Annotated in this window: 166 protein-coding genes and 21 pseudogenes (2 of these 187 running past the window's edge); 83 read left to right on the top strand and 104 right to left on the bottom strand. The window is 56.1% G+C overall.

Annotated elements, in window-relative coordinates:
• A protein-coding gene (locus tag NL116_RS01970) for a hypothetical protein (RefSeq protein WP_494375801.1) crosses the window boundary here: on the bottom strand, nucleotides 1–1,317 show its 5' portion. Its footprint begins 546 nt before the window's first position; 1,317 of the gene's 1,863 nt are visible here — the first part of the coding sequence; it begins with the start codon at nucleotides 1,315–1,317; the stop codon falls past the left edge of the window.
• Nucleotides 1,318–1,447: 130 nt separating this feature from the next.
• Here NL116_RS01970 and NL116_RS01965 point away from each other — a divergent pair.
• A pseudogene (locus tag NL116_RS01965) lies at nucleotides 1,448–2,281 on the top strand (YifB family Mg chelatase-like AAA ATPase); the annotation flags it as partial.
• 716 nt (nucleotides 2,282–2,997) lie between these two features.
• Here NL116_RS01965 and NL116_RS01960 read toward each other — a convergent pair.
• Nucleotides 2,998–4,269 (bottom strand): OmpP1/FadL family transporter, encoded by a 1,272-nt coding sequence (locus tag NL116_RS01960; protein WP_494375800.1) that lies wholly within the window; start codon nucleotides 4,267–4,269, stop codon nucleotides 2,998–3,000.
• An 87-nt stretch (nucleotides 4,270–4,356) separates the two neighbouring features.
• On the opposite strand from NL116_RS01960, the gene NL116_RS01955 reads away from it, so the two are divergent.
• Both NL116_RS01955 and NL116_RS01950 read left to right on the top strand, forming a co-directional pair.
• Nucleotides 4,357–4,686, top strand: a complete 330-nt coding sequence (locus NL116_RS01955; RefSeq protein ID WP_494375799.1) for a hypothetical protein — start codon at nucleotides 4,357–4,359, stop codon at nucleotides 4,684–4,686.
• 470 nt (nucleotides 4,687–5,156) lie between these two features.
• Complete coding sequence (locus NL116_RS01950; protein WP_494375798.1) at nucleotides 5,157–5,384, top strand: hypothetical protein; 228 nt, start codon at nucleotides 5,157–5,159, stop codon at nucleotides 5,382–5,384.
• Nucleotides 5,385–5,570: 186 nt separating this feature from the next.
• On the opposite strand, the gene csrA (NL116_RS01945) is transcribed toward NL116_RS01950, so the two are convergent.
• The 3 genes from csrA (NL116_RS01945) to NL116_RS01935 form a co-directional block, all read right to left on the bottom strand.
• Entirely contained in the window at nucleotides 5,571–5,762 is a 192-nt protein-coding gene (csrA, locus tag NL116_RS01945; RefSeq protein WP_494375797.1) for a carbon storage regulator CsrA, read from the bottom strand.
• 1,122 nt (nucleotides 5,763–6,884) lie between these two features.
• Complete coding sequence (locus NL116_RS01940) at nucleotides 6,885–7,055, bottom strand: hypothetical protein (protein WP_494375796.1); 171 nt, start codon at nucleotides 7,053–7,055, stop codon at nucleotides 6,885–6,887.
• Nucleotides 7,056–7,626: 571 nt separating this feature from the next.
• Complete coding sequence (locus NL116_RS01935; protein WP_494375795.1) at nucleotides 7,627–8,166, bottom strand: hypothetical protein; 540 nt, start codon at nucleotides 8,164–8,166, stop codon at nucleotides 7,627–7,629.
• 1,105 nt (nucleotides 8,167–9,271) lie between these two features.
• On the opposite strand from NL116_RS01935, the pseudogene NL116_RS01930 reads away from it, so the two are divergent.
• Nucleotides 9,272–10,462: pseudogene (locus NL116_RS01930) on the top strand (IS1182 family transposase); the annotation flags it as partial.
• A 141-nt stretch (nucleotides 10,463–10,603) separates the two neighbouring features.
• On the opposite strand, the gene NL116_RS01925 reads toward NL116_RS01930, so the two are convergent.
• From NL116_RS01925 to NL116_RS01905, 5 genes and pseudogenes are all read right to left on the bottom strand, one after another.
• The gene (locus tag NL116_RS01925) at nucleotides 10,604–10,852 is read right to left on the bottom strand and encodes a hypothetical protein (RefSeq protein WP_494375794.1); all 249 of its coding nucleotides are present in this window, start codon (nucleotides 10,850–10,852) and stop codon (nucleotides 10,604–10,606) included.
• Complete coding sequence (locus NL116_RS01920; protein WP_494375793.1) at nucleotides 10,849–11,109, bottom strand: hypothetical protein; 261 nt, start codon at nucleotides 11,107–11,109, stop codon at nucleotides 10,849–10,851. The genes NL116_RS01925 and NL116_RS01920 overlap by 4 nt, the downstream gene beginning before the upstream one ends.
• A gap of 2 nt (nucleotides 11,110–11,111) precedes the next feature.
• Entirely contained in the window at nucleotides 11,112–12,599 is a 1,488-nt protein-coding gene (locus NL116_RS01915; protein ID WP_494378166.1) for an autotransporter family protein, read from the bottom strand.
• An 84-nt stretch (nucleotides 12,600–12,683) separates the two neighbouring features.
• Nucleotides 12,684–13,142: pseudogene (locus NL116_RS01910) on the bottom strand (transposase); the annotation flags it as partial.
• A gap of 295 nt (nucleotides 13,143–13,437) precedes the next feature.
• The gene (locus NL116_RS01905; RefSeq protein WP_494375792.1) at nucleotides 13,438–15,837 is read right to left on the bottom strand and encodes a hypothetical protein; all 2,400 of its coding nucleotides are present in this window, start codon (nucleotides 15,835–15,837) and stop codon (nucleotides 13,438–13,440) included.
• A gap of 1,134 nt (nucleotides 15,838–16,971) precedes the next feature.
• Between NL116_RS01905 and NL116_RS01900 the strand changes: the two genes are divergently transcribed.
• The 4 genes and pseudogenes from NL116_RS01900 to NL116_RS01885 form a co-directional block, all read left to right on the top strand.
• Nucleotides 16,972–17,355 carry a hypothetical protein gene (locus tag NL116_RS01900; protein WP_494375791.1) on the top strand — a complete coding sequence of 128 codons (384 nt, stop codon included), beginning with the start codon at nucleotides 16,972–16,974 and terminating at the stop codon, nucleotides 17,353–17,355.
• A 135-nt stretch (nucleotides 17,356–17,490) separates the two neighbouring features.
• Nucleotides 17,491–20,163 carry an autotransporter family protein gene (locus NL116_RS01895; RefSeq protein ID WP_494375790.1) on the top strand — a complete coding sequence of 891 codons (2,673 nt, stop codon included), beginning with the start codon at nucleotides 17,491–17,493 and terminating at the stop codon, nucleotides 20,161–20,163.
• 569 nt (nucleotides 20,164–20,732) lie between these two features.
• Nucleotides 20,733–20,907 (top strand): annotated as a pseudogene (locus tag NL116_RS01890) (DNA adenine methylase); the annotation flags it as partial.
• Between the two features lie 19 nt (nucleotides 20,908–20,926).
• Nucleotides 20,927–21,466: pseudogene (locus NL116_RS01885) on the top strand (plasmid pRiA4b ORF-3 family protein); the annotation flags it as partial.
• Between the two features lie 495 nt (nucleotides 21,467–21,961).
• Here NL116_RS01885 and csrA (NL116_RS01880) read toward each other — a convergent pair.
• The 3 genes from csrA (NL116_RS01880) to NL116_RS01870 form a co-directional block, all read right to left on the bottom strand.
• Entirely contained in the window at nucleotides 21,962–22,153 is a 192-nt protein-coding gene (csrA, locus tag NL116_RS01880; protein WP_494375789.1) for a carbon storage regulator CsrA, read from the bottom strand.
• Nucleotides 22,154–22,422: 269 nt separating this feature from the next.
• A complete protein-coding gene (locus tag NL116_RS01875) occupies nucleotides 22,423–22,554 on the bottom strand; it encodes a YHYH domain-containing protein (RefSeq protein ID WP_494375788.1) in 132 nt (43 codons plus the stop codon).
• 1 nt (nucleotide 22,555) lies between these two features.
• The gene (locus NL116_RS01870; protein WP_494375787.1) at nucleotides 22,556–23,317 is read right to left on the bottom strand and encodes an ion transporter; all 762 of its coding nucleotides are present in this window, start codon (nucleotides 23,315–23,317) and stop codon (nucleotides 22,556–22,558) included.
• A gap of 184 nt (nucleotides 23,318–23,501) precedes the next feature.
• On the opposite strand from NL116_RS01870, the gene NL116_RS01865 reads away from it, so the two are divergent.
• A complete protein-coding gene (locus tag NL116_RS01865) occupies nucleotides 23,502–24,215 on the top strand; it encodes a hypothetical protein (protein WP_494375786.1) in 714 nt (237 codons plus the stop codon).
• A gap of 140 nt (nucleotides 24,216–24,355) precedes the next feature.
• On the opposite strand, the gene NL116_RS01860 is transcribed toward NL116_RS01865, so the two are convergent.
• Nucleotides 24,356–24,952 carry a transglycosylase SLT domain-containing protein gene (locus NL116_RS01860; protein ID WP_494375785.1) on the bottom strand — a complete coding sequence of 199 codons (597 nt, stop codon included), beginning with the start codon at nucleotides 24,950–24,952 and terminating at the stop codon, nucleotides 24,356–24,358.
• 1,913 nt (nucleotides 24,953–26,865) lie between these two features.
• On the opposite strand from NL116_RS01860, the gene NL116_RS01855 reads away from it, so the two are divergent.
• From NL116_RS01855 to NL116_RS01820, 8 genes are all read left to right on the top strand, one after another.
• Nucleotides 26,866–27,180: a (2Fe-2S)-binding protein gene (locus NL116_RS01855; RefSeq protein ID WP_494375784.1), complete on the top strand. Its 315-nt coding sequence runs from the start codon at nucleotides 26,866–26,868 to the stop codon at nucleotides 27,178–27,180.
• On the top strand, nucleotides 27,177–28,586 hold the full coding sequence (hcnB, locus tag NL116_RS01850) for a cyanide-forming glycine dehydrogenase subunit HcnB (RefSeq protein ID WP_494375783.1): 1,410 nt from the start codon (nucleotides 27,177–27,179) through the stop codon (nucleotides 28,584–28,586). The genes NL116_RS01855 and hcnB overlap by 4 nt, the downstream gene beginning before the upstream one ends.
• Nucleotides 28,579–29,814: a cyanide-forming glycine dehydrogenase subunit HcnC gene (hcnC, locus tag NL116_RS01845; protein ID WP_494375782.1), complete on the top strand. Its 1,236-nt coding sequence runs from the start codon at nucleotides 28,579–28,581 to the stop codon at nucleotides 29,812–29,814. Before hcnB ends, hcnC begins: the two co-directional genes overlap by 8 nt.
• A gap of 707 nt (nucleotides 29,815–30,521) precedes the next feature.
• Entirely contained in the window at nucleotides 30,522–31,220 is a 699-nt protein-coding gene (locus NL116_RS01840) for a hypothetical protein (RefSeq protein ID WP_494375781.1), read from the top strand.
• Complete coding sequence (locus tag NL116_RS01835) at nucleotides 31,217–32,797, top strand: flavin-containing monooxygenase (protein WP_494375780.1); 1,581 nt, start codon at nucleotides 31,217–31,219, stop codon at nucleotides 32,795–32,797. The genes NL116_RS01840 and NL116_RS01835 overlap by 4 nt, the downstream gene beginning before the upstream one ends.
• A gap of 385 nt (nucleotides 32,798–33,182) precedes the next feature.
• Nucleotides 33,183–33,539 carry a histone-like nucleoid-structuring protein, MvaT/MvaU family gene (locus NL116_RS01830; RefSeq protein ID WP_494375779.1) on the top strand — a complete coding sequence of 119 codons (357 nt, stop codon included), beginning with the start codon at nucleotides 33,183–33,185 and terminating at the stop codon, nucleotides 33,537–33,539.
• Nucleotides 33,540–34,492: 953 nt separating this feature from the next.
• Nucleotides 34,493–35,527: an amino acid--tRNA ligase-related protein gene (locus NL116_RS01825; protein ID WP_494375778.1), complete on the top strand. Its 1,035-nt coding sequence runs from the start codon at nucleotides 34,493–34,495 to the stop codon at nucleotides 35,525–35,527.
• 3 nt (nucleotides 35,528–35,530) lie between these two features.
• Nucleotides 35,531–36,529, top strand: a complete 999-nt coding sequence (locus tag NL116_RS01820) for a TauD/TfdA family dioxygenase (protein WP_494375777.1) — start codon at nucleotides 35,531–35,533, stop codon at nucleotides 36,527–36,529.
• Between the two features lie 163 nt (nucleotides 36,530–36,692).
• Here the strand turns inward: NL116_RS01820 and NL116_RS01815 are convergent, their stop codons facing one another.
• Nucleotides 36,693–36,836, bottom strand: a complete 144-nt coding sequence (locus NL116_RS01815; protein WP_494375776.1) for a hypothetical protein — start codon at nucleotides 36,834–36,836, stop codon at nucleotides 36,693–36,695.
• Between the two features lie 22 nt (nucleotides 36,837–36,858).
• A complete protein-coding gene (locus NL116_RS01810) occupies nucleotides 36,859–37,338 on the bottom strand; it encodes a sn-glycerol-3-phosphate transporter (RefSeq protein WP_494375775.1) in 480 nt (159 codons plus the stop codon).
• Nucleotides 37,339–38,559: 1,221 nt separating this feature from the next.
• Between NL116_RS01810 and NL116_RS01805 the strand changes: the two genes are divergently transcribed.
• From NL116_RS01805 to NL116_RS01795, 3 genes are all read left to right on the top strand, one after another.
• The gene (locus NL116_RS01805) at nucleotides 38,560–39,120 is read left to right on the top strand and encodes a hypothetical protein (RefSeq protein WP_494375774.1); all 561 of its coding nucleotides are present in this window, start codon (nucleotides 38,560–38,562) and stop codon (nucleotides 39,118–39,120) included.
• Between the two features lie 963 nt (nucleotides 39,121–40,083).
• Nucleotides 40,084–42,600: a fused MFS/spermidine synthase gene (locus tag NL116_RS01800; RefSeq protein WP_494375773.1), complete on the top strand. Its 2,517-nt coding sequence runs from the start codon at nucleotides 40,084–40,086 to the stop codon at nucleotides 42,598–42,600.
• Nucleotides 42,601–42,814: 214 nt separating this feature from the next.
• On the top strand, nucleotides 42,815–45,169 hold the full coding sequence (locus NL116_RS01795) for a tetratricopeptide repeat protein (protein ID WP_494375772.1): 2,355 nt from the start codon (nucleotides 42,815–42,817) through the stop codon (nucleotides 45,167–45,169).
• 367 nt (nucleotides 45,170–45,536) lie between these two features.
• Here NL116_RS01795 and NL116_RS01790 read toward each other — a convergent pair whose 3' ends face one another.
• Complete coding sequence (locus tag NL116_RS01790) at nucleotides 45,537–45,890, bottom strand: histone-like nucleoid-structuring protein, MvaT/MvaU family (protein ID WP_494375771.1); 354 nt, start codon at nucleotides 45,888–45,890, stop codon at nucleotides 45,537–45,539.
• A gap of 1,114 nt (nucleotides 45,891–47,004) precedes the next feature.
• Here NL116_RS01790 and NL116_RS01785 point away from each other — a divergent pair.
• Complete coding sequence (locus NL116_RS01785; RefSeq protein WP_494375770.1) at nucleotides 47,005–48,285, top strand: PEGA domain-containing protein; 1,281 nt, start codon at nucleotides 47,005–47,007, stop codon at nucleotides 48,283–48,285.
• Nucleotides 48,286–48,614: 329 nt separating this feature from the next.
• Here NL116_RS01785 and NL116_RS01780 read toward each other — a convergent pair whose 3' ends face one another.
• Entirely contained in the window at nucleotides 48,615–48,824 is a 210-nt protein-coding gene (locus NL116_RS01780; protein WP_494375769.1) for a hypothetical protein, read from the bottom strand.
• 855 nt (nucleotides 48,825–49,679) lie between these two features.
• Between NL116_RS01780 and NL116_RS01775 the strand changes: the two genes are divergently transcribed.
• Nucleotides 49,680–50,018, top strand: coding sequence for a hypothetical protein (locus NL116_RS01775; RefSeq protein ID WP_494375768.1), 339 nt, complete (start codon nucleotides 49,680–49,682; stop codon nucleotides 50,016–50,018).
• Between the two features lie 763 nt (nucleotides 50,019–50,781).
• Here the strand turns inward: NL116_RS01775 and NL116_RS01770 are convergent.
• Complete coding sequence (locus NL116_RS01770; RefSeq protein ID WP_494375767.1) at nucleotides 50,782–51,219, bottom strand: hypothetical protein; 438 nt, start codon at nucleotides 51,217–51,219, stop codon at nucleotides 50,782–50,784.
• 130 nt (nucleotides 51,220–51,349) lie between these two features.
• Between NL116_RS01770 and NL116_RS01765 the strand changes: the two genes are divergently transcribed.
• Together NL116_RS01765 and NL116_RS01760 are read left to right on the top strand one after the other, a co-directional pair.
• A complete protein-coding gene (locus NL116_RS01765; RefSeq protein ID WP_494375766.1) occupies nucleotides 51,350–51,643 on the top strand; it encodes a helix-turn-helix domain-containing protein in 294 nt (97 codons plus the stop codon).
• 739 nt (nucleotides 51,644–52,382) lie between these two features.
• Nucleotides 52,383–52,814 carry a response regulator gene (locus NL116_RS01760; protein ID WP_494375765.1) on the top strand — a complete coding sequence of 144 codons (432 nt, stop codon included), beginning with the start codon at nucleotides 52,383–52,385 and terminating at the stop codon, nucleotides 52,812–52,814.
• Between the two features lie 67 nt (nucleotides 52,815–52,881).
• Here the strand turns inward: NL116_RS01760 and NL116_RS01755 are convergent, their stop codons facing one another.
• Nucleotides 52,882–53,508, bottom strand: coding sequence for a response regulator (locus NL116_RS01755; RefSeq protein WP_494375764.1), 627 nt, complete (start codon nucleotides 53,506–53,508; stop codon nucleotides 52,882–52,884).
• Between the two features lie 1,664 nt (nucleotides 53,509–55,172).
• Between NL116_RS01755 and istA (NL116_RS01750) the strand changes: the two are divergent.
• The 6 genes and pseudogenes from istA (NL116_RS01750) (at nucleotide 55,173) to NL116_RS01725 (ending at nucleotide 58,927) form a co-directional block, all read left to right on the top strand.
• A pseudogene (gene istA, locus NL116_RS01750) lies at nucleotides 55,173–56,194 on the top strand (IS21 family transposase).
• Nucleotides 56,191–56,979, top strand: coding sequence for an IS21-like element helper ATPase IstB (istB, locus tag NL116_RS01745; protein ID WP_494375763.1), 789 nt, complete (start codon nucleotides 56,191–56,193; stop codon nucleotides 56,977–56,979). The pseudogene istA (NL116_RS01750) and the gene istB (NL116_RS01745) overlap by 4 nt, the downstream one beginning before the upstream one ends.
• 468 nt (nucleotides 56,980–57,447) lie before the next feature.
• Nucleotides 57,448–57,795 carry a hypothetical protein gene (locus tag NL116_RS01740; protein WP_494375762.1) on the top strand — a complete coding sequence of 116 codons (348 nt, stop codon included), beginning with the start codon at nucleotides 57,448–57,450 and terminating at the stop codon, nucleotides 57,793–57,795.
• A 66-nt stretch (nucleotides 57,796–57,861) separates the two neighbouring features.
• Nucleotides 57,862–58,134 carry a hypothetical protein gene (locus tag NL116_RS01735; RefSeq protein WP_494375761.1) on the top strand — a complete coding sequence of 91 codons (273 nt, stop codon included), beginning with the start codon at nucleotides 57,862–57,864 and terminating at the stop codon, nucleotides 58,132–58,134.
• Nucleotides 58,135–58,386: 252 nt separating this feature from the next.
• Entirely contained in the window at nucleotides 58,387–58,578 is a 192-nt protein-coding gene (locus NL116_RS01730; protein WP_494378165.1) for a DUF5384 family protein, read from the top strand.
• 58 nt (nucleotides 58,579–58,636) lie between these two features.
• Nucleotides 58,637–58,927 (top strand): hypothetical protein, encoded by a 291-nt coding sequence (locus NL116_RS01725; RefSeq protein ID WP_494375760.1) that lies wholly within the window; start codon nucleotides 58,637–58,639, stop codon nucleotides 58,925–58,927.
• Nucleotides 58,928–58,948: 21 nt separating this feature from the next.
• Here NL116_RS01725 and NL116_RS01720 read toward each other — a convergent pair whose 3' ends face one another.
• The 23 genes from NL116_RS01720 to tssA form a co-directional block, all read right to left on the bottom strand.
• Nucleotides 58,949–59,164 (bottom strand): hypothetical protein, encoded by a 216-nt coding sequence (locus tag NL116_RS01720; protein ID WP_494375759.1) that lies wholly within the window; start codon nucleotides 59,162–59,164, stop codon nucleotides 58,949–58,951.
• A 159-nt stretch (nucleotides 59,165–59,323) separates the two neighbouring features.
• Complete coding sequence (locus NL116_RS01715) at nucleotides 59,324–60,196, bottom strand: tetratricopeptide repeat protein (RefSeq protein ID WP_494375758.1); 873 nt, start codon at nucleotides 60,194–60,196, stop codon at nucleotides 59,324–59,326.
• Nucleotides 60,177–62,363 carry a phospholipase D-like domain-containing protein gene (locus NL116_RS01710; protein ID WP_494375757.1) on the bottom strand — a complete coding sequence of 729 codons (2,187 nt, stop codon included), beginning with the start codon at nucleotides 62,361–62,363 and terminating at the stop codon, nucleotides 60,177–60,179. The genes NL116_RS01715 and NL116_RS01710 overlap by 20 nt, the downstream gene beginning before the upstream one ends.
• Nucleotides 62,360–64,753 carry a type VI secretion system Vgr family protein gene (locus NL116_RS01705; RefSeq protein ID WP_494375756.1) on the bottom strand — a complete coding sequence of 798 codons (2,394 nt, stop codon included), beginning with the start codon at nucleotides 64,751–64,753 and terminating at the stop codon, nucleotides 62,360–62,362. Before NL116_RS01705 ends, NL116_RS01710 begins: the two co-directional genes overlap by 4 nt.
• A 28-nt stretch (nucleotides 64,754–64,781) precedes the next feature.
• On the bottom strand, nucleotides 64,782–65,783 hold the full coding sequence (locus NL116_RS01700; protein ID WP_494375755.1) for a serine/threonine-protein kinase: 1,002 nt from the start codon (nucleotides 65,781–65,783) through the stop codon (nucleotides 64,782–64,784).
• Nucleotides 65,780–66,508 (bottom strand): PP2C family protein-serine/threonine phosphatase, encoded by a 729-nt coding sequence (locus NL116_RS01695; RefSeq protein WP_494375754.1) that lies wholly within the window; start codon nucleotides 66,506–66,508, stop codon nucleotides 65,780–65,782. The genes NL116_RS01700 and NL116_RS01695 overlap by 4 nt, the downstream gene beginning before the upstream one ends.
• Nucleotides 66,508–70,032 (bottom strand): type VI secretion system membrane subunit TssM, encoded by a 3,525-nt coding sequence (gene tssM, locus NL116_RS01690; RefSeq protein ID WP_494375753.1) that lies wholly within the window; start codon nucleotides 70,030–70,032, stop codon nucleotides 66,508–66,510. The genes NL116_RS01695 and tssM overlap by 1 nt, the downstream gene beginning before the upstream one ends.
• Nucleotides 70,033–70,045: 13 nt before the next feature.
• A complete protein-coding gene (icmH, locus tag NL116_RS01685) occupies nucleotides 70,046–70,921 on the bottom strand; it encodes a type IVB secretion system protein IcmH/DotU (RefSeq protein WP_494375752.1) in 876 nt (291 codons plus the stop codon).
• A 5-nt stretch (nucleotides 70,922–70,926) separates the two neighbouring features.
• Entirely contained in the window at nucleotides 70,927–72,258 is a 1,332-nt protein-coding gene (gene tssK / locus NL116_RS01680) for a type VI secretion system baseplate subunit TssK (RefSeq protein ID WP_494375751.1), read from the bottom strand.
• Nucleotides 72,259–72,260: 2 nt separating this feature from the next.
• Nucleotides 72,261–72,761, bottom strand: coding sequence for a type VI secretion system lipoprotein TssJ (gene tssJ / locus NL116_RS01675; RefSeq protein WP_494375750.1), 501 nt, complete (start codon nucleotides 72,759–72,761; stop codon nucleotides 72,261–72,263).
• Between the two features lie 5 nt (nucleotides 72,762–72,766).
• Complete coding sequence (tagH, locus tag NL116_RS01670) at nucleotides 72,767–73,963, bottom strand: type VI secretion system-associated FHA domain protein TagH (RefSeq protein ID WP_494375749.1); 1,197 nt, start codon at nucleotides 73,961–73,963, stop codon at nucleotides 72,767–72,769.
• A gap of 16 nt (nucleotides 73,964–73,979) precedes the next feature.
• On the bottom strand, nucleotides 73,980–74,120 hold the full coding sequence (locus tag NL116_RS01665; protein ID WP_494375748.1) for a type VI secretion protein: 141 nt from the start codon (nucleotides 74,118–74,120) through the stop codon (nucleotides 73,980–73,982).
• Between the two features lie 288 nt (nucleotides 74,121–74,408).
• Nucleotides 74,409–75,245 carry a helix-turn-helix domain-containing protein gene (locus NL116_RS01660; protein WP_494375747.1) on the bottom strand — a complete coding sequence of 279 codons (837 nt, stop codon included), beginning with the start codon at nucleotides 75,243–75,245 and terminating at the stop codon, nucleotides 74,409–74,411.
• A 10-nt stretch (nucleotides 75,246–75,255) separates the two neighbouring features.
• Entirely contained in the window at nucleotides 75,256–77,904 is a 2,649-nt protein-coding gene (gene tssH / locus NL116_RS01655; RefSeq protein ID WP_494375746.1) for a type VI secretion system ATPase TssH, read from the bottom strand.
• 13 nt (nucleotides 77,905–77,917) lie between these two features.
• Nucleotides 77,918–78,925, bottom strand: a complete 1,008-nt coding sequence (tssG, locus tag NL116_RS01650) for a type VI secretion system baseplate subunit TssG (RefSeq protein WP_027926318.1) — start codon at nucleotides 78,923–78,925, stop codon at nucleotides 77,918–77,920.
• Complete coding sequence (gene tssF / locus NL116_RS01645; protein ID WP_494375745.1) at nucleotides 78,889–80,676, bottom strand: type VI secretion system baseplate subunit TssF; 1,788 nt, start codon at nucleotides 80,674–80,676, stop codon at nucleotides 78,889–78,891. The genes tssG and tssF overlap by 37 nt, the downstream gene beginning before the upstream one ends.
• Nucleotides 80,677–80,786: 110 nt before the next feature.
• On the bottom strand, nucleotides 80,787–81,092 hold the full coding sequence (locus NL116_RS01640) for a hypothetical protein (RefSeq protein ID WP_494375744.1): 306 nt from the start codon (nucleotides 81,090–81,092) through the stop codon (nucleotides 80,787–80,789).
• Nucleotides 81,092–81,844 carry a hypothetical protein gene (locus NL116_RS01635; RefSeq protein WP_494375743.1) on the bottom strand — a complete coding sequence of 251 codons (753 nt, stop codon included), beginning with the start codon at nucleotides 81,842–81,844 and terminating at the stop codon, nucleotides 81,092–81,094. The genes NL116_RS01640 and NL116_RS01635 overlap by 1 nt, the downstream gene beginning before the upstream one ends.
• A gap of 5 nt (nucleotides 81,845–81,849) precedes the next feature.
• Nucleotides 81,850–82,356 carry a PAAR domain-containing protein gene (locus NL116_RS01630; protein ID WP_494375742.1) on the bottom strand — a complete coding sequence of 169 codons (507 nt, stop codon included), beginning with the start codon at nucleotides 82,354–82,356 and terminating at the stop codon, nucleotides 81,850–81,852.
• Nucleotides 82,357–82,366: 10 nt separating this feature from the next.
• Nucleotides 82,367–82,774, bottom strand: a complete 408-nt coding sequence (tssE, locus tag NL116_RS01625; RefSeq protein ID WP_008150080.1) for a type VI secretion system baseplate subunit TssE — start codon at nucleotides 82,772–82,774, stop codon at nucleotides 82,367–82,369.
• Between the two features lie 13 nt (nucleotides 82,775–82,787).
• The gene (gene tssC / locus NL116_RS01620; protein ID WP_494375741.1) at nucleotides 82,788–84,263 is read right to left on the bottom strand and encodes a type VI secretion system contractile sheath large subunit; all 1,476 of its coding nucleotides are present in this window, start codon (nucleotides 84,261–84,263) and stop codon (nucleotides 82,788–82,790) included.
• Between the two features lie 26 nt (nucleotides 84,264–84,289).
• The gene (tssB, locus tag NL116_RS01615; RefSeq protein ID WP_401354998.1) at nucleotides 84,290–84,805 is read right to left on the bottom strand and encodes a type VI secretion system contractile sheath small subunit; all 516 of its coding nucleotides are present in this window, start codon (nucleotides 84,803–84,805) and stop codon (nucleotides 84,290–84,292) included.
• Nucleotides 84,806–84,837: 32 nt separating this feature from the next.
• Nucleotides 84,838–86,394, bottom strand: coding sequence for a type VI secretion system protein TssA (gene tssA, locus NL116_RS01610; protein WP_494375602.1), 1,557 nt, complete (start codon nucleotides 86,392–86,394; stop codon nucleotides 84,838–84,840).
• Between the two features lie 695 nt (nucleotides 86,395–87,089).
• Between tssA and NL116_RS01605 the strand changes: the two genes are divergently transcribed.
• Nucleotides 87,090–87,776, top strand: a complete 687-nt coding sequence (locus tag NL116_RS01605; protein ID WP_494375740.1) for an IS630 family transposase — start codon at nucleotides 87,090–87,092, stop codon at nucleotides 87,774–87,776.
• Nucleotides 87,777–87,893: 117 nt separating this feature from the next.
• Here NL116_RS01605 and tssI read toward each other — a convergent pair whose 3' ends face one another.
• From tssI to NL116_RS01580, 5 genes and pseudogenes are all read right to left on the bottom strand, one after another.
• The gene (gene tssI, locus NL116_RS01600) at nucleotides 87,894–93,674 is read right to left on the bottom strand and encodes a type VI secretion system tip protein TssI/VgrG (protein ID WP_494375739.1); all 5,781 of its coding nucleotides are present in this window, start codon (nucleotides 93,672–93,674) and stop codon (nucleotides 87,894–87,896) included.
• A 358-nt stretch (nucleotides 93,675–94,032) separates the two neighbouring features.
• Nucleotides 94,033–94,545 (bottom strand): Hcp family type VI secretion system effector, encoded by a 513-nt coding sequence (locus tag NL116_RS01595; RefSeq protein ID WP_494375738.1) that lies wholly within the window; start codon nucleotides 94,543–94,545, stop codon nucleotides 94,033–94,035.
• Nucleotides 94,546–95,049: 504 nt separating this feature from the next.
• Nucleotides 95,050–95,243, bottom strand: a pseudogene (locus NL116_RS01590) (serine/threonine protein kinase); the annotation flags it as partial.
• Between the two features lie 879 nt (nucleotides 95,244–96,122).
• Nucleotides 96,123–96,821: a ZirU family protein gene (locus NL116_RS01585; RefSeq protein WP_494375737.1), complete on the bottom strand. Its 699-nt coding sequence runs from the start codon at nucleotides 96,819–96,821 to the stop codon at nucleotides 96,123–96,125.
• Nucleotides 96,822–97,154: 333 nt separating this feature from the next.
• Nucleotides 97,155–98,009: pseudogene (locus tag NL116_RS01580) on the bottom strand (IS5 family transposase).
• Nucleotides 98,010–98,268: 259 nt separating this feature from the next.
• On the opposite strand from NL116_RS01580, the gene NL116_RS01575 reads away from it, so the two are divergent.
• Entirely contained in the window at nucleotides 98,269–98,523 is a 255-nt protein-coding gene (locus NL116_RS01575; RefSeq protein ID WP_494375736.1) for a helix-turn-helix domain-containing protein, read from the top strand.
• 227 nt (nucleotides 98,524–98,750) lie between these two features.
• On the opposite strand, the gene NL116_RS01570 is transcribed toward NL116_RS01575, so the two are convergent.
• Genes NL116_RS01570 through NL116_RS01560 form a run of 3 tightly spaced genes read right to left on the bottom strand, consistent with a single transcriptional unit; the run spans nucleotide 98,751 to nucleotide 99,997 of the window.
• Entirely contained in the window at nucleotides 98,751–99,065 is a 315-nt protein-coding gene (locus tag NL116_RS01570; RefSeq protein WP_494375735.1) for a hypothetical protein, read from the bottom strand.
• Nucleotides 99,066–99,102: 37 nt separating this feature from the next.
• Nucleotides 99,103–99,612: a hypothetical protein gene (locus NL116_RS01565; RefSeq protein ID WP_494375734.1), complete on the bottom strand. Its 510-nt coding sequence runs from the start codon at nucleotides 99,610–99,612 to the stop codon at nucleotides 99,103–99,105.
• Nucleotides 99,602–99,997, bottom strand: a complete 396-nt coding sequence (locus tag NL116_RS01560; RefSeq protein ID WP_494375733.1) for an addiction module antidote protein — start codon at nucleotides 99,995–99,997, stop codon at nucleotides 99,602–99,604. Before NL116_RS01560 ends, NL116_RS01565 begins: the two co-directional genes overlap by 11 nt.
• Nucleotides 99,998–100,714: 717 nt before the next feature.
• On the opposite strand from NL116_RS01560, the gene fapA reads away from it, so the two are divergent.
• The 6 genes from fapA to NL116_RS01530 all read left to right on the top strand — a co-directional run bounded on the left by fapA (nucleotide 100,715) and on the right by NL116_RS01530 (nucleotide 105,186).
• Nucleotides 100,715–101,149 carry a functional amyloid chaperone FapA gene (gene fapA, locus NL116_RS01555; RefSeq protein WP_494375732.1) on the top strand — a complete coding sequence of 145 codons (435 nt, stop codon included), beginning with the start codon at nucleotides 100,715–100,717 and terminating at the stop codon, nucleotides 101,147–101,149.
• Between the two features lies 1 nt (nucleotide 101,150).
• A complete protein-coding gene (gene fapB / locus NL116_RS01550; protein ID WP_494375731.1) occupies nucleotides 101,151–101,729 on the top strand; it encodes a fibril amyloid subunit FapB in 579 nt (192 codons plus the stop codon).
• A gap of 62 nt (nucleotides 101,730–101,791) precedes the next feature.
• Entirely contained in the window at nucleotides 101,792–102,859 is a 1,068-nt protein-coding gene (fapC, locus tag NL116_RS01545) for an amyloid-like fimbrin subunit FapC (RefSeq protein WP_494375730.1), read from the top strand.
• A gap of 64 nt (nucleotides 102,860–102,923) precedes the next feature.
• A complete protein-coding gene (gene fapD, locus NL116_RS01540; protein ID WP_494375729.1) occupies nucleotides 102,924–103,604 on the top strand; it encodes a fibril amyloid maturation endopeptidase FapD in 681 nt (226 codons plus the stop codon).
• Between the two features lie 48 nt (nucleotides 103,605–103,652).
• Nucleotides 103,653–104,399, top strand: a complete 747-nt coding sequence (fapE, locus tag NL116_RS01535) for a fibril amyloid subunit FapE (RefSeq protein ID WP_494375728.1) — start codon at nucleotides 103,653–103,655, stop codon at nucleotides 104,397–104,399.
• Between the two features lie 301 nt (nucleotides 104,400–104,700).
• Nucleotides 104,701–105,186, top strand: coding sequence for a hypothetical protein (locus NL116_RS01530; RefSeq protein ID WP_494375727.1), 486 nt, complete (start codon nucleotides 104,701–104,703; stop codon nucleotides 105,184–105,186).
• A 791-nt stretch (nucleotides 105,187–105,977) separates the two neighbouring features.
• On the opposite strand, the gene NL116_RS01525 is transcribed toward NL116_RS01530, so the two are convergent.
• From NL116_RS01525 to NL116_RS01515, 3 genes are all read right to left on the bottom strand, one after another.
• Entirely contained in the window at nucleotides 105,978–107,486 is a 1,509-nt protein-coding gene (locus NL116_RS01525) for a TAXI family TRAP transporter solute-binding subunit (protein ID WP_494375726.1), read from the bottom strand.
• Nucleotides 107,486–108,679, bottom strand: coding sequence for a sodium/glutamate symporter (gene gltS, locus NL116_RS01520; protein ID WP_494375725.1), 1,194 nt, complete (start codon nucleotides 108,677–108,679; stop codon nucleotides 107,486–107,488). Before gltS ends, NL116_RS01525 begins: the two co-directional genes overlap by 1 nt.
• A 321-nt stretch (nucleotides 108,680–109,000) precedes the next feature.
• Nucleotides 109,001–109,684: a ZirU family protein gene (locus NL116_RS01515; RefSeq protein ID WP_494375724.1), complete on the bottom strand. Its 684-nt coding sequence runs from the start codon at nucleotides 109,682–109,684 to the stop codon at nucleotides 109,001–109,003.
• Between the two features lie 1,259 nt (nucleotides 109,685–110,943).
• Between NL116_RS01515 and NL116_RS01510 the strand changes: the two are divergent.
• Nucleotides 110,944–111,947 (top strand): annotated as a pseudogene (locus tag NL116_RS01510) (IS5 family transposase).
• Nucleotides 111,948–112,279: 332 nt separating this feature from the next.
• Here NL116_RS01510 and NL116_RS01505 read toward each other — a convergent pair.
• The gene (locus tag NL116_RS01505; protein ID WP_494375723.1) at nucleotides 112,280–114,712 is read right to left on the bottom strand and encodes a hypothetical protein; all 2,433 of its coding nucleotides are present in this window, start codon (nucleotides 114,710–114,712) and stop codon (nucleotides 112,280–112,282) included.
• A 603-nt stretch (nucleotides 114,713–115,315) separates the two neighbouring features.
• On the opposite strand from NL116_RS01505, the pseudogene NL116_RS01500 reads away from it, so the two are divergent.
• The 10 genes and pseudogenes from NL116_RS01500 to NL116_RS01455 form a co-directional block, all read left to right on the top strand.
• Nucleotides 115,316–115,518, top strand: a pseudogene (locus tag NL116_RS01500) (transposase); the annotation flags it as partial.
• A gap of 88 nt (nucleotides 115,519–115,606) precedes the next feature.
• Nucleotides 115,607–116,588: pseudogene (locus tag NL116_RS01495) on the top strand (IS5 family transposase).
• A 128-nt stretch (nucleotides 116,589–116,716) separates the two neighbouring features.
• Nucleotides 116,717–117,972 (top strand): annotated as a pseudogene (locus NL116_RS01490) (integrase core domain-containing protein); the annotation flags it as partial.
• 483 nt (nucleotides 117,973–118,455) lie between these two features.
• On the top strand, nucleotides 118,456–119,064 hold the full coding sequence (locus NL116_RS01485) for a paraquat-inducible protein A (protein ID WP_494375722.1): 609 nt from the start codon (nucleotides 118,456–118,458) through the stop codon (nucleotides 119,062–119,064).
• Nucleotides 119,061–119,675 (top strand): paraquat-inducible protein A, encoded by a 615-nt coding sequence (locus NL116_RS01480; protein ID WP_494375721.1) that lies wholly within the window; start codon nucleotides 119,061–119,063, stop codon nucleotides 119,673–119,675. The genes NL116_RS01485 and NL116_RS01480 overlap by 4 nt, the downstream gene beginning before the upstream one ends.
• The gene (locus NL116_RS01475) at nucleotides 119,668–121,326 is read left to right on the top strand and encodes a PqiB family protein (protein ID WP_494375720.1); all 1,659 of its coding nucleotides are present in this window, start codon (nucleotides 119,668–119,670) and stop codon (nucleotides 121,324–121,326) included. Before NL116_RS01480 ends, NL116_RS01475 begins: the two co-directional genes overlap by 8 nt.
• Entirely contained in the window at nucleotides 121,323–121,964 is a 642-nt protein-coding gene (locus NL116_RS01470; RefSeq protein ID WP_494375719.1) for a PqiC family protein, read from the top strand. The genes NL116_RS01475 and NL116_RS01470 overlap by 4 nt, the downstream gene beginning before the upstream one ends.
• Before the next feature lie 658 nt (nucleotides 121,965–122,622).
• Nucleotides 122,623–124,239, top strand: coding sequence for an EAL domain-containing protein (locus NL116_RS01465; RefSeq protein WP_494375718.1), 1,617 nt, complete (start codon nucleotides 122,623–122,625; stop codon nucleotides 124,237–124,239).
• Between the two features lie 114 nt (nucleotides 124,240–124,353).
• Nucleotides 124,354–124,803 (top strand): hypothetical protein, encoded by a 450-nt coding sequence (locus NL116_RS01460; RefSeq protein ID WP_494375717.1) that lies wholly within the window; start codon nucleotides 124,354–124,356, stop codon nucleotides 124,801–124,803.
• 809 nt (nucleotides 124,804–125,612) lie between these two features.
• Complete coding sequence (locus NL116_RS01455) at nucleotides 125,613–126,065, top strand: SgcJ/EcaC family oxidoreductase (protein ID WP_494375716.1); 453 nt, start codon at nucleotides 125,613–125,615, stop codon at nucleotides 126,063–126,065.
• Nucleotides 126,066–126,138: 73 nt separating this feature from the next.
• On the opposite strand, the gene NL116_RS01450 is transcribed toward NL116_RS01455, so the two are convergent.
• The 12 genes from NL116_RS01450 to NL116_RS01395 form a co-directional block, all read right to left on the bottom strand.
• Complete coding sequence (locus NL116_RS01450; protein ID WP_494375715.1) at nucleotides 126,139–126,675, bottom strand: hypothetical protein; 537 nt, start codon at nucleotides 126,673–126,675, stop codon at nucleotides 126,139–126,141.
• Nucleotides 126,663–127,493, bottom strand: a complete 831-nt coding sequence (locus tag NL116_RS01445) for a winged helix-turn-helix domain-containing protein (protein WP_494375714.1) — start codon at nucleotides 127,491–127,493, stop codon at nucleotides 126,663–126,665. Before NL116_RS01445 ends, NL116_RS01450 begins: the two co-directional genes overlap by 13 nt.
• A gap of 461 nt (nucleotides 127,494–127,954) precedes the next feature.
• Nucleotides 127,955–128,638: a hypothetical protein gene (locus NL116_RS01440; RefSeq protein ID WP_494375713.1), complete on the bottom strand. Its 684-nt coding sequence runs from the start codon at nucleotides 128,636–128,638 to the stop codon at nucleotides 127,955–127,957.
• A 628-nt stretch (nucleotides 128,639–129,266) separates the two neighbouring features.
• Entirely contained in the window at nucleotides 129,267–130,844 is a 1,578-nt protein-coding gene (locus NL116_RS01435) for an adhesion domain-containing protein (RefSeq protein ID WP_494375712.1), read from the bottom strand.
• Between the two features lie 158 nt (nucleotides 130,845–131,002).
• On the bottom strand, nucleotides 131,003–132,337 hold the full coding sequence (locus NL116_RS01430; RefSeq protein ID WP_494375711.1) for a hypothetical protein: 1,335 nt from the start codon (nucleotides 132,335–132,337) through the stop codon (nucleotides 131,003–131,005).
• 234 nt (nucleotides 132,338–132,571) lie between these two features.
• Nucleotides 132,572–137,032, bottom strand: coding sequence for a ZirU family protein (locus tag NL116_RS01425; protein ID WP_494375710.1), 4,461 nt, complete (start codon nucleotides 137,030–137,032; stop codon nucleotides 132,572–132,574).
• A gap of 3,125 nt (nucleotides 137,033–140,157) precedes the next feature.
• Nucleotides 140,158–141,279, bottom strand: coding sequence for an acyltransferase family protein (locus NL116_RS01420; protein WP_494375709.1), 1,122 nt, complete (start codon nucleotides 141,277–141,279; stop codon nucleotides 140,158–140,160).
• Between the two features lie 61 nt (nucleotides 141,280–141,340).
• The gene (locus NL116_RS01415) at nucleotides 141,341–141,694 is read right to left on the bottom strand and encodes a hypothetical protein (RefSeq protein WP_494375708.1); all 354 of its coding nucleotides are present in this window, start codon (nucleotides 141,692–141,694) and stop codon (nucleotides 141,341–141,343) included.
• Nucleotides 141,695–142,058: 364 nt separating this feature from the next.
• The gene (locus NL116_RS01410; protein WP_494375707.1) at nucleotides 142,059–142,733 is read right to left on the bottom strand and encodes a DUF3313 domain-containing protein; all 675 of its coding nucleotides are present in this window, start codon (nucleotides 142,731–142,733) and stop codon (nucleotides 142,059–142,061) included.
• 44 nt (nucleotides 142,734–142,777) lie between these two features.
• On the bottom strand, nucleotides 142,778–143,728 hold the full coding sequence (locus tag NL116_RS01405; RefSeq protein ID WP_494375706.1) for a hypothetical protein: 951 nt from the start codon (nucleotides 143,726–143,728) through the stop codon (nucleotides 142,778–142,780).
• A gap of 228 nt (nucleotides 143,729–143,956) precedes the next feature.
• Nucleotides 143,957–145,543 carry an arylsulfatase gene (locus tag NL116_RS01400; RefSeq protein ID WP_494375705.1) on the bottom strand — a complete coding sequence of 529 codons (1,587 nt, stop codon included), beginning with the start codon at nucleotides 145,541–145,543 and terminating at the stop codon, nucleotides 143,957–143,959.
• 326 nt (nucleotides 145,544–145,869) lie between these two features.
• Nucleotides 145,870–146,184, bottom strand: coding sequence for a DUF2388 domain-containing protein (locus NL116_RS01395; RefSeq protein WP_494375704.1), 315 nt, complete (start codon nucleotides 146,182–146,184; stop codon nucleotides 145,870–145,872).
• Nucleotides 146,185–146,214: 30 nt separating this feature from the next.
• On the opposite strand from NL116_RS01395, the gene NL116_RS01390 reads away from it, so the two are divergent.
• On the top strand, nucleotides 146,215–146,376 hold the full coding sequence (locus NL116_RS01390; protein ID WP_494375703.1) for a hypothetical protein: 162 nt from the start codon (nucleotides 146,215–146,217) through the stop codon (nucleotides 146,374–146,376).
• 526 nt (nucleotides 146,377–146,902) lie between these two features.
• Here NL116_RS01390 and NL116_RS01385 read toward each other — a convergent pair.
• Together NL116_RS01385 and NL116_RS01380 are read right to left on the bottom strand one after the other, a co-directional pair.
• Nucleotides 146,903–148,465, bottom strand: a complete 1,563-nt coding sequence (locus NL116_RS01385; protein WP_494375702.1) for an MltF family protein — start codon at nucleotides 148,463–148,465, stop codon at nucleotides 146,903–146,905.
• 415 nt (nucleotides 148,466–148,880) lie between these two features.
• Nucleotides 148,881–149,375 (bottom strand): annotated as a pseudogene (locus tag NL116_RS01380) (IS66 family transposase); the annotation flags it as partial.
• 611 nt (nucleotides 149,376–149,986) lie between these two features.
• Between NL116_RS01380 and NL116_RS01375 the strand changes: the two are divergent.
• The 3 genes from NL116_RS01375 to NL116_RS01365 all read left to right on the top strand — a co-directional run bounded on the left by NL116_RS01375 (nucleotide 149,987) and on the right by NL116_RS01365 (nucleotide 155,437).
• Nucleotides 149,987–150,748 carry a M23 family metallopeptidase gene (locus tag NL116_RS01375; RefSeq protein ID WP_494375701.1) on the top strand — a complete coding sequence of 254 codons (762 nt, stop codon included), beginning with the start codon at nucleotides 149,987–149,989 and terminating at the stop codon, nucleotides 150,746–150,748.
• Between the two features lie 356 nt (nucleotides 150,749–151,104).
• Nucleotides 151,105–151,740 (top strand): response regulator, encoded by a 636-nt coding sequence (locus NL116_RS01370; protein WP_494375700.1) that lies wholly within the window; start codon nucleotides 151,105–151,107, stop codon nucleotides 151,738–151,740.
• A 43-nt stretch (nucleotides 151,741–151,783) separates the two neighbouring features.
• The gene (locus NL116_RS01365; RefSeq protein WP_494375699.1) at nucleotides 151,784–155,437 is read left to right on the top strand and encodes an ATP-binding protein; all 3,654 of its coding nucleotides are present in this window, start codon (nucleotides 151,784–151,786) and stop codon (nucleotides 155,435–155,437) included.
• Nucleotides 155,438–155,613: 176 nt separating this feature from the next.
• Here the strand turns inward: NL116_RS01365 and NL116_RS01360 are convergent, their stop codons facing one another.
• Together NL116_RS01360 and NL116_RS01355 are read right to left on the bottom strand one after the other, a co-directional pair.
• Complete coding sequence (locus NL116_RS01360) at nucleotides 155,614–155,712, bottom strand: LuxR C-terminal-related transcriptional regulator (RefSeq protein WP_494375698.1); 99 nt, start codon at nucleotides 155,710–155,712, stop codon at nucleotides 155,614–155,616.
• A gap of 35 nt (nucleotides 155,713–155,747) precedes the next feature.
• Nucleotides 155,748–156,215 (bottom strand): response regulator, encoded by a 468-nt coding sequence (locus NL116_RS01355; protein WP_494375697.1) that lies wholly within the window; start codon nucleotides 156,213–156,215, stop codon nucleotides 155,748–155,750.
• Between the two features lie 486 nt (nucleotides 156,216–156,701).
• On the opposite strand from NL116_RS01355, the gene NL116_RS01350 reads away from it, so the two are divergent.
• Together NL116_RS01350 and NL116_RS01345 are read left to right on the top strand one after the other, a co-directional pair.
• Nucleotides 156,702–157,727: an HAD family hydrolase gene (locus tag NL116_RS01350; RefSeq protein ID WP_494375696.1), complete on the top strand. Its 1,026-nt coding sequence runs from the start codon at nucleotides 156,702–156,704 to the stop codon at nucleotides 157,725–157,727.
• Nucleotides 157,728–158,274: 547 nt separating this feature from the next.
• The gene (locus tag NL116_RS01345; RefSeq protein ID WP_494375695.1) at nucleotides 158,275–158,841 is read left to right on the top strand and encodes a MepB family protein; all 567 of its coding nucleotides are present in this window, start codon (nucleotides 158,275–158,277) and stop codon (nucleotides 158,839–158,841) included.
• 5 nt (nucleotides 158,842–158,846) lie between these two features.
• Here the strand turns inward: NL116_RS01345 and tnpC (NL116_RS01340) are convergent.
• Nucleotides 158,847–159,927 (bottom strand): annotated as a pseudogene (gene tnpC, locus NL116_RS01340) (IS66 family transposase); the annotation flags it as partial.
• A 556-nt stretch (nucleotides 159,928–160,483) separates the two neighbouring features.
• Here tnpC (NL116_RS01340) and NL116_RS01335 point away from each other — a divergent pair.
• Complete coding sequence (locus tag NL116_RS01335) at nucleotides 160,484–162,562, top strand: hypothetical protein (protein WP_494375694.1); 2,079 nt, start codon at nucleotides 160,484–160,486, stop codon at nucleotides 162,560–162,562.
• Nucleotides 162,563–162,913: 351 nt separating this feature from the next.
• A pseudogene (locus NL116_RS01330) lies at nucleotides 162,914–163,841 on the top strand (IS110 family RNA-guided transposase).
• A gap of 284 nt (nucleotides 163,842–164,125) precedes the next feature.
• Here the strand turns inward: NL116_RS01330 and NL116_RS01325 are convergent.
• The 15 genes and pseudogenes from NL116_RS01325 to NL116_RS01255 all read right to left on the bottom strand — a co-directional run.
• Nucleotides 164,126–164,615, bottom strand: a pseudogene (locus NL116_RS01325) (IS3 family transposase); the annotation flags it as partial.
• Nucleotides 164,616–164,692: 77 nt separating this feature from the next.
• A pseudogene (istB, locus tag NL116_RS01320) lies at nucleotides 164,693–165,435 on the bottom strand (IS21-like element helper ATPase IstB).
• 31 nt (nucleotides 165,436–165,466) lie between these two features.
• A pseudogene (gene istA / locus NL116_RS01315) lies at nucleotides 165,467–166,950 on the bottom strand (IS21 family transposase); the annotation flags it as partial.
• Nucleotides 166,951–167,079: 129 nt separating this feature from the next.
• The gene (locus tag NL116_RS01310) at nucleotides 167,080–167,235 is read right to left on the bottom strand and encodes an IS3 family transposase (RefSeq protein WP_494378164.1); all 156 of its coding nucleotides are present in this window, start codon (nucleotides 167,233–167,235) and stop codon (nucleotides 167,080–167,082) included.
• Between the two features lie 351 nt (nucleotides 167,236–167,586).
• Complete coding sequence (locus NL116_RS01305) at nucleotides 167,587–167,865, bottom strand: transposase (RefSeq protein WP_494375693.1); 279 nt, start codon at nucleotides 167,863–167,865, stop codon at nucleotides 167,587–167,589.
• Between the two features lie 56 nt (nucleotides 167,866–167,921).
• Nucleotides 167,922–169,471, bottom strand: a pseudogene (gene tnpC, locus NL116_RS01300) (IS66 family transposase).
• A gap of 61 nt (nucleotides 169,472–169,532) precedes the next feature.
• Entirely contained in the window at nucleotides 169,533–169,685 is a 153-nt protein-coding gene (gene tnpB / locus NL116_RS01295) for an IS66 family insertion sequence element accessory protein TnpB (protein ID WP_494375692.1), read from the bottom strand.
• Between the two features lie 37 nt (nucleotides 169,686–169,722).
• Nucleotides 169,723–170,046 (bottom strand): IS66-like element accessory protein TnpA, encoded by a 324-nt coding sequence (gene tnpA, locus NL116_RS01290; protein WP_494375691.1) that lies wholly within the window; start codon nucleotides 170,044–170,046, stop codon nucleotides 169,723–169,725.
• Between the two features lie 458 nt (nucleotides 170,047–170,504).
• A complete protein-coding gene (locus NL116_RS01285) occupies nucleotides 170,505–170,843 on the bottom strand; it encodes a hypothetical protein (RefSeq protein ID WP_494375690.1) in 339 nt (112 codons plus the stop codon).
• A gap of 211 nt (nucleotides 170,844–171,054) precedes the next feature.
• A complete protein-coding gene (locus tag NL116_RS01280; protein ID WP_494375689.1) occupies nucleotides 171,055–171,498 on the bottom strand; it encodes an FxLYD domain-containing protein in 444 nt (147 codons plus the stop codon).
• An 830-nt stretch (nucleotides 171,499–172,328) separates the two neighbouring features.
• Entirely contained in the window at nucleotides 172,329–172,691 is a 363-nt protein-coding gene (locus NL116_RS01275; protein ID WP_494375688.1) for a LytTR family DNA-binding domain-containing protein, read from the bottom strand.
• 209 nt (nucleotides 172,692–172,900) lie between these two features.
• The gene (locus NL116_RS01270; protein WP_494375687.1) at nucleotides 172,901–174,235 is read right to left on the bottom strand and encodes a tyrosine-type recombinase/integrase; all 1,335 of its coding nucleotides are present in this window, start codon (nucleotides 174,233–174,235) and stop codon (nucleotides 172,901–172,903) included.
• Between the two features lie 2 nt (nucleotides 174,236–174,237).
• Nucleotides 174,238–174,738, bottom strand: a complete 501-nt coding sequence (locus tag NL116_RS01265; RefSeq protein WP_494375686.1) for a hypothetical protein — start codon at nucleotides 174,736–174,738, stop codon at nucleotides 174,238–174,240.
• Between the two features lies 1 nt (nucleotide 174,739).
• A complete protein-coding gene (locus tag NL116_RS01260; protein ID WP_494375685.1) occupies nucleotides 174,740–176,689 on the bottom strand; it encodes a site-specific integrase in 1,950 nt (649 codons plus the stop codon).
• Entirely contained in the window at nucleotides 176,686–178,800 is a 2,115-nt protein-coding gene (locus tag NL116_RS01255; protein ID WP_494375684.1) for a hypothetical protein, read from the bottom strand. The genes NL116_RS01260 and NL116_RS01255 overlap by 4 nt, the downstream gene beginning before the upstream one ends.
• A gap of 88 nt (nucleotides 178,801–178,888) precedes the next feature.
• On the opposite strand from NL116_RS01255, the pseudogene NL116_RS01250 reads away from it, so the two are divergent.
• Nucleotides 178,889–179,353: pseudogene (locus NL116_RS01250) on the top strand (magnesium chelatase subunit ChlI family protein); the annotation flags it as partial.
• Nucleotides 179,354–179,359: 6 nt separating this feature from the next.
• Here the strand turns inward: NL116_RS01250 and NL116_RS01245 are convergent.
• Nucleotides 179,360–180,571, bottom strand: a complete 1,212-nt coding sequence (locus NL116_RS01245; RefSeq protein ID WP_494375683.1) for an aldose 1-epimerase family protein — start codon at nucleotides 180,569–180,571, stop codon at nucleotides 179,360–179,362.
• Between the two features lie 266 nt (nucleotides 180,572–180,837).
• On the opposite strand from NL116_RS01245, the gene NL116_RS01240 reads away from it, so the two are divergent.
• From NL116_RS01240 to NL116_RS01190, 11 genes are read left to right on the top strand one after another with little or no spacing between them, the layout of a single operon-like run.
• Nucleotides 180,838–182,235, top strand: coding sequence for an SrfA family protein (locus NL116_RS01240; protein WP_494375682.1), 1,398 nt, complete (start codon nucleotides 180,838–180,840; stop codon nucleotides 182,233–182,235).
• 6 nt (nucleotides 182,236–182,241) lie between these two features.
• Nucleotides 182,242–185,307, top strand: a complete 3,066-nt coding sequence (locus NL116_RS01235) for a virulence factor SrfB (RefSeq protein WP_494375681.1) — start codon at nucleotides 182,242–182,244, stop codon at nucleotides 185,305–185,307.
• Nucleotides 185,304–188,018 carry a putative virulence factor gene (locus NL116_RS01230; RefSeq protein ID WP_494375680.1) on the top strand — a complete coding sequence of 905 codons (2,715 nt, stop codon included), beginning with the start codon at nucleotides 185,304–185,306 and terminating at the stop codon, nucleotides 188,016–188,018. Before NL116_RS01235 ends, NL116_RS01230 begins: the two co-directional genes overlap by 4 nt.
• 3 nt (nucleotides 188,019–188,021) lie before the next feature.
• Nucleotides 188,022–189,053, top strand: a complete 1,032-nt coding sequence (locus tag NL116_RS01225; RefSeq protein WP_494375679.1) for a hypothetical protein — start codon at nucleotides 188,022–188,024, stop codon at nucleotides 189,051–189,053.
• Nucleotides 189,053–191,032, top strand: a complete 1,980-nt coding sequence (locus NL116_RS01220; RefSeq protein ID WP_494375678.1) for a vWA domain-containing protein — start codon at nucleotides 189,053–189,055, stop codon at nucleotides 191,030–191,032. Before NL116_RS01225 ends, NL116_RS01220 begins: the two co-directional genes overlap by 1 nt.
• 10 nt (nucleotides 191,033–191,042) lie before the next feature.
• A complete protein-coding gene (locus NL116_RS01215) occupies nucleotides 191,043–191,744 on the top strand; it encodes an ABC transporter ATP-binding protein (RefSeq protein WP_494375677.1) in 702 nt (233 codons plus the stop codon).
• A complete protein-coding gene (locus tag NL116_RS01210; RefSeq protein ID WP_494375676.1) occupies nucleotides 191,728–192,951 on the top strand; it encodes an ABC transporter permease in 1,224 nt (407 codons plus the stop codon). Before NL116_RS01215 ends, NL116_RS01210 begins: the two co-directional genes overlap by 17 nt.
• Nucleotides 192,941–194,485, top strand: a complete 1,545-nt coding sequence (locus NL116_RS01205) for an SUMF1/EgtB/PvdO family nonheme iron enzyme (protein ID WP_494375675.1) — start codon at nucleotides 192,941–192,943, stop codon at nucleotides 194,483–194,485. Before NL116_RS01210 ends, NL116_RS01205 begins: the two co-directional genes overlap by 11 nt.
• A 32-nt stretch (nucleotides 194,486–194,517) precedes the next feature.
• Nucleotides 194,518–195,252: a hypothetical protein gene (locus NL116_RS01200; RefSeq protein ID WP_310262424.1), complete on the top strand. Its 735-nt coding sequence runs from the start codon at nucleotides 194,518–194,520 to the stop codon at nucleotides 195,250–195,252.
• Nucleotides 195,253–195,256: 4 nt separating this feature from the next.
• A complete protein-coding gene (locus tag NL116_RS01195) occupies nucleotides 195,257–195,763 on the top strand; it encodes a hypothetical protein (protein ID WP_494375674.1) in 507 nt (168 codons plus the stop codon).
• A gap of 57 nt (nucleotides 195,764–195,820) precedes the next feature.
• A complete protein-coding gene (locus NL116_RS01190) occupies nucleotides 195,821–197,254 on the top strand; it encodes a vWA domain-containing protein (RefSeq protein ID WP_494375673.1) in 1,434 nt (477 codons plus the stop codon).
• Nucleotides 197,255–197,393: 139 nt separating this feature from the next.
• Here NL116_RS01190 and NL116_RS01185 read toward each other — a convergent pair whose 3' ends face one another.
• Both NL116_RS01185 and NL116_RS01180 read right to left on the bottom strand, forming a co-directional pair.
• Entirely contained in the window at nucleotides 197,394–199,370 is a 1,977-nt protein-coding gene (locus NL116_RS01185) for a methyl-accepting chemotaxis protein (protein WP_494375672.1), read from the bottom strand.
• Nucleotides 199,371–199,559: 189 nt separating this feature from the next.
• Nucleotides 199,560–200,480 carry a LysR substrate-binding domain-containing protein gene (locus NL116_RS01180; protein ID WP_494375671.1) on the bottom strand — a complete coding sequence of 307 codons (921 nt, stop codon included), beginning with the start codon at nucleotides 200,478–200,480 and terminating at the stop codon, nucleotides 199,560–199,562.
• Nucleotides 200,481–200,638: 158 nt separating this feature from the next.
• Here NL116_RS01180 and NL116_RS01175 point away from each other — a divergent pair, with 158 nt between their 5' ends.
• Complete coding sequence (locus NL116_RS01175; protein WP_494375670.1) at nucleotides 200,639–202,033, top strand: NorM family multidrug efflux MATE transporter; 1,395 nt, start codon at nucleotides 200,639–200,641, stop codon at nucleotides 202,031–202,033.
• Between the two features lie 37 nt (nucleotides 202,034–202,070).
• Here NL116_RS01175 and NL116_RS01170 read toward each other — a convergent pair whose 3' ends face one another.
• The gene (locus tag NL116_RS01170) at nucleotides 202,071–203,744 is read right to left on the bottom strand and encodes a putative bifunctional diguanylate cyclase/phosphodiesterase (protein ID WP_494375669.1); all 1,674 of its coding nucleotides are present in this window, start codon (nucleotides 203,742–203,744) and stop codon (nucleotides 202,071–202,073) included.
• 263 nt (nucleotides 203,745–204,007) lie between these two features.
• Between NL116_RS01170 and rep the strand changes: the two genes are divergently transcribed.
• Nucleotides 204,008–206,017 (top strand): DNA helicase Rep, encoded by a 2,010-nt coding sequence (gene rep, locus NL116_RS01165; RefSeq protein WP_027926371.1) that lies wholly within the window; start codon nucleotides 204,008–204,010, stop codon nucleotides 206,015–206,017.
• 85 nt (nucleotides 206,018–206,102) lie between these two features.
• Nucleotides 206,103–206,675 (top strand): xanthine phosphoribosyltransferase, encoded by a 573-nt coding sequence (locus tag NL116_RS01160; protein ID WP_027926370.1) that lies wholly within the window; start codon nucleotides 206,103–206,105, stop codon nucleotides 206,673–206,675.
• A gap of 128 nt (nucleotides 206,676–206,803) precedes the next feature.
• Here the strand turns inward: NL116_RS01160 and NL116_RS01155 are convergent, their stop codons facing one another.
• From NL116_RS01155 to dadA, 6 genes are all read right to left on the bottom strand, one after another.
• Nucleotides 206,804–208,726: an acetyl-CoA hydrolase/transferase C-terminal domain-containing protein gene (locus NL116_RS01155; RefSeq protein WP_494375668.1), complete on the bottom strand. Its 1,923-nt coding sequence runs from the start codon at nucleotides 208,724–208,726 to the stop codon at nucleotides 206,804–206,806.
• A 135-nt stretch (nucleotides 208,727–208,861) separates the two neighbouring features.
• Nucleotides 208,862–209,278 (bottom strand): c-type cytochrome, encoded by a 417-nt coding sequence (locus tag NL116_RS01150; protein WP_027926368.1) that lies wholly within the window; start codon nucleotides 209,276–209,278, stop codon nucleotides 208,862–208,864.
• Nucleotides 209,279–209,461: 183 nt separating this feature from the next.
• Complete coding sequence (locus NL116_RS01145; RefSeq protein ID WP_007947433.1) at nucleotides 209,462–210,010, bottom strand: cupin domain-containing protein; 549 nt, start codon at nucleotides 210,008–210,010, stop codon at nucleotides 209,462–209,464.
• A gap of 128 nt (nucleotides 210,011–210,138) precedes the next feature.
• Entirely contained in the window at nucleotides 210,139–211,212 is a 1,074-nt protein-coding gene (gene alr, locus NL116_RS01140) for an alanine racemase (protein WP_494375667.1), read from the bottom strand.
• Nucleotides 211,213–211,308: 96 nt separating this feature from the next.
• A complete protein-coding gene (locus NL116_RS01135) occupies nucleotides 211,309–211,662 on the bottom strand; it encodes a RidA family protein (protein WP_494375666.1) in 354 nt (117 codons plus the stop codon).
• The gene (gene dadA / locus NL116_RS01130) at nucleotides 211,634–212,938 is read right to left on the bottom strand and encodes a D-amino acid dehydrogenase (protein WP_046031107.1); all 1,305 of its coding nucleotides are present in this window, start codon (nucleotides 212,936–212,938) and stop codon (nucleotides 211,634–211,636) included. Before dadA ends, NL116_RS01135 begins: the two co-directional genes overlap by 29 nt.
• 157 nt (nucleotides 212,939–213,095) lie before the next feature.
• Here dadA and NL116_RS01125 point away from each other — a divergent pair, with 157 nt between their 5' ends.
• Nucleotides 213,096–213,584: an Lrp/AsnC ligand binding domain-containing protein gene (locus NL116_RS01125; RefSeq protein WP_003177284.1), complete on the top strand. Its 489-nt coding sequence runs from the start codon at nucleotides 213,096–213,098 to the stop codon at nucleotides 213,582–213,584.
• Between the two features lie 62 nt (nucleotides 213,585–213,646).
• Here NL116_RS01125 and NL116_RS01120 read toward each other — a convergent pair whose 3' ends face one another.
• On the bottom strand, nucleotides 213,647–214,000 hold the full coding sequence (locus tag NL116_RS01120) for a YkgJ family cysteine cluster protein (protein WP_494375665.1): 354 nt from the start codon (nucleotides 213,998–214,000) through the stop codon (nucleotides 213,647–213,649).
• A gap of 147 nt (nucleotides 214,001–214,147) precedes the next feature.
• Here NL116_RS01120 and NL116_RS01115 point away from each other — a divergent pair, with 147 nt between their 5' ends.
• Nucleotides 214,148–215,461 carry an NAD(P)/FAD-dependent oxidoreductase gene (locus NL116_RS01115; RefSeq protein WP_494375664.1) on the top strand — a complete coding sequence of 438 codons (1,314 nt, stop codon included), beginning with the start codon at nucleotides 214,148–214,150 and terminating at the stop codon, nucleotides 215,459–215,461.
• Nucleotides 215,462–215,606: 145 nt separating this feature from the next.
• Here NL116_RS01115 and NL116_RS01110 read toward each other — a convergent pair whose 3' ends face one another.
• Nucleotides 215,607–215,852: a DUF1127 domain-containing protein gene (locus tag NL116_RS01110; protein WP_494375663.1), complete on the bottom strand. Its 246-nt coding sequence runs from the start codon at nucleotides 215,850–215,852 to the stop codon at nucleotides 215,607–215,609.
• A gap of 179 nt (nucleotides 215,853–216,031) precedes the next feature.
• Between NL116_RS01110 and NL116_RS01105 the strand changes: the two genes are divergently transcribed.
• Together NL116_RS01105 and NL116_RS01100 are read left to right on the top strand one after the other, a co-directional pair.
• On the top strand, nucleotides 216,032–217,465 hold the full coding sequence (locus NL116_RS01105) for an aminotransferase-like domain-containing protein (protein WP_494375662.1): 1,434 nt from the start codon (nucleotides 216,032–216,034) through the stop codon (nucleotides 217,463–217,465).
• Nucleotides 217,466–217,525: 60 nt separating this feature from the next.
• The gene (locus NL116_RS01100) at nucleotides 217,526–219,100 is read left to right on the top strand and encodes a phospholipase D family protein (RefSeq protein ID WP_494375661.1); all 1,575 of its coding nucleotides are present in this window, start codon (nucleotides 217,526–217,528) and stop codon (nucleotides 219,098–219,100) included.
• Nucleotides 219,101–219,216: 116 nt separating this feature from the next.
• Here the strand turns inward: NL116_RS01100 and NL116_RS01095 are convergent, their stop codons facing one another.
• On the bottom strand, nucleotides 219,217–220,362 hold the full coding sequence (locus NL116_RS01095) for an MFS transporter (RefSeq protein WP_494375660.1): 1,146 nt from the start codon (nucleotides 220,360–220,362) through the stop codon (nucleotides 219,217–219,219).
• Between the two features lie 137 nt (nucleotides 220,363–220,499).
• Complete coding sequence (locus NL116_RS01090; RefSeq protein ID WP_483841669.1) at nucleotides 220,500–221,993, bottom strand: aldehyde dehydrogenase; 1,494 nt, start codon at nucleotides 221,991–221,993, stop codon at nucleotides 220,500–220,502.
• Nucleotides 221,994–222,219: 226 nt separating this feature from the next.
• Between NL116_RS01090 and NL116_RS01085 the strand changes: the two genes are divergently transcribed.
• Complete coding sequence (locus tag NL116_RS01085; RefSeq protein WP_027926358.1) at nucleotides 222,220–222,582, top strand: cupin domain-containing protein; 363 nt, start codon at nucleotides 222,220–222,222, stop codon at nucleotides 222,580–222,582.
• A gap of 120 nt (nucleotides 222,583–222,702) precedes the next feature.
• On the opposite strand, the gene rpmG is transcribed toward NL116_RS01085, so the two are convergent.
• Both rpmG and rpmB read right to left on the bottom strand, forming a co-directional pair.
• A complete protein-coding gene (gene rpmG, locus NL116_RS01080; RefSeq protein WP_007894709.1) occupies nucleotides 222,703–222,858 on the bottom strand; it encodes a 50S ribosomal protein L33 in 156 nt (51 codons plus the stop codon).
• 11 nt (nucleotides 222,859–222,869) lie between these two features.
• A complete protein-coding gene (gene rpmB / locus NL116_RS01075) occupies nucleotides 222,870–223,103 on the bottom strand; it encodes a 50S ribosomal protein L28 (RefSeq protein WP_007894701.1) in 234 nt (77 codons plus the stop codon).
• A 446-nt stretch (nucleotides 223,104–223,549) separates the two neighbouring features.
• Here rpmB and NL116_RS01070 point away from each other — a divergent pair, with 446 nt between their 5' ends.
• On the top strand, nucleotides 223,550–225,136 hold the full coding sequence (locus NL116_RS01070) for an ABC transporter substrate-binding protein (RefSeq protein ID WP_494375659.1): 1,587 nt from the start codon (nucleotides 223,550–223,552) through the stop codon (nucleotides 225,134–225,136).
• 137 nt (nucleotides 225,137–225,273) lie between these two features.
• Here the strand turns inward: NL116_RS01070 and radC are convergent, their stop codons facing one another.
• Complete coding sequence (radC, locus tag NL116_RS01065) at nucleotides 225,274–225,948, bottom strand: RadC family protein (RefSeq protein ID WP_494375658.1); 675 nt, start codon at nucleotides 225,946–225,948, stop codon at nucleotides 225,274–225,276.
• A 136-nt stretch (nucleotides 225,949–226,084) separates the two neighbouring features.
• On the opposite strand from radC, the gene coaBC reads away from it, so the two are divergent.
• From coaBC to NL116_RS01040, 5 genes and pseudogenes are all read left to right on the top strand, one after another.
• Complete coding sequence (gene coaBC, locus NL116_RS01060) at nucleotides 226,085–227,293, top strand: bifunctional phosphopantothenoylcysteine decarboxylase/phosphopantothenate--cysteine ligase CoaBC (protein WP_027926355.1); 1,209 nt, start codon at nucleotides 226,085–226,087, stop codon at nucleotides 227,291–227,293.
• Between the two features lie 5 nt (nucleotides 227,294–227,298).
• The gene (gene dut / locus NL116_RS01055; RefSeq protein WP_494375657.1) at nucleotides 227,299–227,754 is read left to right on the top strand and encodes a dUTP diphosphatase; all 456 of its coding nucleotides are present in this window, start codon (nucleotides 227,299–227,301) and stop codon (nucleotides 227,752–227,754) included.
• A 272-nt stretch (nucleotides 227,755–228,026) separates the two neighbouring features.
• A pseudogene (locus NL116_RS01050) lies at nucleotides 228,027–229,403 on the top strand (phosphomannomutase/phosphoglucomutase); the annotation flags it as partial.
• A 17-nt stretch (nucleotides 229,404–229,420) separates the two neighbouring features.
• The gene (gene argB / locus NL116_RS01045) at nucleotides 229,421–230,326 is read left to right on the top strand and encodes an acetylglutamate kinase (RefSeq protein WP_123436382.1); all 906 of its coding nucleotides are present in this window, start codon (nucleotides 229,421–229,423) and stop codon (nucleotides 230,324–230,326) included.
• A 190-nt stretch (nucleotides 230,327–230,516) separates the two neighbouring features.
• A protein-coding gene (locus tag NL116_RS01040) for a hypothetical protein (RefSeq protein ID WP_494375656.1) crosses the window boundary here: on the top strand, nucleotides 230,517–230,686 show its 5' portion. 43 nt of this gene lie beyond the right edge of the window; 170 of the gene's 213 nt are visible here — the first part of the coding sequence; its start codon is at nucleotides 230,517–230,519; its stop codon lies beyond the right edge, outside the window.

The following is a 230,686-nucleotide window of genomic DNA, read 5'->3' as shown; positions in this document are numbered from 1 at the left end:
CCCTTCTAGCCTGTCTCTTTCAAACACTTGATTTCTTATATAGCCATAGGAAAACGGAGGTATTTTATGTCTAGAACAGAAGCTATCCTTTGCTATTATCCCAATAGCCTGAGCTGAATAGCTTGTCTTATTTACTCCAAGGAACCAAAGCAATTGCTCTTTTGGCGTTATGAGGCCTTGTTTCACCAATGAATCCCTGTGCCACATTAAAGTTTTCATGGCGGCATATTCTGGTTTCATATCCCGTTCAATGTAGATGGGCGGTGTGTAGTCATCTGTTTTCTCTTTGTAACCTTGCAATTTCCAATATCGCCCTTCATTCTCGATATTATCTTTTTCCATGCCGATCAATGCGCCAGCATTCCAACCAGTTGCACACAACAACAAAATGAATATCGACTGTAGTTCCGGACCGATACACCTATAATGGACATGAAAACAAAGACTTGTTTTTTTGAAGTATGGTGTATAGTCCCCCAAGACGCGTATCAGGATGTCATCAAGCTTAGAAAAGAACTGCGAGTGCTCGAACTCTAATCTTTCCCCTCCGTTCGATTCATAAACCTCCATATATGCTGAGACTACTTCCTCATCACTATACTTCGCCCTTTCCTGCTGCCACTTTGAATTAATCGACTTATTCAAAATCTGCTTTTCGATCAGTTTTATTAATTCACGGGAAGCGGGATTCGCCTTCAGCGCTTTGAGCTTATCGCGCATTTCTTTAAAAAACTGTATATCTTCGTAACAAGCTCGTTTAAGTCGCTCGAGATCCGCAGAAACTTTCTCTTTCGTTTTAATATACAGCTCTTGATAAGTCTGATGAGGCAAGGCTCCCAAAGGTTCTTCTATGAGCCCATCTGCACCTTCCACAAGGGAGTCACTAAGCAATATGCTCGGTGCTCTCGGATATACTAATGAAGTCTTAAACCTTATGGCTCTTCTGTCCAATTCGCTGCCTGGAAGAATATGCCGCAATCCATTGCAGCAAATCTGCCTAAAATCTTTTGAGATAGTGTACCTATGCTTCTCGGACATGATTTCTGATTTAAGAGCTGACTCTATTAATCCGAAAAGATTCGGCATTTGACTCACTTCGACTTTAAGCTTTGGGGGCTTGAGCAGCGCAGCGATTTCCTCATTAGCTTCTGCAAGCTTGACGACATACCTCAAGGAATTAACAGACCCAGCCAGCGACCGGCTATCTGACCGTACGGCAAAAAACGCTTCTATTGCCTCTATGAACCATGCCCCCTCGGGCAGGACCGATTCGTCCCACTCAATCTCGACTTGATTGTAGTACGTACGGCCATACATCGTGGAGCTGCAGGGGATCGAAAGGCATGGGCACATGGCTTTGCTCAACCAAGGTGGACTTAGGGTGGGATGTCCTTAGGGATAGCAGATTTCGGCTACCTTGCTCACTGACCAAACTACATTTCAGCAAACGCTGAATCTTGCGCCGGCGGATTTGCCGAAGGACGGCGGGCGATTTGATCTGGCGATTGCCTTGGGAATTTTGTCAGCCAGCGTGCAAGTGCCTACATTGACGCTGGATGACATTGAATGCCTGGGGGAGTTGGCGTTGTCAGGCGCGGTACGTGCTGTGAGAGGCGTATTGCCGGCTGCGCTGGCTGCACGCAAGGCCGGACGCTCGCTGATGGTGCCGCGGGCAAATGCCGAGGAGGCCTGCCTGGCGTCGGGGTTGAAGGTGTTTGCCGTGGATCACCTGCTGGAAGCCGTTGCGCACTTCAATGGACATACGCCCGTTGAACCCTACGTTTCCAATGGCTTGCTCTACGCCAGCAAACCCTATCCCGACCTCAATGAAGTGCAAGGGCAACTCTCGGCCAAGCGCGCATTGCTGATTGCGGCAGCTGGAGCTCACAACCTGCTGTTTAGCGGACCGCCGGGGACCGGGAAAACGCTGTTGGCGAGCCGATTGCCGGGGCTGCTTCCCCCGCTAGCCGAAAACGAGGCGCTGGAAGTCGCAGCCATTCAATCCGTCACCAGTTGCGTGCCCTTGAGCCATTGGCCGCAGCGACCGTTCCGCCAACCCCATCACTCTGCTTCCGGCCCGGCGTTGGTGGGTGGTGGTTCGAAGCCGCAACCCGGCGAAATCACCCTCGCCCATCATGGCGTTCTATTCCTCGACGAGCTTCCGGAATTCGATCGCAAGGTGTTGGAGGTGTTGAGAGAGCCCCTCGAATCCGGCCACATCGTGATTTCACGCGCCAAGGATCGCGTTAGGTTTCCAGCCCGTTTTCAATTGGTGGCCGCTTTTGTGGGGAATCGCAGATTGAAGGGAAATAGCGGAGCCTTTGGTGGTATTTCCAATCAACCATCCATACGCCAGATGACAAACGCATCACAACACAGCGATAGGACTGTGACTTACACATTGGGCACCGGTACTCACTGTTTTTATCAGGTTGGCTTCGCCAAGTTCCCTGACATGCTGGCCTATTAAAATTCGTCAGGGCATGGCCGACGGTGGCGATTTAATTGACGATTGCGGGGCTCGTCGGCGATCGTTCTTGTGCACTATACCGAGCCACTAGATCTTTCTCCCCACTCAACCAATATCTCGACGACTAGGGCATGACCGAGCGTTTCGCATCGGGCGCAGCGGCTGGGGTCCGCAAACCACTAAAGGTGCTTTGATCCATTTGCAGCTTTACCGTTGCCTAACATGCCGTGTGAATTGCCATTCATGTCTGGGAAGTGAGCTGTTCAGGGGGTTCGGAAATCGGATAGAGCCCAGCGAGTTAAATTCCACCCTTTAGTGAAACCCTGCGCAGCGCTGTTTAACCACCGAGCTGAGTTCTCGCAGGTTCGTGCACCAGTTAAAAAACCTAATTCGGCTTTTCATTCACGAGCTTTCTGGATGCATTCATCGAGCAAGAACCCGCGTGGGGCAACGTCAAAAAGCCTCGTATAGGTGATTCGAAAGTAAGTGCGGCTTGGATTAAGTGCTTGTTGTTTTACCGACAGCGATCAAAAACGCCACGTCATGTTGCCGGTGACAGCCTGAATCCAGGCACGATCAAATTGGCCGGAAATACGAGAGCCTGAAACCGATTTACTCTGGTCCACCGGCATGTCACCCAGCCAGACCATGGCCCAACTGACATTGACGTCGGTGTCCTGATTCAAGGCATAGGTGGCGCCAGTCGCAATACGCCAGGACTCGGCCATCGGCACGGTCACGGTACGGTTACTATCCGATACGGCACTGCTGTCGTACGCCAGTCCGACATTCCACAATAGTTTCTCGGTGGCCTGATATTGGGCACCAAGGGAGAGGTGCCAGGTGTCTTTGTAATGAGCATCAACAGTGGTTGATTGTCCGCCGACTGCATTGGTGTCGACTTGTACTGCGACATCACCAAATTCGGACCAGTCCTGCCAGTTGACGGAGGCGAGCAAGGCCCATTTGTGATCGAGCTGCTGGAACAGACTGAGGGTGACCGTTTGTGGCACCGTCATGTCAAGCTGGGTGTTCAGGCCGTCAAGACGACCTAGCCCTGCCCCATCACCATTTACGTTCAGACCGTCTTCAAATTTCAGATCAATTTTGCTCGTATAGGCCAGGCCAATGCGAGTGCCGGCTTGTGGCGCGTAGATAACCCCGACGTTGGCACCAAATCCCCAGTCATTGTCCTTGTACTTGAATTGGCCGTCGCTACGACTAGTCACGCCTAAAGGCGACCGATCGATGGCGGTCTGGGCTTGAAGCATGCCGTACATGGCTTTCACTCCGACGCCCACGGACCATTGATCGCTGACGCGATAGGCCACGCTGGGCACAAATGACAAGCCGCCCAGGCTGGCGTTTTGGGCGAAGTAACGACCCGACCAGTCGTTGTCATAGTTTGCCGCTAGGCCAAAATCGGCGTACTGACCAAATCCGATACTCCAGCGATCATCGAGTTGATGACTGATGAAAAAGCTTCCACCTGGCATCGCTTCAAGCGCATTGCCACTGCCCGTACCCGAAACATTGGTATCGCCGTCGCGATCAAATTTGAGGTTGCCGTAAAGGAGTTGCACGCCCCCGGTTATTTGCGTACCCGGCAGATAGCTTAGGCCCGCGGGGTTACTGGCGATCGTCGACGGGCCTTGGGCGCGAGCTGCGGCGCCAGCATTGGCTAGACCGGCATTATCGGTGCCGATTTCATAGAGCATCAGGCCACTGGCCAGCGTGGTTTGGGCAAGCAGTGCCAGCACTGCAAATGAAGAGAGCGTTGCGGTTTTTTTTATCTGCACAAGAAATCCTTATTGTGTACATCGACGTTCGCCAAGTTCATGCGACTTATTGGCCCCACAACTTGACGCCTTATCGGACATGGCCGCGTGGGCGACCTCGATTTTGACTTTGACTACATCGACGTTAAAGCACGCGCCTTTTTATATGGCCGGATAGGCCGCTGCGGTCTGCGCCAGTTTGAGGACCTGACGCTGGGCAAGCATCAAGCGCCAGAGTTGAAACTTGAACCACTGGAAATATTTCAGCGAACCACTAACTGGCAAGTTTCGGCCAACCCGCGAGTACGAACGGATGGATACGCAAGCTGGTCAGGACCGGTATCCTTCCCGATTTTAGAGCTTACCTACCCGTCGGGCTGGTCAATAAAGATAAAATTGAAGTCATTCACGCGAAAGTGGTCGATTTCATCGAAATAGAGCATTAGAGGGCGACTGAGTGGGCATTTATCAGTATTAATCGGTGTCTGACACAGTCGTCGAAGGCCATTTCACCAAAGGGTGAAAATTTGGCTCTCGAATTAGAAGTTCCCGGGAGCTCCCGCTTGAAAATTGCTGTCGTCGTGAACTTACGTTCGCAACCAGACTTAATGTAACAGATTGATTCAAAGCGATGTTTCTTACATGGCTAGTAGGCCATTAGGCAAGTAACCAAGGGAAACTGACGAGCCCTTCAGGCCTCGCAATTTCAGTCACCAGCGAGCCCGGATCAGCACGTAAGACATGGGACAAAGAGATTTCTAGAGATACTTTGCTTTCGACCGCTAAAATGCCTCCAATGACCTGCGCCTACTGAGAAAAACCAGCAGACTTATGAACGATAAGTGCCACGAGATCGCAGTAGATCACGGAATACCTAGTGGCGCAGCCAAACTGGATGAGGTGATATATTGAACAACAGAGAGACCCTTCTTGATTTACGCCCGTTCCTAGAAGTTTCCGCTGGTTTTGTCCAGGAGCACGTAGCCCGTGCCATTGCCATCAAGGCGGGAAAAATGGGCCATGAATTCACCTTTCAGGACGCAAGCCGTGCCGGTCGTCTTATCACTGAAGCCAAACGTGAAAAGATGATCAAGGCGATGCGTTTTTCTCCACGCTACTACAGCTTTTTTCACTAAACATTCTGCATCTCCGGGTTTCGCTGCCGAGCAGCTACCGCACCAAAAACCGAATTAAACGCCAGCCGCTGCAACTTGGCCACACACGGGCGGGTGCAAATCTCCACATAAATCGAGCTGGACCAAAGCACCCCAATCCCACTCACCATGTATGCTACCCCCACCCCAAGAACCAAAAAACTAAAATTAGGAATCTTGCATCTCAATCTTGGATTTCGTCTCGCGAATACGGCGATAGATCTCCTCTCGATGCACTTCCAACTCTTTCGGCGCGTCGATTCCGAGCCTGACATACCCTCCCTTAACGCTGACAATTGTGAGCGTGATGTCGTCGTTTAAAATGGCGGCCTGCCGGGGCTCTATGGTTATCACCAACATATCAACCTCCCGTTTTTAATATAAAAAATCCCCGCATCGTTTTGAGGACGATGCAGGGCAAATGACATCACTGCTAAGAGCGTATGCGCCTAGGGAGAGGAGTTTCCGCATGGAATCCCTAACACAATCCGACTAATACCCTGGATTGCACCGCAAGTGCTCTTAGACCGTATTACACGTGAATTCAGCATGATTTTCTGTAGGGGAATCCTGAAGTTAGTACCTGCTGGGTGCAGCGCCGAGTTACTCTCAAGCACCAAATTAAAAAAGCCCCGCACCCAGGGAGGTGATGCGAGGCAAGCATGAAACATGAGGTAAGCCATCTGACACCAAGACAGGCTGTTTGCCTTAAACCGATCCAACGCTGTCCGACCACCGTTTCGAATGACGGTGCGAGCTTTCTAGGGATGGATTGAAGACCCGAAACCCCATTTATGCACAGAGCGCAGGACAAATTGATTCACACATTGGCAAATTTAAAGCAAAAAAAAAACCCGCAACCTGAGCAGATGTGCGGGCCAAAAAACCAAAACGAATGAGTGAGGTCGCTTGCGAATAGAGTGGACATGCTGCCCACATATACCGATTCCACTCTTACGCCTCCCTGATGCGTCGCAAGCAACCTCAGGGCACATTAAGCAACAATGAGCTGCATGTTGCTGTAGGGGAATCCTGAAAATCATCATGCCGGAGAAGGGCTGGACAGGGCGTGCTTTCAGCATGTCGACGCATTGACCAAGGTGTAAGTTAGTCCGCGGAAACGACTATAAAAACTCAGGGATTGGCAGATGCATACAAACGCAATCGGCGGTATCATAAGGGAAAATAAATCGCCCACTATACAATATACCTTGATTAAGATTGAATCGCAGCCCATTTAGCGATTCGTGATTACACCCTCCCCCTATACACACCCATTCCGCCACTACGACGCCTTGTTTTTTTTGACGCACAATCAAAGCTGCCGTGAGAGGATCTTTAGCGAAGCGATGAGTGTTGTGGAGCTGTTGTCTTTGCTTGGTCCTGTATAATTTTTTGAAAAACTGGATGAAGGTCGTAAACATGCAAGTAACTCTGAAAGGGCAAGAATATGCCCACACTTAAGCGGGCGTTTAGATAAGATTAACGTGCGCCAAGAAAGCTTAGTAAGCGCCACACTACCCATACGCCGGCACTGACAATAAGAATGCTCGCCACCACAGCCATTACGTGCCAAATCGTCAGCGCAGGGTTATCAATTTCGTTAAATCGAGCTTCCAGCTTTGAGAGTGGTTCTTTTTCTTCATCGCTCATTTAAAAATCCAAAAAAACGCATCTGACGCGAAATTTTCAGCGCCATGAGCACGTGACTCGCGTTAGCTTCATCAGCTTTTTGGAAACTGAAGCCAGACCCACCATTACTCTGCACTTCCTGCCGAGTCAAATAATGACTTCCCGCCACAGGCAAGCCGTTCAGTTTCTTAATATGCTTATTCGCTGCGAGCTCGGCTATCCCATGGGTTGCCGGCAGTCACCATCAACGATCCAATGATTGCGCCTTTTACGATGCAAACCAAATGTCTCCTTACCAATCATATCTGCGTACTTTCGAGGGAATGTCGCGAATTTAGCGCTGATATTAATATTGGGGTCGGTGCTTGGACAATCGATGATTACGTCGTTGGCAAACTCTTTTCTAACGGCGACAACGCCTCCGCAACAATAATTTTTCAGACTTAAATTTTTCCGTCGGAGCAGAACTCATCTGTCTCGCGTTATTTTAATAAGCCTTTACTAGTCACTGTCGCATGGCGCGCGAATTCAAAGAACGCACTTGAATCGACACTCATTGCTGGGAAGGCATTCGCGACAATTAAGTTCTTGACTAAGAAACCAACCCCTTTTCATTAATGTGCTTAGCTGGATCGCGCGCTGTGTTTACGGCGCTTTCATTCGGCTGACTTATTAATGATTTTTCGTCAAGTCTCACAGTGGGTTCTGAGCTTTTGATAACCCCTGCGATTACTCCAGTTAAAATAACAGCGGCAAGACCGCTTGCCACATACAAAGCCAGATTGTGTTCCTCTATCGTCTGAATTATATGTAGTGGATTGTCGATTTCTACGTAAACTGGCAGATGCACACCGATTTTTGCTGACATCAAGACTGCCTCCTCCTTTGTCATCAGAACTTTGTAACCTTGCTCAACAAGACCTTTCGTATGAATATTATTATATTTGAAGCAGTAGATGATGTACAAAACACCCAAAGTAGTCGGCGTTAAAAGCAACAAAACCAGGAAATTTTTCCAGTCCTTCCTAAATAGAGCGGGAAAAAATCCAAAAAATAACGTGGTCCAAGAGAATCCAATGGGTATCTCCTTAGACTCTCCGGTGTGTGCATTCTTCATTTTGATGGTTGACACTACTCCTTCCTTATTCCATTCGCACGATAGCCGACCCAACGGCGTACGAAAGTTTGAACCTAGCGCGCGCCGCGGTCTGTAGGGAATACCGTAAATACGCGTCTGGAATCCCTCTAGACTCTAGTGTGGAGAATGCCGGCGATGAGCTGGAGCTGATCAGGCTCTCCTATAGCCTGCGACAGGAACCCTTCGTAAAAGAGATCTTGTCTCACGGACAGAGACTGCTGTGGCGCCCAAAGGGGGATCAACGATTGCAGCACAGCGAAACCGAATAGCAACGCCCACGCGAGGCGACCAAGCGCAACGTTCATCCCCTGGACAATGAAGGATGCCAGGGAGCACGGTCATCATCGGGGAGGATTAAAGCATTAAATCAATCGCTCGAGTCAAGAAGCTCGAGACGCTGGGTGTGCTCAAACTGTTGTCAGGGGGCGTCAAGTCCGACCACCCACAATAGATCATCTGTACGAGGCCCCTGGGCGAGCTCCAACCTTCCATGTAAGTTGCTGTATGCGAGGGGCCGCCCCCACTTTTTCGATCAGCTATTGATGGTTTCCGCGTTCCAATTTCGAGCGTTTGAAAACGAAAATTTCGCCTGCCCAAAGGGTGTCGATTCTCAAAATGAAATCTCACTAATTTAAGGTCGGTCATTGCCCTGCTCCCCGCCATCTAGGACCCCTGACGCGATGAGCTGTGCAATCCCCTTTCGTACAGATATCAGATTGTTGTCGAGAGTGAGCAGAGCGTACCAGACGTTTTTTGTGGTATCGCCAGAGCCACCGTCCTCTATCCAGATGTTCAACTCTTTGGCAGCGATGCCTGCGGCCAGTTGATTTGCGTTGAGCAGCGCAGGAGGTCGGCAATCAACGTCGGGCTAATCATAGCGCTCTCCTATTTTCTTGAGAGGCTAGCAGCGTAGTAGCCACCGTCCAGTGAGCTAGATTGACCAAATGCGTGAACGATCGATCTCACCCGCGCTCGCAACGACAACAACCCTGCCGGATTTCTCCAGTTTCAAGCTCAAGCATTACGACGGGTCTGTTCACTTTCGACTTCAAACGTTGAGGTCGGGCGCGCCAGCCGCGTTTGAAACGCAGCTTAGTGACTTGAGGCCGAGTGTCAACGCAACGTTGAAATCATGTGCCTGCTTGGCCGGCTGGCCCCTGACTTCAAAACCATCGCTAACTTTCGTCGCGATAACAGCGCGGCGTTCACCGCGACGTGCCGCGCCTTTGTCCGGTTTTGCCGACAGGCCGGTCTGATAGCGGGGGCACCGGTGGCCATTTATGGCAGTAAGTTTCAGGCGGTGGCCTCAAGTCGCAAGCACCTGACCCCGAAAAAACTTAAACACCAGCAAGCGGTGCTCGACAAACGCATTGCGCGCTATCTGGCGCAGCTCGATGACGCGGATCGTGGCGAAGAGGGGGAATCGATTGACCGCTCGGCGGTGCAAGCGGCGCTTCGCGAATTGCAGGTAAAAAAGGCCAATAACCGGACCTGCCAAGTGCTGATGGAAGCTCAAGGGCTGGTTCAACACATTGTCGGCGAGTCCGATGCGCAAAAAATGCGAACGGCGTCCGGTTCGCTGGTGGCCTACAACATCCAGAGCGAGGTGGATGCTAAGCATTGCCTTATTTTGCATCACGAAGTCACTCAGGACGGCACCGATAACCGCCAGCTCGAGCCGATGGCCAAGGCCGCTAAAGATGAGCTGCAACAATCCGAACTTTGCGTCACGGCGGACGCCGGTTACTCCAACGGTACTCAATTCCAGGCGTGCGAGGACGCGGCTATCACCGCGTTTGTGCCGCCGAACAGAGCCAACAACCCTACCAGTGGCGAGGAGCAGTTTTTTGACCGGATAGACTTCAGCTACGACCAAGACACTGATCAATATCAGTGCCCCGCCGGCCAACAGCTGACACTCAAACAACTCAGCAAGGGTGATCGAATCTATCAGGCGGCCGTCAGCGACTGTCAAAATTGCCCGCTGAAAAGCCGCTGTACCAAGGCTCAGCGTCGTTACCTGATGCGCCATGCCCATGAAGTCGCGTTTGAGCGAATGGAGCGAATGGAGCGGTGAATGAAGGCCCATCCCGAGATGATGGTCAGTCGCCGCTCCATCGTCGAGCATCCCTTTGGTAACCTGAAACAATGGATCTTTGGCAATTGCCGCTTCTTGCTGCGCCAGTTGCAAGGCACTCGTGCAGAAATGGCACTGGCGGTGCAGGCTTACAACTTGAAAAGGGCCATAAAGGTGCTGGGAGCACAAAAGCTGATAGCGCTGATGGGCTGAGAAGGCCTTTATTTTTCAAATTCCAGAAAAGCAAATGCCCCGACTTGTCGGGGCATTTGCTTTAAACCGCGGCGGACTGCGTTTTCACACAGCCTGCTCCTAAGGCGGTTTTTTCGTCCTGAATTTAACCTGTGTGACCCGTCACAGTTCGACGCTGAATCCGCGCAAGCCGATGCCATCGGCAAACCGTCCCACGGCGGTCAAACTGGCCCAGGTGCGCACATGCTCGCGCCGCGAGCGCACCGGGATCAGCCGCGCAGAGGGGCCGCCGAGGCGGATCGACAGCCCCCAGGCCGACCCGCCGTCGACCTTGGCCACCAGGCACTTCCTGACCGCGTGTTGTTGCACCAGGTGCACCAGGGCGTCTTCGTGAATGCCTTCGCCGATCACTGTTCCAGCTCCAGCTCCAGCAGGCGCAACTGCAACGCCTGGTCGAACGCCATGTACAGCGCCTCGATATCGGCCGGGTTCAGCGCGCGCAGGGTTTCCACGCCCAAGGTAAAACCTTCGGCGCGGTCCGCCGCGTGCCAGGCCTCGGTTTTGGTCCCCGCCTGCTCGATAGCGCCCAGCAGTCTCAGCGCCTGGGCGCCCAGCGCTTGCGGCAGGTGCAGCGCCGCCAGCGGGTCGTGCTCATCGCGGGCGCTCATGCTCACACCTCCAGCGCGGCGAAGCCGGCGCGCCAGGTCTTCCAGCCGCTCATGGCGTAAGCCTTGAGCTGGATCAGCTGTTCAAAGGGCAGTGTGCCCGCGTCTTCCAGGCCGTCGAGGTAGGAGCACAGTTCGCTCAAGTAGTCGCCGTTATTGGAGAGCGTTGTGGATGCGGCCGGACCGGCGAAGGTAGTGTCATCATGACTAATACTGGCCTTGTAGATGTTCATCCGACCATAGGGCTGGATCCGCCCGATGCCATCGGCCACCCAATCGCCCTTGATCCGTGCACCGACGCGGGCGATCCAGCCATTACCCGCATCTTGCTCCACCTCAGCCGCAGAGAGGTTCAGGTTGTCGAAGTCGCTGTGCTGGAACACTAGTTGCGCTTGCGGTTCAATACTCCAGTGTCCGTTGAGCGGGTAAGCCTTGCCGGCTTCCATCGACGCCGAATAGCTCCGGGCCTTGCCTGACTCATTGGGGCTGTTATCTGGTTGGATGTCGTAACGATGACTGGCGCCCTGCAACACGTTGTCGACGTACCATCCTTCGGTGTTGCGCCAAGTGGCGTAGGCCCCCAGGTAATTGGAGTGAGTCTCGTTGCTACCCACCCGACCGATGCGCCCGCTAGCATCGCCGGAGACGCTGGCCTGGCCATTGAGGTAACCGACGTACACACCGGCGTGCCAGTCGGCATTGGCCCACAAGTCGGTGCCGGCTTGCAGGCCTACCACATGGCCGTCGCTGTGGGATTGCCCTGGGCCCGACGCAGCGATGTCGGCGTCGGCATACACCGTCCGTACCCAGCCCTGCCGCGTGTCATCCGCAGGCTGTTCAGAGATCCGCTCCGCAGTGTCTGCGTTGGTGACGCTCGATTCATCGCCCATGCGCTGATGTAGGTTACTGATCATCGCCAGATCAGCTTGTCGGACTTGCGCGGGCAAGGCCGTGAGTAACGGTACTTCCGCGCGATAGAGCGGTGTTTGCGGCTGATCCGGTTGACCGCCACTACCGCCTTCATCCGGAGGGGACGCGGACTGAGCCGAGCGCAGATACCAGTTTTCCCCCGTGCCATCGGTACCGCCAGCGAAAAGGCGGTATTCAAAAGCCCCGGCGTCGACGTGGCCGCCGGCAAGACTGAAGGCGTCGCGGGTGGTCTGCGCCGTGGTGGTTGATCCATTAGTGGCACCGACGACCTCGATACCGTTGCCGGCGGTGAGCCCGCCGAGTCCGCCGAGGTCATCGATCTGGATCGTAGTATGACCGCTCGCCGTTGCCGTCAGGCCATCCAGCAACAGCCTATCACTGACGCTGCCCGCACCGGCCAGGTCAGTGCTCAGGGCCAGTACACCGGCGTTGCCCACATAGGGACCGGTCACGGTCAGGTTGTTGCCGACACTGGGAACGTCCAGCCTCAGGGTGCCGCTGTTGTTCAGGCCGGCCAGTTGTTGATTGAAACCTGCGGTGTCCAGGGTCGCGCCAGCGGCCACGCGGGTGAACGAGGCGGCGATGAAGGTGTTAGCGCCACCGGCGCGCAAGGTCCCGGCATCCACTGCTGTGGCACCCCCTATAGGTTCGGGTGGAGATGCCCTGAGCTCCGCAGGATAGCGCTCTCGACGTGTGGCACTCTGGGTTCGCGCGCGACGCTTGCCCTTACCTTGGCGCAAGTAGCTGATGAGCTGGCGCTTCAGTTCGCCGCGCGGATAGGCATAAATGGCCAGGTAGATGGTTTCGTGACTCACATGTCGCTCGGTATGATCGGGCCAGATACCGCGTAGAATGCTGGCAATTTGCTGGGGCGACCAGCCAATGCGCAGCATTTCCATGATCACTTGGAACAACTCAGAGCCAGAGTATAAGCGCGACTGGCGGCGTGGCTTGTGACGTAGCACTCGAGCCCGGCTTGCGGCGTGAGCCGAATCGTATCGACCGAGTTGGCTGTGCCGTCGAATCTCACGGCTAATGGTGCTGGGGTGACGCCGGAGTACAGCGGCGATAGCTCGCAGCGTGAATTGTTGAAGCTGCATCACCATGATGGCGACCCGCTCCTAAGTGTTGAGATGTGTATACGTCGTGGGCATGGCAACACCTTACATCAGGTGTTGCACTTGCTCATTGAGACCGCCGAGCTTGATACCAAGTCAACATCCCACCCAGTCAGATTAGCCAGCATATGCCCGAACTGCTGGCTAATCTGACTGGGTGGGATGCCGTCCGAGCAGCAGAATAGGATCGCCGTGATGAGGTATCAAGAGTGAGCGACCTTTTATTTTGCTGGGTGCCCTCGGGTGACTTGTTTTGAGGTCCTAAAACGCTGGAATACAGCAACTATGGCGCATCACTACAAACCACTCCGGATACATTTTTTCCCGCGTTAAGGCCTTCTGCTGTCGCCCTAAGTAGTGTGCCATCAGTCATTACGAAGACATAGCGCTCGTTCCTACTTGCTGTCGTGCTGGTCCAGCTCTCGGTCTCATACTGTTGTCCAAATGGCCGGGGGCCCCACTCACCATAAAGATTACCCAGGACACGCTCACCCTTATCCCAGGGGTTGGCTTTTTGTGCAGTTGTAAATGCACTACTGCTAGGAATGGTCATGCCCATTCCTTGGCAGACTTTAAGCATATCACCATAATATCCAGCTTTCGCTTTTGTGTTAACAAACCTGCGAGTTGGATTGATTGCATAAGTAACTGGGTTGCCACCCGCTATATTATATACCTCAATATTAGCAGTGCCTTTCTCCTTTAAAGTCACTCTTCCAGACCAGTTGTTGTCATTGTGGACAATCGCGTTCGTTGCATTGCTGGAGCGATAAGCAAAGTCGCGCTGATTTTTAAGTCCGACAAACTCAAAAAAGGCGCCATCGTAGCCGGTTTTTGGAAAGCCGACGTTATTGGTAAACTGATGGCCGTTGGACAGAATATTACCCAGCGCACGTGGTGCTGGCGCGCTACCGGCCACACACAACCCACGATCGTACGGGCCGGCGTCATTATAGTTGTTACTCATTACTCCGTCCGCCAACTGCACAATCTGGTGCGTGCCCTGAGTCGCACCGACAGTGCCGGTCCAATAGCTATTGCCGGTATTAACCCCGTAAGCCTCCATATTGCCCAGCGACGCTACCAGCGACTGGAGTTCGCCCGTGGTTCCCGGGCGTTTATTGGCGTTGCTTTGCCCGGCACAAGCCTTGGCCATGTCGTACCAAGTACCTTGGCCAAACGGTGCGTTCCAGGCAATCGAGCTCCGCAGGCCCAGCGTAGTGCTGGTCATTGCGCCCACCGACGTACTGGTTCGCGGAGTCACTTCGACTTTCAGCTCTTCCGCCGCGCTGGCCGAAGGAATCGTCAGGCTCGGGAAGGTGAAGGTTTTAGCGGTTGCACCGCTTACCGCTGCTCCCTTCCAATACCATTGGTAGGAGGTTCCCGATTCGGCGTCACCATTAAAGGTGTAGTTGGCTTGGAAACTGCCACGGGCTGCGGTCGGCTTTTCAATGACCAAATCAGTAATGTTGACACTCGATACTGCTAACGCGCCAACGGCCGTTACCGGCGCTCCCACCACTGTGTCGTAACTGGCCGGGGTGATTTCAACCACCAGCCATTTACCGCCATCGCCGGCCACTGGGGTATAGCTAGCCGCTGTAGCCCCGGTAATCACTGTCTTGCCAGTGGTACCGTTGTTCGCGGTAGCGGTATACCACTGGAAGCGTGATTGGTCGGGAATGGTCGAATTGCCATTATACGTATACAGCGCCGTTACCGGCACTCCCACTGTGGCGGCGGGGACACTGGCTGCCGTAACCGTTGGTACCAACTCCGGTGTTCCGGTGTTGGCACAGGCATACCAATAGATGTTGCCGTTAGCGTTCCCAGCTCCGCGTCCGTCTTCACCGACGTAGATGTAATCATGACGTGTGGCATCACCCGACTTGGCCCAAAACACGTTGCCCCCCCAGCCATAGGTTCGGCCGAGATCACCTCCACCGGAAGTTCCTACTTCGTTGGCACGAGTATACGTGGTGAACAAGGTCCGTAGCTCGCCTGTTGTAGGGAGGCGCTTGTTTTGACTTGCGCAATACATATACGCATCACCCCAACGGGCGCTGTTAGGCGGACGGGAGTACTCTGCAAGCAATTGCGCACGTGGCGGTAACACTGGCGACAGACTCACGGCGCTCGTCACCGGTGCTACAGCCAAATCGGGGTCGGCCGGGGGCATGGATCCAGGCTGGACCTGCACGGTCAGAAACTTTTTGTTTTGCGCAGCCGTGGGGACGAAGTTCAGGGCCGTGGCCCCAGAAATCGCCACGGCATCGGCGAACCACTGCACCTGAGTCCGGCTAGGGTCTTCCAGATCACCATCTAGGTCGCTGTAGGTGTAAGCGGCCTTCATGTCGTCACCCTGAGCTGGGGTTTTTCCGGAAGCACTCTGGTTGCTCGTGGTCGGTATGTTGAGCGTCGGAGCTCGGCCGATCACTGGAGCAGTCAAAGGCGACGCAGTCGGAGCCGCAGCCAGAGACGTGCTGGACATGGCGAGGATCACATAATAAGAAACGAGGCGCATTGAATAGCTCATTTTTAACAAGAAGCGAGCGAATTTCCGACTAATAGAGCCTGAGATTTTTCCATGCCCAAAACCTACAATTTGAGGGAGTGGGGTCGATAGTGCTAATGAATAATTATAAAAAACAATCAAGTCATTGACTATAATGACAAAATCCACGACCGCAGTGACGCCTGCTGTTCGATAGGACGACAACGTTGAAGCCGTTTCTGGTGACTTCCCCGCTCCAACAACAGCGTAGCACGCGGCTCATTTCCCAGCGCATCAGTCGGTGAAAGGATTCGAACTTATCTGTCGCTAAAAGCTAAAACAAATCAATCAGCCTCCTCTTGAAGCTCCTGCATATCTCAAGAGCGTAGCCATTATGACCTCGGCCATTTCAGCCACTCCGGGAAGATGACCTCATAATGACATTCCGGCTCGAGTTGCTGGCTCAAGGTATTTGTCCTTTTTAAGGTAATGGGTATCTCGCTCTGAAGGACTCTATCGGTGACCAGGTTGAACGCCTGCATGCTTGAAGACATGCGCGTAGCCCCTGTTAATCACCTCTCAAATAAAAAGCAAGGCTTGTAGCGATCTTGCACGTCCAGATTTTATATTTTCAAGTTGTAGACTACGCTAATACATTACTGTTTCAACATTATTTAAAGCAAGATCTGAATATCACTTGCACCTTAAAATCGCCCTCGCTCCATCCACTCAATATCCGGATAAAAAATTATGTCTGCGGATGCAATACACGACAAAAGTCGCAGCACGGTCGTAACCCTTTATTCTGCTCTAGATTAATCGAGTGGTAGCGTGGCGGCTCTTCAAACCATCCTTCGTTATAGAATCACGAGGATTATATGAGCCCTATATTTAGAGTTGCTCGCGTGCTTACACGAAACCCTTTTTTTTGTACTATCGTTATATGCAGAGAAAAATTCCGGAGGCATATGCGAACGAGCCGTTAGCAAAAATCCGTTGTTTTTCGGCTATCACCCTGCTCCGCTTGCAGTGGGCTTTCTATTATTGAGCTTAGGTGCAACGCCAAACTCTGCGCTAGCCCAAACCATCGAGTTCACAACAGATTCGACCGTCGATATTGGAAGCGCGACAACAAATGTCAGTGGTATCACCGTCAGTAATGACACCACAGCACGCTCATAGGTGCGGGTGGCACGCTTGACTATACCGGTGGTGTTTTTCGCCTTGGCGGTACGGTGAATGGGACGCAAAAAAAATTGGACATGTCGGGACTGAGCAATTTCGTGTCCAATAATACTACGATCAGCGCTGATCAAATCCAGATTGGCAACAATCAGCTTCCAGAACGGTATTACAGGCGGCACGCTGGTTCTGCGTGGCACGAACGGCACTGACGCCATTACCAATTGGAATATTGGTACAGGTGCAAATAGCAATTACACGCCTTCTATTGGCGTTGTGGATCTTAGTCAAGGTTCGTTGAGCGCACAGGTCGAAAATTTGCTCATTGGTGAATCGCTCGGCTTATCTCAATCAGCCACTGGCAGTTTGATAATGGATAATGGCACGTTAGATGCCGGCACGATCATTCTTTGGCAACTCGGCGGGGCGGGAAACGGTGGCGCTCCGGGCGTTCTAACGATCAACGGCGGCACCGTCCGAACACGGGTTTTCACAATAGCGGTCTGTCCGCCCCCAGCGGACTAGCAAGCGGCACCATCAACATTAATGGCGGCGCTGCTTTGGATGCACAAACAATACAAGGGGGGGGGGGCAGGTACTGCCTCGAGAACAATTAACTGGAACGATGGCACGATCGGAAACTATACCGACGGCGACAACATGACCGTCTCCGATGTTTCCATTCTGCTGTCCGATGGCGGCACGCATACATTTGAGGTCGATGGTACCTCCGCAATAGCGACCGTGAACTCCGTGCTAAGCGATGCGAGTGGCGCAGTCAGCGGTGGCGCGCTTACAACATCGGGGACGGGCACCCTCACACTCACTGGCACCAATACCTACTCGGGCGGCACCATTTTCAATGCCGGCGTGCTGAGTGTCGGCGCGGACGCCAACCTGGGCGCCGCCGCGGCTGGACTGACTTTTAACGGCGGCACATTGCAACTGGGCAGTGATCTCACCACTGCCCGCGCCATCACGATCAACACTACGGGCTCCATCGATACACAGGCCAACGCCGACACACTGACGGGAGCAATCGGAGGTTCTGGCGCACTCGTGAAGCAGGGCAGCGGTACGCTGACGCTCACAGGAACCAACACCTACAGCGGCGGGACCACGATCAGCGGCGGGGTGCTGCAGATTGGTGATGGCGGTACCAGCGGTTCCATCGTCGGCGACGTGAACAACGATGCCACGCTAAGACTCAATCGTTCGGACGCGGTCACCTATACCGGTATTATCTCTGGCACTGGTGTACTTGAACAGGCAGGCAGCGGTAACACAATCTTGACGGGGGACAACACCTACAGCGGTGGCACCACGATCAGCAACGGGACGCTGCAAATCGGTAATGGAGGCACCACTGGTTCCCTTGTCGGCAATGTGAGCAATGCGGGCACCCTGATCCTCAATCGTTCCGATGTCTTTACCTTAGGCGGTGTCCTCTCCGGAACAGGCAGCCTAACGCAGGTGGGGAGCGGCACCACCATATTGAACGGCGCCAATACCTACAGCGGTGGCACGACATTGAAAGCGGGTCAGATCAAGGTGGGCCACAACACTGCCCTGGGCACCGGCCCCCTGGCCATGGATGAAGGCACGACGCTGGGCTTTACTGTTGATGGATTGAACCTGGCCAACGGAATTGAGTTGACCGGCACCACCGATCCGGTGATCGATACTGGGGCCTTCACTGAGACCTTGTCGGGCGCGATCAGTGGTGCGGGTGCTCTCACCAAGCAAGGAAGTGGCGTGCTGGTGCTGAGCGGTGCCAACACCTACATTGGCGCTACCGACGTGGCACAGGGGACATTACGTGCCGGCGGACCTGCCTCCTTCAGTGCAGCTTCTGCCCATAGCGTCGCTCCGGGGGCCACTCTGGATACCGCTGGCTTCAATCAGCAGGTTGCAGCCTTGAACAACAGTGGTCGGGTGAGCTTGCTCAGTGCCAGCCCCGGTAGCGTACTGACCGTCACCGGCCCCTATAGCGGGAACGACGGGGTCTTGGTCTTAGGCACGGGTGCCGCCGGCAACACCGGCGTCAGCGATCGGTTGGTGCTCGATGGTCCGACGGCCAGCGCGAGCGGCAATACGACCATCCAGATCAACAATCTCAGTGGGCTAGGTGCATTGACTTCCGGGAATGGCATTGAGGTCATCGGGGCGAGCAATGGTGCCACCACTACCGCACAGACCACGCAGAGCGCATTCAGTCTGGCCGGGGGGCATGTGGATGCAGGTGCCTATGAATACCGTCTATTTGCTGCTGATGCGCAGGGCGCAGGAGAAAACTGGTACCTGCGCTCTACTTTGGCAGCACCGTCAGGAGGCTCGGGAGGCCAAACGCCTGCTTATCGAAGCGAAGTCCCGCTCCTGACAGCCCTCCCGGCGCAAATCAGGCAGGAAGATTTGGCCATGCTGAGCAATCTGCATCGACGCGTTGGGGATGAAGATGCGCCGGACAACCGCTCGACCAAAACCTCAAGTCGAGACCCTGAGGAGTTTCGTGAGTCTTGGGTTCGGGTGGTATATGCCGACTTGAATATTTCCGAATCGGGAGCTGCAAAAGCCGAGAGCGATGGGCATGTTGCTGGCCTGCAAATCGGCACCGATCTATGGGCAAATGCCGAATGGCACACCGGCATCTATTTCGGTTACCTCAATGGGGATGTCAACGTCTCCGGCAATGCCCACGGGCAAAATGGCCAAGTAGGCAAGACCGACCTCAGCTCCAATTACCTAGGTGCTTATGCGACGTGGAGAAACAACGAGGGCTGGTATTTCGACAGCGTATTGCAGGGTGGCAGTCATGACTATGACATCAATCCCGATAACAACCAGAACAAGTCGGGTGAGGCGAAAAGTTATGCCGCGTCGGTGGAGACTGGCAAAGCCTACCCTTTGAACGATCAATGGAGCATCGAGCCGCAGGCGCAATTGATATTTCAGCACAGTGATTTTGACAACTTGAACGTCTCTGGCGCGCAAGTGGATCAGGAAACCGGTGATGGGTGGATTGCCCGCCTCGGAGTGCGAGTAAAGGGAGACTTGCTGTTTGACCAAATTGGTCGTGTACAACCGTATGGCCGACTCAATGTTTACCATGCCAGCATCGGTCATGATAAGACCACCTTCTCGGGTCCTGCAGGCTCTGCGGATCTAGTAAACAATGGTGACTACATCTCCGGGGAAGCTGCTGCAGGTGCGACCATTGCTCTGACCTCAACGATGAGCCTGTACGGTGAAGTCGGACACATGTGGGATATCAGTGGCGACACTCGGGTGAAATCTGATGTCCAAGCATCAACGGGGGTGAGAGTTCGCTGGTAACTCAGTGATGCGGAGCAATTTTGTCCGATCGAGGTGAAAGATCGCTTACCGGGTCATTGGAAATACATCGCAATCATGGCTCCCTAGAAAATGTTCCATATCGAGAGATATGGAGCATTTTCATTATGGCTCGCATCCAGGGGTGTCGCCCCGCAGGGAGACACACCTGTTCCCATTCATGCAGGGGGAACGCCCCGTCACCCCACTTTTGGCGGCGTGCTTGTCGCACACTCGATCAAGCTGAACACCCTTTTGTGATCTAGGCCTGCTCACGAGCGGTCCTTCGCCGATTGGCCGGACTGCGGGCGGGTCACGGAAAATCAATATCTCATCGGTTGCTCCGCGGCCGGCGTTTCGGCTCGAATACGGCCATCGATATAGGGGTATCATTCTGTCCCTATGCCGCAGAGCTTTATTGCGTAAGGGTTATAGAGGGGCACGGTTTCAGTCGCTCCTAATTCTGTACGAATCAGGCTTTGCTCCAGCTTCCCAACTTCGCTCCAGTTTTCACTGGAATCGATCCATTGGACGAATTTGCGTGCCGTGGCCAAGCTGATTTGCAATGAACCTGGCAAAAGATGACCCGCCCGAAAACCCTCACCGACATTCAGCGTTCTGCACGGCTTTTTAACCTCTAATTCCCTGCCTTCGCGAGCAGGGTTATGGGGCAGAATTTCAGTACCCCGACGACCGGCCCGGCCATCAACCGGCAACGGATCGAGAAAAAACCTCTCCGTCACTTGGTAACGGTTGTCCGGCATCCATGTTGAAGTTGAAGTGGATTACTCCGACGATTTGGCCTCCGTTCGCGGCGCCTGAAAACATTACTTTGGGCAAACTGCACCATGTCATCCATGTCATCCATGTCATCCAGGTCATCCAGGTCGTGATGGTGTGGAGTGATAACCATCTGCATGAATTTGAAATTGCGGGTGAGAGTTACGGCATGCCCGATACTGATGGCTGGGGCCGGCGGTAAATCCGGAAGCCCGTAAACGCTGAGCAAGGCGCGGAGTGGAAAGCGGGCATTCAATTATCTCTACGACTTCAGTGACAGTTGGCATCACCATATCAACGCCGAAAAATTGCTCCCCGCTATTGCCTGTCCTCAGATTCCATATTGCGTCGACGGAGCCAATGCATGCCCGCGTCGAAACGTGGGTGGCAGGCCCGGCTACGAGGTGTTTCTGGTTGCGACGGCCAATCCCGATTATCCAGACGCACGACGCCATTGCATGGAAATGTTTTTGAGCCGGCGGTAGTTGAGTGCGAACGCGTGAATCAGTGGTTAAACGGATTCAGGTTTGAGTCGCAAGGCGATGTTGGTCGGACGCTTACGGCCCCCCCGCTACGCCACGACCAATCAACGGGCGGGAAAGTCCGAGGTCGGTGGGGAGCTGATCATCATGAATTGGGGAGCCCGCAGCTTTGCGGGGCTACTTTAGCGGAGGAACCCCTTAAATGCCGGCATTCAGGAAGATGCAATGATGATCACCGGTGCGGTGACCCCTGCCACCATCGGCGGAATATGAAACTGACATTGAGTGTCGTAATGAAGTGGACGCTGGAGTCGGAGTGGCTTCGCTGCCCCATGAACGAAAAAAAGCCCTGTAGACCGACAGGTAAACAGGGCAAAGGCGTTTTTGTCGAATGCGGATGTCTGCTGCTAGAGCCGGTGCCCCACCATTGGGGAAACATCCCCTAGCGGACGTGCGTATCCGAACATCCACTCGCTCATTAAATCGGTCACTTGAGCGTTCGTCTGTAGGGATAACCTTGATTTACATACAGGCTGTTCTTAAACGGGGTCTTGATCCGATTTGGTATGGAGGCTCTTGATGCGTTTGAATATTTCTTCGCGATGCACCGCGACATGTTTTGGGGCGTCGACCCCAACTCTAACCTGATTACCCTCGATCCCGACTACTCTGACGGTGGTCTCGTCGCCGATCATTATGACTTCTTGCAACCCTCTTTTTACTACGAGCATAATCAATTCCTTTTAATTTTTTTAAAAAAAAGCCCCGCACCTTGAGGATCGAGTGCGAGGCTAAAGGTGCTGCCTGAATGAGTTCGCTGGCGTTTAGGGAGTGAGATTTACCCAAACCAAAACAGCCCTAACCTAACCAACGCAAGCCAATCCCGTGTCTGCGCCGCCAGCGACCCTGGATCAATTAGGCGACGAATGGTCATGATTTTCTGTAAGGTAATCCTTCAATTCATTGGCCGCATTCATCTCCAGAGAGAAATGCAGCGTATCTAATGGCAGTGGCGCGTCCCGGCCTTCTTGTCGTTATGACAGCCATATTTGTCTGTTCGTCCCCCATGCGCTACTGCCGAAAATGAAGCGGTAGCCAGAATCGCAACCAATGTCCAAGTAATCACTTTCATATTATAGCGCCTTGTTTTTTTGAATTAGCTCACTGAATGCAGCTGCGAGAATCCCCGCAGGCATGGCGATCAGTCCTATTCCGCTAATTGCGGTTATTGCCGACAAAAATTTACCGATCACGGTTATAGGGTAAATATCTCCGTACCCAACCGTTGTTAGAGTCGCAACCGACCACCACATCGCTCGAGGAATACTACCAAAGCTATCGGGTTGCACTTCGCTTTCGGCAAGATATAGAAGTGAAGATGAAAGTATCATGATGATTATTGCTGCGGAAAAGCTTATTAACAGCTCTTCTTTTCTGGACTTCACCGCTGCAAGCATCGCGTACAGAGCGCCAGAATACCTTCCGAGCTTAGCAATCCGCAAAATGCGTAATAGTCTTACCGCTCGTACCAGGAATCCATTTGATCCCATCAGGGTAAAACAAGCACTAACCACTACGACTAAATCTATCACTGCCATGGGAGAGCACATGTAGTGAATTCTTGTAGAGAAGACCTTATCTTCTTTCGCGGTCCAGACTCGGGCGACGTACTCAGCCAGGAACGTCACAATGAAAAACAACTCTAGATATTTGAAAAGCAGTTCGCGACCGGACGTAACGACTGGTTCGGTTTCTAATATTGCTGTTGTGATGGACAGTATTATTAGCGCGCATAATATTTTGTTGGTCGTGGTGAGCCCTCTATGGGGGGTCTGGTGGGTATTGATTGCTTTGAATACAATGCCCCTCCATTTATCTATTAAGGTCTTCAACATGACAACTCCTGTGTTTTAACGAAAGCTAAGTGCTCGCTAGCAAATAACGTTTTCGCCTCGCATTGAAATCAAGAACGCCTACCTTGTATGTAGGGAGAGCCCTCAAAAGAATTTTTGTTTGGTAAAATCGGCATAGCGGACAGGCCGGGGTCTGCCTCAGACTCCTATATTATTAGGTACCTCAATGCGCCGCATGCTCGATTTGGTAAAAATGGTTAATGAGGCCCACCCGAATGATCCGTTCTTCGTCGCTCTTGATGAGACCCTTCGCATGTCTTCACAAGCCCGAGCGACTTACAAAGCTTATGACAAAGCCCTTTCGAGTTTGGATGCAGAATCATGGAGCGTTCTTTCCCAGAAGGCCGTCGACCACTTTCTAGATCACCGCAGCGGCCAACGTAAACAGGGATTTTTCAATCAACTGAATGAAGCGTTCGCTTATCAGTTCTTGCTTCGACAAGGCTTTAATACCGTTGAGATTTTGCAGGAGGACGGAACCAGAAAGCGGGACATTGCCTACAGGGATGGTAACAATCGTCGCTACTGTGAGGTGAAATCCATTGGTATCTCGGTCGATGAGATAAGGCGCTTCAGCGCTAAAGACGTCTTTGATGCGTCTGTCTACAAAGAGTTATCTGGCGGCTTTATGAAAAAACTCGACTCTGACCTAAAGCAGGCACATCAGCAGATATCGAGCCAAGGCGGTCGAGGTCTTGTTTTCCTTGTCGCACGTTTCGACGACTTTACCTTGGACCATTACGAGCGCTATCGACAACAGCTTTCGGAATTTTTGATCAGCCATGAGGTGGAGGAAGTGTTTGTTAAAGTCGGCCTTCTCGGAAGTAAGCGTATACACAAGCGATGTGGACGACTCGACGCAGATGATGAGTGTCGATAAGAAATAGCCGAAAATTGCCGCTATAGGCACCTGTGCGCTCGACCCAATTCGTCAGCTCCATTATGGCCCCCTCTAGGGCGAGCTGTTGTTCGTTGATCTTAAAACGCAGAAAGCAGCAACTCACTGTGTGCCACACAAACTTAAAACCAGCTACGATCGTCCTCCAACTCGGCGCGACACGCAGTCAGCTGCGCCCCATAGGTTTGTGCCTGACGCTCGACTTTACGCGCGACTTCCATCAGCCAAGGTTTTTTTCGGTAGGATTGGCGACTATACCCGCCACGGCCTTCGTGATAGGCCAAGTACTGGTTGTACGTATCCCATTTGGAAATGCCGAGCTGGCGATGGGTGCCGGTGGTGTACCACCCGATGAACATGATGGCGTCATCAAAGTTGTGACGTGCTCCGCCATTACCGGTAGCTTTTTTATATTCGCCCCACACCGGATTTTGTGCCTGCGGATAACCGTAAGCCGAGCTCACGCGCCCCCATGGGATCACCCACAGAAGGTAATCACGAGGCGGTAAGGCATCAGCGATGAAACTGCTTTCCTGTTTCATGATCGCCATTGCCACATGCGGAGGGGTTCCCCATGCTTTTTGCATGTCGAGCGAGTCCTCATACCAACCTGGATACTGGCGGTAAATATTGCACAGATTTTTCTGATCTTTCGGTGGCGCTGTAGTGCAACCAGCCAATCCCAACATCAGTAACAATGTCCCAACGTGCGCACGCATTCTTCTTTGCCCTCCGAATGGAACAGGGCTTTGCTCGCCCTCGTAAAGCTGCGCGCCTGCACCGCCCAACGAGGTTCTGAAGGGCTGTCGCCGTAGAGGGTCACTCACTCATAGGGCCCACTTTGTAACCAACTGATGCGCCCTTCCAGGACATCATGTGATTTTTATCCGATCGAGCGTGGTACCAAGGATCGACAACGCTTAACAAGCTGGCCGCCTTGATGGGCCTCTGCGCGGGAACTAATAAAAAAAATCGCTATCGACGATGGAACATTCACAGACATGGACCTTCCCTGGAGCCCTATGCGGGCTGAGAATGCCTGTTAAGCGTTCTACAATTGTCTTCAGGGGATCGGCCTGTTCCTGGCGCAGCGAAGAGCCCGTTTATACGCAAGGCTTTCAATCAAATCGTGCCTAGCATCCCCACGTATTTAACTGCCGCGCCATAAACGAGATCGCGAGCGCCAATGAAGACTTATAATCGAGCAAGCTTACTCATCCCGGCATTGGCTTGCCTGTTGTTACAAGCCTGTTCGGACCCCGAAGACTCCCAACGAGCGGCTGACAGGACCGAACCTCCGTCAACAGTGTCAGATGCAAGCATGCGGGATAAATGCTCATCTTTTTTTTCAACTTACTTCCAAAAGCATTCCATTGATGGAGTCAATCGCCTCAAAGCGGTCGCTCCTGCGGGGGGACCGTTATCACCGCAGGAGAAATGTGATTCGCCTCGATAGCCCCGGGCGCCGGATGGCAGCAAGATTCAGCGTTGCACCCGCTCATCGAGAAACAGTCGACGGCCGATCAGCGTCGATCGACCAGACGCTCCAGTCCTATCAGACTTGAGCTCAGCCAGGCAAAGCCTTGACCTCCCCAGCCTAGCCGAGTGGCTTTAGCGGCAATTTGAATTTTCGCGTCTTTCTCGAGGGGTGTCGGCCACGCGGAAGACAGACCAACGTCGTCAAGACAAACGCTCACGCAACGCCACACAATCTACGTATCCAGGCGCACCGGTTGCCGGCCTATACCGCACAGCACTAGCCCCGCTACCCATTGCAGACATTCCGATTCACCTCGCCATCGTATGCGGGCGCAATCCCCAACCGTCCGAGGCGTTGGCAGGAGGCCATGCTTCGCCTGCGCGTACGTCCCCGCATCGCCTTAACCGTTTTCTACCGGATTAGCCATTTAGCTATAGCCAGCTCTTCGGAAGAACGCAGTGCAGGATCAATTCGCCCGCCGGGAGCAGATTGACGTCAACGGCACGCCCTCCCCTTACGCCAGCCCAAACCAAACACCCACGTATTGAATACACCATGCGATTCAGAGGCATCCAAAAACCAGCCAGGATGTGCGACTTGCTGCTGCCCTGCTCAGCCTTGCTCGGAGCAATTCGCAACCCCGTCGAAAAAAATGACTAAACCAATGGGGAGCTAAACGCAGCTGATGAAGCGGAACATCTAAATGGCGGCGCTGCACCAGGCCCGATTCATCATCCCCTCCGATATGGGCCTTCATTGCCTTTCTTGGCTTGGTGCATTTCCGGGTTCCGCTTAGATCGGCTTTTGATAGGCGCCCCGGGCATGACGCGGGCGCGCAAGCGCCAACCAACATGGCCTGCCTTGTAGGTGACTTGGAGGTGCGAGTCCTCTACCCGCCGCCCCAACATTGTCCACGTTGATATCGATGCCTGGCCAGGCCTGGCCGAACACAGTCCGTCACCTCCGGAAACATCCGTTAACGTTAAATATCAAGGACTTCTACGACATCTACTACAGTCATGTCGTGCGCAATTTTGCCCTGAGTAATAAGCGGATCAGCGACTTTAGTTTTTTACGTATCAGGTGGGCGTTGCCAGATTTGGTGCATTTAAACGCGGTGACTCGTCTTAATTTTTATGGAAAAACACCGTAATGCCACACATAAAAAGAACCTTCGATATCCAACCACTGAAGTGTCACGACATGACCGTTCACATCAACGGCCAAGCGATCAGTGCCGCCAACGGCGAAACCGTCCTTTCGGTCATTCAATCCCTAGGTATTCGCCAAGTGGCGCGTAACGACCACGATCAAATTAGCGGTGCATATTGTGGCATGGGCGTATGCCAATGCTGCCTGGTGAAAATCAATGGCCGGCACAAACGACGTGCCTGCCAGACGGTGGTTCGAGAAGGTATGACCGTGGAAACCCAGGTCAACCGTATCGCCGAGCAGGGGGTCGTATGAACCGGCATCCAGTGATCGTCGGCGGTGGGCCGGCGGGCATGGCCGCGGCTATTGAACTGGCCAGGCACGGCGTACGTAGCACGCTGCTTGAAGAGGCCTCGCGACTTGGCGGGGTGGTCTATCGAGGACCGCTGCGCGATGGCGTGCAACTGGACTATTTGGGGCCACGCTATGCGAAAGAGCTGATCAAATTGCATGGGCAATTTCAAGATCACGCGCAACTGATCGATGTGCGCCTGAATCACCGGGTGATTGGTTCTGAAGGGACTCGCGCGTTGCTGATGCTGGACGCCGAAGAGCGCTTACAGGCAATTGAGTGTCCACAGCTCTTGCTCGCCGCTGGCTGCCATGAACGCAGCGTGCCGTTCTCCGGTTGGACCTTGCCCGGCGTGATGCTACTGGGTGGTTTGCAGCTGCAAATAAAAAGCGGAGTGGTCAGACCTCAAGGGCCGGTGGTGATTGCCGGTACCGGGCCTTTGTTGCCGCTGGTGGCGTGTCAACTGCATGCTTGCGGCGTAACCGTCGCTGGGGTGTATGAGGCATGCGCATTCCGAAAAATTGCCCGGGAAAGCCTCGCGCTCTTGAACAAACCACACCTTTTCCTCGATGGTTTAAGCATGCTCGCTTTTCTCAAATTGAATGGCATCCCGATGCAGTATGGTTGGGGCGTAGTGGCGGCCCAGGGCGAGGGCGAGTTGAGCACAGTGACGGTGGCACCGTACTCCAGTACCTGGGTGCCCGATCTGGTCCGCGCACAGCAAATCCCCGCGCAAACCCTGGCGCTCGGTTACGGTTTCATCCCGCGCACCCAGCTCAGTCAACAAATGGGCCTGAGCCACGATTTAAGCAACGACGGTTACTTGAGGGGCGTTGCCAATATCTGGCAGCAAAGCAGCGAGCCACACGTGCATCTGGCCGGCGACATGGGGGGTATTTTCGGGGGGGAAGCGGCGATGCTAGCGGGAAAAATCGCCGCCGTGTCGATCCTTGTGCAGCGCGATGTGCTGGACAAGAAGTTGGCTCTGGCGAAACGGCATCGCTACCGGTCCAAACTCAAAGCCATCGTCCGCTTTCGAGCAGGCGTTGCCCGTTACACCGAACGCGGGGCCGGGCAGGTCGGATTGCCAAACGGCGATACGGTGATTTGCCGATGTGAACATACGACTCGCGCCGACATCGACCGGGCTCTGCAGCAGGGAGTACAAGACTTGGCTGGCCTGAAGATGCGTACCCGTGTCGGCATGGGGGATTGTCAGGGGCGGATGTGCGTCGGTTATTGCACTGATCGTTTGCGCGAAGCTACGGGAAGCGTGGATGTGGGTTGGTTACGTCCGCGTTTTCCGATCGATCCGATTCCCTTTTCAGCGTTCCCATTAGTCAGCCCGGAGGCCGTCAGCCATGAGTAAGTTTTATGACGTGGTCATCGCCGGTGGGGGTGTGATTGGGGCGGCCTGTGCCTATCAATTGTCCAAACGCAAAAACCTCAAGGTTGCGCTGATTGATGCTAAGCGCCCTGGCAACGCAACCCGTGCGTCGGCCGGCGGCTTGTGGGCTATTGGCGAGTCAGTCGGATTGGGTTGCGGAGTCATTTTCTTTCGCATGATGTCGGCAAATCGCAAGCGCGAAGCTCACGGGACGGCGGTAGCCGTTGATGCCAGCACACCACACATCTTGCCCCCGTCATTTTTTAATTTCGCCTTGCAGTCCAACGCGATGTACCCCGCCTTGCACCAAGAGTTGCGTGACAACCACGGCATGGATATCAAGTTCGAAAAGACCGGTTTGAAGTTTGTCATCTACGACGATGAAGACCGCCTCTACGCCGAGCACATCGTCGCCTGTATTCCGCACTTGGCAGAGCAGATTCGCTGGCTCGATAAAGCTGAATTACGCGAAGCCGAACCGAGCGTCAGTCACGAGGCAGAGGGGGCTTTGGAGTTTCTCGGCGACCATCAAGTCAGTCCGTTCCGGCTGTCTGATGCCTACACCGAAGGTGCGCGGCAGAACGGTGTTGACCTATATTTCGACACCAATGTCATTGGGGTTTTACGTGAGGGGTCGCAGGTCCACGGTGTACAAACGGCTGAGGCCGGAGTGTTTCACTGCAAGACGCTGATTAATGCGGCAGGCGCTTGGGCGGCGGACTTGAGTGAGCTGGCTACTGGGATCCGGATACCGGTGAGTCCCGTGAAGGGGCAAATCCTGCTGACTGAACGCATGCCGAAAATACTCCAAGGCTGCCTGACCACCAGCGACTGTTACGTGGCGCAGAAGGACAACGGCGAGATATTGATTGGCAGCACCACGGAGGACAAAGGATTCGACGTGACCACTACTTACCCGGAAATCACCGGACTGGTGCAAGGCGCGGTGCGTTGTATTCCGCAGTTGGCCGATGTGAATCTTAAACGAACCTGGGCCGGGTTGCGGCCAGGCTCGCCGGATGAGTTGCCTATATTGGGGCCGATGAAAGGGGTGAAGGGATATCTGAATGCATGTGGGCATTTCCGTACAGGGATTCTGACGTCAGCGATTACCGGGGTGTTGCTGGATAAACTGGTGAACAACGAAACGTTGCCACTGGACATCACACCGTTTTTGGCGGATCGCTTTGAAGTTGCAGTGGAGTTGTAAGAGATCTATCACCGCTACGGTGATTGTCACATTTCGACTTCGAGGATCAGCGGCTTAGGAATGAATGCCTTACCCGGGACGTCCCATAACTACTGGCGCACTCTTAGCAAATCATGACTATCAAACGCCAAGAGCGCCAAGAGCGCCAAGAGCGCCAAGAGCGCCAAGAGCGCCAAGAATTGATATTTTTTGGGCCAGCGTCGCAAAAATAAAATGAAATTGAGACTAGCTGTAGAATTCAATCGATTTGATTCTACGTACTTCTCTGGTTTTACTTCGTATTTTTTGAACCGTGGCCTTTATACATTGTGGGGTAACAATGACTACCGAATTAAGTGTGCTAGCGCTATTTTTGGCAATAACGACCACCTTGTACTCCGTCATTGGATGGCAGCGAATCACCGATTGCATGGGGTCTTGGTTCCGGCAGGGATATTGGACCGACTATAATATTATCGAGTTTTTGGCCTGGATGGCCAAAGCCTTGGTCATTATCCCAGGCTTGTTATTCGGAAAAGAAATTTGGGAGCTCCACTTTTTGACGCTTATCACCTCGTCGCTCTTAATTTGGGTAAGTATGCGAAAAATGCTCCCGACGCTACTGGTATTTAATACGCTTTGGATAGCTATTAGTTCCACGATTGTCGTACGAAACCTGATGTAATTTGTTTGTACCATTAAAATCTTATCCCCAAGGAACGACTGATATGCGCCGAATATTTGCGGAAATAAATCGTCAAAACGAAATTTTGAAGTCTCATGAGCTCTTCTTGAAGATTCGCGACATCTCCAGTGTCGAAGCAACCGCATTGCTAAAGCTGTGGGGGCCACTGTTCGTGCATATGACGATGACGTTTCGAGACGTCAATCTAATGTACAACGCATACGAGCACCCTCAGAACGATTTTGAGCGGGCCATCAACGGACATGCCTATGTCGATGCTACACACTGGGAGATGCTAGTCACGGATCTGGAGTCAATGGGCGCAGGCCATCACGTGAAGAATTATAAAGATGCCATGAGCATCATATGGTCGGACCAAGGAAAGCCCATTCGAGATTACATGTACTGGGTGATGCACAGAGCTCAGAGCTGCGCAAGTTCACCCGCGCTGAAGATAACGGCCATGGAGTCGTGTGAGTCCACAGTCAAAACCTTTCTGACCCAGACACGTCACATCAGCAGATTATTTCAGCGTGAGACAGGAGTCACCTTAAATTATTTTGGTGAGAGCCACATTGAGAGCGAAGTGGTCAACGCCGTCGACCTGTCAATTTTTCACGAGATCGAGTTGGATCAAGAGGCGTTGACTACTGCACTCTGGATCGTAAATTCGCACTTTAAGGACTTCAAGGTGTTCATTGGGTGCTTGTTCGATTGCCTTGATCAGGTGAGGACCTCATGAACATTTGCATCATTGGCGCAGGCCCTTCAGGTATTTGTGCGGCCAAAGAAATAAAAGAACAGAATCCTGTTTCAACGATCACGATTTTTGAAAAAAACGACACTTTAGGAGGGCTATTCGCCAACGCCTACAAAGGACTCACCCTGGTTAACAACCCGTTGCTGGTGGGGTTTAGCGATTTCTTAGCCGCTGAAACATTGCATGACCTGCAGATGTGGTCGGCAGAGGAGTATGTTTCTTATTTGAAGCGGTATTCCGATGCCAATGGCATCTCCGATCTCATTCAATACAACACAGTGGTCAAGTCTACGAACTTCATTGGCAAAAAATGGCATGTAACTATCGTTGCCGCGGGCATCGAAGAGTCTATAGCATTTGATTTCCTGGTCGTCTGCTGTAGCGCTAATGGAAAGGGCAATCTACCGTTGTTGCCCAACCAGGAGCGTTTCTCGGGTGAAATTATCCACAGCAGTGACGTGCGAGATCCTGCCGACTTAAAAAACAGAAATGTTGTATTTTTGGGTTTGGGCGAGACAGCTTCAGACCTCAGCTATTTCTCCACTGAACATGCCTGCAGTACGACCGTGTCAGTACGCCGATGGCCTGGGTACTTTATCCCTCGATATCATGATGGCCGCCCGACCGATATTGACACCTCGAAAATCTATCACTGCTTACCTAAAACCCTTGACGCCAGCAGGCTGGCCTTTCTTTTCAAACTAAAAAGAAAACTTGAACTGTCAGCTATCCGCTCAGACACCGATAGGAAAATACAAGCGGAAATAGACAGGTTAAATAATCATTGGCCCGCAATCCGTCACCTTGGTCCTTTCCGCCGCACTACCACCAAAAGTTGCAATTTTATTCGGGCGACCCTAAAAGGGGCGGCAGTCTTGAAGCCTGAAATTACTGAACTAAATGGTAATACGGTGCATTTTAGTGACGGTTCATCGGTGACTGCCGACTTAATTGTGTGCTGCACCGGCTACAAACCAAACTATGAATTTTTGTCCGATGAACTCAGGGCTAAAATACCCTCGTCTAACGCTCTTTATCATTACGTCTTTTTACCCGGGCACGAGAAAAATCTCGCTTTTATAGGGTTTGTTCGTCCCGCCGTGGGGAGCGTACCCGTGCTCGCGGAATTACAAAGCAGAATGCTGGGTCTTTTTATCAGCGGCCATATTACCCTGCCAGACACGGGGGCGATGCAAATCTCAATTAAAAAACAGCAACTTTTGGCGCAACATCAATTCCCCGTTGACTTCCTCCGGGCAGGTCACATCATTGACTATTATTCGTACTTGCAGAACCTGGCGAACACCATTGGTGTTATGCCCAAGCAGTGGCCTTTGTTTTTCTTCGATACTCGCACCTGGTATAAAGTGAATTTCTCATTCCTATGGCCTGGCATGTTTCGCTTGTATGGTCCTGGCGCAAAACCCGATCTGGTCAAGCCCATTATAAAGCGATTGCCCACCATGCCGGCGCGCATTCTGCTCATCGAAAGTTTTACTTACCTTTCTTGCCGACTACTTTCGTTACTTGGGTTTAAACGCTTCAAAATAATAGGGTGATTCGGTCTGCCTGCCTCACCCCTTTAGAAGTGCACTATTTTTTGGCGATCCAACTATCCACGCAAACCGGGCACCATCGACTGCAAAGGTGGTGCTATTTAGCCGCCGCGAATATTTAGTGATGTATTAAAAGACAGATATGAGTGGATGATCTCAGCGTTTAGACGCCCTCATCAATTTCAAAATCAGTGATAACCGAAGTCAGCCAGAAAGGGAGTGGGGATCGGGGAGCCAAGGCACAGCGCGACCTTAAGCCGGACTATTCCGTTGCTCCCCGCCCCCACTAATGCCAAAACCTGTAAACCCACATACACATGTTACAATATTCACTACGCCGAGCTTTCGACTAATTTACAATTAAGCAGTATCCAATTACGGAGTCACTATGTCGTTGATCATTGAATACCGCGCCACAGAAAAAGCGCTTAAGGAGCTTCAAACGCGACTTGATGCGCTAAGTGACAACCCTGCATTGTTAGTAGAAATGGAGTTTGAGGAGCAATTGCGGGCCCTGATGGATGAGTACGGTAAAAGTCTTCGTGACATCACCAAAATGCTGGACCCTCGCCGGGTAACACCGGTGACAGGTGTGGTACTTACTCGCAAACCTCGCGCGGTCAAGGTCTACCGCAACCCTGAATCGGGCGAAGTGGTTGAGACAAAAGGCGGCAATAACACGCGGCTCAAGGTCTGGAAGCAACAGTATGGTGCTGATACGGTTGAAAATTGGCTTCAGGAATAAACCAGCTATTGCCTGGGGAGCATCACTGCTTAGAAAAAGCCCCTATGGCTCTTATACCGTAACGGTACATTATTTAGGGGCGGCGAGCTCAGAAGCCAACCAAGGGCAAACGTCTGGCCCATCTAAGTAAGCGATGTATTGGTAGATCAGAATACGTCGTTGTTTTCGAACGCCGGCGGCAACGTCGGCGCTTTTCATTGCGCCGACCAGTCTCCAGCACCTGCGAATCGCAGGGCAAAGCCACCTCGAACATTGTCCGACCGCGCTCGTTGAAAATTTCGCCATGGTTGCCTTGCTGCAGGTCGTTATCGTCCACTTCATAGAGGCGAACGCGCTCGCTCCGGCGATAGAGGTCGCCGGCGCTGTCCATCGTCGCGAATAGACGGCTCAGTACGGCTTCAGAAACGGCCGAGTCTCCTGCAATACCGCACTGGGTATTCAGGACGAATCGGCCGTTAGCCGCATCGATGCACCCCTGTGACCCTGTACGCCGGTGACTAGGTCAAGCAGCACTTCCGCGATGCGCTCGATGGCGACGACTTCTCAAGCCGAGTACGGGTTCCATTGCTCCCTAAACCCCAAAGTACGCACCGATAATGTCCAGCTGCGTTGGCTCCCTGCCCTCTTGCTCACGCAGCAGGTGAGTGCGCGGGTATTGGCTTTCATCAACGTCCGTTTGCGACGACCCCCTAGGCGCGTCCTGACGGTCAATTAGCTGTGCCATCGCGGCTTTCGTGCTTTCCTCAAAAACCATCACCGCATGGGGGACTCTGCTCGGCGCAACCTTACGCCATTGAAACCGTACCAATCCTCTCAGGGCCTACTAGCGCGCCCTCCTCTCAAAAACAATCAAAAACTCTTTTTAAGAACTATTTACTTCACCTTCCTCTCAACCTTCGCAATGATTAAACGGCTACCGCTGTAACACTCAACAATCCTAGGGAAGAATAGAAATGATGGAACAAAAGAGACAGTTTTCGAACAATCAGACCTACCAATGGACGACTATGGCGTTGTCGGCCATCCGATCGACGATGGACGAGATCGGTTTTAATGAAATTGTGCCCGCAATATTATCGAGTGAACTCGAACCTGGAGCATTTCATTCCTATGCCGTCGTTGGGGACCGCTTGCGCCCGCAGGTGAAAAAAAACATCTCCAGTGATATCGAGTGTCAAGTATCCGTCACCGGCAAAGACGCGTATTACTTGCCTGTAAGCCATAATTTCGAAAAGCAACAAGCGACAGAGTACCTTGACAAGGTATATTGCTTGGCGCCTTGTATGCGCCTCCTACAAGAAGGCGAGGTGTATTCGCGTAAGCACTTGAACACCTTTTTTCAGATCGAAGTTGAGTTGAAAACTGAATCGATGGAGGAAGTCTTAGAGACCGCTGAAAAGCTTCTTACAGGTGTGGCGAGCCGCCTGGTTGAGAAAGTCGAGCGCTTGATTGATTTTGACACCCGGGGTGCAGAAAAACACCTAAGTGCCATGATGACTGGAAATTTCCCGCGGATTACCTTTCGTCAAGCGTTAGAACTGATTAATGCAAATCCCGATCGCCAGACTGATCTGAGCTTTGAAGAAGATCAGATGCTTAGTCAAAAATTTGATCGACCTTTTTGGATCTACAACTATCCGAAGAGTGTTCGCGACGCGGTGTACCATGAAAACGCCGAAGGCAACTACGACACTTACGATCTGATGCTGCCATTCGGTTATGGTGAAATTTCAACTGGAGGTATTCGTCCAAAAACCGGTGAGGCAATTCTTGCGCAATCAGTGAGTAATCTGGGTGAATCGGAAGAAACCCTGACGTATGGCCACGCGGAATGGAAACGTACCCGCCAGATCCAGACGGCGGGCTTCGGTATTGGCCTCGAACGCCTGCTCCGCTTTATTTCGGGTTCACGAACGGTACTGGATTTTGTACAGCCCCACGACAACGGCCCCAATCGTAAAATTCTCGACGTAAAAAGTGGAGAGTAAATCATGTTGGATTCCTACGTTCTGGACTCGAAAGAATATCAACAGATTGACACGCTCATCTCATCAATTAAACGCACTGTAAGCAGTGAATATCACCTGCATCGAGTGGCGTTACCCGCCAGTCAAGATATGCCGCGCTCTTTGCGAATGATGATTTCTGAATATCGGGGAGAGCATTTAGGTGCGACATTACATGTCAGCGGATTTAAAGTAGACGAGGCAAGGGTTGGAGTCACACCGTACACCACCAAGCCTGACCCCAATCGACCTATCATGCGTGAAGATATTTATTTAGCGCTGATGGCTTCCTGCTTGGGTGCGCCGTACTCATTTATTAGCCAGCAGGGCGGTCACTTGACCCAAAATATCGTGCCCATGAAATCAGCCGAATTTACTCAGCTGGGAGCGGGCAGTAAACACGAGCTCACATGGCATACAGAGGACGCTTTTACCGAAAATCGACCTGACTTCATTCTACTGCTCGGGTTGCGAAATCCACAGAACGTTCCCACAACGGTTAGCGCGTTCCCCGCTGAAACGGGAATGGAGGATATCGAGGCGTTGTTTGCCAAGAATTTTTACTTCCTGCCGGATTCGGACCACGTCAGCCATTTGGCCACCGCCACGAACGAGGCTGAATGTGCGGCGCATAGACGAATGCAAAACATGCTGAATAATCCTGTAAAGGAAAGCATTCTGTTTGGTGATCGGTCACGGCCATATATGCGCATCGATCCCCAGTTCATGAAGCCCGCCAGTACCGAAGATAAGTCCGTAGCGGCATATAATCGGCTCGTTGAAAGGCTTGATCGCGCTCAGCAGGACATCCTGATTGCACCTGGTGAGCTATTGATACTTGATAACCATCGTGCGGTGCATGGGCGCCGCTCGTTTACTCCCCGCTATGACGGCAAGGATCGCTGGTTAAAAAAGATCAACGTCACACAGGATTTCAAGCGCATGCGTGGGCACGTAGCGCCTGAGCGATCTTTCGCCATTTAAAAATCTACTCGCTGTTTTCCCTCCGCGCTCGCGGAGGGAACCCTCTGCCCCCCAACATGTATGTGGGGCTATTCGGCGGAATAGGATAAGCCTCCGGGGCCTCTTTGCCGAATTCTCCTCGCGCTTCCAAGTGGTCCAGATCGGCGCTAGCCCGCGTGACCAGTTATGGGACCTGCCGATCTTGTTTCGATTTGAAACGGCGGCTGTCGAGCAATTGTCGAAGTGCGGCTGAAAAGGAAACCACCACCGGCTTGCGCTGAGCGGCAAAAACCTGCCCGCCAAGCAGATTCGGGGATGCGAGCTCCATGAGCAAACCAGTCAGGCGGAATTTATTGGAAGCGCACCCCCATTGTAACCATCGCTGCATTGCCCCCCAGAAGCACTAACTCACTGGCCATCGGCCCATAGTGAGCGCCGACGGATGGGATGAATACCGGTGCGACGCCATAATGGTTCAGGGGAATCTTGTCGCGGTATTCGCCACGATAGCCCTGGATTACGCCGCCGGTCAGCTTCAGGTACACCGGATGGTCGATCATGTCATAGCGCTTACCCGCATAGGCGTAGTACGAGCGCTGGCTGAACGAATTACGAAACGTTGCCCCGCCATACACAAATCCGGAAGCCTCGTTACGCTCCAGGCCTATCAGATCCTGACTGTTGTTGTGATTTGAGTCGGGTGAAAAATGGCGGGTGTAGATGCTGGTTTGGGCGTACCAGAAGCCTTGCGCGTCCTGAGGAGGCGCTTCGATCGCCAACGCGGCGGTGACCTGTGCCAGAAGCAGCAGGCCTGAAAATCGGCATTTCATATTGCTATCTCTATAGTTGGGCGGGCTGGCGAGAAATTGACACTGCACCTTCGCTCGTCCGCCTCTGGGGCTCGGTGTGCTGAATAGCAATCAGGTTTTCGCTGTTCGATCAGCTAGGGTTTTACGTACGAATTGTCCCATCTGTTATTTGACGCACTACTTGCGCTGAAACGGTACAAATCTAGGCGATTCAACATCGCGCTTGAAACGCCGTAGAGTGCGAATCACTCTCGCGTTGAACTAGCCGGTGGTCCGTCAAGCCGAATGTGTCTCCGAGAGGGGTTCCCTTTTTGAAGTCGGAGGACGTACGGCGATACCGTGGAAACTCGGCGCTGGAAACCGGTGCTGGGGGTCATCTCATTTGAAGGGCGCCGAACAGTCAGTAGACGGTAGGTCGCACCCTGTCGTCAGCGTGGGGGACTCAGCTGTAAGCAGGGGGACTGAGATGACCAACGACAGGGCACCAACGGCAGGACATGCCTGCAAACTGGCCGGGGCTCCCTATGGATCAGCATAGAACAAGCGATGGGAGTTGCCACTTGCCTTCCCTGCCACCGGTTTGGCACCGATGCTTTTGAAGCATGATCGCTAAAGTATGAACTGCCAGATTCGGAGCATGGCTCAGAGAACCATTCATAGCTTGGGTTTTCTCGCACGTGGTCATGCGTGGGGATTGCGCGGCACCGGCCAGGAATGGCGGGGCGCTCACTGGCCAGTCTCAGAATTGCGCACGGTTCATTACGTAACAGTGTGCGTACGGGTGCGTACTTTCCGCCCCGACGCAGGATAGTGCGACGATTGGTTGCCGGGGCAGATATGCCGCTTGAAATGGAGAGACCCTCGCAGATGATTCTCCATTTCATTCGGAGAATTCCAGGTGATATCAGGCAGGGCGACTTAATCACTACAACGGCGCCTGCGGTACAACCTGCTGCTAGGCTGGTGGATGCCATTAGATCAGCACATGTGGCGAGCGCGGTACTTGGTCAGCTTTGCCCTCAGCCGGCTTATCTCGGGCTCGCGCTGAAGACATGTTGAATGGACTGCCTTGCTAGCCTGAGCGGTAAGGTGCCATGTCCAACGGGGCAGGGCTTATTTGCAATTGACAAGAGTGGTAGCAGGAAAGAACGCGTGACCGGTGGCCCTGTACTCGCCCCGCTATTATCTTACCTGATGAGGTAGCACTTCGACTGTCCCGCTGGTGTGCTGCGAGGAGGTAGCGTGAACAGACCCATTTTGAGGGACGTGGTGCTCGGCCTATGGCTGACAGCACTAATCGTCGGTGGCGCCCATTCCTATACCACCCAAGCAGCGGATCTCAATCAACGCTTGGCAGTACAAGTGAGGCCTGGCACCGATTCGGAAAATACCGATCCTTCCAATGGCAAAGTGGGACGGTCACCTGTGGTGACCTTAGTGAGAGTGATCGGCGTCGGCAAATTCCTTGCGCCAGACATTACTCAACGCATTTGGTCTGATGCCGATAAATATTGTCAAAGGCTAGGCAATGAGGCTCGGTTGCCAACCAAGGATGAGTTGCAACAGCTCTTCATTGATGCCACCTCCTCGCCAGCGATCTACCCAAACGGAGGGTATGTCGGTAACGCAGAGATGTGCTCGGTATACGGCTGGCCCTTGTACGGTCGGTGCCAGGGCATTGTTAATGGCTACTGGTCCAGTACGCCGAACAGCGTGGGTTACCACTATGGTGTCGGCCTTGGCTATGGCGACGCTAACAGCGTCATTGACAGCACTACCCTCCAGGTGGCTTGTGTTCGTTGAGGGTTCAGCGACTACATACCAAGTGGACAATCGGCAATGCCCTGTTCGCTGCGAACCACGCGGCTAACCAGTCTCATGTTAACCAGGAAACCCTCCTGTTTTCTTGTTTACCATGCTGTTACTCGGCCTGTTTACCGGCTGGCCAATTGCTCGAACGAAGCACTTATTGCGACCAAGCTTGTTGCGATTCTGTGGTTCACCCGTTTGAACGACCTAGCCCTAATCTAATCGTTTCGACGGCTGGTTGATCTGCTGATCATTGGGTGATCTTAGGTAGCCGACCTGTCACTACTCCAAACAGGTTGAGGCGCTGGCGGTGGTCCACGACCAAGCGTTTACAGGGTCCGCCGACGCCCAGAAGACCTCTCAGCGAGTGCACAGGCCGACCGACATGTCTCTCTGAATCCACCCCACACCGGCGCGGAAGTCGATTCTGAAATGAAAGCCAAGGCTCTTGCGTGTTTGGACATCACAAATATGCCAAAGGCTGTGCGCCTGCGGCCGAACACGGCAACAGACAGCGACCTCGAAAAAATGACGATAACGATGGGTAGCTGAAAAACAGCCGATGAAACGGAATAGCCTAAAGGTCGCGTCGTCTTGGTTGAAGGCTCCCCCTACAGACTTAGATCAACAAACTGGCCACTCTTTGACATGCAGAGGCAACTGCCTCACTTAATTCAAAGCAAATGGCCAGGCACATGTTCAGAGTATTTCTCGTCATATTGATCGCCCTCATGATATATGCAGTCATCAAGGTCGAAAGCGCCGAAGCCGAGGCGATCCGGCAAACGATAGGCGACCTCGTCCACCATGTCTTCGACTTCAACTGATCACAACTCCATTGGCAACCCTATAGGCCAAGGAATACACGCGCACATCTGCGAGTATTTCAAAGGAGACAGCCGGCCCGTTTGGGCTCGGCACAATCTAGATATTTGATTTGCAATAAGGCAACCCACAATGTCCTCACGTGTCGCCAGCAAGTCGTCGGCTATACCAGCCCCGCACACCGCCGCGTCCCCGGCCCTTTTGATTCCCGCCCTGCTGCTGTTCGTCTCCGGCGCCGCCGCGCTGGTTTACCAAGTGTTGTGGATCAAGCAGTTGTCGCTGGTGGTCGGCGTCGAGGTGTATGCGATCACCACCGGCATCAGCGCGTTTTTTGCCGGGTTGGCCTTGGGTGGATTGCTGTTCGGGCGTTGGGCTGATCGTTTGCAGCACCCGGTTCTGCTGTATGCAGGGCTGGAAGTGGTGGTGGCGGTGCTGGGCGTCGGTGCGACCTTCGCGATGAGCCTGGCCGCCAGCCCGTTCGCCTGGCTGGAGCAACACATCGGATTGGCGGCCTGGGTCTTGCCGTTTGCGCTGGTGGGCATTCCCGCGCTGTTAATGGGTGGCACGCTGCCGGTGCTGGTGCGCTCGTTGGCCAGCGATCCGCAGCATCTGGGCAAGGCTGGCGGCCAACTGTATGCCGCCAACACCGCTGGCGCGATTGCCGGCACCCTGCTCGCCGCCTTCGTGTTGATCGCCACCCTCGGCGTGCGCGGCAGCGCCTTGGCTGCGGCCATGCTGAACCTGGTGGCCGCCGCCGGTGCCTTGTGGTTTCAGCGCCATCGCCCGGCGCCGGTCGAAGCGCCGGTCAAACACCACGCAGCAAAAGCGCCGGATCGTCTGGCGCTGTGGCTGTATTCCATCGCGGGCGGCGTCGCGCTGGGCTACGAAGTGGTCTGGTCGCAATCGATCGTGCAGTTCATGAGCACCCGCACCTATGCGTTCGCCGTGGTGCTGGCGACTTACCTCACCGGTTTGTTCCTCGGCAGCGCGCTGCTGGCCCGTCGGGTTGATCGCATTCGAGATCCCTGGGGCGTGTTTGGCTTGCTGATTGCCGGCGCCGGCCTGATCGCGTTGCTGGAAGTGGCTTTTCTCGGGCGCTGGCTGGTGTATGTGCAATCCCAGGCCGAAATCGCCGTGTTGGCCATGGGCGCCAGCGAGTTGATGGGCATGAGCGCACGGTTTGCCGTGGCGGCCTTGAGCATCGTGTTCGTGCCCACCGTGTTGCTGGGCGCGGCATTCCCGCTGGCGCTGCGGTTGAGTGTTGGCCATGACCACGTCGGCAAGGACGTCGGGGCCGTGGTGGCGTTCAACACCCTGGGCGGGATTGTCGGCGTGATGCTCTGTGGGTTCTTGCTGATCCCGCTGCTGGGACTGGTGCGTACCTTGGGCCTGCTGGCGATTGTCGCTGCCGGGATCGGCTATTTCGCGGTGCGCAAAGGTCATCACGTCAAGAAAGGCCGGCGTCAGGGCGTGGTCGCCCTCGGCCTGTTGTCGGTGGTCGTGGCGGTTTTTACTCCGGTCGACAAACTGGCCAGCCTGCTGCCCGGTGCCCGCAACGGCACACTGGCGTTCTATGAAGAAGGACGTGGCGGCACCGTGGCCGTGGTCACTCAAGGCAAGGGCCAGAAGACCTTCCATCGTCTGTATATCCAGGGCGTGTCCAACACCGGCGACGCCATGCCATCGCTGCGCTACATGCGGATTCAGGCGCTATTGCCGCTGCTGATCCACAACGGCGAACCGCGCTCGGCGCTGGTCATCGGTTTTGGCACTGGCATTACCGCCGGCGCGCTGACTCGCTATCCGGGGCTGGAACATCGCGTGGTCGCCGAACTGCTGCCGTCGGTGGTCAAAGCCGCGCCGCTGTTCAAGGGCAACTTCAATGCCGCCGCCGACCCGACGGTGGATGTGCGCTTGCGCGACGGTCGCCAGGAATTGCTGCGCAGTCCGCAGAATTTCGACCTGATCACCCTGGAACCGCCACCGCCCTCCGCCGCCGGTGTGGTGAATCTATATTCCCGTGACTTCTACCAACTGGCCGCCAGCCGCCTGGAGAAGAAAGGCCTGGTCGCGCAGTGGTTACCCCTGCCGACCCAGAACATCGACGATTCGCGCTCGCTGGTGCGCAGTTTTCTCGACGTATTCCCCTACGCCACGCTGTGGACCAGTGAGTTCCACGAAATGTTGCTGGTGGGCTCGATGGAACCGATCGAACTGGACGCGGCGAAAATCAGCCAACGCTTCCAGCCGGAAACCGTGCGCAGCACGTTGCAGGATGTGGGCATCGGTTCCGCGGCGGCCTTGATGGCGACCTGGGTGACCGACCGCGCCGGGCTGGAACGGTTTGCCGCCGATGCGTTACCCGTCACCGATGATCAGCCACGGATCGAATACGCCCCGTGGGTTCGCGCCAAGGAAATCAGCCGCGTGCTGCCGGCCCTGTTGGACTTGCGTCAACCGATCCCGCTGCTCAATGCCGATGACGGGTTCACCGAACGCATGAACGCTCATCAGCAGCGCCTGATGCAATTCTATCGGGCGAGCTTGCACGCCTATGACGGTGATCGGGACGCCTGGGCTCGGGACATCCGCGAAGTGATGATGGGCGATGGCGGCAATCCGTATTACCGCTGGTTTATCGGGGAATGATGCGTCACTTGCGCGAACACGCTCCCACAGTGAGATTTGCGTGCCCACAGGTGTCGCCAATTAGGCGCTTTTTCGCGACCAAAAAATCACATTGTTTCTTCAACACCGCATAGCTGATCACACGCGTATTTGACAGACGCCGGTTAACCGGCAACGCTGAATCGAGCTTTGACGCGCGCCTGACGGCAAACGCACCTGGACCCCGGAAGCCGCCATGCCGAAGCATAAAAACAAAGCCACAAACCCCAACCCTGATTCGCATCCGAACCTGATCAATCGCTACCTCTTTCCCGTCACCATCGGCGCACTGCTGTTAGCGGTCATCGCCATTGGCTGGTTTCTGTTCAGCAGCACACCGGCACCGCTGAAACCCGTTCCCGTCACAGCCCCTGTCGCACAACCGGGCAAACCGCAACCGGTGGCGATGGCGCCGGCGAAGATGGTCGATGAGCAACAATGCCAGGGCTGCCACAGCGAGCAGGTCAAGGACTGGAAAGGCTCCCATCACCAATTGGCGATGCAGGCGGCCAATGCCGAGACGATACTGGGCGACTTCAATAACATCACCTTCAAAGCGGAGAACGAAACCAGCGTTTTCTCGCGCAAGGACGATGGGTTCTGGGTCAACACGCCGGGTATCGATGGCAAGAATGCCGACTTCAAGGTCGCCTATACCTTCGGCATCGCGCCGTTGCAGCAATACCTGATCGACGTCGGCGAAGGTCGCTTGCAACCCTTGGGCGTGGCCTGGGATACCGAGAAACACCGCTGGTTCCACCTCTATCCGGGCCAGGGGGTGAATTTCAAGAATCCGCTGCACTGGAGCAAGCCGAGCCAGAACGCCAACTTCATGTGCGTCGAGTGCCACACCACGGGTTACAAACGCAATTTCGATGCCGCGAAAAACACCTTCGACAGTCACTGGAACAGTCTCGGCGTCGGCTGCCAAGCCTGCCACGGCCCGGCCTCCAATCACCTGGAATGGACGGCGAAAAAAGGTGATGTGATTCATGCTGGTTTTGCCGTCGACCTCAAGGACAAGAACGCCACCGTCGAAATCGAAACCTGCGCCCGCTGCCATTCGCGCCGCGCACCGCTGAGCGATGGCTACACCGTCGGCAAACGCCTGATGGATGACTATTTGCCAAGTCCCCTGACCCGCGAGTTGTATGCGCTGGACGGCAAGATCAAGGACGAGGTGTTTGAACACGGCTCGTTCGCCCAAAGCAAAATGTTCGACAAGGGCGTGCGCTGCAGCAACTGCCACAACCCGCATAGCACCGAACTCAAGGCTCCGGGCAACGGCGTTTGCCTGCAATGCCACAACACCGCGGGCAAAACCCCGGTGGAAGGCGTCGACGGCAAAGGCCTGCAAGCAAAAAACTACGATTCCATCGAGCACACCCGCCACACCATGGGCCAGCCAGGCTCGCAGTGCATGGATTGCCATATGCCCGGGAAGTTCTACATGGGCAATGACTTCCGGCATGACCACAGCTTCAGTATTCCCAACCCGGAACGAGCGAAAAAACTCGGCACACCAGACGCCTGCCTCACCTGTCACCAAGGCAAGGACGGCGACAAGGTCACCGAGCAATTCAAACTGTGGAACAGCGCCCCCACCGCACAGGCCCCGCGTTATGACGAAAGCCTGTGGCTGATCCGCAACGGTCAACCCGGCGCGGCGCAAGCCTTGTATGAGCAATTGCAACGCAGCAACTTGCCGGCGATTCAGCGGGCCACCCTGCTGGCCGAACTGCCGTTGTATCCGAGTGAACAGGCGTTGAAACTGGCCACCAAGGACTTGAGCAACCCGGCACCACAAGTGCGTGAAAGCGCCATTCGCACAATCAGCGCGTTCCTCCCGCCACCTGAGCGGGCGTCGCTGTTGACGCCGTTGCTGACAGACCCGGTGATGGCTGTGCGCATTGCCGCAGCCCGGGACCTGCTGGTTGCCGCCCGCAGTGGTTTGGTCACTGCCCAGACGAACTGGAATGCGGCAATTGCCGAGTATGAAGCGGCACAGAAAAGCCTGCTGGAACGCGCCGAAGCCAACCTCAACCTGGCAATGCTCTACCAGGCCAGCGGCCGTAACGACGAGGTCGAACAGTATTTGCGCACGGCGCTCAAGCGCGATCCGGATTTCTACCCGGCACTCGTGACACTGGTGCAATGGCTGGAAGCCAATGGCCGTAGCCAGGAGGCGCAGGCACTGCTGGCGCAAGGGCTAAAAGATCACCCGGACGCCGCTTTGTTGCAGCACACCCAGGGCTTGTCACTGGTGCGTGCGGGCAAATCGGACCAAGCCATGTCGGCGCTACGCAAAGCCGCGCAACTGGAACCACAAAACGCCCAATACGGCTACGTGCTGGCTGTGGCGTTGCATGACAGCGGCAAAGTTGAAGAGGCTTGCGAAATGCTGGAGCGCTTGCTGAAAGTCCAACCGGCGAACCGCAATGTGCGGCTGACGTTGATCCAGTACTACCTGGGCAATGGACAGGAACCGAAGGCGCAGGTGCTGTTGCAGGGCTGGAAGAAAATGAACATGGGGGATCCGGCATTGAAATGACCGGCGATCGATTCAAATCCTGCGCGATTAAACTAACCCCTAAAGTAACGTGCAGGACCTGCCACACTCCGCCCGCACTCCAAGTGCCGCATATCCTAGAGCTACAAGCCTTGGCGTCGATTGCGACCGCTCAGTCGATTTTTTTGCTAGATCAGCGTATCGCTACCGTTGAAAAGAACCGATTGAATCGAAACGAGAAAGCGCAAACGGTCCTACCAATGTTCGATAGATTGATTGTCGTTACACCCAATCAACCTTTGGTGTCGCCGCGAAAGCCAAATATTGCCGCAATGACTTCCGTGGGCAAAGGATTCCGGCCCGCGCCTAGCTGAAGAAGGGTGTCAATGACACCCTTTGAATTCAATGCTTATTCAAGCCACGACTCTACTGTTTCAGCGCCATATTGGGCCTTCCAGGCTTTTAACTGCTTGTGATTACCGCCCTTTGTTTCAATGGCCTCACCCGACTGCGGATTACGATAGATCTTGAGGGCGCGCTTTTTACGAGTTGGAGTGACGTCAGTCATCACCTGGCTTATCTTCGGATCCACTATCGCGATGATGTCGCGCAAGCTTTTACTGTACTCGCCCATCAGGGTGCGCAGTTTTTTCTCAAACTCCATTTCTGCCTGCAAACCAGGGTGGCTTTCGAGCGCTTCCAGCTTTTGCTTAAGCTCGTTGATGGCATCTTCTGTGGCGCGGTATTCGGTGATTAAGGACATGTTGCCTCCAAAATTGGTAAAGTGAGCAAAGCGTGGGATGAAGAAAATTATCCATATCCAGCTGTCGCGAACCGCTCTAAGTCAATGCTGGGCGAAAATCGAATGCTGAAAGTGTACGTACAGTATTCTTGTTCAGTCCGTCGATATAGGTTTTGTACGTTCGTTATCGACTCTGCTTCTACCGCACGCGCATAATCGTTGGGTAGGAACAGGATTATTTTACGGCCCCGCGTGATAATGCACCACCTTTAACAACTGCAGCGTTTCAAATTACTTTTCTGAAAAGCCCCACAACCCAGTGGTGAGCCCAGCATCTGACAGGTGTAATCCTGCATCTGAAGCTAGATTAATAGACCAAGCTCGGATTCAATCAACCGTGGCAACTACGCCACGATATTTTCCTACGGGACCAAGTGAGTTGCTTGCCCAAAGCCCAGTCACCTCTCCACTCCCTTTCCTTCCTGTCATACGTCGTGAATCTACATTTTACAATGTACGGCTCTGACTCCGAACTATAGGACCAGCCTTGTTAATGTATACACCCCCCGTCAATTGACTTCGCGGCAGCCGCTCCTGACTAATTCCGCCCCTGCCCGTGACGACTGAAAAGGGATCGGCGGACTTTGGTCGCCGATAGCGACAGCTGTTCCTTCTTGTATACGGTGAGTCACGCGACGCGATAGCAAATTATTAATGCATATGACTGATCAAGTCGAATGTACACAAGTGGACAAACGCGACGCAATTGAGGTTGAAGGGAGGGAGATTTATCAGTCCGCAGGACCAATTTCCCTTTTTGCGGTCTGAACACGTGGATGTCACAACAGACCCTGCTCCTTCGGGCGTACCAAAACCTACGCCCACAGCCCTTCAAAAGCCCCCCTCATTAAATCTGTCTTGAGTCAGTAATCGCCCGGCCGTGCAGGATTTCCTTACATCCAGGATGCCTTCTCCAGTGCTACCGTAAAAAGCTTTAAGGCGCATTAGTTGCGTCGCTGCCTTTAGGCAAAGTGCCTGGATCCAATGAGTTCTCCATGAACGAGCGGACTTTCAGCTGCCAGAAACCTGGGGTATTAGCGAATAATAAAGAGCTGCATTTAATTGAGGAGGTCTTATGCTTGCGCTGTTTTCGGGATCACGCCATTTACCCAAGGTTTTGGCATACGCTTTTTGGGGAGGAATGACTGTCGATGCCATTGCGATCGACAACACTTCGAATGACCCTACCTCCCTACCCTCCACCATAAGTATCAATCAGAAACCGAATGCAGAGCCCAAGACACCGGACGCCACCCAAGCCACCGTGAAGCCACGAGCGACACCCCGCGCATCTTCCGACTCATCAGCAGCTACCTTGCCGGAAATCGCGCCATCACCCACCGCACAATCCGCGCCAGCACAATCGGCTCCACTCGAAACGACAGCGCTGGTGCCGCCCGCAAAGCTGTCCCCTACCGAACAACTCCAAAAGCTTTTGGCTACGAAGGAAGCGGAGCTTTCCAGACTGGAAAAACTTCGGGCCGCGGATGGCAGTAGTCTTGATCGGGTCGAACTGGATCGAAATGCCGCTCGCGATATTGAGGCGCGATTAAAATTGGCCATCCTGCGTGAAACAGAAAGTTTCCTGATCGGCAACGGCGGCGACGCAGTGGAAACCGTCCGAACTGAGTACGCGTCCCAAATCAAATTGCGCAAAAGTCTGGACACCCAATATGCCGCGCTCAACAAAAACACGACTCGTTATAACGAAGCCATTAGCGATATTCAGGCAGACATCGCCACCACCCAAGTAGCCTTGTCACGCCTGGAAAACGCCCAAGCAAAACTGGCCATTCTTTCGACACAAAAAATGCTGCCGAAGGTGTTCAGCTTTAGCGAAACTTTCCGTTTTGATTGTTCATCCCTCAAAAGTCTTTCAAGCTGCCTGACAGACAAAAAAATAGACCACATCGTCGAAGAATGGCTAGTCAAGCGATATGAATCCTCCATTCGTCAGCAGCCCGCAAGAGAAAATGGACGAGAAACTCCACAGGTCAACGCTAGCCAGTTTTCTTATACTTACACCCACGAATTCTCTAATGCCACCATGGACATGGAGGGCGTTGTCAACGCGACGGTACAGGTCCATGCCAGTGTCACCCCGAAACTGTCGCTCGCCTGCTCGATACTGGGTGTCGAAAAAAATCTATGCTCTGGCCAACTCTTTACGCTGACCGTTCGCAGTAATAAATATGACGACAATGTTTGGCTTGAAGGGGCGAGTTATGGCCCTTCACCGGTAATATTGGCGCTGCCCAAAGGTGAGCACAACATCCAGCTTTCTCGAGATGGCAAGAAGTTGGAACGCAAAGTCAAACTGGATTCGGACAAGGTTGTTAATTTTAAATTTAACTGACACCGCTGGCTCAAAAAGATCGTGACGTCAGTTTTGCCCCCTGCCCGGAACATATGCCGATGAATTGCGCCTCGAAAAGCGGCGACCTGGCCTGCCTACCAGTGACGATGGATGTTGGTCTGTGCATGGCTATGCACCCGCGTCCGCCGCGAAATGGCGGGACAGGGCAGCCAGGCGGTGAAACTTAAATTGGCGCCGGACGGCAAGTAGAAACTCGGACGCCCCCCAGCTGGTGACCACCACCGAGAGCGCGCGGTAGCTGCCTAAACCGCGAGACTCACCTGTAACCCGCAGTTGAGCTTCGGCTTCTTGGGCTCAATTGGCTGGCTTCACCGGATAACAGGAACCGTCAAAAAACATTGCTGAAGGTTCACCACAATGAACCAAAGTATTTGTGGCGGGACTGGGCGGGTAACAGCACTAATTTTCGGGCCATTCGTATTCGGCCAGACCAAGGGTTTGCGTCGCAATTTTGACCATCGCGCTTCGTAGCCATGACCGGCAGAGAACAGCCAGAAGAAATCATCTGCAGTCAGCATCACACGTCCACTGACGAAGCCATTGCGAGCATAATGAATCGTCCCCACCAAGACCAAGTGTGAATTACATCATGACCAAATCCCGGCGCTGGACAGTGAAATGCCAAGATCCTGCAGATGGAAGTGGCGACGTCATTATTGACTTGCCGCCTGACCTACTCGTTGGCTTAGGACTGAGCATAGGCGACGTACTGACAATTGAAATGATCGACGGTGCGATAGTTCTGAGGCCGAAGCCGGGCGACTCAACTACACCTTGAATCGCGCTTGCCCAAATCTTCAAACGGGCATGAGCGAACAGTACATCACAGCGATGACAGTTCACTGCATACCCCGAGCAAGCCGTTAGCACCGCATCTTCCTGCTTTGTGCCTCTGCGTTTACGGATTGCCGCTTTATGGCTTGGCCGGCGCCCCCCCCCCCCCTCAACGATCAGAACACCGAAGTGGCCAACAAAACAGGAGGCCCTAGCGATGTCTGGCGATGTCTAACCATTTTTGCTAGGCATCGCTAGATTCGCCTATCGGGCGATCACTTCCGCGCATTTACATGCGCTGATGCTCAGACCAAAGTGGCCCTGCCGATTACGGCTACAAAGCGTGCGGGTCAAATTCGATGTAATTGATGGTCAGAGCGAATGCAAACGGGTGGTCAAGTGGAGTATGGCGCGACGCAAAGTTTGGTTGCGCAAGGTCTTTTGGTCAAAGGGCTAGCCGTAAAAATTAACGATTGCCATAAAGGCTCCTTACGGCACCGCTAGTCATCGAGTGACGACATTTCAGGAGATGACTACATCCGAGGCGCAGTGGCACGATTAATCTGCACCGCTAGCCCCTTTTTCGATGGACTCTACTTATGCCAAATGCCTTCACACCGCTGATTTCCGGCGCCAACTGCCTGCTTACCCTTACCCAAGCCTTCTTTGACGCCAAAACCGAAAGTGAAGTAGCTGCAAAAAAAACTGAGCTATTACTCGTTATCAGCGGTATCCAGCAGCAACTGATCGCCGCTCAAGAGTTTTATTCGGCGGTTTTTCGCGAAAAAGAGGATTTGGAAAAAGAGTGCTTGCGCCTGAGCTTTGTCAGTTGCCAGCCTATAGCGCCGCATATTGCAAAGAGATTGCCTCCTGAAGAAGTCGCTGTCGCCTATCGTTTGTGGGCCAACGCCCAAAAGTCGCATGCCGAGCCAGCCTAGTGCCCACTCGGCGCAACCTGGCAATCCGCAGTGGCTGTTTTTAACCGGCCATTGAAGTGGAACGCCGCCTAGCCCGCGCTGATTCCGTTTTTAATCGGCAAAGGCCGCGTAACTGAGTACGACTTACCTAAAGCCAATCGCACTCCCAGGAGGGTCGTCCTTATCGCTCCCGACGGTCGCTCCGGCTCGGTGCTGCGGGGGTATTATTAAGTGGCATAAAAGGCGTCGCGCGGATGGCCACAGCTAGCGCCACGGACGTCTCCATTCCATTTGTTATCTCGCGCATTCAGGTCTTATTTGCCCGCCGGTTCGAATATAGGAACTCCATTGACGACCCTCATTTGCAAGAGGCCATCGAGAACGGTTTGGTAACGCGGCATAGTATACTGAAGGTTTCAAATCTTCATTGAGCGCAGGGTTCCAGAGTGCCTAACAGAGTAAATTGAAGCTGATGTGGTCAATCCAGGCCGAGCCCTTACTGAACGATCGAGACCTGTTCGGCCAGCAGAGCTACCGTTGCCCGCGCCATAGAAAATCGCACCGGCGAAGCGCGACGATGGGCCATCCGTGCTCACTGAGTCGACTGAAGAATTCCAGAGGCGACGGAGTACACCCAATCTGCCTCGCCACCCCAAAGCGATTTCATGCACAACAGTGATCGCCTACGCCTGCCTACTTCGAGTCAAGGCTTCGGCTTTGCGGTTCGAATCCGATATTTATCACTCAGTTTTTCCCATCGATTTATTGCCCATCGATCAAAAATCTAATAGCTACAGCCCACCGGTCTTTTTGGATATACCTGCACGCCGAAAGTCACCGAGAACCCTGGCTGCGTTTCAGGAAAGTAATAATGCCGGCCGTCATGTAGGGTGTATCGCAACGAGGTCCCATCTTGACTTCGAGTCACTTCAAGCAGCATTTCCATGCGCCAGTCATCACTGCCGTTGAGCCAACCGGGCGATACCAACTGTACCGACTTTACTTGCCCCCCCATTTCCGGCAAATCCAGGATGGAGGTCAGCGCCTGCAGGCTGTCCACGAACACAGCATCAAGCATCTCTAAGCCATCCTCGCGCCTGGCTATTGCGACATGAAACCAAGGTGACATCAGGTGCGGCTGAACAAAATGCCAGCCCTGATGACCGGGCTCTAGCATAGCTTGAGAGCCATTCACTGCTGCCTGTTGATTGGTTATGAACATGACGAAAACCTCAAGACGAACAGTATACATTATAGTCATATACTGTTCAAAAGCGCCTTATCGTTCCTTTTGCAGGGCATGCAAAGTGGAATTGAAAAGCGCTTTCGGAATAGTTCTTCGGTGGCTTCGCGTGAAACAAGACCAAACCCAAGAGGACTTTTCCATCATCAGCAGTCGGACCTACATCAGCACATTGGAGCGCGGCTTGTACGCTCCCACCATCGAAAAGCTCGACGACATCGCCACGGTGCTCAACGCCCACCCCATTACGCTGATGATCGGTAGTTATGCACTAAGAGACAATCGCCCTGTCGCAAAAGTGCTCGAAGACGTTATTGAAGAAATTGAACGCCTTGAAGTTGCTGAAGGCGTGTCAATCTTGAGCAAACAGCATCTCAAAGCTGAAGACCACGGAGAACGTTGAAACTGCTCCGGCCGAAACAGCATCGCGCATGTCGATTGGTCATGCCTGGGTATATACCCAACTCTCCCGGACATCAGGATGCATAGGCCCTGCTATTTTCAGGAAGCGTACCGGTATGACGCGGGCGCACTGCCCCCTCGCAAATCCGAACACCTACAGCGGGTTAAACTGATGCCGCTGCCAAGCGAGCACTCTCCCGTTCTGGACAGTGGCGCAAAGCGCTGAACGGCGCTCCTGTAGGTCGATAGGATATGTAAGGCGGCTTCACGGTAGTTCTGTCAGGACATCTCGCGAGCCTGATCATTGTTCCCCAACGCCCGTTAGTTGTATTCAGCAGCCCAAAACTGTGCAGTCACATCAATTGATGTCAAAAGAATTTCTTACAATTGCCTTGCCTACTTTACTGATTGGACCGCGCTATTGCCTGGCCAGAGGCCCTGGAGCCAGTTTCGCCAGCAGTGTTGCCGCGTACGCATTTGGTAATTTTGACTGACGCTCATAAGACCAAACTCATGCGCGATCTGCACTCGTCCTGCGTCTTGTCGCTCAAGACCATCAAGATTCCGTCGCAAAATGTCGGAATTCCCTACACAACAAGAGCGCTTCACCGACATGACGGCACCTCAAGAGCTGAGAAGATGACGACTGTTTCCGAGAATCTTCGATCGAGCGTGCGAATCGATCAGGTGCGAGTCATCAAGCAAGATCGAAAACTCACGCAACCACAAGAGCGCTGATTATGAATGAGACCGATACACTTCAGACCCCCAGCGTATTGCTCGTGGAGGATCATCCGTTTCAATTGATGGGCCTCGCCATGCAGTTAAACCGTCAAGGCTTCTTTCGCCTGGGGTCTGCGCTCAACTGCGCTGAAGCCACGAACATGATTAACGAAGGGCGAACGTTTGACCTGCTGCTGTGCGATCAGCATTTACCGGACGGTCTTGGGCTTGACCTGATTGAATCGATTTATCGGATGGGTGCAATACGGTATGCCATTTTGCTCAGCGGTATCGAAGATCAACCCCAACTCGATCAAATGCTGCTCAACGCACAACAACAGGATTTGCCAATCTTGGCCTGCTTAAGCAAGCCCTTGGCTTCAGACCAGTTCTTCCATGCGCTGAAACCGCTTTGCCCACAACTGAGCCACCGACTCGGTCAATTCTGAAGTTCGGTCGACGCAGAATATCGACGCACCGCTCAGCTCGGTACGCATTGACGCAGCAGGGGCAGAGTCAAATGACCCGATTACGCTTCGCCAATTCCACCAATTCGAGAAAATTAGCGACCTGCAATTTGATAATCAGCCGAGCCTTATAGGTGCTAGCGGTTTTTTCACTCAACATCAATTCCTGGGCGATGTCCTTGACCCGATGCCCCCGCGCCAATTGACGCAATACCGCCAGCTCCCTGTCTGACAGCGACTTCATCAACACTTCCTCGGAAGCCAGACGCGAAGAGGTATCGACGGAAGAAAAATCCGTGGTGGGAAAGAGCGTATACCCCGCCAGCACGATCTGAGTGGCACTTAACAGCTCGTTGATGTCGCCATCTTTTGAAACAAACGCATACGCACCAGCTCTGGAGCAGCGAATGGCGTACCGCTTTACATCCAGGCTCGAGAACACAATAACCTTTATACGATCAGATTCGCCTCTCAGCCGCTGCAGCACTCCAAACCCGTCCAACCTGGGCAAATCGATGTCCAGAACGATCAAGTCGGGCATCAGGCTGCGCGCAAGGGCGACGACATCCAATCCGCTATAAGCCTCCCCCACCACCTCATGCCCAGCCTTTTCAAGTAAGAGCCGCACCGCCATGCGCACTACTGCATGGTCATCTGCAATCAATATTCTGGCCATAACTCTCCCTTTAGCATGCGCAGCATTGGTGCGTAGGCACTGAACCTAATTTAGTTTAAACCCAATGATCGCCGCGAGGTGGAAGGTCGATCGCTGCCATTGAGTGTCACGCCAAGTTACCGAGCGGGACTGAAGTTTTTCGGCCGATGATCGCCCATGATCGGTGCCTATCCCCTACCCCCATTTTAGCCATATGACCATCCAAGCGGCTGTTTTTAAACGAGGTGCAGGCTACGCGTTCCAAGGCGCGCGCGACGAAACGTTGTGTCAAATATCGAGATTTTAAGCCCATAGGGTCGCTGCCGACGCTCCGTCAGGCGGCCCCTTTTTTTGGCGGTCCTGAGAACAACCGACCTGCCTGAATTGCGGGGCTCATTGGCAGGGCGTTAGGCCAAGCCCAAAACACGCAGATTAGGCCTATTCGCAAACGACTTGCCTGTAGGGGAATCCTTCAATACCGGAGCGCAGAACAATCTGGCCGCCAACTGAATTGCTGACCTGCACAATGGCTAAGACGGCCGCTTGACCCTATTCCCTTGCGCAGCGACCACCTAGAGCCACCCTCGACTGGTAAAGCTCAGCGCAACGCGATAGCTGCATTACAGCGCGTACCGCAGCATCACCGATTTTTCCAGGTCGCCAGCAGACTGAAAAACTAATTTGCTGAAATTTTTGCCACTATAATTCTAACACCGTATGCGTACGTGTCTTGCATCTAATGGCGTCATAAACGCCAATGCCGAGTACGGGACGGCCCACTCGCCCCTCCTCCCCAGAACGATTGCGCCGCCTACATTTTGGAAACATGTCATGGCATCTGGAAGCCATACCGGCAAGGCTTCGCAAGATAGATGTGGAGGCTTTACTCACCTCAGAAAAATTGAGGACTCGGGGTAAAGCTTTCTCACAACCTAGCCATGCAAACCGGCCTCCAGCGGCTGCAATTGCAATGACAGAGAAGTCTATAGATGGAGAAGCGCTTCGGCATTGTTGGGGCTGGAACTGAACTAGATCCAGAACTTCAGTGCCGCCACGTCACGAGCCGCAACACAACAGTACACGTCAACGATTGAGTAAGATTCAATTGGCTCAGAATCTGCTCAGGGGTCCTAGGTGAAAAAGTTAGAACCCATCCGCCTTCCATTGCCAACGAGCGCGCCCGAACGATATATGTCCGAACCTCATCCGCGGTGATACCCAAGGTGTCAGCCAATTGCTGATTAGTTGGCGCGCTGTACATCATGCACTCCTTATAAGTGTCACGCCGGTTACCATTCAATAGCCCATAAACGAACACCCCGCCAGCAAATAGAGTTTTGCAATGCGGAAACATAACCATTCCGGACGCCCCAAAGGCGCTGCTTAAACTGGCAACCAGAAACCGCAATGTGACGATACTGAAGATGGACGCTCAGCGCATAGACACGCCCCCTACGTCGAGCTCGATCGAGAAAATCAGACGGCGATAACATTGGGATGGGACGACCATGAAGCCAAAGTCTGAAGCAGGAATTCGACGATGAGCCTGTCGATTATCGCAAGGAAGCCTCCACCCTACTTGGGGAGTATTCGCCGTATATCTGTCAGTACCGATGCAAAACTGACCCACCCCACCGGTTGAAAACTGACCCACTTGGGCACAATGCAGCTTTTGCGAGCTGCCCATGCTGTCCCAGGAGCAACACGTGGAAATCAGTGTTCTTATTCGTCAGGGTTTGTCTATTCGGGCCATCGCTCGGCAGATGCGCTGCTCGCGAAATACGATTCGACGCCACCTCAAATTACAATCGCAGCGCCAGCCCGTTGTCTATGGCCCTCGCGCGCAGCGCGTGGGCAAGCTTGCGCCTTTCGAGGCCTTCCTTCGCCAGCGTGTAGAAGCCGCTCGGCCGCATTGGATTCCTGCCATCGTGTTGCTCAGGGAAATCCGCGAACAGGGTTACGAAGGCGGATATTCCATCCTCACCAGCTTTCTGCTGACATTGAAAAGCAGGGCAAACGAACCTGTCGTCCGGTTCGAAACCGAGCCTGGTGAGCAGATGCAGGTCGACTTCACCATCATTCGACGTGGGCGCGATCCGCTGCTGGCATTCGTTGCGACATTGGGCTGGAGTCGCGCCAGTTACGTCGTCTTCTCTCGCCGCGAAGACTCGGCCGCGTGGTGTACCGGGATTGAAAAGGCCTTGCGCTTCTTCGGCGGTACGCCTCGAAAATTGTTGTTCGATAATGCCAAAACCATCATTCAGGAACGTGATGTTTACGGGCCTGGCGAGCACCGATGGAATCCTGCGCTACTGATCCTGGCCGAGCGGTACGGCTTTACGCCGAAAGTTTGTCGACCGTATCGGGCGCAGACCAAGGGCAAGGTCGAGCGCTTCAACCACTATTTGAAAAACAGCTTTGTAGTGCCGCTGGCTGCATCACTCAATCAAGTCAATCTGGTGCTGGACGTTGAGGTGGCGAACAGCAGGATCGGTCCCTGGTTGATAGAAATCGCCAACGCCCGCACACATGCGACAACGGCGAAATACCGCAGCACCGGCTCGATACCGAAGTGCATCATCTATTGCCGCTGCCCGATTTAAAGAGCGCCTCAAGCGTCCTGATTTCTACTGGCCAGCCAGTACCGGTTGAAAGCTTGCAGCACCCGTTATCGGTCTATCAGGCACTGCTGGAGCTACGTCCATGAGCCTTCAACACCTGCGCATCGAGTCGCTGTGCCAACAGTTCAAACTTGATACTTTTGCAACGGATTGGCCGGCACTGGCCCAGCAAGCCGCTGAAAACGAAACGAGCTACGCCGACTTCCTGGAACAACTTCTGCTCAGCGAGGATCGAGCCCGGAACGAGCGCAGACGCCAAGTACTGATGCAGCAGTCCGGACTGCCGGCAGTGAAAACGGTTGAACAATACGACTTCAAATTCGCCAGCGGCGCGCCCCAAAGCCAGATTCTGGAATTGGCGGGGCTAGCGTTTATTGAACGCAAAGAAAACGTTGTGCTGCTGGGGCCGTCGGGTGTTGGTAAAACACATTTAGCTAGCGCGCTGGCTCATCGAGCAATCATGGCGGGCATATCGACCCGATTCATATCAGCGGCCGACCTTACCCTACAACTCGTCGCAGCTCATCATCAGGGCCGCTTGGCGCAGTATTTCAGCCGTGTTGTGCAGCGCGCCAAACTGCTTGTGATCGATGAAATCGGCTATTTGCCGTTTGGCCGGGACGAAGCCAACTTGTTTTTCAATGTGATCGCCAAGAGGTATGAACATGGCAGCGTTGTGCTGACTAGCAATCTGCCGTTCAGCCAGTGGGCAACGACGTTCGCCGATGACTCGACACTGACCGCAGCGCTTCTGGATCGATTGCTGCATCACGCCCATATCGTCCAGGTCAGCGGACAGAGCTACCGGCTCAAGGACAAGCTGAAATCTGGTCAGGTGGTGCCGAGAGAAACGGCTTCGCCGCGCAAATAAACAGACCTTAAATACCGCCGGGGTGGGTCAGTTTTACTTCGGTAGGGTGGGTCAGTTTTCAACCGGTGTTGACATATATCCGCTAGCATGGTTGGTTATCGGCTCTTCATCTGAAGAAGAGTGGCTAACGAAGCTTGCCGAGCTAACGGAGCGAAGCTCGACAAATGAGCGGTCATGATCATGAGATCAACGAAGGGTAGACACGATTTGGCGCTTGACTCGGCAGCAACGCATCGCCGTAAACTTAGTTGAGGTGTCCGCCCAGCAACACCATGTAAACGCCAGTTCGACTTAGAAATTCCTGGGCGGACTGCGGAATATTAGCCAAGCAGCGAAGCTGCGTCTGTAGGGCCATCCTGAATTAACCACACACATTGCCGACTTACCCTGGTGAGGCATCCCCACGCCTCCATCGCCGCTCAACGATTTTTTTGAAGCTGCCACTAAACATTATTTACTGTCGCTTTGATGAATGCTTATTCGCAGCATTCACTTACAGACAGCGATGAACGGTCAGGTAGGCCTTTCGGTCACCGAGAGACGGCTTTCATTCGCATTAAAAAGGATACCGTCACTCTGAAGCGAGTACTCGTCGTACTGTCGGCGACTGCGGTTTTGAGCGGCCACAAGGCCACAGGTGAGCAATACCAAGACGAAGTATTCGAGGCCAACCCGGTAAACAGCCAGCACGAAGTCAAGACGGTAAAAAACGTCAAGGTGACCCCAACCAAGATCAAGGGCATCAACGAACAACAAGAAAAGCGCGTAGATGGCTGGTGGCGTCCTTCCCGTCCTGGCTGGTGGTGCGCTCGCTAAACCAAGACCACTGCCACGACAATCGTAGGTGCTATGGGCGTCGCAGGCGCAGCGGCAGAGTGGTCGATGAACAACAAAGCGTTAGTGCCTGGCGTTCTGATCAGCTATTCGGAAGTGGGCAAAACTTACACCGCCGCTCAGGTGGGCCAGTGTGTCAATTTGACCTCGGCCAGGTTTCGCTACTGGTTGAAACCATTAGCAATGAACTCGGACTCAACCAAATCCCACCTGTCCAGTAGAGGTCACCCAAAAGTAAAGTGCGGCATAAAGTACTCCTTGCCATTTTTTACGATGATGGCCATCACCAACCCCGCTTTTTCTGCCAATCCTTTTGATTAAGTCCAGCAGGTCCAGACTCAAAACGAGAATAGTAAAGCTGTTGCACAAGCCGAGGCCGCCTAGCAGTGATCGGCAGCCAACTGAGCGCGCGCCTAATACTTGCGACGCCAGCAAGCACAGCCTATCAAAATACGAAACGTAAAGCCGCCGAAACGGCCAACGCTCGTAATGGAGAGATCCAACGCCAACGCCCCAAAACAGAACAGTTTAAAGACGACTCACGTGCGTTGGCGCAAGAGAAAAAGAGACTAGATCTGGAGGCCAAAAAAAGCCACCGTAGCTCGGACCAATGAATTTATTGACGCCCACCTTAAAAATCACGCTGCAAAGCCTGCTGTTGTTCAATCTGAAGCAGATGCGCCTCTCCATTGTCTCCTCCGGGTGCCAAGGCCCTGCAAGAAAGCACGGGCGATGCCGATGTACATCGCCCAAAAAAGTCTTTAAATAAACGACTCAACCAGCCCCGCCGGAGTGCGGAGCTGAGACATCCCTAAGGGAAAATATGAAAATTTTTTTGACTTTTTTCGCAGCCTTTTTGGCCACCGCATCCACTTACGCGTTTGCTCACGAGCAACGCGCAGACAGCCAAAGCTGTCATAAAAACCACAAGACCGGCACACATCTGCTGGTTGGTTCGATGATGCAGGCATCGCAGGTGCGGCGCCAGCGACATTTTGTAACGGATAGGGGCAGGATGTTGGTGGAGCAAGCGCGGGCCCACATTGATTCGCCGAATACAGCGGAGCAACCGCCAACGCCAAATAACAAAATGTGGGGGATGGGTTCAGTCTGAAAAACCCGTTCCTTACCCGCTCTACGAACGTCTGTCTTTCGGACAGAAAATAGCGACAGCTTTGCTTAACAGACTCAAGACAAACATCACCCACGCAACGGTGAATGCAATATCAAGGCCACTGGATATGCTTCCGCTTCCGGTCGCTCCGGCAGCGATTCCCCCCAGCCCCAGCACCGCACAGAATATCGAAAGGGCTAACAACACAGCCGCCAAAATCTCCAAGGTTTTACGCATTACAGTGTTCCTTCATTCGTCGAGCTCTTCATGGACATGCTTGAGTCGAGAACCTGTGCGCCGCGAGTTTTAGCTGATGTACTTTTGTTCATGGATAAATTTAAATTTCCGGCCGCAACAAGTCCACTCACACTTGATAAGCCCGCAGCTAGCAATGCTTTAATAATCGTCAACACGCCCAGTAGGTTTCCAGTTGATATCTTTGTCGCCGTGATAACCCTGAACAGGGTGTGGTGGCAATAGATAATCTTTCGCTAAATCAGGAAACCGCAGATCTGAATTTTTGTATAACTGACTAGAAATATTGCTGTAAGCCTTCGCTATTCTTTCATTTTTCGCATAACCAAGTTCGCCATTCATAAAAGTATTTTCAATCAGCAACGCGCCTTTTTTCATACCGAGAGAAGCGGCACGCTGATAGTAATGCATGGCAACAGGATAGTTTCTATCAACTATTTTGTAATATGCAGCAAGTTCATAGTTTGCTTCCGCATCATCCTGATGTGCAGCACATCGCAGGTAAGACTCACCAAGCTTAATTTTCTTTAACTCGTAGATATAGATGCTACCGAGCCTACTTTGCGCAAGCGGACTGCCCATGTCTCCAGCTTTTAGCAAGAACATCATGGCATCTTTATCGGATTGAACTACACCGACACCACGTTGAGTCATCACACTCATATCATAGTAACCTAGCGGCACTTGAAATTTCACCATACCCATGTATAGATCTACAGCTTTATTAGTATCTTTATTAACCCCATCTCCACGCAGATAAAGTTCAGCCAAATTATGCATGGCTTTCCAATGATTTTTTTCAACCGCCTGCTGATAGAGCTTAGCAGCTTCAGCCCAATTCGGGAGACGCTCCTTGCTAATAGATCTAGCTTGTTTGAACAACTGATCCGCTTGAGGATCGAGAGATGGAGCGGTATCTAGCTCGTGGATGCACTTGAATTCTTCAGCCATGGCTGCAACTCCAAAAAACCAAAAAAACAAAACTAAAATCGATTTAATCAACTGCTTTTGCATAAGGTGTCACCACATCCCAAAATCTGACCAAATTTCCTTTGAGGGGTAAGTTACTTTTTTGATTTCTCCAATTATCGGTAATCACCTGCTCCCAATTATCATAATCGTCTGAGATATTTTCGATAAAATTTCCTTTGTTGATCTGAATTGCCTTCCCCGAATGCATCGCCCACAACCGCTTCCGCCACGTCCGCGTCGTTTTCGGACTAGGCATGGCAATGTTCAATTCAGAATCGGTCTGCAAGCTGCGTAAATTTATATTGGCCGAACCCAACGTGAAAAACAGATCATCAACCAACAGCAATTTGCTGTGCACATAAATCGACTTGTACTGCGCCGTGCCTTGTTCAGGGCCGAGGTGTTCTTCGATGACCTTATCCGTTTGCCGCTCTGCACTGGTTTTCGCGGCCACCGGACCGCCATCGTCCTTGCAGCTGACCAGGGTGGCAATGATGATTTTGAGCCCCTTCGGCGGGATCAGTTCAGGTTCCATTTCCCGCGCTGCGGCCTGGTTGTAGTGTTTGTTGGGGTCCGTTTCGATCAGGTCGTCGGCGCGGCTGGAGTCGATGTTCTCCTTGGCCATTTGCGCTTTCACGCCTGCCAAGTCCCGATCGCGCTGAGGTGAGCTGGGGCGGGCCGTCAATTCACGTTCCCGGAGGGCGAGTTGGCGCTGATCGTATTTGAGATCGCGGTGAGCCAAGGGCATCAGCTCTCCCTGCCCGAGAGTATCCAGCATCTCGTGAGTGGTGCTTGAGAAGTGACCGCTTTCCGGATTATTGGTCACCACAAACAGGTACAGGTCTTGAAGCTTGCCTGCGGCGGTGTAGTCGGCCGCGGTTTTTTTCAGGCGTTCTGCCAAGGGTTTGTAGCGGAAATACTGGTTCTCGATATAGGCGTACTGATGCACGTTGCCCAATGCCTTTTCATACACTTCAAGAATGGTGGTTTCCGGCCCTTCTTCTGGCTGGGTTCGGCAGATTTGCGCAGGCTCGCCTCCATTGCAGATGAGGCTCAATGGCTTGACCACTTTTCGCTGATCGATCAGGGAGCCGCTGAAGGCACGTTTAATCCAGTTGGTGCCCTTGTCCCAAGCATTGCAAAAGTTGTGGTTGAGGTCGAACAGCACCGGGCCACGCACATGCAGGGAGAGATCCTGCCAAGGGCCAAAGCCTTGGTCGCGCTTGCCGTTCTGGTCGTCGAAGGCATGCCCCGAGGTGTCCCAATAGTTGCGTTGCAGGTTGTGCCCCATGACGAAACCTTCGGCCGTTTGCGGTTCCATGTAGTCGATCACCAGGGTTTTCTGGTGATGGCTCGGAAACAGGCCCAGTGCGAGCATCTGGATAAAAGGTACATCCGGGGACTCGTTTTTCATCAACCGCCACAGAATGGCAAGACGCCCGTAATGTACCCGCAAGCCGTTTTCATTGTCGTAGGTCAGTTCGCCCGCCCAGTTGAAGTCGCGCGTGCGAAATTCGATGTTGCGTGCTTCACTGCTGTGAACCCAACGGTGCCAGTCACGCGTTTTGATGTGCTCGTTCGGGTCCTGCACTGTTCCGCCCGAGGCGCTGCCCTTGTTGTAGCCACTGTCCAGCGCATCCAGGTCAATCAGAATCTTAATCAATCTGTCACGCGCGGCGCGCCTGCCACTTTCGTCGCTGGGTGAGAGTTTGGCCAGCTTTGCTTGCTCTTCCTGCTGCTTTTGCAGGAGCTTCTGGCGTTTTGCATCTCGTCCGCTGGTGTCCGCGGGCTGGCCTTGGATCATGCCCGAGCCCATCGAGTTTCCGCCAGAACCGTTCCAGCCTTCACCGATGACCGAATTTTCCCCAAGCTGGGCCAGTCGGTTGTTCCAGATCAGCACGCGCACTTCCACGCCCTGATCAGCCTTTTTCCTGAGCAATTCGCCCAGGCTGAGGCTGTCGGCCGAGCCGCGATTAAGGCGCAGGCCCGGGTCAAATCCCCAGCTGATGAGGTCGATGCTGCGCTTGGCCTTCTGTAAGCACTCATACACTTTGCCGAACGCTTCCTCACCACACACCAGCGGGGTGACGATGTTGCCCGCCGGGCGCGGCGGGCTCAGCGGATTGTTTTTGTGCGCGAACCAGTCGGCACTCAAGGTCGCGGTGCTTTCTGTAACCGAAAGCGATAATTTCTGATCGAGGTAGGTCATTCCAGTAATTCCTTTGACGCTTTCGGCTCGCTTTGATCTGCCCACAGTTGGCGGAATACGTCGCTGATGTTCGCAGCTTCAAGCGACGCCGCTCCCTCAGGGAAATCACGGAAGCCTTCGCGCCCCATCTGTTCAGTACGGTGGCGCGTCTTGCCGGTGGATTCTTCACTCATGTCCATGCTGAAACGATGGCCGTTGATGGTTTCCACGACATAGTTGCGGGTACCCGGAATGTGCTGGAACACCACGTTGCCCTGCTCATCACTGAAGCCTTTGCTAATCGGCACGCCATCCGCATAGAGCTGATAGGGCTCATCGGCATAACCCGGCATGTTCGGCAAAGGCGCAATGCGCAGGCGTAGTTGTCCGGGAGGTGTTTCCTTCAATGGATTGGCCAACGCCTGATCCATCAAACTCCCCGCCTTATCCTTATCAGCAGCACTGGGCAGCACCGGCGGCTTAATCCCGACCCCAGTCCCACTCCCCGCCGAACCACCCGCATTAATCTTCACCACCGGCCCAACAACCGTCACCCCACCGGCATCCAGCTTGATAAAGCTGCCACCACCCAAAATGGTCAGCTCCGACCCCGCCTCGATAACAATCTTCGCCCCAGCCTTCAGATGAATCTCTTTCCCAACGCTGGTCAGCTGCGCAGTCCCCAGCTTCACATGCTGGTTCTGCCCAATTGTCAGGTGATCATCCAGCCGCGTTTCAACCTTACGATCAGCAATCGTCGTGCGATGTTCTTCAGCCTTGAGCTCGGTGTAGGTGTTCTTCACCACCGTGTCATGCCGCTCATTGCCGACGCGAATTTTCTGATCGTGCTCAATGTTTTCATCCCAATCCCGCTGGGCATGAATAAAGATCTGCTCCACCCCTTTCTTGTCTTCAATGCGCAGTTCATTGAACCCGCCGCCCCCCGGGGAGCTGAGGGTTTTGAAGACGGTGCGGGTTTTATTGGCCGGCAGTTCGTAGGGAACCTGGTTTTCCTTGTGGTACAGGCAACCGGTCACCAACGGCTGATCGGGATCCCCTTCAAGGAACGTCACCAGCACTTCCATGCCGATGCGCGGAATGACAATCGCGCCATACCGATCCCCGGCCCAACTCGAAGACACGCGCATCCAGCAGCTGGTTTTGTCATCCGCCAGCCCTTCGCGGTCCCAGTGGAATTGCACTTTGATGCGACCGTACTGATCGCAGTGAATTTCTTCGCCCTTGGGCCCGGTGACCATGGCGGTCTGGCTGCCGAGCACACGCGGTTTCGGGTGTTGCAGCGCCGGGCGGTAGAACACGTTCCACGGGGTGGCGAGGAAGCGGTTGCGGTAGCCCTGGTGGAAGTCGTCTTTGTTGTCGGTGGTGTCGCTGGTCACCGACTCTTCGAGGACTTGCGGTTGTTTGCCTTCGTGGACGATTTCGGTGAGCAACCAGAGGTCGTTCCACTCGGTGCGCGGGTGGTCGGACATTTCCAGGAAGTGGCCGCTGATGAGCCGGGTCTGGTCGCCGTGGCCTTCGGCTTGCTGGTAGTCGGCGCGGTGGCGTTCGAGGGCGCGTTGGCTGAGGAATTTGCCGCGCGCGCGATCGAGGAAGCGGCCGGGGTAGTCGTAGTCTTCGAGGTCTGGCTCTGTGCTCTCGCCGTCGGGCTTGTAGGCGGCTTCAAGTTGCAGGCGTGGTTTTTCGAAATCGTAGTCGCGGCGCGTGACGCGGCCGGTGCGGGTTTCGAGGCGCAGTTTGAAGCCTTTGATGACGGGCTCGTCGGCGACCATGCCGCTGCCTTGCACATACGCGGTTGGCTGGCCGAGCTTCGGGAACACGGTCTGGTCGTCGCCGAAGACCAGCAGATGGGCTTTGTCGCTGTGCTGGAAGTGGTAGTGAATGCCTTCCTCTTCGCACAGGCGCTGGACGAAGTGCAGGTCGGTTTCGTCATATTGCACGCAGTAGTCGCGGTCCGGGCAGGGCTGGCTCAACTGGAATTTGTAGGCGTTGCCCTTGATACCGTGCTCATCGAGGATCAGCGCGATGATTTTCGGCGCGGACATCTGCTGGTAGATGCGCTGGTTGGTGCGGTGATGCAGGTATTGCAGGTGCGGCACCAGGGAGACTTTGTAGCGGGTCAGGCGCTTGCCGGCATCGCCTTGGGCGACGCGGTAGATCTGGCCGTGGATGCCACTGCCTCCGCCCGTAGAAGAAGCAGCATCGAACGCCAGGAACGCCTGTTTGTGCAGCAGCTGTTCCAGGTCCAGATCAGGGTTTTCGCTGACCAGTTCGAGGTCGAAGCGATACGGCTGGCTGATGCCTTCGGTGCCGGTGAACGACAGCACTTGCAGGTCGCCTGCATAGTCTTCCACAGTCAGGCTGAAGTGGGTTTCGTTAGCGAGGTTGAACATTGCTTGCTCCCTGTTCGGTGGTCATCCGTTACGCCCCAAATCGCAGGCGTTGCAGCAAAGGCGAAGTGGCGCCCAAGGCGTCACGCAGTTGGGCGGCGGTGATGGTGCGCTGGGCCGCATCGAAAGCCAGTGCGGTTCGCAAGGCTGGCCAGCAGTGTTTGGGCAGGTTTCGCGGCGGGTGCAGCTCGCGCTCAAGCTGGCCGTCGCGGGCCTCGGTCGAGGGCAAGCGGCGGAACGGGTGTTTGCCGCCGGCCAGTTCGTAGAGCACGCAGGCCACGCCGTACACATCGGCACTGGCGGTCAGCGGTTGGCCTTCGAGCAGTTCCGGGGCGGCGTAGCCCGGGGTCCAGGCGTTGAAGCGGTCGCGACTCAGGTGCGGCAGGCCGGGGAGAATGCCTTCCACAGCCTGGCCGAGGCCGAAGTCGAACAGGCGCACGCCTTCTTCGCTGAGCATCACGTTGCTCGGTTTCAGGTCGCCGTGCAGCACGCCGCGCGCGTGGGCGTAGGCCAGTGCGTCGAGCAGCGGCAGCGCGATGTCGCGCAGTTCTTTCCACGGCAAGCCCAGGGGCCGCTCGCAGAGTAATTTGTCCAGGGTCAGCCCACGCATGAGTTCCATGGTGATGAAGGCGCGCTGGCAGTCGGTGTCCACTTCAAAGCTGTGCAACCGCAGCACGTTGTCGTGGCGCAGGCGTCGGGTCAGGGCGAACTCGCTGTAGAGCAAGGCACTGGCGTCCGGCGATTCGGCAAATTCTTCGCTGAGGATTTTCAGCGCGATGTAAGGGTCGGGGTCGCCGAACTGTTCGCTCAGCAAGTCCCGTGCGCGGTAGACCGCGCCCATGCCGCCGGCACCGAGCAGGCGCTCGATGCGGTAACGGCCCGCGAGCACGTCAGGCATCTCGCCGAGGCTGGGCTTGGTCGGTGCCATTGCCGGTTCTGACTTATGAAATTTGGCAAACGCAAAGTACGTCAGGTTATTGCCCTGCTCTTCGCTGATCAGCAGCTCGTCGAGCGGCGGCATGAGTTGGGTCATTGGCGGATCACCACGGCAGTCAGGTTGTCTCGCGCCGAGCCACGCAGCGCGCCATCGAACAAACGCTCCAGCGCAACGTGCGGCGCGCTCAGGCTCATGGCCGCCCCCAAGGCATCCCGACTCAGCTCGTTGTACAAACCATCACTGCACAACAGAAACGCATCACCGGGGTAGACCTCGAGTTCGAGCACGTCCAGCGTCAGCACATCAGCCGCCCCGACCGCACGGGTCAGGGCATGGGCCGCAGGGTGAGCCTTGGCGGCTTCGACACTCATGTTTTGCTCATGGATCAGTTGCTGTTGCAGCGAGTGGTCCCTGGATAACTGATACAAACGCCGATTGCGCCACAGGTAGCAACGGCTGTCGCCGGCCCAGATGCAGGCCGCGCGATGGCCGTCCACCAGCAGCGCCACCACGGTGCTGCCCATGATGCTGTCGTGACGCCCGGCGGTGACGGTCAACTCCTGGCCCAAGCGGCGGTTGAGCCAGTGCAGGCACTGGCGAATGCCTTTGAGGCGTTCGTCGAAATCATCCTGCACCGGCAATTCGCCCAGGCTGGCAACGATCAACTGGCTGGCGATGTCGCCCCCCTGATGACCGCCCATACCGTCCGCGACCACCCACAGCCCCTGCTGTGGACAGTCGAGAAAGGCATCTTCGTTGCGCGCCCGAACCTTGCCGGCGTCGGTACGCGCAGCGCTGCGCCAGGGACTGGCAACCAGCATCAGAGCTGCACCGGCATACGGAAGGTGCGCAGCACGCCCATGTCGAACGGGTTCGGCGTGCGCTGGCTCGATAGCAGGTAGTTGGCCCGCAGGCCACCCACGTCAGCCTTGAGCACCAGCACATCGCGACCGCTCAGGAACTCGGTCTGCATCAGGTCGAACAGACGGAACAACGACCATGGACCGGTGTTTTTCTGTATGCCGATCGGGCGTCCGGCCATTTTGTCGAGGACCAGGCTGGCGCGACCGTCTTCCGCGTCAGTCGGCCATTTGAACGACACCGGTACGATCGGACCGTGGCGGTACTCCAGGGTCTTGTCGCCAAAGGTGAATTCGGAACGGCTAACGGCCGGGTCAAGGGTATACGGCTCCAGTTTGAACTGCACTTGCGGCTCGGCCGGGTTGGCGGCGAAGAAGCTCTGGCGGATCACTTGGGCGGCGGCCATCTGATCGAGGTAGACCTTGGAGATCGGCAGGCTGTGACCGTCGATGCGGCGCAGGCGGTAATTGCCCGGATCACCGCTCACGAACGGACGCATGTAGGTGTCGAAAAAGCGGTCGTTGATGCCCTGGGCCTTGAAGAACTCGCGGAAGTCGCTGATCGCCACGTCGCTGGTGCTGTGGGCGCTGAACGGGTAACGCTTGTTGATCGCCTTGCCGTAGAAACTGTACAGCTCGCTCTGATAGCGCTGGTTCAGGTACCGGTGGGAATCGTGGAGCACCAGACGCCAGGTGTCTTCAGCCAGTACGTTGAACCACACGCTGACCGGACGCGGCAGACGGTTAGACGCATTGCGCACGCTGCTCAGCGCATCACGCTGGCCGCTCATGCGGGTCTTGGCCATTTCAAATGCGGCTTGATCCGGCGCACTGGCACGGGCCAGGCTGGCCATTTGCAATTGCAGGTCGCTGAGCGCGATCAGGGCCGGGGTCAACTCAGCGGTCGGGCCATTGTTGTCGTCCAGCAAACGGTGCAGCGGTTCGAAGCGACGTTGCAGGGATTTCTTCGCCGTGTCCGGCAGGTTCTTCGTCATGTCAGCGGCTTTACCCGCCGCGGCTGCCGCGAGTTTGCCGAGTTGGCCGCCCTTCTCAGCCAGTTTCCCCGCTGCATCGGCGACGTCGTCCGCGGTGTCGGCCAACACCGGGAAGTGGGTGTTCTCGCGCACTTCCACCAACAGCGCCAATACGGGCGAGTTGGCCGAGGTCAGGCCGGCCAGTTGCTCAGCGCCCTCGCCCGCATCATTGACCGGTGGCAAGGCCACCCGACCAACCGCTTCGCTCCAGAGGTTGGCGTAGTCGCGGAAGTACAGCTGCTCCAGCTCGACCATCAGCCGACGCAAGTCCATGCCGCTGATGCCCGAGCCTTCGCCCAGCACCCAGTTGTCACGCAGGATATCGGTGACCAGCGCACTGCCCTGAACCGAGAAATACTGCTGATACCCCTGCTGGGTGTAGAAGCCGGGGATCACGTAATCGGTGCCGACAAACAGCGAACCTTGCGGGCCGAGGTGTTGGCTGAGACGGTATTCCGGCAGGTTGCGGGCCTGCTCGCGCAGCATCCGGTAAACCACGTTGGCCAGCGATTCGCTGCGCAAGACCTGACGTGCCTGCGCCACCAGTTGCTCGTTCAGCAGATAGATAAACGGCTGCTGCAGCAACCGCTCGAAGTGCGCGTTCAAACTGTTCTGCACGGCGGTGTTGCCGGCGTAGCGCTGGGACCATTCGGTGGCGACCCAATCCTTGAGCCACGGGCCGTCGCGACGGTCTTTCATGTTCAGCATCAGGTACGCCCGCAGGCTGTTGAGCAGGCGTTCGCGGTCCTTCATGTTGGCGCGGATCTGCCCTTCCAACACCGTCGCGACCTTCGGCAGCAGTTGCGCTTCAAGCTCGCGCTCGTAGGCACCCTTGACCACCGGATTGACCTCTTCGCCCTGATACAAACCGCCCCGTTCGCGATAACTCACGTCGCCTTTTTTCGGGAACACCTGAGTGACTGCGTAGGCGGTGTCTAACGGCTTGAGCACCGCCATGGAATCATCACGCGCGGTCAGCGCCGAGCGTTGTTGCGTCCAGTGAGTGGCGAGGTTGCGCAGGTTTTCCAGACGCTCGTAGTTGGCGGAGAAACCGCCCGCCCACAGCATGCCGAACAGTGCCAATGCCGCCAAAGCACCCACATACAGGGCACGTTGGCCCCAATGGATGCGGCTGCGTTCGCGCTTGTCCAGGCCGGCCAGATTGGCCTCGGGAAAAATCACCCGGCTGAGCAAGTGGTGAATGAAGCGCGAACGGCCGCTGCGCAAGGTCGGCAGCACGCCCGCGTTCATCCCCAGATTGGCGCCGATGCCGGCGGTGGTCTGGTCCATTTCCAGAGTCAGGTGCGGTGCGCTGGTCAAGTAGAAACCGCGCAACTGGCTGACACGCTGGTAGCGGTTGCCGGTGAACGCCATGTCGACGAACAGGCACAGGCGCTCGCCGATCTGCCCCAGTTGGTGCGGGAAATCGAGGATGCGGCCACGGCGCTGGGTGTCACGCTCCTGGTGCATGCGCATGATCACCTGACTGTTCAGACGACGCAGCAGCTCTTCGAACTCGGCGCGCAACACGGCCACGTCGGTGCCACTCTGCTCTTTGCGAAAGCTGGTACCGAACACCTGAGCGCTTTCTTCGCGGGTCAGTTGATCGAAGAACTCTTCAAAACCGAGCAGCTTGTCGGCCTTGCTCAGCACCAGGTAAACCGGCACATCGACATGGAGTTTTTGGTGCACCTCTTGCAGTCGGGACCGCACCTGGCGCGCCAGGACTTCGAGGTCCGGCTCGCTACCGCTCAGCAGCAGCTCTACCGGAATCGTCACCAGCACACCGTTCAACGGACGGTTACGGCGACGCTTGCGCAGCAGGTCGAGCAAGGTGCTCCAGGCACTGCCGTCGACTTCACCGTCCGGCTGAGTCAGGTAGCGCCCGGCGGTGTCGATCAGCACACCGTGGTCGGCGAAGTACCAGTCGCAATGACGGGTGCCTAGGGTGTCGCGGGTCAGTTTGCGGTCGATCTTGTTGATCGGAAACTCAAGGCCCGAGAAGTCCAGCAGGCTGGTCTTGCCGCTGCCCTGCGGGCCGACCAGCAAGTACCACGGCAAATCACTGCGCCAGTGCTCGCTGCGACCGCGATACAGGCTCGAGGTCTTGAGGGTTTGTAGCGCGTCCTTGAAACGCACCTTCAACTCTTTCTGTTCTTCGTCGATCAGCTCTTCGCGGCGGATGCGATCCTGGCCGTCTTCGGTGTCTTCAACGGCTTTTTTACGCACACCGGCGCGCCAGCTGACGAAGACCATGGTCAGGCCCCAGATCAGGAACAGCACACTGATGGTCAGCAAGCGCGAGGTCGAACCTTCCCAGAACTTGTAGTCATCCACCGCCAGCAGCGGCCCGACGAACCACACCAGCAGCGCGACAAACAGCACCACCAGCAAGGTCCAGACCCAGGTCTTGCGCAAGAATGCGCCGACTTTCTTGAAAAACTTTTTCATCACACGTCTCTGTTTACGGCTGTGACTGCGGCTGGACCGCGGCCGGTTCCAGCGGCTGGAAAGGTTGCAGTACGGTGTCGCGCTGCTCGCCGAGCACCCAGGCAAAACCCGAATACATCGCTACCAGGCAGACGAAGGTAAACAGCACCACCATCCACGCTGGCACGATGCGCACCAGGCTGCGACGCTGATCGTTCAGGCCTTCCCAGTGCGGCGACAGCTCACGCGGCACGTCGCCACGCAGTTGGCGGATCTGCCGGTACAAGGCATCGCGGATGCCTTCAAGTTCGAGCACGCCGCGGGTTTGTACGCGGTACTTGCCCTCGAAACCGAGGGACAGGCACAGGTACATCAGTTCCAGTATTGGCAGGTGCTTGACCGGGTTTTTCGTCACGAGATCCAGCAACTGGAAGATCTTTTCGCCGCCGAAGGTCTCGTTGTGGAAGCTGCTGAGCAGGCTCATCCGCGACCACTCGCTTTCGTTGCCCCATGGCGTGGTCACGACGGCTTCGTCGACCACCGTGCACAGCACGTAACGTGCGGTCATCACCTGGCTGCTTTCGGCCCCGTTGTGCAGGGCGCGCACTTCAAACAGTTTGAGCCCGGCGGTCAGTCGCTCGTTGAGCGCGAACATGTCCTCGCGGGCGGGATTGTGCTTGAGCCGCACCACTTCCGAGAGCAACTCCGAGGCGGCGGCCACCAAGGAATTGAGGCTGATGTTGAACGCTTCGGCCGGACGCAGGCGCGCGGCATAAATCATCCGTTCCTGGAGCTGTTCGAAACGCGGCGGTGCCGCGAAATCAGTCAGTGGACCTTGTGCCGGGCCGTGGCTCTCACGGTCGAGCAAGACAGTTTTATCGTCCTGGTGGTGTTCCATGTCCTTGATCATGTCGGTCAGTTCCTGATGGCCCAGAATTTCAGTTCAAGCTCGGCGAATTCGCCGGACACGTGGAACGCGAAACCGCCGGAGCGCTCGAGTTGTGCCAGGTCTTCGGAACTGAGTTCGAGAATGAAATAGGTTTTGTTGGAGTGGAACGCGATCTGTCGTGGGGCCACCGGCAGCGGTTTGACCTTGATGCCCGGCAGGTGCAGGTTGACCAACTGGCGGATGCGTTCCACCGGGCCGACCTTGAGGTGCGCCGGCAAGCGGTGGCGCAGTTCTTCGCTGTCGCAGTTAGCACTGGCCGCCAGCACGAACGAGGCCGAGCCCAGCAGTTTGTGGTCGTGCAACGGCGAGACGATGATCCCGTACTGACGCTCCTGCAGGATCAGTTCGATGGCGTGCTGTTCCAGCACCATCGACAGCACCTGACGGATCGCTTCCATCAGTTTGCGGAAACTCGCGCCCTGATCGCTGTGCTGGTAACGGCTGTCCAGGCGCGGGCGTTTGCTGTCGCTGGAGAAGGTCGCCAGATCACCAAGCATGGTCAGCAACGTGCGGTACAACTCTTCCGGGTGCACCTGTTCCAGACCCAAGTAGTGACGCAACAGCAGCTCGGTGCGGTTGATCAGTTGCAGCATCATGAAGTCGCCGATTTCCGCGCCGCCGACCTTGCCGTGGGAACGGATGCGCTCGGCGATGGTGTCGCCGCGGTGCCCGAGCATGCTGATCACTTCTTTGAGGCACGACAGCAGGTAGCTGGAGGAATGCGCCTGAATGTAGGTCGGCACGAAATCCGGGGCGAGGCTGATCACGCCGTCGGGGGTGGTGTCGAACACCTCACAGATCTTCAGCTTCACGTAGGCCTGGTCGCTCTGCTGCTCGCCGAGCAACAGTTTGAAGTCCGGGCGACCACAGCGCACCTGGCTGGCGGAATCGTCGCCGGCGTTGGAGTCGGCGACTTCGGCTTCGTACGCGGTGTAGCGCGCCAGTACGTCGGATTGCTCCGCACGACGCGCCTCGATGTGGTTACCGGTGACCAGCGGCAATGCCAGATAGATCGGCGTGTTGCCAGTGTTCGGCGGTACGTCCAGCGCCAGCGGCTCGGTGTTGCCACCCAGTTCGAACAGGCTGCCGTCCGGCAAAATCCCCGACGCCTGGCTGACCACCAGTTTGCCCATGTTGAGGAACTGTAAGTCGATATCGATGTGGAGAAAGCCCCAGGTGTAGCTGCCCAGCAACTGGGTGCGGGTCTTCATCTGGTGGTCGTAGTAACGATCGTTGTGCTGAAAGTGCTGCGGGCGCAGCAGCATGCCTTCCTGCCAAATGACTTTATGGGGATTCATGATCAGTCAACTACCTTGGCGAGCGCTTCGTGGCTATTGCGGATACCGGCTTGATCCAGCGTCAAGTCAGCATCAGTGACGTGCACCGGGGTGATTTGCACGGTGTAGCGCCATTTGCTTTCCGGCAGGTCGCGGTAGGCGGCGAGCACGCCAACGTAGCGGCTGCCCTCCTCCACGCTGAGTTTCAGCTCAACGGTTTCGCCGGGGCGCAGCTCGAGTTCTTCGCTGGCCACCAGGTCTGGGGCCAGGGATTCCTTGGCGCGTTCATACAGGCTGAAGAAGTCGGCATTTTCGAACGTCACCGGATGCTTGAGCTCGAACAGGCGCACGACAATCGGCGACGGACGCCCGTTGAGGTCCGGGTTCAGCTGATCGCTGGCGGTCAGTTTCAGGTCGAGCTTGGTGACTGTCGAATACGGCGACAGTGACGAGCAGCCGGCCAACAGCACCAGGGCCATGAGCGCCGTCAGCGTCTTGAAAAAAGCGGTCGAGCAGCGAGACATGCGCATCATCCTTGGTGGTCGGTGTGTAGGGTGGAAATCAGGCGGATCTGCTCTTCGTAAGCCTGAGCGAAGTCGCGGGCCAGCAGGCGTTCGCTCCAGTCATCGTCCTGACGCAGGGCCTGGTGATAACGACCGTAGGCTCTCCAGCGACTGCCCGAGGTGGCGAGCAACGGCTTGTTGTCGCGCTCGAAACGCAGGGTCAATTGCTGCGGCGAAAAGTGCTCCAGCGTGCCGCGAACGGCAGCGCGGCTGGCGGTCAGCAAGGCCACCTGGTGCGCCTGCAAATCGCGGAACGCGCGGGAGATCGCTTGCTCGGCCGGCAACTGGCCCGGCTTATTCGGCTGCAACAAAATGCCCAGCGCTTCACCGGCATCGACGGCGAATTTCAGCGGGTTCTTTTGCGAGCCTTGCACGGTGGTCTGGGCCAGCCGCAGTTCGTTTTTCAGTTCGCTGCGGGTGCGCAGGCTCTGCTGCAAACCGCCGACGCTTTGCTTGAGCAAGCGTGCCGCGTTCAGCGCCAGGGCTTCGCGGGCGTCGTGGTCGAGGCCTTTGAGGTCCACGCCGAGCGCGGCACCGAAATGCTCCCAAAAGCCTTCGCTCTGACGCTCCACCGCTTTCGGTGCTGGGGCCGGCGCGGGTTCGGCCGGCGCGTTGATCAGCTCCGGGACCATCATGTTTTCCATGTCGATACGGGTATAGTCAGCGCGCTGACGGGTGTCCTCGATAGAAGTGTTCGGAGTGATCAATTGCTCGATTTCCGAATACACGTAGGCTTGCTGACCCAATGCATTGAGCGGGTCAAGGTCAAGAAAGGCGTCATCCGGAATGACGCTGCCTGCCGCTTGCGGACGGCCGACTTCCACGTCAAAGCTCGCCGGGTCACGCACCAGCCGCGCGCGGATCTCGAAATCACCCAGCACATAGACGCTGCCACTCTCGATGCGCATGGCTTCGCCCTTGGGCAGGCGGGCGCCGCTGCCGCCGTCCTGAATACCGTTGCTGCTGATGTCAGTCAGGAAAAACGTGCCTTCGCGGTAGCTGATCAACGCGTGATGGTTGGACAGATGCCGCTTGCGGTCCGGAATGATCCAGTCGCAATCCTCGCCCCGACCGATGACGCCAACGGCCTGTTTGAAGGTCTTCTGGCACAAATCGGGGGGCACGAACTGCTGGGTGTTGAGCATTTCGAAAACCAGTTCCATGGTGATACTCCTGCGGTCACTTGCCGCGATTGACCGCCTGCGGATCACCCAATGGGCGATAGGTGTTGTCGTTGTATTTGTAATTGCCGCTGCAGCCGCCGAGGCTGCATAGAACGACGAGGGTCAGCAGGACGGCTTGCCAGTGACGAACAGGCATCAGAGGGTCTCCAGGGATAGACAAAGCACAAAGCGCCGACCCGTTTGGGCGGCGCTATCAGAAGCGAATAAGGTGGGTTGGGAGGCTCTAATCCAGCGACTAGAGCTGATCCCCTGTGGCGAGAGGGCTTGTCGGCACGCCGCATCGCTACGTTCGGCTGCGCAGCAGTCGCAATCCAGCCAGGGCGGTCTGTAGATGGGGCTATCGGTAGTGGCGCCGATTCGTGACCCATTGGCGGCAAGTCCCCTCGCCACAGGGAGCCAATTCACCACAAGAATTACTTTCGGGTTAAGCATCAAAATCACCCAGTTTGATATTCAGACGCCCGAGGCGATACAGCAGGGTGCGGCGTGGCAGCCCGAGTTCGCGGGCGGCCCGGGTCTGGTTCCCGTCGTTTTTGCGCAGACAATCGAGCAGCAGGCTACGTTCGACCTGTTCCAGGCGTTCGCGCAGGTTCAGGCTGCTGTCTTCCGGCATGGCTTCCATGCGCAGGGAGAAATGCTCGGCCAGCAACTCGCCGCCCTCGCACAACAGAACGGCGCGTTCGACCAGGCCTTTGAGTTCGCGAACGTTGCCGGGGAACGCGTAACCGGACTGGTGACGCAAGCGTTGCAGCAGGTGCAGTTGGCCGAGCACGAACGAGCCCAATTGACCGAGGGAGTCGGCAAAGCCTTGCAGGTCGATATGCCGGCGACTGGCGCACAGCAGCAAGCCTTCAACCGACTTCTGCTGATTGACCAGCGGCACGCACAACAACGACTGCCAAGGCGTGGCCTGGGGTGGCAGGAACCTGGTTTCGTGCAGGCTGCCGCTCAGTTCGCTGAGGCTCACCACGCGGTTCTGGCATAGGGCGAATTGCAGCAGTTGCTCACCGTTGTAATCCGCCGGCAGGCTCGCCGCTTCCCGAGGTTGCAGGATGCCGTTCAGGCACTCGGCATTCATTCCCAGGCAGGTGTGGGTCGCGTCCAGCAGGTACAGTTGCGTCAGTTCGCAACCGCTGAGCTCGGCCAGACCGCGCACGAAGTCACCCAGCAGCGCAGCCCCGTCCGCCGCGCGCGACAGGCTGGCGAACTGCGCCAGCAAGGCTTCGGCATACACCAGCGGTTGCGGCACTCGAGTGAACATCACACCCACCTCAGGCGAACTCGCAGGTCACGCTGGCGTCACCGTCGAGCGTGGCATGCACACGCTTGAGGCTTTCACCGGTGGCCATCGCATCGAGCAAGCGGTCGGCTACCAGCGGCAGCACGTGCAGGTCGAGCAAATGGTCGATCAGGCGCGCGCCGCTGTCGCTTTGGGTGCAGCGTTCGGCCAGGTGATCGACGAGGTTCTGGCAGTAAGTGAAATCCAGCTGACGACGGTTCAGGCGCTCGCCCAAACGGCCGAGTTTGATTTCGATCAGCTCGCGCAGCACCGGGCCACCGACCGGGTAGTAAGGCACCACGCGCATCCGCGCCAATAGCGCTGGCTTGAAGTGTTTGCTGAGGACCGGGCGGATGGTCTCTTCAAGCACTTCGGCGGTCGGCCGCGCACCGTTTTCACAGAGTTCGCTGATGCGGTCACTGCCCAGGTTCGAGGTCATCAGGATCAACGTATTGCGGAAATCGATTTCGCGCCCTTCGCCGTCGTTGGCCACGCCTTTGTCGAAGATTTGGTAGAACAGGTTGAGCACGTCCGGGTCGGCTTTTTCGACTTCATCGAGCAGCACAACGGAGTACGGCTTCTGGCGCACGGCTTCGGTGAGCATGCCGCCCTCGCCATAACCGACGTAGCCCGGTGGCGCACCGATCAGGCGCGACACGGTGTGTTTCTCCTGGAACTCGGACATGTTGATGGTGGTGATGAAACGATCACCGCCGTAGAGCAAATCCGCCAGGGCCAGCGCGGTTTCGGTCTTGCCGACGCCGCTCGGGCCGACCAACAGGAACACGCCCACTGGCGCATCTGGTTTGTTGAGGCCGGCAGCGGTGGCGCGCATCGAGCGGTCCAGTGCGTGAACGGCTTGTTCCTGACCACGGATGCGCGTGCGCAGGTCGGTGGCGAAGCTGGCGACCTTGGCGTTGTGCTCGCGGGCCAGTTGCGCCAAGGGCACGCCGGTCCAGGCGCTGATGACTTCGGCCACCAGACGCGGGCAGACTTCGAAGCTCACCAGACGCTCTTTGACCTGGGCCTCGGTCAGGGCTTTGTGAGTGTCGTTCAGCGCGGCTTCCAGCGATGCGACGCTTAGCGCTTCGTCGACCGGCAGGGTTTCGATCACAGTGCCTTCAGCATCTTCTTCAACCGTGACGGTCGGTTCGACGGCAGCGGCTTCACGCGCCTTGGCCAGTTGTTGACGCAGGTCCAACAGGCGTTCAGCGAGTTCTTTCTGTTCGGTCCACAGGATTTCCAGCGCGGCTCTTTCGTCTTCGGCTTCGTCCAGCCGCGCTTCCAGTGCTTCTAGCGCCTCGTGATCGATCAGCAAACCGGCTTCAGCGTCGCGGCGCAGCGCCTGACGCTGACGGCCACCTTCGGCCAGTTCCCCGCGCAGGCGCTCCAGGCTTTCCGGGGCAGCGGCGAGGCTGATGCGTACGCGGGCGCAGGCCGTGTCGAGCACGTCGACAGCCTTGTCCGGTAGCTGACGACCAGCAAGGTAACGCGCGGACAACTCAGCCGCCGCCACCACGGCGTCATCGCGCAGGTAGATGCCGTGGCTCTTCTCGTACACCTGAGCCAGACCACGGAGGATGGTCACCGCTTCGCTCACGGTCGGTTCGTGCAGTTGCACCGGTTGGAAACGACGGGCCAGCGCCGGGTCTTTCTCGAAGTATTTTTTGTACTCCGCCCAAGTGGTCGCTGCGATAGTGCGCAACTCACCACGGGCCAGCGCCGGTTTCAGCAGGTTGGCGGCGTCGGAACCACCGGCATTGCCGCCCGCGCCGATCAGCGTGTGGGCTTCATCGATGAACAGGATGATCGGTTTCGGCGAGGCTTTGACTTCGTCGATCACACCTTTGAGGCGACGTTCGAATTCACCTTTGACGCTGGCGCCGGCCTGCAGGAGGCCCATGTCCAGCGACAGCAATTCGACGCCTTTCAGGACTTGCGGCACTTCACCGGCAGCAATGCGCGAGGCCAGGCCTTCGACGATCGCGGTTTTACCCACACCGGCTTCACCGACCACGATCGGGTTGTTCTTGCGGCGACGGGCGAGGATGTCGACCATCTGCCGGATCGCGCCATCGCGGCACAGCACCGGGTCGAGTTTGCCGTCGCGGGCCTGTTGGGTCAGGTTGTGCGTGAAACGCTGCAGCAGCGATTCGCCCGGCACGGCGGGTTTGCCGGTGGCCGGTTGTTCTTTCTGCGACAGGGCGAATTCTTTCAGGCGATCAATGTTCAACTTCGCCAGCAATGCCTGGTAGCGGCTGCCGGCATAGCGCATCGGGTTGCGCAGCAAGGCGAGGATAAGCGCGGCCTGTTCGACCTGGGTCTGGCCCAGTTCGAGGTTGGCCACCAGCAAGGCATCCTGCAGCCATTGCACCAGCTCCGGGGCAAACACCGGATTGCGCGAAGCGCTGTGCTCGACCCGCGACTGCAGGGCGGCGCTCAGTTCACCGGCATCCACTTCGGCGTCTTGCAGCGCGCGTGCGAGCAGGCCTTGCGGACGCTCCAGCAAGCCCAGCAGCAAATCTTCGACGAGGATCTTGCTGCCGCCACGGGCGACACAGCGTTCGGCAGAACTTTCCAGGTCACGACGGGTTTCGGCGTCCAGCGCCTGGATAAGTTGTTGCAGGTCTACGTTGATCATGGGTCATCTGTCCTTAATGAATTTTGCTGCCCAGGGTGACCACGCCGTCCGCTTTTTCGCGGCCCAGCCAACTGGTCCAACCCAAGCGACAGGCGTTCTGCTCGCCGATGCGCAGTTCCGGGATTTCTTCGTGGCGCAACACCAGGCGAATGTCGTAATCGAGCGGGTCTCGCAGGGTGAAGCGCACCAGCGCGCACAGCGGCTGGTAACCGAAACCGATGGGCAGGAATTCGTGAAAGCGTTGCCAGTCGAGTTCGCGGATGTGGATGCGGAATTTGCCGCTGCGGTCGCGCACGTGTTCACCGAGCACCAGGTCTTCGCCGAGCAGGCTGTTGGCGCGGCCCAAACGATTGCGCTGCTCGTCGAGAATTTCCACGCGACGCTCGATGCACTGCTCGATGGTGAGCTCGGCGTGCTTGAAGTAGTAACGCAGTACCGCTTCGATCAGCGCCGCCGAGTGCGCCCGCAAGCTGAGCAAGCCGAGGTACGGCAGCAGGCGCTTCCAGTTCAGTTCCCCGGCCTTGCGAATCTCTTCGCCACCGAGGCCAATCAATGCAAACAGCTGCGAAGAGAACGGGTCGAGCGCTCCGCTCTCGAAGCTCGCGCGGTAGCGGTATTTGCGCCAGATCGGCAGCATCAACCGTTGCAGGCGATGGTGGAACAGGTCGAGGAAGTTGCGGGTCGGGTTGCCGTCTTCGCTGTCGCCCAGGGCCTGTTCGCCGTAGAACGCCGGCAGCGGCGAACCGGAACCGACCAGGCCGATCAGGTTGAAACGCAGACGCGCGCGCATCTGCCCGTGCTCGTGGAAAAACTCCACGCGATCGACATCGCTGCCAGGGAAACCCAGGCTCGGGTTGGCCTGGAATTCCAGCTGGTCGTACAGATCGTCCTGACTCAGGTGCGGGTGGGCCTCGCGCAGCCGGTCAACCACCAGCAGCACGGCCTGAAACAGCGAGTACTCGCGTATTCCTCGGGTCAGACCGCTTAAAGCAGCGGCTGAAGGCCCATACGTGGTGTCCATTGGTACACCTCTCCCTGTGTGCTTTTTACCCGCAGCTCGTGGTACGAATTGAGACTGGCGTAAAGCGCGAAAAACTCGTTAAGAACCGAAGCGAACACGAACAGGTCGCCTTCGCCGATGTAGCCTTCCGGGTCGATGGTCAGCTCGGTGCGCAACCCGCGCACCGGCAAGCCGCGATGCAGGCGGTCGACGTGTTGGTGTTTGATCGATTTGAGCCCGCCGAGCAGACGTTTGCTGACCTTCTCCGCGTGCTGGTCGTAGTAGCGCGGCAGGTCGTAGGTTTCGAGAATCACCTTCAACGCATTGACGTCGGCCAACGACAGGTAGTTAAGCGACATGTTGCTGATCAGCTTCCACAGGAAGTCACGGTTCAGCGGCGGCGCATAACTCGGGGTCGCCGGGGTGATGTTGCGGAAACTGAGGAACTCCGGCGTCTCTTCACAGGCCTGGCTGATGTCGCCGAGCTTGAGTTTTTTCGGCAGGTTCTGGTTGGTGCATGTCAGCTCGATCGACAGGGTTTCGTGGGCTTCGGTGTGGCGGATGCCGAAGCTCAGGTAAGTGTCGAGGCCATCGTGCAACAGCGATGAACGCTGGCGAATGCTGTAGTGCGGACGGCTGGTGGGCACGTCGAAACTCGGGTCGTGCTCGAAGGATTCGAACGGCACGTACTCCTGATAACCGAGACCGCCGGGCTTCCAGCCGGTGACGCTTTCCACCGAAAACACGCCGCAGTTTTCCAGGTCGTACTCGGCGGGTAGCAACAGGTATTCGTCCTGCTTGCCGTCGAGGCGAATCGGCAACGCATCGTGCTTGAACAAGTTGACGATGGGCGTGCAGTACAGCTTCACGTTGTCCAGGGTCGGACGCATGCGCAGGATGCCGCTCTTGCGAATATCGAAGCGCAACTCCAGGCCACGCATCTGCTTCAGCGTGTCTTCCGGCAGCGCCTTGAGAATGTCCAGACCGTTGACGTCGACGAACAGGAACTTGTCCTGGAAGGCGAAGTATTCCTGCAAGTAGCGGTAGCCACGGAAGGTGTTCAGCGGATAGGGGATCAACGCTTCTTCTTCGGCAAAACCTACCGGTTGCACACGGTCGCCGGGCATCTTGAATGCCATCGGTGTGCCGTTGACCCCATTGATGGGCTTGCCCGCGCTGTCCAGCGGGATCAACTCGATGCCTTCAAGATTGCGCAACAGACTGAGGTACAGCATCTGACTGATGTAACGCTCGCCGGCGAAGTGCAGACGCAAGCGGCTCAATTCCAGCTCACCCAGATGACCATCGGCGCTCATCTCCAGGCGCAGGCTCAACAGCGAACCGTCACCCTTCACCGAGTACGTCAGCGCGGCCAGATCCAGCGCCTGGACTTCGGTCGGGTAGCACGTGCGGAAACGGCAACGCACGTCTTCAATCGGAACGCTTTCAATCGGCGTATCGCGATCGACCTTCAGCGCCGGGCCGGAACGCTTGAGCGGGTCGAACTGCAAAATGCTGAACGCCGGCAGCGGCCGCATGTAGTTGGGCCACAGCAGCTGCATCAGCGAATGGCTGAGCTCAGGGAGTTCATCGTCGAGCTTCTGGCGCAGGCGCCCGGTCAGGAACGCAAAACCTTCCAGCAACCGCTCCACGTCCGGATCCCGCCCGGCCTGGCCGAGGAAAGGCGCCAACGCTGGACTACGTTCGGCGAAACGGCGGCCTAACTGGCGCAGTGCGGTGAGTTCGCTTTGGTAGTAGTGGTTAAAGGACACGGGTTACCTGCCTGGTAGTGGATCTCATGAAAAACTGTCCTGTAGGGCGCGACTGTCAGACAGGAAATGTCGTAGAACTCTTAGAACGCGCCGTTTTCGTAAAAACATAATTACGACATCGGCCCACTTGAAAAAAATTTCGGCAGTAAAAAAAGCACCAACAAACTTACCAACCATAGCCCCAGCAAATAATAGTTATTAGACATTTTGCAATCGGCCCATCCTTTAACCACCCCATAACCAATAGCGAATTGCAATAGTAAGAACGAAACAACGCCCATAGGAATGGAAAACCAATAACTGTAAGGTTCAGAAAAACCAAAACGGATAACCACATAAGCTTCAAGCAATGCAAAGGGTAAAACTAGAAAAAGCGCTAAAACGATCATTGCCCTGACTTTTTTCGCACTGTTCATCAACGCAATCCATCGGCATAAAGTGACTTGGCTAATTCGAGTCGACGTTGATCACCTGAAGCCCCGTCGATACCATAGTAAAAATGCCCAACACCTTCTTCACGCTGACCGGACTCGTTCATCTGCATAAAAAGCAAAGGGGCGTGTGCAGCCAGATCGGCAAACGACATTCCCGCATGGATTGGATCACCCTGGGTTTCCAGGTCAAGGACGACGACGTTTTTTATAGAAGCATGCTGTTTTACTTCGGCTAGCATTTCTTCTGAAATTGGCGAGCCTATTAAAACCAAATAGTTAATCACTTGCCCCTTGTCTGCATAATAAAGAGCTGACTGTGCAGCTACCAAAGAGCCAAATGAGTAACCTATTAGATTGAACTGCCCGCCAACTGGAATATTGCGACTGACGCCTAACGCCTTCAAACTCCAATCTGCTTCGATGCTGTACGGCCCTGTACCAGATATGCCGTTTATTTTCTTAAGTCGATAGCGATGCTTGTTAACTCCGGCAATGGCATCAATATTTTGCCCTTCGGTAATTCGCCCCACCGCCGCGCCACTGATGCCAACCATACGTAGTGACTTAACCTGATCATCAATATATACGCCGGTCATCCCGGCACCGCCGAGATAAACAGTCAGACCTTCTTCCACCACAATATTTTTCGGTGCCCTGTCCGCGGTAGCAGTGCTGCTGGTCGAGGCAACCTTTTTAAATATGCCGGTTGGTGTTTCCAATACGTCAGTCGTCATTTGCATCAATCCTCTGACGCAACGTAAATGTTGATTTTTTCCGCACTAATGTGCCGCGCCACTCGATGAGTCAAACCTGCATCACTAGTAACACCTTCCTCTTGAAGGCCATTTTCTCGGATCAAGAGATATCGACGGTTTGCTATAGGCGCTCCGCTTTTGTCAGTCAGTACAAACTGCTCATCAAACCCAGGAAGAATCAAAGGCAACGGCGCCACAAACGGCACCGGCGTATGCGAATTCCCGATAATCACCGTCCCGGAACCCGCCGTAACCTTGTTGCCATGAGTCCCGACGGAATCCACCGTGGCGGCCGGTTTTCCGTTAATCAAAACCGTCGTCGCCAACCCGCCCGACATCGCACCACCACACGCCGAGGCATCGCCTTGGCGGGCGGCCGCGAGGCCGTCGAAGAAGACGTCGCCGGAACCGGCGACGATCGGGTTGGTGCCGTGGCCGGGGAGCGGGCAAGCGGTGGGGTCGGATACACGTGCTGCGGGTTTGCCGGACATACGAATCTCCTTAGTTGACCTTCACTTGACCGCTGCCATCCAGGCGCGCGGCGAAACTGACCTGACGCTTGAAACCATCCACTTCCAGCAGGCCTTCGATGCTGAAGGACAGGCGAAGCTGATCGTGGTCACGCGGCAGGGAGATGACACGCACATTGCTCAGGCGTGGCTCGTAGGCTTCGATGAAATTTTCGATGGCCAGACGGGCCTGACTCAGGGAGTCGTGCAGGCTCAGACGCATGTCATTGAGATCGGGTAGCCCGTAATCGGACAGCGTTTGCACGCTGCCCGCACGGGTGCTGAGCATCTTGGCCAGATGGGCAGCCACGGACGCCATGGCGGAAACCTCGCGGCTCCAGCCGACGCGTTTGTCCGCGTCGCCACCCAGGCGTTCGAAAAGGCTGCCGTATCCAGTCATGAGTTAGCTCCGCTTACTCTTTGTCCAGCTTGCCAACCAGCGACAGGGTGAAATCTGCACCCATGTACTTGAAGTGCGGGCGCACGTTCAGGCTGACGCGGTACCAGCCAGGCTCGCCTTCGACATCGCTGACGATGATCTGGGCGGCACGCAGCGGACGACGGCCACGGACTTCGGCGCTCGGGTTTTCCTGGTCGGCCACGTACTGGCGGATCCACTTGTTGAGTTCCAGCTCGAGGTCGGTACGTTCTTTCCACGAACCGAGTTGCTCGCGCTGCAGCACTTTCAAGTAGTGAGCCAGGCGGTTGACGATCATCATGTACGGCAGTTGGGTGCCGAGCTTGTAGTTCAGCTCTGCGGCCTTGCCTTCTGCGCTGATGCCGAATAACTTCGGCTTCTGCACCGAGCTCGCGGAGAAGAACGCCGCGTTGTCGGAGCCTTTGCGCATGGTCAGGGAGATGAAGCCTTCCTCGGCCAGTTCGTATTCACGACGGTCGCTAACCAATACCTCGGTAGGAATCTTGGTTTCGATTTCGCCCATGCTTTCGAAGTGGTGCAACGGCAGGTCTTCGACCGCGCCACCGCTCTGCGGGCCGATGATGTTCGGGCACCAGCGGAACTTGGCGAAGCTGTCGGTCAGCTTGGTGCCGAACGCGTAGGCCGTGTTGCCCCACAGGTAGTGTTCGTGGCTGTTGGCGACGGTCTCTTTGTACACGAACGATTTGACCGGGTTGTCTTCCGGGTCGTACGGGTTACGCAGCAGGAAACGCGGCACGGTCAGGCCAACGTAACGGGAGTCTTCCGACTGGCGGAAGCTCTGCCATTTGGCGAATTGCGGGCCTTCGAAGTGATCTTTCAGGTCCTTCAGGTCCGGCAGGCCGGTGAAGCTTTCCAGGCCGAAGAATTTCGGGCCGGCAGCCGCAATGAACGGTGCGTGCGACATGCAGGCTACGCTGGACACGTACTGCATCAGTTTCACGTCCGGCGAGCTTGGGGACATGAAGTAGTTGGCGATGATCGCGCCCACAGGCTGACCACCGAACTGACCGTATTCAGCGGTGTAGATGTGCTTGTACAGACCCGATTGCATCACTTCCGGCGAATCTTCGAAGTCGTCCAGCAGGTCGTCCTTGGAGACGTTGAGGATTTCGATCTTGATGTTTTCGCGGAAGTTGGTGCGGTCGACCAGTAACTGCAGGCCACGCCACGACGATTCCAGCGACTGGAAGTCCGGGTGGTGGAGGATTTCGTCCATCTGGCGGCTGAGCTTGGCATCGATCTCGGCGATCATGCGGTCAACCATGGCTTTCTTGACCGGCTCGCCGTTGTTCTGCGGCTTGAGCAGCTCTTCGATGAAGGCCGACACACCGCGCTTGGCGATGTCGTAGGCTTCGTCGTCCGGGGTCAGGCGGGTTTCGGCGATGATGCTGTCGAGAATGCTGTATTCGCCGTTCTCGTTGCTCTTTTGCTGTGCTGCGCTAGTGCTCATTGTTGGCTTCCTTGACTGATGGGGGCTCAGACGTTCTGGGGGGCGTCCTGGGCGGCGGCGTTCAAGCCCAGCTCACCCAATACGCGACCGCGGGATTCGTCGTCGGCGAGCACGCCTTCGATGGCTTTGCGGAACGCAGGTGCGTTACCCAGCGGGCCTTTGAGGGCGACCAGCGCGTCGCGCAGTTCCATCAGTTTCTTCAGCTCAGGCACTTGCTCGACCAGGCTGGCCGGGTTGAAGTCCTTCATCGAATTGACGCGCAGTTTCACGGCCAGTTCTTCAGTGTCGCTTTCTTCCTGAAGACGGTTCGGTACGCTCAGTGTCAGGCTCAGCTCTTGCTTGGCCAGCACTTCGTCGAAGGTCATCTTGTCGATGCTGATCGGCTTGCGATCTTCGACTTTGCGTTCGTCCTTGCGGTGGGTGTAGTCACCGATTGCCAGTAGTTTCAACGGCAGTTCGATCTCTTCCTGGGCACCACCGGTGGCAGGTTTGAACGTGACGTTGATGCGTTCCTTGGGGGCTACCGAGCCTTCTTTGGCCATGGCTTTTCTCCTTGCGGTTGTGGCCCGGGGGCCTATTCGAGTACCACTTCGAGATCGAGGTGGCACAGCCTGCGATAAATCTCTTCCTTGCGTTCACGTACGGCATGGTTCTGCGGCAACAACTCGCAGCAGCTATGCAGTAAATGCAGCACTTCCAGCGCAAGATCGGGCTCCCAGGCGTTCAGGCCTGAGTCCTGTAATGTCTGGTCGAGGGTCTCTAACTGGGTCTTGGCCAGTTCGTATTTCTTGGCCATGAAGCACAGCCGCGCGAGGGCGAACTGCCAGAAGAATCGAACGCGTCCGCCCTGGGCGCTTTGCAGCCCCTGTTTGAGGATTTGCACGGCAGCCTTGAGGCCGTCCTTGCGCAAAATCGGCAGAACTTCTTCGAGAGCCAGCTCCCACGCGGGCTGCGTGTCAGCGACTTCAACCTTGCGCGGCGCGCTGGCGGTTTGCAGGTGCGGCATGACGTGGGCGCTGATCCAGGCGCGGGTGGCGGGATCGGCGAATGGCGCGCCATCGTGGTAACGCAATTCGATGATGCCGGGCAGGCGCTGAATCAACAGCGCGAAGTGGATTTCCACTTCGCGCATGGCCATCTCGGCGTTCAAGGACTGAAGGCATTCCCAGACCATACGCTGACCGTCGAACCAGAACGGCGTCTTTGCCAGACTCGCCTCCAGTTCCACCAGCAGGTCGGCGTATTTGGCTTGGTCGAATCGGTCCTGATAGGCCTTGAGCTTGTCCGCCGGCAAGCCGCGCAGCACGGTGATTTGCTCGGCGTTGCGCTCGGGGACCGCGTCGATGGGCAGCCACAGCAACGTGCGATTGAGGCGCAAGGCGCGCAGGTCAGTGGCTTTCTGCTTCAGCCACCAGGCACACAACGGCCGCGCGCTTTCTTGCTGGGCGCGCAGGGCCTTGTGGGCTTCTTTTTCGTTATCGATCGGTGCGCCGGGGGTGAACAACTGCGTGGCGGCTTGTTTGACCTGGGCGACGGCGGCACCGACCACGCCGGGTTCCGGCTGGTTGTCGGCAGCGCGCTGCACCATGTTTTTCAGGCGGCGGGAGATCGGCAGCAGCAGCGGTGCGTCGTCGCCCAAATGTTCGGTGCAAGCGGCATCGAGGCCTTCAAGGTGTTCGACCAGCCGCCGGAACATCGGCAACTGTTCTTTGATCGCGATGTTTTCTGTCAGCACCTGCTCGAGACGCGGCACCAGCCAACTGATCGCAGCAGCGCGAGTACGGGGCTTGTTCGGGTGGACGTCGGCCCAGTGATGTTCTGATAAATGGTGCAGCAAACCGAGACCGGCCAGCAGCCCTTGGAACGATTCACGCTGGTACAACGCCCAGGTCAGCCAGGCGCCAACGCGCAAATCCTTGGATTGGGTACGCAGCAGGTTTTCGCTGTTTTCACGGATTTTCAACCAGTCGATCTGGCCGCTTTCGTGCATGGACGAGGCTTTCGCCAGCTCGCTTTCCAGCGCTTCAAATTCGCCCGAAAAGCGAACGTCCTCGCCCGCGAAATTCTCTTTGGAGACAGAGACTTTTGCGAGTTCGAGATAATGCGCGGAAAGTTTGCTGGAGTATGACATCCAAGACCTGGAAGGTGAATTGGCAAGCGAAAGCCGGAAGCCCGCAAGTATCCATGCCCGCACCTCAATAAATTAGCCAAAGATAATCAAAAATAGTTATGTCAGCGGCAGTCAACGCGCGGTGATTGATCAAGCCCCAATAAAAAAAGGACACCGTTCTCCCTTACGAAAAGGGACAGGCAAGCGGTGATGTTTATGATGAGTAACAGCAATAAAAATGTGGATATTTTTGGCTAGGAACTGCGACGGCGCTGGAACCCAGCGCAAACGCTGGGCGTGGTCCGTGAGGGACATGGGCCAAGGCAAAAAATTTCGGTAGTCGCTCGACCCAATGGCATCGATACCTACCCGCTGTTCCTGTTGTGCAGCCATATCAGAACAGCAACTTGTCGGCGGTCAGCGCGGACGAAACCAAGGTACCGGCCTCGGAACCAAGCGATGCGCAAAAGCAGATCCGGGAGTTGCAAAGGTCGCGAGGCAAAAAAAGTGTAAGCGTAAATCCTCAAAGAGGCGGTGAATATCGTCCGGGCAGGAAAATTGATTGCACACTCAGCTTAGTTGCCGGGGAACGGTCCGTTTCATCGGGCTCAACCGCTCAGTTCTTGGGGGCAGGCGTATTTCAGCTGCATTGGAAGTATTTTTCAGCCCTTCCCCAAGGCGATTGAGCGAAGCTTTTATCGGCCAGACAGCCCAGGATGTGGCGCTTTTCCAACGACGTCAAACCGTACCTGACACGCACCTTCAAACTGTCCAACGATCCAAACTTCGATAAGAAATTTGGGGACGTCATTGGGCTGCATCTGGATTTGCCGGATAAGGCATTGGTACTCTACTGCAATGAAAAAGCCAGGTTCAGGCCCTCGATCGCATCCAGCCCGGACTGCCTTTGGTCATCGGGTTATCCGCACGCATTGCACGATTATGTCCGCCATGGCACCGCCACGTTGTTCACTGCGCAGGATTATCTTCAGGGACGCTTGATCAGTTCCAGCGAGCTCCAACACCGGTATCAGGAATCGCTGGAGTTTCTTAAGAAGATCAATCGAGAAACGTCCAAGCATCTCCAGTTGCATTTGATTGTCGACAACTATGCCACGCAAAAGCATCCAAAAATGAAGGGGTGGCTTGAGATGCACAAACGCTTCCACATGCATTCCACCCCGACCTTCAGCTCGGGGATGAACATGGTTGAGCGCTTCTTTCGCGATATCACGGTGTACCTGCGTGACGGCAGTTTTGGCTCGGCTCGCGAACTGCAAAGCTCAATCACCACGTCCTGGCACTGCGAAATGCGCAGCCGACTCGCTACGCCTAGACGCCAAGGGGGAAGATTTTTGAACAGGATACAGCGAGCCCATGCGGCAATGGCCTCACAGGCATGAGGAGCTTTATTTGTGAGACAGCACATTAGAGGTACGGATAGTTTGTTACAGCCGCACCCTTCATAGATTATATTTATTCTGTTTCAACTTTAACATCATAGGATCCCCTCAAAGGCTTTACTTCTCCATCGTCCATTTCTTTTCCTTGCTCAAGTCAAGTGTCGGTTCGAAGTTGGGGTTAATAATAGCTTCGCCAAAGTCTCCGCGAATACTAATAATCTCTAGGGCATAATAAATGTCTTTACTCTGCACACCTCCGGCCATCGCAATTTCATGGTCCGTAAAGAACTGCCTACTCTTATCAATGTAGATACGTTTATATTTACTCACATCCATGCCTTTCCTTAAGCTTGGTAGATATCCGTTAATCGACCTTATTGCGTAGACGTACGTTCGCTGCCGAGTCGTAGGATGGTTCGCCCTCATCCAAGCATAACCCGCCGCAACCCCCTGTAATTTGCTCGTGCCTACAAAACCAGAATCGCCCAGTGGGTGGTGCTGAACATGGTCAAGTAAATCCATGTTGTGCCCAACCGGCTCAAACCCTTTCTCAAAAATATCATCAGGCGGTCGGCTATCCGCGCGATAGACCTGGATAGGTGGAAGGTTCGCGTATTTTTTTTCATTCGCAGTGTCAACAATAATACCACCATAAACAACGCCCTCTGGCAGCCCGAGATGCTTAATATGTTTGGCCTTCAGTTTTTTCACATTTTCTGGACAAGAAGGCGTCAACCCCAAAGGATCGACCCAGCCCGTCGGGTTCGGCACGTATTGGTAGGCGTTCAACCCACCAGCCAGCTTGATCGGATCGGGCGTCAGGAAGCGACCCGTAGTGGGGTTGTAGTAACGATGGCGGTTGTAGTGCAAACCGGTTTCAGTGTCGTAGTACTGGCCTTGGAAACGCAGCGGGTTATCCAGCTGTGCGACGTCCAGCGTAATGACATGGCCATAGGCACGGTACTGGGCAGACCAGACGATTTGGCCTGCGCTGTCGGTGATTTCTTGTGGTGTACCGAGGTGGTCCAGTTGGAAATAGTACGGCCGCGTATCGCGGCCTTCTCCCTGCAACAGGACCAACGGCCTGAAGCTGTCGGGCTCATAGAGGTAGCTGCGGTAATGTTGGCTGCTGGGCTGTTCTGACCGACTCTGGCGCTCGGCGATGAGTTTTTCGCCGAACCAAATGAACTCGGTCAGTTGACCATCGTGTTCTTTGGCGAAGCGCCGGCCGAAGGCGTCATAGCGGTACGTGACGTCACTGCCGTCGGCCAGGGTAATACCCGAGAGACGGTGCAGGCAGTCGTAGCGGTAGTGGCGCAGCAGGGGCTGGCCATTATCGCGCCGCTCATGACTGAGGTTGCCGTAGGCGTCGTACTCATAATGACAGTCGCCTTGGCGCAGCAGGCGATTGCCCTGAACGTCCGCAAAGCGGCTACAGCCCAAGCCACTCTCGCTTTGCCCGAGCACATTGCCCGCCGGATCGTGCGTCAACCATTCCGGAGCGCTGCCACGGACCTCGATCAGTCGGTCGAGCGGATCGTAGCGGTAACTTTTCTGCCCTTTACGGCTGTCATTGATGAGTTCCAAATTGCCGTTTTGGCTGTACTTGTAGTGACGCTGGGCAAGCGACTGACCATTGACGCGCAGCTCCGCCCCCTGGCGCGCTTTGATGTGGCTGAGCACCTGCGCCTGAAGGCGTCCTTGCTCATCGTATTGATATTGGCTGACCAGTTGACCTTGTTCGCGCGAGTGTTCGCGGCCCGCGGTGAAATGGTGGCCGGTCAGGCCTTCACCGTTGAGCTTGATGGTGCTGAGTTCCCCTCCGCGGTGGTAGTGATAATCGAGCTGATTGCCGTCCGGCAGGATCAAGCCTTTGAGTTGGCCAAGGGCGTTGTACTGGTAATGCAGGGTGGCCCAGCCTTGATGTTCGGTGACAAGTCGATCCTGCAGGTCGTATTCATAGACCAGAGGCCAATGACCATCGTTGACGCCGGTCAAGCGGCCGTGCAGGTCGTAGCTGTATTCAACTTTACTGCCATCGGGCAAGGTCTTTTCGAGTAAGCGGCCCGCGGCATCACGCTTATAAAGCGTGAGCAGTTCGTCGCTGTCGGTATTGCCCGGGTATTCAATTTTCTCGATCAAATGACCGTTCAGGTCGTATTGATAGGCGGTCTTGCCCCCATCAAAGCCGATCTCCTGGCTGATCAAGTCATTGCTGTGGTAGCTGAGCTGGTAGCATTCACCGCGCTCGTTTTCGATCTCGGTCAGCTGTAAGCGCTCGTTGTCATACCGGTATTGCAGCTCACTGCCGTCGGGGCTGATGCGCCGACTGATCAAGTGCAGATGGGGCAGGTATTCGTAGCGAGTGATACGACCCATCTCGTCACGTTCGCCCGTGACGTTGCCATACGCGTTGTAGCTGTAGGCGCGAGTTGCACCATTCGGCAAGGTCACCTGAGTCAGATGGCCCAATGCATCCCACTGGTAGTGAGTGACGGCCCCACTTTCGTCTTGCAGGGTGATGTTTCGCCCCAGTTCATCGTAGTGATAACGGCGGATGCCGCCGTTAGGCAAGGTTTCTTCAGCCAGTTGGCCCAGAGTGTTCCATACCAGAAGATGACTGCCGCCATCGGGGTGGTAGATGGCTTTGAGTCGTCCTTGCTCGGTGTAGCAGTATCGGGTGACATTGGCGTGCGGGTCGGTTTGCGCCGTGACATCACCTTGGTTATTACGCTGGTAGTGCCAAAGGGCCCCGCCCCGATAGACATGCGAAACAAAGCCGTTTTCGTATTGATAATAAGTCGGCTCATCATCGCCTGGAAGTACCGCGACCAAGCGTCCGTCGTCGCTATACTGAAACTCGGTCATGGCCCCGAGCGGATCTTTCTCGGCGATCAAGCGACCTTTTTCATCGTAGCTTTTCTGGTGTATGGCGCCAGCAGGGTCAGTCTGACTGATCAGTCGGGCATTTTCGTCATGGACGTAAATCTGCTCACTGCCATCGCGATTGATAACCTTGACGGTCCCGTTGTCATCCCACTCATAGTGAACATCCATCTGACCGAAGTTGGCCCAGTGATGGAGGCAGCGAGACTGCTTGCCCTCACGCTCCCACTCCCAATAGAAGATCGCCCCACCCGCCAGGCGGCGTTCACGTATGACATGTTGTGTGTCGTAATCATAATGCTCGGTCTCGCCCAGGGCGTTGCTCACGCTGACCAGTTGTCCGGCGTCGTTGTAGCAGTAGGTGGCGACTGTTTGCAGCGTGACCCATGGCACTTGGGGACGGTCGTTATCATCGTGACGACTGCGTGCCTGTTGATACTCCACCGCGACCAGATGGTGATTTGTATAGTGGAAAAACAGCGAACGTCCGACGTTGTTGTCGATACGTTCCAGATCGCCCGTCACCGAGTAGGTGATGCTCAAACGATTGCGGTAAGCATCCGTGATGGCAACCAGGCGCTCGTGTCTGAAATGATAGAAGCAGGTGGCGTTTCGGGACGGCAGCAGAACCAGATCGTCGGCCTCCCCGAGAAAGATCGCGGATTCGGCCAAGCTGTTATGGATGACGGGGAGTTGAGCCGTTGGCCGCGGAAAACGGGTGATGCGGTTTTCGCTGTCCGTCCAAATGAGTTCCTCACCCTCACTTTGCAAGCGATGAGAGAGCGCATGACTCCAACCAAAGCCTAAACCGCTATCCACTTCCACGGCACTGGTTCGGTATAAACGTGTCCACTCAAAGGGCAACACGCCATCCAAATGGCCATCGGTGAGGGTGAGCAGTTCCTCGCCGGTGACCATCGACACCGGGCAGCCGTTGGTGCAAGTATCGGCTGCCGCACGTGCAGGTTGGTCGTTGTAGGTGAGGGATTGTTGGGCAGCGTCATCAATGAGCGCACCCACGTTGACATGTTCCAGGATGCTGGCCAGGATCGGCGGCAACACGCTGCCCGCTTTGTCGGTAGCCGCCTGTTTGAGTGCATCGGGCAGCAACATCTCAGCCGTAGCGCCACTGCCGGCCTCGCCATCGGAGTTGATCTTGACCTGCGGGCCGCTCATGACTACGCCGCTGGCGTCGATTTTGATGAAGCTGCCGCCAGCTTTAAGGGTCAGTTCGGCACCGGCTTCGAGCACGACCTTATTGCCGGCAAAATAGACAATTTCCTGACCGGCCTCGATGAATAATCCGGTGCCGATTTTGATGTGCTGGTTCACCCCTACGTTCAGGTAATCGTCGGCACGTGCTTCAGTTTTACGGTCGCCATAGACCGTGTGGTGTTCTTCTGCTTTGAGTTCGGTGTAGCTGTTATTTTCCACCATGTCGTGCCGTTCGTTGCCAACGCGGATGCGCTGGTCGTGTTCGACGTTTTCTTCCCAGTCACGCTGGGCGTGCAGGAAGATTTGTTCCTGGCCCTTTTTGTCTTCGATGCGCAGTTCGTTGAAACCGCCGCCACCCGGGGAGCTCTGGGTCTTGAAGGTGCTGCGGGTCTTGTTCGCTGGCAGTTCATAGGGGACGACGTTTTCCTTGTGGTACAGACAGCCGCTGATCAGCGGTTGATCGGGGTCGCCTTCGAGGAAGGTGACGAGTACTTCCATGCCAATGCGCGGGATGGCGATGCCGCCGCAGTGGGCGCCGGCCCAAGCGGACGAGACGCGCAGCCAGCAGCTGGTTTTGTCGTCGCCCTGGCCTTCCCGGTCCCAGTGGAATTGCACTTTGACTCGGCCATATTGGTCGCAGTGGATTTCTTCACCCTTGGGCCCGGTGACCACGGCGCTTTGGCTGCCGAGGATGCGCGGTTTCTTTTGCGTCAGCGCGGGGCGGTTTGGCACGTCCCACGGCGTGGCTTGGAAGCGGTTGCGATAACCCTGGTTGAAATCGTCCTTGAGGTTGGTGGTGCTGCTGGTCACCGACTCTTCCAGCACTTGCGGTTGCTTGCCTTCGTGAAAGACTTCAGTCAGCAGCCAGAGGTCGTTCCATTTGGCTTTCGGGTGCTGGGTCAGCGCCAGGAAGTGGCCGCTGACCAGTATCGGCTGATCGCTTTTGCCTTCGGCGAGCTGGTAGTCGCTGCGGTGACGTTCCAGAGTGCGCGTGGCCAAGTGCTTGCCGCGTTCGCGGTCGAGGAAGCGCCCAGGGTAGTCGTAGTCTTCGAGGTCAGGCAGGGCGTCACCACGGTTTTCACTTTCGAGGCTGATGCGTGGTTTTTCGAAATCGTAATCGCGGCGGGTGGTGCGGCTGGTGCGGGTTTCCAGGCGCAGGTCGAAGCGCTTGATCACCGAGTCGCTGGCGACCATGCCGGAGTCTTGCTGATAGGCCACCGGCGCGAGTTTCGGGAACACCGTCTGGTCATCGCCGAACACCAGCTTGTGGGCCGTGGCGCTGTGCTGAAAGTGGTAATGGATACCTTCTTCCTCGCACAGGCGCTGGATAAACTGCAGGTCCGATTCATCGTACTGAACGCAGTAAATGCGCTCCGGATAAACCGTCCCGACGTTGAATGCGTAGGCGTTACTTTGGATGCCGTGCTCTTCAAGGACCCTGCCGATGATTTTCGGTACGCTGAGGTTCTGGAAGATACGCTGGTTGATGCGATGCGCGAGGTACGACAGTTGCGGGCGCAGGGTCACCGCGTAGCGGGTCAGGCGTTTGCCGGAATCTCCCTGGGAGGCACGGTAGATCTGGCCGTGAATGCCACTGCCGTCCGGTGAGAGCTGCAAGAAGGTCGGTTTGTGCAGCAGGGTTTCGAGGTCCAGGGACGGCTGCTCACTGACCAGCTCCACCTCAAACGCGAACGGTTGGCTGATGGCTTCGCGGCCGGTGAGAGCTGCGACTTGAAAATCATTTTTCAAGCCTTCCACGGTCAGGCTGAAGTGAGTTTGATTAGCCGGCGCGAACATCTTTTGTTCCTTGTAGTGCGGCGGCATCCATCGGTACCCGAATGGGCGCTCAACGAACGCAAGGATTTTTATGACGAATCAGCATCTGCCCCTTGAGCGGGCCTATCTGTTGATTAGTTTGGCTGGGGGCATGCGTGCGATCTGACTCGCCAGTATTGATCTGCACAAAAGCAGCAGCGGACGGAAGATCACCGCCCCAGGGAGTTCGCGGAAAATTGTGGCGATACTGTCTGCTTGCAGTGCCACATACCCGTTGCCCTAGGAGCAGCAGCGCCGGAGAAAATTTCTTCAGTGCCTCAGGTAGCATCGGCCAAGTTCAACTTGCCCGATGCTATCTTTCAACGTAGCAGCCGTGCCTTTAGAGCGGGGTGCGCCAGTCGTCGGAACCCGATGTGCCGCAGACTTCGTGAGTCCAAGTTATCATGCGATAGGTAAACTCGACGTCCTCCAAGTGCGTGAAGTGCGAATTCGCTGGATCCTGGCAGTTGTACATGTAGTCGTTGACCGAGACGATGATCGCGTCTTGCAGTTCGGTCGTGTAGTAGTGTTCTTGAGTACCGGCAGCGGAAGTGCGGTACCACTGGATGGTGACCTTGCTCAGGAGCTCACCGGAGGTCAGCGCCGCCAGTATCAGCGGTGAAGCTTTGTCGAATACTTTAGTGACCTTCATTGGCCGATGGACACGTGCGCCCGTCGGTTGCCCGGACTGAGGATCGCGCGGAATGATCACTTCATGACTGAAGCCCTGAACCATGACTTGATCTTCATGACCTTCTTGATAGCTGTTGCCGATCGAATCAGCGGTGAAGGCACCGGCCGTGATCAGACCTTGTTTTTTACCGGTGATGGACATGTAGGCAGGTGTTGCCATGGGACTCTCCTTGTTAAGACATCCGGATTTAGAAAGCACAATCGCCTTCTGGATGATGGAAAAGGCTGCTGTAGTACGTCGTGACTCAGCACCTTCAATGATGGTGTTTCGTGCCAGAACCAAATGGCTCGCGTCAGACTGGCAAATCCTAGCGAGACGCCAAACATAAGACAGTCATTAATTATCAAAAATGCTCATGCACGTGGTCTCGCAACGACTGCTAGCCGATCGCAAGAGCTTTATGCAGCTGGGTATTTGCCTGCCCAGGGCGTGCGTAGCAGCCCGCTATCGAGCGATATGTAGACTCCATCCCTGTGGGCTAAATCAGGATGGGCGGTTACGGTCAAACGTTCCCGCAAAGACGGCTTGACGCCAATGGCGTCACGCAATTGGCCAGCGGTAATCGTGCGCGAGGCCGCATCGAAAACCAGCGCCACTCTCAGGGCTGGCCAGCAGTGTTGCGGCTCTTAACACGGTAGCCTTGGAGCCGCTCGCAGAGTTGATCAGCCCACGCATGAGTTCCATGGCGATGAAGGAGCGCTGGCAATCTGTGTCCACTTCAAAGGTGTGCAGACGCGGCACGTTGTCGTGCGCAGATGTCGAATCAGGGCGAATTCGTTGCAGAGCGAAGCGCTGTCGTCCGGCGATTCGGCAAATTCTTCACTGAGGATTTTCAGCGCCGATTGGCGATCACTGTCAGATTGTTCATGCTGTACTCCCTTGAATTACGGGGGGAGGTAGGTCGCGCCCTGTCATCAGCTTGGGGGACTCAGTTGCAAACTTTGGGGGCTGAGTTGACTGAGGACCGGGCACCAAAAGGCAGGTATTACCTGCATGCTGGCCGAGGCTTCCTATGGATCATAGTAGAGCAAGCTGTAGCAGTTGCCACTTTCGTGAAACCGAATGATTATTTAGGGCGTTATGCAAATGCGATGTGGAGGGGCATAGACCCGTTTGATTGGATGCCATTTGATTTAAATTTATGAAACGCGCATCTCTAATGATTAAGGTCAAACCCAATACTTGATCCGAGCGAATAAGCGGACGCGCTGTGACCTTTAAGACCTATCTGCGTCTGACATCAAGGCACAGAACTAAAGTCGCGCTACCTTGCAGACCTTGGGGAAATTCAAGCCGTTCAATCAGGTGGCCTTTATCAAACAGGCCAATATCGGCCATCAGTTGCAGGTCAACAATGGCGCGGACGCGTCCGGCAGCCCAGCCGTCCGCTCGCACACACGAAAAAAACAAAAAAATACGCCAAACAAACTATTGGAGGCACACCATGGCCTACCGCTGGGCACCCAGCGACGGCCACGACAAGCGGCAATGTTTCGGAGTTGAAAGCCGTGGGAGAAGAGCACCGGCCCCCAAGGCGAGGAGGGGGAAACGTGACGGCGCGTAATGCTTGACGGGGTGGGTTTCGTCAGCAAATGCGTGAACTGCTGTCGGTGGTTGCGGGAGCAGAATAAAAACGGTCGAAACGTGTGATCAAAATGACTGAGTAAAATATAAATATTACAGGGCGGCACTGTGAGGCGCCGCTGTAATTTACATTTAATTAATTTGAATGATGGCTACTTAAGAACCGTTGGCGTGAAAACGGTAATAGCCTTTTTCTGATCGTCCTTACTTGGGATATAGGTAGTACCTGTACCCGCCTCGATACCATCTACGCTCCAAGTAAAGGCCAGCGTAGGATCACAAGCGGCTGGGCAAATAGGTTGCGCTGTCAACTCTTCCCCTACCATTGGACGACCGGTTAATAGGCCACTTGTATTATGAATTTGAATGGCGGTCGGTTGATTGGAATTCCCAATGGTCATGCGCGCACTAGACGCTATACCCCCATAATACGGATCGGTAATCGCCGGATCCGTCTCGGGGGCATAGTTCGCCCATATATCACGGCCGGCGTCAGCAGCGGTAATCGTATATGTCGGGCCTTCGCCTACACGTATGTGGGTTCCTCCGGCATCCTCACTTGCCCATTCCATCCCCGATCCGTACTCGGCATCACCATCGGCATCGTAAAATGTGTAGTGCATAGAAAGCGTATCGCCTATAGCTCCACGTTCCCCGGGACGGGTATCGTTTTGTATAGTTACTGCACCAATTGTGGTCGGCGCTCGCCCCATTACCTGCTGGGTAGGCGCCGATTCCAAAGCCAACGCAATTCCCGTATAGGCACTCAGGCCGAAAAACGCAGAAAAACCAACGGCTAAAATCGTTCTCTTGCGCAACGTAAATTGATGTAGTTTGTTCTGCGTGTTCATTTACGATAACCGTTGATTGATCAGATGGAACATATTGAGCCTATTTTTGACCTTAATAGCTGTCAAAAACTGTAAAAAACTGTCAAAAATTTCAGCCTTATCGAAATAGCCGGGATCGTCCTATGGGGAGGCTCTCGCATTGCAATCAGGGGAGCCAAGACGAGACGACACCGATCACTGGAAAAAGGTCCGAGATAGGGCAGTGGTTAATACGTCTGATCGATCGGGTTAACAGCCAAACGACCTTTGTTTTTTGTGGATACCAGAGCTTCTAGTTAGGCTGGAGGCAACCATGGTAGAACCTTGAACATTCCGATTTAGAAGGTTTGGTTTCTAGGCAGTGTACGAAAAGTGATGTCGCAAACACCTGATGGTGCAAGCCAATGAGACCATCGCGCTAAAACTTTTCGGCGGTTTGTCGTAACGGGTACCGACTCGCCGGTTCTCTTTCAACCAACCTAACAGGCGTTCGATGATGTTGCGCTGTCGGTACTTTGGTTTGTCGAATAGCTTTGGCAACCCAGGCCTTGGCTTACGCTTCATGTGCGTAAAGGGATCACCGGTTGCATCCGGTAGCGGTCGCAATAGCGCCACAGGTGCTCGGCGTCGTAGCCCTTGTACGCCAACAACCACCGGCAACGCTTTCGAGGTCGACCAAGCTGACTACCGGGTATTTGAACCTGATCGAGCAGGGGTTGAGCGTATGCAATGTCACTGGCTTGCCCTCTCGATAAGGTAAAGCACAGAGGGATCCCGTCGGCGTCGCAGAGCATATGAATCTTGTTGGTGAATCCGCCACAACTGCGGCCCAGCGCATGGTCTAGCGGTTCTTCAGGCCCCCTTTTTTCCCGGCGCCAGAAGAGGCTCGGGTTGCTCGTACCGCGGTGGAGTCGATCATCCAGGTGTCTAGATCGATCAGCCCTTGTTCGGTGAGCCTGATATACAAGCGCTTGAGCATCAGGGCAAACGCGCCTCGATTTCGCCAGTCTCGAAAGCGCTGATAAACCGTCGACCAAGGGCCGAATCGTTCAGGCATATCGCGCCATGCGGCGCCCGAACACAACCCCCATAGGATGCCATAAGCATCAGTCGGTCGTCGTTTCGTGGGCGTCCAGTTTTCTGATTCTGGGTTATTAGATCCTCGATCCTTTCCCAGGATGAATCGCTGAGTTCGTATCGCCTTGCCATCAGGGGCTCCTGCCGTTGATGGTGGCGATTTTACCCATTTCGGTGTTTCAAGGTTTTTCGTACAGAACCAAGTGACTAAGGCCAGGGCCGATGCTCAAGCCTAGCGAATAAGCGGACGCGCCGACCTCAGGAGGTCACCATGCGCTATGCATAATCGACCCGAGTTTCGCAGAGCAATGGAGGGAAAAAAAGAAGCTGGCTTTTATCTGCAAAACTGTATCGCGAAAATGATCCCGGCCTTTGAGCCGGCGCTTTAGGTGTGGTCTCTCGCGCTGAACGATTACTCATAGTCCGCGATACCGGTATCCGGCGCACGACGCGGTACCATCTTCGCACTACTGATGCTGATCCGAGTTTCTCGACCATTCTCAAAGTTGCTAGAGCGCTCAGCATTAAATTGTTTTCGAGGCATCCCCGAATGGGGAGGCGGAAATCGATGAACGTTAGCAATCTGCAGAGCACGTCATCTCGAAGCCGCGCCAACCAATTTCGACAATTCACAGGGCGAGCCTGATTGCCAATGGCAACAAAGCGGAATCTCGACGTCTTCGAGGCTCGATACCTGCTTAACTCAATGACGCGAAAGACGCACTCAAAACCAGCGGCGAAACCGATTGCGCGCAATTCGAGTCCCTACCCCGCCATTAGTCGAGCCAGTACCCCGCGTTTTTTATGGGTGATGTTCGTGCATCCACATTCTGCGCATGGCCAAGTTGAGTTGCATTTTTAGGTGCCACGCAGTCATAAGGGCACTCCCCTCACGGGAAAGCTTGCTCGCCACTCGCTCCAGCCCTGCAGAACAAAATCCCGGATCAAGCATTTTTCTTCGAAGCATAACAACGTCGTATCGTTCAATGCGTCCATGTACTGGAACAGATCTTCTAAAGCACTCGCAAAAGGCTGGGGAGTTTTGGCCTGAGTGACCGCCTGTATGCGCTGCAGCAGTCCAATCTGGAGCGGAATGGCCAGGTAGACAACCGCCTCACACACTCCCTCCCAGGTCACGATATGTGTAACGGGAGGATCATCATAAATGGCCTTGGACGTGGTGATCATGGGTCTATCTCCAGGCTCTGCATGGGAGGCAGTTTTCTTAATTATCCATCCAATAATGTGCCTTCGCATGCCCTGCGCAGACCCTGATGGGTTCGCCCTCATTATCCAGTTCGCCATGGCACATGAACTCCTTACGGTCAACGAGCGCATACGCCGCGTCTTCCGTGGCAGACTCGCTCTGATTGGCAATGCTGCCAATACGATAGGCGCAGCCATCACAGGCTCCACTGGGGAGCAGATGACATTTCGCGTTGAGGATCGCGCCCATACACGCCCCCAGCATGGTGGGCAGGTTTATCTGCGCAGCGATGTAAGGATGAACGTCGGCGTTTTCGCTCACGAATACCTCGGCCGCTGTGCGGCAGTTTTGGACAACCGAGTTAGCCATGCCCAGAGATTGAACGAACAAATTCAACGTGGCGGCAACGCCGTGTTTGTCGAGATAATTCCCGACGGCCAGGCGTCGGCAGTCGGTCGACACCGAAGCCATGTGTTTGAGCGCGGCGGCGTCGACGACGTCAAGTTGGTAATACTGATTATTTGGCATACAAGATCCCTAGCGTATCGGAAACCTGAGTCGTAGACAGAGAGCAGCATTGGCACTGGACGCCCGGGGTGACCGGTTCCTTGACAGATGCCGTGTCCATGGCGACCGCCTCAAAGTGCAAGGTGAAGCCAAGGGCGCCGATCACTTTGAGTATGTCCGAAAAACTCGGATCAGCGTTGATGGAAAGAATTCTATAGAGACTTGTACGTCTGATACCCGTATCCCGTGAAAGCTGGGAGAATCCCTTGATGGTGGCAATATGACCGAGCATTCCGGCCAAAAGCCCGGGATCACTGGGTCGAAGACAATTATTAAGGTGGATGGCCAGCGCTTTATCCGTTATTTGCCGCTCCCTGGTCAGTTCTGAACTTTCTATTGTACTCATCGGTAATCCTCGGGATGCGCACTCTCATATTCGCCAGCCCGGGAAGCGTCCCGAGCAAGTGCGGCGAGGACGTGCATGCTTGAAATGTAGTACATCAATCACTTAATAAAAATATAAATAAAATTTTTAGCCAAGGGCAACGACCAGTACAAATTGTATGGACTTACCTGCCAAGCAAAAAGGGCCTATACCGACCCACTGATCTTCAGAAAAAATAGTTTTTCAGTGACCGACGACCATATGTTTTTTAATAAGCTGGCTACCGAACCCCATCGAAGGTTAACCCCATCATGCCGCCCTAAAGATACAACTTTCTACCCTGTAATAATTTATTACGCCGCACTTGTCCTATTATTGAGACAACATTAAGCTCTTTTTGACTATTTCTTTGTAGTATGTCCGTTCTAGTAACACCGCCCCGGCCGCAAACATGCTAATTCAACAGGTCTAACTAAATAGCTCTGCATTTGTAAAGCAACTGAAACGATTTTTCGCAGACTCTTGATTTGAAGAAAACAAATCGCCATTACGATTGTTTTCATCCTCGCGATTTTTCTCAGCCGCATTACAGGGCCCTGTTAGAGGTTCTGAAACAAAATTCTAAGTTCTTGAATTAACTTGAGAAACCAAACACGGCACAGCTTCTGCTCTCTGCTCCCCAACGCTGACCCAAGACGAGTTCACGTTAAAGGGAGTAACGAAGTGGAAAGTTTCAATATGCCATATTGGATCGGCCTGATGCTCTCGGGGGTTGTGGTCAATACGCTGATTAGCCCTCTTGCCTTTGCAGCGGGCGATGGCGTCATTGTGCTGCAGCGAACCGTGCAGCCCGTTCCCATCGGTCGATCCAATCCCCCAGCCCCCTACCCGACCACGGTCAACGCAAATCCTTCCGCACGCATCCACTCAACGATGGACAGCACCGAACTGAGCGACGGTGATTTTGCCAGTGTCTCCAGCGGGGCCGCTATTCGCAGCAATTTCAACCAGAACGGCAACCTGCCAGGCCTTAACATCGTCACCAACCCCAATGGCCTGCCGGGCATGACGGCAAGCCACGGCGGAGGCAGTGGCAGCGCAATTTCCGGCACCATCAACCGCGCCCTGAGTACCGGTCTCGCCCCGCTGGGCCGATTGGCCGGAGGTCAATGAGATGAAGCCCTTCGTTCTGGTTCTTACCTTACTCGCCTGCAGCCACGCCTTGGCCGATTCCAGCGTGGCAGTTATTAACAACGCCAACATCCAGGATGCCGGGGTCCATTACAAAGGCAACTTCAACGTCAACCAGGCCGCCGGCGATCAGCAGCAACAGACCAATGTCCGCGCCATCGCCATTGGCAGCAACGCCTCGACAACCACCAGCGTTCATCAAAAACTCGATACGCCCGCCAATCCGTCGATGAACGCGACGGCCACCATCGGCGGTACCTCTTTCAGTAATGGCAACGGTGTACTGGGCGTGAACCAGGGTGCCGGCGCCAACAACCAAATGGCCAATGCCCTGCGGATCAGCGTCAGTGCTGCACCGCAGAGCGTCGACGATAGCGCCCTGTCCCAACAGAACGTGGCGTTGTTACCAAACTCAGGAGCAACTGGGTCCCCAACCGGCAGTCGCCAGGTCGTTACCAGCGATCAGGCCTTCACCGGCAGCCGAGGGATTATCCAGGTGAACCAGAGTGCCGGGGTGGGGAACCGCATGGCTAACACCCTGAGCATCCGGGTCGCTGACTGACCCAACCGCAGTGCGATTAGAAAAGTCCCAACACTTAACTAACTAATGCACGGAGAATCACCATGAAACCAACTCTGGCGCTCAAACCTCTGGTTTTTGCTCTCACCGCCCTACTGGCCATGGCGGCGCAAGCCGGTGGCAGCAACAATGATCACCAAACCGGTCATCACAATGGCCATAACGGCAGCCATAGTGCTCCGGTGGATCCGACCGCCGCCTTGCTGCAGCAGCTACAAACAACGGCGGGATCGGCCGCCACCGTGACTGACACGCAAGATAGCCAGGACAACGAAGTCTTGAACGAGGGCACCCTCAACAAAGCCGATATCGAGAATTCGGGTGATAACTCCAACGGCAACATGGGGCTTAACGCCGCGTCGGGCGACGGCAACCAGCAAGACAATGCGGCGGCCCTGGCCACCGCTGACGAAACCTTTATTTTCGGCAGCGCCGTCGCCTCCTCGAGTGCACACCAAACCAACAACAACAACGCAGTGATCAATGATTCAACGCAGAACAACGCGACGCTGAACAACTCGGCGAACAACGGCTCCGGCAACATTGGAATCAACGTCACCGCCGGCAACTTCAACCAGCAGAAAAACAACCTGGCCGTTGCCGTATCCGGTGGTCGGGTCACCAGTGCTTCGGCATCCGCCGAACAAACCTCGACTAACCTCGTGGTAAACAACAACGCAGTGCAAACCGAGCAAGTCACCACGCTGAATGGCACCTTTGCTTCGGCGGGTACCTTTCATGACACTGGCACCGTTACCGGCTTTAATGCCGGCGGCAGCACCCACAGTGGCGGGACTCACAATGGTCACGACAGTCACAACAACCATAACGGCAATGGCAATGGCACTCATAGCGGTGGTGGCAATGACATCCAACCGCTGAGCATCACCGAGGCCGGGACCTTTGACTTGGCAGGTGTATGGACCCAACAAGTAATGGTGCCAACCGGCTGGACCAATCCAGTGGTGAATAACGCCACCATGAGCGGCTCGTTGAACAACTTCTCCGGCAACGGTGGCGCCAACGTTTCCGCAGGGGTCGGCAACCAGCAGAGCAATTCGCTGTCCATTGCCGCTGGCTGCAAAGCCTGCGTGGGTGGCAACACCTTCTAACTGGCGTCATGAACGAAAGCCCCGCTCACGGGGCTTTTTCACTGTCCAAACAGGCGAATCGTCCATGCGTAAGACTGCCCTGTTCGTCCTCCTCTGCCTGTCGAGCCTGACCCAGGCCGCCCAGATTCCGGTGGCAGCTCTGCCCGGTGGCGGGCTGGTCTTCAAATCGGTGCAAAGTTTGCGCGAGCGCAAATTCAGCGATCTCGTCGAACAGAAAACCGATTTCAGTTGCGGCGCTGCAGCACTGGCCACCTTGTTACGCCAAGCCTATTGGCTCGACGTGGATGAAGACCACATCATCAAAGGCATGTTGGTCAACGCGAATCAGGATCTGGTGCGTACCCAAGGGTTTTCCATGCTCGACATGAAGCGCTATGTCGAAAGCATTGGCATGCGGGCCCGTGGCTACAAAATCCCACCCGAAAAGCTGGATGCCGTCACCATCCCAGTGGTGGTGCTGATGGAAATTCGTGGCTACAAGCACTTCGTGGTTTTGCAGCGGGCCGATAAGGATTGGGTTTACATCGGCGATCCGGTGCTCGGCCACAAACGCTACTCACACAATGACTTTGTCAAAGGCTGGAATGGCATCGTGTTTGCCATTGTCGGTCCGGGCTATGACAAGGCCAATGCATTGCGCCATCCGCCGGCGCCGTTGACGGCGAAAAATCAGCTGGACACTTTCAACCCGGTCAGAGACGCGGAGCTGATGGAGTTTGGTTTCATCCAGAGCGACTTTTTCTAGTCACCCAACGACAACCGCAGGGGCAGAGGTTTGCTCCGGGAGCAGCAGATGAAAGCTTCACACTGGCTGGCCGCTGCTTGTTTGATCGCGAGCAATTCAGGCTTTGCTAATGGATTTATTCCCATCGAAATCAAGGACGCGGAGCTGGCCCAACTGCGTGGCCGGTACGTCATGCCAGGGCGGATCATCAGTTTCGGCGTGGTCATGAGCAGCAGTTGGCGCAATGCTAGCGGCGATTTGATCGGCGCCACGACGACCATGCAGATTCAGGCCACTACCATCAAACCGCAATTCTACGTTTCTACCCTCAAGGAAACCGGGAATGGCAGCACAGCCGAAATGGGCAGGGGTACCGTCATCGGTGGGGCGGGCCTGAGCGTTATTACTCAAGGCATTACCCAAGTGACGCGGGCGGCCGGTGATGGCAACAGTTCAAACAACAGCATTGCCATCGACGTCAAGGAAGCCAGTGTGGCCCCGGCGCTGATGCCGGAACTAGGCCAAGCGCTCGTTGCTGGCCAAACCATCACTGGGAGCAATGCTGCGGGCAGTGTCGCGGTGTCCGCGACCAGCGGCGGAATCCAGATGGCCATTCAGGCGAGTAATGATCAAGGCCGTACTCTACAACAAGTAGCCCAGGGTGGGCTGCTGCAAAATACCCGGTTAGTGGGCAACAGCAATTTGGTGAGCAACCTGACTCAACTCAACGTGGTGCTCAATAATAATGGCCCAAGTGTCGGAGCTGTGGACTGCAACCTCACCCAACTTAAAGGATTGCGGAATTTGGGGTTTTGAATATCGTGCTTCAACTGTCTCATGCACAGGACATAATGCGTTATCATTTATAACTAGTGGCCAACTCTGGCCAAAGACACTTGAAGTCAACACAACCGTCTACTACATTAGATTTTTTAGTCACCATCGGGGATGGCAAAAAATAATTACCAGTTTAATATTTCTGTCGATTAACGTTTGTTTGCATGCCTCTTAAATTATTCAACTGTCCCGCCGATGAGACACACTAACGTCAATATTATTTATTACCCTATCACCACGGAATTTAAATGATTACGGCCAATATAGACGAGGTGTTTTTGTGAGCAGCGATACTGATATGGTCGTTATTCCGCGTGCTTGGCTGTCCGCCTATTTGGATGATAGTCAAAGCAAAGTCGAAGTTAGCGGCGAGCCTACGTCGCTCTGGGATGTTTTCCGTACCATCGCGGATCATCCGCAGGCCGAATTCCAAAGTGGCGCCACCCCTTGGAAAAAGGATGATCTAATGCTTGTACCCCGGGGTCTACTGGGGGCGGCCCGGTATGCGATGAAAAGCAAAAAACGCGTGCCCGTCATTTTTCGCGAGCTGGGCCGCTATTGCTACAGCGATAAAGCGCCGCAGCTCACGCCCATCCTGTGGGTCACCATATATCGCAAAGCCGGCGAAGCTGATCGCGTCGAGTCAGGCCCCATTGATTTAACTCGTGACGGTCTGGCCAGCACCCGTGGCTGGTCAGTGCTGCACACTGAACTGTATTGCTTAGCTCAAACGCCTTCGACGCCCCGACTACCGAATGATACTTAGGGCCGTTCTGGAGTACTTACTCATGACCCCCACAGCAGCGCTCACTCAATAGCCAACCTCTCGCGTCTTGGCTAGAGGCCGCGCAAACTACCAGCTTCCTCGCAAAACTGTAGCTACCATCAACACCTAATAGTGTAGGGCCGTGTGGCGCGTTGACGCACCCAGGCTGTAGCAAACCACGATGCCAGGTCGGCCACGATGGTTGGGCATACGCTCATGTTGTTGCTTGAAGATCAGCCGTGACGACGGGACAGGTGGTTCTCGCAGTCGCTCGACCTCAATAGAGTGAGGCTGGTATCGCGCGAGGCTTTGAACTCGGGCGATCTCGTTGGGATGCGTACAGCGGGTACTGAAACGGTTGCAATGACCTCGTGATTAAGCCTGCTCTTTTTTACCTCATCCCTGCAAATGCCCACTGATCGTTTCTACGTGGATGGGAGCAGTGCATGACGACCTGAGCCGTTGCGGACAGATACCAGGTAAGCCGAAACAGCGAAAACCAACAGCTGATTGGTCACACGCAGACTCAACTAAGCCGTCACCGACTCACCGCCCTCCGGCCATTTCCTGATACGAGACAGGACAAATGCTCAACATACAAACGCTCGGCATTGGCAAGCCTTCCGAGCAGTAGAGCCATTACCTAGACATGGACGTTGAATAGCTCTCGAGCCAACTGGAGGCGATCAAGGAGTAGGAGCAACAACAGCGATGATTTTGGTCGTAGGAAACATTTTCGGTAAGGTTGGACTTTCGCATCACTCGGGCAACATTCAGACTCGGATGTTTATTCATTTAACGGGGTTTTTGCTGTCCGGGTGGACGGAGTCTAACTTTCCTTGCAATACCTTGGTCACCCCCGGATGAACAGGGATATCAAGGCCCTTGAGGGCATTGGCGAGTGACAACTGAGTCCCTTGCACACTGCCCAACGATAGCCACTGCTCGCCAGACTCAAACATCAACCGCACCAGTTGTTCCGCTTCGAGGCCACTCAATGTCTCGTCTTCTGTCAACAATAGACTGCTCACCGCCAAGCTACTTACCGCCAGACTCTGCCCCGGATAACTTCCGACCGGCAGGGTATAGGCGAAAACACCAGGGCGATTAGCCACCAGGTGCGCCAGGGCTTGAGGTGACAGGGGCAGAAAACGCAAGTCGACGGTATCGCTCGCGGCAGCGATGGCATCGGCAGGCGCGCCAATGACTTGTATCAAGGCGTCAATCTGACCATCACGTAACGCCGCCAGGGCCGCCGGTAAATCCAGCTCTGTACGACCCGCAAGGTCGCTGGTGCTCAGGTCATTAGCCGCTAATACCGCCAGCGCGGTCTCACGCGAGGCCGAACCCGGCAAGCCCAAGTTGACCCACCGCCCACGCAATCCGTCGAAACTGGTTGGACCGTCTGATCGAACCACAATATGGACTGGTTCGGGGTACAGCGCTGCCAATGCCCGCAATCGCGGATTAGCGCCGTCGGCCGTGAATAAACCCGTTCCCCAAAGGGCCTCATAAGCTACATCGCTTTGCGAGAGAGCCAATTGGGTATTGCCCTGGCGCAACATCCGCAAATTTTCAACCCCGCCCTCACTCAGTTGCGGGACTAGCTTTATTCCCTGTTGATTGAGAAGTGCGCTGAATGCAATGGAAAAGCGGCTGTATTGACCAAAGCTCGGGCCTGCAGCCAAGGCATAACCTTGCTCCAAACGAGCGATACGACCTTGGATATTCAACATTGCGCGTGACAGCTCATCCTTAATGACTTTGCGCGTTTGCGCATTATTACCGGCAGGATCGAGGTTCAAAGCAGTGCTCATGGCCGAAACCAACGGTGAAGTGTCGTCGGGTCGTTCCGTGGCCGGCGCCGCCGGCTGAGTAAAACCTTGCGCCGTCAAAACCTGCCAGCCTCCCGACTCGCGTTGGTAGATCAAGCTACCATGAGCGCGAAGCAGATCACCCGGTTGATTCCCTCCGCTGACGATTCCGCGAATGCCTCGCGGGCCAGCCCCCAGGGCACTGAGTAGCGATGCGGTGCCGGGTGAGTCCCACGCGCTGAAGTCGTGGGCTTGTTTCAGTCTCAGGTCGGCATCAAAGTAAACCATCAGCCGTTCGCGCGCTCCAGACGGATCAGTATCTTTGGATGAGCCCCTGCGCTCCAGATGAGTGACGGTCAGCGTGTTCTCGCCAAATACCTGATTCAATCGTGCCTCGACATCGTCTTTCAGGGTAACCGTCTCCGGGCCACGGGAACAGGCACTCACCATCAGACAAAAACACACCATCAAATATTGTCGCTTCATTATGCGCCCATCCATGGCAACGCTAAAAAGCCCGTCAGCACCAGAGCATTGAGCAAGTCGATCAGGAACGCACCCACCAAGGGAACAACAACAAACGCCTGCGGTGCCGGACCATAGCGCTGGGTAATGGCCTGCATGTTGGCAATCGCGGTGGCCGTGGCGCCCATGGCAAAACCACAAAAAGCACCTGACATCACCGCACTTTCATAGTCACGCCCCAACAGCCGATACGTTGCCCAGACGGCATAAAACAACACCAGGATCACCTGCGCGACAAGAATGAACAACAGCGGACCCGCCAAACGAAAAACACTGTCAAGGTTGAGGCTCATCATGGTGATGGCTAAAAAAAGCGACAAGCAGACGGTAGAGACCAGATTGATCACCGCCGCATTGAGCCTGAGTCCTACCAGTTGAACCCCATTGCGGATCAATACGCCGACCAACAAACACCAAAGGAAACTCGGTAGGGTGATCATTCCATCAGCGACCCAACCGGCAATCGCCTGACCACTGAGTACGGACAAGAGCGTGATGGCCAGCACGATGACAAAGTTGTTAATCGTAATCGGGTCTTCCGCTACCTCATACCCAGGCGCCCCCGCGGTGGTAGGCGCGGTTTTACTTGTTAGTTGATGACGTTTTATCAGCCACTGCGCCAGGGGCGAACCGGTCAGCCCTCCCAAAACAAGCCCCAGGGTAGCCGCAGTCATCGACAGCTCCATAATGGACTGAATGTTGTTCACCTGAGCAAACCGTTCGGCATACGCCGCCCCGGTGCCATGCCCACCCACCAATGTGATGCTTCCTCCGACCAGCCCCATCAGCGGATGCAAGTCGAGGCTCAGCACCATCAACAACCCCAGTAGATTTTGCAGGATAAGAAAGGGAATCATCACCAGAACAAACTTGAGTAGTCGTTTGCCCCCCTGCTTTAGCAATGAAAGGTCGGCCGATAAGCCTACAGCGGCGAAAAAGGCTAATAACAAGGTCGGCTTTAACGTTACATCGAAGTCGACCCGGACATCGCTGAACACGCCCATGACCGTCATCGCGATCGCAAACAGCAGGCCGCCCGTAATGGGATCGGGAATGTTATAGCGTGAAAGAAATGGAATCAGTCGATTAACCCCTCGACCGAGCAGCAATACGAACGCGGCGATCAGTAAGGTGTGAATGGGTTGCAAGGTCACGAAAGCTTACTCCTTGAAAGAGAATCCTAGCTTCATCACACCAGCGTAGATCACCAGGCCATTCATGCGGGGTGTTGGCGAAAAGACTCAACCCCCAACCGCAGCGCAAAGGCCCGACACCCCATTGGGCCCTGCGCAGCCTAAGCGCGCAAAGCGCCCCCCTAATGGCCAAAGGGCCTCAGCTTGTGAGTTGCATGGCTAGCGCTTGCGCGAGTACCTTGCGAAACCAAAGCCCTGGTGATGCGGGTTCTATCCCGCCCCCTCCCAGATACTATCTTGGGCACTGCCGATTCAAAGGTTACTTGCGCTCGCGCCTTTGCTTTATCGCACTGTCGGCGTCGACACGGTGATGACCTTTTTCTGATCGTCTTTAGTCGGAGTATATGTCTGACCAGAACCGACGTTAGCCCCGTCCACGCTCCAGGTGTAAACCAGATCCGTCGCGCAGGCGGCCGGGCAAATCGGAGTGGCCGTCAGGAGTTCACCCACAATAGGTCGGCTCGTAATAGCCCCCGAGTTGTTGTGAATCTCGATCCGAGTTGGCTGATCTGCCTCACCGACGGCAAACGCCGTACTGAGCACAGGCATCCCTACCGCAGGATCTGTGATGGCAGGGTCCGTCTTGGGTGTCACTTCGACAGCCAATGACTTGCCGGCGTCGGACGCCCCCACCGTATACTCCGGGCTAGATGCGCCACTAATGGGAGTCCCGTCCAGCATCCACCGATAACTAGTGGCGTTGCCTCCACTGAGTATTTCAGAGTCGCCATCGGCGTCGCCGAAGTCGTAGCCCACGACTCTGACTCGGTCTCCTTCGGCAGGCCGTTCGCCGGGTCGAGTTTCGTTTTCCACCCTCAGATCCGTCAGGACGGGCGCACGCCCCTCTACTGCTTGGGTCGGAAGCGAGTCCAAGGCCAACACTTGAGTGAGATGGGTACAGAGCCCTAGCGCGAGGGACCACGCTATTGCTTGTGCGATTTTATTTCGTGCTGAGGGGGTATTCATCTGCTATTGCTCCAGATTGATTAGGTCACTGATTTACAGCAACTCGCCGAATATCTTGAAGTCAAACTTATAACGAATGGAAACTTCTTGATCTGCTGGATACGAGTGTCGCAAAACTGCGACAACAATCGCATTTTCAGAACAAAAGACACCACCACGGGACCCTCCCACACCTACCGTCGTCACGGTGGAAAAGACGCATCAAACAAAATCGTCGCGCCCAGTCCAACGCCGTCAACCTAGGTATGCGGCGAATGTCGATGCATAAGCAGTACCGGCGACTGGCTATGAAGTGTTCCTATTACGCGCATCCTTCAATGAATCAATTTAGAGCAATTTCCCATCCAAAAGCGCAGAGGTTTTTAAAGGCTCGAACATTGATTGCCCATCAGTGTCTACTAGAAACGACACACACTGATGATGACCATAGCAGGTCCAACCTATGTGTCCATGAATGTCGCATCCATTTTCTCCCCATTCAAAAATTAAGTTGAGGATGGGTCATCAACAGCCCTAGATCATTTTGAATGCTCACGCGGCGATTTTTCGTTGGAGCTTGAGCCAAACGAACGAGTTCATAATGATTAGTATCAACAAGCAGTTATGGGTTGCGTTGCCCGATGGCGTTGAATTGGCATTGCCACGGATGCGTATGCGACGACAGCAGCGGCCCCCCGGTTGGGAGAAGGTACACCCTAAGGCCCTCCGCGCATGGCAAGACGACATAGTTAAGAATCCTCCAATGACATCATCCCGGCGCAGACGAGGAAACTGACCATCATCGTACAAACGCCGAAGCCAGCCGGATTCTGCCTGGCGACCAAACTGTATAAGGCTTGGCGCCCCCATGAATGACACCACCGAGATCAATGATCTATGCGTTGCGCATACTTCGCCGTATTAGAGTTTATGATGACTTTTCTCCAAATTGTCAGTGAGCTCGCCGCACTCCTTTAAGCACATGCACCTCGAAACCTGACTGCGGTACTCAAATCTAGGCCTATAAATAATGAATCCCCAAAAGGCCGATGGTCGCCAGTGAAAGCTCAAGTCGTTCTGTAACGGAGCCCACGCATCGAAACAAGTAATATAGGCGATCATTGAGTGTCTGGCTGGCTTTACGGGACATTCAAAGCATAGCGAGGGGTGAATTTATTGTCCGCCCACCAGCGTCGATTAGCCGCGTGTCTATGGAAAACTCTGAAAATCCCGATCTGGTGAAATAGCCACTTCGCACAAACGGAGCGGTTGAGCCCCCGATGAAACAGATCTCCTTCGCCGATACCGAGTATGCCCGCAAACGTAAGAAGACCCGCCGCGAGCGCTTCTTGATCGAGGTAAATCAGGTGGCGCCCTGGCTGGGCTTGATTACTTTGATCAAGCCGCATTATCCAAAAGAAGAAGGGGCCGTTAGGGGTATCCCTTAATGGCCATGCTGCGGGCTCATCTGATGCAAAACTGGTTCGGCTACAGCTATCCGACGATGGAAGAGTCACTGTATGAAACGAAGATCTGCGCCAGTTCTCAGGCTTGACTCTGGATTGAATTCCGGATGAAGCGACGATCCTCAACTCCCGTCGATTCTTGGAAAAGCAAGAGTTGGCCGGTGAAATTTTGCAGTTCGTCAACGGCTATTTGGGTGATCGTGCTTTGCTGCTGCGCCAAGTACAGTGCTCGATGCGAGGATCATTCACGCGCCGAGTTCGACCAAGAACAAGGACATTAAACGAGACCCCGAAAGGCACCAGGCAAAAGAAAGGAAATCAGTACTTATTCGGTATGGAATCGTACATCGGTGTCGATGCTAAATCCGGTTTGATGCATATCTTAGTAGGCGCTGCGGCCAATATGGCGGTCGTGACCAAAGTCGATCAAATGCTGCATGACGAGGAACGTCTCTGGCTATGCCGACTACACTGGCATGGGCAAGCGTTTCGCGCACCAGGATCGCGAGATGATCTGGTCGATCGCCGCGCACCCAAAAAAAGCTATAAGACCATGAAAAAAAGAGCTTGGTCGGTCGCATGCGCCGCAAATTAGAATACTCGAAAGTTCAAGTCCGGCCCAGGGGGAGCATCCATTCCGGGTAATCAAGCGCCAGTTTGGTTATACGAAAGTGAGCTTTCGTGGTGTGGCGGAAAACATCGCGCAGCAGGCTACGTTATTCGCGTTGTCGAACCTGTGGATGGTTCGACAATGGCTGATGGGTATGGGAGAAGTGCGTCCGCAAGGCTGGCTAATGGCCCTGGACAGCCCGAACTGAGGAACGAAACATGAGTTAAGTTCAATAAAGCTCTCATTTTCGGCCGATTTATGATTTTTTTGAGTCTCCGGTAGTGACGGCATCAAAAAAAGGATGGGAACTTCAAACCTTCGCTAGGATGTTGCTTTTAAATAATTACTCCTGAGCAAAAGCGGGCCAAGGACTAATTTAAACATACTACCCAGTTTTGCTGCGTGGAGCCTACACCTTGCAAACGACTTTTGTCGCCAGTGGATAGAAGGCCAGCATCAAAGACTTAACGAACTAACCTACCGTTACTCATGACGCTCTTATTAGCGTCATGAGTGCGAATTTCCGGTCTAGCGTTCTGGTTAATTACGCAGGCACAGTTTTTTGGTAAAGTTATAGCTCTTCCAGCTGGCCTCACCTGTTTGTCCGCTCGTTGAACCAACTGCGCCCCATGAATTAGCGATGTTGGCTCGTTGGTCCATCCAATAATCCAGCGGGTAACCGGCGACAATTATGCCTGGATCACTTGGCCAGCCGAAGCTACCTAAGTTGCCCCACTCGCCCCACATAGTGCCCATTTCACGTCTGTTGACGCCGTTGCTGACGATTGACGGCCAAACATTACCTGCGGGGCATGGTGCCTGATTCGGATCCTGTTTAGCGTTAAGGCTTACGTAAGTAAACCAGCGCGCAGGGTTGATGGTATACGTGATCGGGTTGCCGCCGGCGAGATTATAAACCTCGATATTAACACTGCCTTTATTTTTGACCGTAACTCCGCCCAACCAGTTGTTATCGTAATGGGTGACTGCTCGGTTAGTATCTGTCGAGCGATAAGCGAAATCCTTATTCCCCTTTAAGCCGACAAACTCGAAGTACCCGTTATCAACGCCAGCCGTAGGGAAGCCCACGTTATTTGCGAATTGATGTCCATTGACCAAAATATTTCCGAAGCCGCGAGGCGCGGACGCAGTTCCAGCGACACACAGCCCGCGTTCACCGCCCCCGCTATCCTGATAGGAATTGGTCATCGTCCCGGTATTCAAACTCACAATCTGGTGCGTACCTTGTGTAGCGCCAAGCGTGCCGGTCCAGTAGCTGTTCGCTACGCTAACTCCGTAAGCAGCCATATTCCCCAGTGAAGCATGCAATGCCTGCAGCTCTGCGGTGGTACCGGGACGCTTATTACCGTTGCTTTGGCTGGCGCACGTTTTGGCCATGTCGTACCAAGTACCTTGCCCGAACGGTGCGTTCCAGGCAATCGAGCTCTGCAGGCCCAGCGTCGTGCTTGCCATTGGCCCCACCGCAGTACCGGCCTTTGGCGTGATCTCAACTTTCAGTTCTTCCGCCGCACTGGCCGACGGAATTGTCAGGCTCGGGAAGGTAAAGGTTTTAGCGGTTGCACCGCTTACCGCTGCTCCCTTCCAATACCACTGGTAGGTGGTGCCCGATTCAGTGCCGCCAGTGAAGGTATAATTGGCCTGGAAGCTGCCGCGAGCTGCCGTCGGCTTTTCAATGGCCAGATCAGTAATGCTGATGGGGGATACTGCCAGCGCGCCAATGGCCGTGACCGGTGTGCCTACCACCGTGTCATAGCTGGCAGGGGTGATTTCAACAACCAACCATTTATCAATATCGGCGGCGACCGGGGTATAGCTAGCGGCTGTAGCGCCGGCTATCGCGGTTTTTCCAGTGGTACCGTTGCTCGCGGTGGCGGTGTACCACTGGAAGCGTGAGCGATCAGGAATGGTCGCATTTCCATTGTAAGTGTAGACCGCTGTTACGGGCGCTCCCACTGTGGCGGAGGGGACACTGGCCGCTGTAACTGTGGGCAATAACTCTGGCGTACCCGTGTTGGCGCAGGCAAAGTAATAGGTGTTGCTGTTGACGTTTGTGACCGAACGGCCATCTTGATGGATGTAAACGTATTGATGCCTCGCGTCATCGCCGTTGCTCGACCAATAAACATCTGATCCTGGCCAACCATAGGTCCTATTAAGGTCCCCCCCTCCATTTGTCCCCACTGCATTAGACCGGGTATAGGTGGTAAACAAGGATTGCAATTCACTGACGCTCGGCAGACGTTTACTTTGTCCTGCGCAGTTCATATAGGCATCACCCCACCGGCGGCTGACGTTCGCTGGACTATACGCCGCTGCTAATTGTGCTCGTGGCGGCAACACTGGCGATAGGCTTACTGCGCTCATCATCGGCGCCAGCGCCATATCGGGATCGGCCGGGGGCATGGATCCCGGCTGGACCTGCACGGTCAGAAACTTCTTGTTTTGCGCTGCCGTCGGGAGAAAATTCAGGGCGGTAGCCCCCGGGATTGCCACAGTATCGGCAAACCACTGCACCTGAGCCAGGCTCGAATTTCCCAAATCGCCATCAAGGTCGCTATAAACGTACGTGGCCCGCATTTCGTCACCCTGAGCCGGGGTTCTTCCAGATGCGCTGAGGTTGTTCATGGTCGGCATGGTAAGCGTCGGGGCACGGCCTATTACAGGCGCAGTCACCGGTGAGCTGGCCGGGGCGGCCATGAGTGAGGAGCTGCATAGGGATGCGATCAGGAAGGGAGAACATGCGAGAGCCAGACGGCTTTTAGCGGGAGCAAATGCGCTTGACTTCAGCCTGCCACGGCCCACGCCGGCTGGCTTTTTCAGATCTACGTTCGGATTTTCACCGCACCCCTCCCCGCTAATGACTTCAATGTTTTCGAAAGCGAGCACTTCAAAATCGTTATGTTTCGAAGGAACCAGTAAATCAAAGAAAGCAGTATTGGTGAGGGAAAACACAAGCTTCTCCTTAACGCAACTAGCGGACAACATTCTGAAACGCTTAATCCGCTCGGCGAATTCAGCATTGATTGTGCACCATATCAGCCCGCATATTTTTTGGCTGTAGGCCTTTCCTGAAAAGTGATTCAATCCAATTGACGGTACTTGGTAGGGGCGCTGCGCACACCGGAACTTGGAAAGCCGTGGCAACTTCTAGACACCGGGGGCCCGCAGCGCTGCCCTTCAACGCTGCTGGCTATGACTTATTCTCCGCAAATTTCGTAACGCGCAGGCCTGCTCACGTATAAAGCGGCGCAACTCCTTCAAGTGCGCTTTCACACCGTCTTTCAAGGCGTTGCGCAACACCATGTTTTTTCTTCCTCACTTCGCGGGCCGGTGTTGCGCTCCCACGGTTTCCAGCGTTGAATCATTTGCGCCTGACGTGCCCGGTGCCCGAGTGAACAACCGTTGCTCATGGTCGATTTCCATTAGTTTGTTTGGCGTGTTTCTTTGAATTTTTCCGCATGCGTGCACGAGCTGATGAAGGGCTGGCGTCTGGCGGGCTGAAAGAGACTGGTCGTGCCGTACTATTCGCTTGAACGCAGAGCAGCATTACTCAAGATGCTGCTTACCACGCTGAACCTTTCGATGGCCGAGGTTTCCCGGCGCGAGGGGGTCAGCGAAATGTCTTTGTCCAACTGGCGCAAACAGCTCAGTTCTGAAGGAAGTGCAGTGTCCGAAAACAAGTCGTTGGCCGAAAATTGGTCAGCCGAAACCAAGTTTGCTGTCAGCTCAAAGCCGCCGGCTTGTCCGAGATCGACCTAGGGAGACGCTACAAAAATAGCCAACAGTCCCCACCATTGGCACATTGAGTAACTTCAACCAGCAACCCTCTCCGTGATCGTTACGCACGTGCAGAAGTCCTTCTCCGAACTCGAATACACCGGCAAGAAAAGGCAGACTCGCCGAGATCGCTTCCTAGCTGACCTTGAACAGCTGGTGCCCTGGGCGCAGCTGCAGGCGCAAGTGGCACCGTTCTATAGCGACACCACAGGCAAGCGCGGACGCCCTGCGATTGGGTTATCACGCATGCTGCGCATGTATGTCACGCAGCAATGTTTCGGTTTCTCCGATGAAGGTTGCGAAGATGCCGTCTATGACAACCAAGCCATCCGCGGTTTTATGGGCATCGACCTGGGCCGCGAGTCGGCACCGGATGCCACTACCTTGCTGCGTTTTCGCCGCTTGCTGGAAACCCATCAGCTAACGCGGATGCTGTTTGAACGATTAACCTGCATCTGGGCAGCCGGGGTCTGCTGCTCAAGGAAGGCACTATCGTCGACGCTACCCTGATCGCCGTGCCGCCGTCGGTCAAGAACCTAGAAGGCAAGCGCGATCCTGAGATGCATCAGGCCAAAAAGGCAATCAGTGGCAGTGGCACTTCGGGATGAAGGCCCACATTGGTGTCGACGCCACGTCGAGATTGGTGCACAGCTTGGTTGGTACGGCGGCCATCGTGGCAGATGTCACTCAGGTCGACAAACTGCTGCACGGTGCGGAAACCCACATCTCGAGAGATTCCGGATACACCGGTGCGGTCAAGCGACCGGAGCATGCTGAACGGGACGTTATCTGGTCGATCGCAGCACTGCCAAGCAGCTATAAACATCACGGCAAAGGCTGCTTGCTGTACCAGGTCAAGCGCAAGATCCAATACGCCAAGACGCACCTGCGTGCCAAGGTCCAGCACCTATTTCAGATAATCAAGGTGCGCTTCCATCATCGCAAGGTTCACTACCGTGGGCTGGAAAAAAATACGGCGCAGATGTTCAGCCTGTTTGGCTTGGCCAACCTAATGTTGGCCAAGCGGTATTTGCAATGGGCGGCGGGATAAATCCGTCTGAAAGGCGGGACTGGCCCCCATATCAGCAAAATAAGGGCAGAAATCGGCCCCAGAAACGCAAAAGAAGGCTGGCAGGTTCAAAAATCGGCTTGGAAATGGGGCCAGTGCGAATGGGTTAATTGTTCAGCGTCACCCTAGGTGAATACTGCCGCCGCAAAGGCCTTTACCCCGAACAAGTACGGCTTGGCGGCAGGCTTTCATCACCGGCCAGAAATTGGCGAAGGCCCAGCAAAAATTAGACCGCTAGCAATCTCGCAATGACAAGAAACGCATCCAGGAACTTGTGCGCGAACTGCGCCGCAAAGACAATGCGCTCGCTGAAACAGCCGCGTTGTTGGTGCTGCGAAAAAAGCTAAACGACTATTGGAGGAGGAACGACAACGAGGACAACTAACGTCTTTGCCAGAGCGCCAGTTACGCGTTGCCTGGCTGGTTAGCGCGGTCGCGGCAGGCGCTAGAAAAATCAAGGCCTGTAGGGAAATCGGCCGATCGCTGCGGACCTCGCAGCGCTGGACTGAACGGAGGTTATCCGGGCCGACACCCGAACGATTGCCACACGGCCAACACCGCAAAATGCACTGAGCGAAGTTCGAGCGTCAGACCACCGTGACGCTGTGTAACAGCCCGGAGTACGCCCACTTGCCGCCGTGCCAGATCATGCCACGGCTGCCGATCAAGCGTGTTATCTGGCGTCGGAGTCGACGCTTTATTGCGTTTTACGTGCGGCAGGCCGACAGCAACATCGAGACCGCAGACAGCGACCCAGAAGGCACACGACACCGACGACGCATACGGCCAAAGCGCCCAATCTGGTGTGGTCATGGGACACCACTTGTTTGCTCTCGCCGATACGCCGCAAGTATTACTACCTCTCTGATCGAGGATATTTACAGCCGCAAGGCAGTGGGCTGGGAGGTCTACGACGCGGAAAGCGGCGAGTAAGCCGCAACGGAGCGACGATGAAATCGGTGACGCTGTTGAGCAAGATGTACGACCTGGGCATCACACCCTCGCGGGGCCAACCGACGTGAGCAATGACAGTCCTTACTCGGAGTCGCTGTTTAGAACTCTGAAATACTGCCCGCAATGGTCCCAGGATGGCTTTTTCAGTTTGGACGCTTCACGCTCTTGGGTGAGAGACTTTATGCGCTGATACAACAACGAGCACCCGCATAGTCGTCTCCGGTTCGTCCCACCGGCTGAGCGGCATCGAGGGCTGGAGCATCAGGTCTTAGCCCGGCGATATGAGCTGTACGAACGAGCGAAGGAGAAAGAACCGGAACGGCGGTCAGGCCGGACGCGTAACTGGGAGCCGATCGGCATCGTGCTGCTGAACCCGGACCGAGAGCAACAGATCGAGAAAACAGCAGCATAGTTAGACGGTTGACGCGAAAGCCATCTTGAAAAAAAGCCGGAGTGATCAAAGCAGATATGGGGTGGTCTGCAGGTTATTTGCTGGATTGCCCTATTCGCGGCACTTTCAATACTTGGAACACTTTCCGCGAAGTTTCGGACTTGCGGGCTGGAGTCAAATCGTATCAGCCTAGGTGTCTAGTCCGCATCCCCTCCCTTTATTCCCTTTGGTTGGGCATTACTGACCACTGTGTAGGTGACGACCTCGGTTGTCCCGTCGTGGAGCGATGGAGTGCTACCGATGGTATTTGAACCATTTAAACACTTGCAGGAATTGCCTACAGCTTTAGCGCGCAGCTTAACGTTCAATGCACACGTTCGGCGATGAATGCAATCGAAAATGCCTCGCCACTGATTGCGCCCCTGGCACTACCGCCTCTGATCTATGAGCGTCCTTGGCTGCCACGCTGAAGACGCCTATCTGCCGCTTTTAGGGAGTCAACGCGTGTCCTTTCCCTCATGGATCATTTGTGAGCATTGCAATTGCGTGTACCAAAAAATTGCGTTGAGCACGCGCCAAATTGCCCGCTGCGCACGTTGCGCTGCGGTGCTGGCGCGAGGCAATCGACTTAGCCTGCAACAGCATTTGGCGTTAACCCTCACGGCAGCCCTATGTTTTGTATGTGCCAACATATTTCCGGTGCTCTCCATTAATCTTCAAGGCCTGAGCAATGAAGCCACGTTGGCGCACTCGATCATCGCCCTGTTCCAGGGCCCCATGAGCGCAATCGCCGTGGTGGCAGCGCTCACCATCATCGGGGCGCCTCTGCTGCAGATTCTGGGGTTGTGCTGGGTCCTCATTTTTGCCCTCCGCCGGCAACCGGCACCCGGATTTAAGCCATGCATGCGCATGCTCGAATGGCTACGCCCATGGAGCATGCTCGAAGTAGCGCTACTGGGCGTTCTCGTCGCCCTGATCAAACTGGCGGGCATGCTCGACGTCCATCCCGGGCTGGGCTTATGGGGGCTGGCGATGTTATCGGTGTTGATCATTTTGATTTCGGGCACTGACATTCGGCGCCTGTGGGATGACTTGGAAAGGCAGCCGCGATGACATTCTTTTCCACAGCCGAACAGATGAGCGTGACCTTGTGCCATACCTGTGAGCGGGTGTGTTCCGCCACCGAGTCGCGGTGCCCGCGGTGTGACGCCTCGCTGCATCAACGTAAGCCCGCCAGCCTACAGCGCACCGGCGCTTTTTTGTTCGCCAGTCTGATCTGTTATATCCCCGCCAATTTACTGCCGGTGATGTACACCGACATGCTTGGAAGCGGCAGTGAAAACACCATCATGAGCGGCGTACTGGAGTTCTGGCATTCCGGAGCCTGGGACCTGGCAGCGCTGATTTTTATTGCCAGCATGGCCGTGCCCGGACTGAAATTTATGGTGCTGGGCCTTCTACTGTTCACGTGCTCGCGGCGCAGCCGATGGGCGCAGAAGGAACGGGCGCATCTCTATCGCCTGATCGAGCGTGTCGGCTATTGGTCGATGCTGGATGTGCTGGTGGTGGCGTTGATTGCCGCCCTGGTGCAATTCCAGGCAGTCAGTAGCATCGAGCCGCGCCTCGGCATCTTATTTTTCGGCCTCGTGGTGGTTCTGACCATGCTGGCTGCCATGAGTTTTGATCCCCGATTGATCTGGGATACTGAGGTAAGCGATGCCTAAACACCCCCCATTGTCAGACGCTGTCGACCCCGGACTTCCCATCGTCGGGGCCCGGCGCTTGAATGTTTCGCTGGTCTGGTTGGTGCCCATCGTCGCCGCACTGGTGGGCTTGTCGCTGATTATTCACAACGCTAGATCCGTCGGACCCCAGATTACGGTGAGCTTCTTAACCGCAGAAGGTCTGGAGGCGAACAAAACACCGGTCAAATATAAAAACGTCACCATCGGCAAAGTGGTCGCCATCGCCTTGAGTGATGATCGACGCCACGTCAATGCCACGCTTGAATTGAACGCCTCCGCCAGCTCCTTTACAGCTAAGGATTCACGCTTCTGGGTGGTCCGTCCACGTATTGGCAGCAACGGGGTGTCTGGCATTGATACGCTGTTATCGGGAGCGTTCATCGGCGCTGACGAGGGCAATTCCAAAACCGCGCAGTCGCATTTTGTCGGTTTGGAAACCCCTCCGCCCATTATTTATCAGCAACAAGGTGCCCTCTTTACCTTACGCACCGAGGACCTGGGATCGCTGGATATTGGCTCCAGCGTTTATTACCGACGAATTCCGGTCGGGCAAGTGGTGTCGTACGCCCTGGCTGAGGACGGCAAAAGCGTGGAAATGCAGATATTCGTCAATGCCCCGCATGACAGGTTCGTGACCTTGGATACGCGCTTCTGGAACGCCAGTGGTGTGGACGTCAGCCTCACTGCCGCCGGCTTAAAGGTGAATACGCAGTCTATGTCATCTATTTTAGCTGGCGGCATCGCCTTTGGTGATGCCGCTTCCAGCCTGGATCCACAGCCCGCTCCCGGACAGTCCGCTTTCACCTTGTTCACTGATCAAGAGCGAGCCATGGCCCCCCATGATGGCGAGTCCTACTTAGTGCGCATGCGTTTCGATCAGGCCTTGCGCGGGCTATCTGTGAATGCGCCGATTGAATTTCAGGGGGTGACGCTCGGCCGAGTGATGTCGATCGAGTTGGATTATGACCCTGAGCGAAAGGAGTTTCCAACTAGCATCACCGCGGTGATTTACCCGCAGCGGCTGGGCACGGCCCATGAGCGTCTACGCGCCGAATCCACACTGGAGGGCGAGCAACGGGCCCAAGCGACGCTCAAGACTCTGATCCTAAAAGGCCTAAGGGCCCAGGCTCGCAGCGCCAACGTCCTCACCGGCCAATTGTATATTGCCCTGGATATTGTCCCGGGGGCAAAGCCCATCGCATTCGACGCGACGGCTCGACCTCCGCAAATTCCAACAGTGTCCGGCAGCCTGGATAAGCTTCAGGTCCAACTGGAGGCGATTGTCGAAAAGGTCAGCAAGTTGCCGCTGGAAAAGATAGCCAGTCAATTGAGCGGCAATTTGGGCGCCCTCCAACAGACCCTGAGCCAAGTGAACAGTCAGGTGCTGCCCCAGGTGCACGAGACCTTGGCACAGACTAAAGCGACCTTGGCCGAAGCCAATGACAGTTTTTCCGAGCAGTCGCCACAACGTCGGCAGTTCGGGCTGGCCATGGAGGAAGTCCAGCGCACCGCACGCTCGGTGCGTGTGCTCGCGGACTTTCTCGGTCGTCACCCCGAAGCGCTACTTAGGGGACATGCCAAGGATGCCCCATTGGGCAATGCCGCAACCAACGGAGTGACTACCCAATGACTATTTGGACGCTACGCGGCCTGAGTCTGATGGCCATCTTGGCGCTGACAGGGTGTGCTTCAGCCCCTACACACTATTACACGCTGGCTTCTGCCTCCAAGGCCGATGCCATCAAACCGCTCCAGGGCACACCAACCTTTCAGTTCGAGCTGCACTCCTTGCGGATCCCGGCTCAGGTCGATCAGCCGCAATTGGTGATGCAATACTCGAACGGTACCGTGCGAATTCTAGAGAACGCTCGATGGAGTGCGCCGCTGGCGGATGAGTTTAATGACGCCCTGGTGAGTGGCCTCGAGAGCGAGCTGGGTAGTATTAATTTAGCCGGACTGCCCAAAGCGCCAGGGCTGCCTATACTCTCCCTGCAAGCCCATGTCAGACGTTTCGAATCACGCCCCGGTCAGTACGCACTGATAGAGGTGTTGTGGAGTATGAGCTTACGCCAAGCAGATGCCCCACAAAAAAACCTGACCTGCTCCAGTGTCGAGCAATGGCCGGCGGGGGAACAGGTGCAGACGCTGGTGCTGGCTCACCAAAAAGCTGTTGAGCAGTTGGCGATCACGGTTGCCCGCACCGCTCGCCAATGGTCGCAGGACCATACCGCCCCCTGCCCTTCCGCTATACGCACGGGCTCTTCCTAGATCTGACAGAGCAAACCAGAATGAGTCAGCCACAAAAATCGAATCAGGCGAAAGCGTTGGCTGACGTTGGACTTACCCGGGGCATTGTCCAGACTATGCATTTGGAGCGACGCACTGGTGGTCTCGGTGGCCATCAGGTGCTCCTATCGGTTCTCTCGCCGCAGGGCCACCCCTTGCATCACCGGAATGCACCTGATCTTCATCCGCGGCAGTGCAGCTGGGCGTTATTCGATTCTCTGTACGCCTACCCATACCCCGCGTCGAAGAACCAAGGCGAACTGCTGGCGATTAAGCGAAGACAAAACGACACCAACACGCACATCCGCATGAACCGTGGCGCCGGCAGTCAATGGCCACGCCCCCTCAGCGCGATGTTGTTCAGGAGCGGTGTCCGCAGGTCGTATATGCCCAACACTTGCCCTGGGTATTGGGGCGCACCCGGGCCCCAGGCGGTACCGTCGACCCCCATCGCAGCAATGGGTGCTTTTGCCGCCGACTCACACGCGAAGCGAATCAATGCCGAACGCGGACATTCATTGGCCCACGTCGTACACAACTCCATCGACAGCAAACGGGTTCGTTGTAACAAATTGAACAGCGCTATCGGCTATCCAGCGACGAGCAAGGTCATCGGGGATACGCAGAGCGAGGTGCTGAAATGACCGGCGCACAGCGTATGTGGTGTCGACGACTCGCATGGCTTATCCCGAGCAGCCTCATCCTGATCGTTGTGGCCGTGTGGGTGTGCGATCGAGTGGTGCGCGAGCAGACACTACGAGAAATGAACCAGTTTGCACTCGAGACCCGCCAGCGAGCCCAAACCATTGACGACCAGCTCGACAGTGTCCTGCAAACCCTAAACAGCCTAGGCGAGCGGTATGACCATTGCTCGGATCCTGTGCTCAAAGAGATGGCCCAAGAAGTCAGGTCGTCGTCCTACAGCTATGACGCCGCATTGCGGATGCCCGATGGCACCATCTGTTCATCCTACGGCCACCTCCTGCCAGCATCGGCCCTTCCGCAGTACAGTACCGATACCCACTACCCCCGGGCCGATCACAACTATTGGTTTTCCGGGACCGCGACAACCGATCAGAGCCGCCCACTCTCAACATTCCTGGTCATCGCCAAGGGCCCGGCCTATATCTGGGTCAACAAGGCCATCTTTTTCAATGCCCTTCAAACCGATTCGGCAATGACTTACCGATTGATTGACGCGTCCTCGCTGGAAACCGTACTGGCCAAAGAAACCCTTCACCCGGCAATCACCGAGTCACCGAAGATCGGCCAGCTGATCTATGACCACGGCTACTGGCACCTCACATTCGTGAGCCAATGGGCCAATTTGCTGGGCGTCGTGAGCTTGCCGCATGCGGTGTATCAGCGGGCCTGGTGGATGACATTTTTGGCCGTTTTGCTGGGAGGGGCCTTACTCTGCCGATTGCTGTTTCGTTTGGGCGTATACACCCATCGGCGGCGTTTTTCCCTTGCCGCCTTGCTCGCCCGCGCCCTGCGGCGCAATCAATTAACGCTGCAGTACCAGCCGATCGTCGATTTGCAGAGTGGTCATTGGTGCGGCGCCGAAGCCTTAGTGCGTTGGCAGAGGAAAGGCGAGTTCATCAGTCCAACCCTATTTGTTGCTGAAGCTCAACGCAGCGGACTGTCCTGCGTGTTGACTCGATGGGTCTGTCGTCGAGTAGCCGAAGACTATGCGCTGTACTTCCAGCACGTGGCAGGCCTGTATATCACCATCAACCTGTCAGCAGAAGATCTTGCGGACAGGGAATTTCCAGGGTTTATCCACACACTGTTCACGCAATACAAGATCCCTGCCGACCTCATCGTGTTTGAATTGACGGAAAGTGTCTTGGTGGACAAAACAATGGCGGCATTCCAACTGTCCCGCTTGAAAGATCTAGGACACCGCATCGCCATTGACGATTTTGGCACGGGTTACTCCAGCTTGGCGTACTTGGAACACTTACCCATCGACATTCTCAAAATCGACCGCTCGTTTCTAACCCTCGACCGCTGCCATGCCCCCGATGCCATGTGGCGACAGGTGGTGGGCATTGCACATGCTAGGCACTACACGGTAGTAGCCGAGGGGGTAGAATTTACCGAACAGGTCGAATTACTCCAGCGTGAAGGCGTCACCCTGGTTCAGGGATGGCTGTATTCTAAAGCGTTACCTCCCGCGCAATTGGTACTCGGCAAATCCGCACCGCTCTCAATCCATCCCCTTCCGACGCTGGGTGCAATCGGAGACCATTGAGTATCCACCCAAGTGGATCGCTACCCCTGATGGGTGTCGACGGGGCGATGCTGTGAGCAGGTCAATGAGTAGGGCAATGGCTTAACACTGAACAACTGTAAAGGACCACGTCTCATGAAACTTTTATCCTTCCTGTTAGCAACTACCGCATTGACATTGGGCCCCGTCGCCTTTGGGGCCACCGTTGTACCCCTGAAAAATCAAAACGAAGAACTGATTCAGAAAGACACGGGCGCCTGTCGCACCCAAGCCAACGACCAGCAGCCAATACCCAACAGCGTGCCGGTCGGAGGGCGCGCTCGAGGCGCCGCCACCGGCGCAGTCGCAGGAGCAACTGCCGCTGCGGTAAACAGCCACCAGTACGAAAACATCAGCAACTCAACCAAACAAGAATATCGGCAAAATAAAGCCGCCAGCGCCGCTACCGCTGGCGTAGTGGTTGGAGGCGCCAAGCAGCGTCAGGACCGCAGGCAGAACCAGAGTGCAACCGACCAAGCGATTACCGCCAATAATTCAGTGTACAGTTCATGCTTACAACAACGAGGCTATAACGTCCTACCATGAGTCGGACGGGGCTTTATTCGAGCACAGGGACAGCATTTGCCTAATAACGAGTAACGCTTACTGCCAACCGCATTCCTTTGTCCATTTGTGATTGACAGCAAAAAGAACAACCGCGCAGCGATTGGAGCGACTAAGAGTGCCAGCGCGATGCGGTGAACTGTCGCCCTCTTGATAGCACCGCGCGCCAAAGCTGTGGGGTGTAGGCAGTCAAGAATCCATCATAGACTGACTTATCTGCGATTTGTCACGTCAGAACCCGAATTTCCAAGAACGATATGATTCGCACGCGGCCACGCTCTTGGCAGAGGCCCGCTTGCTTATCCGTTGGCTACTCGCCCGACGACGGCGCGCCTAGATCATCATAAATTACCGCATGTTTTACCAAGGCGTAACGCATCATCAGAACAAGGGACAGCTACAAAACGTCACTGCCGGCCAATCCGCCGCTTTGACAGATCTAATGGAAATAAATACGCGTCTAAAAACCGCACAGCCCACTAGCGGAGTTCAACTGGGAAAATATCAATAATAATTTGGCACATATCAATGATATCAAAACAGTGTGGAAGACGGTTACCTATCACCCGCTATAGAGTAATCGCCTGCTTATAGATTCGGACACTTCAATGAATTGATTGATAAGAGGCATCGCGAACGCTAACGCCGGCGGCAAGCCACACTATTAATGCGTCCCACCCTCCCCAGGCGTGCTTGTGACAATCATTCATTCTGTTTGATTACCTTTAAACGAACGCACGATTTAAAGTGCAGACACGTTCACATATACTACGTCACGCAAGGATCTTCACATGCGCATTCTTTTTGCATCTGCCTTTATGCTTTCAACCCTGAGCGCTCAAACAGCTTTCGCTGCCGAGACCCAGCAATGCACTACTATCTCTACCACGGAGGTGGAGAACCTATTCGAACGCTGGAACAAGTCCCTTGCAACGCTGGACTCAAAAGAAGTTGTAAAAAACTACAGCAAGGATTCTGTGCTGCTGGCGACTTTGGCCAATGATCCTAGATTGACCAATGACCAAAAAACTCAGTATTTCGATGATTTTCTAAAGAAAAAGCCGCAAGGCAGCATTGACAGTCGTTCGATTCAGATTGGTTGCAATTGGGCGGCCGATATCGGCACCTACACCTTTACGATGAAGGATGGTACTAAAGTTCCAGCCCGCTACACCTACACTTATATTTATGAAGACAACAATTGGCTGATTTCTTCGCATCACTCTTCAATGATGCCGCAATAACTTACAAAGAAAAGGCACGCGATTTTCGACGCGTGCCTAATCAGACGGAAAAAATGCTCCAACGTCAGTTAACTCACCTGCCCCCCATGCGCCCCATCCCGGACACTCGCTCCCGCCAGTAACCTTTGCCCCCGCACTGGGCTTTACTGAGCTCTATGATATAAAAACATAAACCGGAAAAGTCGCCCTCTATCGGTACGACAGAAAAGCTCGCACCCTTGCTTCGTGCAAAACTTTGATTGAAGGCTAGGGAGTTGTCCAGCAACGGATCCCCCAACAATGGCGAGCCATGATTAGTACTTCGATTGAACTTAAATCTAATATCTCCAAGATAACCTGGAGAAATTTCGCCGCCGACTTGCCCAACGTTAATCTTTCCGCCCCAGGAAGAGTACATCGCGTAACTGAAATCCCCTCCTCGAAAAATTAATTTATCGTCAAAGGCAACTACATCTCCGTTCGATGTGACCGCCTGACCCGTAGAATACAGATCACCCTGCGGCAACATTAGGTAATTTTGAAGTTTGACTGCCAATAACGCGATAATAATAACTGCCAATACAGGGAGCGTTTTCAACACGTTTTTAGCCCTTGCTTTCATTTCAGACACCGGTTCAAATTCTCTTCGGAAATCGAGTACAACTTCACCTCGTGTACCATCAGCGTGTACAAAGTACGATCTTCTCTCAGGCAGTTCAACTCGTAGTAATTGCGCATCCGATTCACGAGTATCTTTCCGCCACCCAAGTTGTCCACTTTCTGAAATACGCCCTTCAATGCTTCTTTTGATGCTAAAAAACTCTCATCATCAAATGAAACCAGAGTCACGTGAGCTTTGCCGACGCTAAACTCGCTCGCAACATACACAGGCATAAAAGTGTAGTAATAACGCGAAACACAACTAAATAAAAGAAAAACCAATATCGTTGCTACTGTCCATATCAGATAGCTCACCGACCAGTGACGCCTAATGCGCTCAGGCGAAACCGGAGGGGCGATTTCCTCTGGTGCCAGCTCATCTGAGGTCGGAAGCACGGGAGGATTCAGCAACGCTTCCTTTCGAAGCGTCCATTGGTCTCGATCCAGTAATGCAAGTGGATCTATCTGATACCCTCGACGCGGTACAGTTCTGATAACTTCACGTCGCTGTTCGTCACCCAATATTGCCCTTAGGGTAGAAATCGCCTGGTTCAAACTGCCTTCTTGAACAACCCGCCCAGGCCAAGCTGCCTCTAATAACATCTGCCTGGAAATAACCTCAGCCGGACGTTCGATGAGACATTTCAACAAGACCGCTTCAGCGGAGCCAAGACTTACGTGCCGAATGACACCCACCGCAGGATAAAAAGTCAGCCTCGAACGCTCAAGGTCATACTCGACATATTCGCCACGCTGATCTAGCACCAACACGTAGTAGGTCGCCAGCAACGGATTGCCTGAATTATTCGACCGCAAATTCCCACCCTCTGGCGCGCAAAGCCTTCTTAATATCAGAGTGGATACTAGCAGTATTCCGCGATAGACACCTAAAACAGGAATGAGGCGAACCGCCTCTAAACTCTGGACAGCTCGAATTCCCGCTAGCGCCATCCACTCAGCAAAGGATGGCAATGTCGAGAGACATATTTCGTTTCGTTGAATTTATTGGGTTACGCCAAAACGTACGTGTACAGGCGGACCATTGACGCAAGAAGCTCGCTTGCAATCTTCAGCGCACGTGTCGATTCTTCTGAGAATCGAAAACAAACCTGTAGAGAGAATGAAAGGGTTGATTTCGGGCGGGGCTAATGGATCAAACTTGCCGAGTACGTATCCGACACATGCAAAAACGCCCCAGAGATCCTGGGGCGTTTCTTTTACCGCTGCGCAACGTAACAATAAGCTTTTGCTTATCGTACGGTAGGTGTCGAAACGGTAATGACTTTCTTCTGATCGTCTTTGGTTGGGGTGTAGGTAGTACCGGTACCAGCTTCAACGCCATCTACATTCCATGTGAACTCCAACGAAGGATCACATGCAGCCGGACAGATTGGGGTCGCAGTCAGCACTTCGCTCACGAGTGGACGGCCAGTGAGCAAGCCAGAAGCGTTATGAATTTCAATGCTGGTTGGCTGAGTTGCTTCACCCACGGTGAATGCCGAACTCAGGACCGGCTGACCCACAAACGGGTCGGTAGTGCTTGGATCAGTTTTAGGCGTAACTTGAACAGCCAGTGACTGGCCTGCATCCGTATCGAGGACCGTGTACTGTCGGTTAGTCGCGCCAGAAATTGGCGTACCGTCCAGCAACCATTGATAACTGGTCGCGTCAGGCCCCGTGATAACTTCATCATCGCCATCGATGTCATCGAAATCATAACCCGAGACACCGACGACATCACCCTGGGCTGGTCGCTCACCGGCGCGGCTGGTGTTTTCAACGACTAAATTGCTCAGTACTGGCGCACGACCTTCTACTGCCAGCGTTGGCAGGGAATCCAAGGCCAATACCTGGGCTGTGTGAGCACCAACACCAATGGTCAATGCCCAAGTGAGGGCCATTGCTATTTTAGTTCGGGACGACATTTTTTTCATGATTGACTACGCAGTTTTGGTAAGTGCCACCATTAACGTCGATGCGATCTGAATGCGCGAGTCAAAAACAGTTAAAAATGATCAATGATGATTGATTGCCCGCAGGCAATGAAATCGGACCCCGCTCTTTCAGCGGGAACGTGCAGTTTGACGAAAAATTCCAGCCCGGTTAATCATCGATTTCCGTTTCAGGGTTGTTCAGCGAAATCGCGGGACACTGCCTACTGCATGCGGCCTGCGTTCAGAAATCGACTTTTCGTCGCTTCTTATTTTAGGCATCGCGACCACAGGCTTCAGCGTGTGTTTAACGCGCTGGCACTGAGTATTTCTACTCGGCAGCCGCTTCGATGGAACCATCTTATGGTTAGCACCAGCCAGCTAAAAACCAAAGCTTGCTTCGCATTTTTCATAAATGTTCGAATCGGACTAGCGTCGACGGTCCTTTGTCACTGTAGCAACTGAACCCCCGGGCGAGAATGCGTGTGTAAATGCGCGTTGCATGGCTGCCTTCGGGCTGACATCGACTAAAAACGTTTTCGGCGCCTAAAGTTTGTCTTCAACGACTCGCTTGCCGCCCGAGAATTCTGAAAGCGGACCGAATGACATACAAGGCCTCATATGAAAACTATTAGTCCACGCAGGTCACGTAGAAGCTATTTACATTTGACGTTTGAGATACCACGCCGGTATAAAGATTCACATGGTATGACTCTGTCGGGTTATGGTTCTCATTTGTCCAATACCGTGCTTCGTTACCCGAGCCGCCACACATAGCACTCATTGGCCAGCCATGCTTGGTACACATTTCATTGGAGTTACCGCCAGACGTTTCATCCGCAAACAATCGCGTTAACTCATTACGGGTAGGCAATCGCTGTATAGGATGACTCGTTGAATAACGACATTCTCTCGAAGCCGCATCGGCATACGGTGGTTTCAGCCCAGGAAGGTCGTTTTTCGAATACTTGATGGTATTAGGCTTTCTAAACAACTTTAAACTTGATACCCGCTTGTCTGTATTAACACTATGAACACTACCCTGTGCACCTGAAGTGCTTTTAGCCGTCACTTCAAAGGTCAAAGTTTTGCCCACATCGGCTTTCGTTAAAGTATAGGTTCTATCAGTACTGCTTCGGCTGCCATTTAACCAACGGTAAGTTGACCCGTCCGCACTGCCGCCATTGGAATTAAAAGTGTACTCGCCCTGTAATGTTCCACCGATTTGCGGCGTTCCCCATGCATCGTAACCACTGATGCTGACATCTGCTATGGTAGGTAGCGCAGACACCGACGCCGAACCAACCGCCACGACCGGAGTTCCCACCACCGTGTCGTAACTGGCCGGAGTGATTTCAACCACCAGCCATTTACCACCATCGGCGGCCACTGGGGTATAGCTAGCCGCTGTAGCCCCGGTAATCGCTGTCTTGCCAGTGGTACCGTTGTTCGCGGTAGCGGTATACCACTGGAAGCGTGATCGGTCGGGAATGGTCGAATTGCCGTTATACGTATACAGCGCCGTTACCGGTACTCCCACTGTGGCGGCAGGGACACTGGCTGCCGTAACTGTTGGTACCAACTCCGGTGTTCCGGTGTTGGCACAGGCATACCAATAGATGTTGCTGTTAGCGTTCCCAGCTCCGCGTCCGTCTTCACCGACGTAGATGTAATCATGACGTGTGGCATCACCCGACTGGGCCCAAAACACGCTGCCCCCCCACCCATAGGTTCGGCCGAGATCACCTCCACCGGAAGTTCCTACTTCGTTGGCACGAGTATACGTGGTGAACAAGGTCCGTAGCTCGCCTGTTGTAGGGAGGCGTTTGCTTTGACTTGCGCAATACATATACGCATCACCCCAACGGGCGCTGTTAGGCGGACGGGAGTACTCTGCAAGCAATTGCGCACGTGGCGGTAACACTGGCGATAGGCTCGCCACGCTTGTGATCGGCGCCAGCGCCATATTGGGGTCGGCCGGGGGCATGGATCCAGGCTGAACCCGCACGGTCAGAAACTTTTTGTTTTGCGCAGCCGAGGGAACGAAATTCAGGGCCGTGGCCCCGGAAATCGCCACGGCATCGGCGAACCACTGCACCTGAGCCAGGCTCGGGTCTTCCAGATCGCCATCAAGGTCGGTGTAAGTGTAAGCGGCCTTCATGTCGTCACCCTGAGCCGGAGTTCTCCCCGAGGCGCTGAGGTTGCTCATGGTCGGTGTGCTGAGTGTCGGAACACGGCCTATTACGGGCGCGGTCACCGGTGAGCTGGTCGGTGCGGCCAGCAGCGATGTGCTGCATAGCGCCCCGATACACAGGCCAGCCAGATGTCGAGATAGTACCACCGGGGTCATCTCAAACTTTCTAGCCATTACTCAGCAACTCCAGCAGCCCGATCCACAAGCACTTGTATGCCTCGACCTTGCTGCGCACCAATAGGGATATAGGATGTAGCGGTCGCACCGGGAATATTTTCCAGTACATTGGAGCCCGCCGCGGTTTCCACTTGCCATTGATACGTCAGCGGGCCACAGGTGCCGCCGCAATCGACTTTCGCAACCAATTGGCTGCCCACTTCCGGACGTCCCGTCACGGCTCCGCCGCTGCTGTTTTCCAAAGTTACCGTCAGCAAATCATTGACAGGCTGTGCACTGACCTCTGTCACCGGCGTACCCACGACGGTGTCGTAACTGGCCGGGGTGATTTCGACGACCAACCATTTACCGCCATCGGCGGCGACTGGGGTGTAGCTCACACTCGTGGCGCCTGATATCACGGTCTTGCCCGTTGTACCGTTACTGGCCGTCGCGGTGAACCACTTAAACCTGGAACGATCCGGAATAGTTGAATTGCCGTTATAGGTGTAAACCGCTGTGACAGGCTCACCAACATTGGCGGTGGGCATGCTGACGCTTGTTACTGTGGGTAAACCTTCGCCCGCTCCCGCAGTGGCGCACGAAAAAGTATTGACGTTAGAGTTCACAGTACTGATGGTGGCGCCGTCACCGTTAACCCCCACACGATCATGATTTCTGTCGTCGCCCTCTACCGTCCAATGCGCTCTGTTGGGCCAGCCGTATGTGGTTTGCATATCCTGAGCGGAATCGCCAACAGCCTCGGCACGGGTATAGGTGATAAACAGGTTCTCTAACTCGGTGCGGGTAGGTAACCTTTCCCCTCGATTCGCACAGTCCATGTACGCATCCCCCCAACGGCTGCCGGGATCTACCAGGATAAACTCACTTGCCAGTTGCGCCCGCGGTGGTAAAACGGGGGCACTGGTCTCTGAGCTGGTGACAGGCGCTTCAGCCATGTCTGGGTCAGCGGTCGACACCGAACCTGGCGTTACGTTGAAGCGTAGAAACTGCTTATTCTGAGCAGGACCCGGGACATAGGTTTGACTTGTGGCGCCGGCAATCGGGCTTCCGGCAGCAGACCAGCCGAAAACACCTTTGGTAAGGTCTTCTTGGTCTCCGTCCGGATCGGTGTAGTCATAATCGGCCCGTAACTCATCGTCTTGGGCCGGCCCCTTTCCTGGAGCGGAAATATTGGTGATGCGCAATGTCTCGGCGGTTGGCGCATGCCCCATAACCGGCAGGCTCTCAGGCGACTCGACCACCGCCTCGGCGCTCAAGCTCAGCATGGGCAACATGCACAACAACAAACGCGTGAGAGGGAATTTCATGTTCGAATTAAAAAAGTTCATAGATAGGTCTTGAATGTTAATTGGCCATGAGTGGAGGTTAGTCGGCCTGCGCAAATGATTCCGAAGAAAACTCATTGTCATTACCTCTAACTGCCTAAAGCGCTTTAGAGCGACGCCTCCATATTTGGCGTCTCGATGCACAAATTGGTTTCTGCTTTCAAGGGGCCGAGAGTGCAGTAACGTAACAGACGTCACTGCACTTCAACCGCCGTGGATGGGCAGAACCCGCGCCTATCAGGGCGCAGTGAGGTTCACATCCACCTGCAGCTCACGTCGCTGCTGCGATGCCAATGGCGTGTAGTTGACGCTTGTTGCCCCCGGGATCGCCTCATAATCGTTGCTGCCTTCACTGCGTTGCAGCTTCCACTGATAGCTCAATGAACCACACGCCCCTTCGCAAACAGTCGCGGCCTCAAGCGTTTGGCCCACTTGTGGACGTCCGGTCAGCGCACCACCACCAGAAACATTGATAGTGACTGTCTTCGGTGCGCTCGGGTCAATGATCGAACCTGGCGGTGTCGTGCCGCCCCCGCCTACGCCTGGCGCAGTCGCGGTGGTCACACTGGCATTCACGCCCGTCACGTTGTTAGCTGTTTTCGGCGTCACGGTGTAGGTCAGCACCTGACCGACGTCACCACTGGTCAACACGTACTGCTCATCGGTGTCACCCGAGGTACCACCACCGCTCCACAGCATGGTCGAAGCGTTATTGGCCACATCGTTGCTCGCATCACCATCGTTGTCGGCAAAGTCAAAGCTGCCGGTCAGCGTCTGGCCCACTTGCAAGGTGCCCGTAATGTCCAGGTTGTCCACGGTCGGTACCGCGCTCGGATCAACGATCGAACCTGGCGGTGTCGTGCCGCCCCCGCCTACGCCTGGCGCACTCGCGGTGGTCACACTGGCATTCACGCCCGTCACGTTGTTAGCTGTTTTCGGCGTCACGGTGTAGGTCAGCACCTGACCGACGTCACCACTGGTCAACACGTACTGCTCATCGGTGTCACCCGAGGTACCACCACCGCTCCACAGCATGGTCGAAGCGTTATTGGCCACATCGTTGCTCGCATCACCATCGTTGTCGGCAAAGTCAAAGCTGCCGGTCAGCGTCTGGCCCACTTGCAAGGTGCCCGTAATGTCCAGGTTGTCCACGGTCGGTACCGCGCTCGGATCAACGATCGAACCTGGCGGTGTCGTGCCGCCCCCGCCTACGCCTGGCGCAGTCGCGGTGGTCACACTGGCATTCACGCCCGTCACGTTGTTAGCCGTTTTCGGCGTCACGGTGTAAGTCAGCACCTGACCGACGTCACCACTGGTCAACACGTACTGCTCATCGGTGTCACCCGAGGTACCACCACCGCTCCACAGCATGGTCGAAGCGTTATTGGCCACATCGTTGCTCGCATCACCATCGTTGTCGGCAAAGTCAAAGCTGCCGGTCAGCGTCTGGCCCACTTGCAAGGTGCCCGTAATGTCCAGGTTGTCCACGGTCGGTACCGCGCTCGGATCAACGATCGAACCTGGCGGTGTCGTGCCGCCCCCGCCTACGCCTGGCGCAGTCGCGGTGGTCACACTGGCATTCACGCCCGTCACGTTGTTAGCCGTTTTCGGCGTCACGGTGTAAGTCAGCACCTGACCGACGTCACCACTGGTCAACACGTACTGCTCATCGGTGTCACCCGAGGTACCACCACCGCTCCACAGCATGGTCGAAGCGTTATTGGCCACATCGTTGCTCGCATCACCATCGTTGTCGGCAAAGTCAAAGCTGCCGGTCAGCGTCTGGCCCACTTGCAAAGTGCCCGTAATGTCCAGGTTGTCCACGGTCGGTACCGCGCTCGGATCAACGATCGAACCTGGCGGTGTCGTGCCGCCCCCGCCTACGCCTGGCGCAGTCGCGGTGGTCACACTGGCATTCACGCCCGTCACGTTGTTAGCTGTTTTCGGCGTCACGGTGTAGGTCAGCACCTGACCGACGTCACCACTGGTCAACACGTACTGCTCATCGGTGTCACCCGAGGTACCACCACCGCTCCACAGCATGGTCGAAGCGTTATTGGCCACATCGTTGCTCGCATCACCATCGTTGTCGGCAAAGTCAAAGCTGCCGGTCAGCGTCTGGCCCACTTGCAAGGTGCCCGTAATGTCCAGGTTGTCCACGGTCGGTACCGCGCTCGGATCAACGATCGAACCTGGCGGTGTCGTGCCGCCCCCGCCTACGCCTGGCGCACTCGCGGTGGTCACACTGGCATTCACGCCCGTCACGTTGTTAGCTGTTTTCGGCGTCACGGTGTAGGTCAGCACCTGACCGACGTCACCACTGGTCAACACGTACTGCTCATCGGTGTCACCCGAGGTACCACCACCGCTCCACAGCATGGTCGAAGCGTTATTGGCCACATCGTTGCTCGCATCACCATCGTTGTCGGCAAAGTCAAAGCTGCCGGTCAGCGTCTGGCCCACTTGCAAGGTGCCCGTAATGTCCAGGTTGTCCACGGTCGGTACCGCGCTCGGATCAACGATCGAACCTGGCGGTGTCGTGCCGCCCCCGCCTACGCCTGGCGCACTCGCGGTGGTCACACTGGCATTCACGCCCGTCACGTTGTTAGCTGTTTTCGGCGTCACGGTGTAGGTCAGCACCTGACCGACGTCACCACTGGTCAACACGTACTGCTCATCGGTGTCACCCGAGGTACCACCACCGCTCCACAGCATGGTCGAAGCGTTATTGGCCACATCGTTGCTCGCATCACCATCGTTGTCGGCAAAGTCAAAGCTACCGGTCAGCGTCTGGCCCACTTGCAAGGTGCCCGTGATGTTCAGATTGGTTGCGACCGGAACGCCCGACGGGTCGACCACAATACCAGGCGGGGTAGTTCCACCACCGATACCGCTCGGTGCATTGGCGGTGGTCACACTGGCCAGTACCCCTCGTGTGCCGCCCGTTGTCTTCGGCAGGACACTGAAGGTCAATACCTTACCGACGTCCGCTCCGGTCAATGGGTACTGCAGATCAGTAATACCCCGCGTGCCGCCACCGCTCCACAAGGTGATGGAGGCATTGTTGGCCACATCGTTGCTCGCATCACCATCGTTATCCGCGAAGACATAGCTGCCCGTCAGCGATTGGCCTACTTGCAGGACACCGGCGATATCCAGATTGGTTGCGACCGGAACACCCGACGGGTCGACCACGATGCCTGGCGGAGTAGTCCCTCCGCCGATACCACTTGGGGCGTTCGCCGTGGTGACGGTGGCAATTGCCCCTAGATCACCGTTCAAATTCTTGGGCGTAACATTAAATGCCAGCACTTTGCCTGAGTCTGCCGCAGTCAGGGTGTACTGAACATCTGTGTGCCCGGAAACGCCGCCACCAGTCCACAGGACTGTCGAGGCATTGTTCGTCGCGTCATTTTTTGGGTCGGTATCGTTATCTGCGAAGTCGAAGGTACCGATCAAGGTTTGCCCCACCTGCAACACGCCACTGATATTGAGGTTGGAAGCCGAGGGAATAAACTTCTGAGCCTGAAGATCTACGCGGTAGCTGGCGATACGCTGAGAATCGCTAACCATACGAGCCGAGTTACCGGCGTTAAATTCTGTCGCGGTAATTGTGGCGGTCAACGTAGGCGCTGCAGGATTGCTCGTCAGATAACCCGTTCTCGAATCCACATCGACCATACCGGGTTTATCGGAGGAGTAGGTCACCACGTGACCATTTTGCACGCCCGTTACAGAAGGGCCCTGCCCTTGCTGTCCTGCTACTGCATTGACGGCGTCGAGAGGAAACGCCAACGGTTGAATCTGATTCTGTTTATCTTTTTCGCGATACTCCAGCACAATTTCGTAATTGCGCTTGACCATCTCATTACGCGCTTGATCCAGGGGTTTGACTGCATAGCCTTTGGAAGGGTCGAGCTGCGATTTCATCGAACGATCGAAGCTCCAATCCAGATTCATCCCCATGTTCATATTGCTGCTAGATCCGGAAACCTTGGAATGCTCGGCCGAGAACCCCACCAGTGGCACCGGCTGCCATTTGATGCCTGCGGTATACCCTTTTGGGTTCTTTTCCAATTCGCTACGTGAGCCCGTAGCATCCACCTTATCGCCCTTCCATTGAAAATAGCTGCCGGTCAAGGCGACTTGCGGTAAGCCTGGGACAGGCCCTTCTATATTGACGTCCCAACCTTTGGCTGGGCGCTCCTGAAGAATTTTCGTGTCCGGATCGGAGTTTAATTTGGTGTCACCGGATTTTTTCCAACCACTGACCGGCGTATAAGCGTTCGCGGACAACCGCGCAGCCTCCGCCCAAGCCTCAACGCCCACGCTGGCGCGGGTATGGTTACGACTGAAGTCCTGGTCGAGGAACATGTTCGCGCCCAACGTCAACGAGTCGGTAATTGCCGTCCGATAACCCATACCAACGTTACCAATGTTTCGTTCATTGGAGGTCCGCGCTCCGACTTGCCCGAAGACCGTGCTTTTTCCCGTTTCCAGCAATGGATGCAAGTAATCGAGCGAGTAGTCGACTTGACCGCTATCGACGTTGGCGTTAATTCCGACCTTGGCCTTACCTTTGTTATTGAGAAAGCCTTCAATGCTTTGACCCGCGGCAGAGGTCGCCATGCCCGCTGCCTGATTGATGCCACGCTCGGTCAAATGCTGTCCGCGATTTTGGATGTCAGGATCGGACATCGTTTGTCCCAATGACGAGACAGTTGAGGCTACTTTCTGCTCGGTTTGACTTGCAGATTGGGTACCCGGGGACTTCGCTGTCGTAGCGACAACCGGAACAAGGATACTCGTCCCTTCCTTGGCCGCTGAAAACACATTAGCCGGCATCACGGAGCTGTTTAGATTAGCGAGCTCTTTGACCGACCGATTATAACGTGCCGCGATATCACTAAGCGTATCACCTTTAGTTAGCTTATAAATGGTGAAGGTACTACTGAAGCTGCCTCCGTTTTTATGCGGGACGATTATCGCTTTAGGTGCAAAATAGCCTTCAAAGACCGCGTTCGCCTTCCTCAAGGATTCCGCAGAAACTCCGTATTGTTTCGCCACACTGTCCAGCGTGTCGCCTTTATGCATCACGTGAAGCGTATATTCATTTGCTTGAGAAACTTTAGCCGGCGCAGCTTTGATCTGTGGAGCAGCGTAAACCTGCCCTACCGGAGCAATGATTGAAAAGCAGTAAAAAGCGAGCGTGATTCTGGCTTTCAATCGAACCCTATCCGCAAACGGATTAGGATGCGATGTGTCGCCCAAAAATACAAAAGGTTGTTTACGCATAGGATTCTCACGAGACTAAATACACATGAGCGGATTAGACTTGCTGGCGCGAATGGAGTCATGTCAGAAATGCTGAATCATTGTCAAAGCCGCGGTCTAGAGGCACTTTGGTAAAGATGTCGAGCACGAGAGAATGACAATTACTCGTAACAAAGCGCAGCTGTGAAATCTACCGGAATGAGCAAACTGGAAATCCGCGCCAGGTTTTCCCGTCATCCTCGGGAGTCGAACTCAATGCCGCACAAGCCGACAAGTCGGCTTTACAGTTTTACCGCAAGCAATTATTGGGGCGAGCGGTAAATACCAGGTCAGAAACCTTTACGAATCGGAAAACCTGGGATCAAGCACCTGCAAAGGCAATCCGATATCCCGCGCCCTAAAAACACGTCCACAACCATATTTATTCACAAAGTCGACTGCAAAAATTGGACGTAACACCCTCATTGAGTTGAACACGCTTTCTATCTCTGACAAACCTACGATAGTGCCCGCATTTCAATCGAGTATAGCCGGTTAAATTATCGGTACCGTAAATATCTCCAGCTTGAAAATTTACGCCATTCAAATATTTATGCAGACGAACTCCTCTCACAAAAATGATGATTTTAAGGGATACTCCATCTACAGTAACGCTGTCGTAGCACAGCTTATTCCTAAAAAGGATTAATTCGCATAGAATGAAATTTGCGGCACCACCACCCAAAATGAACTTTTGGCGATAAACGGAATCGTTCAACACAATCAAACTTAGTAAGATCGACGCTATGAGCGTCTTCAGCGCAAGTAGCAGGCGGCTTGTTATAAAAATAGTCAAACTCACAAATTCGCCCACCTCAGCAGGACGGCCGCTACCCAATGAGTCGCACCGGCCCTCGACCCCTCATTTTTTAGCTCGGGGACTACTATAAAATGACTACGCTTAGGGCTCTCCTTCCCGGCCCCGCGCATACCACTTAGCGGACCTCTTCTTCGCTTAGCTCGACATCAATATCACTAACAAATCGCGATTCTCATCAACGGCAAAAGCTCGTTAATGAGTCGCGCAGCGCTCATGCCGGTCCTCCGGCTAACCGAATCATGCCCTTGGGCCGGTCAACGGCCCCTCCGTCTGACTGTCAAATTCCTTTGCTCACTTTCTCGGGCTTCCCTCCAGATGCGAAGCCAAACTACATCCACCCAGCGGCGAGTGACACATTCCGCGTCAACCGGTCCTGCCTCACCCATTTGACCTCCTGAAAGCGACGCATTGGCGCATATAGCCCGGTGAAAAACGTCCGCACAGATGATGACTTAATGCGTATCTCAAACAGCTAGTTCATTTGTAGGTTTTCAGCATGCCACTGGAATTTTTTATGAGTGATTGATGTACGCACATCACAAGGAAGGCAAAGAACCACGAGGGAGAAGACGTCCAGCGCACCTAATCACCCATTTCGAAGCGCCGCGGTTTTCCTGCGTGGCAAACCTTACGGGTGGCAACATGTCGCGATCTACGCGCGCAAAAAAAGGAAACATTTGCAGCTTACGGCTCCTACTATGCTTGAACAGACGAAAGGTTGCACAGTGATTAAGGCAAGCAAAGCACTGCAGCTTTAAGCCGCCGCTTCACAACTGGATTTTATGCCTCCTTCTAACCCCGGAGAGCTAGCGCAGCTGACCATTAACGTCTAATCGCGTTAAGGATCAGGACAGGGAACTGGGCACATGGGGCAATACCTTCATCCCAATACTGTACGGGCTAACGCAGTAGGGATGGCGGCAACAGTCAAGGTCAGATCACTGTTCAAAGCAGGTTTCTCTACAGCCCCCCCCGCAACCAGAAGCATAGTGGTGGCAAGGACGTTGACAGCTGGCAAGACACTACCCATGGTGCCACTGAGGAGATCGGGATCCGCACGGAACGAGTTCAAGTGCGCATGTTGTTTTCTACCTATATTCAGAGCACTCTGAAACGATGCTGAAGTCGACGAGACTCCCGCTGATGTTGATACGAACGTCGAAGGCTGGCTAGCGGGTGTGACAGACTCCGGCTGCGAAAGCGCGGCAAGATGACGACGGGGGATTCACCAATGCTGGAAATTTGCCGCAGGACTCGCGCACTTCTATGAACCAAGGAACCGACCTACATCGGGCGGCATCGATTATCGCCGAGCACCTCCGGCTTTTTGGAGCCATCGAAATCGATGACTCGTCCTACTTTTGCGGGAGCAATTATGGACTGTGCAAACGTCTTGCAGCATATCCCCGCGCAAGTGATACCGCGGCGCAATTGAGCCAATGGTTACCCTGCCCTTATACACGAGGAGCGCTTGAGGATTGGGTGGAGCCATCCTTAATGTTATGTTTGGGCGGGGGCGATACTCACGAATTAGCCAATCACGACTTTCAAAGCCTGTTACGCGAGCAATACCGGGATGGGGTCGAAGCCTTTTGGGAGAATTGATTCGGGGATCGATATTGCTTTTAACTCGATCAAAGCGACAACGGCGATTAAAAGCTCAGGAAAAAAACCTGAGTGCTCAGCCCAATCAACCCTCAGCGCGGCCGGCTACCTCACGGCGCTTGTAGCCCTTTGGTTGCGTACGGAAAAAGCACGTCTTCTCGGCATAGCGCCGCAGTGGTTTCTCCACCAGGTGGCAGCTCAAAGCCGCCAAAGCCAAGACCGCAGCATACGCCAGCAACCAAAATAGAGCCTGCACCCACCAACCGCTTGCGCTAAGTCCCGACCATTGCCATACCCGCCCACAAACGCCCAGCGTCAACAGGTGAGAGAGGCACAGCGAATAGCTGAGATCCCCGATGGACTTGAGTACTGAAAAGGCCCTCAATCGACCTTTTGACTCCTGCAAGGCTAAAACCAATAGCACAAGTGCCACGCCCGAGCCGAAGGTGAAAGCTCGCACCAACGAAAGATACGGAACAGAACCGGCATCGATCACCTGCGCGCACAGGGCGTAGCCAATGCTCCCTATCCCAAACATGAGCAACAGGGGCTCAGCCAACACTGTGACTGACGAGCGGCGCAACTGCCTCAGATAGATCATCGCAGCGAGTGCGCCGAAGATGAACTCCAGCGACGAGGCATGGGTCACGATACGTAAATAGGGGTTGTCGTGATGTGGAAACAGAATGCCCGAGCAGACGACGGCGCCTCCCCAGGCGACAAATGCGACCGTGGCCCATCGCGGTGCAAGCCGTAGGAATACAGCAAATACTGAGTAGAACCAGAGTTGATGAATCAAAGACCACCCCACGCTGAGCATGGGGACCGCCGACTGTGGCAACATCCAGAATGACGCGGTGACGTCGAACTCTTGCGCTGGCGAACTGTTCACCATGCCAGGCTCTAGGCGGAGCAGGACATATATGGCGATAAAATACACCCAATACAGGGGATAAATACGCACAAAACGCCGCTTCAAGAAACGGAAGGACTGACGCGTCGCACCAAACTGATGTTGACTGGCGATGACCAGAGCAAATCCGCTTACGACAAAAAACACATCCACGCCAAGTTGTCCAAGCCGGAACAGACTTTGGGGTAGCAGCGCCCCCTGCACATACTGCGCATTGATCAACAGGGAGTGATAAGCAACGATCAGCAGCGCGGCCAAACCGCGGGTCGCCTGCAAACAAAATAGTGGTTGCACGGTGCATCTCCAAACCCGGGGCTACCAGGTGATTCTATTCCCGGCCCATCAACAGCCCGAGTTAAAACATGGTTCCTGGAGAATATTGCGCATCCAGAAATGCTCCCAGACCTTCATTGGAGTGCCACACCGTACAGTCCCGCCCCTCCAAGAATGAGTTATCCCACGGCTCGCTTGGACGTGTTGTCGCCGCAGACCGCTCCGACTCAGTAGCGTCGACCAGGCGCGCAGAAGTGCTCATAGCTTGATAAAAAACGAGTCCTGACAGCAGACCGATGGTAATCCCCGCTAAAATGGCCAAGCCTATCGCCAATCCTACGCCTATTGGCGCGCGCGCATGATGACTCGCCGCCAAAAGGGCAAGCGGCAGCTCGTCTGGAATTTGTTGATGCCCAGGGCACTTCAACCTGCTCATGTCCCTGTCCCTGTCCCTGTCCCGTGGACTAGGACCTGGGGGCTTTCAGACCCGTTTCCGGCATCGCGCATCTCACTGTTTATCTGCATTGGCCGAGCACCTGCGGTATTAAAAATACTGACGTAAACGCAACAATGGGCGCTTGGCTGCATAACGCTACTTGTACCCACTTCGCGAATCCGCCAGTCAATGCCTCACCGGAGCAGCAGGACGCTACGTGCAAGCGCGGGCCGCCCAGCGTCCGTCGAAACAGTTTCAGCTTCGCTAAGCGGCAAACGGCAAAGACCTGAAGTTTACGTCCCACCTGGTTTGCCCTGGCCTAGGGAAGCCCATCAGGCAAATGAACATTCGTTCAACCCAAGCCTTACTGCAAGAACGCCTGTAGATCGTTGTCGAGTCCCTGCATCGCGACCTTGAAGGTTTCAGCAGTCACCGGTTGACGGGCATTTTCCAGTGGCTCGCCAAAAACCTTGCGGACAACCTTCGCCACCGACTGCTTTGTGCGAGCGTCGACCATCTCGGCCTCAAGGTAGAGCTCGGTGTCCTGGTCACGGTGGCCGGTGGCGGCACTGACACCACCCACCACTGCCGCAACGGGTACCACTTCATACCATTTCATACCTTCATTGGACGCACGTACGCCAGTGATCGCGACGCGCAACAGCAGCACACGCGTATTGGCCGGTGCCGATGCCACGTTGGGAATTACCCGGTATTTCTCGCTCAAGGCGTGCCTGGTCGTAGCCGTCATTGATGCCTGCAACTGGTTCAGGGTCTGGGCGGTGACGCGGTCATTGGGTTCAGTCGAAATAAATAGGTCCAACTGCTCGAAGGCGACGACATCATAGGCGTCCGGATTCCAGGATGGGCTGACCCAGCGCAGGGCTTTCTGGTCACGGGAAAGGCTGACCTTTTGCAGGTCCGCATAACTGACCAGATACCCGGAGTATTGCGACTGCGACGGGGTCATGGATGTGCAACCGCCAAGCAGCATGCTGGACAAGACGGCGCCCACCAGCAGTGTTCTGGACAAGCTCATGTGATGCTTCCTTAGATGACTTTGATTATTGGGGTGAACGGACATCAAAAACTCGAAGTGATATGGCCGCTGAGGGCCTGAATCCAAGCGTGATCCAGCTCTGCGGACGTGCGCGCTTCGGAAGCGGTTTTGGTTTGATCAACCATGTCGCCCACGCGGACCAGCGCCCAACTGACATTAACGTCCGTGTTCTTGCCCAACGCATAGGTGGCCCCGGTCGCCAGGCGCAAAGACTCCCCCGAGGGAGTATTCAAGGCATGTGATCCGCTGGACATCGCATTGGCGTCGTAGGTGAATCGCGTATTCCATAACCACTTCGCGCTGGCTTGGTACTGTGTCTCCCAGGTCAATGGCCAGGTGTCTTGCGCCTGAGCATTGCCTGTGAGTGCTCTTGTCACTGCAGGGGATGAGCCGCTCGGCTCGCGCAAGGCGACTCCCCCCAGCCAATGACTCTGCATTGGCGGGGATTGCCAACCAAGTGCCGCAGTTCGTAGCGGCGCCCCTGGCAGAACTGCCGTCAGACGCAGCGCCTCATCGAGCTCGATGTATGCTTGCGGGTGCCAAGGGGCTTCGATGGTATCGAGGCTGACGCCCAAGGGTTCGGTTGAATGGAACGGCACCGGTTCGATCTCTTCTTCGGCGTTGAGCAAGCCGTACACCGCAGAAACATTCAAACCATATGACCATTGATCAGTGATCTGAAGACTGACTGTGGGTAGCGAGAGAACGCCGCTGTGGTGGGAAGCCCGCGACTGAGCCAGCTCGCGCACGGCGTGCCGATAACTGGCCGCCAAGCCAAAATCATGCCCCCCTTGCGCCCCACGCCAGTGGCTCTCAAGTGTCGAACCGACCAATACGCTTGGGCCGGGCAGGGCTTTTCGAGCACCCCACACGCCGTTATCCACCTCACCAACATCGACTGCCCATGCCGGGTGACAAAAAGCACACAACAAGGCGAGAAGCGCAGGAGCGCAGCAGCTTTTGTTAACAACCATGATGACTCCTGTAGCGAACAAACGATGGCTCGCGGATCAATCCTTTTTTGTTCCTACGCCTGGCGAACAGGCGCTCGTTGTTGCTCAATCATTTCAAGCTGCCCTGTTGCCGCTGCGATGCTGTCTGAGCGCCTCAGAGGCCTCGATAGAAGGCGTTTTTCTTAGCCCCGCCCAAAAACGGGGCTGAGAAAAACGCCATCCACTCAATGGGTGGATGGCGATTGATCGCTAGTGGCGACCGGCAGCCTGACTTTGAGCTTCGATCTGCGCATCTACCGCAGCGCGAATCTGGTCAATGCTGAAACTGGCCGGCTTTTGACTTGGTGGATAGGCGACAAAGGTTTGCAGAAACTTCGCAGCCTTCATCGTGGCCATGACTGTGAGGTAGATATTTTGGGCCGCCCAGTCGTAATACTGGTCGGAGACCACATCAGCGCGCTCATACGGGTCCATACGCAAATTGAGGATTTTCGGTATCCGCAGGCACACAAAAGGCTCACTCCAGACCTTGAAGCCACCCGGTTCGCGCTGCTCGCAGAACACAGCCTTCCAGTTGCCAAAGCGCATGGCGACCAGCATGCCGTCGTCGTTAAAGTAGTAAAACTCCTCACGCGCGCCCTTCGGCTCTTGACCGGTCAGGTAAGGCAGCTGGTTATAACCGTCCAGGTGCACTTTGAAGTTGGTGCCGCCCGCCTTGGGGGCCCACCCCTTGAGCAACTTCTCTTTGACGTCAGCATTGCCCGCCGCCGCCAGCAAGGTAGGGAACCAGTCCATGCCTGAGAATATTTCGTTGGACACTTCGCCGGCCTTGATATTGCCCGGCCAACGAATCATCGCTGGCACCCGGTAAGCGCCTTCCCAGTTGGAGTTCTTCTCGTTGCGAAATGGCGTGGTGGCCGCATCAGGCCAGGTAAACTGATTTGGACCATTGTCTGTGGTGTAGACCACGATGGTGTTGTCGGCGACCTTCAGGTCATCGAGCGTTTTCAACAATTTGCCCACGTCGCCATCATGCTCAAGCATGCCGTCGGCGTACTCATTGCCCGGCATGCCACTCTGGCCCAAGTGAGCGTCGCGCACATGGGTAAAGGCATGCATGCGCGTGGTATTCATCCACACGAAGAACGGCTTTTCCGCTTTGACCTGCTTGGTCATGAAGGCCTGGGCGGCGGCGGTGGTTTCGTCGTCAATGGTTTCCATACGCTTTTTAGTCAGCGCACCGGTGTCTTCGATCTTGCCGTCGGCGTAGCTGTGAATCACACCACGCGGGGTAGCGGCTTTGACAAAGTCCGGATCATCTTTGGGCCAGTACGGACGCTCAGGCTCTTCTTCGGCGTTGAGGTGGTACAAGTTGCCGAAGAACTCGTCGAACCCATGATTGGTCGGCAGGTATTCATCTTTATCACCCAGGTGATTTTTACCGAACTGGCCGGTGGCATAGCCCAAGGGTTTAAGCGCCTGGGCAATGGTAATGTCACGGGCTTGCAGTCCCACGGGGGCACCGGGAAGTCCAACCTTGGTCAGGCCTGTGCGTAAAGGCGACTGACCGGTGATGAATGAGGAGCGCCCGGCCGTGCAGCTGTTCTCCGCATAATAGTCGGTGAACATCATGCCTTCTTTGGCGATGCGGTCGATGTTCGGCGTCTTGTAGCCCACCACGCCCATGGAATAGGCACTGATGTTGGTTTGGCCGATGTCGTCGCCGTAGATCACCAGGATGTTGGGTTTTTGCGCGGCGCCGGCCGTGGCCGACAACGCCAAAACCGAAGCCGCCACCAGGCCGAGCTTCGGTATCCACTTACGTAAGTGCATCATCTTGCTCCTTGTATTTAGGGGAGTTGACAGTGTCAGGTTCGGTGTGCCGATCCAGCTCATTGACGAGAGTCGGTGCACGCGCCGCCAAGAGACCAACCGACGGGAGCTGTTTCTCTCCATTAGCGGTCGTCGCAGTGAGCATGGACCCTGCCGGGGCAAACACATCGAAAAAAGAAACAACAGATTAGACGCGAGGCGCCCTACGCGGCTGTAGGCAAAACCTGCAAAACAACGGCATGAACAGTTCATCGACAAAGATCGAAACGAGCGCCTAGCGCCACATACCGCAGACGCTTAACCCCAACCCATTGCGCTTCGCGAACGATCTAGAGGGCCAAAATAGCTTGTGCCAATTCGGCATCGGTCAAGGGCATCAGCGCCGGCTCGGTAGCGCGGATATGCACCAAGGCACTTTCCAGCCGAGCCCCGCGAATGACGCCGTCACTGGCCACGAAGCTTGCGGCATCATCCTGCGCCGCCAGCACAATCTTATCGTCACGCAGTGACGAAGAGAGCTTGGAGGTGGCATCCGAGGTGGTGTTGAGCACGCCCGAAATTGCGCGACTGGTGGTGCTGAAAGCATGAGCATTGGCTGCCAGGCTCAACAAAATGGCCACGCAAAAAAGCCGGGTACGAAACATCAGGAATTCCTGTAAGGAGAAGTCAAAAGGATGGGGCGCACAGAGGTAGCGCCGCTGCACGATCAGGCGGACGACACCGAGAACCCTCAAAAAAACCGTGGCCACTCACTGAGCATGACCACGGCAAAGGGTTTTGATTTCAGCATTTACAACGATCACTGGCAGATCGACCCGCAGCTGCCTAAGCGCTGATCGATGTGGGCCTGCCAGCAATCGAAAGCGATTAAACGCGAACCCGCTGGGCGTGACTGTAGGAAAATCCTGCAAATGATTGTCGGTGCGCTCATTCCGATTGTGCCTCGCCGATACAGCCTTATGACGCCATACCTGACGGAGCAAGAGTGGGCGAGCGCCAAGTCGCGGGCGTAATCAGCTGGAGGGAGATAGGTCAAGTGGATGGAGCTGTGCTCTCCAGGCAAATGAGCCACGGATCAGCGGGTAATCCAGCGCCTTTACCCATCAACCTGAAAGGCCCGACTTAGGCCCCTGTCGTACGTCCGGGCATCACGCGTTGCGTGATTAAACCGGCTGCCACCTATACGGCAGCAACTGACCGATTTCACTCGCCCGCAGCGTCGGCAGGCGCGTGAGAACACCCTGCAGATGGGTTGTTTCACGGCCGAAAGGTATTGAGAGTTTTCTGCGGCGCAGGGGTCGCAGGCTCCTGCCTGGGATACCATGCCCGTACCGGGTGATTTTTCGGAGCGCACATGATAGGTCAAGGTGCCTCTCTTATCTGTTTTTTGAGCGCCTGCGTAGCCTCGCCCTTCGCCGCCTGAGCTTGCATGATCAATTGGTAGGCAATGTAGTACTTGTAGATATTACTGACGTAGGTAACCGTTTCCGCACCGATCTTCTCGGCGGCAACGTACTCAACGTTGTGAAACCAGACGTTCGGGTCCAGCCCACGCAGCGCGGCTTCATTACGAAGTTTTGAAATTCTGCCCGCCCCAGCATTGTAAGAAGCGAAGGCGAACAAGGCCTTGTCCAGGTTGGTCATGGACTCCTTACTATAATACTGGTCGATCATCCAGCGCATGTACTTGATCCCGGCGTGGATGTTTGGCTCAACTAGCGCGATGTTACCGACGCCAAGCTCCCTGCCGGTGGCGGGCATGACCTGCATGACGCCAATGGCACCTAACTTGCTTCTGGCGGCCTGATTCAGTTGAGACTCCTGATATCCCTGAGCGGCCATCAGTAAAGAGTCCACATTATATTTGTCCCCGTACTGCAGGAAGTACCGAACCAATGCGATAAATTTCTTGCGTTCGGACTTGGAAACCGAGTCTTTCACATGTTTTCCGCTTTTAAAAAAACGCGTCAAGATCATGTTCCCGATGACGGTCCCTTGGCCGTGACGAGCAATGAAGTCATTAGTGGTGGCCTGCAACTGCGGACTGTCCTTACGGATCGCCCAGGCAATCTCGCCGCCGGTGCGTAACATGACGTCATCATGCACCGTGATCGCCGGAAAGACCTTCCTCCAGAAGTGCGCTTTATACTTGTCCACGGCGATGAGAGGAATCATGCCGGCGTTCAGCATCTCGATCAGGTCCTCGTCCTCCAAGGCCTCCGGTGCTTCCTTTAGGATGACCGCTGGCCGGCCCTCGCCAGCAAAGCGCTGGTTGAGAGTCATCAAGCTCTCGTAATAACTGGAGGATTTGCGGACGAAGACCACCTGTCCCGCCAAATCGTCCACGCTGGACACCGCGGGCGAGTAGGGACCGGAGACCGCTACCTCGCTGACGTTGCTATAAATGGGTGAAGTAAAATCAACCAGGTGCTTGCGTTCCTCTGTCACGGTCAGGTTAGACGCCGCAATATCGCCTTTGCCGGCGACCAACGCCGGCAACAACTCATCCCGAGAGACAGGAATCAACACCACGCGTACTTTCAGAGCCTTGTGCTTGAGCTTTTTATCCTTGGCCAGTTTTTTGTTCAGGTCCTCCTCGAATTCGCGAACAAAGTCGTAAGTTATTCCGCGCTGGACACCTCGGTCGACAAAATAGAAAGTCTTGCTGTAAACCGTCAGGACTCGAATGACCTGTCGATCGATCATTGCGTCGAGATCGCCGATCCACGGCTTCATTGCGCTATCAGTCGAGAGGGTCAGATACTCACGTTGCGGTGAATCGGGGGAAGCGTTTGCCTCGGCTGCGGCATAAATAGCGCCCCCGCAAAGAGCCAATGGGAGCGCCGCTACGATGTTGATGATCAACGCGGAGCGGGCAAAGGTAGAAGCCGTAAGGTGCGTTATCCAATCACGGATTCTTAACATGGCCAGTGCTCCGCACGTTGTATTCATCTGTTTTGTTCTAACTGCTCCATCCCTGAGTTCAGCCATACCGGGATGGCCCATTAAGGAATGCACTTGAGCCCTTTGTTTAGCAAAAAATACTCCGAATCCGCGGCCTCTCCTTCATGACGTTGACCAGCGTCAGTACGTCGTAGATGAATGCAATGGGTTTTCCAAGTCTAGTGCAAATCTCAAAATGCATGCCTTCACCGACGGCACTCGACGGGCTGTAGCGTTAGTACATTTTTGATAAGCCAGTGCGCACACGCGCCCGGTTGAGTCGGCGGGCGGCTTTATCGGCCTGCGCCGCTTAGGCAGGCTGTTTCACGGCCTTAAGGTTTCTTGATTGTGATACGGGTGCAGGGGCCGAGTAGCCCCCGATGTCGCGCCGTACCGTACCCTTGTCGAAGACGTGCGCCGGTACCGGCGCCTGGATCAGCGTTTCGCATTGTTCGCAGGCCCATTTCCCACGGATGTGGCGCTCGATGGTGAACACGCCCGGTGTGTAGTCGGGCTTTTCGCTGGCACCTTCACCGATGCGTTTGAGCGCGCAGCCGCATTGGCAGGGGCTGTTATCCGGCTCGTGATGGATCAACGTGCGTGGAAATGGCGATGGCAGCGGTGCGCGCTTGGGTTGCTGGCGCACTTTGGCTTCGAACAGTTGCCGGTTGCAGCGCCTCAAGCTCCGCTGCGATATCGGCGATATCGGTGTCGATCAAATCGTCGAGCAAGCTGGCCTGATCCGGACTTAGCTGCTCGCTGCGCTTGGCAAACTTGAAGCGCTTGAGCAGCGCGATCTCGTGGGCCTGCTTCTCGTTGACCGACTTGTGATGGGTGATTGCTTGTCCATTGTCTCGACGCGCTGGATCAACTGCGCCGCCAAAGCACGCAGCTCTTCAGGGTTTTATTGATCGAGATTTGGATGCGAAGTCATGCCGCCGATTTTGCCAGAGAAGGCAAATGGCGGCGATAGACTGATGGGCCAATTGCGCTGGCAAGCGCGCCAAGCGACGGTGTCAGGAAGGTGTGTTGGCCGCACGGTTGCCCCCTGTCGATACGTGGGGAGCATTGCTGTTACGCGACCGACTGAGGGATTCCCCTACAGGGGATTCGGCATTCCCCGAACTCAAGCCACGGGGAACCCCCCGACAATACCCCCCATCATCGACCGAGTGTTTTCTTGCACTCACTGTGCGGCTCATTGGCTGCATGAGTCCTCGTGTACCGCGGGGGCTGAAGCTCTACTTTTTTTCCTTCACCGCCAGGCCGGCACTTTATCAATGTGAGTCGCTTACCCATATCGCTCGACAGCGGTCCACCTGCAGAAACTGCGATGTGCCAAGGCACTCCCATGAATAGCCCTCGGAAAATACCACCTGACTCATGAACTACTTCACGCCTTACCGTTTTATCACTTCCTTGCTTCAACGCCCTTTTAACTCACGGTCGTTTTGCAAGTCGCTCTGCGTCCGTAGCGTAGTGATAATGAGTGCGAGCGTTTTCGTGACCGAGGCCGCTGCGACCATGATAACGGGCGCACCGCACCAGCCTGCTTGCAACAGCATCCTGTGCGGCCCGGGCATTGATATTTTTCAGGACGCGTTCGGACGAAAATCGGCAGGGACTTCGCCCATCGAACAGGGTCCGAGCCTCAGTCGTTGGCTGAAAAACCAGTCACTCACAACCAGCGAAATTCCGCGTCCGTATCCGCAACAGGCAACCGAACGCACAACAATGCTCAGTCATATCCCGAATGGATCACCACTGAAAAATGCCAAACCGAGTTCAACTTTCGGCTCGCGCCTGCATCCCACCCAAAAGAAATCCAAGCCCCACACCGGAATTGATTTTTCTGCGGCGCCAGGCACATCGGTTTTTAGTACTGCTGGCGGGGTAATCCAGGTTGCCGATAGCTCCAACACCTCTCCATTTGGAAATTACATCGTCATTGATCATGGCATGGGTTTTACAACGCTGTATGCCCATCTGCAGAAGCTCAATTTCCGTCCCGGCGACGTCGTCGGCAAAGGTGCGGAAATCGCTCGCAGCGGTAACACCGGACGCAGCACGGGCCCTCACTTGCATTACGAGGTCCAGTACAACAAAAACCCGCTGAACCCGAAACATTTCACCGAGTGGACGCCCGATAACTATGAAGCAATTTTCAGCCAGGTGACCGTAGTACCCTGGACTGCGTTGCGTCGACAAAGCGGTCAGCCGCAAACAGTGGCCCGCTGGATTTCTGCGCCCAAAGTGTCTTTTTAAGCTTACCGTCACCCGCTTGAGCGGCAGGCCTGGGTCAGCCTGTGTACACCCTGCCGCCTGCGCCACCTATGTGTTCATTTCAACCCATGGCTGATACTCCCCTATATTGCATAGTTGCCATATGGGGAAACCCGCTGAAAACACCAACATGCCCGGCCAGCGTACGCAAAGGGTTCCTGAACCCGCTGACTCACAGCTGACCTCCATGGACGTCCCGCCCCAGCACGCTTCTACCCTGCTGGGATTGCAGCTGCCGATGGAGGGCATTGGCACTTGCTTCGAACACTATCCGTACTGCGTACGACGCTACGACCATACGAAACTCCACCCTCCACAACCCCAAGAAGGCTATGCGCATGCACAAGGACAGGCGTCAACACGGTGAAGGCCGTCAACGACACGCAGGTCGCATTTTGATCGCCGATGACGATCCCACCATGCGCACTTTGCTAGCCATACGCTTGGAACATGAGGGCTTCTCAGTGGTGGGCCAAGCCGACAGTGGCGTTAAAGCCTTGCAACAGGCCCAGACGTGCGCTCCCTCGCTCGTCCTGCTCGATCTGGACATGCCGGTGATGGAGGGACTGTCCACACTGCGCCAGCTACGCAAAAATCATCCTCAATTACCAGTGCTAGTCTTTAGCATGCTCGATGCCAGCCTCTACAGTTATCGCTGTATCCAGCTGGGCGCTCAAGGTTTTATCAGTAAAAACGGAGGCATTGCCTTGTTGCTCAACGCTATTTCGCAAATCGCCCAAGGCCAGATGCTGTTCCCACGCCAATCGATGGCCGCCGCGGCAGGTGATTTGTCAAATGGCGAAATCGTGGCCCTGCGTTGCTTGGTGCGCGGAGGGGATGTACAGAGCATTGCGTCGGCGTTGATGATCACCCCTTCCGATGTCGATAAATTGAACCATCGCCTCATGCTCAAGCTGGGCCTGTCCAGGCCTAAGGAATTGATTCGTTATGGACGCAGTTTGGCGTTGAACTGAGTCCTATAAGCCATAACCCTCATCATGCAAGGCAACAGCCGATATGCCGATCCATAGACGTGATGTTTCCCAAAATCTCCCCACCGTCGCCTGGGCCTGGCGCGCTCGCTGCTGTCTTCTGCTCTTGCTCCTAAGCGTCCCCTTTGCCAGCGAGGCGCAGCCGATGCAATTGGAACCTCAAGCGGGGTTGCCCGTTGTCCGTATGGAGATAACCCCCCAAGAAGCGAACTGGTTAAAGGCACGCCGCATCGTGCGACTGGGGATCGGCGAGCAAGACTATGGGCCGTTGTCGCTGGTACGCCAGCACAAACTCAAAGGCCTGATGGCGGATTACCTGTCAATGATCACGGGTAGCCTGGGGCTTGGAGTCGAGGTGCACGCTTACCCCGACTGGCCCAGCGCGCTCCAAGCATTACGCGCCGGTGAAGTGGATGTACTGGGATTGGGCTCCTCTTATGAAGCCCAACTTCCAGGATTGTTATTGTCCAATCCTTACGCCGCCAATCAAGCCGTGCTGGTGGGCCGTGATGGAAATTTTGGCCCTCAACCGACCCTCTCGAAATCCAAGCTGGCGACGGTGGAGGGGTATACAGCAATCGATGAATTGCACAGCAGCTTTCCGGATGCGCACATGCGCACCTACCCCTCAGTGCGCGAAGCCCTGCACGCGGTCGAGTTCAAGCATGACGACTGGGCCATTTGTGATGCGATCACTGCGTCCTATCAGATGGGCCTGGGGGAGCTGCCTAATCTGCGCATGCGCCCGCTGACCGGGTTACACGAGCCGGGCTACAGCTTTGTGTTTCGGGCAAACGACGCTTTGCTCGCAACTCTCTTCGATCGGGTCCTTGCCAACATTCTACTCCTGACGCAGGCAGATATTCTTTCCTATTGGGGCGGCAATGCTCGCTTTGATTCGCGCCAAGGGCCTCTCTACAGCCCCGAACAACAGCAGTGGCTAGCCACCCAGCCCGAAGTCCGCGTGGTAGTGAGCGGTGCCGTCCCGCCCTATAGCTTTTTTGATGATGATGGCAACTTTAGCGGCATGGTCGCTGATCTGCTGCATGAGATCGGCCGACGCAGTGGCCTGCGCTTCAAAGTGATCGAGCGCTCCAATGCCACCGAAATCGTGCACATGCTCCAGACGGGTGAAGCGCAGATGTCGCCGATCACCCTGGCTACGCCCGAACATCAGGATTTTATTGATTACACCGAACCGTTCGGCACCAGCAGTTACGCCTTGGTTGGCCCGCGCGAGAACGCCGCCCATAGTCTGGACGATGCACAGATTCGACGTGTGTCACTGATTAAGGGCTCACCCCTTATCAACGAACTTCAACTGCAGCATCCGCAATGGGAGCTGGTTGAAACTGACAATCCACTGGACAGTTTGGTCGCCGTAGCGGACGGCGATGCAGACGCGGCGGTGCTGCTGTTGCCGGTGGCGCGTTATTTGATCAATCAATACTTCGCAAAAAACCTGCGAGTGATCACCTCTCTGCCTCAACAACAAGCCAGTCTTTCTTTTGCCATCGCCAAGGATCAGCCCCTGCTCTTGGGTGTGATGCAAGCGACCTTCGATCAAATTGAGCCACGTATGGTGGGCAACCTGTTGGAGCGCTGGCAGAGTAGCCGTCCCGCAGAAGGCAATGTCTGGATCAACTATGCCCAACGCCTGCGCTGGGTGATGCTTGTCACCGGCACGACCCTGGGCCTGCTACTGCTGTGGCTCGCCTACGCTTGGTATCGAGGCATTCGTAACCGCTCCGAACAGGAACGCCAGGCATTTCGCAGCGCATTGCTGGACGGACTGCCTCAACCCGTAGTGGTGCGCGACCTCAGTGGCGCTTTCGTGTTATGCAACAACGCTTTTTATGCCGTGCATGGACTGCAGCCATCCGCCGTTATTGGCCGTCAATGGCACGAAGTCGAAGGACTCGACTCAGCGCCTGCCTGCGTCCAGCCCTGCGCTTATGAGGCTCTGCTACTCAACAATGAACCGGCCATGTCCCAGATCGACTTGCTGGTCGGCGGCAAGCTGCGCAGTTATCGCCAGTGGTCCGTTGCGCACCACGATCTCAATGGGCGTTGCGTTGGGCTGCTGATGGGCTGGATTGACATGTCCGAAACTGAACGGCTATTGCGTGAGCTGCATGCCATGCGGGATCAGGCGGTACAAGCCAGCGAGGCGAAAAGCCGATTCCTCGCCGTCATGAGTCATGAGATTCGTACACCGCTCAATGCCATTATCGGACTGTTGGAGCTGACGCTGGCACGCGTGGATCAAGGCGAAAACTGGGATCGCTCGGCGATCGAAGTGGCGCACACATCGTCCAATGCTTTGATGCTGCTGATTGGTGACATCCTTGATCTGTCGAAGATTGAGTCCGGCAAGTTACTGCTGGAGCCGCAACGCAACAGCCCCCAAGAAATACTCGAATCAGTAGAGCGGGTGTTCCAAGGCCTGGCACGCCAAAAAGGCCTGTATCTGACCAGCGACTTGCAACTGGAGTCGAGCCATGAGGTTCTGGTCGACGGCCCACGCTTGAAACAAGTGCTTTCCAACTTGCTAAGTAACGCCATCAAGTTCACCGACCAGGGCGGGATCAGCGTGTCCTTGCGCACCCGGCAATCGGCCGCCGGTCTGCAGTTGCGATTTATCGTGGAAGACAGTGGGATCGGTATCGCTCCCGAGCATCAGCACTTGCTTTTTCAGCCCTTTAGCCAGGTTCAGGAGCCTAACAACACAAGGGGGGGAACAGGGTTAGGTCTGGCCATCTGCCAACAACTGGTCGAGATGATGGCGGGCCAACTGCGACTGGAGAGTCGTCCGGGACAGGGCACGCTTATCACGCTGACGTTAACCGCCCCCGCACTGGAACCGATGAGCAGGCTCGATTCCCCGCTGTTGACAAGCCGTCACACGATCCCTTTACGCGTGTTGTTGGTCGACGATCATCCTGCCAATCGGTTACTGCTGAGCCAACAACTGGCCTTTCTGGGGCACGCGGTTAGCGAGGCAGAAAATGGCCAGCATGCCTTTGTACTGCTCCAGGCCAAAACCTTTGATGTGCTGATCACCGACTGCAACATGCCCCTCATGGATGGCTATGAGCTGACGCGAAGCGTGCGACTGCATGAGCGCGCAACAGCACGGCCGCGCATCCTGATCGTAGGGTTTACCGCCAATGCGCAAGAGTTGGAACGACAGCGCTGCTTGGCGGCAGGCATGGATGACTGCTTGTTCAAACCGGTCAGCTTGACGACACTCAGAACCTGTTTGGAGGCGGCGCTACCGGATCAGCGGCGCGGTGAAGTGACTGAAATAGAGCCAGTGTCCTTGGCCTCGCCCGAAACCGACGTGCTTGACCTGAATATGTTCAACTCCCTGACCGACGGGGACCCGCTACTGGAGCGCGCTTTACTCGACAGCTTGTACACCAGCAATTGTCAAGACCTGCTGCATTTTGACGAGTACGTGGCCGGTAAACGTTGGTATGAGCTGGCACAAGTGGTTCACCGTGTCAGAGGCGCGGCACGCATGGTCGGCGCCCAAACACTGATTGATGCGTCCAAGGGGTATGAAGAAGGTCTTCGTCAAGAGCTGACAGACCAGGAAACCGGCGATCTAGCCCTGCGTGTGCGTTGCGCCATCAGCCAGCTGCAGGAAGCCGTGGCGAAAAAAATGATCTCTTGAGAGTACAGAGTGGCTAACACTTTGGAGAGAGTGTTAGCCCGGCAGCGCCCGCCCTCCAAACGCTGGCGGCGGCTGCTCAAAGCACCGCAAGCGATACAATCTTGGTCCAGCTCACGCCTTTACTTAACGCTTAGAGTTCGCACCATGCCCATTGAGCGGCGTAATGGTCGTGCGTACTATTTCACCCGCAGAATCAACTCCAAGACGTTTGGTGCATTTAACTTTTGCAACAACCGGGTCTTGTAAGTGCTGATGGTTTTATCACTTAACTGCATACGCTTGGCAATCTGATTGTTGCGCAGTCCTTATGTCACAAATGGAGCACTTGTTGCTCACGTCCGGTCAGGTTTCGTGATGGATCATTGCTTTTCTCCAACCCAGTCGGTAATCGGACTCCGTCGGGGAAGCTCCTACGGCCGGCTGAAACCGCACGCAACGCGGCAAACAACGCATCTTTTGTTTGCGTCTTGCTGACAAAAGCATGCGCGCCCGAATCGACACAATTGTTGATAAAAAAGCTGGAGTCTTGTGCGGAAAACACCACCACTTTTATCGGCAACTCCAACAGCCGGATACGCTCCATGATCGTAAAGCCACTTAAGGTCGGCGTATCTGGCTCCAGCATAATAATTTGCGGTTCGTACCCGTGAATGAACTGCATGGCCTCTTTGCCATCACCCGTTTCGGCAACGACCTCAAAACCATGCTCGGCCAGCCAAGTACGCAACGCCAATCGGATAACCGGGTGTTCATCTACGACAAGCACTCTAATGCTCATTTGATAATTCCATCGTCAGGTGACTCGAGCGGCACAACAATCCGTGTCCGCCGTTCATACAACAGGTCATCGACGGACATCACAACGTCCGCCTGCAGCGGGGACAAGACGGATGCCCATGGAGCGCAGCCAAGAGCTCAACTCTCAGCAACACTGCTCTTACGAAGACTGGCAATACTGTGCGGCCTGCGGGAGATCATAGGCTGTAGGGCTTTCCTGATTTTCGCTGTAGGACGCCCTAAAAACATCTATAGCCGCCAAGGCCGGGTAGCATGCTCGCCGCGACTGATCATGCGCGGGATAGGCCGATAAATGTCGAGACAAGCGTCGTCACCGGCCAATCGCGCTAGGCTCAGTTGGCATGAGGCTGAGAGAGTCTATTGCTTCACGTGTGATTGAGCGTTGCCAAAAAACGTTGTTCAAAATAAACGAGTGATGTCCAACTCGCCGCAGCCCTTCGGTTCCGGCTGATTAGAAGGTGTTTCTATGAGCCATACGCGCTTGCCCCTACCACGCCAAGGCCTACAACTGTTGCTGGCGATGCTGTTAACCCTGCCGCTGTTAGCCATAGGCGCTGAGCCTTTGGCATCGTGGAACGACGGGCCCTCGAAAAGCCATATCATGGCGTTTGTTCAGGCCGTCACCGACCCGAATGGCAAGGACTTTGTCGAGTCTGAAGACCGTATCGCCGTGTTCGACAATGACGGCACGCTGTGGAGCGAGCAGCCGATGTACTTTGAGTTTTTGTTTTCGCTAGAGGAGGTCAAGCGTACCGCCAGCCAACACCCGGAGTGGAAAACCACCCAGCCGTTTAAAGCTGTATTGGAAAACGATCATGAGGCCCTCGCGGCCACGGGCATGGACGGGTTCATGATGATCTTCGGCGCGACCCATACCGGAATGACCAGCGAAGCCTTCGATGATTATGCCAAAACCTGGCTAAGCCAGGCCCAGCATCCCAAGACTGGCAAGCTATACACCGAAATGGTCTTCCAGCCGATGCTGGAACTGCTTGATTACCTGCGCAGCCAGCACTTTAAAACCTTTATCGTCTCGGGTGGAGACACCGCATTCATGCGCACCTTTGCCGAACGGGTATACGGCATCCCGCCCGAACAAGTGATCGGGACCCGGTTTGTTACTGCCTTTCAATACCAAGATGGCCAGCCATCCCTTCTGCGTACCCCAAAACTTGCGCATAACGGTGACGGCCCCGGAAAACCAGAAAGCATTGATGCACTCATTGGCCGCCGGCCAATTCTCGCTTTCGGCAACTCGGATGGCGACTTGGCCATGCTTCAGTGGACGGCTGCCGGAACCGGCAAACGCTTCATGGGATTGGTTCATCACACCGACGCCAAGCGAGAGTGGGCCTATGATCGCCAGTCAAAAATAGGCCGTCTAGATAAGGCACTTGATGAGGCGAAACGCCTTGACTGGACTGTCGTAGACATGGCCGCCGAATGGGGCCGGATCTATCCATACGAGTCGATCGAGACGCCTGCGAAGTAGTTTTCTTTACCGAACAGCATGCGTTAATCAGCCTGCGAAACGAGGGCGCTGAACAGCCGCTCACTGTTGCCAAGTGGGGCGGCTGTTTACGCAGCCGAGGGGATTCTGCCGTATAGGCGCTGAGGGCCCAGCACTTTGAGATTCAGTAATCGATCATTGCTCAAACTCCAGGACTGACGACACGGGTAGAGAGTGTCGTGCAATGACTGGCCCCGCCCTTGTGTTCATGGCTCATGGCTCATGATGCATCGGCCTGATCCCGCTAACAATGCTGCGCACAGACCACTGTGATGAGGGGATAGATCGGGCAAGCCAACTCACGTAGAGGCACCGTGACTCATCAGGTAACCCCTAAACACCCAAACGCCAGTGACATAAGGGCTAGCCGATCTTCACCCATACACGACGTCATGGGTTATGCGGCTGGCTATCCCACCTCGCGTAATTACACGATGTAAACGCCGCAGTCCGCTCGGTATGTCGAAGGGCGTAGCATATGTTCTGGATTGGATCGTATGGTCAACGAGTGGTTCAGGAGTTGTTCCCTTTGAAATTCGATTTAACTGAACAAGACACAAAATATGCAGGCGCGGTAGACCCTGCCCTCGGCCATATTCCAAACGATCTGATAGCGGCTATCCAGGACGTGTACACGCCGGCGGGAATGCAATTGACGGATCTGGCTCTACGCGAGGCTGAGAGTGCCGAGTATGGTGCCTCCCGCTTTGGCCTCGACGGACACACCATTGTATTCCGTGTAGCTAAAACAACACCGACGAAGATTGGGCAGTTCGTCACAATATGGAAGCGCCCGACGTCAGGAAGCATTGCACCTCTCGATATCGATGATGGCGTAGCTTTTGTTGTGGTGAGTGTATTCAATGCAACGCATCGCGGACAGTTTGTTTTCGACCAGAAGATACTTGCATCAAAGGGCATCATGGCAATTAACGGTAAAGGCGGTAAGCGCGCTATCCGCGTTTATCCACCTTGGGTCAAACCAGTCGCCAAAGAGGCCGTTCGGACACAGCAATGGCAACTACGTTACTTCCTCCCTTTTGAACAAAGCGGAAACGCCGATTCGGTGCAGGCGCGTCAGCTCTTTGAAGTTTAAGATCCTTATTCGTCATTTTTGAGCATTCTGGGTAAACCCGGCGTCCACCTATGCGGCAGCAACTGATCAATTTCACTCGCCCGTTGCGTCGGCAGTCGCGTCAGAGCGTACTTCAAATAGGCATAGAGATCATGGCCGTTCCGCCGCGCAGACCGGATCAACCTCATGATCTGATCGCTGCCGCCCGCTTGCCGCTACGTAACGACCCTGCGAAGAGCCAATTCTTGGGTCCAAGAACCCATGGTCGGATCTGGCTCTCGGCCCAATTGCTGTCTATGGATACAGCGAGTCTTGAGGTAGCGCGACAGTGCTGGCCTGCATTGAAGGCTGTAATTCAGGGCTCGGCTGATAGCTGACCTTCGGGCCCGAGGTCGCGCAGGACGATCATCCAGCCATGCAGCGTTTCCATCACAGGCACAGTCCTTCCTTGCCGTACGACGGCGAAAATCCGGTTTCAGATCGCAGACTGCACTTTCGATTTTGTAACGCAACTGGATGTAGCGAAGGCCTGCTCGGCCAGCCTGCTCTCGATGATGGCATGCAGTTCGAGAATTTGCGCAGCACACGCGCCATGTAGCCGATCTCGGTCACGTCAAATCCAAGGCTGGCTGTGAAGCCGCCAAAATCATCGCAGCCCAGCTTGCGCCCAAGCCTCATAGGAAGTTGCGAGCATGTTCACCGAGCGGCTGGGTCTGAAGTTATAAACAGTAGTACCGTTCCGCAGATCTCGCTGATAGCGTAGGCCCAGACATACGAACGGTGGGTGTTCTTCGCGCCTAGGGCGAACATTTGCACCGATGTTCATCGGCGTGGACGACCAACTGCCCCTGCACTATGTCGTCGCAGCGCACCGACCAGAGGCCGCAATTGCAAACCAGTATCGCCCACCCAGAACGTGGAGTCGCCAAGCCCGCTCGACCCAAAGTCGATCCCTAGCGCCAAAGAGACAGATGGTCAGAAAACTTTTCGATCATGACGCGGGCAAGCAGCCCGGCAGCCGGGATGCCCTTGTCGATGCCTGCGCAGGGACCGGCGCTTGTATCGGCTTTCGCAGTCGTCGCAGACCCACTTGTTACGGACAAGTCGCTAAACGATAAACACGCGGGCTTCCGATACCCAAATGCCTGCTACATTAAAATGTGAATCTTGACCAGTTTTGCGCTTGTTTTTCATACGGCTTCGTCCAATCCTGTAGTCCTGTAGTCCTGTAGTCCTGTAGTCCTGTAGTCCTGTAGTCCTGCCGATCACCGAGCATACTCCGTAATGATTCTAAACGAGTGGCCTGCAGTTAAGTTCCGGGAAGCCGAAGGGCGGCGTACTAGCCAATTCATTCGAGCCCTTAGGTACCAGTCAATGAAACTTATAAAAAAACCAGCAATTTCAAATAGTTGAAGGTTTTTGATAGTTTTTCAGCACCATAGTCCCGACTACCAGCTTATGATGGAACGGTACTCATATTTGTAGGCCGCTTAGCTGACGGCGTGCCGTTTATGGCGATTTAGAAGAGGCTCTATATCTAATGCGATTCATCTCTGGCTCCTTGGCAGCTGTCTTTTGCAGTACATCACTGCTCGCGGCCCCCACCTCTTCACCGGTTACAGCGCCAGTCGTGGGGCGTGCACCGACGCTCACCACGCCTAACATGACCAACCTCAGCGCCTCGGGAAGAACCCCCGCTCAGGGTGACGACATGCAGGCCGCTTACGCTTACAGCGACCTTGATGGTGATCTGGAAAATCCGAGCTTGGCTCAAGTGCAGTGGTTTGCCGATGCCGTGGCGATTTCGGGAGCCACCGCTCTGAATTTCGTCCCGACGGCTGCGCAAAATAAAAAGTTTTTGACCGTACGGGTCCAACCGGGATCCATGCCCCCGGCCGACCCCAATATGGCACTGGCGCCGGTGACGAGCGCCGTGAGCCTATCGCCAGTGCTGCCGCCACGAGCGCAGTTGGCCGCGGCTTATAGTCGAGCACCGAACTCCCAGCGTTGGGGGGATGCCTATATGTACTGCGCGAGCCAAGGTGCACGCCTACCCAGCATCGGCGAATTGCAGACCTTGTTTACCACCTATACGCGTGCGAATACGGTGGGGACAGCATCGGAAGACGATCTTAATAGGACCTATGGCTGGGCGAGAAATGTTTACTGGACGACCTCAGGGGATGGTTCGAGGCACAGCTACCTCTATATTCATGAAGATGCTCGTTCGTCCACAAACGACAATGGGAACGTCTATGGCTTTGCCTGTGCCAAGACGGGTACGCCAGAGCTATTGCCCACAGTTACAGCGGCCAGTGTTCCCGCAGCCGTAGTGGGGGCGCCTGTAACAGCGGCCTATACCTACAACGGCAACTCGACCATTCCAGACCGCTCACGCTTCCAGTGGTACACCGCTACTGCGAGCAACGGTACCACCGGTAAAACCGCGATTTCCGGGGCAACCGCTGTGAGCTATACCCCAGTGGCCGCCGATGGCGGTAAATGGCTGGTGGTTGAAATCACCCCGGCCAGTTACGACACGGTAGTCGGTATTCCGGTCACGGCCGTTGGCACGCTAGCCGTGTCGAATATCACTCTTACCGGATTAGCTATTGAAAAGCCGAAAGCAGATCGTGCCAGTTTCCAAGTCAATTACACCTTTACCGGTGGTACCGAAGCGGGCACTACTTATCAGTGGTACTGGAAGGGCGCAGCGGTGAGCGGTGCAACCGCTAAAACCTTTACCTTTCCGAGCCTGACGATTCCATCGGCGTCGGCAGCCGAAGAGTTAAAAGTTGAAGTGACACCGCGCACCAGCACGCTGGTTGGCGCTATGGCAGCTACCACGCTGGGCTTGCAGAGCTCAATTGCCTGGAACGCACCGTTCGGCCAAGGCACCTGGTATGACATGGCCAAAACCTGTGCCAGCCAAAGCAATGGTAATAAGCGTCCTGGCACTACCGCAGAGCTACAGACCTTAGTGACATCGCTTGGTCACATGGGCGCTTATGGTGTCGCCACAGGTAACAGCTATTGGACTGGCACCAAGGGCGGCGCGCAAGGAACGCACCAAATAGTGCAGCTCGGTAACGGAGTCATGAGCAATTCTGTTTCAGACTCCGGTACCGGCGAGCGCGGCTTATGTGTCGCCGGTTCGGCGGCAGCACCGCCATCGTTAGGAAATGCCGACGTCAACGGGCATAGTTTTGCCAATAATCTTAGCTTCCCTTCGACGGGGTTTGACGGTGCCAACTTTGCCTTCAGCGGGGTTCGTTCGTCTCAAAACTGGACGCATCGCTCTTCAGACACGAGTAAATTTACAGTTGATCAAGACGCGGGGGCGGGGATTCGCTTAAAAGCGAAAGGTAGCGCCGTTTATGAAGTATATAACATCGCGGGTGGAACTCCGGTTACTTATACTATAAATCCTACCTATTGGTTTTATAATAAAAACTTTAAGGGCAATCGAGCTAACGCACGATCAAAGTGCGCAGCTGGCACCGATCTGCCGTGGTACCAGCGTTTGACGAAAGCAACGGGAAACAATCCAGGCCCCAGAGCGACTGGCAGCTTGCAATCTGAGTGGGGTAATATGGGCAGTTACGGATGGACCATAAATAATGGTTACTATTGGACTGATTCTGATTACGGAGCCGCCAATGCCTATATTGTTCGGTTAGATACGGGAGCACTATCGAACAACGCTGAATCCAGCACTCAAAATACTGTTTGCGTGGAGTAGTAAGCACCATGAAACTTTATCAATCTAAAATCTCAACAAGCGGCATAGTTTTCAATGAATACGGCGCTACATATTTAGACTTTTAAATCAGGGCTTTCATTGAAAGCCCTCGGTTTACTTGTCTGACAACGATGAAAGATTGTATGTAACCGTGCGGTCCAACATAGGTTCCTGACACCGTCGCTTGAGGTGATGGTGTCCACCTAAAATTCAACTGATCCCGAAAAGTTGGACGCCTTTCATGCCCGCCGGTTTCAGCCTGATTCGCGTACAACTAATGAAGTGGCTACCCCCGCCCCCCCTGTGATCGCCCACTAAGCTTTCACAGGGGGCTCATCGGAGATCATTGCCATTAACAACGTAGCTATTGCCGCTACCGACCTCGGAAAACACTCCTTTCATCTGCATGCTCAAGATGATCGCGGCCACCAGGGAACCCAGCACCGTCGTGATGGAAGCTTGTGGCGGCGCCCATTTCATGGCGCAGGAAGTCGCCAAACTGGGACATACGCCCAAGCTCATTGCGCCTCATCTCGTGCGCCCCTACGTGAAAAGCAACAAAAACAATTTCGCCGATGCCGAGGCAACCCAGGCCCAGCAAGTGCTAGCCATGTCCAACTCGATACGCGATGCGTTCATTAAAGTCCGCACGGCGGCCGTCAATCGGATTCACGCAGCCCTTCTGGAAATGGGCGTCAGCCTGGCCCCCGGCTTCCAAGCCATCCGAGGGCTTCCAGCATTGCTGGAGACCAGTTCATTTTCTGAACGCATCAAGAACAATCTGATGCTGCTGCATGGGCACTTCAATTACTTGGACGGGCAGGTCAAAAAGCTGGACAAGGACGTGGAATGCCAGGCCGCTGAAGATGATCTGCCGTCTCGCTTGATGACCATGCCATGCGTCGGCCCGATCACCTCCAGTGCCCTGACTGCCGAGTTGGGTGATGGCAAACAGTTCAAATGCGGCCGAGGCTATGCGGCGTCGATCGGGCTAGTACCCAAACAGCACGGCTCGGGCGACAAAACCGTGTTGCTGGGCATCAGCAAGCGCGGCGATCGAAATCAGAGGTGCCTGCTCATTCAGTGCGCTCGTGCTTACTTGATACAACTGGAGCGAAAAAAAGGAGCCCGGGCAGATTGGGTCCGCCAACTATTAGCCTCCCGCCATCACTCCAATCTCGTGGTTTGCGCGCTGGCCAATAAGCTGGCAAGAATCGACTGGGCGATTGCGGCCCATCACACTGAATTCGATGCGGGGCCAGCCACGATGAACGCCTGACCCCGCGGTCGCCCGAGCACCACCCACCTGGTTTTGCGATGCTGGATAACTGATGACGTGAACGGCCAACCGGCCTGACGACAACCCTGAACTCCCACACGGCTGAAAGGCCGTTCAACTAATTAGGGTCGTTAGGCATCGATTCTCATCGAGGCGCGGAGTGAAACCCCACTCAAACGCCGGATAGATGAAAGCAAGCCAAACACGACATCAAAAACAGTATTGCAGAAAAGGGGGTAACCATAGATGTAGGAGTATGTAGTCCTCTATACCTGCTTAAACTAATCGAGACTGTTGAATTTGTTCAGGTACAAAAACTCTGATTTCACCGTACGAAAAAAGTTTTCCATAGCCGCTTTGTCATAGCAATTTCCTTTGCGGGACATGCTTGGCGTTACCGCACGTTCGTTCAGCACGCGACGCTAGATAGGCATCCAGTTCTGCCATCCCTGGTCGGAATGCAAGATTGGTTTATCGCGTGGCCGCAGCCTCTCAAAAGCCTGCCGTAGCATCGCGCCATCCATGTCGAATAGCGGGCGCCTCGCGGTCTTGAAGACGATTATTTCGCCGTTATGAGGTCAAGGATCGGCGAGAGGTAAAGCTTCTGCCCTCGATCTGAAACTCGGTCACATCGGTTACCCATTTCTGGTTTGGTCGTTTGCTATCGAACTTCCATTTCAGTAGGTTCGGCGCTACCTGACCCTCTTCGCCTGTACAGGCGCGGTATTTCTTTATACGCGCACGGCTTTTCAACTGAAGCTCGCCCATGATGCGGATTCCACGCCATCCGGACACCCGTTCCACGCTCATCCGGACAGGCAGTCGGAGCGCAGCGACGCAGGTTCGCATTGTTAGTCTGAAGCCCCTGCCGTCGTCAATTTCGTTGCGCGTCTGCGCATCGATTCGCCCTTCAACTCAATTCGATAAGCGTTGTGCACCAGACGGTCGAGGATCGCGTCGCCTAAGGTCGGATCGCCGACCAGTGCGTGCCATTTGTCCACCGGGCATCTGGCTGGTGACCAGCGTCGAGCGGTTGCCGTAGCGGTCGTCCAGCAGCTCAAGCATGTCGCGTCGTTGCCCGGCGCTAAACGGTGCCAGGCCCCAGTGGTCCAAAATCAGCAAGTCAGTCTTGGCATAGCCGGCCATCAGTTTGGCGAAGCGGCCGTCGCCATGGGCTACCCCCAGCGCAGGGAGGCGCAGGTAACGCAAGCTGTAGCCGTCGCGGAAGGCCTTGTGGGCCAGCGCGCAGGCGAGCCAGGTTTAGCCTACGCCAGTTGGCCCGCCGATGATAAAGTTCAGGCCATCACGCAGCCACTAGCCACCGCCCAGTTGCAGGATCATGGCCTTGTCCAGGCCACGCGGGCTGCGGTAGTCGATATCTTTCAGGCAGGCGTTGTGGCGCAACCGAGCGGCTTGAGGCGAGTGGTCATTCGGGCATCTTCGCGCTCGGTCACCTCCGATCGACTATCAGACCGAAGCGTTCCTCGAAGCTCAGATCATTGATATCGGGCGTTGCATGTTGCTCGCCCAGCGACTTGATCATGCCGTGCAGACGCAAGGGTTGTAGCTTCTTCAGCGTAGGATTCGGTAGCATTTCGAAGCTCCTTTTTCAGGCTAGTGGTAGTGCCGGGGCTGCGCAGTTTGATGTGCTCGTCGGGCAACAGTGGCAGGTTTTGCTGGGCCAGCGGCAGGCGCTCCAGCCCTTGGCGCAGAATCGATTCCAGGCTTTTGTAACTGCATGCGCCCAGTGCCAGCGTACGCTGGCACGCGGCTTCCAGCCGCGCTTCGCCGTGCTGTTTGCTCAGGTGCAGGATGGCCAGGCAGGCGCGGAAGCCGTGCTGTGGGTGGATTCGGCGTTCGAGGATGTAGGCGAGATGCCAGCAGCGTTAGGCCCGGTCTGCTCTGCACACTGGATCAACCGTTGTGGAGTCCATTCGGCGTGCTCGCGGTGGCTCTTGGGCATGTGCTCGGTTTGGGTAGTGTGGCAGCCTTTGTGCTGCGAGCGACGCTGGCTGGCCACGCGCTGGTTGGCGTGGAAGCACTCGACGGTCTGGGTGGTGAGTCGTACTCCGAGTTGGTGCTTCACCAACTGGTACGGCACCGAGTAGAAGTGGCCATCGACCTCGACGTGATAGTCGATATGGACGCGTAAATTTTTCCATTCGGCATAGACGTACGGGTGTTCCGGCAGCCCTTGCAGAGGCGCCGAAGGCTGACCGGCGTGGGCCGGGCAGCTTTTTGAAGGGCTTGTGGTTGAGGCGATCCAGCAGTAGCGCGATGGCTGTGTGAGTTCGCCAAGCGAGAAGAACTGGCGGTTGCGCAGCACCGCCAGGATCCAGCGTTCGACCACTTGCACGCCGACTTCGACCTTGGCTTTGTCCTTGGGCTTGCGCGAGCGAGCGAGCGAGCAGGCAAGACGGCGACGCCGTAATGCTCGGCCAGATCGCGGTAGCTGAGATTGATATCCGGCTCGTAATGGCGGGTTTTAGTCACGCCACTGCGCAGATTATCGGGCACCAGGATCTGCGTTATGCCGCCGAAAGAAGCAAAGCATCGGACGTGCGAGCCCAGCCAGTCGGGCAGTTTCTGCGACCAGGTGGCCTCGGCAAAGGTGTAGCTGGACGCGCCGAGAACGGCGACGAAGATCTGTGCCTGGCGGATCTCGCCGGTTTGCCCGAAGTAATCGACGAAACAGCTTTCGCCAGCACGATGCTCCTGGCGCATGACCACGTCGACCTTGGCGGCCCAAAGGCGGTAGTGCTCGCAGACCAGCTGTATTGGAAGCCTTGCGGGTGAGCGAGTCGATATTCCTGCCAGAGCAAGGCCAGAGTGACGCCGGAGCGGCGAAACTCCGCGTGTACCTACACCCAGTCAGGCATTGGGCGCTTATCGGTCGGCACTGGCACTGCCGGTAGAAACAGCCGTCGATTCAACTCTGCGTCAGAAATATCGATGGGCACTGAAGCCCACTTGCGGCGAACCGGCAAAGGTAATCCCCTGCACTCGAATGGCCGATGGATAAGCTGGCGGCGATCTTGCGCACGGACAGGCCGGCGTCAAACTTTAAGCGTAGTACCTCTCGGATTTTACGCGTGGATAAACGCTCCACGACGACCTCTTCGCTTCGAAAAAAGAGGTCGATAGTAGTGAATAGTCCTGCGTTGCTGCCTGAGTGTCCGGATGACCGTGTAATCGGTGTCCGGATGCTTGTGGGATGAGTGTCCTGATCAGCGTGGAATCAGTGTCCGGATGTTGGTGGAATGGGTGTCCGAATGGTCGTGGAATCAGCATCCATGAGGCGCTGAACAGTCATGTGGTTCACGAGGTGACCCGCTCGCCGAACGGCAGCAGTGATACGGCGATAGCAATATCGGCGCTTGTGCTCATCAAAAATTGGACAAATTCTGGACTTCAGCTCCGCGTATTTATCAACGGATTGCTACACCTTTGTTGATAGTAAAAAGTGCTACGGGCCAGACCAACCCATTTCAGAAGGACTTCCAGAGTGTGTTCTTGCCTCAGTTCAATCACGATTTGCGCCTTTTCCGCTGCGCTACTCGTTCCTTCGCTTGAACCAAGGCAGCGCGCTTTTTTAAATAAGCAATTTCCATCCGCAACTGACTCAATTCGGCCAGCAAATCATCACGAATACGAGCTTCATTGTCCGAAGATTTAAGCTGAGTAGACGGTATGAGGTTTGTTATTTTTTTGTGAAGTCTGCTTCCTGGCTGCCGGGACAAGGCCTTCAAACCGGCATCATCATACCAGCACTCCCATTCGCCAATGATGTCGGATTTCCGGATATCAACAGGGCAGCGACTTGGCGATAGGACTGCTCTTCCTCTCGCATGCGCTGCAATACATTCAGCTTGACCTCAGGGCTGTAGTTCTTCTTTCTCTTACTTTTGAGGCCTGCGGCACCAAGCGCCTGATATGCCGCGATCCACTTTCGAAGCGATGAAGCATCTACCCCATGACGATGCGCGACCTCTCTGTGACCTGCGCTCCCCGAACAACTCTTCAATAACCGACAATTTCACCTGCTCTGCGGTATGCGTCCGGGCATCACGCCTTGCGTAATTAAACCGGCTGCCACTTATGCGGAAGCAACTGCTCGATTTCACTCGCCCGCTGTGTCGGCAAGCGCGTGAGAACATCCTTTAGATAGGCATACGGGTCATGACCATTCAGCCGCGCAGACTGGATCAAGCTCATGATCGCCGCCGCCCGTTTTCCGCTGCGTAGCGAGCCGGCGAAGAGCCAGTTCTTGCGTCCAAGAGCCCATGGTCGGATCTGGTTCTCCGCCCAGTTATTATCAATGGGTACGGCCCCGTCATCGAGGTAGCGCGACAACGCCGCCCAGCGTTTCAGGCTGTAATCGAGTGCTCTGCTGATGGCCGAGCCTTCGGGCACAAGATCACGCTGGGCGATCATCCAGGCATGCAGCCTATCCATCACCGGTACGGCTTTTTCTTGCCGTATTCGGCGCCGTAAATCCGGCTCCAGGTCGCGCACTTCGCTCTCGATTTCGTACAACAACTGGATGTAGCGCAGGGCCTGCTCGGCGAGCTGGCTCTTGTTGGTTGCGTGCAATTCGAAGAACTTGCGCCGGGCATGGGCCATGCAGCCGATCTCGGTCACGCCGAGTTCGAAGCTGGCCTTGTAACCGCCAAAATCGTCGCAGACCAACTTACCTTTCCAGCCTTGCAGGAAGTTGCGAGCATGCTCACCGGCGCGGCTGGGGCTGAAATCGTAGACGACAGCGGCTGTTTCGCAGAATTGGCTGGTGGCGTAAGCCCAAACATAAGAGCGGTGGGTTTTCTTCGAGCCCGGAGCGAGCATTTGCACGGGTGTTTCATCCGCATGCACGACCTGCTGCCCGATCACTACGTCACGCAGGGTATCGACCAGGGGCTGCAACTGCACGCCCGTCATGCCCACCCATTGAGCCAAAGTCGAGCGTGGAATCGCCAAGCCTGCACGACCAAAAATCGATTCCTGACGGTAAAGCGGAAGATGATCAGCGAACTTGGCGATCATGACGTGGGCCAGTAACCCTCTGCAGTCGGGATACCCTTGTCGATGACCTGCGCCGGCACCGGTGCCTGGATTAGCGTTTCGCAGTCATCGCAAACCCACTTGCCACGAACATGGCGCTCAACGGTAAACACGCCCGGCGTGTAGTCCAGCTTTTCGCTGACATCTTCACCGATGCGCTTGAGTGCGCAGCCGCATGGGCAGTGGGTGTTGTCCGGTTCGTGATGGATCAATGTGCGTGGGAATTCTGCCGGCAATGCCGTGCGTTTGGGCTTTTGCTTTTTCTCGATCGCCGCTGGTGCTATCTGCAAGGCTTGAAGCTCGGCCTCAATCGCCGCGATATCGGTATCGATCAGGTCATCAAGCAGGCTGGCCTGCTCAGGATTCATCTGCTCGCTGCGCTTGGCAAACTTCAAACGCTTGAGTTGTGCAATCTCATGGGTCAGCTTCTCGATCACCGTTTGATCGCGGTTGATTTTCTTACCCATGGTCTCGACCGTCTTGCCCATAGTCTCGACTTGCGACAGCAACTGCGCAGCGAATGCACGCAGTTGGTCGGGAGTCATTTGATCGAGATTGGGCGAGGAAGTCATGCCGTGGATTTTACCAAAGCAGACCACTGGCGACAGCCAGCCCAGACACTAATTACAGTTTTTAAAGCAGCGTGATTGCACCGCCAGCGCCAACGCGTTGCCAGGGTAGGCCAAGCACCAAGGCCTGAAGTTGCTCGGTATCCAACTGCACTTCACTGCCTTGCCGAACGCCTGTCCAATGGAATTTACCTTGGTTCAAGCGACGTGCCGCCATATGGGCTCGGTGGCGAGCCAGATGGCGTCGATGCGGATCATCGCACCAGGTCTCGAAGAAAAGCGGCGCAGGCAGCAGCACTATCGGCTGGCCAATTCACTTTGACGGTGCCGCGTGGGTGCGGAATCTCAACGCTGATATTCGATGAAGATACGTGCGCCGTTGTTTGCATAGGCAATGGGATAAATGCTGGTGGCAGCGCCGTGCTTTTCTGCGCTTGCACCCGAATCCATTTGTGGACGAGGTTTGCGTTGAGGCTATGGCCGAGGGCGATGCTGGCAATCGAAGCGCCGGGCTGGGCACACTCTTGAATGACCTGGGACTTAAAGGATTTGGAATAGGAACGGCGTGTTGGCTGCATGAAATACCCGCTTAAAAGGCTAGAACTGGTGCCCACTTAAATTTAAGTGCACACCATGTCTTGGCCCTGCGGGGCTCGATAGATGACTTGGCCGGACGCATACGCTCTGCGTACTCTTTCGTGATACCCCCAATGTTGATGTCCAATATTTCGGGGTCAGATCAAAATAGGTGGACACCATCGCCTCAAGCGACGGTATCAGGAAGCTGTGTTGGCCAGACGTTACCATCATGGGTCAATATTGTAGCCCACGCACAAAAAAGCCCCATAACTCCTGGGGGAGATGTGGGGCAAAATGCATCGCATAAGGAGCGAAAGACTTGCTTTCAGCCAGGAATCAATCCGCCAAGACAATCGCGTCTGCTGACGCACTGGCTGAGCAGCAAGCTTTCATTGCCATTACGCAATAATTAATAAGCCAAGTCTGTAGGGAAAGTCCGCAATGCAGCAGAAGGATGCTACTGCTGCAGCGATTTAGAGCGCCTCGCCGCCGTATTGAATTGGATATTGTTTTCTGTAGCGATCAATTGCGCCCGAATAAATTTTATTTTCAAGGCCGATGCCGCTGCCTCGACGGTCTTTCCAGCCGCCGCATGTTTGCGTAGCGCGGGGGCCAACTTGGCCCGCTCTTTCTGCATTTGGCGTTGTTGAGCCGATACCAGGTGCGACGAGTCTTGACCACTGATACCCGATGGGATTGCCTGGATCTTGTGCCCGGCGGCGAGAAATTGAGCTTGTTGCATTTCTAGCATTGCAATAATGAGGTCACGGGGGTGGGGTATCGGCTTGGTGAACACAACTTGCTCCAGTTTTTGGCGTATCGCCGTATATCGCAAAAAAAATCATCTGTTTACCGTGAATGCCTCGCCTGGCGGGCTTGCCTTTGAAAGGCATCGAAATTCGCTTTGCTCTCGGGTAAGCCTGTACAGGCAAATGTTGAGATTCCCTACCACGGATCAGAAGAAAACAAACCCTAGCGAACGTTGGCGACTGCCCCCCGTAGTCACGCTAGTTTTCGGCCTTCGCTTGTGCCTCGGCACAATAAGCACGCTCTTCGACCTCTCGCGCCTTAATAATCTTCTGATTATCGTCAATAGATGGGACTTCAAAGCCCTGGGCGTCGAAACCCTTCACACTTGCCAACCGGTAACGCTGCAAAGCGCCCTCCAGCGGTACGCGGAAGCTGCGTGCTTGTCCCACGGGAATTTCGTCAAAGTTTCCCAGCACACTTTTCAGCGGACGGCATTGCGCATCCAGTAACGTCACCACCACATAACCATGAACTACCGGCGCATCACCTTCATTGATCAGCGTCCCACCGACAAAACTTTGTTCGCCCGATGTCCCGCCCATGTGAAAACTCAAATGCAACTCGCCCGCCGCCCAAGTCGCGGATGGACTGCTCATGCCCAGGCTCATACCCAGCAGCCAGCCTAGACGGATTTTATGCATTTGCATTTCCTTCACCCTCGTTGAACGGTGTGGACCATGACACGAATGGAGACTAGTTCTGGTTTGGACGTTATTGGACGAAAAGTCGTCTTTTCTTTTCGCTGTCGATCCCCAGCCGTCAAACACTAGGGGCGCGACAACTCGCAACGGCGGCGTCATGTCAGAATGCCTTGGCTGACTTAAGAAGCGGCAACATCGCCATCCTGAGTCCTCCTGCAGTTAATAATGCGCAATGCCGCCCGAAGAAATTCCGACTTAACAACACATTATTTCGACACCAGCTCGCTGACCTAGCGGATACAGACTCCCCCTAAACTCAAGGCAATTATCTCGAAGCAGACGCCACATGGGCGTCATCGATTACTTCAGGGCGCGTAGGGAAATTCTTCATCCCTCGTGCTCGCGACTCGCTTCCTCTCACACCCTGTCAGGATCCTAAACCGCGCAGCGGCATCGGACCATTAATCATTATCATCGAATGCCCCTTGTTTTACGCGACGATTCGCATAGCTCAATAGACAGTTCAATTTGCTTGTGCACATCAGATGCGAAATCAACTGTTAAGTACCAGGAAAGCCCAACACCCACCCGTCACAAATCCGGCATTTCGAGCAGCCTGTAAACCTATTTTTTGCGCTGTTACCTTAGTGGTTAACAACTACAAAAATAGGTTTACACCACATCAGAGGTATTGAAATTCCGCGTACCTCGCGCTTTTTTTACTGAGGGAGTAGCTCACGCGCCGGTTCTGCCACTCCTGGTGGACACAGACTAAAGCCATCACGAAAAGCGCCCTTGGCTCTGCGTATTACAAGCAACGCTCTCTACGCTTACTCCTGACGGCACTGGTTCTTCAGCAGGCGCCAATAACGGCGCCCAACGCGATAGTCATGCCCTGCCACACGAACCGCTCCGTACCCGTTATGGCCATCGCACGGTCCGACGCGCAGAAACGAATCAATGCACTCGAGACGTACCAGGCGCGACTGATGAATCCGGACCAATCCATCGTCGCCCGCTTCAATATCCCGCAGCGCCGTGTCGCGATATAGCAACCACTCCACCCCTGCACCGTCGCGAGCAGATACATATTTATTATCCGACCAAAAGGCCACAAACAGGCCTGAATCGCAGGTTTCCAGCAGGGATTGATCGCGTTCATCTAGAGTTTTTTGGTAGCGTTTAAGTTCCACTGATGCATCTCCACACTGCATGATCGAGCCCATCCACAGACAGGACACTGCCCCCCATGCTAGGCGATACTGTATGTAGATCACTAATGGATATGGATCCGTTATTCTGATCAAACGCAACGGCGTTTTGCATTCGAGGCAACCTGAGCCGAAAAACAAACGTGCTATCCAAAAGTCCTCTGGGACTTTATTTGGCGATACCCGTTCACTTAAGTTTTGCGTAACGAGTGAGTCAGCACGCTCGGCTGCGGCGTAGGACGTTGATCTTCCAATAAGGGTACCAATATACTCTCCAACATGGTTATCAGCCGTTGATCCCCTTCTCCTTTGGCTTCGTGCAGGAGACGCTCAACGATTTCAAGAGCATTTGGTGATGCTACCTCTGCCGTCATTGACTCTAATTCATCAAACGCCCAATCCACATACACCCAAAGACTTTCCAAGCTGCCATGACCGCTTAAACTCGCCACTTTTGATAGAATCGTTGTCATCGCCTCTAATCCAATATTTGATTTTTTCAATGCGCGTAATCTAGACACTACCTGTAACGTTATATACCTGTGTCGAAACATATGGGCTGTGGCGCGCCCTTTAACATCGCTACGTTCGCGAAGGTCTGAAAAGATCTGAGAAATGGTGCCGGGTGCCATTTTACGGCCAGACCTAGTACAAAAGGCCCATCCATCATCTTCAAAATGGGGTGCCCGCCGCTTTAATCGCCTGATCTGCACGGCTCGAGCGACATCGAGATAGTCAATTAACAAATTGACTGTTTCCTGAGGAATGGGTAGTTCTCGATCGGGATGATTTCTCCGCTTTGATGTCCGAACCATCAGCCTGCCACCATTATCCGCCGCCGCCCGAACTCGCTCGCAGCGCACCCACGTCAACTCCTCTCTCCGCAGCCCCGCATCAGCAAGCAGCGTCAACATGCATCGGTCCCGCACTCTTTTAAATCGGGTACGCCCTATTAAATCGCAGGCCGCAACAAGCTTTCCTACACTTTCTAATGAAATAGGTCTCACGGTCCGCGGTGTGCTAGCTGGAACCATGGACATATGCTTTATCTTCCCTGGGACAGCGCCCCTGCGGGTCCGAATGCTTTGCGTGCTGATGGTGATCGGGCAACCTCTGCCGGGTTCACCCACCAAATCAACAACCAGAAAAATTCGCTGATACCAAACAAGGTAATTGATGACCCTTAATAACAACCGATTTATATGGCTTCCTGATATTTTATTCAGGATAAGGCCATCAGCAAAGTCTATTAATACTTCATCATCGACAGCGCTGAATTCAATCTGAAATTCCGCCAAGAATTTTATAAACAGCGAAAGCTCGGACGCGTATGTATTGATAGTTGATACCGCCAGTCCAGCTCGGCGCAATGAAACGAGGTAAAGGTTTATCGGCCAACATATAGCACCTCCCGGCCAGTACAGCGCTCGAAGCTTGGGCGCTGCCCACCGATTACTCTGAGACCGATTCGGAAATCCAGGTAATGAAAACGTAGTTGACGCTTGCAGCCACAATTGCTCCGCCATGGCTACAACACCTCCTTAACGTGCGGATTCCTACCATAGCGTCTAAAATGTTTCGACAACTCCAACTCCGCAACATCCGAGACCATAGAAACTTTTTTGAAACGCTCAAGCAAATCCAAATATAGGGTCGTCATTTCCAAAGCAGAGTCAACGGCTCGCTCAGCTTTTAACTTTAAATTGGCAGACGTCGGCGGTGACGTTTTAGAATTTATAAGGTCCATTTTTTTCTTGGCCATAAAGCAAAGCTCCGCCAATCCGCCCGGATACAACAAATCTACATATTTTCGAAGCGTTTTGACGCTGACAGGATAAATCTCTTCTGCTTCATGTTTCCATTCAGCCAACGTTTGAGCCGTCCGAAATACGTTCCACTCCTCTGTCAATGGGTCTCGCTTGACCATCAATGCCTGGAATAGGATAACGCGTCGCCCAATCGTTTGTTGTATAGCATCTGACTTGGACTTTATTCCCGCAGCGACTTCCCCCTTCCCAAGACGCGGCACGTTAAACCTCCTTAATTGAGATTAAAACGGATATCCGCCTACGACCTTCAGTAAATATCTGGACCGGGGTTGCGGTAAACATTTTTTGCTCTGCTAAAAGCTCTAGATATTCCTGGACATCCTCTTCAGCCATTAAGCTGAGGTTATTGGTTCCAAAATAGTCCGACAGCACTTTTCGTAACTTGACGGCCCCCTCGGATGCATCACCAGAGCAAACGGCGGATGTCGCCATTGCCGCCTCACTGGCAGAAACTTCCTGACCTGTGAGCCCCTCCTTGATGTAACGCCAAGTCCCTTCAATATCGTCGTGCCCCATAAACCAAGTAAGAGCAGGCAGAGAGTTTTCGGCACCTGCATCATGAAAAAAACTCAATGCAAAGAAACGCCTTAGCTGATGAGGCAATATAACCCAAGCTTCATTGTCTTGGTTCGTAAGCCCTATATACTCACTGAGTTCTCGCAACGGCCCATATACGTCATTACCTGTAAGTGGGCTGATCCCTTTAAAGCTGAGCTTAAAAAAATAGCGTGTACCCAACAGTGAATCATTGCATTCAAAAATTCGCAACCAAGACCGCTTCAGCTCATCCAAAGATGTTAAGGCTTGAGCAACAACATTGGGTATCGGCTTAGAGAACTTTACCCGTAGCAAATCCACTCCGGTTTTTCTCAACATAATCTGGAGATACAGAAAGCCTTCTCTTTCCAACAGGTCATCAGGTCCCAACTCAATGAGCTCCATACGCCGACTGCATGAAAACAAGGCTGTTAGAGCAAAGCATATTGCTGAATGAAATCTAATTATTTTGAAAATAAACGGTGGCGCAAAATGATGTTCATATGGTTGAGCATCGCTGCCTCGCGAGTCATCGTAAAATTTCTTGAGGGACGCCAGAGACTCGGGCAGAGAACACTCCTGTTCGGCAGTCACAACGCAATTGAATGAGGAAATACTTGGCCTCGACGTTTTGATCGAAATCGATGCGCGAACGACATCCTCCACATAGCTCTGTAAATCAGACGACACGTCAGCCATCCACATACAACATTGTCTGATTAGCAATCTGCCGACGTGCCCTGGGATGGACTTTGTCCGACCTGAGGCTCCATATCGGAAGGGCTTGAGTAAATCGTTCAGGACGTATGTATCATCTAATTCAGGGGATAACGAAATAGGAGCCAACGCCAGCACCTGCGTGAGCGTCATACACCAGTTTGCCAACTGAGATACAGACCCCTCTCCCATGCTGAACTCTACAGAACCTCGATAGGATCTGTCGTATCGACACAGGTACCTAGTTAGATACTGAGATCGAGCTAACCGCAATGCATCGACGCCAATAACCGCACCTAAAAAAATTAACGATAGCCTTCCTTTACGGTTGTAAGCTTTTACTCGCTCAAGGTACTCGAGCACGTCGGCATGCGTTTTACCCTCACCTATATTTAGCGCTAGATACCTCTCCCAGCGTTCTATCCAGCAACCACTCCCGCAGACGCCGGCTTCCACAGTGAGCTCTAAAAAATCCGCGATATCGTCGGTGGTAAGAACACTGAATCCCTTAATATGGAAAGTTTCGTCATAGCGAAAATCGAGAAATTCCACCAGGCGAAATACAAACCCATGAAATCCAGATATCGTTTTCAAACTGCTGCCTAGTTTCGGGACCGCCCCATCAAAAGCCCATACCAAGATCACCTTCGCCTGGTAAAGTACGGTAGAATACCTTGGCTCAGTTAGTAGTCCTCCCCCGAGCCGCTTGTTCCACTTGAGTGGCTTGCCACCTTTCAAAACGCCATTCACCTCGCGCAGATCATTTTGTCCTTTCATGATCCACTCGGGGTCATCTAATGCAGATAGAAGCCAGGCGGGATGGTAAAGCGCTTTGTGGTCTCGTCTGCTGCTATGGAAAAAATCCGTAATAGCGATCGGTAGTACCGTAGACGTCATGAGTCAAACCTCGGAAAAACAACATTGCTTTTCAAGGAAATCACGCGGCCTTTGGCTTTCTGCATAATCGCCCTAATATTCTCCATAGCTAATGGCAGTGGTTCCATTAGAGCATCGACAAGCCTCATCCAAAACCTGGGTGCCACTCCGGTTATTTTGTCGGGCTTATCAGTATAATCCGGCGGCGCATTTCTGAGGTGTTCACGATATAGAATTGCAACTGCTAGCGCATCAGCGTCATCATAAATAATGACTCGATCATTCACACCCGCCTGCTTGCCAATTGAAGCACTCCCCTCCTGGGCCTGCATGCAATACTCACCTGCCACGTCTATTTTTGTTATTGGCTGCGAGACCAGGAAAGCATGTAAATCTTCTTTCGTCTTAAAATCGGATACCTTGAGTAAAATATTTTCATCATTTATGGATGAAATAATAAGGCTATTTTGATGGCGTCGAATCTGGCGCTCGTACATTGCTAATCGCAACGGCTTCGGAATATAGTTACTGATGGTGGTGTTAATGTGTTTATGACCGAATATTCTGGCTGTCGCAACCAAATCGCCACCAGTCTTTAAATAGGTCAACACCCCCGAATTTACCCGCAGTGCTTTAAACGTTATTTTCGCGGCCCAGGGCTCCAAACAAGCGTGCCGGGCTACAAACGGATCACTTCTGGACTTGATTTTTTTGACGCCGAACCCCCTGGACGAATCTAATTTTAATGCGTACAAAGCGGCGCTATGGGAAAAGGCCAATAAATTGAAGTTAGACCGATTAATGCCGACCCAAAGCTGCTTGGCTTCTTTCAGCCTGCCTTGAACTTTCAATTCATTTCTGGCCAACCGTGTCCAATCAAGAACAAAATTAATCACTTGTTCCGCAATAGGACTAAGTCGGACCGACTTTTCATCCAAGGCTCTCGGCTTATTAACTGTTATCCGCGTCTGCGCGCCGTCGGTTTCACCCGTGGACGATAGCAATATCACCCGCCCATTGTCATCCTCTAATTTTGCACGCATCAACGACGTCGCGTTTATATTAGGATGCTCAAGCATGATCAATAGCATACATACAGCCATAGCCCCGCTATCCATAATTCCCAAGTATGGAAGTAAAAGATTTTTGCCGTATTCAACGACAAAACGCCAATGTGGATTTCCACTGTTAGACTCGGGGACTTCAGCAGTACCTGAATATTTAATGTGAACTTTTGGAATTCCTCCCATCTGCCGCTTTACTAAATAAAGTAAATTAGCTAAAAGCAGCGGATGCTCATCTTGAGACTGAAGGATATGCAGTCCATTTTCCGGATCTATATATTTTGACTCAGTGGGCTCAGCACCTGTCAATTGATCCAGTTGCGCAGTGCATGCCAAGCTTATGAGCCGGTCACCCTCCTCCTTCTTAAATACCAACGCATTAAAATCTGCAAGCGCGCATGACTTGATTTTCCCTACTGCATTTTCCAAGCGAGCGGTAAACTCAGCTATGTACTCGGCGTCACTACGCGTAATTGATAGTCTTTCAAAAAGATCGTCGTTGTAAGAATCGCCTTCGTGATTCAAATTACGTGGCCCTCTGGAGCCTGGAATGGTGATTGCTCGTTCCCGCTGGAAAATTATGTCTTTCTTAGGCGGCGAAGACAAAGATGGAGATTTCACGTTCACCATAGGTAAAGCTTTACATATGATAAAGACCTCCATTAACCGTAAAAAAGTTAACCAGCGTGCGTTAGTGGTACCGAGGGATTTACCAGCATTGGTTTGTTCAGAAAAAAACTCATAACGCATATCGGACACCTGTCGCTCAATTTCATCGGCGTCCAACCCCACAAACAATGGAAGGCTCATCTCAACTTGATAATCCCTCCAAAATTCCAGCACCTTTCTCGCGTTGTAAATAGGCGTAGCGGTGGAATAGGCTCGTGAGAATTTTTTTAATGCCTCAATGATGGGCGCTGCATGGTCCCCCAACCATTCAGCGAGAAAGGAAAAATCGACGTTGGAATGTCCGTTCTTTTTGGCATCATTTCTTACCGTAATGACGAAGGAACAAGGCACGACCTTTTTCCCAAACCGTTGCATGTCAGGTGGGCTATGAAATTTCATATCTTCGACGCCTCAGGGCAGTAAATTCAGCCTATCGTTGGCCAAAAATCTATTTCCCCACAAGCCATTTTGCTCACAAAATCAGGAGATGAACCCGTGCCCCTGTGGATATCTTGGCGAACCGAGTGGCAAATGCAGTTGCACGCCGGACATGGTCCAGCGCTATCGCAACAAATTGTCGGGGCCGCTACTGGATCGGATAGACCTGCACCTGACCGTCGCCCGGGAAGCAACGTCGTTGAACCCTGCGCTGAAGCCCGGCGACGACACCGCCACCGCCGCAGTGCTGGTTGCCGACGCTCGCGAGCGACAACAAAAACGCCAGGGCTGCGCGAACGCCTTCCTTGATCTGCCGGGCCTGCGCCAACACTGCAAGTTATCCAAAACCGATGAGACCTGGCTGGAAACGGCGTGTGAGCGATTGACCTTGTCACTGCGAGCGGCCCATCGACTGCTCAAAGTTTCACGCACCCTGGCTGACCTTGAGCAGGTCGATAACATCACTCGCGAGCACTTGGCCGAAGCGCTTCAATACCGGCCAACCTCAAACTAGCAGAGACTATTCCTTGCTGATGTCCACCAACGGCGTAGCCCTCACCTCAGTCTCCCGCCCACCCTGAATATCACTCACCGTCTTCAACGCCTTATCCACAGCCCCTTTATCCGCGAGCAAGCTGTACCTGATCTGAAACTGCTTCTGCTCTTTAACCCCAATCATCGGCACCAGACCCAGTGGCCGCTGATACCGGCGGTTGTAGGAAAAACTCGTCCCCGGCTCCAAGCCGGTCACATACCCCTGCCCTTGCGTGTCGGTGTTTTTCCACAACGAAAAAACCGGCAACTGCCGGGTATTAAACCCGACCGACACCCCAAGGCTTCCCGCCTTGTTATGCAACACGGTCAACGTGTCACCCTTTGCATCGCCATAAGGCACAACGTTGTAAACGGTCTCGTCATAATCCTTGGTCGGCGCGCGGTAGGTCTGCCAATCCGGCAAATCCCCCTTGGCTTTGTCGTTGAACGGTGAAACCTGTTTCACCGGCGCAGCGAAGCGAGCGCCCTGTTCCAGAAACGGCGTACTGAAATTACTGTGGTACAGCGCCTGATATTCCTTTGGATAATCACCGTTGTTGGTGAGCGTGTCGTTGAGGGCAAACGTGAGGCTACCGGGCTCAGTGACCAGTTCGGTCATCACCGAGAAGTCGACTTTCTTGAACGCCTGCTCTTTCAACTCGCCACGCAGGCTGATCGCGTAAGGCGGTTTCTCATCGATGTGCAGGGTGACTTTGCTGGCCGGGATGTTGGCGGCGCGACCATGGAGGGTCAGCAGTTCGCCGTTGTCCATGCCAGGATGACCGACCCATTCATAGCCGCAGCGGGCGACCAGTTCGTTGAAGCCCTCCAGCCAGCCCAGACCGCCGCGGCCGTTGAGTTCGATGAAGGACGGATTGACCACATCCTTGACCGGCGAATCCCAACCCATGCGCACAGTTCCGACCGACGCCTGCAGGACGTTCATCCCGCGAGTCGGTACCACCGAGAGTTTCATCGTGCCGTTATCGATGTTGACGATGCTGACGCCCTCTTGCCGCCCGCCGTGCAGGTTTCGAAGAGTCACGGAGAACGGTTTGTCGGTTTTCACACCGAGTTGCTGGCTGGTGATCTGCCAGTTTTGGGCAGCCTTGTCGCTGTCGAGCAGGACGTAGTCCCAAGCCATGGCGTGGGAGGCGGACAGCGCGCCAAAGGCAACGACGATTTTGAGGGGAGTCATGGGAAAGCCTTTCTTGGAGTTGTGCGTTTTTTATAGCGCTGATGAAACGTTTCAGCAAGCTTAAAAAAGAACACCTTCGAGCCTTCTCAAGTCAATTCAAATTGACCTCATGCAACCTCTGCACACTTACGCTAGTCTCATACGGTTTTGGACCTCCGCTATTTGACGGCGACATCATTATGACATTAAGGTCGCCAGCTAATTGCAGGAGCAAGCGCAGACGCTTTTGTCTGTCATTTTTGCGCAACGGAACATAGGGAGTTTGAATGCGCGGGGCACTATTACGCAGCGGTAAGAGCGGGTCATTCATTGCCCTGGGCGAAACAGGTCAACCGGTCTACCGGGCGGCCCTGCAATTGCGCGAGGCCATTCGCCGCAAAAATCCTGAGTTGGTCGATCATCTGGCCATCCCTCAAAGCGATGAGCTCGGTAACCAGATCGACTGGTACAGCGGCCTCAACGGTGATGTGATCCCGTGGAGCAGTGCGACCGAAGAAGAACGCGCGCCTGCCCGCCGCCAGCTTGAATCGCTGAAAACTGCGCTTGAGGAATTGAGCCAGCGTTTCCTGGTCACTGATTCCGGCGCACCGCAGCAAGGCGACAAAGCCGTGTTCGGCAAGCTGCTCAAGCGCGTGATTCATTTCCCCGACGAAAACTTCGTTTACCTGGTGCAAGGCAAACCGGTGCTGACCTTTTGGGGTTTCGAGCATGCCGGTACTGACACTCGCGACCCTCTGCACTGCCTTTATCAAGTTCCGCCCGCGTTCACGCTGCCTCCCGTAGTCGAAGCCGCGCCCGTGGTTGCGCCCCTCGTGCCGGTGGTTGCTCGACCTTGGTGGCGTCGCTGGTGGTGGCTGTTGTTGCTGCCGCTCCTGCTGCTGCTTTTGTGGCTGTTGCTCGGCCTGCGTGGTTGCGTGCCGATTCCATTGGTGGCGGTAGATCTGCTGCCGGAGGGTATCGTGCCGGTGGAACAACAACTGGAAGAGCCGAAACTGACTGGCAATGTCACGACGTTGAACGGCGTCCCGGTGAATGGCACCGTTGTGGGCTCCACCGCAGAAACTGGCAACGGTATCGCCGAGACTGAAACCCATGGCGTGGAAGCGCCTGCGGTCGAAGGTAACGAGGCTGACGCAGCACCCGCTGGCGTGACTCAAGACCCCGCCAAAGACCCGGCAGCAGACCCAGCCGCCGAATCGCCTACCGTACCCCCCGAAAACAAAACCGCGCCGCCGGATATCACATCACCCGAGGCCGAAAAACCTGCCGCCGCAAAACCCGGCCCTCCCCTGAGCATTCCACCAGACGCCGCCGACGGCGCCGCCAAGTTCCTCGACGGTCAGTACCGCGCCGGGGCCGGTATTCAGGATCGCAAGACCGGCAAACCGCTTCGTCTGGAGTACCAACTCAAGGACGGCAAGGGCGAAGTCACCGTACATCAGGCCGACGGCACCAAGTGCAGCGGGCCAGTGAGCGCTACCATGAAGGGAGGCAGCCTGGCCATCGACAGCCAGGGTCAGGCCGTGTGCGCCGATGGCAGCACTTACGACATGCCGAAGGTCAACTGCCGCAAAGGGGCGACCACGGTCGCGGACTGCACCGGCGGTTACGGAAAAGAACAATTCCCGATGTCCATGCGGCACGCGGCCGAAAAAACGGAATAACCCGACATGTTGCCTGAAGTCACCCAATTCGAAGACACCGTCACGCTCGTCAGCGACACCGGCATCCAGTTCATGGATTTCGCCCTGCGCCTGGATCCTCGCAAGGAACCGGCAGGCGAATTCGCGCCGATGATCAGCGGGCTGATCTGTCGCCTTTCGTACAACGAAGAGAAAGACTTCTTTTTCTACGAACCTGAACCGGAAAAGATCGAGAAAGCCAAACCTGCGTTCAGCGTCGACATGAAAAGCAGCCTCGAATTGCTCGACGGTGTCTGGCTGCCGACCCCGTTTTTTCGCTTCATGCCGCCCCATCGCTTCGATGAAGGCCCGACCAACTGGTCGCGCATGCGCCTGGTCAAACTGGCGACACCGGACATCGACGGCAACACCCACCGCCTGACGATGGCGTTCGACAGCCGCGTCATGCCCAAGCGTGACGGCACTGCTTACCTGGCCCCCAACGAAGAAGACATCAACTCCGGCGTGTCCTTCAAACTGGCGACCAAGGCCAGCGAAACCCGCTGGTTCCTGGCGCAGCCGTGGGTCAACGAGTGGCTGCTGGAAGTGTTCAACGAGGGCAACGCGCACCGTTCGCGCGCCGAGCTGGACACCGATATCCGCGCCAACTATCACCTGGCGCACTACCTCAATTTGCTCAGCCTGTTGAGCACACCGTCCGCAGCCCAGCAATCGACGGTCCGGGCAAAAGTTGAAATCCCCGAGCTGAAAGTGGTCGCCAACGACAGCAATGGCCTGGTCAAACCGATTCCGGTGGACCTGGTCCTGGACGTCGGCAACTCGCGCACCTGCGGGATCCTGATTGAAAACCACGGTCAGGCCGGCTCCGGGCTGAAGCAGAACTACGTGCTGGAATTGCGCGACCTGATCACCCCGGAACACACCTACAACCTGCCGTTCGAAAGCCGAGTGGAATTCGCCCAGGCGTATTTCGGCAAGGATCACTGCTCGGTCAAGAGCGGCCGGCACGATGCTTTCCAGTGGGCGACGATTGCCCGCGTCGGCAATGAGGCCAGCCGTCTGGCCAGTCGTCGTCGCGGCACCGAAGGCTCCACCGGCCTGTCCAGCCCGAAACGCTACTTGTGGGACGAAAACGCCTACGGCCATGGCTGGCGTTTCAACTGCTCGTACATCAAGACCGACAGCGAGCCGTACGCCACTGCTGCGCCGTTCTCTCACCTGATCAACGAAACCGGCGAGGCGCTTTACAGCCTCGAAGAAGATGATCGTCTGCCGGTGTTCATGCCGCGTTATTCGCGCAGCTCGCTGATGACCTTCATGCTTGCCGAAGTGCTGGCCCAGGCGCTGTCACAAATCAACAGCCCGGCCCAGCGTTCGCGCCAGGGTCACACCCGCGTGCCGCGCCAGCTCAACAGCATCACCCTGACCGTTCCGCCGGGCATGCCCCAGGCCGAGCGCAGCATCCTCAACGAACGCATGCTGCAAGCCATCGGCCTGGTGTGGAAAAGCCTCGGCTGGCATGCCGGCGAGGAAGACCCGCATCTGGATCAGGCCGTCAGCCCGCGCACGCCGATCCCGAGCATCCGCGTGGAATGGGACGAAGCCTCCTGCGGCCAGTTGGTGTACCTGTACACCGAGGTCAACGAGAATTTCGCCGGTCACCCGGAAGAATTTTTCGACACCATCGCCCGACCGGACAAGACCGACCGCGAGCGCATCACCCTGGCGACCATCGACATCGGCGGCGGCACCACCGACCTTGTGATCACCGATTACCGCCTCGACCGCGCCGGCAACACCGGCAGCGGCAGCAACGTGCACATCGTGCCTGAGCAGCGTTTCCGTGATGGTTTCAAAGTCGCCGGCGATGACATCCTGCTCGACGTGATTCAGGACTTCATCCTGCCAAGCTTCGAAAAAGCCTTGCAGAACGCCGGCGTGAAAGCCCCGGACTCACTGATGTCACGTCTGTGCGGCGATGAGTCGGTCAGCGCTCAGGACATGATCCTGCGCCAGCAATTGAACCTGCAGGTGTTCGTTCCGCTGGGCCTGGCGCTGCTCAAGGCGTACGAGCACTACGATCCGCAAGTCCCGCAAGCAGTCACCCCGCAAACCTATCGCCAATTGCTGGGTGACAACGCGATCAGCCAGACCGTGCTCGACTACGTCAACGCCGCCGTGCGCCGCGATGTCGGCAGTCAGAGCGGTTTCGACCTGTATGCCGCGCCGATCAGCTTCGACCTGCAAAAGCTCCACGCCGCGTTCCTCAACGACCAGATCAACATCACCAAGATTCTCGGGGCGTTGTGTGAAGTGGTCGCGCATTACCCGTGCGACGTCCTGCTGCTGACAGGCCGCCCCTCGCGCCTGCCCGGCATCCAGGCGTTCATTCGCAAGGTACTGCCGCTGCCACCGGGGCGCATTCTGGCGCTGCAAAACTACCGGACCGGCGGCTGGTATCCGTTCCACAAGAACGGCCGGATCGACGACCCGAAAAGCACCGCGTCGGTTGGCGCGATGCTCTGCCTGTTGTGCGCCAACCACAGCGTGCCGAACTTCTACTTCCGTGCATCGGCGCTCAAGCCGTATTCGACGGTCAAGAATATCGGCGTGATCGACCTGAACAACGTGATCAAGGATGCCGACGTGCTGTACCGCGACATCCAGGCTGAAGACTACAAGATCAAACTGCCGATAATTGGCGTTGGCGATACTGCCGACACACCGCAGCTGGAAATGCGCGGCGATCTGCGCCTCGGTTTCCGCCAACTGGCCGCTGACCGCTGGGCCGCTTCGCCGCTGTACACCTTGCGGTTCACCAAGGCCGGTCGGGAGAAGTTCTCCCGGGCGATCGGTGAAAACGGCAGCGCGCCGCTGCTCAAGGTGCGGTTCGAAGTCAAACCGGCGGACAAGTACACCCGCAAGCAGGATCTGGTCAGCGACCGCCTCTCGGTTCGCAACATCGAATCCAACTGTAACAACGTCAACTTCAACCCGCGCAGCGACCTCGAGCTCGAACTCAACACCATGCTCGACGCCGGCCTGAGCGAGACCAAGTACTGGCTCGACAGTGGAAGTGTGAAACGCAAATGAATAACCTGACCCCCGATCAAACTCAGCTCTCTGCCAGTTGGGCCGCTGTTTATGAAGGCGCCGGTCAGGCGCTGGACTGGATTGCCCAGACGCGCGGCAACGCGCCGCGCCTGGACAGCGAAGCCGACAACCTGAACATCCGCCTGCACCGCGCCCGCAACCTGGCTCACAGCCTCGGTCGCGTGGCCTGCACGCCGATGACCATCGGCTTTTTCGGCTTGTCCCAGGCCGGCAAGTCTTACCTGATTTCGGCCCTCGCAGCGGGTCAGAACGGCAAACTGGAAACCGATTTTGGCGGCCAGCGCCTGGATTTCATCAAGCACATCAACCCGGTCGGTGGCGGCAAGGAAGCGACTGGCCTGGTGACGCGCTTCAGCCGTCGGGCGACGGCAAGCCTGGACAATGACTTTCCGGTAGAGCTCACGCTATTCAAGGAAATCGAGCTGGCGAAGATTCTCGCCAACTCCTGGTTCAAGGATTTCGACCTCGAGCGCATTTCCTACGAGATCGATGAAGAGCGCATCCAGCGCGTGCTCAAACCGTTCGAAGGTCGCGAAACCGGATCGCTGCAAGCGGGCGTCAACGCCGACGACCTGGTGTCGCTGTGGGATTACCTGCGCGACAACTTCCGCAACTCGGTGAAAAAACTTGAGCACCTGTACTGGCCCAAGGCATTGCAGTTGGCGCCACGCCTGAATTTCCAGGAGCGAGCCGAGCTGTTTTCGATCCTGTGGGGTGAACAAGGCGAGCTGACGCGGGTGTACCAGCAACTGGCCGGTGCACTTCACGCGCTGGGCCTGCCCGAAACCGTGTTCGCACCGCTGAAAGCGTTGGTGAGTTTCGAAAACGACACCTACAGCCAGCGCGACAGCATCATGAACGTCGACATCCTTGAACGCTTCGGCAGCCCACGGGACCTGCCGATCGAGGTTCGACCGCTGATTGACGGCCGCCTGCAAAACAGTCAGGGCATCCCGGTCGCGCAACTGGCGGCACTGACGGCCGAAATGACCTTCCGCCTGATCGAAGCGCCGCTGGATGACATCGTCAATCAGGTCGACCTGCTGGACTTCCCCGGTTATCGCGGGCGCAAGAAACTGCACGAGATCGCCGATTCCAACGACCCGCAATCCGCCACCAAGGACAACTCCGTTTCGCAGCTGATCCTGCGGGGCAAGGTCGCCTACCTGTTCGAGCGCTACACCGACAATCAGGAAATGAACGCCCTGGTGGTCTGCACCGGTTCGACCAAACAGAGCGACGTCAATGACGTGGGCCCGGTACTGACCCGCTGGATCGAAAAGACCCAGGGCGCCGATTCGGCCGCTCGCAGCAAACGCGACACCGGTCTGATCTGGGCGCTGACCATGCTTGACCTGCGCATCACCAACTCCCTGAGCCTGACACCTGACCAGTACGACGAGAGCTGGAACGGCATGGTCAAGCTGACCATGCTGGAACGGTTCGGCAGCCTGAGCTGGATGAGCGACTGGGCCGGCACGCCGTTCCAGAACACCTTCCTGGTGCGCAAACCGCGCATGGACGCGGCGTTCATCGAGCAAGACGCAAGCGGCGCGGAAACCGGCCTTAATGCCATCTACCAGGAGCGTGTCGACGCACTGGGCAGCAGCTTCGCCAGCAACGCTCTGGTGTGCAAACACATCAAGAACCCGGTCAACGCCTGGGCGCAAATGCTGCGCAACGATGACGGTGGCATCAGCTACTTCAGCAGCAGTTTCAAAGGCGTGGCCAACATCGAATTCAAATTGCAGCGCATCCGCGAGCAATTGAGCGAATGCCTCGAAGGCCTGACCACTCACGGCCTGAGCACGTGGTACCACGCCGACGCCGATGGTGCCGCCGCCGCGAAGAAAGCCCAGGCGCAAATGATTCTGACCGGCCTCGGCCGTCGCCCGGCGGTGCTCGGCGAACTGATCGATCAACTCGACATGCCGAGTGAAGAGGTGCGCGACCTGTACCTCAGCGGCGTGTACGAAACCGATGATGAGCCCGCTGTCAGTGATGAACCGGTCGCCCTCACACCCAGCCAGAGCCTGTACGGCAACGACGCGGGTTTCGATTTTGATTTTGGTGACGACGCGAGCGCTGACGCACCAGTCAGCAGCAGCAAAAACGGCAGCCCCGCGCCCGAGCTGCAGAACAACGAGCATCGATTTGCCAAAGCCGCATTCAAGGCCTGGATCGCGCACCTGCGCGAGCTGACCACCCGCCAAAGCCTGCTCAATCTGCTCGGTCTGGAAAAGGCCTTGCTCGAAGCGGTGGTCGACGAACTGATCACCGCCGGTTATCGCCAGGATTTGCCTGGGCAATTGAGCCGCGCGGTTCTCAAGCGCGCACAAAGCGGCGCGCGGCGCGATCAACTGGTCGAACGACAGGTATTCGAAGTGCAACGTGTGCTGCGCGATTTCGTGTCGTGGTTCGGTTACCTGAAGAAGCCGGTAAGCGAGCGTCCGAACAGCCGCGTCGGTGCCAAACAGCCGCTGTTTTCGTTCTATACCGACGTCAGTCCGGGACAAGTGCCCGTGCTGCCGGCCCAACCGGCGAATCAGGCGCAGCGCTATCTCGGCGACTGGCTCTCGGGCCTGGCCTGCCTCACGCAAGACAATGCCGGCCATGGTGCCGGACGTGAAATCACCCCTGAACAGAACGAACGGCTGGGCCAAGTGCTCAACGCCTTCGTAGCGAGATAAGCAATGCCAATTCGTGTCGACCTGCTCGCGTTAGAGCCCAATGTGCCTGGCAAGGCCCGCCTTACTGTGAAGAAATGGCAGGGTAGCGAGGAACAGTTGGAGTTTTCCATTCAGCGTAACCAGGACGGTTTCTACCTCCAGGACCACAAGACCTGGAGCAACAATCCATTTTGGTTCAAGGTCTCGCGGTTCAACGTCACGGCCAGCGGCGACGGCCTGGAAGCGCAGGTCGGCCCGGACGTGGTCGACCCGCTGCTGGAAGGTGGCGCCAACTCGCAATTCCAGATCGAACTGCGTGAACAGAACCAAAGCCACGCCGACAAAGGCGTGGTTCGCCCAGGCGTAGGCGTGCTGCCGTCCACTGCCGGCGGCCAGACGCGCTCGACCTATGGGGGTGCCGAACTGACGGCGCCGAGCACACCGGAACCTGAAGTCCTGGACATCCCGGAGCTGCCTGAACTGGTCCTGTCCACCGCCGAGCCCGAAGTGGAGCTGGAGTCAGTGCCCCACGAGCCCGACTACGCACCCCCTCCCGCACCTGTGAAGAAAAGCAACAAAGGCCTGATCGGCCTGCTGATTGTCATGCTGTTGCTACTGGCCGCGGGTGGCGGATTCTGGTTTTACAAACGCACTCCGGCGCCTGCCCCGGTGGCCACCAATGCTGCCGCCGCACCTGCCGGCGCTGACGCTCAAGCGTGCACCCTGGAGAGCATGAACAGCCTGCCCGAACTGACTTTCGTCCAGACCTGCATCAAGGCGGCGCCCGACAGTGCCAAGTTGCTGGAAATCATCAACCAGGCCAAGGCCGGCAAACACTGCGGCGTCGCCCAACGGCTGTACGCCAACCGTGCCCAGGCCGGTGACGCGCTGATCGCCAACGCTTATGCCCGTGAATACGACCCTAAATACCTGAAGGCCAGCGAGTGCTTCCCGGTCGCGGACAACGCCACCGCCGCCTATTGGTACGAAACCATCCTCACCCAGGACCCGAACAACGCCGAAGCCAAGCAGCGTTTCGAGGAGTTGCAGAAGTGATGCGCTCGCCGATGAGTCGATTTCTGCTGAGCAGCGCCACCCTGTTGGCGTTGTGCATCAGCCCACTGTCCCAGGCCGATGACAAACCGCTGATCCAGGCCGGCAAAAAGACCCTGTTCCAACGCGTGCTGACCACGCCAGGCTGCAAAATCAGCCCGACGGCGGGCGGTGCCGCCGGTGACGAACAGCCTGTGTTCAGCCGCTTTTACGTGTACGAACGCGCCCAGGCGAACAACGCCGAATGGCTGAAAGTCGGCCCCGACAGTTACGGTAAAACCATTGGCTGGTTGCCTGCCGGCTGCACCACCGACTGGAAGATGCAACTGACGCTGGCCTTCACCAACCCGGCCAACCGCGACCGCTTGCTGTTCTTCAAGGACCGCGCCACCGTCGAGGCCATCCTCGATGCGCCGGACCCGGTGAGCAAAGTCGCGCCGCTGCGAGCCACGCTAAAAAAAGGCCAGCAGGCGCCGGGCGTACTGGCCGAAGAACCTGAATACTTCGTCGACTTGCAAAAGCAGTTCTACCTGCTGCCGGTGCTCAGCGGCGAAGAAGTCATGACCGAAAGCGGTTTCCGCACGCGCCTGCTTAATGTCGCCTCGGTCAGCAAGCCCGATGACAAGAACACCAAGGGCAGCGCTCCCGGCGCCAAGGAGCCCGAGGAAAAAAACGCCAACCAGCTGAAGGAATTCAGTGCCGCAGTGGTGTTTGTCATCGACTCGACGATTTCGATGGACCCGTACATTGACCGCACCCGCGAGGCGATCCGCAAGGTCTATCAGCAGATCGAAGCGCAGAACCTCGGCAAGCAGGTCAAGTTCGGCATGGTCGCTTTCCGCTCCAACACCCAGGCGGTGCCGGGGCTGGAATACACCACCAAAATGTACGCCGACCCTACGAAGGTGAAAGACAGCGCCGACTTTTTTGCCAAGATCGCTGACCTCAAACAGGCCACCGTATCGAGCAGCAGCTTCGATGAAGACTCGTTTGCCGGCGTCATGGAAAGCATCGACAAGGTCGACTGGAGCCAGTTCGGCGCGCGCTACGTGGTGCTGATCACCGACGCGGGTGCCATCGAAGGCGATGACAAACTGTCGAAGACCGGTTTGAGTGCCGCCCAGGTGCGTATGGAAGCCGCCAACCCGGGCGTGGCGATTTACACCCTGCACTTGAAAACCCCGGCCGGAGCCAAGGACCACGCCAAGGCCGAAGCGCAGTACCGAAACCTGTCGACCTACCCGGGCACGAACACCTCGCTGTACTACCCGGTGAACGCGGGTGATGTGCAGGAGTTCGGACGCAAGGTCGACGCACTGGCTGCCGCGATCACCACCCAGGTGAAAGCCGCCTACATGGGCGAAGACGCCATCGGCAGCGCGGCGAACGCCAAGCAGGACCCGGCCGAGAAGAAAATGCTTGAGGACGCGGCGCTGATCGGTCATGCCATGCAACTCGCCTATCTCGGCGAGAAGACCAACAGCAAGGCCCCGCCGGTGTTCAAGGCGTGGATCAGTGACCGCGACCTGATCAAGCAAAACATCCCGACCACCGATGTGCGGGTGCTGTTGACCAAGTCACAGCTCAGCGACTTGAGCGACGTGATGAAGCAGATCCTCGATGCCGCCAATGAAGGCCTGATATCGCCAACGGAAATGTTCAATCGACTGCGTTCGGTGGCGGCAACCATGGGTGCCGATCCCAACCAGCTCAAACAGAACAGCAACGCCAAACTGGCGGACATGGGCGTGCTCGGCGAATACCTCGAAGACCTGCCCTATCAGAGTGAAGTGCTGAACCTTGATGAAGAGACCTGGAAAAGCTGGGACGGTCTGGCGCAGGAGAAATTCATCCGAACGCTGAACACCAAACTGCGGCATTACCAGCGTTACAACGCCGATGTCGACCGTTGGGTGGCTTTAGCCAAGGACAGCGATGCGCGGGACAACGTATACCCCGTGCCACTCGAAATGATGCCTTAACGAGACGCTGATGCTCGATATCAAGAACTTGCTGGTGCGCCGTGGTGAAGGCGCGCTGGCCCATCACGTACGTCTGCCGCTTTTGCAGGTCGGTGCCGGAGAAATCCTCGCCATTACCGGCGAAAGTGGCAGTGGCAAAAGTACATTGCTCGAAGCCATCGGCCTGTTGCTCGCGCCGGTGGAACTCGAGCGCTTTCGCCTGGGACCGACGCACGCTCAGGATATCGCCCACCTGCTGGCGACTGACGACCAACCGGCGCTCGCAGCGGTGCGTTCACGGCACTTGGGTTTCATTCTGCAGAGCGGCGGCTTGCTGCCGTTCCTGAGTGTGCGCGACAACATCAGCCTGCCGCGACGTTTGCTCGGGATGTCGGCGAAGAGCGAGCACATCGACCACGCCGTCGACGTGTTGCGCCTGCAAGGGTTGCTGGAAAAACAACCGCAGGCCTTGTCGATCGGCGAACGCCAGCGCGTGGCCTGCGTTCGCGCGATTGCCCATGAACCGCTGTTGCTGTTGGCCGATGAACCGACTGCCGCGCTCGACCCTCACAGCGCCCGGCGTTTGTTCGAATTGCTGCTGAGCCTGGTGTCGAGCATGGGCTTAAGTGCGCTTGTGGTGTCCCATGACTGGGCCTTGCTGAAGGATTTCGGCTTGCCGCGACTCGGCGCTATCAGCCGCCAGGGAGAAACACTGTTTGAACCGATGGACTGATCGCTTGCACCTGCTGGGCTCACTGGCGCTGCAAGACCTCTGGCACGACCGCAAGGTCTCGCTGTGCATCGCCGCATCTCTGGTGGCGGTGATTGCGCCTTTGCTGCTGTTGTTCGGGCTCAAGCACGGGGTGGTCAGTCAGTTGCAGGACGAACTGCTGCGCGACCCGCGCAACCTTGAAGTGAAGATGCTCAGCAACGGCAACTACGACACGGCCTGGATCGAGCGTTTGCGCCTGCGTCCCGAAACCGGTTTTGCCCTCGGCCAGACGCGCTCGCTCAATACCCAGGCAGACCTGCTGATTGGCATGCAGCGATTTGTCGAAGGTGCGGAAATCATCGCCACCGAGCCGGGCGACCCCCAACTGAACCTGGCATCGCTCTCCCCGGTCGGCAATCAAGTGATCCTCAGCGCCAGTGCCGCGCAACGCTTGCAGGCCAAGGTTGGCGACAGCGTGCAGTTGCGGGCGATGCGTCGTCTGGACGGTGTCAATGAACGTGGCGAGATGACGCTCACGGTGCTGGCGGTGCTCGATGGTGCGCGCTTCGGCCGTGCCGCCGGGTTTGTCGCCCCGCCGCTGCTGCTGGACCTGGAGCGATTTCGCGACGGTTATCAGGTCAGCTCGTTCGGCGTAGCCACCGGCAAGCCTCTGGGTAATCTGCAACCGCTGTATGCCCGTGCCCGCGTGTATGCGCGCGACATCGATCAGGTCGCACCGCTGGAGCACTGGCTCAACGAACAACACATCGAAACCTCGAGCCGGCTGGCCGACATCGACAACGTCAAAGCCATCAATCATGTGCTGGGGTTGATCTTCGGCGTGATCGCCATGGCGGCGCTGATCGGCTGTGTGGCGTCAATGGTCGGCGCGTTCCTGGCCAACATCGACCGCAAGCGCAAAAGCCTGGCGGTCCTGCGTCTGCTGGGGTTCAAACGCAGGGCCGTCGGCAGTTTTGTGGTCTTGCAGGCATTGGTGCTCAGTTTGGCCGGTTACATCGGCGGGCTGGGGTTTTATGCTGTCGGCAGCCATTTGTTCGACTACTTGCTCGGCAGCAGCCAGGCCACCGGCACCTTCGTTTGCCACATTACCGTCTGGCATAGCGTTGCCGCCTTGCTCCTGACCCTTCTGGTCGCCGCATTGGTGGCCGTGATCGGCGCCCTGCGAGCCATCAACATCCAACCTGCGGAGAGTCTGCGTGAGCTATAAACGTTTTGGCTTGCTGTTGCCCCTGAGTCTCGGCTACCTGCTCGACGCCTCGGCGGCGGGCTGGGAAGAGAAATTTTACAACCCGATGCCGGACGCCGCCGATGTCGTGCTGCCGATGCCCTGCGATGGCGCAATGGTGTTTCGCAAGGTATTCATCCCGGTGGCCGGGCCGCTCGATGACTACCCGATCAACATCGGTCAGGACGGCGCGGAATACGGCTACGTCGAACAGACCCGACCGACGTTCATCGCCGGCAGCTTCACTGGCGGCAAGAACGACAAATCCCGCTACTACCTGATGGCCAAGTACGAGATGAGTCAGCTGCAATACGCCGCGCTGACCGAAGAAACCTGTCCCGCCGCGTCCACCAAACTGCGCATGCCGCAAACGTCCGTGAGCTGGGTGCAAGCCATCGAAGCCGCCGACAAGTACAACCTGTGGCTGCGTAAAAACGCCGCTGACAAGTTGCCCAAGGAAGACGGCGCGCAGGGCTTCCTGCGCTTGCCGACAGAAGTCGAGTGGGAGTTCGCCGCACGCGGCGGGCTGGAAGTCAGCGCCGCTGAATTTCGCGATACGCACTACCCGATGCCGGACGGTATCAATGCCTACGAATGGTTCGCCGGGGCGCAATCGTCCAACGGCAAAGTGCAGTTGTCCGGTCTGCAAAAGCCTAATCCGCTGGGCCTGCACGACATGCTCGGCAACGTCGACGAAATGATGTTCGAGCCGTTTCGCCTGAACAAACTCGACCGCCAGCACGGTCAGGCCGGCGGCTATGTGGTCCGTGGCGGCAACTACCTGACTGCGCAAGCCGACCTGCGTACGGCGCTGCGCAAGGAAGCGCCGTACTACAACGCCGATGGCCAAGTGAAAAACAAAACCACCGGCCTGCGTCTGGTGCTGGTGTCGCCGACCCTGACGTCTCGCGAACGCGTCGCCAGCATCGAATCCAGCTGGAAGAAGCTCGGCACCGGCAGCAAGGAAACCGAATCCGCTGACAAAGGCACCGTGCAATCCCTGAACAGCCTCGCCTCGGGCGTCGAAGACAAAGCGCTGAAGGAAAAACTGCAGGCCCTGGAAAACCAGTTGCGTGCCAGCAACCAGCAGCAGGAAGAAACCCGTGACCAGGCGATTCGCGCCAGCCTCAATCTGGGCGCATTCTTGTGCACCAAGATGCTCGACGACGGCCAATACGTGGACTTCCTGCAAAAGAACTACAAGCTCAATTGCGAAAGCGCGGACAAAGACGCCAGTTGTGACATGCGTAAAACCAAACTCGACGAGCAGAAGGATCGCCTGCACAAACTCAGCCGTTACTACGCCAGCAGCCTGGTGGAGTCGGCGACCTTGTACGGCCAACCATTGCTTGAAACACAGGTGCCGGTGATGGAAGAAATCATCACCCGCAACAAACAACTGCAAGACCTGAAACCTTACTTGCGCACCCACTGGGCCAATCAAAAAGCGTTCCTGCAAAAGCAGAAGATCGACACTGAAGCCTGGCTGAGCAGCTGCAAAGCCGTTACTCAATAACAAACGTCAACACCGTCATCAGGAGTTTCACCATGTCGCGCAGCCTTTGGACTCGCTTCAAGCTACAGATCGCTTTCGTACTGGCGGGCAGCCTGCTGCTGACCGGTTGCGCCAACACCGGTAGCTCCATGCTCGGCGACAGCGACGGGGCCGACCCGCGCCTGACCCAGGGCCAGGACGCAGAGTTCTTCAGCAAGTCGGGCTATCAGGCCTGCGCCATGGGCGCCGGTGTCGGCATCCTCGCTTGCGCGCTGTCCAACAGCAACAACAAAGCGGTGTGCGCCGTCGCCGCCGGTATTACCGCGTGTGGCGTGGCCATGGGCGCGAACTACTATCTGGATCAGCGGCGCAGCGAATACGCCGACACCACCACCCGCCTGGCTAAAATGAACAGCGACGTGGAACAAGACACCCAGAACGTGATCGCCCGTACCGCGACCGCTCAGCAAGTGATCAATGACGACCAGGCGCAAATCGCCCAGATCAAAAAGGACATTGCCAACAAGAAAGTCGACAAGGCCAAGGCCCAGGTGCAAATCGCGGAGATTGATTCGAACATCGCGCGCCTGCGCAAAGACCTCGGCAACATGCGCACCAAAGTCACCGAGTACACCAAAGTGGCAGACGCCGAGCGTGCTCAAGGTGCCAGCGGTGCCGAGATCAAGCAGGTGGACATGAACATCATGAAACTGAACCAGAAAGTCGCCGCCCTGCAGAAGGAAGTCGACGGTCTGTACAGCCAACGCTCCGCTATCACCCTGGGCTAAGCACATGACGTTACGACAACTGGCGGTCCTCACCGCCGTCCTGGTCTTGAGCGGTTGCGCGACCAAGCCGGGCGAATGCGATGCGACCAATCGCGACAGCAGCATGCTGACCAAGATGAACTGCGACTACTCCGGTGGTTACAGTGATCAGGTCAAGCAGAAGGAACTGGCCCTGAGCGAGTCCCGTCAACAAAACGCGATGTTCCGTCAGGTGTACGAGAACATTCAGGCCCAGCAGCTGAGCACCAAGACCGACCTGGCCAGCCAGCAGAAAGCCCAGGCGGCGCTGAATCAATCGCTGGGGCAACTGCTGTCCTCGCTCAAGACCCGGCATGCCAATGAAAGCTCGGTGCAGAAACAGATCGCCGGCCTCGAGCAGCAGCTCAAGGCCTCGCAAGCGGCGCCAGTGACCAAATCAACGCCTGCGACCCTGGCGGCCAAGCAGGCAGAGCTGAAGGCGTTGCAGAAGAAGGTCAATCAGCTGCAATTCAGCCTCGGCTACGAAGAGTAACTTTTCACCCCGCAGGCCTCCCGATGGAGGCCTGCACTTTTTTCAGGAATCGTCGTCATGCAGCGGGTCATCAGGGATGCGCAAGCCACACCGGAGGGGATGAGTGCACTGCAAGCCAAAGTCGCCCTCATCCAGAAACACTTTCCACCGACCGTCGCCAGCCTGTTTGCCATCCCGCGCATGGGCAGCGGCGACGTGCTGGAATGGTGGACCGAACTGGGTGGCCAACCCACGCCCTACGCCGACCTCAACGAGGACGCGCAACGACGTTTGCTGCAAACCTATGAAGTACGGCAGACGTCCCTCGGGCAACTGGCGGACGAACTGCAAAGACGCGGTCAACCGACAGAAGCCGAAGACCTGCGCAGCCTGCTCGGCACGCCGGAGCTGGACAAACTGTACAGCCTCAACGGTGAGCCGCTGGTGGTGCGCTGGCACCAGCGTCCGCCCAAGCCGATCGTGCCGCCGGTGGTTCCGGTGGTTCCCGTCGTACCACCGTCGCGGCGTGGCTGGTGGATCGCGGCGGCCTTGCTGGCATTGCTGTTGCTGCTGCTGGCGCTGTGGCTCTGGTGGTTCCTGCACCGTGAACCGGTGGTCGTGGTGCCACCGGTTGCGCCGGTTGCGCCCGTGGTGACGCCCGTCGAGAAACCGGTTGAGCCGGTTCCCGAGCCTGTCGTGGAACCGGAACCTGTTCCGGAACCAGAACCGGTGCCCGAACCGAAGCCAGTGCCGCCGCCCAAGCCGGTCCCACCACCAAAACCGGTCGCGCCGCCACCACCACCGCCACCGCCTCCACCGCCTCCAGCCCCGACGCTGGACAACTACGCGTGCCGCAAAAAAGCGCCGGATGCCGTGCCCCCGCAATTTGTGGTGGTACTCGACACCTCGGGCTCAATGGACTTGAACATCAGGTCGGTGAAATCCGACGAGGACTGGTTCTTCGGCAATGAGATGAACAAGTACCTGGACGTGAACCGCACCCGGGCGATCTTCGCTAAACCCAGCCGCATGGACGTCGCCAAGGACTCGCTGGCCGGCATGATCAACGGGCTCGATCCGAAAATCGACACGCGCCTGATCACCTTCGCCGGTTGCGAAAGAACACCGGACCAGGGCGTGTTCAGGTTCGGCGACCGTCAGCGGTTGATCAACGGGATTCGCGGCCTGGTGCCCAACGACGGCACACCGCTGGCCGACAGCCTGGCCTACGCGGCAAGCACGGTCGACGGGCGCAATAACGATGCGGTGATCGTGATGTTTGTCGACGGTGAAGACGGTTGCCAGAAGGACGCTTGCGCGGTGTCCCGTCGAATCGCCAGGGAGCAACCGCGCCTGCGGGTCAACGTGGTGAAAATCGGCGCCGGTGGCCCGTCACGCTGCATCGCTGAAAATACCGGTGGCCGGGTTTACAGCAGCACCAATGCGGCTGAGCTGGGAAGCCAGTTGAAACAGGCGACCAAGGAAGTGTCGAGCAATGCCAAGTGCGACTAGTCACCTGGCTTGAATACTGAGGTGGGCCCATCGCGGGCAAGCCACGCTCCCTCAGGTTTTGTGTCGCTCACAAGAGAGCAAAACGACACATAACCCTGTGGGAGCGTGGCTTGCTCGCGAAGGCTATTTCAACGGCGCCTCAACGAAACCGGTCAACCTCTTGGCGCAAGTCCGCCGCCAGGCTTTCCAGCTCCTTGGCCGTCACCGCCAGGTTCGACACCACTTCCCGCTGCTCACTGTTCGCCAACGCAATACTCTGCAGGTTGCTGCTCAGCAGCGTGGCAGTACTGCTTTGTTCTTGAGTCGCGGTGGTAATCGCCGCAAATTGCTGACCGGCCGAACGGCTCTGCTCGTCGATCCGCGCCAACGCTGACGCCACATTGGCGTTACGCGACAGGCCTTCCTGCATCAACACATTGCCTTGTTCCATGGTGCTGATGGCATTACCGGTTTCTTGCTGGATGCTGCTGATCATCCCGGAGATCTCGTCAGTGGCCTGACGGGTACGCGATGCCAGGTTGCGCACCTCATCGGCCACCACCGCAAAACCACGGCCCTGCTCACCGGCACGGGCCGCTTCGATGGCGGCGTTGAGCGCCAGCAGGTTGGTCTGCTCGGCAATCGCAGTAATCACGCCGACGATGCCGCCGATTTCCTGGGAGCGCTGGCCCAAGGTATTGATCACCGTCGCGGTGCTGTTCAGCGCACCGGCGATTTGTTCAAGCGATGCAGACGCTTCGTCCATCGAGGTACGACCGATCTGGGTTTGCTGGGCGTTTTCCTGGGCCAGGCGCTGAGTGCTGCCCATGTTGTCGGCAATGTTCAGGGACGTGGCGCTAAATTCTTCCACGGCGCCGGCCATGCTGGTGATCTCGCCGGACTGCTGCTCCATCCCTTCATAGGCGCCACCGGAAAGCCCGGACAAGGCCTGGGCACGGCTGTTGACCTCGGCCGAGGCCTTGCGGATGTGCTCGACCATGGTCGACAGGGCCTGGCTCATCTGGTTGAACGCACGGGCCAGTTGCCCGATCTCATCGTTGCTCGCCACGTTCAGGCGCACGCTTAAATCACCGGCGCCCAAGGCTTCGGCCTGACGCACCAGATCACCCAGCGGCGCGAGTTTGCTGCGCAGCAACCAGACGGCCGAACCGACCGCAATCAACATCGCCAGCAGACTGCCGATGGCCAATTGAATGCCGACACTCCAGGTCACCGCGTTGATTTCAGCTTTTGGCATGCTCGCGACGACCGACCATGGGCCGCCATCGAACGGCACGGACACGCTGTAGAAATCCTCGGATTTGTCGCTCCAGAACTGGCCTTTGCCCGGTGTCTTCGCCAGTCCGACGATGGCCGGGACGGCTTGATCCAGTGCTTGCACACCCGAAATCGGCACCAGCCATTTGCTTTGCTCATCGAGCAACGCCAAGGAGCCGGTCTGGCCGATACGGAAGCGCTTGAGATTCTCGAACTGCGCGTTTTGCGCGTCGGTGTAATCGAACCCGACGAACAGCACGGCAATCACCTTGCCGCTGCTGTCGCGCACGGGGGTGTATTGCGTCATGTAGGAGCGATCAAACAGCAAGGCGCGACCGACATAGCTCTGCCCCGCCATCAAGCGCGCATACGCCGGGTGAGCGTGATCGAGCAGCGTGCCGATGGCGCGGTTGCCGTCCTGTTTGGTCAGGGAGGTGCTGACCCGGATAAAGTCTTCGCCGCTGCGCACAAACAACGTCGCGACGCCGGCAGTCATTTGTTTGAACTCGTCCACTTCCTTGAAGTTGTTGTTCAACACTTCGCTGCCCAGGTGCAAGCCCGGCGTCTGAGTGCCTGCCACGGCCACCGGCTCATCCGGGTGCACGCTCAGACCGGCGCTGAAGCGCTTCTCGAACAGACCGGCCAGACGCTGGGTGCTTTCACGCAGGGTGCCGTGAAAGGTACTCAACTGATCGGCCAGCAGCCGGGCCTCGCTGGCCAGGTGCTCTTCGCGGGTGGCGAGGTTGGCAGTGTCCAGCGAACGCAGGGCGAACACGGTACTGCCAGTGATGACAATCGCCAGAATCACGGCAAGCGCAAGACCAAGCTGTGAGGCGATCCGGGCACGGGGTTGAGACATGACAGCTCCTGGCCGAGCGACCTGATCCTGCTTGATCGAGATGCGTACTCAGCAAAATTTTCCAAATAATGGGGAAAAGCATCGAACCTGCACGAAGGTTCCACCTGCAGATTTTCGGCGGCAAAACTGAATACTTGAGTAATTAGCCGGGATATGGCGCAAGGCCTCTACTGCGTGGGCTCTAACGATTCAGCTCAAACGCTGGACGACCGGCAAATCCATGGCCCTGACTTCACCCAGCAGAAAATCGCTGAGCCGGCGCAAACGTTCACCTCCGGGGCGGGTTTTCGGCCAGACCAGGTAGTAATTCTCTCCGCTGGCGACCGCCGTCGGCCACGGCAGACTCAGACGGCCCTGCGCGACATCCTCCGCCACCATCAGCAAATCCCCCATGGACACGCCGTAGCCCCGAGCGGCGGCGATCATGCCCAGCTCCAGGGTGTCGAAGACCTGGCCACCCTTGAGCGAGATCTGATCGGTCAGCCCCATGCGGTCCAGCCAGCTGCGCCAGTCACGCCGATCCGGGGTCGGGTGCAGCAGTTCGGTGCTGGCCAGGCGCGCAACGTCCCACGGCTGATCGTTCAGCAGATTCGGCGCGCCGACGGGGATCAGCTCCTCGGGGAACAGCAGCGTCGCCTCCCAGTCCGGCGGGAAATGCCCGCTGCTGAGAATCACGGCGCAATCGAACGGTTCCTGATTGAAGTCCACCGAGTCGATGTCCATCCAGGCGCTGGTCAGTTGCACTTCATTACCCGGTTGCAGGTGCCGGAAACGGCTGAGCCGCGCCAACAGCCAGCGCATGGTCAAGGTCGAGGGGGCTTTCATGCGCAGGATGTCGTCTTCGGCGCGCAACGTATTGCAGGCGCGTTCCAGGGCGGTGAAACCGTCACGAATGCCCGGCAGGATCAATCGCGCCGATTCGGTCAGTTGCAAGTTGCGCCCGCTGCGGTGAAACAGCCGACAGGCGAAATGCTCTTCGAGTGTACGAATGTGGCGACTCACCGCGCTTTGGGTGATCGACAGTTCTTGCGCCGCGCGGGTGAACGAACTGTGTCGCGCCGCCGCTTCAAATGCGCGCAACGCATACAAGGGAGGAAGACGACGAGACATGGGGAAAGCTCCTATAACGCAATCAGGCTACCGTAGCAGAAACCCTTCAGCATGAGTCTGACTCATGCTACCCATCCTTTTTATCCCTTTGTGCAAACTCCGTGAAGCGCCGAGAATCGACGTTTCCCCGTCCTCTTTGATAATTGAGCGTGATGACCATGAAGCATCCAGCGCGTATTGAACTCTGGGCCATCCTGCGGCTGGCGGGGCCGTTGATTGCCTCGCAGCTGGCGCACATGCTGATGATCCTCACCGACACCTTGATGATGGCGCGACTGAGTCCCGAAGCATTGGCTGGCGGCGGTCTGGGCGCGGCGACTTACTCGTTCGTGTCGATTTTCTGTATCGGCGTGATCGCGGCCGTCGGCACCCTGGTGGCGATTCGTCAGGGCGCGGGCGACATCGTCGGCGCGGCGCGACTGACCCAGGCCGGATTGTGGCTGGCGTGGCTGATGGCCTTGGTGGCCGGACTGCTGCTGTGGAACCTCAAACCGGTGCTGCTGCTGTTCGGCCAGACTGAAACCAACGTCCACGCCGCAGGGCAGTTTCTGCTGATCCTGCCATTCGCCCTGCCCGGTTACCTGAGTTTCATGGCGTTGCGCGGTTTCACCAGCGCCATCGGCCGGGCGACGCCGGTGATGGTCATCAGCCTCGGCGGCACCGTGGCGAACTTCCTGCTCAACTATGCGTTGATCACCGGGATGTTCGGCCTGCCGAAACTGGGCTTGATGGGTATCGGTCTGGTGACGGCGATTGTCGCTAACCTGATGGCCTTGGCGCTGGCGCTGCACATCCGCCAGCATCCGGCGTATGACGCGTACCCGTTGCGCCAGGGCCTGTCGCGGCCGAACCGTCGGTACTTAAAAGAACTGTGGCGACTCGGCTTGCCGATTGGCGGCACGTACGCGGTGGAAGTCGGGCTGTTTGCGTTCGCCGCGTTGTGCATGGGCACCATGGGCAGCACGCAACTGGCGGCACACCAGATCGCCCTGCAGATCGTGTCGGTGGCGTTCATGATTCCGGCGGGGCTTTCCTATGCGATCACCATGCGCATCGGTCAGCACTATGGCGCCGGGCAGTTACTGGACGCACGGTTGGCCGGGCGGGTCGGTATTACCTTCGGTGCAGCGTCGATGCTGGGCTTCGCGATGGTCTTCTGGCTCCTGCCGAATCAACTGGTCGGCCTGTTTCTGGACCACAACGACCCGGCGTTCCGCCCTGTGATTGAACTGGCTGTGAGCCTGCTGGCGGTGGCGGCGTGGTTCGAGTTGTTCGACGGCACGCAAACCATTGCCATGGGCTGCATACGCGGGCTCAAGGACGCCAAGACCACGTTCCTGGTCGGTTTGGGCTGTTACTGGCTGATTGGCGCACCCGCCGCGTGGTGGATGGCTTTTCATATTCACTGGGGGCCGACGGGCGTCTGGTGGGGGCTGGCGCTGGGGCTTGCTTGCGCGGCGGTGAGTTTGACGTTGGCGTTTGAATGGAAGATGAAACGGATGATTCGGCAGGAGCCTCAATCTCAAGGCTTCAAGATCGCTCAGGCCGAATGAAATCCCCCTGCAGGCTCACTCCTACAGGGGATTTGGGTTAGCTCACGACTTCCAGTATTGGCTGCTGATCGCTGCCGTAGGTCAGGTACTCAATCAGACCCGCCAACGGCAGCGGCTTGCTGATCAGATACCCCTGCACCTGATCGCAGCCAAACCCGCGCAACAGATCCAGCTGTTCCGCTGTCTCCACCCCTTCCGCGACAACCTCCAGATTGAGGTTGTGCGCCAGGTTGATCATCGCGTGGACCAGTTTGCGGTTTTCTTCACGCTCTTCCATGCCGCCAACAAAGCTCTTGTCGACCTTGAGCAAGGCGATCGGCAGGCTGTTGAGGTGCACGAAGGACGAGAACCCGGTGCCGAAGTCATCCAGCGAGAAGCGCACGCCGAGGCGTCCGAGGGCGTCCATGGTTTGCTTGACCAGATCACTGCGGCGCATCACGGCAGTTTCGGTCAGCTCGAACTCCAGCCACTGCGCTTCGACGCCGCGCTCGGCAATCAACCGGCTCAGCGTAGAAAGCAATTGGCTGTCCTGAAACTGCCGGAATGACAGGTTGATCGCCATGTGCAGCGCCGGCAAACCCTGTTCGCGCAAGGCCTGCATGTCCCGCAGCGCCCGGGAAATCACCCAGTAGCCGAGCGGCACGATCAAACCGCTTTGCTCGGCCAGCGGCACGAATTCACTCGGAGGCAGCAGGCCGCGCTCGGCATGCCGCCAGCGCACCAACGCTTCGAGGCCGACGATCTGGCCGTCAGCCATGTTCAGGCGGGGCTGGTAATGCAGCTCCAGCTCGTCACGGCGCAAAGCCCGGCGTAGCTCGCTTTCAAGGTCGGCCATGCTGCGGGCGTTGCGGTTGATGCGTTCGTTGAAGATGTGAAAGGTGCAGCCTTGCGTGCTCTTGGCTTGCTGCATGGCGATGTGCGCGTGCCACATCAGCGGGTCAGCGCCGGCCTGGGCCCGGGCGTGGGCGATGCCCAGGCTGGAACCGATCAACAGGCTTTCGCCGTCGACCCAGTAAGGTTCGGCCAACGCTTCGGTGATGCGCTCGGCCATCCATTCGGCGCGTTGCGGCGCACGGCGGGTGTCGATCAGCAAGGCGAATTCATCGCTGCCCAGGCGCGCCAGTTGATCGCCAGCCTCAAGCTGGCTTTTCAGCCGCGCCACCACTTGCAGGATCAAGCGGTCGCCGGCCTGGTGGCCAAGGGCATCGTTGGCGTGACGGAAGTTGTCGAGATCAAGGTGACCGAGGGCCAGGCCGCGGCCGTCATTCTCCGCCAGACGCGCTGCCAGCAAGGTCTGGAAACCCTGACGGTTGGCGATGCCGGTCAGTGGATCTTGCTCAGCCAGGCGTTGCAGGGTGTTTTCCAGCAGGCCGCGCTCGCGCACATGCCGCAGGCAACGGCGCAGCATCCCGGCATCAAGCAGGTCGCTCACCAGCCAGTCACTCACACCATCGGGCGGCATCAGTGGCTCGTGCTCGAGCAATAGCACCGTCGGCAAGCTGCAACGGCCTGGTAGCGGCTGAAGTGCAGGAACAGTCAACAACACCGCGTTGCGGTTGTCATCGAACAGACTGCTGACCGACTCCCAGCTCGGCGCGCTGATGAGCACGGCCGAGCTCCCCATCGGAGCCAGACACTCGCGCAACAACGCTGCCCACGCTGGCTCTTCGGCCAGTAGCAGCAAACGCAAGGGTTCGACAGGCGTAGACAAGCTAGCTCCCTAGACTCTGCAAAGATGTAGGCGGCAGGCATTATGCCGCGCCGCTAACCAATGACCAAATGACATCAGTTGTCAAACGTGACTTTGTGTCAGGAATAAGAACATTAGCCGCAGATTCACCGCGCATCCTGCTTGAAAGTAACAAAACCGGCAATTGGAGAAAGCGTGTTACGTCACAAGTCGGACAGAGCAGCACAATTCGCTGAGCCTGTTAAAATGCCGGCCCATTTCATCAATGACTCCCTGAATTCCGTATGTCCCGACTCAATCCCCGGCAGCAAGAAGCCGTGAGCTACGTCGGCGGCCCTCTTTTGGTGCTCGCCGGCGCAGGCTCCGGCAAGACCAGTGTGATCACGCGCAAGATCGCGCACCTGATCCAGAATTGCGGCATCCGCGCCCAATACATCGTCGCCATGACCTTTACCAACAAGGCCGCGCGCGAGATGAAGGAACGGGTCGGCACGCTGCTCAAGGGCGGCGAAGGCCGTGGCCTGACCGTGTGCACCTTCCACAACCTGGGGCTGAACATCATCCGCAAGGAACACGTGCGGCTGGGCTACAAACCGGGCTTTTCGATCTTTGACGAAACCGACGTCAAAGCCTTGATGACTGACATCATGCAGAAGGAATACGCGGGCGACGACGGCGTCGACGAGATCAAGAACATGATCGGCTCATGGAAAAACGACCTGATCCTGCCTGCCGAAGCCCTGGAAAATGCGCGCAACCCCAAGGAACAGACCGCTGCCATCGTCTACACCCACTACCAGCGCACGCTCAAGGCGTTCAACGCGGTGGACTTCGACGACCTGATCCTGCTGCCGGTCAAGTTGTTCCAGGAACACGCCGACATCCTCGAAAAGTGGCAGAACAAAGTCCGCTACTTGCTGGTCGACGAATACCAGGACACCAACGCCAGCCAGTATTTGTTGGTGAAATTACTGATCGGCACGCGCAACCAGTTCACCGTGGTCGGCGACGATGACCAGTCGATCTACGCCTGGCGCGGTGCGCGTCCGGAAAACCTGATGCTGCTCAAGGATGATTACCCATCCTTGAAAGTGGTCATGCTGGAGCAGAACTACCGCTCCACCAGCCGCATCCTGCGTTGCGCCAACGTGCTGATCTCGAACAACCCGCACGAATTCGAAAAGCAGCTGTGGAGCGAGATGGGCCACGGCGACGAGATCCGCGTGATCCGCTGCCGCAACGAAGACGCCGAAGCCGAGCGCGTGGCCGTGGAACTGCTGACCCTGCACCTGCGCACGGACCGGCCGTACAGCGATTTCGCGATCCTGTATCGCGGTAACTACCAGGCCAAGCTGATCGAGCTGAAGCTGCAACACCACCAGATTCCGTATCGCCTGTCCGGCGGCAACAGCTTTTTCGGACGTCAGGAAGTGAAAGACCTGATGGCCTACTTCCGCCTGATCGTGAACCCGGACGACGACAATGCCTTCCTGCGGGTGATCAACGTTCCGCGCCGGGAAATCGGTTCGACCACCCTGGAAAAGCTCGGCAACTATGCCACCGAACGCAAAATCTCGATGTACGCCGCCACCGACGAAATCGGCCTGGGCGAGCATCTGGACACGCGCTTCACCGATCGCCTCTCACGCTTCAAGCGCTTCATGGACAAGGTCCGCGAGCAATGCTCTGGCGAAGACCCGATCTCGGCGCTGCGCAGCATGGTCATGGACATCGACTACGAGAACTGGCTGCGCACCAACAGCTCCAGTGACAAGGCCGCCGATTACCGCATGGGCAACGTCTGGTTCCTGATCGAGGCGTTGAAAAACACCTTGGAGAAAGACGAAGAAGGCGAGATGACCGTCGAGGACGCCATCGGCAAACTCGTGCTGCGCGACATGCTGGAGCGTCAGCAGGAAGAGGAAGACGGCGCCGAAGGCGTACAGATGATGACGCTGCACGCCTCCAAAGGCCTGGAGTTCCCTTACGTGTTCATCATGGGCATGGAAGAGGAAATCCTCCCGCACCGTTCCAGCATCGAAGCCGACACCATCGAAGAAGAACGCCGCCTGGCCTACGTCGGGATTACCCGCGCGCGCCAGACCCTGGCTTTTACCTTCGCCGCCAAACGCAAGCAGTACGGCGAAATCATCGATTGCGCGCCGAGCCGCTTCCTCGATGAGCTGCCGCCGGACGATCTGGCGTGGGAAGGTAACGACGACACGCCGGTTGAAGTCAAAGCCGTTCGCGGAAATACCGCATTGGCGGACATACGCGCGATGTTAAAGCGCTAGAATTGAGCACTTTTTAATCAAAGCATTTTTAACCGAACACTTTTTGACAAGCTAGGCGCACATGGCGCCAGTAGAGGAACGCTTCATGGAAGCACTGCACCAGAAAATTCGCGAACAAGGCATCGTGCTTTCCGATCAGGTCTTGAAGGTCGACGCCTTTCTGAACCACCAGATCGACCCGGCCCTGATGAAGCTGATCGGCGACGAGTTCGCCGCGCTGTTCAAGGACTCGGGCATCACCAAGATCGTCACCATCGAAGCCTCGGGCATCGCCCCGGCGATCATGACCGGTCTGAACCTTGGCGTGCCGGTGATCTTCGCCCGCAAGCAACAGTCCCTGACCCTGACTGAAAACCTGCTGTCGGCGACCGTTTACTCGTTCACCAAGAAGACCGAAAGCACCGTGGCAATCTCCCCGCGCCACCTGACCAGCAGCGACCGCGTGCTGATCATCGATGACTTCCTGGCCAACGGTAAGGCCTCGCAGGCGCTGATCTCGATCATCAAACAGGCCGGCGCTACCGTGGCGGGCCTGGGTATCGTGATCGAGAAGTCGTTCCAGGGTGGTCGTGCCGAACTGGATGCACAGGGTTATCGCGTGGAATCGTTGGCTCGCGTGCAATCGCTGGCCGGCGGCGTCGTGACCTTCATCGAATAAGCCAACTACACCACCACCCCTGTAGGAGCTGAGCTTGCTCGCGATGGCGGCCGGACAGTCGACATTAATGTTGAATGTTATGGCCTCATCGCGAGCAAGCTCGGCTCCTACAGGGTTGGGGGTGGCTGTTATTGTGTGGTGGCCTTGAGGCCGGCTAGCAGCAAGCGCTGGAACAAATCCTCTTTCAACCCGTCAGGGTTGGTCAGTTGCATCCGCTCCAGATGCTCGGGAAACATTGATGCCTCGGGCGCATCCAGCGCAGCCTTGCCCAGCTCCAGAATCTCCGTCAGTTTGAACTTGCTCTTCAGCCAGTTCAGCGCCCGCAACACGTCGCGTTCCACCTCGGTGAAATCACAGCCCAGCGGATATTCCGGAAACAGATTCGGATGCCGCGCCTGAATCGCCTGTAAACGCTCCGGGCTGTTGTCGGCGAAGCGTGGGTCGAGGCGGAAATCCTTCGGCAGCTTGCCCACGCTCTGGGCCTGCTGGATCAGCCCCGACTGGAACCGCGAATCGCTGATGTTCAGCAATGCCTCGATGACCGCCGCATCAGTCTTGCCGCGCAAGTCGGCGATGCCGTATTCGGTGACCACAACATCTCGCAGGTGCCGTGGGATCGTGCAGTGCCCGTACTGCCAAACGATGTTCGAGCTGACGTCCCCTCCCGCCTCACGCCAGCTGCGCAGTAGCAACACCGAACGTGCGCCTTCCAGTGCATGGCCTTGGGCAACGAAGTTGTATTGCCCGCCCACGCCGCTCAGCACCCGCCCGTCTTCGAGTTGATCGGCCACGCCGGCACCGAGCAGGGTCATGGTGAACACGGTGTTGATGAACCGCGCATCCAGACGCTGCAAACGCTTGAGCTCTTCCTGCCCGTACAACTCGTTGATGTAGCTGATGCGCGTCATGTTGAATTCAAGACGTTTGCTTTGCGGCAGCTCGCGCAGGCGCTCGTAGAAGCTGCGCGGCCCGAGGAAGAAACCGCCGTGCACCGAGATGCCGTCGGTTTGCGCGGCTTCGTCGAGGGTGCCGGCATTCGCCTGTTGCTGAGTTTGCACATCGGGATAAACCTTGCGCCGCACGATCCCCGCATCGGCCAGCACCATCAAACCGTTGACGAACATTTCGCTGCAACCGTACAGACCTTTGGCGAACGGTTCGAGGCCGCCTTCGTGGTCGATCAACTGCGCCCACTGACTGAGATTCACGTCTGCCAGCAAGGCCTTGTAACCCGCATTGTCGGCCTGACGCGCCAGCAACGCCGCCGTCAGCGCATCACCCATGGAACCGATGCCGATCTGCAAGGTGCCACCGTCGCGCACCAACGTGCTGGCGTGCAGGCCGATGAAGTGATCCTGGAAACCGACCGGCATGTTCGGCGTCGAGAACAACGTGCTGTTGTCCTTTTCGTCGATCAGCAAATCAAAGGTATCGATGCCGATTTCGGCGTCGCCAGGCATGTAGGGCAAATCGTTATGCACCTGACCCACCAGCAGAATCGTCTCCCCGGCCGCCCTTCGTTTGGCGATCATCGGGAACAGGTCGAGGGTGATGTCCGGGTTGCAGCTCAGGCTCAAACGATCCGGATGCTCGGAGTGGCTCGCAACCATCTGCGCGACCAGGTTCAAACCGGCAGCGTTGATGTCCCGCGCCGCGTGACTGTAGTTGCTGCTGACGTAATCCTGCTGGGCCGACGCGCTATGCAGCAGGCTGCCCGGTTGCATGAAGAACTGCTGGATGTGGATGTTCGGCGGCAGGTTGTCGCGTTGCAGTTCGCCGAGGAAAGCCAGCTCCGGATAGTCGCCAAATACGCGTTCGATGAAAGGTTCGAGAAAGCGCCTCTGCAAACCGTCGCCCAGTGCAGGACGGCCCAGACACAGGGCGGTGTAGATCGTCAGCTGCCGTTCGGGCAGTTGCGTAATCCGCTGGAACAGCGCGTTGACGAAGTGGTTGGGTTTGCCCAGACCTAATGGCAGGCCCATGTGGATATGCACCGGCAACCGCGCCAGTACGTCATCGACCGCTTGCTCGATAGAACAGAGCTGCACCATCTGATCCTCCCTTGCATTCCGTTAATCGGGGTTGGACCGAGCTTGCCGGGTCTTTGCTGCAATGGATAGCCTCAGGCGTAAATCGCAGGCACAAAAAAACCGCTCGAAAGCGGTTTTTTGACTGAAGATGTCGGCTTATTTCAGGCCGGACATCTTCTGGATGGCACCTTTGAGCTCGGCATCGGAGCAATCAGCGCAAGTGCCTTTAGGCGGCATCGAGTTGATACCGGTAATGGCCTTGGCCAGGATACCGTCGAGGCCACCCTGGTGATCGGCACGTTCTTTCCAGGCTGCAGCGTCACCGATTTTCGGTGCACCCAACAGACCAGTACCGTGGCAAGCGTTGCAATGTTTGGCAATCACTTCGTCCGGGGTCTTGGCACCGCCGCCACCGCCAGCAGAGGCAGCAACCTCCATCCCCTTGCATTCTTTGCCCTGTACACAGACCTGACCGACCGGTTCAAGGCGTTTGGCAATATCGTCGTTCGTCGCAGCTTGAGCGCTGACAGCCCAAAGGGCCAATACGGTTGCTGGTGCAGCCAGCATTTTCATAATTAGATTCACGCGTTCACCCTCAATGGTGGCTAGTCACGCCTACGGCCACGGTTCGCAGGCGGGCGCAAGTATAGCGGTAAGCCCGCCACACTGAAACAACCCCAAAGTCGAAGGGGTCTTATGCCGCAGCGGAAAAACCGCTCGGGAGCCTCGGCCGGATTGGCAGGGCGCCTTCTTTACTCAGAAATTCGCCGGTGTCGCTGCGCTGATTAGTCGCGCCGGCGCATCAAACGGATTTCGGAAACGGTGCGGCTTGGTACTTTCAAAGTAGTAGCTATCGCCGGCTTCGAGCACAAAAGTTTCCAGACCGACCACCAGCTCCAGTCGACCTTCCACCAAAATGCCGGTTTCCTCGCCCTCATGGGTGAGCATCTCGTCACCGGTGTCGGCGCCTGGCGGGTAGATTTCATTGAGAAAGGCGATAGCCCGGCTCGGGTGTGCCCGACCGACCAGTTTCATGGTCACGGCGCCATCGGAAATATCGATCAGCTCGTTGGCTTTGTAGACGATCTGCGTCGGTTTTTCCTGCAGGATTTCTTCAGAAAAGAACTCGACCATGGACATGGGAATCCCGCCCAGCACCTTGCGCAGCGAACTGATCGAGGGGCTGACGCTGTTCTTCTCGATCATCGAAATCGTGCTGTTGGTGACACCCGCGCGCTTGGCGAGCTCCCGCTGCGAAAGGCCTTTGAGCTTACGGATGGATTGCAGTCGTTCACCGACGTCCAATGCTTGCGCCTCCAGGGATTCAGGTTGTTGGAATATTGAGCGTTATCATGGCGACAGCGTTCAGTATTTACAACACTTGGACCTGATTCCCGTGGGGCAAGGCGACTTTCGGTGTGTCCCGCGAGACGTCAGCCCTCGGAATAGAGCAGTGGCACCCGACGCAGGTTGCAGAAGATCTGATAAGGAATCGTGTCCGCCGCCGCTGCCACATCGCTGGCGAGGATGTTTTTCCCCCACAACTCGACAGTCGAACCCAGCCCGGCCTGCGGGATATCGGTCAGGTCGATGCAGAGCATGTCCATCGACACGCGGCCGATCAACTGGCTGCGTTGCCCGGCAACCATGACCGGCGTGCCGGTCGGTGCATGTCGCGGGTAACCGTCGGCATACCCCATGGCGACCACGCCAACGCGCATTGGCTTGGGTGTAATGAACTTGGCACCGTAACCGATCGGCTCGCCGGCCGGCAGCTCGCGCACGCAAATCACTTTGGATTCCAGGGTCATCACCGGTTGCAGGCGAGCGGCCACGGTGTTGGCTTCTTCGAACGGCGTTGCGCCATACAGCATGATGCCGGGGCGAACCCAATCACTCGGGATTTGCGGCCAGCCCAACACGGCGGGTGAGTTGCGCAAGCTGACTTCCGCCGACAAGCCTTTACGCGCCGCTTCAAATACCGCGACCTGCTCGGCACTGGCCTGTTCGTGCAACTCATCGGCCCGGGCGAAGTGACTCATCAGCACCACTTTCGTGACCTTGCCGCTGGCCAGCAGCCGTTGATAGGCGTCCTGATAATCCTTTGGGTGCAGGCCGACGCGGTGCATGCCCGAATCGAGCTTGAGCCAGGCCGTGATCGGCTTGCTCAGTGTGGCTTTCTCGATCGCTTCGAGTTGCCACAGCGAATGCACCACGCACCAGAAATCATGCTCGACGATCAGCGCCAACTCATCGGCTTCGAAGAACCCTTCCAGCAGCAACACCGGCGCCCGAATACCCGCCGCGCGCAGCTCCAACGCTTCTTCGATGCAAGCCACGGCAAAACCGTCGGCCTCGGCTTCCAGCGCCTGGGCGCAACGCACCGCGCCGTGACCGTAAGCATCCGCCTTGATCACTGCAAGGGCCTTGGCCCCGGTGATTTCACGGGCGATTCGGAAGTTGTGGCGCAGGGCTTGAAGGTCGATCAGGGCACGGGCTGGGCGCATGGCGGCAGACTTCTAGGCGGTCATGGGAATAAAAAAACCGACGCTGGCTGACGGCGTAAACCGCCAACAGCACCGGCAGAGGGATATTTGAATCGGTTACGGCAACGCCGCGACGATGGAGATTTCAACCAGGATGCTCGGCTTGGCCATCTTAGCTTCGATGGTGGCACGGGCCGGTGCGGCGCCTTTGGGCAGCCACTGGTCCCACACCGAGTTCATCCCGGCAAAGTGCACCTCGATGTCGTTCAGGTAGATCGTCGCCGACAGCAGATGCTGCTTGTCAGTCCCGGCTAGATCCAGCAAACGCTCGATATTGCCGAGGACATCGCGGGTCTGCTGTTCAATCCCGGCGTTGAAGTCATCGCCGACTTGCCCCGCCAGATACACGGTGCCGTTGTGGCTGACGATCTGACTCATGCGCTCATTGGTGAGCTGGCGCTGGATTGCCATGCTTTGCGGACTCCTGGGGTTTGCTGCCATAACGGGAAATATCAAGGCCTTCGGCGCTGATCTGCGGCGTTTTCTTGGCCATCAGGTCGGCCAGCAAGCGACCGGAGCCACACGCCATGGTCCAGCCGAGCGTGCCGTGTCCGGTGTTCAGGAACAGGTTCTTGAACGGTGTCGCGCCAACGATCGGCGTGCCGTCGGGAGTAGTCGGACGCAGACCGGTCCAGAAACTTGCCTGAGCCAGATCGCCGCCCTGAGGATAAAGGTCGTTGACGATCATCTCCAGGGTTTCGCGCCGGCGCGGGTTCAGAGACAGGTCAAAACCGGCGATCTCCGCCATGCCGCCGACGCGGATGCGGTTGTCGAAACGGGTGATCGCGACCTTGTAGGTTTCGTCGAGAATGGTCGAGGTCGGGGCCATCGCCGGGTTGGTGATCGGCACGGTCAACGAGTAACCCTTGAGCGGGTACACCGGCGCCTTGATCCCCAGCGGCTTGAGCAATTGCGGCGAGTAGCTGCCGAGCGCCAATACATAGCGGTCCGCGGTTTCCAGCTTGCCGTCGATCCACACGCCGTTGATCCGATCACCGGCGTAGTCGAGTTTCTGAATGTCCTGGCCGAAGCGGAATTCCACACCCAGCTTCACCGCCATTTCGGCCAGGCGGGTGGTGAAAATCTGGCAGTCGCCCGTCTGGTCGTTCGGCAGGCGCAGGGCGCCGGCAAGGATGTCGGTGACGCTGGCCAGCGCTGGCTCAACGCGGGCAATGCCGGCGCGGTCAAGCAGTTCGAACGGCACACCGGACTCTTTCAGCACGGCGATGTCTTTCGCGGCGCCATCGAGTTGGGCCTGGGTGCGGAACAGTTGGGTCGTGCCGAGGCTGCGGCCTTCGTAGGCAATGCCGGTTTCGGCGCGCAATTCGTCGAGGCAGTCGCGGCTGTACTCGGACAGGCGGACCATGCGCTCCTTGTTCACCGCGTAACGGCTGGCGGTGCAGTTGCGCAGCATCTGCGCCATCCACAGGTATTGGTCGATGTCGGCAGTGGCCTTGATCGCCAGCGGTGCGTGGCGCTGCAGCAACCACTTGATGGCTTTGAGCGGAACGCCCGGCGCGGCCCACGGCGAGGCATACCCCGGCGAGACTTGGCCTGCGTTGGCGAAACTGGTCTCCATCGCAGCGGCCGGCTGACGGTCCACCACCACCACTTCAAACCCGGCACGGGCCAGATAGTAAGCACTGGCGGTACCGATGACGCCGCTACCCAAGACCATAACGCGCATTTTCATATCCCTCATCGCGGCTGACCGCTGACGTGTGTTGTATTCAAGCAGTGATGTGCGCAGTGTAAAAAAGATTTGCCAGTGTTTTTCACTATATAAGCAGCTATATTTGGCGACAATTCTCGGCAAAAACCCTTTTCACGGAGGTGCATCCCCTATGCGTACCAACACTCAGACCAAACGAGAGCTGGACAAGATCGACCGCAACATCCTGCGGATCCTGCAAGCGGATGGGCGCATCTCGTTCACCGAGCTGGGGGAAAAGGTCGGGCTCTCCACCACGCCGTGCACTGAGCGGGTGCGGCGCCTGGAGCGGGAAGGGATCATCATGGGCTACAACGCCCGGCTCAATCCGCAGCACTTGAAGGGTAGTCTGCTGGTGTTCGTCGAGATCAGCCTGGACTACAAATCCGGCGATACTTTCGAAGAGTTCCGACGCGCGGTGCTGAAATTGCCCCATGTGCTGGAATGCCACTTGGTCTCAGGGGATTTCGACTATCTGGTGAAGGCGCGAATTTCCGAGATGGCCTCGTACCGCAAGTTGCTGGGGGACATCCTGCTCAAGCTGCCGCATGTGCGTGAGTCCAAGAGCTATATCGTGATGGAAGAGGTCAAGGAGAGCTTGAGTTTGCCAATTCCGGATTGAGGGTTTGTGGTGCCTGATCTGGCCCCTTCGACTTGCTCGCGAATGCAGGCGACTCGGACCATCTAGACCAACACTTGGCGGGTAGACGCCATGTACTCATGAATCTGCTTCTCCACCCGCGGATGAATCAACTCCACCGGCCCGCGCCCATTCGGGCATGGCAGCGTCTTGGTGGTGCCAAACAACCGGCAAATCAGCGGTCGTTCGTCATACACCGTGCAGCCGTTCGGCCCCAGGTGCACGCAATTGAGCTCATCCATCGCCGCGTCCTGCTCGGCGCGGGTCTTGCGCGGCAGGCGGGACATTTCTTCCGGCGAGGTGGTCACCGGACCACAGCAGTCGTGGCAGCCGGGCACGCACTCGAACGTGGGAATCTGCTGTCGAAGCGTACGGATTTTTTGACTGTTGCAGCTCATTGAAGCGGTGACCAAAAGCGGAATAGAGCGCGATTCTGCAGCAAAGACAGCGATCCATACAGCAGCAGCCGACCAATGTTGCCCACCTCCAAAGGTCCGGCTTATGCTCCGTCCACTTTTCCAGACGCCAGAATCGGGAACACGCTCATGAATGCCGGTGCTCAGCCATCCGCTCAAGGTCACCAGCACATCGCTTCTTATTACGCTGCCAGCAGCCTTCCGCAGCCCGATTATCCGGCGCTCAGAGGGGATCTGATGGCGGATGTGTGCGTGGTCGGCGGCGGGTTTTCCGGGCTGAACACCGCGCTGGAACTGGCTGAACGTGGCTTGAGCGTGATCTTGCTCGAAGCCCGCAAAATCGGCTGGGGCGCCAGCGGGCGCAACGGCGGGCAATTGATACGCGGCGTCGGTCATGGCCTTGATCAATTCGCCAACGTCATCGGCACCGACGGCGTGCATCAGATGAAACTCATGGGCCTGGAGGCGGTGGAAATCGTCCGCCAGCGCGTCGCGCGTTTTCAAATCCCCTGCGACCTGACCTGGGGTTACTGCGACCTGGCCAACAAACCCCGCGACCTCGAAGGCTTTGCCGAAGAAGCCGAAGCGCTGCGCAGCCTCGGTTATCGCTACGAAACGCGACTGCTGCAGGCCAATGAAATGCACTCGGTGGTGGGTTCCGAGCGCTACGTCGGCGGTTTGATCGACATGGGCTCGGGGCATCTGCATCCGCTGAACCTGGCGCTGGGCGAAGCCGCGGCGGCCGAGGAAATGGGCGCGGTACTGTTTGAACAATCGGCGGTCACCCGCATCGATTACGGTCCCGAGGTCAAGGTCCACACGGCCCGGGGTTCGGTCCGCGCGAAGACGCTGGTGCTGGGCTGCAACGCCTACCTCAACCACCTCAATCCCGAACTCAGCGGCAAAGTGTTGCCGGCTGGCAGCTACATCATCGCCACCGAGCCGTTGAATGAGGAGCTGGCGCATTCACTGCTGCCGCAGAACATGGCGGTCTGCGATCAGCGCGTGGCACTGGATTACTACCGACTCTCGGCGGACCGGCGCTTACTGTTTGGGGGGGCTTGCCACTATTCGGGCCGCGACCCGAAGGACATCGCCGCGTACATGCGACCGAAGATGCTGGAGGTCTTCCCGCAATTGGCCACGGTGAAGATCGACTATCAATGGGGCGGCATGATCGGCATTGGCGCCAACCGCCTGCCGCAGATCGGCCGGCTCAAGGGCCAACCGAATGTGTATTACGCCCAGGCCTATTCCGGTCACGGGGTGAACGCCACGCATCTGGCGGGCAAGTTGTTGGCTGAAGCGATCAGCGGACAACACAGTGGTGGGTTTGATCTTTTTGCGAAGGTGCCGCATATCACGTTCCCGGGCGGGAAGCATTTGCGCTCGCCGTTGTTGGCGCTGGGGATGTTGTGGCATCGGCTTAAAGAGTTGGTTTGACAGATTGATGTTGCTCTTTCGGACGCCTTCGCGAGCAGGCTCGCTCCCACCGTTGATCGTTGGTGCTCACATATTCCGTGTTCACTAGAGATCTAATGTGGGAGGGAGCCTGCTCGCGAATGGATTTAAAGAACATCACAGGACTTCAGACCCTCCAGAAAGGCTTGAGCCCCTCCTCCCGCGCCTTTTCCCGCGTCAGCCCCACATCCCTGAGCTGCTCCGGCGTCAGCGCCAGCAGCGCCTTGCGCGTGTGCAGACGATGCCAGAACAGACCCCAGCGACCCAGGCCGGACGGTGCGTTGCGCATCAGCGCCTCACGCGTACCGTTTTCCTGCCCTTTCACCAGTTCCTGACTGTGTAACGTCAGCCGCACATCGCTCAAGCCGTTCATTTTGATTGCTCCTGTTTACTTGGGTAGCCAGAGCTTTCATGATGCGCGGACGACGAAAAGCATTACAGATTCAACGAGCAAGTATTAATCCCATACAGATTTTGCATATTTGTGTCTGAATCCTGATTTTTGCCCCGATCTGTATTGGTTTCCCGAATCACCCACACCGAGACTGCACCATGACCCTTTACGTCAACCTCGCCGAATTGCTCGGCACACGTATTGAACAGGGCTTCTATCGCCCCGGTGACCGGCTGCCTTCGGTGCGGGCGTTGAGTGTCGAACACGGGGTCAGCTTGAGCACGGTGCAGCAGGCCTATCGCGTGCTGGAAGACAGTGGGCTGGCGACGCCGAAACCCAAGTCGGGCTACTTCGTGCCGGTGGGTCGCGACCTGCCGGAGCTGCCGGCCATTGGACGTCCGGCCCAGCGGCCGGTGGATATTTCGCAGTGGGATCAGGTGCTGGAACTGATTCGCGCAGTGCCGCGCAAGGATGTGGTGCAACTGGGTCGCGGCATGCCGGACATCACCACACCGACCCTGAAACCGCTGCTGCGAAATCTCGCACGTATCAGCCGTCGGCAGGACATGCCCGGTCTGTATTACGACAATATCCACGGCACTCTCGAACTGCGCGAACAGATCGCACGCCTGATGCTCGATTCCGGGTGCCAGTTGAGCGCCAGCGATCTGGTGGTCACGACCGGGTGCCACGAAGCGCTGTCCACCAGCATTCGGGCGATCTGCGAGCCGGGGGACATTGTGGCCGTGGACTCGCCAAGCTTTCACGGCGCCATGCAGACCCTCAAGGGGTTGGGCATGAAAGCCCTGGAAATTCCCACGGACCCGATCACCGGCATCAGCCTCGATGCGCTGGAACTGGCACTGGAACAGTGGCCAATCAAAGTCATACAGTTGACTCCAAACTGCAACAACCCGCTGGGCTACATCATGCCCGAGTCGCGCAAACGCGCGTTGTTGACACTCGCACAGCGTTTTGACGTGGCGATCATCGAGGACGATGTGTATGGCGAACTGGCCTACACCTACCCTCGCCCGCGCACCATCAAGTCCTTCGACGAGGACGGTCGCGTGCTGCTGTGCAGTTCATTTTCCAAGACCCTGGCCCCCGGGTTGCGCATCGGCTGGGTAGCGCCCGGCCGGTATCTGGAACGGGTGCTGCACATGAAATACATCAGCACCGGCTCCACCGCGCCACAACCGCAGATTGCGATTGCCGAGTTTCTCAAGGCAGGGCACTTCGAGCCACATTTGCGGAGGATGCGCGCGCAATATCAGCGCAATCGCGACGTGATGATCGACTGGGTCACACGCTACTTTCCGGCCGGCACCCGCGCCAGTCGCCCGCAAGGCAGCTTCATGCTGTGGGTCGAACTGCCGGAAAGCTTCGATACCTTGAAACTGAATCGTGCGCTGCACGATCAAGGCGTACAGATTGCCGTGGGCAGCATTTTTTCTGCCTCAGGCAAGTACCGCAACTGCCTGCGCATGAACTACGCTGCCAAGCCAACACCGCAGATCGAAGAAGCGGTACGCAAGGTCGGCGCCCTGGCTATCAAACTGTTAGCCGAAACTGACAGCATCACAGACTGACTTTTCTCGGGAAACCAGCGTCCATATGCCGACACCTGCCGCCAATCGGGACGATCCCACGTGAGAGTCAGACACAACCTGCTCGCTGCTCTGCTCTTCGCCTCGTTCCTCAGCGGCTGCGCCGACGTTCACGTTAAGCGCCAGGCCAGTCAGGCGCTGCCCGCCAGCGACTCGGCGTTCGGCCGTTCGGTCCAGGCGCAGGCCGCGCCGCATCAGGGCCAATCGGGTTTTCGCCTGCTGTCCGACAGCACGGAAGCTTTCACCGCCCGCGCCGAGCTGATCCGCAACGCGCAAAGCAGCCTCGATTTGCAGTACTACATCGTGCATGACGGCATCAGCACGCGGATGCTCGTCGAGGAATTGCTCAAAGCGGCTGATCGCGGCGTACGCGTCAGGGTGTTGCTTGACGACACCACCAGCGACGGCCTCGATCAACTCATCGCCACCCTCGCTGCACACCCGAATATCCAAATCCGCGTGTTCAATCCGTTGCACCTGGGGCGCAGCACCGGCGTGACGCGAACCATGGGGCGGCTGTTCAACCTGTCGCAGCAACACCGGCGCATGCACAACAAGTTGTGGCTGGCGGACAACAGCATGGCGATCGTGGGCGGGCGCAATCTGGGCGACGAGTATTTCGATGCCGAGCCCAACCTGAACTTCACCGACATCGACATGCTCGGCGTCGGACCGGTAGCCGAACAGCTGGGGCACAGTTTCGATCAGTACTGGAACAGCGCGCTGAGCCAGCCGATTGAACAATTCCTGTCCAGCAAACCGTCGGCCAACGACTTGGAAAACACTCGGACCCGACTGGAAGAATCGCTGGATGAAACGCGCAAGGAGAACCATGCGCTCTATCAACAACTGATGACCTTCCAGACGCACCCGCGCCTGGATATTTGGCGCAGGGAGTTGATCTGGGCCTGGAACCAGGTGCTTTGGGATGCCCCGAGCAAGGTGCTGGCCGACGGCGAGCCCGACCCACACTTGTTGCTGACGACGCAACTGGCGCCCGAACTGAACGGCGTCAGCAAAGAACTGATCATGATCTCGGCTTACTTCGTGCCCGGCCAGCCAGGCCTGGTGTACCTGACGGGTCGCGCCGATGCCGGGGTATCCGTGAGTTTGCTGACCAATTCGCTGGAAGCCACAGACGTCCCGGCCGTGCATGGCGGCTTTGCGCCCTATCGCAAGGCGTTGCTGGAACACGGCGTGAAGTTGTTCGAGCTGCGGCGCCAACCGGGTGAAGGGGGAAGCGGCGGCAGTGGGCCACACTTTTTTGGACGCCCCACTTACCAAGGCTCCGACTCCAGCCTGCACAGCAAGGCGATGATCTTCGATCAGCAGAAATCCTTCGTCGGCTCGTTCAACTTCGATCCGCGCTCGGTGCTGTGGAACACCGAAGTCGGGGTGCTGGTCGACAGCCCCGAGCTGGCCGCACATGTGCGCGATTTGGCCATACAGGGCATGGCGCCACCGCTTAGCTATGAGGCGAAACTGCAGGATGGCAAGGTGGTTTGGGTCACTGAAGACGACGGCAAGCTGCACACCCTGACCAAGGAACCTGGGAGCTGGTGGCGGCGGTTTAATGCGTGGATGAGCACCACCGTCGGCCTGGAGCGGATGCTCTAACAGACGATAAAAACCTCTGTAGGAATGAGCTTGCTCGCGATGGCGTCATGCCAGCCAACAAAGATGCCTAATGACACACCCTTATCGCGAGCAGGCTCACTCCTACAGCGACGGTGTCAGGCAGGTTCGGCCACCGTGCCAAACGCACCCTGACGCATCAACAGAATCACAAGTCCAAACGCACCAGCCGCCATCAACAACGGCAACGCATGCCCGCTGATCCACTGGCTACCCGCCCCCGCCGCCAACGGCCCAACCAGACATCCAATCCCCCATAGCTGCGCGATATGCGCATTGGCGCGCACCAGCGCATCGTCGCGATAACGCTCGCCGATCAGGATCAGTGACAAGGTAAACAAGCCGCCTGCACTGGCACCAAACAGCACCCACAACGGCCAGATCAGCAGCGTATCGATCAGCAACGGAATCGCCAGGCTCGACACCAGCAACACCACCGCGCAGCCCGTGAACAGCGTGCGCCGTGACAGGCGATCCGCCAGCGCGCCAATCGGCAATTGCAGCAGCGCATCACCGACCACCACGGTACTGACCATCGCCAGGGCGATCTCAGTGGTAAAACCCTGACGCAGGCAATACACCGGCAACAACGTCAGGATCATCGCTTCGAATGCAGCGAACAGCGACACCGCCCAGGCAATCGCCGGCAGGCCACGGCAGAAGGTCAACAAGTCGCCGAAGGTCACGCTGCTCGCTTCACTGCTGGGCGCGCCGCTACGACCCAACAACAAGAACGGTGCTGTCGTCAGCAAGCCGACACCGACCCAAAATCCGTAATCGTGTTCCGTGCCCAGAACGCCCAGCAGCACGGGCCCGGCAAGCTGGCTCAGGGCATAGCTGCAGCCATACAGCGCCACCAGCCGCCCGCGCCACTGTTCGACCACGAGTTGGTTGATCCAGCTTTCACCGAGGATGAACACCAGCGTCAGGATCACCCCGATCATCAGCCGCAACAGCAGCCAGATCGGGTAGCTTGGCATCAGCGCCAGCAAGCCAATGGATATCGCCCCAGCCCACAGGCACAGACGCATCAGATTCGCTGTGCCGAGGCGTGCGGCGAGGTGGCTGGAAATCTTCGCCCCCAGCAACACGCCAATGGCCGGCATCGCCGCCATCACACCGATGGCGAATGAGCCGTAGCCCCAGCTTTCCAGACGAAACGACACCAGCGGCATGCTGACGCCCAAGGCCAGGCCGACACTCAGGACAGACGCCAACACGGCGAAATACGTCGCCCAACGCATGTTCCACGCTCCTGTGGATATTATTTTTCGGCACACCACAAAACAAATGTGGGAGCGAGCCCTTGTGGCGAGGGGGCTTGCCCCCTCACCACAAAGGATCGCTCCCACAAGGGATCTATGTCGTCAAAAAAACCGACTTACAACTTGATCCAGGTTGCCTTCAGCTCGGTGTACTTGTCGAATGCGTGCAGCGACTTGTCGCGGCCATTACCCGACTGCTTGAAACCACCAAACGGCGCGGTCATGTCGCCGCCATCGTATTGGTTGACCCAAACGCTACCGGCACGCAGCGCACGGGCGGTCAGGTGAGCCTTGGAGATGTCCTTCGTCCACACCGCTGCGGCGAGGCCGTATGGCGTGTCGTTGGCAATCGCAACGGCTTCTTCGGCAGTGTCGAAAGCGATGACCGACAACACCGGGCCAAAGATTTCTTCCTGGGCGATTTTCATCGCGTTGCTCACGCCGTCGAAAATCGTCGGCTCAACGTAAGTGCCACCCGTCTCCTGAAGCGTGCGCTTGCCACCGGCCACCAGTTTGGCGCCGTCGGCATGACCGGATTCAATGTAGGACAGCACCGTATTCATCTGCTGGGTATCGACCAGCGCGCCGACGTTGGTCGCCGGGTCCAGCGGGTTGCCCGGCTTCCAGGTTTTCAGCGCTTCGATCACCAGTGGCAGGAATTTATCCTTGATCGAACGCTCGACCAGCAGGCGCGAACCGGCGGTGCAGACTTCGCCCTGGTTGAAGGCGATGGCGCCGGCAGCGGCTTCGGCGGCTTCCTGCAAGTTCGGTGCATCGGCGAACACGATGTTCGGGCTCTTGCCGCCGGCTTCGAGCCAGACGCGTTTCATGTTCGACTCGCCCGAGTAGATCAGCAATTGCTTGGCAATCTTGGTCGAACCGGTGAACACCAGCGTGTCGACATCGTTGTGCAGGGCCAGGGCTTTGCCGACGGTGTGGCCGTAGCCTGGCAGTACGTTCAGCACGCCTTTCGGAATGCCGGCTTCAACGGCCAGTGCCGCGATGCGGATGGCGGTCAGCGGGGATTTTTCGGACGGCTTGAGAATCACCGAGTTACCGGTGGACAGCGCAGGCCCGAGTTTCCAGCAGGCCATCATCAGCGGGAAGTTCCACGGCACGATGGCACCCACGACACCCACCGGCTCGCGCGTCACCAGGCCCAACTGATCGTGCGGAGTGGCTGCGACTTCGTCGTAGATCTTGTCGATGGCTTCGCCGCTCCAGCTCAGCGCTTGCGCCGCGCCGGGAACGTCGATGTACAGGGAATCGCTGATCGGTTTGCCCATGTCCAGGGTTTCAAGCAGCGCCAGCTCTTCAGCGTTCTGCTTCAACAGACCGGCGAAACGGATCATGGTGGCTTTGCGTTTGGCCGGCGCCAGGCGCGACCAGACGCCAGAATTGAAGGTGGCACGAGCGTTTTCAACAGCGCGCTGGGCGTCGGCGGCGTCACAGCTGGCAATCTTGCCCAGCAGACGGCCATCGACCGGGCTGATGCACTCGAAGGTCTCGGCGGAGACAGCGTCGGTGTATTCGCCATTGATGTAGGCGCGGCCTTCGATCTTCAGATCGCGAGCCCGCTGTTCCCAGTCGGCACGAGTCAGGGTGGTCATTCGAGTGTCCTCCTCTTATTGAATACGAACGCTGCGCGGTCTTCGCGGGCGCTGTCAGGAATTCTGCCCGGCCAGCCTGATTTTCGGCCCAAGGCAACCGCCACCCTAAACCAGCCACCCCTCATGTTTCAATATATTTGACATAAGGCCGGCAAACGGCCTTGCGATGTTCATTTTAATAAACATAGACTTTGGCCTTTTCAGGCAATCACGGGAAATTACAACAATGAATATCCAGGATGTCGTCGACTTCAGCCAGGCCACCACCGCGCCCGAGCGCTATCGGCCAGACCCGGCGAAAGTCCTCAAGGGCGATCCCGAACAAGCGGTGTACAACCACTACAACAGCCCGTGCGGGCAGTTGAATGCTGGCGTCTGGGAAGGCGAAGTCGGGCAATGGACGGTGAACTTCACCGAACACGAGTATTGCGAGATCGTTCAAGGGGTGTCGGTGCTGCGCGACAACGACGGCAACAGCAAAACCCTGCGTGCGGGCGACCGCTTCGTCATCCCGGCCGGGTTCCGGGGCACTTGGGAAGTGCTGGAGCCGTGCCGCAAAATCTATGTGGCGTTTGAGCAGAAGGCATGAGGATTCAGGTTGTCTCAGCCAACGGCTTCGCGCGCAAGCCCTGAGGCAACCCAAAACTCAGCCAACAAAAAAGGCCCGTATCTCGCGATACGGGCCTTTTTCGTAAGAGAGAAAAATCAATTACTTGATTTTGCCTTCTTTGTAGATCACGTGCTTGCGAACAACCGGATCAAATTTCTTGATCTCGATTTTGTCCGGGGTAGTACGCTTGTTCTTGTCGGTAGTGTAGAAGTGACCAGTACCGGCGCTCGAAATCAAACGAATCAATTCACGCATGATTAGCTCCCTTAGATCTTGCCGGCTTTGCGGATTTCGGCCAGCACGACAGTGATGCCACGCTTGTCGATGATACGCATGCCTTTGGCAGATACGCGCAGACGCACGAAACGTTTCTCTTCTTCAACCCAGAAGCGGTGATGCTGCAGGTTCGGCAGGAAACGACGACGGGTTTTGTTGTTTGCGTGGGAAATGTTATTCCCAGTCACCGGACCCTTACCGGTAACTTGACATACTCTCGACATGCCTCAGCCCTCTAAAACCACATGCCCAACCCGGCATGGGTTGGCCGCTTAATCTCTCAGTCATTTGGCGCCAGGCGCCGCGTTTCTTTAGAGGTCTTACCGGCTACACCTACAGTGAAGGAACCGGGCCCCTAGAAAAGAGCGCTGCTTTATACCAGAAAGACTGCAGAGCAACAACATTCCGTGTGCACAGGCTGAATAAAAACCCGGTTTTTCGGGCCACGAGCGCCTTGGATAAAGGCTATCGTCGCGAAAGACCGCTCGTCGCAGAGAATCGGCCAACCGGCCAATCCAGGGTTCTTCTCAGCCGGTGCGCACTGAAAACAATCGCACATACTCCCCTTAAAATGAAAAAGGGGATAGTCATTTGCAAAAGAGCCCACTAGGGTAAGCCTTTTCCAGACTGCACTTGCAGATGGGCCTTCGATCTGTAAAGGAATCCGACCATGCGCCTTGCTGCCCTACCGTTGTTGCTCGCCCCTCTCCTGCTGAGCCCCCTGGCCCATGCCGCGGCGCTTAGCGTCTGCACCGAGGCCAGCCCCGAAGGGTTCGACGTGGTGCAATACAACTCGCTGACCACCACCAATGCCTCGGCCGACGTGCTGATGAATCGCCTGGTGGATTTCGACACAGCCAGCGGCAAAGTGGTCCACAGCCTGGCGGACAGCTGGGAAGTCACACCCGACGGCCTGACGTATGTGTTCAAACTGCGTCCGGACGTGAAATTCCACCGCACCGACTACTTCAGCCCAACGCGCGAACTGACCGCCGAAGACGTAATTTTCAGCTTCGAGCGCATGCTTGACCCGGCCAATCCGTGGCACAAAGTCGCCCAGAGCGGCTTCCCGCACGCGCAATCGATGCAATTGCCCACGCTGATCAAGAAGGTCGACGCGCTGGACCCGCTGACCGTGCGTTTCACCCTCGATCATCCGGATTCCACGTTCCTGGCCACCCTGAGCATGGGCTTCGCCTCGATCTATTCCGCCGAGTACGCCGACAAACTGATGAAAGCCGGCGCCACGGATAAGCTCAACAGCCAGCCTATCGGCACCGGCCCGTTCGTGTTCACACGCTTCCAGAAAGACGCTTCGATTCGCTACAAGGCCAACCCGGACTACTTCGGTGGCAAGCCTTCAGTGGACCCGTTGATTTTCGCGATCACCCCGGACGCCAACGTGCGTTTGCAGAAATTGCGTCGCAATGAGTGCCAGATCGCCCTGTCGCCCAAGCCGCTGGACGTACAGGCCGCGCTGAAAGAGCCGGCGTTGAAAGTGGAAAAGACTGACGCCTTCATGACGGCGTTCGTGGGCATCAACAGCCAGCATCCACCGCTGGACAAACCGGAAGTGCGCCAGGCGATCAACCTCGCCTTTGACAAGGCCAACTACGTGAAAGCCGTGTTCGAGGACACCGCCGAGCCAGCCAACGGCCCATACCCACCGAACACCTGGAGCTACGCCAAAGGCTTGCCGGGTTATCCCCACGACGTGGAGAAAGCCAAGGCCTTGATGGCCAAGGCAGGCCTCAAGGACGGCTTCCAGACCACCATCTGGACCCGCCCTTCTGGCAGCACGCTGAACCCCAACCCGAGCCTCGGCGCGCAATTGCTTCAATCGGACCTCGCGGAAATCGGCATTCAGGCCGAAATCCGGGTGATCGAATGGGGCGAACTGATCCGTCGCGCCAAGGCTGGCGAGCATGACCTGCTGTTCATGGGCTGGGCCGGCGACAACGGTGATCCGGACAACTTCCTCACGCCGCAGTTTTCCTGCGCGGCGGTCAAGTCCGGGACCAACTTCGCACGGTACTGCAACCAGGACCTGGACAAGCTGATCAGCGCCGGCAAGACCACTGGCGAGCAAGGCGTGCGTACCAAGCTTTATGAGCAGGCGCAGGCGCAGATTCAGCAGCAGGCACTGTGGCTGCCGCTGGCGCACCCGACAGCGTTTGCGCTGACGCGCAAGGAAGTCGAGGGGTATTCGGTGAGCCCGTTTGGCCGTCAGGACTACTCCAAGGTCAACCTCAAGTAGCCCGCCCCGACACAAAAACCTGTGGGAGCGGGCTTGCTCGCGAAGAGGGAGTGTCAGTCGACAACACTGTTGCCTGACACACCGCTTTCGCGAGCAAGCCCGCTCCCACATGAGTTTCGTGCCAGTCCAGCCTCCTCCTACATCCAGCCATACTCAGCCATGGACAGTGGATCACCGTCACCGATGATGAAGTGGTCCAGCACCCGCACGTCAATCAGATCCAGAGCTTCTTGCAGACGCTTGGTCAGCAACCGATCGGCCTGACTCGGGTCAGAATTACCCGACGGATGGTTGTGGCACAGGATCAACGCCGCGGCGTTGTGCGCCAAAGCCCGTTTGACCACTTGACGCGGATAGACGCTGGTGTTGTCGATTGAACCGCGAAACAGCTCTTCGAACGCCAGCACTCGATGCTTGGAATCCAGAAACAGGCAGCCAAACACCTCATGCGGCTCATGACGCAACATCGACTTGAGGTACTCACGCACCGCCAGCGGATTTTCCAGTACCGAGGTGTGGCGCAAACGCTCGGCCAGATGCCGGCGACCCATTTCCAACACAGCCTGCAACTGAGCGAATTTCGCGGGGCCGAGCCCGAGGTGACCACTGAAGGTGCGCAAATCCGCCTCCAGCAGCTTGCGCAGGCTGCCAAATTGACTCAACAGGTGTCGCGCCAGATCCACCGCGCTTTTGCCGGATACGCCGGTTCGTAGAAAAATCGCCAGCAGCTCGGCGTCCGACAGCTTCGTCGAACCATGCTCCAACAGCTTCTCCCGCGGCCGCTCCGCCGCCGGCCAATCACGAATACTCATAGCACCTTCCCTGTCTGTGGGCGCCGCTGTTCCGTAGCGGTCGCTGTGATATCGTAGCCCATCTTTTTTGCTGGCGATTTCATCCCTGGGGAGGGGGTCTCGCCATGCTGTCATCAACGAAATGAAAGGCAGACCTATGCAGCGGCTGTATCGGAAACGCATCGTTCTGGGCGTCGGCGGCGGCATTGCGGCCTACAAGAGCGCCGACCTGGTTCGCCGCCTGATCGACCAGGGCGCCGAAGTGCGCGTGGTCATGACCCGTGGCGGCAGCGAGTTCATCACCCCGCTGACCATGCAGGCCTTGTCCGGCCACCCGGTCCATCTCGACCTGCTGGACCCGGCGGCAGAAGCTGCCATGGGCCACATCGAGCTGGCCAAATGGGCCGACATGGTGCTGATCGCCCCCGCCACCGCGGACCTGATCGCCCGCCTGGCCCAAGGCATTGCCGACGACCTGCTGACCACCTTGGTGCTGGCCACCGACGCCGTGGTTGCAGTGGCCCCGGCGATGAACCAGGCCATGTGGCGCGACCCGGCGACCCAAGCCAACCTGCAAACCCTCGAAAGCCGTGACATCAAAGCCTTCGGCCCGGCCTCCGGTAGCCAGGCCTGTGGCGACGTTGGTCTGGGTCGCATGCTCGAAGCCGTCGAACTCGCCCAGTGCGCGGCGGACTGCTTCCAGCGCAAAGCGTTGACCGGCAAACATGTGCTGATCACTGCCGGTCCGACCCAGGAAAACATCGACCCGGTGCGCTACATCACCAACCACAGCTCCGGAAAAATGGGCTTTGCCCTGGCCGAAGCCGCGGTGGAAGCCGGCGCCCGCGTCACCCTGATCACCGGCCCTGTGCACCTGCCAACGCCGGATCGCGTCACGCGCATCGACGTAGTCAGCGCTCGCGACATGCTCGCCGCCTGCGAAGCCGCGATCCCTTGCGACCTGTTCATCGCCTCGGCAGCGGTCGCGGACTACCGTCCGGAGGTCGTCGCCCCACAGAAACTCAAGAAAGACCCTACGAACGGCGACGGCTTGTTGCTACAGATGGTGCGCAACCCCGACATCCTGGCCACCATCGCCACGCGCCCCGACCGTCCGTTCAGTGTCGGTTTCGCCGCTGAAACCGAACACCTGCTCGACTACGCTGCGCGCAAGTTGAAAGACAAGAACCTCGATTTGATCGTCGCCAACGACGTCGCCAACCCGAGCATCGGCTTCAACAGCGAAGAAAACGCCTGCAGCGTGATCGACCGCGAGCTTCACGCCACACTTTTCGCCCAGACCAGCAAGAGCAAGATTGCTCGTCAGCTGATCACTTTTATCGCCGAACGTCTGAACCAGGTTTAATTTACATGCACGCTTTGCAAGCCAAGATCCTCGACCCTCGCATCGGCACCGAATTTCCGCTGCCGCAATACGCCACCCCAGGCTCAGCGGGCCTCGACCTGCGCGCCATGCTGGAAAAAGACATCGTGATCAAGCCGGGTGAAACCGTACTGATCCCGACCGGCCTGTCCGTCTACATTGGCGATCCGGGTTTGGCCGCGCTGATCCTGCCACGCTCTGGCCTGGGGCATAAGCACGGCATCGTGCTGGGTAATCTGGTCGGCTTGATTGACTCCGATTACCAAGGGCCGCTGATGGTGTCCTGCTGGAACCGTGGGCAGACCGAGTTCACCATGGTCATTGGCGAGCGCCTGGCTCAGTTGGTGCTGGTTCCAGTGGTTCAAGCGCATTTCGAGATGGTCGAGGAGTTCGTCGAAACCCAGCGCGGCACAGGCGGTTTCGGACATTCCGGCAGCCATTGATCCGATAGAGCCCAGTGGCGAGCACGCTTGCTCGCCCCCGCTGGTTTCGCACTGAATTACAAAGTTCATCTGGAAGGTTTACCGCCGAAAATCAAGGCATTGGCCGACTCAGGTTCCGCTAACCCAGGTGGCATGGCCTTTTCACACCACGAACTCTCCGTGGAAAACGCCGTCATACCCTTCAGTTTGAACCGGCCGATGCGCTTGTCGCAGGCAGGTACAGCCACTTTCGAGATGGAGCATTCCTACAGATGAACACCCCCGCCCAAGTCGCCCCCAAGTTCCCTGACAGCATCTTCCGTGCGTACGACATTCGCGGCACCGTCCCGGAGTTCTTGAACGCTGAAACCGCTTACTGGCTCGGCCGTGCCATTGGCGCCCAAAGCCTGGCCCAAGACGAACCGAACGTTTCAGTGGGTCGCGATGGCCGCCTGTCAGGCCCGGAACTGGTCGAGCAACTGATCAAAGGCCTGGCCGATGCCGGCTGCCACGTCAGCGACGTCGGGCTGGTGCCGACGCCGGCGCTGTACTACGCCGCCAACGTATTGGCCGGCAAATCGGGCGTGATGCTCACCGGCAGCCACAACCCGTCAAATTACAACGGTTTCAAGATCGTCATCGCCGGCGATACCTTGGCCAACGAACAAATCCAGGCCCTGCACGACCGCCTCAAGACCCACAACCTGAGCAGCGGCAAGGGCAGCGTGACCAAAGTCGAGATCCTCGACCGCTACAACACCGAAATCGTCCAGGACATCAAACTCGCCCGTCGCCTGAAAGTCGTGGTCGACTGCGGCAACGGCGCGGCCGGCGTGATCGCCCCGCAACTGATCGAAGCACTGAACTGCGAAGTCATTCCTCTGTTCTGCGACGTCGACGGCAACTTCCCGAACCACCATCCGGACCCGGGCAAGCCTGAAAACCTCGTGGACCTGATTGCCAAGGTCAAGGAAACCAACGCTGACCTCGGCCTGGCCTTCGACGGCGACGGCGACCGCGTTGGCGTGGTGACCAATACCGGCAGCATCGTCTACCCGGACCGGCTGCTGATGCTGTTCGCCCGCGACGTGCTGGCGCGCAACCCGGAGGCGGAGATCATCTTCGACGTCAAATGCACCCGCCGCCTAGTGCCGCTGATCAAGGAATATGGTGGCCGGCCGCTAATGTGGAAGACCGGTCACTCGTTGATCAAAAAGAAGATGAAACAATCCGGCGCACTGCTGGCCGGCGAAATGAGCGGGCACATTTTCTTCAAGGAACGCTGGTTCGGTTTCGACGACGGCATCTACAGCGCCGCGCGGCTGCTGGAGATCCTCAGCAAGGAACCATCCACCGCGGAAGAGCTGTTTGCGACCTTCCCGAACGATATTTCTACGCCTGAAATCAATATCCATGTGACCGAAGAGAGCAAATTCAGCATCATTGATGCATTGCACGACGCGCAGTGGGGCGAAGGCGCTGACCTGACCACCATCGACGGCGTGCGAGTCGACTATGCCAAAGGCTGGGGCCTGGTTCGCGCCTCCAACACCACACCGGTGCTGGTACTGCGCTTCGAGGCCGATGACGAGGCAGAACTTTCGCGCATCAAGGACGTTTTCCACGCCCAGTTGAAGCGTGTTGCACCTGATCTCCAACTACCGTTCTGATTCACCCGGAGCCCTGAATGACCCTCGAACGCGAAGCCGCCGCCAACACCGCCAAGGTCCTGTCCGAAGCGCTGCCTTACATTCGCCGCTATGTCGGCAAGACGCTGGTGATCAAATACGGCGGCAACGCGATGGAAAGCGAGGAGCTGAAAACCGGCTTCGCCCGCGACATCGTGCTGATGAAAGCCGTGGGCATCAACCCGGTAGTCGTTCACGGTGGCGGCCCGCAAATCGGCGACCTGCTCAAACGTCTGTCGATCGAGAGCCACTTTGTCGATGGCATGCGCGTCACTGACGCCGCGACCATGGACGTGGTGGAAATGGTCCTCGGTGGCCAGGTCAACAAAGACATCGTCAACCTGATCAACCGTCACGGCGGCAGCGCCATCGGCCTGACGGGTAAAGACGCCGAGCTGATTCGTGCGAAGAAGCTCACCGTGACCCGCCAGACACCAGAGATGACGACGCCGGAAATCATCGACATCGGCCACGTGGGCGAAGTGGTCGGCATCAACACCGACCTGCTGAACCTGCTGGTCAAAGGCGATTTCATCCCGGTGATTGCGCCAATCGGCGTCGGCGCCAACGGTGAGTCGTACAACATCAACGCTGACCTGGTGGCCGGTAAAGTAGCCGAAGCACTGAAAGCTGAAAAGCTGATGCTGCTGACCAACATCGCCGGCCTGATGGACAAGCAAGGCACGGTCCTGACCGGCCTGACCACCCAGCAGGTCGACGAACTGATCGCTGACGGCACGATCTACGGCGGCATGCTGCCGAAGATCCGTTGTGCGCTGGAAGCGGTTCAGGGCGGTGTCGGCAGCTCGCTGATCATCGATGGCCGGGTGCCGAATGCGATTCTGCTGGAGATCTTCACCGATACCGGCGTGGGTACCTTGATCAGTAACCGCAAGCGCCCCTGATTCAAGCACGGCAAAAGATCGCACCCTTCAGCAGCACCTATGGATGTACGAATATTCCGTAGGAGCTGACGAAGTCTGCGATCTTTTTTATGCGCGCAGGAAGTGTCCGACCTGACTAAGCGAAACGTCCGACATCCAGCAAGTATTAGTCCGCATAGGATCTTCCCTGTATCCACAGGAGATCTTCCCCATGAAAAAAGACCACGTTCCCTACGGCAGTGATGTTTCAGCAGGCACTTACGAGTGCGCAGACTGCGGGCGCGAATACACCAATCAGTCAAAGACTTCGCTTCCGCCGTGTCCAGACTTCAAACCAAGCACCCACGTAATCAATGGCTGGACGATCCTGACCGGCCAAGG

Source organism: Pseudomonas sp. FBCC-B1667 (genome assembly GCF_059133255.1).
This window is presented reverse-complemented; position numbering and strand designations above follow the sequence as displayed.

Bases quoted from the DNA above. Each gene is read 5' to 3' on its own strand.
- csrA (WP_494375797.1), bottom strand. From the start codon at position 5,762: ATGTTGGTGATAACCATAGAGCCCCGGCAGGCCGCCATTTTAAACGAC.
- NL116_RS01940 (WP_494375796.1), bottom strand. From the start codon at position 7,055: ATGAGCGATGAAGAAAAAGAACCACTCTCAAAGCTGGAAGCTCGATTT.
- NL116_RS01920 (WP_494375793.1), bottom strand. From the start codon at position 11,109: ATGAGCGCCCGCGATGAGCACGACCCGCTGGCGGCGCTGCACCTGCCG.
- NL116_RS01895 (WP_494375790.1), top strand. From the start codon at position 17,491: ATGACCGTCTCCGATGTTTCCATTCTGCTGTCCGATGGCGGCACGCAT.
- csrA (WP_494375789.1), bottom strand. From the start codon at position 22,153: ATGCTCGTAGTAAAAAGAGGGTTGCAAGAAGTCATAATGATCGGCGAC.
- NL116_RS01875 (WP_494375788.1), bottom strand. From the start codon at position 22,554: ATGAAAGTGATTACTTGGACATTGGTTGCGATTCTGGCTACCGCTTCA.
- NL116_RS01870 (WP_494375787.1), bottom strand. From the start codon at position 23,317: ATGTTGAAGACCTTAATAGATAAATGGAGGGGCATTGTATTCAAAGCA.
- NL116_RS01865 (WP_494375786.1), top strand. From the start codon at position 23,502: ATGCGCCGCATGCTCGATTTGGTAAAAATGGTTAATGAGGCCCACCCG.
- NL116_RS01860 (WP_494375785.1), bottom strand. From the start codon at position 24,952: ATGCGTGCGCACGTTGGGACATTGTTACTGATGTTGGGATTGGCTGGT.
- NL116_RS01855 (WP_494375784.1), top strand. From the start codon at position 26,866: ATGCCACACATAAAAAGAACCTTCGATATCCAACCACTGAAGTGTCAC.
- hcnB (WP_494375783.1), top strand. From the start codon at position 27,177: ATGAACCGGCATCCAGTGATCGTCGGCGGTGGGCCGGCGGGCATGGCC.
- hcnC (WP_494375782.1), top strand. From the start codon at position 28,579: ATGAGTAAGTTTTATGACGTGGTCATCGCCGGTGGGGGTGTGATTGGG.
- NL116_RS01840 (WP_494375781.1), top strand. From the start codon at position 30,522: ATGCGCCGAATATTTGCGGAAATAAATCGTCAAAACGAAATTTTGAAG.
- NL116_RS01835 (WP_494375780.1), top strand. From the start codon at position 31,217: ATGAACATTTGCATCATTGGCGCAGGCCCTTCAGGTATTTGTGCGGCC.
- NL116_RS01830 (WP_494375779.1), top strand. From the start codon at position 33,183: ATGTCGTTGATCATTGAATACCGCGCCACAGAAAAAGCGCTTAAGGAG.
- NL116_RS01825 (WP_494375778.1), top strand. From the start codon at position 34,493: ATGATGGAACAAAAGAGACAGTTTTCGAACAATCAGACCTACCAATGG.
- NL116_RS01820 (WP_494375777.1), top strand. From the start codon at position 35,531: ATGTTGGATTCCTACGTTCTGGACTCGAAAGAATATCAACAGATTGAC.
- NL116_RS01815 (WP_494375776.1), bottom strand. From the start codon at position 36,836: ATGGAGCTCGCATCCCCGAATCTGCTTGGCGGGCAGGTTTTTGCCGCT.
- NL116_RS01810 (WP_494375775.1), bottom strand. From the start codon at position 37,338: ATGAAATGCCGATTTTCAGGCCTGCTGCTTCTGGCACAGGTCACCGCC.
- NL116_RS01800 (WP_494375773.1), top strand. From the start codon at position 40,084: ATGTCCTCACGTGTCGCCAGCAAGTCGTCGGCTATACCAGCCCCGCAC.
- NL116_RS01795 (WP_494375772.1), top strand. From the start codon at position 42,815: ATGCCGAAGCATAAAAACAAAGCCACAAACCCCAACCCTGATTCGCAT.
- NL116_RS01790 (WP_494375771.1), bottom strand. From the start codon at position 45,890: ATGTCCTTAATCACCGAATACCGCGCCACAGAAGATGCCATCAACGAG.
- NL116_RS01785 (WP_494375770.1), top strand. From the start codon at position 47,005: ATGCTTGCGCTGTTTTCGGGATCACGCCATTTACCCAAGGTTTTGGCA.
- NL116_RS01780 (WP_494375769.1), bottom strand. From the start codon at position 48,824: ATGCTGACTGCAGATGATTTCTTCTGGCTGTTCTCTGCCGGTCATGGC.
- NL116_RS01775 (WP_494375768.1), top strand. From the start codon at position 49,680: ATGCCAAATGCCTTCACACCGCTGATTTCCGGCGCCAACTGCCTGCTT.
- NL116_RS01770 (WP_494375767.1), bottom strand. From the start codon at position 51,219: ATGTTCATAACCAATCAACAGGCAGCAGTGAATGGCTCTCAAGCTATG.
- NL116_RS01760 (WP_494375765.1), top strand. From the start codon at position 52,383: ATGAATGAGACCGATACACTTCAGACCCCCAGCGTATTGCTCGTGGAG.
- NL116_RS01755 (WP_494375764.1), bottom strand. From the start codon at position 53,508: ATGGCCAGAATATTGATTGCAGATGACCATGCAGTAGTGCGCATGGCG.
- istB (WP_494375763.1), top strand. From the start codon at position 56,191: ATGAGCCTTCAACACCTGCGCATCGAGTCGCTGTGCCAACAGTTCAAA.
- NL116_RS01740 (WP_494375762.1), top strand. From the start codon at position 57,448: ATGAATGCTTATTCGCAGCATTCACTTACAGACAGCGATGAACGGTCA.
- NL116_RS01735 (WP_494375761.1), top strand. From the start codon at position 57,862: ATGAACAACAAAGCGTTAGTGCCTGGCGTTCTGATCAGCTATTCGGAA.
- NL116_RS01725 (WP_494375760.1), top strand. From the start codon at position 58,637: ATGAAAATTTTTTTGACTTTTTTCGCAGCCTTTTTGGCCACCGCATCC.
- NL116_RS01720 (WP_494375759.1), bottom strand. From the start codon at position 59,164: ATGCGTAAAACCTTGGAGATTTTGGCGGCTGTGTTGTTAGCCCTTTCG.
- NL116_RS01715 (WP_494375758.1), bottom strand. From the start codon at position 60,196: ATGCAAAAGCAGTTGATTAAATCGATTTTAGTTTTGTTTTTTTGGTTT.
- NL116_RS01710 (WP_494375757.1), bottom strand. From the start codon at position 62,363: ATGACCTACCTCGATCAGAAATTATCGCTTTCGGTTACAGAAAGCACC.
- NL116_RS01705 (WP_494375756.1), bottom strand. From the start codon at position 64,753: ATGTTCAACCTCGCTAACGAAACCCACTTCAGCCTGACTGTGGAAGAC.
- NL116_RS01700 (WP_494375755.1), bottom strand. From the start codon at position 65,783: ATGACCCAACTCATGCCGCCGCTCGACGAGCTGCTGATCAGCGAAGAG.
- NL116_RS01695 (WP_494375754.1), bottom strand. From the start codon at position 66,508: ATGCTGGTTGCCAGTCCCTGGCGCAGCGCTGCGCGTACCGACGCCGGC.
- tssM (WP_494375753.1), bottom strand. From the start codon at position 70,032: ATGAAAAAGTTTTTCAAGAAAGTCGGCGCATTCTTGCGCAAGACCTGG.
- icmH (WP_494375752.1), bottom strand. From the start codon at position 70,921: ATGATCAAGGACATGGAACACCACCAGGACGATAAAACTGTCTTGCTC.
- tssK (WP_494375751.1), bottom strand. From the start codon at position 72,258: ATGAATCCCCATAAAGTCATTTGGCAGGAAGGCATGCTGCTGCGCCCG.
- tssJ (WP_494375750.1), bottom strand. From the start codon at position 72,761: ATGTCTCGCTGCTCGACCGCTTTTTTCAAGACGCTGACGGCGCTCATG.
- tagH (WP_494375749.1), bottom strand. From the start codon at position 73,963: ATGGAACTGGTTTTCGAAATGCTCAACACCCAGCAGTTCGTGCCCCCC.
- NL116_RS01665 (WP_494375748.1), bottom strand. From the start codon at position 74,120: ATGCCTGTTCGTCACTGGCAAGCCGTCCTGCTGACCCTCGTCGTTCTA.
- NL116_RS01660 (WP_494375747.1), bottom strand. From the start codon at position 75,245: ATGTTCACTCGAGTGCCGCAACCGCTGGTGTATGCCGAAGCCTTGCTG.
- tssH (WP_494375746.1), bottom strand. From the start codon at position 77,904: ATGATCAACGTAGACCTGCAACAACTTATCCAGGCGCTGGACGCCGAA.
- tssG (WP_027926318.1), bottom strand. From the start codon at position 78,925: ATGGACACCACGTATGGGCCTTCAGCCGCTGCTTTAAGCGGTCTGACC.
- NL116_RS01640 (WP_494375744.1), bottom strand. From the start codon at position 81,092: ATGAACAGTGCGAAAAAAGTCAGGGCAATGATCGTTTTAGCGCTTTTT.
- NL116_RS01635 (WP_494375743.1), bottom strand. From the start codon at position 81,844: ATGACGACTGACGTATTGGAAACACCAACCGGCATATTTAAAAAGGTT.
- NL116_RS01630 (WP_494375742.1), bottom strand. From the start codon at position 82,356: ATGTCCGGCAAACCCGCAGCACGTGTATCCGACCCCACCGCTTGCCCG.
- tssE (WP_008150080.1), bottom strand. From the start codon at position 82,774: ATGACTGGATACGGCAGCCTTTTCGAACGCCTGGGTGGCGACGCGGAC.
- tssC (WP_494375741.1), bottom strand. From the start codon at position 84,263: ATGAGCACTAGCGCAGCACAGCAAAAGAGCAACGAGAACGGCGAATAC.
- tssB (WP_401354998.1), bottom strand. From the start codon at position 84,805: ATGGCCAAAGAAGGCTCGGTAGCCCCCAAGGAACGCATCAACGTCACG.
- tssA (WP_494375602.1), bottom strand. From the start codon at position 86,394: ATGTCATACTCCAGCAAACTTTCCGCGCATTATCTCGAACTCGCAAAA.
- NL116_RS01605 (WP_494375740.1), top strand. From the start codon at position 87,090: ATGTGGCGCTTTTCCAACGACGTCAAACCGTACCTGACACGCACCTTC.
- tssI (WP_494375739.1), bottom strand. From the start codon at position 93,674: ATGTTCGCGCCGGCTAATCAAACTCACTTCAGCCTGACCGTGGAAGGC.
- NL116_RS01595 (WP_494375738.1), bottom strand. From the start codon at position 94,545: ATGGCAACACCTGCCTACATGTCCATCACCGGTAAAAAACAAGGTCTG.
- NL116_RS01585 (WP_494375737.1), bottom strand. From the start codon at position 96,821: ATGAACACGCAGAACAAACTACATCAATTTACGTTGCGCAAGAGAACG.
- NL116_RS01570 (WP_494375735.1), bottom strand. From the start codon at position 99,065: ATGATCACCACGTCCAAGGCCATTTATGATGATCCTCCCGTTACACAT.
- NL116_RS01565 (WP_494375734.1), bottom strand. From the start codon at position 99,612: ATGCCAAATAATCAGTATTACCAACTTGACGTCGTCGACGCCGCCGCG.
- NL116_RS01560 (WP_494375733.1), bottom strand. From the start codon at position 99,997: ATGAGTACAATAGAAAGTTCAGAACTGACCAGGGAGCGGCAAATAACG.
- fapA (WP_494375732.1), top strand. From the start codon at position 100,715: ATGCCATATTGGATCGGCCTGATGCTCTCGGGGGTTGTGGTCAATACG.
- fapB (WP_494375731.1), top strand. From the start codon at position 101,151: ATGAAGCCCTTCGTTCTGGTTCTTACCTTACTCGCCTGCAGCCACGCC.
- fapC (WP_494375730.1), top strand. From the start codon at position 101,792: ATGAAACCAACTCTGGCGCTCAAACCTCTGGTTTTTGCTCTCACCGCC.
- fapD (WP_494375729.1), top strand. From the start codon at position 102,924: ATGCGTAAGACTGCCCTGTTCGTCCTCCTCTGCCTGTCGAGCCTGACC.
- fapE (WP_494375728.1), top strand. From the start codon at position 103,653: ATGAAAGCTTCACACTGGCTGGCCGCTGCTTGTTTGATCGCGAGCAAT.
- NL116_RS01525 (WP_494375726.1), bottom strand. From the start codon at position 107,486: ATGAAGCGACAATATTTGATGGTGTGTTTTTGTCTGATGGTGAGTGCC.
- NL116_RS01515 (WP_494375724.1), bottom strand. From the start codon at position 109,684: ATGAATACCCCCTCAGCACGAAATAAAATCGCACAAGCAATAGCGTGG.
- NL116_RS01480 (WP_494375721.1), top strand. From the start codon at position 119,061: ATGACATTCTTTTCCACAGCCGAACAGATGAGCGTGACCTTGTGCCAT.
- NL116_RS01475 (WP_494375720.1), top strand. From the start codon at position 119,668: ATGCCTAAACACCCCCCATTGTCAGACGCTGTCGACCCCGGACTTCCC.
- NL116_RS01470 (WP_494375719.1), top strand. From the start codon at position 121,323: ATGACTATTTGGACGCTACGCGGCCTGAGTCTGATGGCCATCTTGGCG.
- NL116_RS01465 (WP_494375718.1), top strand. From the start codon at position 122,623: ATGACCGGCGCACAGCGTATGTGGTGTCGACGACTCGCATGGCTTATC.
- NL116_RS01460 (WP_494375717.1), top strand. From the start codon at position 124,354: ATGAAACTTTTATCCTTCCTGTTAGCAACTACCGCATTGACATTGGGC.
- NL116_RS01455 (WP_494375716.1), top strand. From the start codon at position 125,613: ATGCGCATTCTTTTTGCATCTGCCTTTATGCTTTCAACCCTGAGCGCT.
- NL116_RS01440 (WP_494375713.1), bottom strand. From the start codon at position 128,638: ATGAAAAAAATGTCGTCCCGAACTAAAATAGCAATGGCCCTCACTTGG.
- NL116_RS01435 (WP_494375712.1), bottom strand. From the start codon at position 130,844: ATGAGCAACCTCAGCGCCTCGGGGAGAACTCCGGCTCAGGGTGACGAC.
- NL116_RS01430 (WP_494375711.1), bottom strand. From the start codon at position 132,337: ATGAACTTTTTTAATTCGAACATGAAATTCCCTCTCACGCGTTTGTTG.
- NL116_RS01425 (WP_494375710.1), bottom strand. From the start codon at position 137,032: ATGTCCGATCCTGACATCCAAAATCGCGGACAGCATTTGACCGAGCGT.
- NL116_RS01415 (WP_494375708.1), bottom strand. From the start codon at position 141,694: ATGAGCAGGTTGAAGTGCCCTGGGCATCAACAAATTCCAGACGAGCTG.
- NL116_RS01410 (WP_494375707.1), bottom strand. From the start codon at position 142,733: ATGAGCTTGTCCAGAACACTGCTGGTGGGCGCCGTCTTGTCCAGCATG.
- NL116_RS01405 (WP_494375706.1), bottom strand. From the start codon at position 143,728: ATGGTTGTTAACAAAAGCTGCTGCGCTCCTGCGCTTCTCGCCTTGTTG.
- NL116_RS01400 (WP_494375705.1), bottom strand. From the start codon at position 145,543: ATGATGCACTTACGTAAGTGGATACCGAAGCTCGGCCTGGTGGCGGCT.
- NL116_RS01395 (WP_494375704.1), bottom strand. From the start codon at position 146,184: ATGTTTCGTACCCGGCTTTTTTGCGTGGCCATTTTGTTGAGCCTGGCA.
- NL116_RS01390 (WP_494375703.1), top strand. From the start codon at position 146,215: ATGGGGCGCACAGAGGTAGCGCCGCTGCACGATCAGGCGGACGACACC.
- NL116_RS01385 (WP_494375702.1), bottom strand. From the start codon at position 148,465: ATGTTAAGAATCCGTGATTGGATAACGCACCTTACGGCTTCTACCTTT.
- NL116_RS01370 (WP_494375700.1), top strand. From the start codon at position 151,105: ATGCACAAGGACAGGCGTCAACACGGTGAAGGCCGTCAACGACACGCA.
- NL116_RS01365 (WP_494375699.1), top strand. From the start codon at position 151,784: ATGCCGATCCATAGACGTGATGTTTCCCAAAATCTCCCCACCGTCGCC.
- NL116_RS01360 (WP_494375698.1), bottom strand. From the start codon at position 155,712: ATGCAGTTAAGTGATAAAACCATCAGCACTTACAAGACCCGGTTGTTG.
- NL116_RS01355 (WP_494375697.1), bottom strand. From the start codon at position 156,215: ATGAGCATTAGAGTGCTTGTCGTAGATGAACACCCGGTTATCCGATTG.
- NL116_RS01350 (WP_494375696.1), top strand. From the start codon at position 156,702: ATGAGCCATACGCGCTTGCCCCTACCACGCCAAGGCCTACAACTGTTG.
- NL116_RS01335 (WP_494375694.1), top strand. From the start codon at position 160,484: ATGACCAACCTCAGCGCCTCGGGAAGAACCCCCGCTCAGGGTGACGAC.
- tnpB (WP_494375692.1), bottom strand. From the start codon at position 169,685: ATGGCGGCACGTCGCTTGAACCAAGGTAAATTCCATTGGACAGGCGTT.
- tnpA (WP_494375691.1), bottom strand. From the start codon at position 170,046: ATGCAGCCAACACGCCGTTCCTATTCCAAATCCTTTAAGTCCCAGGTC.
- NL116_RS01280 (WP_494375689.1), bottom strand. From the start codon at position 171,498: ATGCATAAAATCCGTCTAGGCTGGCTGCTGGGTATGAGCCTGGGCATG.
- NL116_RS01270 (WP_494375687.1), bottom strand. From the start codon at position 174,235: ATGGCGGAGCAATTGTGGCTGCAAGCGTCAACTACGTTTTCATTACCT.
- NL116_RS01260 (WP_494375685.1), bottom strand. From the start codon at position 176,689: ATGACGTCTACGGTACTACCGATCGCTATTACGGATTTTTTCCATAGC.
- NL116_RS01255 (WP_494375684.1), bottom strand. From the start codon at position 178,800: ATGAAATTTCATAGCCCACCTGACATGCAACGGTTTGGGAAAAAGGTC.
- NL116_RS01245 (WP_494375683.1), bottom strand. From the start codon at position 180,571: ATGACTCCCCTCAAAATCGTCGTTGCCTTTGGCGCGCTGTCCGCCTCC.
- NL116_RS01240 (WP_494375682.1), top strand. From the start codon at position 180,838: ATGCGCGGGGCACTATTACGCAGCGGTAAGAGCGGGTCATTCATTGCC.
- NL116_RS01235 (WP_494375681.1), top strand. From the start codon at position 182,242: ATGTTGCCTGAAGTCACCCAATTCGAAGACACCGTCACGCTCGTCAGC.
- NL116_RS01230 (WP_494375680.1), top strand. From the start codon at position 185,304: ATGAATAACCTGACCCCCGATCAAACTCAGCTCTCTGCCAGTTGGGCC.
- NL116_RS01225 (WP_494375679.1), top strand. From the start codon at position 188,022: ATGCCAATTCGTGTCGACCTGCTCGCGTTAGAGCCCAATGTGCCTGGC.
- NL116_RS01220 (WP_494375678.1), top strand. From the start codon at position 189,053: ATGCGCTCGCCGATGAGTCGATTTCTGCTGAGCAGCGCCACCCTGTTG.
- NL116_RS01215 (WP_494375677.1), top strand. From the start codon at position 191,043: ATGCTCGATATCAAGAACTTGCTGGTGCGCCGTGGTGAAGGCGCGCTG.
- NL116_RS01200 (WP_310262424.1), top strand. From the start codon at position 194,518: ATGTCGCGCAGCCTTTGGACTCGCTTCAAGCTACAGATCGCTTTCGTA.
- NL116_RS01195 (WP_494375674.1), top strand. From the start codon at position 195,257: ATGACGTTACGACAACTGGCGGTCCTCACCGCCGTCCTGGTCTTGAGC.
- NL116_RS01190 (WP_494375673.1), top strand. From the start codon at position 195,821: ATGCAGCGGGTCATCAGGGATGCGCAAGCCACACCGGAGGGGATGAGT.
- NL116_RS01185 (WP_494375672.1), bottom strand. From the start codon at position 199,370: ATGTCTCAACCCCGTGCCCGGATCGCCTCACAGCTTGGTCTTGCGCTT.
- NL116_RS01180 (WP_494375671.1), bottom strand. From the start codon at position 200,480: ATGTCTCGTCGTCTTCCTCCCTTGTATGCGTTGCGCGCATTTGAAGCG.
- NL116_RS01175 (WP_494375670.1), top strand. From the start codon at position 200,639: ATGAAGCATCCAGCGCGTATTGAACTCTGGGCCATCCTGCGGCTGGCG.
- rep (WP_027926371.1), top strand. From the start codon at position 204,008: ATGTCCCGACTCAATCCCCGGCAGCAAGAAGCCGTGAGCTACGTCGGC.
- NL116_RS01160 (WP_027926370.1), top strand. From the start codon at position 206,103: ATGGAAGCACTGCACCAGAAAATTCGCGAACAAGGCATCGTGCTTTCC.
- NL116_RS01155 (WP_494375668.1), bottom strand. From the start codon at position 208,726: ATGGTGCAGCTCTGTTCTATCGAGCAAGCGGTCGATGACGTACTGGCG.
- NL116_RS01150 (WP_027926368.1), bottom strand. From the start codon at position 209,278: ATGAAAATGCTGGCTGCACCAGCAACCGTATTGGCCCTTTGGGCTGTC.
- alr (WP_494375667.1), bottom strand. From the start codon at position 211,212: ATGCGCCCAGCCCGTGCCCTGATCGACCTTCAAGCCCTGCGCCACAAC.
- NL116_RS01135 (WP_494375666.1), bottom strand. From the start codon at position 211,662: ATGGCAATCCAGCGCCAGCTCACCAATGAGCGCATGAGTCAGATCGTC.
- dadA (WP_046031107.1), bottom strand. From the start codon at position 212,938: ATGCGCGTTATGGTCTTGGGTAGCGGCGTCATCGGTACCGCCAGTGCT.
- NL116_RS01125 (WP_003177284.1), top strand. From the start codon at position 213,096: ATGCGTACCAACACTCAGACCAAACGAGAGCTGGACAAGATCGACCGC.
- NL116_RS01120 (WP_494375665.1), bottom strand. From the start codon at position 214,000: ATGAGCTGCAACAGTCAAAAAATCCGTACGCTTCGACAGCAGATTCCC.
- NL116_RS01115 (WP_494375664.1), top strand. From the start codon at position 214,148: ATGAATGCCGGTGCTCAGCCATCCGCTCAAGGTCACCAGCACATCGCT.
- NL116_RS01110 (WP_494375663.1), bottom strand. From the start codon at position 215,852: ATGAACGGCTTGAGCGATGTGCGGCTGACGTTACACAGTCAGGAACTG.
- NL116_RS01105 (WP_494375662.1), top strand. From the start codon at position 216,032: ATGACCCTTTACGTCAACCTCGCCGAATTGCTCGGCACACGTATTGAA.
- NL116_RS01095 (WP_494375660.1), bottom strand. From the start codon at position 220,362: ATGCGTTGGGCGACGTATTTCGCCGTGTTGGCGTCTGTCCTGAGTGTC.
- NL116_RS01090 (WP_483841669.1), bottom strand. From the start codon at position 221,993: ATGACCACCCTGACTCGTGCCGACTGGGAACAGCGGGCTCGCGATCTG.
- NL116_RS01085 (WP_027926358.1), top strand. From the start codon at position 222,220: ATGAATATCCAGGATGTCGTCGACTTCAGCCAGGCCACCACCGCGCCC.
- rpmG (WP_007894709.1), bottom strand. From the start codon at position 222,858: ATGCGTGAATTGATTCGTTTGATTTCGAGCGCCGGTACTGGTCACTTC.
- rpmB (WP_007894701.1), bottom strand. From the start codon at position 223,103: ATGTCGAGAGTATGTCAAGTTACCGGTAAGGGTCCGGTGACTGGGAAT.
- NL116_RS01070 (WP_494375659.1), top strand. From the start codon at position 223,550: ATGCGCCTTGCTGCCCTACCGTTGTTGCTCGCCCCTCTCCTGCTGAGC.
- radC (WP_494375658.1), bottom strand. From the start codon at position 225,948: ATGAGTATTCGTGATTGGCCGGCGGCGGAGCGGCCGCGGGAGAAGCTG.
- coaBC (WP_027926355.1), top strand. From the start codon at position 226,085: ATGCAGCGGCTGTATCGGAAACGCATCGTTCTGGGCGTCGGCGGCGGC.
- dut (WP_494375657.1), top strand. From the start codon at position 227,299: ATGCACGCTTTGCAAGCCAAGATCCTCGACCCTCGCATCGGCACCGAA.
- argB (WP_123436382.1), top strand. From the start codon at position 229,421: ATGACCCTCGAACGCGAAGCCGCCGCCAACACCGCCAAGGTCCTGTCC.